127 protein-coding genes, 1 tRNA gene, 1 CRISPR repeat array and 1 riboswitch are annotated in these 181,200 nt (G+C 68.2%); of the genes, 70 read left to right on the top strand and 58 right to left on the bottom strand.

The features are described from left to right. Positions 1 to 1,052: 1,052 nt before the first annotated feature. The 8 genes from moeB to BKH20_RS00045 form a co-directional block, all read right to left on the bottom strand. Positions 1,053 to 2,360 carry a molybdopterin-synthase adenylyltransferase MoeB gene (moeB, locus tag BKH20_RS00010; RefSeq protein WP_075389512.1) on the bottom strand — a complete coding sequence of 436 codons (1,308 nt, stop codon included), beginning with the start codon at positions 2,358 to 2,360 and terminating at the stop codon, positions 1,053 to 1,055. Positions 2,361 to 2,416: 56 nt separating this feature from the next. Further along, the gene (locus BKH20_RS00015; RefSeq protein ID WP_075389417.1) at positions 2,417 to 4,543 is read right to left on the bottom strand and encodes an ABC transporter permease; all 2,127 of its coding nucleotides are present in this window, start codon (positions 4,541 to 4,543) and stop codon (positions 2,417 to 2,419) included. 42 nt (positions 4,544 to 4,585) lie between these two features. Next, the gene (gene modA, locus BKH20_RS00020) at positions 4,586 to 5,572 is read right to left on the bottom strand and encodes a molybdate ABC transporter substrate-binding protein (protein ID WP_075389418.1); all 987 of its coding nucleotides are present in this window, start codon (positions 5,570 to 5,572) and stop codon (positions 4,586 to 4,588) included. A 33-nt stretch (positions 5,573 to 5,605) separates the two neighbouring features. Continuing rightward, positions 5,606 to 6,394 carry a respiratory nitrate reductase subunit gamma gene (gene narI / locus BKH20_RS00025; protein WP_075389419.1) on the bottom strand — a complete coding sequence of 263 codons (789 nt, stop codon included), beginning with the start codon at positions 6,392 to 6,394 and terminating at the stop codon, positions 5,606 to 5,608. Next, positions 6,391 to 7,158, bottom strand: a complete 768-nt coding sequence (gene narJ / locus BKH20_RS00030; RefSeq protein WP_075389420.1) for a nitrate reductase molybdenum cofactor assembly chaperone — start codon at positions 7,156 to 7,158, stop codon at positions 6,391 to 6,393. The genes narI and narJ overlap by 4 nt, the downstream gene beginning before the upstream one ends. 1 nt (position 7,159) lies before the next feature. Continuing rightward, a complete protein-coding gene (gene narH, locus BKH20_RS00035; RefSeq protein WP_075389421.1) occupies positions 7,160 to 8,842 on the bottom strand; it encodes a nitrate reductase subunit beta in 1,683 nt (560 codons plus the stop codon). After that, complete coding sequence (locus BKH20_RS00040; protein WP_075389422.1) at positions 8,842 to 12,618, bottom strand: nitrate reductase subunit alpha; 3,777 nt, start codon at positions 12,616 to 12,618, stop codon at positions 8,842 to 8,844. The genes narH and BKH20_RS00040 overlap by 1 nt, the downstream gene beginning before the upstream one ends. Positions 12,619 to 12,827: 209 nt before the next feature. After that, on the bottom strand, positions 12,828 to 14,159 hold the full coding sequence (locus BKH20_RS00045) for a nitrate/nitrite transporter (RefSeq protein WP_070658826.1): 1,332 nt from the start codon (positions 14,157 to 14,159) through the stop codon (positions 12,828 to 12,830). Between the two features lie 319 nt (positions 14,160 to 14,478). Here BKH20_RS00045 and BKH20_RS00050 point away from each other — a divergent pair, with 319 nt between their 5' ends. Continuing rightward, on the top strand, positions 14,479 to 15,012 hold the full coding sequence (locus BKH20_RS00050) for a MogA/MoaB family molybdenum cofactor biosynthesis protein (protein WP_070658827.1): 534 nt from the start codon (positions 14,479 to 14,481) through the stop codon (positions 15,010 to 15,012). Positions 15,013 to 15,055: 43 nt separating this feature from the next. Here the strand turns inward: BKH20_RS00050 and mobA are convergent, their stop codons facing one another. From mobA to BKH20_RS00065, 3 genes are all read right to left on the bottom strand, one after another. Next, positions 15,056 to 15,766 carry a molybdenum cofactor guanylyltransferase gene (gene mobA / locus BKH20_RS00055; protein ID WP_256692941.1) on the bottom strand — a complete coding sequence of 237 codons (711 nt, stop codon included), beginning with the start codon at positions 15,764 to 15,766 and terminating at the stop codon, positions 15,056 to 15,058. Further along, on the bottom strand, positions 15,735 to 16,247 hold the full coding sequence (moaC, locus tag BKH20_RS00060; RefSeq protein ID WP_075389423.1) for a cyclic pyranopterin monophosphate synthase MoaC: 513 nt from the start codon (positions 16,245 to 16,247) through the stop codon (positions 15,735 to 15,737). Before moaC ends, mobA begins: the two co-directional genes overlap by 32 nt. Before the next feature lie 87 nt (positions 16,248 to 16,334). Further along, positions 16,335 to 17,669, bottom strand: a complete 1,335-nt coding sequence (locus BKH20_RS00065; protein WP_081381536.1) for a molybdopterin molybdotransferase MoeA — start codon at positions 17,667 to 17,669, stop codon at positions 16,335 to 16,337. Positions 17,670 to 17,847: 178 nt separating this feature from the next. On the opposite strand from BKH20_RS00065, the gene BKH20_RS00070 reads away from it, so the two are divergent. Then, positions 17,848 to 18,315, top strand: a complete 468-nt coding sequence (locus tag BKH20_RS00070; protein WP_248406438.1) for a molybdenum cofactor biosynthesis protein MoaE — start codon at positions 17,848 to 17,850, stop codon at positions 18,313 to 18,315. Positions 18,316 to 18,402: 87 nt separating this feature from the next. Here BKH20_RS00070 and BKH20_RS00075 read toward each other — a convergent pair whose 3' ends face one another. The 3 genes from BKH20_RS00075 to BKH20_RS00085 all read right to left on the bottom strand — a co-directional run bounded on the left by BKH20_RS00075 (position 18,403) and on the right by BKH20_RS00085 (position 20,350). Then, entirely contained in the window at positions 18,403 to 18,714 is a 312-nt protein-coding gene (locus BKH20_RS00075) for a MoaD/ThiS family protein (protein ID WP_065363080.1), read from the bottom strand. Between the two features lie 21 nt (positions 18,715 to 18,735). Further along, positions 18,736 to 19,926 (bottom strand): GTP 3',8-cyclase MoaA, encoded by a 1,191-nt coding sequence (moaA, locus tag BKH20_RS00080; RefSeq protein WP_075389424.1) that lies wholly within the window; start codon positions 19,924 to 19,926, stop codon positions 18,736 to 18,738. 127 nt (positions 19,927 to 20,053) lie between these two features. Next, positions 20,054 to 20,350: a DUF2249 domain-containing protein gene (locus tag BKH20_RS00085; RefSeq protein ID WP_003785642.1), complete on the bottom strand. Its 297-nt coding sequence runs from the start codon at positions 20,348 to 20,350 to the stop codon at positions 20,054 to 20,056. Positions 20,351 to 20,614: 264 nt separating this feature from the next. Between BKH20_RS00085 and BKH20_RS00090 the strand changes: the two genes are divergently transcribed. Genes BKH20_RS00090 through BKH20_RS00100 form a run of 3 tightly spaced genes read left to right on the top strand, consistent with a single transcriptional unit; the run spans position 20,615 to position 24,869 of the window. Next, positions 20,615 to 21,790 (top strand): hypothetical protein, encoded by a 1,176-nt coding sequence (locus BKH20_RS00090; protein WP_256692947.1) that lies wholly within the window; start codon positions 20,615 to 20,617, stop codon positions 21,788 to 21,790. After that, positions 21,787 to 23,190, top strand: coding sequence for a hypothetical protein (locus tag BKH20_RS00095; protein ID WP_075389426.1), 1,404 nt, complete (start codon positions 21,787 to 21,789; stop codon positions 23,188 to 23,190). Before BKH20_RS00090 ends, BKH20_RS00095 begins: the two co-directional genes overlap by 4 nt. Further along, entirely contained in the window at positions 23,187 to 24,869 is a 1,683-nt protein-coding gene (locus tag BKH20_RS00100; protein ID WP_075389427.1) for a multicopper oxidase domain-containing protein, read from the top strand. The genes BKH20_RS00095 and BKH20_RS00100 overlap by 4 nt, the downstream gene beginning before the upstream one ends. A 128-nt stretch (positions 24,870 to 24,997) precedes the next feature. On the opposite strand, the gene BKH20_RS00105 is transcribed toward BKH20_RS00100, so the two are convergent. The 5 genes from BKH20_RS00105 to BKH20_RS00125 form a co-directional block, all read right to left on the bottom strand. Further along, complete coding sequence (locus BKH20_RS00105) at positions 24,998 to 25,729, bottom strand: helix-turn-helix transcriptional regulator (protein WP_009406985.1); 732 nt, start codon at positions 25,727 to 25,729, stop codon at positions 24,998 to 25,000. Positions 25,730 to 25,990: 261 nt separating this feature from the next. Further along, the gene (rsgA, locus tag BKH20_RS00110) at positions 25,991 to 27,109 is read right to left on the bottom strand and encodes a ribosome small subunit-dependent GTPase A (protein ID WP_075389428.1); all 1,119 of its coding nucleotides are present in this window, start codon (positions 27,107 to 27,109) and stop codon (positions 25,991 to 25,993) included. Further along, on the bottom strand, positions 27,109 to 28,584 hold the full coding sequence (gene aroA / locus BKH20_RS00115; RefSeq protein ID WP_081381537.1) for a 3-phosphoshikimate 1-carboxyvinyltransferase: 1,476 nt from the start codon (positions 28,582 to 28,584) through the stop codon (positions 27,109 to 27,111). The genes rsgA and aroA overlap by 1 nt, the downstream gene beginning before the upstream one ends. Continuing rightward, positions 28,581 to 30,857 (bottom strand): NADP-dependent isocitrate dehydrogenase, encoded by a 2,277-nt coding sequence (locus BKH20_RS00120; RefSeq protein WP_075389430.1) that lies wholly within the window; start codon positions 30,855 to 30,857, stop codon positions 28,581 to 28,583. Before BKH20_RS00120 ends, aroA begins: the two co-directional genes overlap by 4 nt. 217 nt (positions 30,858 to 31,074) lie before the next feature. Next, positions 31,075 to 31,575: a DoxX family membrane protein gene (locus BKH20_RS00125; RefSeq protein WP_075389431.1), complete on the bottom strand. Its 501-nt coding sequence runs from the start codon at positions 31,573 to 31,575 to the stop codon at positions 31,075 to 31,077. Positions 31,576 to 31,931: 356 nt separating this feature from the next. Between BKH20_RS00125 and BKH20_RS00130 the strand changes: the two genes are divergently transcribed. From BKH20_RS00130 to BKH20_RS14975, 3 genes are all read left to right on the top strand, one after another. After that, entirely contained in the window at positions 31,932 to 32,600 is a 669-nt protein-coding gene (locus BKH20_RS00130; protein ID WP_075389515.1) for a sigma-70 family RNA polymerase sigma factor, read from the top strand. After that, on the top strand, positions 32,597 to 33,034 hold the full coding sequence (rsrA, locus tag BKH20_RS00135; RefSeq protein ID WP_075389432.1) for a mycothiol system anti-sigma-R factor: 438 nt from the start codon (positions 32,597 to 32,599) through the stop codon (positions 33,032 to 33,034). The genes BKH20_RS00130 and rsrA overlap by 4 nt, the downstream gene beginning before the upstream one ends. A gap of 160 nt (positions 33,035 to 33,194) precedes the next feature. After that, the gene (locus BKH20_RS14975; RefSeq protein WP_370538935.1) at positions 33,195 to 33,269 is read left to right on the top strand and encodes a 50S ribosomal protein bL37; all 75 of its coding nucleotides are present in this window, start codon (positions 33,195 to 33,197) and stop codon (positions 33,267 to 33,269) included. Between the two features lie 102 nt (positions 33,270 to 33,371). On the opposite strand, the gene BKH20_RS00140 is transcribed toward BKH20_RS14975, so the two are convergent. From BKH20_RS00140 to BKH20_RS14405, 3 genes are all read right to left on the bottom strand, one after another. Then, complete coding sequence (locus BKH20_RS00140) at positions 33,372 to 33,965, bottom strand: GDSL-type esterase/lipase family protein (protein ID WP_003785741.1); 594 nt, start codon at positions 33,963 to 33,965, stop codon at positions 33,372 to 33,374. 132 nt (positions 33,966 to 34,097) lie between these two features. Then, positions 34,098 to 37,925 carry a multifunctional oxoglutarate decarboxylase/oxoglutarate dehydrogenase thiamine pyrophosphate-binding subunit/dihydrolipoyllysine-residue succinyltransferase subunit gene (locus BKH20_RS00145; RefSeq protein WP_075389433.1) on the bottom strand — a complete coding sequence of 1,276 codons (3,828 nt, stop codon included), beginning with the start codon at positions 37,923 to 37,925 and terminating at the stop codon, positions 34,098 to 34,100. A gap of 206 nt (positions 37,926 to 38,131) precedes the next feature. After that, positions 38,132 to 38,257, bottom strand: a complete 126-nt coding sequence (locus tag BKH20_RS14405; RefSeq protein WP_256692942.1) for a hypothetical protein — start codon at positions 38,255 to 38,257, stop codon at positions 38,132 to 38,134. Positions 38,258 to 38,890: 633 nt separating this feature from the next. Here BKH20_RS14405 and BKH20_RS14415 point away from each other — a divergent pair. Next, positions 38,891 to 39,064: a hypothetical protein gene (locus tag BKH20_RS14415; protein WP_256692943.1), complete on the top strand. Its 174-nt coding sequence runs from the start codon at positions 38,891 to 38,893 to the stop codon at positions 39,062 to 39,064. Between the two features lie 297 nt (positions 39,065 to 39,361). Here the strand turns inward: BKH20_RS14415 and BKH20_RS13865 are convergent, their stop codons facing one another. Beyond that, positions 39,362 to 41,437 (bottom strand): tetratricopeptide repeat protein, encoded by a 2,076-nt coding sequence (locus BKH20_RS13865; RefSeq protein ID WP_143224908.1) that lies wholly within the window; start codon positions 41,435 to 41,437, stop codon positions 39,362 to 39,364. Positions 41,438 to 41,694: 257 nt separating this feature from the next. Here BKH20_RS13865 and BKH20_RS00160 point away from each other — a divergent pair, with 257 nt between their 5' ends. From BKH20_RS00160 to BKH20_RS00180, 5 genes are all read left to right on the top strand, one after another. After that, positions 41,695 to 43,038, top strand: a complete 1,344-nt coding sequence (locus tag BKH20_RS00160) for a hemolysin family protein (RefSeq protein ID WP_075389434.1) — start codon at positions 41,695 to 41,697, stop codon at positions 43,036 to 43,038. Beyond that, positions 43,035 to 44,114 (top strand): hemolysin family protein, encoded by a 1,080-nt coding sequence (locus tag BKH20_RS00165; RefSeq protein WP_075389435.1) that lies wholly within the window; start codon positions 43,035 to 43,037, stop codon positions 44,112 to 44,114. The genes BKH20_RS00160 and BKH20_RS00165 overlap by 4 nt, the downstream gene beginning before the upstream one ends. Before the next feature lie 342 nt (positions 44,115 to 44,456). Then, entirely contained in the window at positions 44,457 to 46,760 is a 2,304-nt protein-coding gene (locus tag BKH20_RS14890; RefSeq protein WP_276565249.1) for a M23 family metallopeptidase, read from the top strand. A gap of 12 nt (positions 46,761 to 46,772) precedes the next feature. Further along, positions 46,773 to 47,528, top strand: coding sequence for a glycerophosphodiester phosphodiesterase family protein (locus BKH20_RS00175; RefSeq protein WP_075389437.1), 756 nt, complete (start codon positions 46,773 to 46,775; stop codon positions 47,526 to 47,528). A gap of 163 nt (positions 47,529 to 47,691) precedes the next feature. Then, on the top strand, positions 47,692 to 48,393 hold the full coding sequence (locus BKH20_RS00180) for a DUF6882 domain-containing protein (protein WP_143224909.1): 702 nt from the start codon (positions 47,692 to 47,694) through the stop codon (positions 48,391 to 48,393). Positions 48,394 to 48,439: 46 nt separating this feature from the next. On the opposite strand, the gene BKH20_RS00185 is transcribed toward BKH20_RS00180, so the two are convergent. Further along, positions 48,440 to 48,515 (bottom strand) — tRNA-Arg (locus BKH20_RS00185). A gap of 132 nt (positions 48,516 to 48,647) precedes the next feature. Here BKH20_RS00185 and argS point away from each other — a divergent pair. The 12 genes from argS to prmC all read left to right on the top strand — a co-directional run bounded on the left by argS (position 48,648) and on the right by prmC (position 64,126). Further along, positions 48,648 to 50,333 (top strand): arginine--tRNA ligase, encoded by a 1,686-nt coding sequence (gene argS / locus BKH20_RS00190; RefSeq protein WP_075389439.1) that lies wholly within the window; start codon positions 48,648 to 48,650, stop codon positions 50,331 to 50,333. Positions 50,334 to 50,339: 6 nt separating this feature from the next. Further along, entirely contained in the window at positions 50,340 to 51,800 is a 1,461-nt protein-coding gene (gene lysA / locus BKH20_RS00195) for a diaminopimelate decarboxylase (RefSeq protein WP_075389440.1), read from the top strand. A 488-nt stretch (positions 51,801 to 52,288) separates the two neighbouring features. Next, entirely contained in the window at positions 52,289 to 54,103 is a 1,815-nt protein-coding gene (locus tag BKH20_RS00200; RefSeq protein ID WP_075389441.1) for a DUF5979 domain-containing protein, read from the top strand. Positions 54,104 to 54,360: 257 nt separating this feature from the next. Further along, entirely contained in the window at positions 54,361 to 54,528 is a 168-nt protein-coding gene (locus tag BKH20_RS14175) for a hypothetical protein (RefSeq protein ID WP_178387936.1), read from the top strand. A 265-nt stretch (positions 54,529 to 54,793) separates the two neighbouring features. Continuing rightward, positions 54,794 to 56,122: a homoserine dehydrogenase gene (locus tag BKH20_RS00205; RefSeq protein ID WP_075389442.1), complete on the top strand. Its 1,329-nt coding sequence runs from the start codon at positions 54,794 to 54,796 to the stop codon at positions 56,120 to 56,122. A gap of 1 nt (position 56,123) precedes the next feature. Continuing rightward, positions 56,124 to 57,026 carry a homoserine kinase gene (thrB, locus tag BKH20_RS00210; RefSeq protein ID WP_075371426.1) on the top strand — a complete coding sequence of 301 codons (903 nt, stop codon included), beginning with the start codon at positions 56,124 to 56,126 and terminating at the stop codon, positions 57,024 to 57,026. A 228-nt stretch (positions 57,027 to 57,254) separates the two neighbouring features. Beyond that, entirely contained in the window at positions 57,255 to 58,403 is a 1,149-nt protein-coding gene (locus tag BKH20_RS00215) for a CE1758 family FMN-dependent luciferase-like monooxygenase (RefSeq protein ID WP_075389443.1), read from the top strand. A gap of 1 nt (position 58,404) precedes the next feature. Further along, positions 58,405 to 59,190 carry a CE1759 family FMN reductase gene (locus tag BKH20_RS00220; RefSeq protein WP_081381538.1) on the top strand — a complete coding sequence of 262 codons (786 nt, stop codon included), beginning with the start codon at positions 58,405 to 58,407 and terminating at the stop codon, positions 59,188 to 59,190. Positions 59,191 to 59,567: 377 nt separating this feature from the next. Further along, positions 59,568 to 61,673 (top strand): transcription termination factor Rho, encoded by a 2,106-nt coding sequence (gene rho / locus BKH20_RS00230; protein WP_075389444.1) that lies wholly within the window; start codon positions 59,568 to 59,570, stop codon positions 61,671 to 61,673. Positions 61,674 to 61,813: 140 nt separating this feature from the next. Next, positions 61,814 to 62,026: a 50S ribosomal protein L31 gene (gene rpmE / locus BKH20_RS00235; RefSeq protein ID WP_003782958.1), complete on the top strand. Its 213-nt coding sequence runs from the start codon at positions 61,814 to 61,816 to the stop codon at positions 62,024 to 62,026. A 119-nt stretch (positions 62,027 to 62,145) separates the two neighbouring features. Then, positions 62,146 to 63,240, top strand: a complete 1,095-nt coding sequence (gene prfA, locus BKH20_RS00240) for a peptide chain release factor 1 (RefSeq protein ID WP_075389445.1) — start codon at positions 62,146 to 62,148, stop codon at positions 63,238 to 63,240. Next, positions 63,230 to 64,126 (top strand): peptide chain release factor N(5)-glutamine methyltransferase, encoded by an 897-nt coding sequence (gene prmC, locus BKH20_RS00245; protein WP_075389446.1) that lies wholly within the window; start codon positions 63,230 to 63,232, stop codon positions 64,124 to 64,126. The genes prfA and prmC overlap by 11 nt, the downstream gene beginning before the upstream one ends. Before the next feature lie 197 nt (positions 64,127 to 64,323). On the opposite strand, the gene BKH20_RS00250 is transcribed toward prmC, so the two are convergent. Genes BKH20_RS00250 through BKH20_RS00270 form a run of 5 tightly spaced genes read right to left on the bottom strand, consistent with a single transcriptional unit; the run spans position 64,324 to position 69,046 of the window. After that, positions 64,324 to 65,028: an N-acetylmannosamine-6-phosphate 2-epimerase gene (locus tag BKH20_RS00250; protein ID WP_075389447.1), complete on the bottom strand. Its 705-nt coding sequence runs from the start codon at positions 65,026 to 65,028 to the stop codon at positions 64,324 to 64,326. Then, on the bottom strand, positions 65,021 to 65,944 hold the full coding sequence (locus tag BKH20_RS00255) for an alpha/beta hydrolase (RefSeq protein WP_075389448.1): 924 nt from the start codon (positions 65,942 to 65,944) through the stop codon (positions 65,021 to 65,023). The genes BKH20_RS00250 and BKH20_RS00255 overlap by 8 nt, the downstream gene beginning before the upstream one ends. After that, positions 65,941 to 66,741 carry an alpha/beta fold hydrolase gene (locus BKH20_RS00260; RefSeq protein ID WP_075389449.1) on the bottom strand — a complete coding sequence of 267 codons (801 nt, stop codon included), beginning with the start codon at positions 66,739 to 66,741 and terminating at the stop codon, positions 65,941 to 65,943. Before BKH20_RS00260 ends, BKH20_RS00255 begins: the two co-directional genes overlap by 4 nt. Further along, a complete protein-coding gene (locus BKH20_RS00265) occupies positions 66,738 to 68,093 on the bottom strand; it encodes a sugar porter family MFS transporter (protein ID WP_075389450.1) in 1,356 nt (451 codons plus the stop codon). Before BKH20_RS00265 ends, BKH20_RS00260 begins: the two co-directional genes overlap by 4 nt. A gap of 2 nt (positions 68,094 to 68,095) precedes the next feature. Next, positions 68,096 to 69,046, bottom strand: coding sequence for an ROK family protein (locus tag BKH20_RS00270; protein ID WP_178388521.1), 951 nt, complete (start codon positions 69,044 to 69,046; stop codon positions 68,096 to 68,098). 236 nt (positions 69,047 to 69,282) lie between these two features. On the opposite strand from BKH20_RS00270, the gene BKH20_RS00275 reads away from it, so the two are divergent. After that, complete coding sequence (locus BKH20_RS00275) at positions 69,283 to 69,969, top strand: GntR family transcriptional regulator (RefSeq protein ID WP_075389452.1); 687 nt, start codon at positions 69,283 to 69,285, stop codon at positions 69,967 to 69,969. Between the two features lie 327 nt (positions 69,970 to 70,296). Then, the gene (locus BKH20_RS00280) at positions 70,297 to 70,602 is read left to right on the top strand and encodes a nucleotidyltransferase family protein (protein WP_075389453.1); all 306 of its coding nucleotides are present in this window, start codon (positions 70,297 to 70,299) and stop codon (positions 70,600 to 70,602) included. A gap of 145 nt (positions 70,603 to 70,747) precedes the next feature. Here BKH20_RS00280 and BKH20_RS00285 read toward each other — a convergent pair whose 3' ends face one another. From BKH20_RS00285 to BKH20_RS00295, 3 genes are all read right to left on the bottom strand, one after another. Beyond that, positions 70,748 to 71,212 carry a MarR family winged helix-turn-helix transcriptional regulator gene (locus BKH20_RS00285; RefSeq protein WP_075389454.1) on the bottom strand — a complete coding sequence of 155 codons (465 nt, stop codon included), beginning with the start codon at positions 71,210 to 71,212 and terminating at the stop codon, positions 70,748 to 70,750. A gap of 35 nt (positions 71,213 to 71,247) precedes the next feature. Beyond that, entirely contained in the window at positions 71,248 to 72,243 is a 996-nt protein-coding gene (locus tag BKH20_RS00290; RefSeq protein WP_075389455.1) for an NADP-dependent oxidoreductase, read from the bottom strand. 232 nt (positions 72,244 to 72,475) lie between these two features. Beyond that, positions 72,476 to 73,111: a DJ-1/PfpI family protein gene (locus BKH20_RS00295; RefSeq protein WP_075389456.1), complete on the bottom strand. Its 636-nt coding sequence runs from the start codon at positions 73,109 to 73,111 to the stop codon at positions 72,476 to 72,478. Between the two features lie 113 nt (positions 73,112 to 73,224). On the opposite strand from BKH20_RS00295, the gene BKH20_RS00300 reads away from it, so the two are divergent. Both BKH20_RS00300 and BKH20_RS00305 read left to right on the top strand, forming a co-directional pair. Then, the gene (locus tag BKH20_RS00300) at positions 73,225 to 76,137 is read left to right on the top strand and encodes a UvrD-helicase domain-containing protein (protein WP_075389457.1); all 2,913 of its coding nucleotides are present in this window, start codon (positions 73,225 to 73,227) and stop codon (positions 76,135 to 76,137) included. A gap of 115 nt (positions 76,138 to 76,252) precedes the next feature. Beyond that, positions 76,253 to 77,254 carry a CPBP family intramembrane glutamic endopeptidase gene (locus BKH20_RS00305; protein ID WP_081381539.1) on the top strand — a complete coding sequence of 334 codons (1,002 nt, stop codon included), beginning with the start codon at positions 76,253 to 76,255 and terminating at the stop codon, positions 77,252 to 77,254. Positions 77,255 to 77,278: 24 nt separating this feature from the next. Here BKH20_RS00305 and BKH20_RS00310 read toward each other — a convergent pair whose 3' ends face one another. The 3 genes from BKH20_RS00310 to BKH20_RS00320 all read right to left on the bottom strand — a co-directional run bounded on the left by BKH20_RS00310 (position 77,279) and on the right by BKH20_RS00320 (position 81,268). Continuing rightward, on the bottom strand, positions 77,279 to 77,998 hold the full coding sequence (locus BKH20_RS00310; protein WP_075389458.1) for a nitroreductase: 720 nt from the start codon (positions 77,996 to 77,998) through the stop codon (positions 77,279 to 77,281). Further along, positions 77,995 to 78,660, bottom strand: a complete 666-nt coding sequence (locus tag BKH20_RS00315) for a sugar O-acetyltransferase (protein WP_075389459.1) — start codon at positions 78,658 to 78,660, stop codon at positions 77,995 to 77,997. Before BKH20_RS00315 ends, BKH20_RS00310 begins: the two co-directional genes overlap by 4 nt. A 79-nt stretch (positions 78,661 to 78,739) precedes the next feature. Further along, entirely contained in the window at positions 78,740 to 81,268 is a 2,529-nt protein-coding gene (locus BKH20_RS00320) for a TIM-barrel domain-containing protein (RefSeq protein WP_075389460.1), read from the bottom strand. 235 nt (positions 81,269 to 81,503) lie between these two features. On the opposite strand from BKH20_RS00320, the gene BKH20_RS00325 reads away from it, so the two are divergent. Together BKH20_RS00325 and BKH20_RS00330 are read left to right on the top strand one after the other, a co-directional pair. Continuing rightward, positions 81,504 to 83,372 (top strand): alpha-glucosidase, encoded by a 1,869-nt coding sequence (locus BKH20_RS00325; protein ID WP_075389461.1) that lies wholly within the window; start codon positions 81,504 to 81,506, stop codon positions 83,370 to 83,372. Positions 83,373 to 83,482: 110 nt separating this feature from the next. Then, the gene (locus BKH20_RS00330) at positions 83,483 to 84,130 is read left to right on the top strand and encodes a nitroreductase (RefSeq protein ID WP_075389462.1); all 648 of its coding nucleotides are present in this window, start codon (positions 83,483 to 83,485) and stop codon (positions 84,128 to 84,130) included. On the opposite strand, the gene BKH20_RS00335 is transcribed toward BKH20_RS00330, so the two are convergent. The 4 genes from BKH20_RS00335 to BKH20_RS14180 all read right to left on the bottom strand — a co-directional run bounded on the left by BKH20_RS00335 (position 84,120) and on the right by BKH20_RS14180 (position 89,186). Further along, positions 84,120 to 84,986, bottom strand: coding sequence for a CPBP family intramembrane glutamic endopeptidase (locus BKH20_RS00335; protein WP_075389463.1), 867 nt, complete (start codon positions 84,984 to 84,986; stop codon positions 84,120 to 84,122). The genes BKH20_RS00330 and BKH20_RS00335 overlap by 11 nt on opposite strands. 100 nt (positions 84,987 to 85,086) lie before the next feature. After that, positions 85,087 to 86,388 carry a chloride channel protein gene (locus tag BKH20_RS00340; protein WP_075389464.1) on the bottom strand — a complete coding sequence of 434 codons (1,302 nt, stop codon included), beginning with the start codon at positions 86,386 to 86,388 and terminating at the stop codon, positions 85,087 to 85,089. Between the two features lie 43 nt (positions 86,389 to 86,431). Then, entirely contained in the window at positions 86,432 to 88,807 is a 2,376-nt protein-coding gene (locus BKH20_RS00345; RefSeq protein WP_178388522.1) for a 6-phosphofructokinase, read from the bottom strand. 238 nt (positions 88,808 to 89,045) lie between these two features. Continuing rightward, positions 89,046 to 89,186, bottom strand: a complete 141-nt coding sequence (locus BKH20_RS14180) for a hypothetical protein (protein WP_178388523.1) — start codon at positions 89,184 to 89,186, stop codon at positions 89,046 to 89,048. Between the two features lie 377 nt (positions 89,187 to 89,563). Between BKH20_RS14180 and sucC the strand changes: the two genes are divergently transcribed. From sucC to BKH20_RS00360, 3 genes are read left to right on the top strand one after another with little or no spacing between them, the layout of a single operon-like run. Continuing rightward, positions 89,564 to 90,769, top strand: coding sequence for an ADP-forming succinate--CoA ligase subunit beta (gene sucC / locus BKH20_RS00350; RefSeq protein WP_075389465.1), 1,206 nt, complete (start codon positions 89,564 to 89,566; stop codon positions 90,767 to 90,769). Positions 90,770 to 90,772: 3 nt separating this feature from the next. Beyond that, positions 90,773 to 91,714, top strand: coding sequence for a succinate--CoA ligase subunit alpha (gene sucD, locus BKH20_RS00355; protein ID WP_075372666.1), 942 nt, complete (start codon positions 90,773 to 90,775; stop codon positions 91,712 to 91,714). Then, a complete protein-coding gene (locus BKH20_RS00360) occupies positions 91,711 to 92,985 on the top strand; it encodes a cell division protein PerM (RefSeq protein ID WP_075389466.1) in 1,275 nt (424 codons plus the stop codon). The genes sucD and BKH20_RS00360 overlap by 4 nt, the downstream gene beginning before the upstream one ends. A 9-nt stretch (positions 92,986 to 92,994) precedes the next feature. Here BKH20_RS00360 and BKH20_RS00365 read toward each other — a convergent pair whose 3' ends face one another. Beyond that, positions 92,995 to 95,490 (bottom strand): hypothetical protein, encoded by a 2,496-nt coding sequence (locus tag BKH20_RS00365; RefSeq protein WP_075389467.1) that lies wholly within the window; start codon positions 95,488 to 95,490, stop codon positions 92,995 to 92,997. A 147-nt stretch (positions 95,491 to 95,637) separates the two neighbouring features. Continuing rightward, a riboswitch (ZMP/ZTP riboswitch) is annotated at positions 95,638 to 95,727 on the top strand. A gap of 25 nt (positions 95,728 to 95,752) precedes the next feature. Here BKH20_RS00365 and purH point away from each other — a divergent pair. The 3 genes from purH (at position 95,753) to BKH20_RS00385 (ending at position 99,511) form a co-directional block, all read left to right on the top strand. After that, the gene (gene purH, locus BKH20_RS00375) at positions 95,753 to 97,570 is read left to right on the top strand and encodes a bifunctional phosphoribosylaminoimidazolecarboxamide formyltransferase/IMP cyclohydrolase (RefSeq protein ID WP_075389469.1); all 1,818 of its coding nucleotides are present in this window, start codon (positions 95,753 to 95,755) and stop codon (positions 97,568 to 97,570) included. Between the two features lie 108 nt (positions 97,571 to 97,678). After that, on the top strand, positions 97,679 to 97,978 hold the full coding sequence (locus BKH20_RS00380; RefSeq protein WP_070659526.1) for a DUF3017 domain-containing protein: 300 nt from the start codon (positions 97,679 to 97,681) through the stop codon (positions 97,976 to 97,978). A 180-nt stretch (positions 97,979 to 98,158) separates the two neighbouring features. Next, positions 98,159 to 99,511 (top strand): dicarboxylate/amino acid:cation symporter, encoded by a 1,353-nt coding sequence (locus BKH20_RS00385; protein ID WP_075389470.1) that lies wholly within the window; start codon positions 98,159 to 98,161, stop codon positions 99,509 to 99,511. Between the two features lie 101 nt (positions 99,512 to 99,612). Here the strand turns inward: BKH20_RS00385 and BKH20_RS00390 are convergent, their stop codons facing one another. Beyond that, entirely contained in the window at positions 99,613 to 101,466 is a 1,854-nt protein-coding gene (locus BKH20_RS00390) for an amino acid ABC transporter ATP-binding/permease protein (RefSeq protein WP_075389471.1), read from the bottom strand. Beyond that, complete coding sequence (locus BKH20_RS00395; RefSeq protein ID WP_075389472.1) at positions 101,463 to 103,289, bottom strand: ATP-binding cassette domain-containing protein; 1,827 nt, start codon at positions 103,287 to 103,289, stop codon at positions 101,463 to 101,465. Before BKH20_RS00395 ends, BKH20_RS00390 begins: the two co-directional genes overlap by 4 nt. 254 nt (positions 103,290 to 103,543) lie before the next feature. On the opposite strand from BKH20_RS00395, the gene BKH20_RS00400 reads away from it, so the two are divergent. The 5 genes from BKH20_RS00400 (at position 103,544) to BKH20_RS00420 (ending at position 108,566) form a co-directional block, all read left to right on the top strand. Next, a complete protein-coding gene (locus tag BKH20_RS00400) occupies positions 103,544 to 104,530 on the top strand; it encodes a malate dehydrogenase (protein WP_075372659.1) in 987 nt (328 codons plus the stop codon). Positions 104,531 to 104,917: 387 nt separating this feature from the next. Continuing rightward, positions 104,918 to 106,237 (top strand): ABC transporter substrate-binding protein, encoded by a 1,320-nt coding sequence (locus tag BKH20_RS00405; protein ID WP_075389473.1) that lies wholly within the window; start codon positions 104,918 to 104,920, stop codon positions 106,235 to 106,237. Positions 106,238 to 106,380: 143 nt separating this feature from the next. Next, positions 106,381 to 107,310, top strand: a complete 930-nt coding sequence (locus tag BKH20_RS00410; RefSeq protein ID WP_075372657.1) for a carbohydrate ABC transporter permease — start codon at positions 106,381 to 106,383, stop codon at positions 107,308 to 107,310. A gap of 6 nt (positions 107,311 to 107,316) precedes the next feature. Next, positions 107,317 to 108,171 carry a carbohydrate ABC transporter permease gene (locus BKH20_RS00415; RefSeq protein WP_075389474.1) on the top strand — a complete coding sequence of 285 codons (855 nt, stop codon included), beginning with the start codon at positions 107,317 to 107,319 and terminating at the stop codon, positions 108,169 to 108,171. A 104-nt stretch (positions 108,172 to 108,275) separates the two neighbouring features. Continuing rightward, positions 108,276 to 108,566, top strand: coding sequence for a hypothetical protein (locus tag BKH20_RS00420; RefSeq protein ID WP_070659509.1), 291 nt, complete (start codon positions 108,276 to 108,278; stop codon positions 108,564 to 108,566). Positions 108,567 to 108,609: 43 nt separating this feature from the next. Here BKH20_RS00420 and BKH20_RS00425 read toward each other — a convergent pair whose 3' ends face one another. Both BKH20_RS00425 and BKH20_RS00430 read right to left on the bottom strand, forming a co-directional pair. Next, the gene (locus tag BKH20_RS00425; RefSeq protein WP_075389475.1) at positions 108,610 to 109,101 is read right to left on the bottom strand and encodes a hypothetical protein; all 492 of its coding nucleotides are present in this window, start codon (positions 109,099 to 109,101) and stop codon (positions 108,610 to 108,612) included. A 9-nt stretch (positions 109,102 to 109,110) separates the two neighbouring features. Beyond that, on the bottom strand, positions 109,111 to 110,739 hold the full coding sequence (locus BKH20_RS00430; protein WP_075389476.1) for a DivIVA domain-containing protein: 1,629 nt from the start codon (positions 110,737 to 110,739) through the stop codon (positions 109,111 to 109,113). 151 nt (positions 110,740 to 110,890) lie between these two features. Here BKH20_RS00430 and BKH20_RS14185 point away from each other — a divergent pair, with 151 nt between their 5' ends. The 4 genes from BKH20_RS14185 to BKH20_RS00450 all read left to right on the top strand — a co-directional run bounded on the left by BKH20_RS14185 (position 110,891) and on the right by BKH20_RS00450 (position 115,150). After that, the gene (locus BKH20_RS14185; RefSeq protein WP_178388524.1) at positions 110,891 to 111,061 is read left to right on the top strand and encodes a hypothetical protein; all 171 of its coding nucleotides are present in this window, start codon (positions 110,891 to 110,893) and stop codon (positions 111,059 to 111,061) included. Between the two features lie 140 nt (positions 111,062 to 111,201). Next, the gene (locus BKH20_RS00440; RefSeq protein ID WP_075389478.1) at positions 111,202 to 112,995 is read left to right on the top strand and encodes a hypothetical protein; all 1,794 of its coding nucleotides are present in this window, start codon (positions 111,202 to 111,204) and stop codon (positions 112,993 to 112,995) included. Then, on the top strand, positions 112,992 to 114,041 hold the full coding sequence (locus BKH20_RS00445) for a Tat pathway signal protein (RefSeq protein WP_075389479.1): 1,050 nt from the start codon (positions 112,992 to 112,994) through the stop codon (positions 114,039 to 114,041). The genes BKH20_RS00440 and BKH20_RS00445 overlap by 4 nt, the downstream gene beginning before the upstream one ends. A gap of 167 nt (positions 114,042 to 114,208) precedes the next feature. Further along, on the top strand, positions 114,209 to 115,150 hold the full coding sequence (locus tag BKH20_RS00450; RefSeq protein WP_075389480.1) for a tetratricopeptide repeat protein: 942 nt from the start codon (positions 114,209 to 114,211) through the stop codon (positions 115,148 to 115,150). Positions 115,151 to 115,253: 103 nt separating this feature from the next. On the opposite strand, the gene BKH20_RS00455 is transcribed toward BKH20_RS00450, so the two are convergent. Continuing rightward, positions 115,254 to 117,620, bottom strand: a complete 2,367-nt coding sequence (locus BKH20_RS00455) for a glycogen/starch/alpha-glucan phosphorylase (protein ID WP_075389481.1) — start codon at positions 117,618 to 117,620, stop codon at positions 115,254 to 115,256. A gap of 1,014 nt (positions 117,621 to 118,634) precedes the next feature. Here BKH20_RS00455 and BKH20_RS00460 point away from each other — a divergent pair. The 3 genes from BKH20_RS00460 (at position 118,635) to BKH20_RS00470 (ending at position 131,446) form a co-directional block, all read left to right on the top strand. Beyond that, positions 118,635 to 119,924: an alpha-amylase family protein gene (locus BKH20_RS00460; protein ID WP_430793205.1), complete on the top strand. Its 1,290-nt coding sequence runs from the start codon at positions 118,635 to 118,637 to the stop codon at positions 119,922 to 119,924. A gap of 1,092 nt (positions 119,925 to 121,016) precedes the next feature. After that, positions 121,017 to 127,151, top strand: coding sequence for a type I polyketide synthase (locus BKH20_RS00465; protein ID WP_256692949.1), 6,135 nt, complete (start codon positions 121,017 to 121,019; stop codon positions 127,149 to 127,151). After that, positions 127,151 to 131,446: a type I polyketide synthase gene (locus BKH20_RS00470; protein WP_081381542.1), complete on the top strand. Its 4,296-nt coding sequence runs from the start codon at positions 127,151 to 127,153 to the stop codon at positions 131,444 to 131,446. The genes BKH20_RS00465 and BKH20_RS00470 overlap by 1 nt, the downstream gene beginning before the upstream one ends. A gap of 103 nt (positions 131,447 to 131,549) precedes the next feature. Here the strand turns inward: BKH20_RS00470 and glgB are convergent, their stop codons facing one another. The 7 genes from glgB to glgX form a co-directional block, all read right to left on the bottom strand. Beyond that, the gene (gene glgB / locus BKH20_RS00475) at positions 131,550 to 133,799 is read right to left on the bottom strand and encodes a 1,4-alpha-glucan branching protein GlgB (protein WP_256692944.1); all 2,250 of its coding nucleotides are present in this window, start codon (positions 133,797 to 133,799) and stop codon (positions 131,550 to 131,552) included. Between the two features lie 74 nt (positions 133,800 to 133,873). Continuing rightward, a complete protein-coding gene (locus tag BKH20_RS00480) occupies positions 133,874 to 135,508 on the bottom strand; it encodes a phosphotransferase (protein ID WP_075389485.1) in 1,635 nt (544 codons plus the stop codon). After that, positions 135,508 to 137,430: a maltose alpha-D-glucosyltransferase gene (gene treS, locus BKH20_RS00485; protein WP_075389519.1), complete on the bottom strand. Its 1,923-nt coding sequence runs from the start codon at positions 137,428 to 137,430 to the stop codon at positions 135,508 to 135,510. The genes BKH20_RS00480 and treS overlap by 1 nt, the downstream gene beginning before the upstream one ends. 26 nt (positions 137,431 to 137,456) lie before the next feature. Further along, entirely contained in the window at positions 137,457 to 139,616 is a 2,160-nt protein-coding gene (locus tag BKH20_RS00490) for an alpha-1,4-glucan--maltose-1-phosphate maltosyltransferase (protein ID WP_276565250.1), read from the bottom strand. A gap of 131 nt (positions 139,617 to 139,747) precedes the next feature. Then, complete coding sequence (trpS, locus tag BKH20_RS00495; RefSeq protein ID WP_075389486.1) at positions 139,748 to 140,860, bottom strand: tryptophan--tRNA ligase; 1,113 nt, start codon at positions 140,858 to 140,860, stop codon at positions 139,748 to 139,750. 64 nt (positions 140,861 to 140,924) lie between these two features. Next, positions 140,925 to 142,652: an alpha/beta hydrolase gene (locus BKH20_RS00500; protein WP_075389487.1), complete on the bottom strand. Its 1,728-nt coding sequence runs from the start codon at positions 142,650 to 142,652 to the stop codon at positions 140,925 to 140,927. Between the two features lie 43 nt (positions 142,653 to 142,695). Then, a complete protein-coding gene (gene glgX, locus BKH20_RS00505) occupies positions 142,696 to 145,113 on the bottom strand; it encodes a glycogen debranching protein GlgX (RefSeq protein ID WP_075389488.1) in 2,418 nt (805 codons plus the stop codon). A gap of 203 nt (positions 145,114 to 145,316) precedes the next feature. Between glgX and BKH20_RS00510 the strand changes: the two genes are divergently transcribed. From BKH20_RS00510 to BKH20_RS00560, 11 genes are all read left to right on the top strand, one after another. After that, positions 145,317 to 146,075 (top strand): electron transfer flavoprotein subunit beta/FixA family protein, encoded by a 759-nt coding sequence (locus BKH20_RS00510; protein WP_075389489.1) that lies wholly within the window; start codon positions 145,317 to 145,319, stop codon positions 146,073 to 146,075. Positions 146,076 to 146,174: 99 nt separating this feature from the next. Then, entirely contained in the window at positions 146,175 to 147,155 is a 981-nt protein-coding gene (locus BKH20_RS00515; RefSeq protein WP_075389490.1) for an electron transfer flavoprotein subunit alpha/FixB family protein, read from the top strand. Positions 147,156 to 147,210: 55 nt separating this feature from the next. Beyond that, positions 147,211 to 148,335, top strand: coding sequence for an ATP-binding protein (locus tag BKH20_RS00520; protein WP_075389491.1), 1,125 nt, complete (start codon positions 147,211 to 147,213; stop codon positions 148,333 to 148,335). Beyond that, positions 148,332 to 150,878, top strand: coding sequence for a DUF5682 family protein (locus BKH20_RS00525; protein ID WP_075389492.1), 2,547 nt, complete (start codon positions 148,332 to 148,334; stop codon positions 150,876 to 150,878). Before BKH20_RS00520 ends, BKH20_RS00525 begins: the two co-directional genes overlap by 4 nt. Further along, positions 150,875 to 152,050, top strand: coding sequence for a VWA domain-containing protein (locus BKH20_RS00530; protein ID WP_075389521.1), 1,176 nt, complete (start codon positions 150,875 to 150,877; stop codon positions 152,048 to 152,050). Before BKH20_RS00525 ends, BKH20_RS00530 begins: the two co-directional genes overlap by 4 nt. Continuing rightward, on the top strand, positions 152,047 to 154,185 hold the full coding sequence (locus BKH20_RS00535; RefSeq protein ID WP_075389493.1) for a hypothetical protein: 2,139 nt from the start codon (positions 152,047 to 152,049) through the stop codon (positions 154,183 to 154,185). Before BKH20_RS00530 ends, BKH20_RS00535 begins: the two co-directional genes overlap by 4 nt. A gap of 724 nt (positions 154,186 to 154,909) precedes the next feature. Further along, the gene (locus BKH20_RS00540) at positions 154,910 to 158,056 is read left to right on the top strand and encodes a DUF4132 domain-containing protein (protein ID WP_178388526.1); all 3,147 of its coding nucleotides are present in this window, start codon (positions 154,910 to 154,912) and stop codon (positions 158,054 to 158,056) included. Between the two features lie 271 nt (positions 158,057 to 158,327). Then, positions 158,328 to 160,589 carry a DUF4132 domain-containing protein gene (locus BKH20_RS00545; protein WP_075389495.1) on the top strand — a complete coding sequence of 754 codons (2,262 nt, stop codon included), beginning with the start codon at positions 158,328 to 158,330 and terminating at the stop codon, positions 160,587 to 160,589. Positions 160,590 to 160,787: 198 nt separating this feature from the next. Then, on the top strand, positions 160,788 to 161,183 hold the full coding sequence (locus tag BKH20_RS00550; protein WP_075389496.1) for a GntR family transcriptional regulator: 396 nt from the start codon (positions 160,788 to 160,790) through the stop codon (positions 161,181 to 161,183). Then, positions 161,180 to 161,926, top strand: a complete 747-nt coding sequence (locus BKH20_RS00555) for an ABC transporter ATP-binding protein (protein WP_075389497.1) — start codon at positions 161,180 to 161,182, stop codon at positions 161,924 to 161,926. Before BKH20_RS00550 ends, BKH20_RS00555 begins: the two co-directional genes overlap by 4 nt. Next, positions 161,926 to 162,741, top strand: a complete 816-nt coding sequence (locus BKH20_RS00560; RefSeq protein ID WP_075389498.1) for a hypothetical protein — start codon at positions 161,926 to 161,928, stop codon at positions 162,739 to 162,741. Before BKH20_RS00555 ends, BKH20_RS00560 begins: the two co-directional genes overlap by 1 nt. A gap of 100 nt (positions 162,742 to 162,841) precedes the next feature. Here the strand turns inward: BKH20_RS00560 and mnmA are convergent, their stop codons facing one another. Beyond that, a complete protein-coding gene (gene mnmA / locus BKH20_RS00565) occupies positions 162,842 to 164,029 on the bottom strand; it encodes a tRNA 2-thiouridine(34) synthase MnmA (RefSeq protein WP_075389499.1) in 1,188 nt (395 codons plus the stop codon). 135 nt (positions 164,030 to 164,164) lie between these two features. Here mnmA and BKH20_RS00570 point away from each other — a divergent pair, with 135 nt between their 5' ends. Both BKH20_RS00570 and BKH20_RS00575 read left to right on the top strand, forming a co-directional pair. Beyond that, entirely contained in the window at positions 164,165 to 164,905 is a 741-nt protein-coding gene (locus BKH20_RS00570) for a Fic family protein (protein ID WP_075389500.1), read from the top strand. A 186-nt stretch (positions 164,906 to 165,091) separates the two neighbouring features. Beyond that, complete coding sequence (locus tag BKH20_RS00575) at positions 165,092 to 165,388, top strand: hypothetical protein (protein WP_075389501.1); 297 nt, start codon at positions 165,092 to 165,094, stop codon at positions 165,386 to 165,388. A 195-nt stretch (positions 165,389 to 165,583) separates the two neighbouring features. Here BKH20_RS00575 and BKH20_RS14190 read toward each other — a convergent pair whose 3' ends face one another. From BKH20_RS14190 to BKH20_RS00595, 4 genes are all read right to left on the bottom strand, one after another. Continuing rightward, positions 165,584 to 165,748, bottom strand: a complete 165-nt coding sequence (locus BKH20_RS14190) for a DUF5655 domain-containing protein (protein ID WP_256692945.1) — start codon at positions 165,746 to 165,748, stop codon at positions 165,584 to 165,586. An 8-nt stretch (positions 165,749 to 165,756) separates the two neighbouring features. After that, positions 165,757 to 166,791, bottom strand: coding sequence for a DUF418 domain-containing protein (locus tag BKH20_RS00585; RefSeq protein WP_075389503.1), 1,035 nt, complete (start codon positions 166,789 to 166,791; stop codon positions 165,757 to 165,759). 115 nt (positions 166,792 to 166,906) lie between these two features. Next, positions 166,907 to 167,590 carry a response regulator transcription factor gene (locus tag BKH20_RS00590; protein WP_075389504.1) on the bottom strand — a complete coding sequence of 228 codons (684 nt, stop codon included), beginning with the start codon at positions 167,588 to 167,590 and terminating at the stop codon, positions 166,907 to 166,909. Beyond that, positions 167,587 to 168,969, bottom strand: a complete 1,383-nt coding sequence (locus BKH20_RS00595; RefSeq protein ID WP_075389505.1) for a sensor histidine kinase — start codon at positions 168,967 to 168,969, stop codon at positions 167,587 to 167,589. The genes BKH20_RS00590 and BKH20_RS00595 overlap by 4 nt, the downstream gene beginning before the upstream one ends. A gap of 147 nt (positions 168,970 to 169,116) precedes the next feature. Between BKH20_RS00595 and cas7g the strand changes: the two genes are divergently transcribed. The 5 genes from cas7g to BKH20_RS00620 all read left to right on the top strand — a co-directional run bounded on the left by cas7g (position 169,117) and on the right by BKH20_RS00620 (position 176,649). Further along, positions 169,117 to 170,310, top strand: coding sequence for a type I-G CRISPR-associated RAMP protein Csb1/Cas7g (gene cas7g / locus BKH20_RS00600; RefSeq protein ID WP_075389506.1), 1,194 nt, complete (start codon positions 169,117 to 169,119; stop codon positions 170,308 to 170,310). Then, the gene (gene csb2 / locus BKH20_RS00605; protein ID WP_075389507.1) at positions 170,310 to 171,875 is read left to right on the top strand and encodes a type I-G CRISPR-associated protein Csb2; all 1,566 of its coding nucleotides are present in this window, start codon (positions 170,310 to 170,312) and stop codon (positions 171,873 to 171,875) included. The genes cas7g and csb2 overlap by 1 nt, the downstream gene beginning before the upstream one ends. Continuing rightward, complete coding sequence (cas3g, locus tag BKH20_RS00610; protein ID WP_075389508.1) at positions 171,872 to 174,559, top strand: type I-G CRISPR-associated helicase/endonuclease Cas3g; 2,688 nt, start codon at positions 171,872 to 171,874, stop codon at positions 174,557 to 174,559. The genes csb2 and cas3g overlap by 4 nt, the downstream gene beginning before the upstream one ends. After that, positions 174,559 to 175,587 carry a hypothetical protein gene (locus tag BKH20_RS00615; RefSeq protein ID WP_143224912.1) on the top strand — a complete coding sequence of 343 codons (1,029 nt, stop codon included), beginning with the start codon at positions 174,559 to 174,561 and terminating at the stop codon, positions 175,585 to 175,587. The genes cas3g and BKH20_RS00615 overlap by 1 nt, the downstream gene beginning before the upstream one ends. A gap of 153 nt (positions 175,588 to 175,740) precedes the next feature. Next, the gene (locus BKH20_RS00620; RefSeq protein WP_256692946.1) at positions 175,741 to 176,649 is read left to right on the top strand and encodes a CRISPR-associated endonuclease Cas1; all 909 of its coding nucleotides are present in this window, start codon (positions 175,741 to 175,743) and stop codon (positions 176,647 to 176,649) included. A 232-nt stretch (positions 176,650 to 176,881) separates the two neighbouring features. Beyond that, positions 176,882 to 178,061: direct repeats of the CRISPR family, unit length 36 nt; unit sequence GTTGCAGTTCCTTCGGGAACTGCACTTCATTGAGGC. 41 nt (positions 178,062 to 178,102) lie between these two features. Here the strand turns inward: BKH20_RS00620 and BKH20_RS00625 are convergent. Next, entirely contained in the window at positions 178,103 to 179,323 is a 1,221-nt protein-coding gene (locus BKH20_RS00625; protein ID WP_075389510.1) for a cysteine desulfurase family protein, read from the bottom strand. A gap of 311 nt (positions 179,324 to 179,634) precedes the next feature. Between BKH20_RS00625 and nudC the strand changes: the two genes are divergently transcribed. Together nudC and BKH20_RS00635 are read left to right on the top strand one after the other, a co-directional pair. Then, entirely contained in the window at positions 179,635 to 180,750 is a 1,116-nt protein-coding gene (nudC, locus tag BKH20_RS00630) for an NAD(+) diphosphatase (protein WP_075389511.1), read from the top strand. A gap of 63 nt (positions 180,751 to 180,813) precedes the next feature. After that, a partial coding sequence (locus BKH20_RS00635; RefSeq protein WP_178388527.1) for a UvrD-helicase domain-containing protein occupies positions 180,814 to 181,200 on the top strand: 387 nt, incomplete at its 3' end.

Genomic DNA, 181,200 nt, shown 5'->3' on the forward strand with positions numbered 1-181,200 from the left:
CCCCTATGAATAAGCCTCCTGGGATACCGCACCCCGAACGAGGTTGAACGTGAGCTCCTGAACTTAACGAAGGCGGCCTGAAGCACAAAACAAGCACTGTCCGAAATACACCCAGCAGTCCAGTCTCATGACTTCTGAGAGTTTCGGATGTCATGACATCTGAGACACTGGTTGGTGGGTTGCCGGGGGACCGTGTGGTACGTACCACGCCTGATTAGTTCAGCCCCACCCTCGTGCCCGTTGGTCGACTCGGGTTGGGAGGGGGTCCGGGCCCGGAACTGGGCGTTGAATCCCGGTCTCCGGGTCCCTGCGCGGGAGCCGGAAGTGCTCGGCAGGGGAAAGCACGGCAGGCCCCAGGGTGAGGAACCTGGCTCGGCCACCTAGACCCCGCAGAGTCGATCAGGGCCACGGCCTCGGTGTCCACAGCGCTGACATCAACGAGCCCACCGTCGACGCACCCGGCGAGAATCGTTGGGATGCTGCGGTTCTTCCTCGGCGTGCAGCGCCGATGCAGGGTTAATGTCAGCGCTGTGGACACCGACACCCCGTCACGCCACATCCCTTCGGCCCCACCCTCGCCTCCAGGACCACTGCCTGCCCTGGGCTCCCGCCCGAGCGAGTGCCTCAGAAGCCATGACACCCAAATGTCTCAGAAGGAAGTGAGGAGACAACACAGCACCCGGCCACGTATGCGCAGGTCAGAACCGTACGGGGTCGGGCACGCCATCCGATGGGCGGCCTAAAAGTCGCCAAACGTGACTCCCAGGCCTCACAACGCACCGCCGAGGCCCCCACCGAGCCCGCCCGACTCCTGGTGTACGCATTCGTACCTTAAGCTGCCAGGCTCGCCCTGCGAGCGCGGTGTCACTGTGGGCGACTTTTCAGACACACCCCAGGCCGATGACCATCGCCCTCTGCCACGTATACGCAGGCCAGAGCCATACAGGCCCGGGCGCGCCAACCGATGGACGCCCTAAAAGTCGCCAAACGTGACACCAAGGCCCACTGCGCACCGCCAAGAGCGGCCAGGGCTGCAGGACCCGGTGTCGCGGTCAAGGCCGGCCAGATACCCAGGCCCTCATGCCCCCGTCGAGGCTGAGGAGCCGCCCGGTGTAGCTCGCCGCCCTCAGCGCCTCGATGGCCCGGACCGAGCGCACCCCGGCAGCGCACACCACCACCGTCGGCCGGCTCGGGTCGAGTTCGCCCATCCGTGCCGCCACCTCACGCAGCGGAATGTGCAGCGCGCCCTCCATCGGCTCGAGCGCCACCTCGACGTCCTCACGCACATCCAGCAGCGCCGGCGGCACATCGCTCTCCAGGAGCCTCCTCAGTTCGGTCGCGGAAACAGCGTCCACCCCTGCCCCTGATGATGACCCCAGGACCTCGCCACCTTCCTGAATTCGGCTGGCTGCAGCGGGACCGGACGCGGAACTCTCGGGCTGCCGGCGGGAGTCGCTCCCGGATTCCTGCGGCTGCGCCTCGGCCTCAGGAGTTCGGGGAATCACGCAGGCACCAGCCTCCGTGACCAGCGCAGTGATACTCGGGTTCTCCCCGCACACCGGGCAGGCCGGGTTCTTCGCCACCGGAATCTCCCGCAGGTGCGCCCCCCAGGCGTCGAGCATCGCCAGCCTCCCCAGTAGCGGCTGCCCGCCGCCGATCACCAGCTTGAGCGCCTCGGCGGCCTGCATCGTCCCAATGATGCCTGGCAGCACCCCCAGCACCCCCGCCTCCGCACAGGAGGGCACCGAACCCGCGGGCGGCGGAGTGGGGTGCAGGCACCGGTAGCACGGGCCCCGGCGCGCGTCGAAGACCCCCACTTGCCCGTTGAACCCCAGCACCGCCCCGTGCACCAGCGGTAGCCCCAGCATGACGGCGGCGTCATTGACCAGGTACCGCGTGGGGAAGTTGTCCGTGCCGTCAATGACCACGTCCCAGCCGCCCAGCAGGTCCCGGGCGTTGGCCGCCGTCAACCGAGTCCGGTGGGCAACGACCTCAACGTCGGGATTGAGCGCCCTGATCGCCTCGGCCGCCGAGTCCACCTTGGGACGGCCCACGGCGGCCGTGGCATGGATGACCTGGCGTTGCAGGTTGGACACGTCGACGTCGTCGTCGTCAATGAGCCCGATCGTCCCCGCCCCGGCGGCCGCCAGGTACAGGGCCGCCGGCGCCCCGAGCCCGCCGGCACCGATGAGCAGGATCCGGGACGCGCGGATGCGCTGCTGCCCCACGAGCCCCACTTGCGGCACGAGCGCATTGCGGTGGTAGCGCTCCAGCTCATCGCGGCTCAGCGGCTGCAGACGCTCGCCTGCGATCACCGATTCGCAGACGCCATCGCGATCGCTTCCCTCAACAGCGCTCATGACGCCCTCCCTCATTCTCGCCCGGTCCTTCTCTCAACGCCCCGATACTGTAGTTGTCAACCTCGGCGGGCCAGGATACGCACCTGCACGGCCTTGATGACGCAGCAGACCTCCCGGCCCTCGGTGATGCCGAGCTCGGCCACGGCCCCGGCGGTGACCGCCGCCGACAGCCGCTGCCCCTCCTCCAGCTCCAGGCGCACACTCACCAGCGCCCCCGAACGCTCCAGCCCCGTCACCCGGCCGGTCAGGACGTTGCGGGGACTGCCGTGCGGCGCCTGCCGGTAGAGGGCGACGGCGTCGGGTGGCACCAGCGCAATACCCGGCACCCCGGGGTGCAGTACCTCGTCGCGGTCGTCCCGGTGGCTCTGCTCGCCGACCTGCCCGTCAACGGCATCCCCCTGGGGACGGCCACGAACGACCCGCCCCGACGGCAGCCGCAACCCCGGAGCCTCGGTGTCGCCGTCGATGACCCCGGTGAGCACGGCTGTCCCCGTCAGGTGGGCGACGAAGTTCGAACGCGGCGCGGACAGGACCCGCGCCGTCGGCCCCTGCTCCACCACTCGGCCCCGGTCCAGGACGACGACGTCCTCAGCCAGCGCCGTCAGGTCCAGGACGTCATGGGTCACCAGCAGCAGCGTCAGCCCCTCCTCAGCGCATCGACGCGCCACCAGGCGGCGCATCTCCTGGCGGGCAGTGACGTCCAGGGCGGCCATCGGCTCGTCCAGGACCAGCAGGCGGGGCCCCGTCGCCAGCGCCCGGGCCAGCGCCACCCGGGCCGCCTGCCCGCCCGAGAGCGCGCCCCCCGAGCGGGAGGCCAGGTGATCGGCCCCGACGGCGGCCAGCTCGGCTCGGGCCCGACGCGTCGCCTCCGCCCGGCTCACCCCCCGGCAGCGCAGCGCGAACACCACGTTGCCCAGCACGGACATGTGGGTGAAGACGCCCGGCTCCTGGCTGAGCAGCGCCACCTGGCGCCGCCCCGCCCGCACGAAGCCCCCGGGGCCGTCCAGGACTCGTCCGCCCAGCACGACCTGGCCGTTCTCGGCGTCCAGCAGGCCGGCCACCACGGAGCAGACCGTCGACTTGCCCGAGCCATTGGGGCCGATGAGCGCCGTCGTGCGACCCGCCTCCACCTCCAGGTCGACGACGACGCCGCGCCCCGGCAGCTCGAAGGCCACCTGCAGGTCCTGGCCGCGCCCGCTGCCCCGGGAAGACTCGCCGTCCCGGCTACCCCCGCCCGAGGCCGAGGCCTGTGCGCCTCGGGGCTCCGACGCAGCGGCGTCGTGGTCCTGGTGCCCCTGGAGCCCGCGGCGGGGCAGTAGGTGGCTGGCGACCCTGCTCCAGTCGATGTTGGTCGCCCCGACGATGACGAAGGACAGGCCGATGAGCACGGCGGCCAGGGCCAGGGAGGTGGCCGTGTCCTTCTCCCGCTCCAGGTAGATGGCCAGCGGCATCGTGCGGGTGACACCCTCCTTGGAACCGGCGAAGGCGATGGTCGCCCCGAATTCGCCCAGGCTCCGGCCCAGCGCCAGGGCCGTGCCCCGAGCCAGAGCCGGCGTTGCCAGCGGCAGCGTCACCTGCGCCAGAACCCTCCACGGGCCGGCACCGAGGCTCCGGGCGGTGACTTCGGCCCGCTTGTCGCGGCTGCGCAGCGCAGCCTCCAGGGTGACCACCAGGAAAGGCATGGAGACGAACACCTGGGCGATGACCACCGCGGTAGTGGAGAAGGCGATGGGCACCCCCCACTCCTTCAGGTGCGCCCCCAGCAGGCCGCGGTTCCCCAAGGTGGACAGCAGCGCGATACCGGCCACCACCGGCGGCATCGTCATCGGCAGCACCGCGAGAATCCGCGCGAACCTCACCCCCGGCCAGCTGCGGGCCAGCAGCAGCGCCAGCGGCACGCCCAGCACCACGCAGACGACCGTGGAGCTCAGACAGGTGCGGATCGAGAGCCACAGGGCGGCCTGCGCCGACGGCGTCGCCAGCAGCTGGGGGAGCTGCCCCCAGGACACGCGCGTCCCCATCCCCACCAGGGGCAGGACGATTGCGCAGCCCCCCAGGATGGCCAGCGCGGTCACGAGGACGGGCAGAGGCGAACGAGCGGCCCGCCCACGCCGAGAAAGGGCGCGGACGGGCCGCCGTACCGACTGCTGCGCGGAGCGCGCAGCGGGGGACATCTGGTTCACAGACTCATGTTTACCAGGCCAGCGAGTCAGGCCAGCGAGCCGTCACGGAGCAGTGGTCTGCGCGGTGGGCTTGTTCGCCTCCGGGACGGACGATCCCTCAGCGGTCGCGGCCTGGGACGGGGCGGCGCTGGCCTCGGAACTGGCCCCGGCGCTCGCCGCCGCACTGCCCGGGGTAGCGCCCCCGGCGCTGGGGCTCGCCCCGGCAGTGGTGCTGCCGGGCTTCCCGAAACCGTACTTGGCCAAGATTTCCTGGCCGGCCTTGCCGGTGACGGCGTCGATGAAGACCTGGGCCCCCGCAGGGTTCTCAGGCTTGGCCGTCGGGGCGATCGGGTAGTGGTTGACGACGCCGCCGTCAGGAATGTTGATCTTGTCCGCCTTGTCCTTGGCGGCCGCAGCGTCGGTGGTGTAGACGATGCCGGCGTCGGCCTCACCGGACTCGACCTTGCCGCGCACATCGGTCACCTTCTGCTCCTCGGAGACCGGGTTGAGGGTGACGCCCAGGGCGTTGGCAAGCTTCTTGGTGGCCTCACCGCAGGGCACCTCGGGGGCGCAGATGACCAGGTTGGCGCCGTCCAGCGACGAGTCCAGCCCGGTGATCTTCTTGGGGTTGCCCTTGGGGACGATGAGGGTCAGGACGTTGGTGGCGAACTCGGTCTGGCTCCCGACCAGCTTCTGGTCCGCAGCGGTCTTCATCGTGGAGTTGTTGGCCGTGGCCAGGACGTCGGCGCTGTTGCCACCCGCCAGGGAGGACACCAGGTCCTGGGAGCCCTGGAAGTCGAAGGTGACGTCCAGGCCGGGGTTGTCCTTCTCCACGGTCTTCTCGATCTCCTCGAAGGCCCCCTGGAGGGAGGCCGCTGCCAGGACCGTGACCTTGCCGGTGGCCTTCTGCGGGGCACCTGAGCCGCTCGCGGAGGCGGCGCCCGAAGCGGCGCCGGTGGAGCTGTTGGAGGCGGAGCCGCCGCACGCGGCCAGACAGACGGCGGAGAGCAGGCTGACGGCGGCGATGGCCGCACGACGAGTGATACCCATATGTGTTGTCCTTTCGGAGCGGGGCAACCGGGATCAGGCGCCCTGAGAAGGAGTGACGTCGTTGGCTCCCTGGTTGCCGGTGCCCTGGGTCCGTACCGGGGTCCAGCCGCGGGAGGCCCGGGCAGTGGAAGTGGCCCCCTCGCGCGAACGGTAGACCACGTAGGGGCGGGTCACGTAGCCCACGGGTGCGGAGACCGCGTGAACCAGGCGGGTGAAGGGCCAGGTCGCCAGGAGCAGGAAGCCCGCGATGACGTGGAGCTTGAAGGAGACCGGCACGTCAGCCATGAGCTCGGGACGCGGCTGGAGGACCAGCACCGAGCGCAGCCAGGGGCTGATCGTCTCGCGGTAGTCGTAGCCGTGGGCGTCGGCGAGCTGGTTGAGGACCGTGGCCGCCGAGCCCAGCAGGATCGGCACGATGAGGAAGCAGTACGTGACCAGATCGTTGCGGGTGGTGGCCAGGCGCACGCTCTTGACGACGATGCGCCGGTAGATGAGTCCGGCCAGGCCCACGATCGTCAGGATGGCCGCGAAGGATCCCAGGTAGGTGGCGCCCAGGTGGTACATGTGCTCGGAGACGCCCAGCATCTCAGTGACGTCCTTGGGCACCAGGAGCCCGACGACGTGACCGGCCATCACCATGAGGAAGCCCAGGTGGAACAGGGGGGAGGCCAGGCGCAGGATGCGGGACTCGTTCCACTGCGAGGAGCGGGAGGTCCAGCCGAACTGGTCGGTGCGCCACCGCCAGATCATGCCTGTCACCAGCAGCACCAGGCTGGCGTAGGGCAGGGCCACCCACATGAGGTTCTGCTGAATCGGGCTCATGTCATGCTCTCCTGGCTGCTCGTGAAGGGGGAAGGGTCGGCGACTGGTACCGAGCCCGGCACGGCGGGTGCGCCGGACAGGCTCGGGTTGCGCACGGGAATGGTCGGGAAGGGCAGGGTGTCGGTGACACCGACGGTCTCGGTGGGCGGCCCGGCCGCCACGAGGGCGCGCACGCGCTCGGCGGTGGCCTCGTCGATCTGCGGCAGGGTCATGGAGACGGCCTCCACCAGCCCCGCGTAGGGGGAGGCGGCGTCGGTCAGGGCGCTGCGCAGCACCTCGATGCCCTCGCGGTGGGAGGACAGGAGCGTGCCGGCCACCTCGTCGCCGCTGCGCGCGGACAGCTCGAGGACCACCGGCAGGTAGTCGGGCAGTTCGTCGGCGGCCATCTCGTAGCCGGCCGCCGCCAGTGCCTGTTTGAAGGCCAGCAGCGCGGCGCCCCGGTGCCGGGTGTCACCCACCGTGTAGTACGTCAGGTACAGGCAGCAGCGCCGACGTCGGTCGAAGACCTCCACGTAGTGCTCGGCCATGGCCCGCTCGCCGCGGCGGCGCGCCTGAGCGATGAACTCCTCCAGGAGGACGGCCACCTCCGCCGGCAGCGTGGCCAGCTCGGCCTCGACGGCGTTCAGACGCGTCTCCAAAGTCCCCTCAGCCGGGTAGTCCAGCAGCAGCGAGGCCGCCATGTGCACGGTGGCTCGCTGAGAGGGCGTCAGGTGCACCTCGGCGGGTTTCTCAAGAACCCGGGGGGCGCGAACGAAGGAGACCATCTCAGAGGTCCCTGGGGGCCGCGACCGCAGGGCCGGTCGAGGAGCCGGCCGCCTGGGTCTGACCCACCGGCTCAGGCACACCGACCGGCGTCATGCCCGGGCCGGCGGCAGGCACCGGCTCGCGGCGCACGGTCGGCAGCGGCAGGCTCACCGGGCCGCCGCTCATAGCTCCGCCACCGCCCTGGCCGTGGAAGGAGGCGACGTCGGGGTGGCACCCGGCCGGGGCCCCCTCACCCAGGAGGGTCTTGACGTCGTTGCCCATGGACTTCATGCCGCGGGGGACCTCGGGCTTGGTGGTGGGGATGACGTAGCGGTCGTCGTACTTGGCGATGGCCAGCAGGCGGTACATGGCCTCCAGCTTCTTGCCGTCCAGGCCCACGGCGGCGGCGATGGCCGGGTCGGGCTCGCGGCCCAGGCGCACGTCGCGCATGTGGGAGCGCATCGCGGCCAGTCGCCGCAGCACGAGCTCGACCGTGTTGGTCTCACCGGCCGTGAACAGGCCCGCCAGGTACTCCAGCGGAATGCGCATGTCGGAGACGGCGGTGAGCAGCACCTTGTAGTTCTCGCCGTCCAGGCCGGCGGCCGCGACCTCGTCGACGACCGGGGAGAGCGGCGGGATGTACCAGACCATCGGCATGGTGCGGTACTCGGGGTGCAGGGGCAGGGCCACCTCGTAGGTGTCGATGAGGTCCCAGACGGGGGAGGCCTGGGCCGCCTCGATCCAGTTGTCCGGGACGCCCTCGGCGCGCGCGCCCGCCACGACCTCGGGATCGTGGGGGTTGAGGAGGATTTCGCGCTGGGCCATGTACAGGTCCTGCGGGTCCTTGACGGCGGCGGCCTGCGAGACGCGATCGGCGTCGTAGAGGAGGACGCCCAGGTAGCGCAGGCGGCCCACGCAGGTCTCCGAGCACACGGTGGGCTGGCCGACCTCCAGGCGCGGGTAGCACAGGGTGCATTTCTCGGCCTTGCCGGTGGCGTGGTTGAAGTAGACCTTCTTGTAGGGGCAGGCCGACACGCACATGCGCCAGCCGCGGCAGGCGTCCTGGTCCACCAGGACGATGCCGTCCTCGGTGCGCTTGTACATGGCGCCCGACGGGCAGGCGGACACGCAGGTGGGGTTGAGGCAGTGCTCGCAGATGCGCGGCAGGTAGAACATGAAGGCCGACTCGATGTCGGTGCGCACCTTCGTGCTCATCGCCTCGATGATCGGGTCCTGCTGGAGGGTCTCCATGGAGCCGCCCAGGTCGTCGTCCCAGTTGGGACCCCACTTGATGGTGGGCATGTACTCGCCGGTCAGCTGGCTCTTGGCGCGCGCCACCGGAATTGCCGGGGAGTCCTTGGGGGCCGAGAGCAGACGGTCGTACTCGTAGGTCCACGGCTCGTAGTAGTCCTCGACCGTGGGCATCTCCGGGTTGGCGAAGATATTGGCCAGGCGGCGCAGACGCCCGCCCGAGCGGGGCCGCAGGCGGCCCGAGGCGGTGCGCTCCCAGCCGCCGCGCCAGGTGTCCTGGTCCTCCCAACCCTTGGGGTAGCCGACACCCGGGCGGGTCTCGACGTTGTTGAACCACATGTACTCGGTGCCCTCGCGGTTGGTCCAGGCCTGCTTGCAGGTCACTGAACAGGTGTGGCAGCCGATGCACTTGTCGAGGTTCATCACCATTGCGATCTGGGCCATGACCTTCATCAGAAAGTCACCTCCTGGTTGCTGCGGCGACGGATAAGCGTGACCTCGTCGCGGTTGTTGCCCGTGGGGCCGATGTAGTTGAAGGCGTAGGACAGCTGCCCGTAGCCGCCTGCGAAGTGGCTGGGCTTGAGCACGATCCGGGTCAGGGAGTTGTGCGTCCCGCCGCGCCTGCCGCTGGTCTCGGTCAGCGGGGTGTTCATGGTGCGCTCCTGGGCGTGGTGCATGAAGACCATGCCCTCAGGGATGCGGTGGGAGACGACGGCGCGGGCCGCCACGATGCCGTTGCGGTTGTAGGCCTCGACCCACTCGTTGTCCTTGACGCCGATCTTGTCGGCGTCCTGGGGGCTCATCCAGATGGTCTGGCCCCCGCGTCCCAGTGTGAGCATGTGCAGGTTGTCGAAGTACTGCGAGTGGATCGCCCACTTGTTGTGCGCGGTGATGTAGCGCACCGCGACCTCCGCCGTGCCCGCCTGGCTCGTGGATACCGAGCCCGGCGCGGCCTCCCCGTACAGGGCGTGGAAGTCCAGCGGTGGCCGGAAGATAGGCAGGGACTCGCCCATGTCTCGCATCCAGTCGTGGTCGAGGTAGTAGTGCATGCGCCCGGTCAGGGTGTGCCAGGGCTTGGCGTGCTCCACGTTGACCACGAAGGCCGAGTAGCGCCGGCCGCCGTGCTCGGAACCGGACCACTCCGGGGAGGTGATGACTCCCTGGGGCTTGATCTGGGTGTCGGCGAAGGAGATGTGCTTGCCTGCCTCCTCCTCGCTGAGCTCGACCAGCGGGGTGCCGGTGCGCTTGGACAGCGTGTCCCAGCCTTCGGTGGCGATACGCCCGTTGGTGGTGCCCGACAGTGTGAAGATGGCGTCGGCGGCGCGGATGTCGGTGTCGAGCAGCGGCCGGCCGGCGGCCACGCCGTCGGAGGAGACCCCGTGGTTGCGGGCCAGACGCTCCACCTCCGGGCCCGGCTTGAGCATGATGCCCTTGCAGGGAATCCCCAGCTTCTCGGCCAGGGGGCCCAGGGCGTCGAACTTGGCCCGGATCTGGGTGTAGTCGCGCTCGGTGGGCACCAGCTTGGGCATCGTCACTCCCGGCACCCACTCCTGGGGGAGGGAGGACACGTCACCGTGCGCCATCGTCAGGGCGTCGGGGGTGTCGTGCGTCAGGGGCGCGGCGACGACGTCGGTCTGGGTGCCCAGGTAGCGCGGCGCCCAGGCGGAGATGAGCCCGGCCAGGGTCTGGAAGACCTGGAAGTCGGTGCGCGCCTCCCAGGGCGGGTCGATGGCCGCGTTGAAGGAGTGCACGAAGGGGTGCATGTCGGTCGAGGAGATGTCGTGCTTCTCGTACCAGGTGGCCGCCGGCAGGACGACGTCGGAGTGCAGGGTGGTGGAGGTGTTGCGGAAGTCCGCGGTCCACATGAGGTCGAGCTTGCCCACGGGGGCCTCGTCGCGCCAGGTCACCGAGGCGGGACGCTGCTCGGGCGGGTTCTCGACGGCGTTGACGTCGTTGTCCGCACCCACCATGTGGCGTAGGAAGAACTCCGTGCCCTTGGCCGAGCTGCCCAGCAGGTTCGTGCGCCACGAGCACAGGATGCGCGGGAAGTTCTCGGGGGCGTCGGGGTCCTCGCAGGCGAAGCGCAGCTCACCGGAGCGCAGCTGCTCGACGATGTAGTCCTTGGGGTCCATGCCCGCCTCGGCGGCCTGCTGGCCCAGGAGCAGCGGGCTGCGGTTGAAGGTCGGGTAGGACGGCGTCCACCCGCGCTTCATGGCCTCGACCATCGTGTCGGTCGTGGTCTTACCCGCCAGGGTGCCCGGTCCCAGCGGGGAGGCCAGGCGCTCGGCGGAGGTGGTGTCGTAGCGCCACTGGTCGGTGGTGATGTACCAGAAGCCCGTGGCGATCATCTGCCGGGCCGGGCGGTGCCAGTCCAGGGCGAAGGCGTACTGCTGGAAGCCGCTGAGCGGGCGGACCTTCTCCTGACCCACGTAGTGGGCCCAGCCGCCGCCGTTGACGCCCTGGGTGGCGCACATGGAGGTCAGCGCCAGGATCGTCCGGTAGATCTGGTCGGCGTGGTAGTAGTGGTTGATGCCCGCGCCCATGACGATCTGGGAGCGGCCGCCGGACTCCACGGCGTTGAGGGCGAAGTCGCGCGCCACCTGGATGATGGCGGGGCCGGGAACACCGGTGATCTCGCTGGCCCAGGCGGGTGTGCCCGGGACGGTGGCGTCCTGGTAGTCCGCGGGCCATTCGCCCGGCATGGACGGGCGCTCGACGGCGTACTGGGCCAGGAGCAGGTCGTAGACGGTGGTGACCAGGCGGTCCCCGATGCGGGTGACCGGCACGCCGCGGCGCACGACGCCGCCGCCCACAGAGCCCTCGGGGGTGGAGGAGCCAGGCAGGTCGAAGCGGGGCAGGAGGACCTCGGCGGCCTGGACCTGGGGGCCCTCGCCGTGCAGATCCATGATGCTCATGACCGGGTCGACACCGTCCATGAGCAGGTTCCACTTGCCCTCGCCCTCGGGGGTGAAGCGGTCGGCCAGGGTGCCGCCGGGGTCGGCCGGGCCGCGCTCGCGGTCCCACACGAGGGGGCGGAACTCGTTCTTCGGGGCACCGGTGGCGACGCCGTTGACATCGGAGGCCGTCACGAAGCGGCCGGGCACGTAGCTGGTGCCGTCGGGGGAGGGCTCCAGGCCGATGAGGAAGGGGGAGTCGGTGTGACGGCGCATGTAGTCCAGGAAGAAGGACTCCTCGCGCTTGACGTGGAACTCGGAGAGGATGACGTGACCCATCGCCTGGGCCAGGGCGCCGTCGGTGCCCGGGGCCACGCGCAGCCACTGGTCGGCGAACTTGGTGTTGTCGGCGTAGTCGGGGGAGACGGCCACGACCTTCTGCCCGTGGTAGCGGGCCTCGGTCATGAAGTGGGCGTCCGGGGTACGGGTCAGCGGCAGGTTGGAGCCCCACATCATGAGGTACTGGGCGTTGTACCAGTCGCCGGCCTCGGGGACGTCGGTCTGGTCCCCGAAGACCTGGGGTGAGGCCGGCGGCAGGTCGGCGTACCAGTCGTAGAAGGAGAGCATCGTGCCGCCGATGAGCTCGTGGAGGCGGCCGCCGGCTCCGTAGGAGACCTGGGACATGGCCGGGATGACGCTGAAGCCGGCGATGCGGTCCGGGCCCCAGGCGCGGATGGTGTGGACGTAGGCGGCCGCGACGATCTCCATGGCCTCGTCCCAGCCCACGCGGACCATGCCGCCCTTGCCTCTGGCGGACTTGTAGGCCTTGGCGGTGGCGGGGTCACCGGTGACCTGCGCCCAGGCGGCGACCGGGTCGCCGTCGTTGTCGGCCTTCGCGGCGCGGAAGGCGTCCAGGAGGACCGAGCGCACGTAGGGGTAGCGGATGCGCGTGGGGGAGTAGGTGTACCAGGAGAAGGCCGCGCCACGCGGGCAGCCGCGGGGCTCGTACTCGGGCATGTCCGGCCCCGTGGTGGGGTAGTCGGTGATCTGCTTCTCCCAGGTGATGATGCCGTCGGAGACGTAGACCTCCCAGGCGCACGACCCGGTGCAGTTGACCCCGTGGGTGGAGTGGACCATCTTGTCGTGGCTCCACCGGTGGCGGTAGAAGGTGTCGGCCTCGCGCCCTCCGGTGAGGAACAGGCGGCGGGCGTCGGCAGAGGCTTGTCCTCGACGCAGGTACGAGCCCAGCGTGAGCAGTCCGGGGGCGTTCTCGACCTGCTGGTCGGGTCCAGGGACGATCCCGGGGCCGGTGGTCTGGGAGCCGGTGGTGCTCATCAATGGTCCTTTGATCCGTGAAGCTGGTGGGTGGTCAATGGTGTGTCTGTGTTCATCAGTGGTCAGCCTGGGGCTGGCTGGCGGCGGTCCGGCCGATGGTGACCGGGCGGGCCCTGCCCCCTCGACGGGGCAGGCGGGCGGGTGAGCCGTGAGCCGCCGAGCCCGTCAGACAGTTGTGGGCGTTCCGAACGGATGCCGGATGTGGGAACTCAGCCCGGGAACGGGGCTCCCGGTCGCGCGTAGCGCAGCCAGCAGATGACCGCGCACACGGCGCAGTAGGCGACCGAGATCCAGAACCAGGCGGTGGTGCCCAGGGAGGCGATGGCGACGCCGACGATGAAGGGGCCCAGGCTGGCAACGGCGGCCGTGAAGCCGATGGCGCCGCCGGCCTGCCGCTTGGGCATGATCATCGGCATCTGCTTGAAGGTGCCGGCGTTACCCAGGCCGGAGAAGAAGAACATCGCCAGCATGGACCACAGGAAGCCGGGGAACTGCGCCGGATCGGTCGGGTGGAGGTAGAAGGTGGTGACGGCGAGTGTGGCGCCCATTCCCACGATGGAGATGAAGGTCCAGATGGCCCCGCCGAAGCGGTCGCACAGGGGCCCCCACAGCATTCGGACCACCGACCCGATCAGCGGCCCGAGGAAGGCGTAGGTCGCACCCAGGGGCAGCAGGGACTTGTCGAAGTGATCGGCCAGGGGCGAGCCAGGCCCGTAGGTGTTCTTGATGAGGAGTCCGAACTGTGCGGCGAACCCGGAGAACAGCCCGAAGGTCGCCACGTACATGAGCGTCATGTACCAGGTGTCGGGGTTGGTGAAGATGTCGATCTGCTGGCGGATGTTGGCCTTGACCGGGACGTCCTTGAGCAGGGCGAAGGCGAGGACCGCGGCCACGATGGTCCACGGGATGAAGAAGACGGCCACGTTGTGGACCCACACTTGGCCGCTGCCGACGTGCTGGGGGGCGATCCAGGTGATGCCCAGCAGACCGAAACCCATGAGCCAGGGGCTCAGCAGCTGGATGATGCTCATTCCCATGTTCCCGACGCCCGCCTGGATCCCCAGGGCGGTACCGGTCAGCCGCTTGGGGAAGAAGTAGCCGGTCGAGGGCATGTAGCCGGAGAACGAGCCGCCCCCGATCCCGCAGGCGAAGGCCAGGGCGAGCAGTGTCCCGAAGCTCGTCTCGGTGCTCTGCACCGCGAAGAACCAGCCGAGCATCGGCAGAGCGTAGAGCAGGGACGACCATGCGACGAGCTTGCGGGTGCCGACGATCGGCGGCAGGAACATGTAGATGAGGCGGATCAGGCCGCAGGACAGGCCGGGCATGGCGGCGAGCCAGTACAGCTGGCTCTCGGTGAGATTGAAGCCGATCTCGGTGAGCTTGGGGGCGATCGCGCTGGGGAGGAGCCAGACGCAGAAGGCCAGGATCATCGAGTAGGTCGAGATGGTCAGAGTGGTCCAGGCGATCTTCGCGGACCAGTTCTCCGGCTCTTCAGGGTTCCACCCTGTGAGGACGCGACCGGAGGTGTCGAGCGTGGACATAGGGCTCCTGCTGTTGTGGGGCTCGGTCCGCTGGGCGACAGCGCCCTGGACCTGAGACTGTGTGGAGAGGGTCGGTGAAAGCCTGCGGACTCACACCGCGATCAATGATGCATTGAGTTGGTCAGATCTTCATGCAAGGGACGAATGTCTGAGCAATACGAGGCGAAACCGACGGCTCGGAGGTGACTAAGGGCGGTGAATTAGGTTCAACATTAGTTGCCTAATTGAGGTTGTCGGTTGGATCGGGACGTGTTGCCCTTGAAACTCCGGGTGGGAGACGGAGGAGCCGCGCGGGGTGTAGGCGGACTACGGTGGGTCCATGAGTGAGACCCCCATCGTCCAGAAGGGCCTGGCGGCCCTGCCCGAGCCCGTCAAAGGCGCCGTCATCACCGTCTCCGACCGCTGCGTCAGCGGTGAGAGAGAGGACCTCTCCGGCCCGCTGGCCCAGCGCCTCCTGGCTGAGCACGACGTCGTCGTCGAGAAGGTGGACCTCGTGCCCGACGGCATCGAGCCGGTGCGCAAGGCGATCAGGCGGGCGGTGGCCGACGGCGCCCGGGTGGTCCTGACCACCGGCGGTACCGGGGTGACCCCTCGGGACCTCACCCCGGAGGCGACGGCACCACTGCTGGAGACCCGCATCGAGGGCATCGAGGCGCAGATCCGCGCCCACGGGCTGACCAAGACACCGCTGGCGGGACTGTCCCGCGGGCTGGTAGGCGTGACCTCTCGCGGCGCCGAGGGCGCCCTGGTCGTCAACGCCCCCGGCTCGCGCGGTGGGGTCAAGGACACCGTTGCCGTCGTCGGCCCCCTGGTGCCCCATGTCCTGGAGCAGCTCGGCGGCGGCGACCACTGAGCACGCTCGAGCACTACTGAGCGATTCGGATTGAGCCGGGCTGCTACTCGGAGCGGCCCGAGTCCCAGGAATGGACCTCGGCCCAGGTGTCCAGATCCCGCACGACATCGCGAGCCGTGGGGATGGCCTTGACGCGGAGCGTCCCGAGTGCCCGGCGCACAGCCGTGTCCCGCAGAGGTGTGCCGCCCGGGGCGACGGCTGCGGCCAGTGCTCGGCGACGGTAGAGGCCCAGCAGGTACTGGGTGTGCTCGCTGTCGCGGGCGCAGACCCCGTCCAGCTTCGGCCCGGCCTGCGCCAGCGCCCGGTGCAGGGCCGGCAGCGCCCTCCAGGACAAGGGCGCGTCGCAGGTGAGGATCCCGGCCAGTCCCGCAACCGGGTCGCTCCGTCCTAGGACATCCAGCCCGGCCGCGATCCCGGCGACGGGTCCTCCCAGGGGCGGGTCCTCCAGCGCCCGCAGGACGCCGCACGGCAGTGCGACCTCCGGCGGTGCGACGACGCACACGCGCCCGAGCGGAAGGCCCTGTTCGCGAAGCTGCTCCAGGCCGGCCAGCACGTGGTCGAGCAGGCGCAGCCCCCGGGCGACGACGTCGGGCTTGGAGGCTCCGTCCAGCCGAGCCCCGGTCCCGCCGGCCAGCACAATGACATCGGCGGTCTCGGCACCATCGGGGGCCTCGGCGACTTCGACCGCATCCGCGGTGCTCACGATGGCGCGGGCCGTCTGCTCAGGCCACATCGCCGCGGTCACCGCGGTCACCGCGCACCCAGTCCCCTGAGCGTCCCCCGGACTTGGCGACCACCTTGGCCTCTCGCAGCTCGACGCCCCGGTCCACTCCCTTGACCATGTCGACGATCGCCAGTCCCGCCACGGTGGCGGCGGTGAGGGCCTCCATCTCCACGCCCGTGCGGTCGGCCGTGCGCACCGTGGTCTCGATGCGCACGCCGCCGTCGACGATCTCCAGGTCCACGCGCGCCCCGTGCACACCAATGACATGCGCCAGGGGGAGGAGCTCGGGGACCTTCTTCGTCGCCGCGATCCCGGCCACGCGGGCCACGGCGAGCACGTCGCCCTTGGGGACAGAGCCGCCGCGCAGGGCGTCGACGATCGCCTCCGAGCAGGCCACGAAGGCACTGGCGCGGGCCTCGCGCACGGTGGGGGTCTTGGCGGTGACGTCCACCATGTAGGCGGCGCCCGCCTCGTCCAGGTGGGTGAGGGTGATCTCGGGGCGGGTAGTCATGGGGGCTCCTTCACTGGAGGTGGGATCGTGCGTCGTGGACGTGTCTCGTGGCTCTCACTGGCGGCCTTCAGGGGCGGCCGGCGGGCGCTACAAGGCGGACAGCGGGATGAGGGGCAGCTCGTCGCCGACCTCGACCGCCTCGACCTCGGCGGCCACCACCGCCAGTGCCTGCGCGGCGGGCAGCGAGGCCACCAGGTGCGAGCCGGAGCCCAGCCGGTGGGTGGGCGTCACCCAGGGGAGGCCCGCACCGTTACCGAGGTCGGAACGGACGCCGGAGCCGGTGGGGGCCTCGGTGAAGCGCACCGGAACGTGCTGGCGCCGCCCCGGCGGGGTTCGCCAACCCACCGCCGCGCGCGCCGTCAGCGCAGGCCGGCCTGGAAGCGGCTCTGCGCCGCCTGCCGCATCCTGCCCGGCCAGACGGGCCAGCGCCGGCGCCACGATCGTGGTGAAGGAGACCAGGACACTCACCGGATTGCCCGGCAGACAGATGATCGGCACCCGCCGGCCGTCGTCGGCGAGCACCCAGCCGTGCCCCTGGGGCTTGCCCGGCTGCATGGCCACCTTGACGAAGTCCAGGTGCACTGGGGCCTCCTCGCCCCCCCCCCTCTGAGCCAGCATCGTTAGAGGATCGAAGGCTCCCGCGGACACGCCCCCGGAGGTGACGATGAGGTCGGCGCCGGCCGCGGCCTGCTGTAGGACCTCAGCCAGGGCCTCGGCCGTGTCGCCGCTGCGGGCCACGCTCGTGCACACGGCCCCGTGCTCGGTGACCAGCCCGGCGAGCAGCAGGGAGTTGGAGTCGGGAATCGTCCCGGGCTCCAGCGCCTGGCCGGCGTCACGCAGCTCGGCCCCGGTGGACACCACCGCCACGCGCACCTGCGGCCGCACCAGCACCGAGCCGAGCCCCACGGAGGCCAGGGCGGAGATGGCCGCCGCCGACAGCCTCGTCCCCGCCGCCATGACCGGATCACCCGCGGCCACGTCCTCCCCGGCGCGGCGCACGCTGAGGCCCGGGGTCGCTGCCGCGCGGATCTCGACGTGCTCGGGAATCGGGTGCGGGCCGGGAGCCTGGTCGGTGTCTTCCACCTTGACCACGGCGTCCGCGCCCTCAGGCAGCATCGCCCCAGTCATGATCCGCTGGGCGGTTCCCTCCGCGAGGGGCCGCGGTGCGGCGCCGGCCGGAACGTCCCCGCTCACCGGCAGAACCACGGGCGTGAGCGGGCAGGCGCCGGTCGTGTCCTTCGCGCGCACCGCGTAGCCGTCCATCGCCGAGTTCGTCCACGGCGGCACCGGGACGGCGGCGGTCACGTCCTTGGCCAGCACCCGGCCGTGCGTCCGCCCCAGCTCCAGGCGACCGTCCTCCAGGGGTGAGAGGGTCTCCAGCACCTGGGAGACGTAGTCCTCCAGCGGAATCATCTGCGCCATAGCGGTCCTTCCTTCGGCGGGTACCCTGCGGGCTGCGACCTCAGGGCGGGCGGTCGTGGGGCCGGTGCCCGAACGTCCGGGGCCTATCATGCCCGTTCAGCCGGTGAAGCCCACATGGGTATGCTCGCGGCCGACCATCCGATCACGCCCAGCCCGCCGCCCCGATCGAGGAGACCCCGTGACGCCCAGCCCCGACCAGCCCAGCCGGCCGCTCCCGGCTCCCACGGCCCGCGTGGTCCGTGCCGAGGTCACCGAGTCACCCATCAGCGTCACCGAACTCGCCGACGCCGTCCAGGACGCCGCCGCCGGCGCCGTCGTCACCTTCGAGGGCGTGGTCCGCAACCACGACGCCGAGCGCGCCGTCACCGGCATCGGCTACTCCTGCCACCCCACGGCCGGCCAGGTCGTCGAGCAGATCGCCCAGGACGTGGCTCAGCAGGGGCGGGTGCGGGCCCTGGGCGTCGTCCACCGCGTCGGCGACCTGAGCGTCGGGGAGGCAGCGCTCGCGGTCGCCGTCAGCTCCGACCACCGCGCCGAGGCCTTCGCCGTGTGCAGCCAGATCGTCGAGGAGGTCAAGGAGCGCCTGCCCGTGTGGAAGCGCCAGACCTTCACCGACGGCTCGAGCCAGTGGAGCAACATCGCCTGACGTCTTATCGCCGAGCCTGGAACGTCCCGGGCAGCCTGGTGGAAGAACGGTCGGGTTACGCGACAACCGTCCGGCTCGATGCGGTGGTCACCCGCCAGCGAAGGGCGGGAGCACGTCGACGGCGTCGCCGTCGGCCAGGGGCGTGAGCGAGTCCGCCGGGGTGGAGACCGAGTTGACGAGGAAGCTGCAGATCGGGATGACCCGCGCCATCTCCAGGCCTCGACCGGAGAGCTGCTCGCGCAGAGCCGCCAGTGTCGTGCCGGCGGGCAGGTCCAGGCGCTCCTCGGGGCGCCCGGCGGCCTCAGTGGCCGCGGCGAAGTAGCGCAGGGTCACAGAGATCTGCGCCTGACCGGCGTGCGCGTCCGCCTGGGGCGACAGCTCGGGGGAGGGGTTCGTCATGGGGGCTCCTGAGGAATCGGGTCAGCCACCGATGGCCGACATGGTGCGCTGCGGGCGAGCGAAGCCGTCGCTCTCGGTGTGGGGACTGTCCGAGCCGTGCGCGCGGGGCTTGCCCCAGGTTGCGCCGGCCCAGATGCGGATGAGCTCGTCGTCGTCGGCACCGGCGCGCATGGGGCCGCGCAGGTCGGTCTCGGTGCTGGAGAACAGGCAGGTCATGAGGCGCCCGTCGGCCGTGATCCGGGTGCGGTCGCAGTCCGAGCAGAAGGGGGCGGTGACCGAGGCGATGACGCCCACCGTCCCGGCCGGATGCTCCTGGCCCAACGCGCTTCCGGCGGCGACGCGCCACAGCGCCGCCGGACGACGGTCCGGGCGGCCCACCTCGGTGAGGGTGAATCCGGCCTCCCGCAGCACCCCCAGGATCTGATCGACGCCGACGACGTCCTGGCTGCTCCAGGTCTCGCGCGGTCCCAGCGGCATGTGCTCGATGAACCGCAGCTGCCAGCCACGGCGCAGGCACTCGGTTAGGAGACGTGGCGCGCGTTCCTCCACGGTGGCGGGCACGGCCACGGCATTGACCTTGATGGGGGCCAGGCCGGCCTCCTGGGCGCCGGCGATCCCGGTCAGGACATCGGCGAGCCGGTCGCGGCGAGTGATGGCGGCGTAGTCCTGCGGGTCCAGGGAGTCGATGGAGATGTTGACGCGGTCCAGGCCCGCCGCCCGCAGCCCGGCGGCCCGCTTCTCCAGGCCCAGGCCGTTGGTAGTCAGGGCGATGTCCGGTTTGGCCCCGGCCGAGGTCCGCAACGCGGACAGTGCTTCGACGATCTCCTCCAGGTCGCGCCGCATGAGCGGCTCGCCACCGGTCAGGCGGATGCGCTCAACTCCCAGGCGCTCGACGGCGATGCGCCCCAGGCGGGTGAGCTCGGCGGTGGTCAGCAGATCCGGGGTGGGCAACCACTGGAGACCCTGCGCGGGCATGCAGTAGGTGCAACGCAGGTTGCAGCGGTCCGTGATGGACAGGCGCAGGTCGCGCACGGTGCGCCCGTAGCGGTCGACCAGCTGCTGGGGGACGCCGTCGGCAGTCGGGGCCGACAGGCCGGGACGTTCGGGCAGCTCGGGTAGCACCGGCCGGGTCGTCGGCATGGGCAGGTCCGCGGAGGCTCCACGGCTCTTGCTCGGGCCGACGACCGCGGCATCGAGTGGTGCTGGCGTCATGCGTTGAGCATATCGGGAGCGCGCCGACGGTATGGAGCCAGGCCCGTTGAGGCCCCGAGCCCGTGGCCGAAGCCGAGTGCTAGGGACCGCGGGTGCCTTCCGCCGGCCGGTCGCGCTCAGGCGCGGATCAGGCGGTGCGCAGGATCTCGACGCGCGCGAAGCCCTCGGACTGCTCCAGCAGCGTGTGCTGGAAGGTGAAGGGCAGCTGGTCGATCTGGGCCAGCAGAGGGGTGGGCACGTGCGGGGCCACCAGGTCGAAGCCCTCACCGGGGTTGAGGGAGGAGGCGGCGCCAATGACCGCGGCGTGGCGCAGACGGTGCGGGATGGCGCGCGCGTCCAGGGTGAGGCGCTCGTCGCTGTGCTCGTGGCAGCCGCAGCTGGACTTCTTCTCAGTGACGGGCAGCAGCTCGGGGCTCTCGCTCATAGGGTTCTCCTTCGGAGTGTTTCGTACTGGTGTGCGCGACCTTACTACCACCGCAGGGCCGGCTGGAACGACTGTCCACCGCCAGTGGAACGGCTGTCCACTTCTGCTGGCGCGACTGGCCACCTCCGCTGGCGCTGCCAGCCCCATACAAACCTACCGAAACTTCATAAGTGACGCGGAGCCGTGTCGTCTATGAAGTTTTTGTCGATGTGAGTGCGTGGTGCGTGGGTTTGCGGCGCCGTTGGATACGGTTGGGCCGTGGAGATGGACCGACTCAGCCGGGCGCTGACCAGCCGCGTGGCGCCGCGCCTGGTGGCCCTGGCCCTGGGGGCCGCCTGCATCCTCATGGGACTCAACGCCGCCCTCCTGCGCCTCAGCCTGCCGGCCCTCGTCAACGGGGCCGAGCTGGCGGCGCTCCACGGCCCCCTCATGCTCGTCGGCTTCCTGGGGACCGTCATCGCCCTGGAACGGGCGGTCGCCGCCCGCACCCCCTGGGCCTTCCTCGCCCCCCTGGGAAGTGCCGCGGGCTGCCTGGCCCTCCTGGCCGGTGCCCCCGACGTTGTCGGCCGGGGACTCATGACCGGTGCCGCCGGCGTCCTGTGCGCCATCTACCTGCGGGTTCACCGCCGCGCCCCCAGCGCCGCCGTCGACGTCGAGGCCATGGGCGGGGCCGCCCTCCTGCTGGGGGACGTCCTGTGGCTGGGTGGGCGCGGCATGGAGGATGTCGTCCCGCTGTGGCTGCTCTTCCCCACGCTCACCATCATCGGCGAGCGCCTGGAGCTGGCCCGCATCGCCTTCCTCGACGAGATGGTGGAGACCGTCGTCGAGGCGCTCTCCGGCGCGGCGGTCCTGGGTGCCTGCCTGTTGCTCATCGCACCGGGCTTACACCTCGTGGTTGGCCCGGCCCTGCTGGGACTGGCCGTCGTCATGGCCTACTACGACGTCGCCCGACGCACGGTCCGTCTGCGCGGCGGGGTGCGCTTCATGGCGGCCTCCATGCTCGCCGGCTATGTGTGGCTCGCCGTCGCCGGGGCGGTCTGGTCGCTGTGGGGCCTGCAGGGCCTGAACGGGGCCGCCTACGAGATCGTCATCCACTGCATCACGGTGGGCTTCGCCTTCTCCATGATCCTGGCCCACGCCCCGGTCATCATCCCCGCGATCGTCCACCGGGCCCTGCCCTACCACCGACTCATGTGGCTGCCCTACGTTCTGCTGCACGCTGGCCTGGTGGTGCGCGTCGTCGGCCTGCTGGCGGAGGCCTCCGCGGTCTGGAAGGTCGGCGGTGCCGTGGGAGTGGCGGCGATCCTCGTCTTCATGGTCCTCACCTTGGGGCGCGTCCTGACCTCTGGCAGCATCCGCAAGTCGGTGAGGGCAGGACAGCCGGCTGCGGCCGCGGCATCCGGATCGACGACGTCGCAGGCGACAGGGGGCCGCGCATGAGCCTGTCCATCGGTTCTCCCGGTACCGGGTCCGCCCCCCGGCCCGGCTCGCTTCCCAGCCCCGGACGAGCAAGCGGCCCGGGCCGCCCCGCCAAGAAGCCCTCCCGGCGCACCACCCAGGTGCGTCGCAACGCCCTGGTCATGGCCTGGCTGCTCATTGCCGCGGTCCTGGCGGCCCTGACCATCGTGGGCCCGCTGGTCTCCTGGGGAACCTGGCTGCCCCTGCATGCCCTGCTCCTGGGTGGGATCGGCAGCGCCATCACCATCTGGTCCGCCCACTTCGCCGACACCCTCCTGCACCGCCCGGCCCTGGGCGGCGCCGCCCTCCTGGACGCGCGCCTCTACGCCCACAGCCTCGGCACCGCCGTCGTGCTCACCGGCATCACCATGGGCCAGCAGGCGGTGGCGCTCATCGGGGCGGGTATCGTCATGGCCCAGGCCATTGCGGGCGTCGTGGCCATCACCGTGCAGTACCGCAGGGCCATCGCCCCGCGCCTGGCCTCCCTGGCCCTCCACTACGCCGTCGCCCTGGTCCTGCTGGCCACCGGTGCGCTCCTGGGCTTCCTCATCGCCTGGTCCAACGCCCACGGGCGCTCCGCCCTGGCCGACGGCTTCTACCTGGCCCACACGACCACCATGCTGCTGGGCTTCGTGGGCACCACGGTCCTGGGCACGCTCACGGTCCTGTGGCCCACGATGCTGCGCACCCCCATGGAGCCGGTCGCGCCGCGCTGGACCACTCGCGGCCTGCCCTACCTCGTGGGCGGCACCGCGCTGGTGGCCGCCTGCGGGCTGTGGCCGCCCCTGGCGGGTCTGGGCACCCTGGTCTACCTCGGCGGCGCCTGCGCAGTCCTCGTGCCCGCCTACCGCACCGCCCGCCGGGTCCCGCCAACCTCCTTCGCCACGGCCTCCGCCACGGCCTCGGTGGCCTGGTTCGTCGGCTGCGTCGCCGTCCTGGGGGCCCGCATGTCGCTGGCCGACGACGCCGCCGCTGCCCGTGAGGTCATCCACTCCCTGCGCCTGCCCCTGGCGGCGGGTTTCGCTCTGCAGATCCTCGTGGCGGCTCTGAGCTACCTCACCCCGGTGATGCTCGGAGGCGGCCCCGCGGCCACCCGGGCCACCAACGCGATCATGGACCGCTTCGCCGCCTACCGGGTCACCGCCGCCAACGCCTGCCTCCTGCTGGCGCTCTACCCGGGGGCGCCCTGGCAGGTGCGCGTCGTTGCCGGCGCCCTGGCCGCGCTGGTGACCTCCTACCTGCTGGCGGGCATGATGCTCAGCCTGCGCGAGGTCTCCCAGCGCAAGCGCCCGCCGCGTACCCGACGCACCCCGGCCGACGCCGACCCCACCTCCGACCCCGCGGGCCACCGGTCCGCCCAGCCCCGAAGGGGAACCCGATGACGAAGACGCCCGACGCACAGGCACCATCCCCTGATGAGGCCGCCGCTCCTGAGACTGCTGGCTCCGAGAACGCCCCTTCTCAGGACGCTGCCTCCCAGGAGACCGAGCGCAGCGGCGCCGACAGTGCGGCTCAGGCCCCCGGCGACACTGCTGGGCGCGCGGCGACGGGCGCCGGTAAGCCCGAGGGCGCCCACCGCCGAGCGGTGACGGCCGGTACCGCCCCCGCCATCGACCGCAACCGCCGCCCCCTGACCGGCGGGGCCGGCCCGACGGCGGGAGACGGGACCGCCGCCTCGTCCTCGGGCGGCCTGCTCCAGTCCGCCGACCGCCGCGGTGTCCTCATGGGGCTGCTCACCGCCGGAGCGGCCGTCGTCGTCGGCAGCGTCATCGGCAACCGGGGTCAGGGCGGAACCACCCAGGACGTCACGCCCACCGGCAACACCGTCAACGCCACCATCACGGTGGAGGGCCTGCGGTTCGTACCGGACACGGTCGATGTCACCCCCGGCGACCGGCTCGTCATCACCCTGGACAACACCGCCGACCAGGTCCACGACCTCGTCCTGGCCACCGGCCAGACCACCGGGCGCATCGCCGCCAGAGCCAAGGGCACCCTCGACGCCGGCATCGTCGCGGGTCCGATCGAGGGCTGGTGCTCCATCGCCGGCCACCGCGCCCAGGGCATGGTCTTTCACGTCACCGCGGGCGGGGCGGCCGCCGGCGCCCACCAGCATGGCGGTGGCCAGAGCAAGCCGGCCGGCTCCGGCAAGGACGCGGTTCCCGACTACTCGGCCCAGCTGCCCGCAGGCTTCAAGGCCTTCGACGCCGCCCTGCCGCCGGCCCCCACCAGTCCCGACGGCGGCCCCATGACCCACCGGCACACCTTCACCGTCAAGGAGCAGGTCATGCCGGTCGGCGCCGGCGTCACCCAGCGGCGCCTGACCTTCAACGGGCAGGTCCCCGGCCCCGTCCTACGCGGCAAGGTGGGGGACACCTTCGAGATCACCCTGGTCAACGACGGCACGATGAGCCACTCCCTGGACTTCCACGCGGGGATCACCCCGCCCGATCAGGCGATGCGCTCGATCAACCCTGGGGAGTCCCTCGTCTACACCTTCAAGGCCCAGCACTCGGGGATCTGGCTCTACCACTGCTCCACCTCGCCGATGAGCCTGCACCTGGCCGCCGGCATGCACGGGGCCGTCATCATCGACCCACCGGGGCTGACGGCCGTGGACCGCGAGTATGTCATCGTCGCCTCCGAGGTCTACCTCGGCCCCGAGGGCGGCGAGCCCAACACGGAGAAGATCGCCGCCAAGACCCCCGACCTCATGACCTTCAACGGGGTGGCCTTCCAGTACCACCAGCAGCCGCTTAAGGCCAAGGTCGGGGAGCGCGTGCGCTTCTGGGTCATGGCCGCCGGCCCCTCTCTTCCGACGTCGTTCCACGCCGTCGGCCTGCAGTTCGATCAGGTCTTCTTCGAGGGGGCCTGGACCCTGGGCGGCCCGAACCGGATCGGGGCCGCCTGGTCCGGCGGCTCCCAGGCCCTCGGTCTGCAGCCGGCCCAGGGCGGATTCGTCGAGTGCGTCGCCTCCGAGCCGGGACACTACGTGTTCGTGACGCACTCCTTCGCCGACATGGAGAAGGGCGCTCACGGCGTCCTGGAGGTCACGGCCTGAACCGCGGGCACCTCAGACCAGGGCTCGTAGCACCACCGAATGCCGCTTCGGCCCCGGGCGACTGTGCCCGGGGCCGAAGCCTTGCGATCTAGAAGTGGTGGACGTGTGATGCTGTTGGAGCCGCGTGCTCAGGCGACGTCGGCGTGGACGATCTTGAGATCCGGCTCCGTGTCGACGGGCTGAGCCGAGCTGATCTGGCAGCCGTCAGGACCGTTGGGCAGGAACTTGAGACGCTCGTAGGCGGCCGGGTCGGGGCCGACGACGGCCCGGAGGAAACCCTCGTGCATGGTGCACACCAGGTCGCGCGGCTGGTGATTGCGGGTGATGAGCGGGCAGGAGCGCAGGACGACGCTGTCTCCGGAAACCTCCGGGGCGAAGCCCATGACCGCCAGGTAGGGGATGAGGGCGGTAACCCGGTCCACCTGCTCGCCGTCGACCGTGGGCTCAGCAATGGTGCCGGGGGTCAGCTCGGCCCAGCGGCGACCGATCTCCAGGGCCGTGGCGCGGGCGTCCTCGCCCTCGCCCAGGGTGTCGGCGATCGCGTCGAGCAGCAGCAGGTAGGCGTCGACCATCTGCTGAGGGTCGGGGGCCGTTGAGGCGTAGCGCAGGGCCGGGCGGCCCCGCTTGCCCGTCGGCTTGGTGGACACCGTGACGAACCCGGCGTCAACCAGGGCGTCGAGGTGCTCACGGACGGTGTTGTGGTGCAGGTTGAGTGCGCTGGCGACCTGAACGGCCGTCATCGCGTCGTTAGAAGCCTCCACGACCTCCAGGACGCGCCGGCGCGCCGCAGAGAGGTTGGCGCGTGCGGACAGGTCGCCCAGGGCGGGACGTGGGAGCGAAGGGGTCGGACGGTTGTGCATGTCCTGAGACTAACGCGCTTTCGCTTGTGGGAACCGTCAAAATCGGTGTGTAGTTGAATCCTGCAACGGCTGTGTGATGTGAGTTCTAGCACATGACGTCCAATAGGGGCTCTGACGAAACGTGAAAAAACTCAGTATTGACGCCGTTTCTAGCGGGTCGACGCCCTGTACCAGGGCAAACGGCCCTCGAGGTTGAGGATCGCGCTGTCAACGAAACTGTGACGTGCCCTGAGGGGCTCGCGCGGCGCCGCCGGGAGCGTTTCAGGGCCGGGTGGGGTCCTCGGCCTCCAGTGAGGGGGCCAGCAGCCGGCGGAAGGACTCCACCCTCGCGCGCCGCTCCTCGCGGGCAGCCGAGGCTCCCGAGGCGTCCGGCCCGTCCGCCGTGCTCGCCCACTCATCCAGGGCGCAGTCGACGACGCCCTCCTCATGGGTGCAGCCCCGCGGACAGTCCTCGGCCACGCGGGCCAGGTCCGGGAAGCCCCGCAGGATGTCGGCGCTGCCGACGTGGGAAACCCCGAAAGAACGCACGCCGGGGGTGTCGATGACCCAGCCGCCCCCGGGCAGCTCGAGGGCCTGAAGACTGGTGGAGGTGTGGCGGCCCCGGCCGGTGACCTCGTTGACGTGCCCGGTGGCGCGGTCGGCCCCGGGCACGAGCGCGTTGATGAGCGTGGACTTGCCGACCCCGGAGTGGCCCACGAGGACCGAGACGGCACCGTCAAGCGCTTGGCGGACCGCTTCGACACCGTCGTCGGGCCGCTCGCCGCAGGCCTGGGAGGGGCCGGTCTCGGGGGCTTGGGGGTGCAGCTGCGTAGCCAGACAGCGCACGCCCAGGGGGCTGTAGAGGTCCGTCAGCGGAGCGGCGTCGGCCAGGTCGGTCTTGGTGAGCACGATGAGCGGCTCCATGCCGGCGTCGTAGGCGGCCACGAGGTATCGGTCGATCATGCGTGGGCGCGGCTCGGGGTCGGCCACGGCGGTGACGATGACGAGCTTGGAGGCGTTGGCGACGATCGCCCTCTCGGTGCCGGCTCCGTCCCCGTCCTCGGCGCTGCGGCGCAGCAGGGTGGTGCGCTCCTCGATGCGGACCATGCGCGCCAGGGTGCCCTTGCGGCCGCTGGTGTCCCCGACGACGGCGACCCGGTCCCCGACGACGACCTTGCCCCGCCCCAGCTCGCGGGCCTTCATGGCGGTGATGTTGCCGCTGGAGTCCTCAGTGAGGCTGGGGTCGTCCAGGCGGATCCGGTAGTGGCCGCGGTCGATGCGGGTGACCATGCCCAGGGCTGCGTCGGCGTGACTGGGGCGCTGCTTGGTGCGCGGGCGCGAGCCCCGGCCGGGGCGGACCCTCACGCGCGGGTCGTCGGTGCCGATGTCGCGGCGGGCCATCAGACACCGTCTCCGGGGGTCTCCGGCTCGCGATGCGAGGCGGTGGCGGGCCCGGTACCGCCCCCACCGGAGGTGGCCAGCATGGCGGCCCACAGGTCCGTGAAGCCGGGCAGCGTCTTGGAGGTGCACTCGACGTCGTCCAGGCTCACCCCCTCCACGCTCAGGCCGATGACGGCGGCGAAGGTCGCCATCCGGTGGTCGGCGTAGGATCGCAGGGCGGCGCCGTGCAGCGGGGCGGGGCGAATGATGAGCCCGTCGTCGCTCTCCTCGGCGTCCCCGCCCAGGAGGCGGATCTGGGTGGCCAGGGCCGCCAGGCGGTCGGTCTCGTGCCCGCGCAGGTGCGCGATGCCGGTGAGGACGCTGGTGTGGCCCTGGGCTCCGGCGAGAGTGGCCAGGGCCGCCACCGTGGGGGCCAGCTCGCCGACGTCGGACAGGTCCGCGTGGATCCCGGTCAGCCTCCCGGAGCCGTGGGCCGTGAGCAGCCCGTCGGTGAGCCTCGCCTCCCCGCCCAGGCGGGGGAGGAGCTCTCGCCAGGCGTCGCCGGCCTGGGTCGTGGCCGCCGGCCAGTGGGGGACACTGACTCGGCCCCCGGCCACGAGGGCGGCCGCCAGGAAGGGGCCGGCGTTGGACAGGTCCGGTTCGATCACGACCTGCCCGCCGCGGGGGCGACCGGGGTGGACCCGCCAGGTGCGCTCGCCGTCACCGGCCCCGGGGGCGGGCTCGTCCACGGCGATGCCCCGCTCGCGCAGCGTCGCCACCGTCATGGCCACATGCGTCAGTGAGGGGACCGGCCCGGTGGGGGTGAGTTCCAGGCCGCCGGGCAGGATGGCGCCCAGGAGCAGGAGGGCGGAGACGAACTGGGAGGAGGCCGAGCCGTCGACCGCCACGCGGGTGCCCTCGGTTCGCAGGAGGGCGCCGTCGCCGGGGCCGACTCGGAAGGGCAGGAAGCCGGGCTCACCGAGGTGGGTGACGTCCGCGCCCAGGGCGGCCAGCGCGTCGAGCAGAGGCGCCATGGGGCGGCGCCGGGCGGCCTCGTCCCCGTCGAAGACGACCGGGGTGTCGGCCAGGGCGGCCAGGGCGGGAACGAAGCGCATGACGGTCCCGGCCAGGCCGACGTCGATGCGTCCGAGACCGTCGGGTCCGGCCTGCACGTGCAGCGGCAGGGGAGCCGGCGTGACGCGCAGGTGCTTGCCGGTCTCGTCGAGGTTCTCGAAGCGGGCGCCGAGCACGCTCAGGGCGGCGAGCATGAGCTCGGTGTCGCGCGAGCGCAGGAGCCCGGTGAGTGTCGTCGGCGCGTCGGCGAGCGCGGCCAGCAGCAGGGCCCGCGCGCTCAGCGACTTCGACCCCGGTAGCTCCACGACGGTCTCGAGCGCCCCCGCCGCCACCGGCGCCCGCCACGGCTCGGCCGATCCTGCCGAGGCAGCCGAAAGGGCCGCAGGGACGCCAGGGCCGGCGGCGCCGGGGGCGTTGGTCATGCCAGGGCCTCGATGACCGCGTTGAGGGTGGTCGAGGGTCGCATGGCGGCGTCGGTCAGGGCCGCATCGGGGCGGTAGTAGCCGCCGATGTCCACCGGGGAGCCCTGGACGGCCAAGAGCTCGGCCTGGATCGTGTCATTGAAGGCCTCGAGCTGCTGGGCGATTGGGGAGAAGACGGCGGCGAGCTCGGGGCTGGTCTCCTGCGCGGCCAGCTCGCGGGCCCAGTACAGGGCCAGCCAGGCGTGCGAGCCGCGGTTGTCGATCTGCCCCAGGCGGCGTGCCGGGGAGCGGTTCTCCTCCAGCAGCCGGGCCGTGGCGGCCTCCAGGGCGTCGGCCAGGATCTCGGCGCGCTCGTTGCCGCTGACCTGGGCCATGTGGTGGAAGGCCTCCGCCAGGGCCAGGAACTCACCCAGGGAGTCCCAGCGAAGGTAGTCCTCCTCAAGCAGCTGGCGCACGTGCTTGGGGGCCGAGCCCCCGGCGCCGGTCTCATAGAGGCCGCCGCCATTCATCAGCGGCACCACCGAGAGCATCTTGGCGCTCGTGCCCAGCTCGAGGATGGGGAAGAGGTCCGTGTTGTAGTCGCGCAGCACGTTGCCGGTCACCGAGATCGTGTCCTCGCCGCGGCGGGCGCGCTCCAGGGACAGGCGCGTGGCCGCCACCGGGTCCAGGACGCGGATGTCCAGGCCCTCGGTGTCCTCATCGGCCAGGTAACGGTTCACCAGGTCGATGAGGACGGCGTCGTGCCCGCGCTCGGGGTCCAGCCAGAAGACGGCCGGGGCGCCGGTGGCTCGGGCCCGCGTGACCGCCAGGTGCACCCAGTCGCGGATGGGGGCGTCCTGGGTGGTGCAGGCCCGCCAGATGTCGCCGGCGGCCACCTCGTGGGCCAGCAGCACCGCACCGGGCTCGGCGCCCGCGCCCTCGACCACGACGACCTCCACGGTGCCGTCGGCCGGGATGAGGAAGGTCTTGTCATGGCTGCCGTACTCCTCGGCCTTGCGGGCCATGAGGCCCACATTGGGCACCGAGCCCATGGTGGCCGGGTCCAGGGCGCCGTGGGTGCGGCAGTCATCGATGACGGCCTGGTAGACGCCGGCGTAGGAGGAGTCCGGGATGACGGCGAGGGTGTCCGCGGTCTGGCCGTCCGGCCCCCACAGGTGCCCGCCGGCCCGGATCATGGCGGGCATGGAGGCGTCGATGATGACGTCACTGGGCACGTGCAGGTTCGTGACGCCGCGCTCGGAGTCCACCATGGACAGGCGCGGCCCGGCGGCCAGCTCGGCCTCGATGGCGGCGCGGATCTCCTCGCCCTGGGGCAGCGAGTCCAGGCCCGCCAGGATCGAGGCCAGCCCGTCCTCGGCGCGCAGGCCCGCCTCGGCCAGGACCCGCCCATAGGTGGAGAAGACGCCCGGCAGGGCGGCGCGCACCGCGTGACCGAAGATGATCGGGTCGGAGACCTTCATCATCGTGGCCTTCAGGTGCACCGACAGCAGCAGGTCCTCATCCTTGGCGGCGGCCACCTGCCCGGCGAGGAACTCATCCAGGGCGGCGGCGCTCATGAAGGTGGCGTCCACGACCTCCCCGGCGCTCACCGGCAGCGACTCCCGCAGGACGATCGGCTCGCCGCCGTCGGCCGGGCGCAACTGGATCTGCAGGGTGCCGGCCTCGGGCACGACGACGCTGCGCTCATTGCGCCGGAAGTCGCCCGATCCCATCGTGGCCACGCGGGTGCGCGACTGGGGCGACCAGGCCCCCATCGAGTGCGGGTGGGAGCGGGCGTAGGCCTTGACGGCCGTCGGGGCGCGCCGGTCCGAGTTGCCCTCACGCAGGACGGGGTTGACGGCGCTGCCCTTGACGGCGTCGTAGGCGGCGCGCGCCTCGTGTTCGGCGGGCGTGGCGGGGGAGTCGGGGTAGTCGGGGATCTCGTGGCCCAGGGCCTGGAGCTCGGCGATGGCGGCCTTGAGCTGGGGCAGGGAGGCCGAGATGTTGGGCAGCTTGATGATCGTGGCCGCCGGGGACTGGGTGAGCTCACCCAGGCGGGCCAGGTCGTCGTCGGCCAGGGAGAAGGCCGCCAGGACGCGTCCCGCCAACGAGATGTCCGCCGTGCCCACGCTCACGCCCGCCCGCTGGGCGAAGCCGCGCACGATCGGCAGGAAGGAGTGGGTCGCCAGCATCGGGGCCTCATCGGTCCAGGTGTAGACGATGTCGGGCTGTGCAGCCTGCTCCGACTGGGGCGACTGGCTTGCCTGAGCCGGCTGGGCGGACTGGACGGTCATGAGTGCTCCCTAGCGTGTCGATGACGTGTCTGCGCGTGGTGGTCGGTGGTGCGGGCGCCTCAGGGCGCCGCGACCGGTCGGCAGTGGACGGGGCGAGAGTAGCCGCCGCCTGTGTCGCCCAGGTGACAGGTGCCGGGGCGCTCCGGGAGGTGACGGCGATGGGCCGACGTCGGATCCGGGCCTGGAACCAACGGGGTCCGGGGCCGGCGAGGGTGACTCAGGCGGTCACGTAGCGCCGCTGGGCGGCCTGCTGGGCGGCCTGCATCGCCTCGCGCTGCTGGCGGGCGTTGCGCACCTGCCAGGCCAGGGACGGCCTGCCCTGACGGTCGACGGCGGCCAGCGCGAGCCCTGCCCCCAGAGCGGCCCCGCGCAGCAGCCCGGAGAGGGCCTCCTTGCGGGCCTGCGTCCCCTTGACCGCCCAGACGGGGTTGTTGACCACGGTGAGAGGCACGTTGAGGGCAGCCAGGATGGTGGCGTTCGTGCGGGGCGCCCGGCCGGCGGCCAGCCCCAGCCCGGCCACGAGGTTCACGGCGCCCGAGGCACGGGTGAGCAGCCGGGCGTCGGAGGTCAGCACCGGCGGCAGGCCGGCCCGCTCCAGCGTGGGGGCGACCTTCTCGAACTTCTCCACGTGGCGCGACGGGCGCACCATGGCGTCGAGTCCATCGACGATGAAGGGCGCAGCGAGCATGGGGCGGACGAAGGAGCGCAGAATGTTCATGCCCCCATCCTGACTTACACGGGCGGCTCGGGCCAGCGATATCGCCGCTCGAACGTGGCGCGTGCCTCGCTGGGCGCGGACGGGGAATGAATCCTGGCCGCTATCGCGTTGGTCAGGACATGAGTACTCAGCAGCCGACCGCGCCGCCATCGAGACGGACCGCCCGCTGGCGGGGCGCACCACCGAGCGGGCCACGAGGCCGCCGTGAGCGGACCGGCCGGCAGGACCGGCGCCGTCGGCACTGTGTCGCGTCGGGACGGCCGGCCAGGATGACCGAGATGATGACCGAGACAATGGCCGAGGCTCGTGGCGTCGGTGAGACCGAAGACTCCCGGAGCACGTTAGGCTCGTGGCTGATGACGGACATCGACGACCACACAGATGAGCTCGCCCTGGATGAGGCGATCGATCCGGGCGATGACGTACGCGATCTGGACCGGGCGCCGGCTGGTGAGGACGAGGCCGCCCGGGCCGCCCGCTTCGAGGCAGAGGCCCTGCCCTACCTGGACCAGCTCTACGGCGCCGCCCTGCGCATGACCCGTAACCGGGCTGACGCCGAGGACCTCGTGCAGGACGCATACGCCAAGGCCTTCGGCTCCTTCCACCAGTACCGGCCCGGCACCAACCTCAAGGCCTGGCTCTACCGGATCCTGACCAACACCTTCATCAACTCCTACCGCAAGAAGCAGCGCGAGCCGCTCCAGTCCGACGCGGAGGCGGTCGAGGACTGGCAGCTGCACCGGGCCGCCTCCCACGACTCGGTGGGGCTGCCCAGCGCGGAGAACCTCGCCCTGGACGCCCTGCCGGACTCCGACATCAAGGACGCCCTGGGACAGCTCACCGAGGACCGGCGCCTGGCCGTCTACCTGGCGGACGTGGAGGGCTTCTCCTACAAGGAGATCGCCGAGATCATGGACACGCCCATCGGGACCGTCATGTCCCGGCTGCACCGAGGGCGCCGCCAGCTGCGCGAGCTGCTGGCCGACTACGCCCGAGAGTACGGATACGGGGAGGAGGAGAAATGACAGACCGCATGGAACCGGGAACCCCCGGCGACAACAGCGCCGAGCCCACCAAGGACCCCAAGAGCGCGGACGGCTCCCAGGACTGCTCCTGTGCCGAGGCCCGCGCCCACCTGGAGGCCTTCCTCGATCGCGAGTGCACCGCCGACCTGGCCGAGCGCCTCGCCCAGCACGTGGCCACCTGCTCGCACTGCTCCCGCCTCGCCGACGCCGAGACCCACCTGCGGGAGATCCTGCGCTCGCGGTGCGCCGAGCAGGCCCCTGCCGAGCTGCGCGCCCGCGTCCTGGGGCGCCTGTCGGCCCTGCGCGCCACCGCGGTGAGCGTGACGACGACGTCGACCACGACCCGGACCCAGTCCTCCGCCTCCGGGCGGGTCGTGCGCGTCGTGGAGTCCCGGGTCGAGTCCTCCCGGACCGTCCGCTTCGAACGCGACTGAGGACGCGGCCGGGTCCCGCCGGCAGTGACGTGCGCTGACGTGTGGTCGCCTTCACCGGCTGGTCGGCGCTGCGAGACTGGCCCAGGCGCGCCGCCTTGTGCGAGAATCAGCGGCGTTCCGTGCCCCCTCGTGGGGCGAGTCAAGACACGAGGAGGCAGTGATGAGCAAGCGCGGTCGTAAGCGTCGTGCACGCGCCAAGTCCAGCGCCAACCACGGCAAGCGTCCCAACGCCTGAGCCGGGTGGCGCGCTGAGCGCAACGCCCTGAGACATAGCAGACGTCGGCCGGTCACCACTCGCGGTGACCGGCCGACGTGACGTTGTCGGGGCGCTCGGGCCTCAGGACTCGGGGCGCTCGACGCCGAGCCACTCGTACCAGCCGCGGTGCAGCACCAGCCAGGCCAACAGACCGTATCCGGCCTGGCCCGGGTGCGTGCCGCCGGCGGCGGCGACGTCGGCCGTCCACTGCTCGTGGTTGCGCAGCGGCTCGAAGGCGTCCACGTAGGGCACGTTGCGCCTCAGGCACACCTCCTCGGCGGCCTGGGACAGCTGGGCGGTGGCATCGGGGTCGGCCTCGGGCAGGGGAGGGGGACCGACCACGAAGCACTCGCGGTGGTCGGAGGCGGCCGTGTCGAGGATGTTGGCCAGGGCCAGGCGTGAGCGGGCGTAGGAGATGCCGGCGAGCACGTCGGCCACGCCCAGCCCCACGACGAGCCGGTTGATGCCGGTGTGCGTGGAACGCCGGGCCACCTCGGGGCCCCAGCGGTCGGACATCTGCGCCGTCGTCTCACCGGGAACCGCCAGCGAGGTCCACAGGATGTCGGCGTCCCGGGGCGTGCGGGCCATGACCCGGCCCGTCCATCCCAAGGCGCGTCCGTCACCATGACCGGCCACCAGCTCGTCGCCAATGAAGCTCAGCCTCGTCTCACGCATGGCAGCGCCTCCTCATGCCTCATGATCCCTCATGCTGTCTTGACATTATCGTGACCTTGGGTTGTAACGGTGGAGGCTGACGGCATTTCGGAGGCTTTGGCCTGCAATGAGTCGGAAACGATCAGCCCGTTCTCAGTGGCGGGCGAAGGCCTGACGGAGGATCTCCTCCTGCTGGGCGCGGTGGACGCCGGCGGTGCCCACCGCCGGGGCGGCGGCCTCGGGCCGGGAGACCAGCGTCGGTAGGACACCACCGGTCAGGTCGGTCGGCAGGTGGAGCGCCAGGTAGGGCCACATGCCCTGGTTGGCGGGCTCGTCCTGCACCCACACGAGCTCGGCCCCACTGAAGGGGGCCAGCGCCTCGGCGATGTCCGAGCTCTCCAGCGGGTAGAGCTGCTCGAGGCGGACGATGGCCGTGCTCGTGTCCCCGGTCTTGGTCCGGTGGGCCAGCAGGTCGTAGTAGACGCGCCCCGAGCACAGCAGCACCCGGTCCACGCCCTGCTTGCGCGCTGCGGCCAGGACGGCGTCGTCGGTCTCCCCGATGACCGGCTGGAAGGTGCCGGAGGTGAAGTCCTCCACCGGCGAGCAGGCGGCCTTCAGACGCAGCAGCTGCTTGGGGGTGAAGACGATGAGTGGGCGGCGCGGGCGGGTGTAGGTGTGTTCGCGCAGCAGGTGGAAGTAGCTGGCGGGCGTGGAGGGCTGGGCCACCAGCATGTTGTCCTGGGCGCACATCTGCAGGTAGCGCTCGATGCGGGCCGAGGAATGGTCGGGTCCCTGCCCCTCCTGGCCGTGGGGGAGCAGCATGACCAGGCCGGAGCGCTGCCCCCACTTCTGGGCGGCGGAGGTGACGTACTCGTCGATGACGGACTGGGCGCCGTTGGCGAAGTCGCCGAACTGGGCCTCCCACATGGTCAGTCCTTCGGGGCGCTCCACGGAGTAGCCGTACTCGAAGGCCAGGGCGGCGTACTCGCTGAGTAGGGAGTCGTAGATCTCCAGGGGCGTCTGGTCCGGGGTCAGGAAGCTCAGGGGCGTCCACTCCTGCCCGGAGGCGTGGTCGTGCAGGACGGCGTGGCGCTGGGCGAAGGTGGCGCGGCGGGCGTCCTCGCCGGCCAGGCGGATCGGCACGCCCTCCATGAGCAGGCTCCCCAGGGCGATGAGCTCTCCGAGCCCCCAGTCGATGCCGCCCTCGCGCGTGGCCTCGCGGCGCTTGGAGAGCATGGCCTGGAGCTTGGGGTGGACGGTGAAGGACTCGGGCCAGGCGACCTGGGCGTCGCCGATGCGCTCGACGACGTCGCGCGGCACGGCCGAGGTCCAGCCCAGCATCATGCCGGTGCCCGCCCGCTGGGAGTAGGGGATCTCCAAGGAAGACAGGGGCACACCCACCTTCGTGGGGTCCGACAGGTCCTGCGTGGAGGTGTCGGCGGCCTCCCCGGCGCCGTCGGAGCCCGTGCCCCCGGTGACCTGGACGCGGGCCTCGGCGAAGACCCGCTCCAGCTCGTCCTGGTAGCTCTTGGCGATCTCGCCGGCCTCCTGCGGGGTGATGTCGCCGCGTCCCACGAGGGCGGCGGTGTAGACCCCGCGAGTGGAGTCCAGTGAGTCGATGAGCCGGTACATGAGCGGCTGGGTCATCGAGGGGTCGTCTCCCTCGTTGTGCCCGCGGCGCCGGTAGCAGATGAGGTCGATGATGACGTCCTTGTGGAAGGTGCGTCGGTACTCGTAGGCGTGGCGGGCGGTACGGGCCACGGTCTCGGGGTCGTCGGCGTTGACGTGGAAGATCGGCACCTGCAGGCCCTTGGCCAGGTCGGTGGCGTAGATGGTGGAGCGGGCCGAGGCCGAGCCGGTGGTGAAGCCGATCTGGTTGTTGACGACGATGTGGACGGTGCCGCCGGTGCGGTAGGCGGGCAGCTGGCTCATGTTGAGGGTCTCGTAGACCACGCCCTGGCCGGCGAAGGCGGCGTCGCCGTGGACGAGGACCGGCATGACCGTGTAGCCCTTCTCGCCCAGGCCGATGCGGTCCTGCTTGGCGCGCACGATGCCCTCGACGACGCCGTCGACTGTCTCCAGGTGGGAGGGGTTGGCGGCCAGGGAGACGCGGGTGGACACGCCGTCGGTCCCGGAGAAGACGCCCACGGTGCCCAGGTGGTACTTGACGTCCCCGGTGCCGGCGCCCTCGATGACGCCGTTGCCCTCAAACTCGTCGAAGACCTGGCCGTAGGACTTGCCGGCGATGTTGGTGAGCACGTTGAGGCGGCCGCGGTGGGCCATGCCGATGACGACCTCGTCGAGGCCGTCGTGGGCGGCGGCGTCGAGCAGGCGGTCCAGGGCCACGATGAGGGACTCCCCGCCCTCGAGGCTGAAGCGCTTCTGGCCCACGTACTTGGTCTGCAGGAAGGTCTCGAAGGCCTCGGCCTGCTCCAGCTTGGTGAGGATCCGACGGCGCTCCTCGTCACCGATGTCCTCCCAGTCGCGCTCGAGGCGCTCCTGCCACCAGGCGCGCTGGGCCGGGTCCTGGATGTGCATGTACTCCACGCCCACGGTGCGGCAGTAGGCGTCGCGCAGCATCTTGAGGATCTCGCGCAGAGTGGCCCGATCGCGCCCGCCCAGCCCCCGGGTGGGGAAGGAGCGGTCCAGGTCCCACAGGCTCAGCCCGTAGGAGGTGATGTCCAGGTCGGGGTGGCGGCGCAGGCGGTAGGTGAGCGGGTCGTTGTCGGCGGCCAGGTGGCCGCGCTGACGGTAGGCGTGGATGAGCTCGGCCACGCGCGCCGGCTTGCCGGTCTCCAGCTCGGGGTCGTAGGTGGTGTCACGCATCCACGCGACCGGCTCGAGGGGGATGCGCAGGGACTCGAAGGCCCGGTTCCAGAAGCCGTCCAGTCCCAGGAGCTTGCGCTCCACCAGGCGCAGGAACTCGCCGGAGGCGGCGCCCTGGATGACGCGGTGGTCGTAGGTGGAGGTCAGGGTGACGACCTTGCCGATGCCGTGGCGGGCCAGGGTGTCGGGGCTGGCGCCGGCGAAGGCGGCCGGGTAGTCCATGGCGCCGACCCCCACGATGAGCCCCTGGCCGGGCATGAGGCGCGGCACCGAGTGCAGGGTGCCGATCATGCCGGGGTTGGTCAGGGTCACGGTGGTGCCGCGGAAGTCGTCAAGGTCCAGCTTGTTCTCGCGGGCCTTGGCCACGAGGGCCTCGTAGGCCTCCACGAACTGGGACAGGTTCATAAGGTCGGCCTGCTTGATGGAGGGCACCAGCAGGCGGCGCTGCCCGTCGGAGCCGGGCACGTCGATGGCCAGGCCGAAGGCCACGTGGGCGGGCTCGTGCAGGACCGGCTTGCCGGCCTCGTCAACCCCGTAGGAGACGTTCATCGAGGGCATCTCGGAAAGGGCCTCGACCACCGCCCAGCCGATGAGGTGGGTGAAGGAGACCTTGCCGCCGCGGGTGCGGGCCAAGTGGGTGTTGATGACGGCCCGGTTCTCGATGAGGACCTTGGCGGGCACGGCCCGGGCGGAGGTGGCCGTGGGCATGGACAGGGAGTCGTCCATGTTCTTGGCGGTGCGGGCCGCCGCACCCTTGAGCCTGGTGGCGCGGTCCTCACAGGCGTCACCGTCCTGGTCGTGAGCGGGGTGGGCGGCCTGGCGCTGGGCGTAGGGGGAGGTCGGGGGCTCAGTGTCCGACGGCGGGGCCGGCGGCAGGTCGGAGCGGGTGACGTCCTGGACGGCGGAGGAACGGCGCAGAGTGGAGGCCGCCCGGGGTGTGATGGTGGCCCGGCGCGGCCCACCCGCGGCTGACGACGCAGAGCCCTTGGAGGGGGCGGGGCTCGGCTGGTGCAGGCCGGCACTCGGATCGGTCTCGAAGAGCTCGCGCCACTGGGGACTCACGGAGGAGGGATCCGCTGACCAGGCGGCCCGCATCTCCTCCACCATCCACTCGTTGGCACCGAAACCTGGGCTGATCTGGTCCTGCGTGGGCACGTCGGGGTCTCCTCGGGGCTTGTCAGTCTCCCGTTCCGACACTGGGAGCCTCAGCGGGACCCCGGGGGAGGAACGGCGGCGTTCATCGGACATCCTAGAAGGTGAAGGGCGTCTCATGCGAGCAAATACGGGACCAAAGACACATGCGTGTCCCGGCCGTGGCGCGCTCGCGGCCCTGGCCCGGCGGCCGGCACGATGGCGGCGACCTACAGGTCGCGCCACTCCTCGAAGGCATCGAGCCGGGACATGTCGCCGTCTGCAAGCGTCTGAGCCACCGCCTCGAGTAGTTCCAGCCGAGGATCCTCCTTGCGCCTGAGCCTCTCCAGGTTCATCTCGAATGACCAATCACCTGTCGTCACACCGTTTGCAAGAAGGCTCTTGAAGACTCCTCCGGACTCTTTGCGGTGCTCGGGTGAATGGGCGAGCAGGTTGAAATAGCATTCGGTCAGTAAAGGGAACTAATTCATAGGGGTATTTGGGGTGTTTTGTTGGAAATAGTGTGTCGCTGAGCAAGGCGACGGCCCGTTCCTGAGAGAATCTTTGGTGTTCAACCAACTCAATCAGAAAACGAGCCGTCGTCATAAATGGAAGCACGAGAATCTCTCGGTGTGAGGTTGTGGACCTGTGCGAGGCCATTCACGCTTCTGGTCCCCTGCCGGTGTTCGGGGTGAGGGTGTTGAGGTTGTTGCTGTGCGTGCGCCCGACCCTGACCTACCTGAGGCACAACCTGCCCCAGGAGCTGCTCGCCGAGGCCTACTGCGTCTGGCAGGTCACCGCCTCCCGCGTGACTGGTGCCTACACTCCTCTGATCGCCCGGGCTCTTCAAAAGCACGTGCCTACGGTGGAGGATCTGGGCCCCACGGCCCAGCTGATTGTGGACGGCACCCTACTTCAGTGCTGGTCCTGGGCTGATCATCCTGAGCTTGACTTAAGGCAAGCACAAGACCACAGGTCTGAACGTCCAGGTGGCCTGCACCCTCTCAGGCCGACTGGCCTGGGTGTCCGACCCCCAGGACGGGTGCACGCACGACGCTCAGGCCCTGCGCCGCTGCGGCCTGCTCGACGTCCCCGCCACGACCTACCCGACGGGACACCACCACGCCATATCGGCGACAAGGGATACATCGGACTGGGAATGATCACCCCGAAAAGAAAACCCCGAACCTGCCCTCCATCCCGATGACAGGACCTACAACAGAACCGTCAACTGGGCCGCCACAAGATCGAGAGAGTCATCGCCAACATCAAGACCCGGAGGGTCCTGCACACCGGTTACAGAAGACCGCTAGATACCTTCCCGGAAACCATCACCGCCATCCTCAGAGTTATATTCACATACACCCCATGAATAGGCCTCCTAGTGTGTCTGTAGGTGCATGATTGGCTCTGACGCTTATTAGGGTGTAGTCGAAATTATGTGATCGAGGGTTACTAAACTAATTGTGTTTAGATTTTAAATTCTGTAGGAAAGTGCTGTACTCGTGAGTCACGTGCGTGCTGTTCGGATCGATTTTGATTGCTTGTTTATAAAGTTGATCTGCGTAAACGTAGTCATTCTTTGTATTATATAAGAATGACGCATAGTTGCAGATTGTCTGGATGTCTGTTGGATTTATATCGAGTGCGAGCCTATAAATTTTATCGGCACTGTCGGCGTCGTTAAGCATTGAGTCGAGGAATGCTGCATAATTTCCTAGTATGTCTGCATTATTTGGATGTAATGACAGGATGTAATCGTAAATGTCTTTGGTGTGATGCGTGTCGTAGAGATAAGTGTTGTAGAGATAGCCGTGTAAACTGTTGAAGATGTCAGCGAGTTGAGGGGTGACGTCACGGTGCCTTCTCCTGGATCGACTGCTGGTTGTCCATAGTTTATGCCCCTTACTCAACCACTTTATCCGCAGAGTTTTGAGAAATGCCTGAATAGGGGCGAGTGGTAGACGATTCTGCTTATTCCTTGAATGGATGGTGTATTCTGCATTTTGCATCGCATTCAGTTCAATTGATCTGATTTCATATGCTGAAAATTCTTCCAAATTAGAACAATAGTTTGTGATTTCCTCCGAGAAGATGTCAATTTGGGTGTCCGGAAGATCTGTTGAAAGTTGAGGCGAAGATAGGGTCAAATTGCTTTGTGCGATCGAGATGTCGTGGAAATAACTTGCCTTGCGTTGAATATTGTCTAAGAACTTTACGTAGTTTCCAAGGAGTTTTATGTTGTCTGGGTTGTTTAGGATTGCTCGAGTGTACATCTTTTCGATCTGTGTGTTTAAGCCGCCTTTTCTGAACATTGCGATAGCCGCCATGAGGGTTTGTGGAGCATTGAGCTCTAATGTCGATATTGCGTATAGGCAATCAGGAGAGACTGGACGTCCTGCATCGCTCTCAGCAATGAAGTCGAGAACCTCCCATTTGTCGTTGGTTGCTCGATTAATGAAAGGAACTACGGAATTGATCGGGGTTGTGGCTTTTCTCCACGCTTCGCCCCAATCCAAGTGGGACGTATCGTTGTAATACACCGCTTCAGCTAGTGTTGTTAATTGTGTCCTGGATGCAGGTCCCAGGCCTACTCGCTTCCAGTCGGTGGCTACCTTTATTAGGGCGCTACACTGTGAGTGCGAAGTATGCTCTTCTGTCAATGCATTTCTCACGTCCTGTGCGCAACTAAGTGATGGGCCAAGTCCGATTTCTTTGACTTCGCTCGCAATTCTTGAATAACTTGTTGTTCCTATCCTGTGGAATTCATTTTGGCTGAGCAGGGTTGAAAGGTGTAGAATCTGAAATCTATTCACGACATCCCAGCCGGTTAGTTGTTCGAATTCTTTGTGGTGGCGCTCCGTATAAGCTGAGCGCGCCATGGTTCCTACTATGATGCAATTGTTGTTGATCCATCGGTTCAGTGTGCCTAGTGTGAGTGACTGATTGCTTAGAAAGCGATCAATGTCGTCGAGTATGATTACGGTTTCCGATGTGGGTTCAAGGTTGTTGTTTAAAAGTACTTCAATATCGTCTTCGTTTCGCGGAAACCAGATAGGCTTGCTGGGCCATTCGGCGCGAACCGTCTCAACCACAAGACGAGTCTTGCCGGCCATGGACGGCCCCACGATGAGGGCGGGTGTGCCGTTGTGGAGATGCTCGACCAGCTGATCCTCAATGTCTCGGTGAATGAATTCGGCGATATTGTGATCTGAGCGATGGACTCGTAGGGCCTCTAAAGGCTCTCCAGTTATGTTGGTTGCGGCCCCTGTTGATTCGGCGATCTGTTGCCTGTGGGAGCGTGCGGAGACCCAGTCTCGGAACTGGGGTGTTGCTGCCGCTGCGGCTCCGACAGCTGCGCCGATAACCCCTCCTCCTGTTGTCCACGCTGTGTTGTGTGTTGCGAAGTACGGGATGGCGGCGCCAGCGGCGATGCCTCCAGCTGGCGCAAGGAGCCACCAGCCGGACTGGCTCGGATCAGTTGAGTGGACTGCCTTCTGTGGCTTCCGTGACGACATCGCAACCTCCGTGCTCACTCGGTCTGTGACGTAGGCTACCTGAGTCGTGAGAAATCAGTGCTGTCGGTGATGATCGCGTGAGAGTTTGGTGCCGGGATCTCGGTGGCGGTACCACCGCGGTGGTACCGTTCGGTCACTATGCGATCGGCTTTCCGCCGGGCCTCAAGGCGCCGCCCCCGCACGCACCGCGCCTCCTCGCCCGCCTCTGACCACCCCCACCCCGACTCGTCCGCCTCCGGCGCCCACGCCGCACTCCACGTGGGGGAGGGGTCCGCATGACCGACTGGCTCATGATCGCCGTCGGCGTGGTCCTCACCGTGGGCACTGCCCTATTCGTGGCCGGCGAGTTCTCCCTGGTCGCCCTCGACCCCTCCACCGTCGAGACCCGCGCCGCCACCGGGGACAAGCGCGCCACGGTGGTCCGGCGCGCCCTGGGGCGCCTGTCCACCCTCCTGTCCGGCGCTCAGGTCGGCATCACCCTGACCACCGTGCTCCTGGGCTACACCATGCAGGCGGCCCTCGCGAACCTGCTCACCGGTCTCATGAGCCACTGGCTGGCCGCCTCCGTGGCCACCGGCGCCGCAGTGGTCATCGCCCTCATCGTCGTCAACGCCTTCTCCATGGTCATCGGCGAGCTCATCCCCAAGAACGTCACCCTGGCCGACCCCATGCGCGCCGCAGGCCTCGTGATCCCCTTCGTCATGGGCTTCACCACCCTCCTCAAGCCCCTCATCGTCCTGCTCAACGGCGCCGCCAACGCCGTCCTGCACGCCATGGGCATCGAACCCGCCGAAGAGCTCAGCGGCACCCGCAGCGCCGGCGAGCTCGCCTCCCTCGTGCGCCACAGCGCCGAGGAAGGCACCCTCGACGCCTCCACCGCCACCCTGCTCACCCGCTCCATCGGACTGGGGGCACTCACCGCCGTGGACGTCATGACCGACCGCGGCCGCCTCCACACCCTCGAGGCCGATGACTCCGCCGAGGACGTCGTGCACCTGGCCCGCGCCACCGGCCACTCCCGCTTCCCCGTCATCGGCCGCGACGTCGACGACGTCATGGGCATCGTCCACCTGCGCCGCGCCATCGGCGTCCCCTACGAGCGGCGCGCCGACGTCCCCGTCGCCTCCACCTCCCTCATGACGCCCGCGCCCCGCGTCCCCGAGACCATGCCGCTGGCCGACCTGCTCGTCGAGCTGCGTGCCCAGGGCTCCCAGATGGCGATCGTCGTCGACGAGTACGGCGGCACCGCCGGTGTCGTCACCCTCGAGGACGCCGTCGAGGAGGTCGTCGGGGACGTCGCCGACGAGCACGACCGCCGCCGCGCCGGCGCCCACCTCGACCCCTCCGGACACTGGGTCGTCCCCGGGTGGATGCGTCCCGACGAGCTCGCCACCCGCGCCGCCATCCAGGTCCCCGACGACGGCCCCTACGAGACCCTCGGCGGCCTGGTCATGACCGAGCTCGGCCGCATCCCCGCCGTCGGCGACGTCGTCGAGCTGACGCACGCCTCCTTGACCGTCGACGCCATGGACGGGCGCCGCGTCACCCGCCTCCACGTGCGCCCCAAGGACCCCGAGGCCGCGCCCGGAAGCCAAGGACCAGAGGGGGAGCGCCAATGAGCACTCCGCTCGCCCTCCTGCTCACCGTCATCCTCCTGGCCGGCAACGCCTTCTTCGTCGGCGCCGAGTTCGCCGTCACCTCCTCGCGCCGCAGCCAGCTCGAGCCACTGGCCGAGGCCGGCGACGCCCGCGCCGCCACCGCCCTATGGGCTCTGCAGAACATCTCGCGCATGCTGGCCACCGCCCAGCTCGGCGTCACCCTGTGCTCCACCGGCCTGGGCGTCGTCGCCGAGCCGGCCATCGCCCACGCCCTGGAGCCCCTGCTCGCGGCCGTGGGCGTCGGGCACGCCGGCTCCCACGCCGTCGCCGTCGTCATCGCCCTGGTCATCGTCGTGGGCCTGCACGTCGTCGCCGGGGAGATGGTGCCCAAGAACATCTCCATCGCCTCCCCGGAGAAGGCCGTGCGCTGGCTCGCCCCGCCCCTGGTGTGGTGCTCGCGCGTCTTCAGCCCCGTGGTCAACGCTCTCAACGGCTTCGCCAACGGGGCTCTCAAAGTCCTGGGTATCGAGGCCAAGGAGGAGATCGCCGCCGCCTTCAACGCCGAGGAGGTCGCCTCCATCGTCGAGCGCTCCACCGCCGAAGGCGTCTTGGAGGACTCCACCGGCCTGCTCAGCGGCGCCCTGGAGTTCTCCGAGGAGACCGCCGGCAGCGTCATGGTGCCCCTGAGTGAGCTCGTCACCCTGCCCCAGGACTGCACCCCGGAGGACGTGGAGCGGGCCGTGGCCTCCACCGGCTTCTCCCGCTTCCCGCTCGTCGTCGACCAGGCCGCGGTTGACCAGGGGGAGGAACCCGTCATCACCGGCTACCTGCACCTCAAAGACATCCTCTACGCCGACGGCGCCGAGCGCACCGAGCCGGTACCCGCCTGGCGCGCTCGCGCACTCGTTCCCGTCGGCTACGACGACGAGGTCGAGGAGGCGCTGGCGGCCATGCAGCGCTCAGGGGCCCACCTCGGGCACGTGCGCAACGCGCAAGGGCGCTTCATCGGGGTCCTCTTCCTGGAGGACATCCTCGAAGAGCTCGTCGGCGAGGTCAACGACGCCATGCAGCGCGAGGAGCATCAGCGCCGTGACTAAATCGTGATTTAACGGGTGGAGTCGGCGGATACTTACAACATGGGCCGTCTCGGGCGACCATTGTCGAGCGCTGAGCAGACAGCGGTGCATAGGTGCTGATTCGTTCGTATGGCACGGGATTCTCGTGTCGGGCTGGCTGTGTGGATAGAACTTCGGGGTTTGCGTAAGAAGTGCAGGTCACACAAAGGTGTGCTGGTTCTCCTGGCAAGACCCACAGGAGACCGCTACTGTTTTAACCGAGTACAACCCAGGCTGTCGCCCTGGCAGCCACCACGTCGTGACTGCCGGTTTGTCGGCAGCGACGACTTCCCTATGACACTCAGCCATCTGGAGGCTTCCCGCGTGACCCCGCAGCCCATGAGTCGACGCCAGCGTCGCGAGGCGGAACGTGCTGCCGAAGCCGCTCGCCAGGTCGCTGAGGCACAGGTCGCAGCCGCCCCGTCGTCACCGTCGACGACGCACACCACTCACGTCGCCGGGGCCACTCGCCGCTCACGTCGCGACCTCCACGCCGACCACGCCGAGAACGGCGCCGCCTCCAGTCCCCTCACCGCTCCGAACCCATCGGCTCTCCCCGACGTTCCGCTTGCCCCGCAGAAGCAGAACCACCCACAGCGGCCCGTGGCGCCGGCAGCGGCGTCAGACACGCGGACGGGAGCGCGCCCAGGGAGCGATGCGGCGCCGTCGGTCTTCGGAGACCCGGCGCCGTCGCAGCCCGTCGCACCAATGAGCCGGATGGCTCGTCGGCGTCAGAGCGCCATTGAACGGCCCGAGCCCACCTCCCAGCAGCCCTTGCAGACGCCGGCGGCTCAGGCGCACAGCGCCGCATCTGCGGCCCCGTCCGTCTTCACCTCCTCGCCGCGGGTCACCGGTGACACTCGCCCCACCCGGCGCTCCCGCAAGGACCTGCGGACCGCCCAGGTCTTCGAGGACACCCAACAGACGCGGGAGAACCCCGCCGTCGAGAGTGCTGCGCAGCCCCAGGCTCACCGCCCCGAGGACCACTCCGAGAGCCGCTACGACCAGCGCCGCTCTCATCGTGGCCACCAGGCCGCGCCCGCAGCGGCATCATCAACGCCCTCGGCGCTGTCGCCCCTGGTCGCGGCCTCACTGGCCGAGTCCACCTCAAGGCTTGAGCCGGCATCCGCTCACCCCACCAGCGCCACGCCGTGGTGGGCCGCTAGTGACACGGCTTCTGCTTCGCCCAGTGACACGCAGCGTCACGGTCACGGTCATCGGCACGCAGCCGCGCAGACCGCCCCCGCCGAGCCGGGAGCCGGGGTGACCTCCGAACCTGCCTCCCGATCCGCCGGCCGCCGTCGGCAACGCGCCTCAGCAGCAGCCCCCGCCGGCGCCTCGACCGCCTCGGCCAACCCCGTCGTCGCCTCCACGCCCCACCACGCCGCCTCTTTCGGCGTCCCCGGCACGCAGACGGACGGCGCCGCCACCCAGACGCCGCGAGCCGAAGCGCCGGCGCCCGTGGAGCTGGCTCCCCAGGCGTCCTCCGCACCCGAGGCGCCCCATGAGATCCGGTTCTCGCAGCGGATCACGGACTTCCGCGGCGCCGAGACCATCGAGGTCCCCGAGGTCCGCAAGATCATGGCCGCACGCAAGGCCGGGGTGCCGCTCGCGGACGAGGAGACCATCCACGCCATCAAGGCCGCCCGGAGCGCCAGGAAGACCAAGTCCGTGCGGACGGCCGCCCAGACCAAGCGAGGCAAGGCAGCCGACGAGGCCGCCGCCCCGACGTCGTCGGTCAGGGCCAAGGCAGCATCGAAGCCGGACACGCACCGCGACTCCTCAACCGGCCCCGCCCCAGCCCGTCCCGTCCGCCGCCGCACCGGCTCAGGGATCCTGGGGCGCACCGCCGTCCTGTCGGTCCTGGCCATGGCCACAGTGCTCGCCCCCTTGTCCAGCCACCTCGACAACACCCCGCTGGCCTCGGCCGCCATGAAGATGCACCCCAGCGGCTCCACCACGCAGAGCCCGGCCGCCGCTGGGACGAAGGCCTCCTCCGTGGCCAGCGCCGTGCTCGGCAGCGACGACCTGGACGACGACTCCGACACCCAGCTGTCCAACGTGCCCGACGCCGCCACCCGGGCCAGGATCCGCGAGGCCTACCAGAACGCTGCCAAGACCTGCTCCTCAGCCACCGGCGCCTCCGGCGACACCAGTGCCTTCAGCTCCAAGCCGCAGCTGTTCTACCCGATGCTTCCGGGCACCTACGAGATCTCCTCCGAGTACGGTTACCGCACCCACCCCACCCTCGGCTACCGCAAGCTGCACGCCGGTCAGGACATGGCCGCCCCCGTGGGGACCCCCATCTACGCGGTCGCCGCCGGCACCGTCACCACCGCCGGCATGGTCGACGGCACCGGAACCATCACCATCAAGCACGAGATCGACGGCCAGGTCTGGTACACCAGCTACCTGCACATGTACGAGGACGGTATCTACGTCAAGGCCGGTGACACCGTCACGGCCGGCCAGATGATCGCCGGAGTGGGTAACACGGGCCGGTCCTCCGGTTCTCACCTGCACTTCGAGGTGCGCACCAAGGACGACACCGCCGACGAGTCCACCGTGGAGCCGTGGGGCTGGCTCAAGCAGCACAACGCCGTCGAGCTCACCACCAACTGCAGCTGAGGGAGACCCACTGTGCCGCCTGCCGCGTCACGAACCCGCCGCCCTGCCGTCATCGCCCACCGCGGCGGCGGACGCGAGGTTCCTGAGAACACCTGGAGCGCCGTCGAGCACGTGGCCGCGCTCGGGCTGGAGTGGATGGAGACCGACCTTCGGTTGACCGCCGACGGCGTCGTCGTGCTCAGCCACGACGAGGACCTGTACCGCACCGCGAACGACCCCCGCACCGTCGGCGAGGTCATGTGGGCCGAGCTGGCCGACCTCGACTCCGGCGACGGGCGCGGCTTCGTCCGGCTCGACGACGCCCTGTACGCCCATCCGGAGATGAAGTTCAACATCGACCTCAAGGACTCCAGCGTCGTCCAGGCCGCCCTGCAGACGGTGCGCGACGCCCAGGCCCTCGACCGAGTCCGGTTCGCCTCCTTCTCCGCTCGTCGGCTGGCCGTGCTGCGCCGCCAGGAGCCACGGGCCATGACCTCACTGGGCGTCAGTGACGTGCTCGGACTCATGCTGCGCAGCGAGGCGGCCGTCCCCCTGCCCCAGACCCGCTGGGGCTGGACCCGCGGCAGGGTCGACGCCGTCCAGGTGCCGGAGAGCTACCACGGCGTCCCGGTGGTCACCCGCCGCTTCGTGGCCTCCGCGCACATCGCGGGCCTGGAGGTCCACGTCTGGACGGTGGACGATCCCGAGCGGATGCGCCACCTGGCCGACCTCAACGTGGACGCCATCATGACCGACGTCCCCAGCCTCGCCCTCAAGACTTTGGGGTGAGCCTCGCTGCTTCCTGCTGATGACGGGAGTGCGGTTTCTGCTCCTTATTGAGAACGCAGGTGTCCTCCCAAACGACGGAGGCATTACTGGCCAGGAATGCTATCTTTGAAACGTAGGTAATGAGCACGTCCCGGGGGCTTTCATGCATACTCGTATTCGTCGAATGGGTCAGCGTAACTTCATTTATGCTGCTCTGCGTGACGAGCTCATGCGCGACGTGTTTGTTGAGAGGATGGGAGACTTCGCGTCCTGGCGATATCAGGTGGATCTAGCGTCGCAACGTATTGTGATGACGTCAGACCGCGGCGAGGTGACGGCCAAGGTTCACCTGCTGGCAACCGTTGCGGTGAAGCCGCCCACGTTGATGTGGGGGTACTCGGATGTGCTGGCGCGGTTTCCGGATGCGACACGGCTTGCCCACAAGGTGTTCGAGTACGGCCTGGAGCATCACGAGGCGGAGCTCACCACGCCGCAGGTCCCCTATACGCTTCCTGGGGATGAGGATCCGGAAGCCGTGATCGTGGATGTGGCCCACGATATTGGCAGCGCAGCCCTGACGATCTTCGGGGACCACTACTATTATTATGGTTCATCGTTCAGGAGCGGATCGTACGCGGTGCTTCTGCTGGAGGACCTTTCGGTGACAGTCCCACCGATTACGCTGGATTATCTCCAGCCACGACTGGGGGACTACCTGCTGTGGGTGGATGACCCAGTGTGGTCGTTGGAAGGCCTCGTGGAACTGATGCCGGGCTGGAGCCTGGAGCTGGAGGACGGCGATGACGGCTGGCGGCACGTATGCATCACGGACGACGCCGGCCAGACCTTGAGTGGCCCGCTACCCGAGCCGTATATCGGCGAATAGTGCGCAGGGCCGACCGGTAGGCCGAACCAACTGCGCACTGATGCTGTGGTGCCCCGGACAGGATTCGAACCTGCGACCTTCTGCTCCGGAGGCAGACGCTCTATCCACTGAGCTACCGGGGCCCGAGGCGTGACTGTACCAGCGTCCCGGTCCCGGTGCGAAACCGGCACGAGACTGCGACATGTCCCACGATGCCCGGCAGCTGCCGGCCTCCCTCGTGATCCGGCCCGTCCGTTGACGGTACGCTGACGCGCGTGACCCCAGAAGAGCTTGCCGCAGCCATCCGCACCGTTCTGGAGGAGGCCTCCGCCGAGGGCTCCCTCGCCCTGACCTCCGCCGAGATTCCCGCCCCCCGCGTCGAGCGCCCTCGCAACCGCGATCACGGTGACTGGTCCACCAACGTGGCCATGCAGTTGGCCAAGAAGGCCGGCACCAAGCCGCGCGATCTCGCCGAGCTCCTCGTCCCGCGCCTTGAGGCCCTCGACGGCGTCGCCTCCGTGGAGGTCGCCGGCCCCGGCTTCCTCAACATCCGCCTCGACGCCGCCAGCGCCGGCGAGCTCGCCCGCTCCATCGTCGAGGCCGGTGAGACCTACGGCCGCAACGACTCCCTGAGCGGCCAGCACATCAACCTCGAGTACGTCTCGGCCAACCCCACCGGGCCGGTCCACCTGGGTGGCGCCCGCTGGGCCGCCGTCGGCGACTCCCTGGCCCGAATCCTGTCCGCCTGCGGTGCCCAGGTCACCCGGGAGTACTACTTCAACGACCACGGCACCCAGATCGACCGCTTCGCCCGCTCCCTGCTGGCCTCCGCCCGCGGTGAGCAGACCCCTGAGGACGGCTACGGCGGCGCCTACATCAGCGAGATCGCCCAGCAGGTGACCGCCGACGAGCTCGCCGCCGGCCGCCCCGATCCGGCCACCCTGCCCGACGCCGAGGCCACCGAGGTCTTCCGGTCCCGCGGCGTCGACCTCATGTTCGCCGCCGTCAAGGCCGAGCTGCACGCCTTCCGCTCCGACTTCGACGTCTTCTTCCACGAGGACTCCCTGCACACCTCCGGCGCCGTCGAGCGCGCCATCGCCCGCCTGCGTGAGCGCGGCGTCATCGAGGAGCGCGACGGCGCCACCTGGCTGCGCACCACCGACTTCGGGGATGACAAGGACCGCGTCCTCATCAAGTCCGACGGCAACGCCGCCTACTTCGCCGCCGACCTCGCCTACTACCTGGATAAGCGCGAGCGCGGCGCCGACTGCGCCCTCTACCTGCTCGGGGCCGACCACCACGGATACATCGGCCGGATGATGGCCATGTGCGCGGCCTTCGGGGACACCCCCGGCACCAACATGCAGATCCTCATCGGTCAGCTCGTCAACCTCGTGCGCAACGGCGTCCCAGTGCGCATGTCCAAGCGCGCCGGCACCATCGTCACCCTGGAGGACCTGGTCGACGCCGTCGGCGTGGACGCTGCCCGCTACGCCCTGGCCCGTTCCTCCATGGACTCCATGATCGACATCGACCTGGACCTGCTGGCCTCCTCCACCTCCGACAACCCCGTCTACTACGTCCAGTACGCTCACGCCCGCACCCGCAACGTGGCCCGCAACGCCGCCGAGCACGGCGTGAGCCGCGACCCGAACGAGGCGCCCTTCGAGCCCGGTGCCCTGGACGATCCGGCCGACGCCACCCTGCTGGGGGTCCTGGCCCAGTTCCCCGCAACCGTTGCCCAGGCCGCGCAGCTGCGCGAGCAGCACCGCGTGGCCCGCTACCTCGAGCAGCTCGCCGCCGCCTACCACGCCTGGTACGGCGCCACTCGCGTCACCCCCCGTGGGGACGACGCCGTGAGCGCCGGGCACGTGGCCCGCCTGTGGCTCAACGACGCCGTCGGTCAGGTCCTGGCCAACGGGCTCGACCTGCTGGGCGTGAGCGCGCCCGAGAGGATGTGAGAGTCGATGACCGACCAGATTCCCGCCGGTGAGCCGCCCCTGGGGGCGCTGGCCTGTCCGGAGCCCGAGGACCGTCCCGACCTGTGGCCCACGACGGCGCGGCGCACGGACGACGGCGAGCTCGCTCTGGGCGGGCTGACCGTCTCCGAGATTCTCGCCGAGGCCCCCAGCCCCGTCTTCGTCCTGGACGAGGCCGACCTGCGCGGCCGAGCAGCCTCCTGGGCCGCCGCCATGCACGAGGAGTTCTGGCCCAGCTACGGCATGGCCGGGGGAGAGGCCTTCTACGCAGGCAAGGCCTTCCTGACCACCAAGGTCGCCCAGTGGGTCCTCGAGGAGGGCATGGGCATCGACACCGCCAGCCGCGGCGAGCTCGCCGTGGGACTGGCCGCTCTGCAGGAGGTGGACGGGGCGGAGGCCACCACGGACGCCACCCGTCTGGGCCTGCACGGCAACGGCAAGACGCAGGCCGAGATCGCCGTCGCCCTCACCCACCACGTGGGCCACCTCGTCCTCGACTCCCTCGAGGAGGTCGACCTCGCCGTCCGCGCCGTGCGAGAGCTGCGCGCCAGCGGCGTCTACGGGGCCGAGGAGACCGGCAAGGTCATGGTGCGCCTGACCACCGGTGTGCACGCCGGGGGCCACGAGTACATCTCCACCGGCCACGAGGACCAGAAGTTCGGCCTCTCCATCCACGCCGGTACCGCCCGGCAGGCCATCGACGCAATCATCGCCGCCCCCGAGCTCGAGCTGCACGGGCTGCACTCCCACATCGGCTCCCAGATCCTGGACTTGGCCGGCTTCCGGGAGGCCGTCGGCATCGTCCTCACCCTGCGCCACGAGGTCGCCGCAGATACCGGGCACCTGTGCCCGGAGGTCGACCTGGGCGGTGGCTACGGCATCGCCTACACCGGGGCCGACCCGGTGCCGCCCAGCCCGGCGCAGGTTGCCCGCACCCTGGCTGAGGCCGTGCGCGAGACCTGCGAGCGTCTTGGAGACGAGGTCCCCACCGTCTCCATCGAGCCCGGCCGCGCAGTCGCCGGCCCGACGACGGTCACCCTCTACACCGTCACCGGCCTCAAGCACGTCGAGCTGGGGGAGGGGGCCTCACGCCTCTACGTCAGCATTGACGGCGGCATGAGCGACAACATCCGCCCCGCCCTCTACGAGGCCGCCTACACGGCCCTGGTCGCCAACCGCCGCCCCGACCCGCAGGCCGGGCTGGTGCGCAGCCGGGTGGTGGGCAAGCACTGCGAGTCCGGCGACGTCGTCGTGCGTGACGTGGACCTGCCCGCCGACCTGGCCGTCGGCGACGTGCTGGCCGTTCCCGCCACCGGCGCCTACGGGCGTTCCATGGCCTCCAACTACAACCTCTTCACCCGCCCCGGCGTGCGCTGGGTGCGCGAGGGTGAGTCGGGCTGGGTCCTGCGCCCCGAGACCATCGAGGACCTCCTGCGCCTTGAGGGCTGAGGTCTCCGTTCGGTCATTCGCTGAAGCGCCGTCGTTCCAGGAACGAATTCCTGCAACGACGGCGTTTCTGCATGTGTCCTGATAAAACAATGAGTCAAATCTGAAAACGACAACAATCTTAAAGAAGACTGAGTGTATCTGCTTCGAAGTCCGGGTGGATGGTCAATTATTTTGGAGGGCTGACACAACTGCACTGCGGCCTGCCTGATAGGGGCGGCACAGGGTTGGCATAGCTTGGCGGTAGATGGCTTGTAGGATTCCTACAAAATAACGAGTTGACGCTTGTCAGAATAAGCAAATTCAGATGTGATGAGACTGTGACGTCGTGCGTGTTTTGAGTGTTCCCTATTCCCAAACAGTCGGTTTGTGACACAGTGGTCTTGGTCATCACGGGGCGGCCTTTCCCTCTCCTGAACAGACGGTGGGAACGTTCGGTGATGCTTCACAAGGCAGACCCTTGTCATCTATGCCAGGAATCCGGAGAACCCATGAACACCATGTCCACGGGCGCCGCCTCTCGGCCGGCCCTCACACGAGGGGCGGTGAGGGGGGCTGCCGCCATCCTCACTCTCTTCCTTGTCGCGATCCTGTCTCAGTTCGCTCCTCAGGCGAGCGCTGAGCAGAACAAGAGCGTCAACGTCACCAACCTGTCTCTGACTCGGGTGGACGGCAACAACATTGAGCAGGAAGGGAAGCTCAACACCTACGACCTCGCCCGCCTCAGCTTCGACTGGAGCGGCGTTGACGCCAACCTCAAGAGCGGCGACTCCTTCACGATCGGTCTGGGTGAGTACTTCACCAACCTGCAGAACAGCGAGACCCACCCGATGACCGTCGAGTACGGCGGCAAGGATGTCGAGGTCGGTACCTGCACCCTGACCGTCAAGGACGTCACCTGCACCTTCAACTCCAAGGTTGACGAGCTCAAGGCCGCCGGCTTCCACAACTTCAAGGGTTCCGGTTCCGCTCTGGTGTCCGTCGCCAAGGCCACCGACGTGCAGTCCGTTGACTTCACCGTCAACGGCGTCACCACCACCGTCACCCTGCCCGGTGGCGGCGGCATCGGCGGCCCCAAGGAGAGCGACTGGGAGCTCACCAAGTGGGCCTCCAGCTTCTACAACAACTACAAAGAGCTGACCTGGGGTGTGAACTTCGGGACCAACCAGACCACTGGTGACAAGCTCGGCAAGACCTTCGACGGCTCCCGCCAGAGCATCGTCTTCACCGACACCCTCGGTGGCGGCATGACCTTCAACCAGGCCGACGCCACCCGCACGGTCCTCAACCTGCGCCCGGCTGACGGCAAGTCCATCCCGCTGACCAACGCCGCCGGCCAGGACGCCACCACCCAGTACGGTGACTACGACGTCAAGGTCACCTACTCCCAGGACGGCCGCACTGCGACCTACGAGGTGACCGGTCCGTTCCAGAACGGCACCAACTTCACCCTGGAGTACCCCGTCTCCTTCGTGGACGCCAACGGTAACGCCGTCGCCGCCACGCGGGGCACCTCCTACGAGAACACCGTTAACCTCAACGGCACGGATCTGACCAGCACCCAGAAGCAGTCCTACGTCCAGTACTTCGACATCTCGGTCCAGATGGAGCCCGGCTTCGGCAGCTTCAACGTGACCAAGGTCATCGAGGGTGAGGCCGCCGCGAAGGCCGCCGGCTCCAGCTTCGTCGTCGACGTCGCCTACGAGCTGCCGGCCGCTGCCAGCTCCTACCCGGACTGGAAGGCTCCCGAGGGCCAGAAGGCCACTGGCGAGGGCCGCACCGGAACCTCCTCCGTCACGGTCAAGCCCGGTGAGCCGGTCGCCTTCGACGGCACCTTCCCCGTGGGCACCAAGATCACGCTCACCGAGGACACCTCCAAGGCCCAGCCCGCCGCCTCCGGCTTCAGCTGGGGCGAGCCGGTCTTCACCATCGACAGCCAGAAGACCAACACCTTCACCATCCGCGACCAGGAGCTCGTCAAGGTCTCCCTGACCAACACGACGACGACCACCTCGACGCCGCCGACGACCACGCAGACCCCGCCCGCGGTGACCACGCCGCCGACGACCACGCAGACCCCGCCCACCACGGTGGACAACCCGCCTGCCACCCCGCCGACCACCACGCAGCAGCCGCCGAGCACCCCGGGTGCTCCGGTGCCGCCCACCTCCACCCCGAAGACGCCGAACGGTGGTACCCCGCCGCTGGCGCACACCGGTGCTAACGCTGTTGCGCTCGTGCTGCTCGCCGGCGCCGGCCTGGGGGGCGGCGCCCTCCTGGTGGCTCGTCGCCGCAACGCCTCCTGAACGCGGGTAACCGCTTCTCGAGCCTGAACGCTCTGTCATCAGAGCCCATCCAGTGGCCCCGACCCGGTTCAACCGGGTCGGGGCCACTGGCCGTCTGCGCCCAGGGGCCGGTCGGTATCCCGCAGGCTCCGCTCGAGGTACCTGCCGGAAGCAGGAGATCCTCGTCCGATCGTCTCAGCCGTAGGGAGGAGGAGCCCTCCTCGCCAATCGTTCTCCTGAGGGGCGCTTATCGCAGTGCTGCTTTCTAACCTGAAGGCATGAGCGCAACAACCTCCTCCTCTCCGTCCACACTGACCTCCTTCCTCTCCTCCCTGGAGCAGCCGCCTCCCGCCTGGGGGTACTCCGACAGCGCGGCCGCCCCGACGTCCATGGGCCTGGGCCGGGTGATCACTCGGCTGCTCAAGCAGATCATCTGGCGGCGTTGAGCGCCTTCACTTCGCGCGCCGTCACAGGTGGGCGCCGGAAGCAACCTGCCCGGGCCCATCGAGCCGGGGAGCACGGGACCTGCCGTGTGTCCACAGGCGGACACGCAAGCGCTTCACGGTCGATGGCCCTTATGCTGGCCCGCGGCGATGGTCATCGCCGGTGAGCGGTCGGTTGACCGCGCCTGCCGATCGGCCCATCGCATGACGCAGTCGAAGTGCCCACGCGCGGCACGCAACACAGCACACACAGCAAGGTGGTCATTCCGTGGCTCAAGACCTCTCACCCGCCCAGCGCACACTCACCGTCGGCGTCCTCGGCGCCGGGACCGTCGGCAGCCAGGTCATTCGCCTCCTCACCGAGCAGGCCGACGACTTCGCCGCCCGCTCCGGCGCGCGTCTTGAGATCACGGGCGTCGCCGTCCGCGATGTCAACGCGCCGCGTGACTTCGCCGTCCCCCAGGACCTCCTCACCGATGACGCCACCGCTGTCGCTACCGGGAACGACCTGGTCATCGAGCTCATCGGCGGGATCGAGCCGGCCCGCACCCTCATCCTGGCCGCCTTCAAGGCCGGGGCCAGCGTCATCACCGGCAACAAGGCCCTCATTGCGGCCCACGGTCCCGAGCTCTACACCGCCGCGGCGGCCGCCGGCACCGACTTCTACTACGAGGCCGCCGTCGCCGGAGCCATTCCCGTGGTCTACGCGCTGCGCGAGTCCATGGCCGGCGACCGCGTCACCAGCGTGCTCGGCATCGTCAACGGCACCACCAACTACATCCTCGACGAGATGAGCACCAAGGGCCTGTCCTTCGAGACCGCCCTGGCCACCGCCCAGGAGCTCGGCTACGCCGAGGCAGACCCCACCGCCGACGTCGACGGCCTGGACGCCGCCGCCAAGGCCGCCATTATCGCTTCCCTCGCCTTCCACACCCGGGTGGGCCTCGACGACGTCTCCGTCGAGGGCATCCGCAAGGTCACTGCCGACGACATCCGCGAGGCCCACGCCTCGGGCTGCGAGCTCAAGCTGCTCGCCATCGCCCAGCGCCGCGAGGACGAGCATGCACAAGGCGTCTCCGTGCGGGTCCACCCCGCCCTCGTGCCCAACGACCACCCTCTGGCCAGCGTTCACGGCGCCTACAACGCCGTCCTGGTCGAGGCCGAGAGCGCCGGGCGCCTCATGTTCTACGGTCAGGGAGCAGGGGGAGCCCCGACGGCCTCCGCGGTCCTGTCCGACGTCGTCGCCGCCGCCGCCCACCGGGTCCACGGCGGTCAGGCCCCCCGCGAGTCCTCCTACGCGAGCCTGCCGGTCCTCGGCCCCGAGGCCGCCGTCACCCGCTACCAGATCCAGCTGCGCTCCGACGACGCCGTCGGCTCCCTGGCCGCAATGGCCTCCGTCTTCGCCGAGAACGGGGTCTCCATCAACTCGGTGCGCCAGAGCGCCTACGTCACCTCCGACGGCAGCCAGGACCAGGCCGTCGTCACCTTCGTGACCCACCCGGCACCCGTCTTCCACCTCGACGCCGCGGTCGAGGGGCTACGAGTCTCGGACCGGGTCGCCGAGGTCGTCTCCATCCAACGTGTCGAAGGTGAGTGACATGCGCATCGTCTACGAGCGCGCGGCCGTCCGGGTCCCGGCCACGACGGCGAACATGGGGCCAGGCTTCGACTCCTTCGGCATGGCCTTCCGCTACTACGACGAGGTCTCGGTGCGGCCGATCACCGGCACCACCCGCGTCATCGTCGAGGGCGTGGGCGCAGAGACGGTCCCCACCGATGACAACAACCTCGTCGTGCAGGCCCTGCGGGCCGGCCTCGACGCCGTCGGAGCCCCGCAGGCCGGCTTCGAGATGCGCTGCGTCAACCGGATCCCCCACGGCGGGGGCATGGGATCGTCCGCCAGCGCCGCCGTGGCTGGACTCATGCTGGCGCGCGGCCTCATCTCCGAGCCGGAGGCCCTCAGCGACGACCGGATCTTCGCGCTGGCCACTGACTTCGAGGGCCACCCGGACAACGTCGCCCCGGCCGTGTTCGGAGGCGCCACCGTCGCCTGGGTCGAACGCGGCGGGCACCCGCGTATGGCGCCCATGCCCGTGGACGCCACCCTCGGGGTGAGCCTGCTCATCCCGCCGGCGACGACGCGCCTGTCCACCAAGGAGGCCCGTCAGGTCCTGCCGGTCTCCGTTCCGCGCGAGGACGCCCTGTTCAACACCTCCCGGGCCGCCGTGCTCATGCTGGCGCTCGCCGGACGCCCCGACCTGCTCATGGCCGGCACTGAGGACCGGCTCCACCAGGAGTACCGACGCGGGGTCCTGCCCGCCTCGATGGCGGTCATGGACTCCCTGCGCGAGCAGGGCTACCCGGCCGTCATCTCCGGCGCCGGTCCCACGGTGCTGGTCCTGTCCACTCTGGCCGACCAGACCCGATTCGCCCTGGAGAACCACGGCTGGAGCGTGCTCAGCCCCGGAATCGACACCCGCGGGGCGGTCCTGACCTCCTGATCCGCGCGAACGGCTTCTTCGTCCGCCTCCCGATCGCGGGCGTCCTCGAGTCCGAGGACGCCCGCGATCCGCGTCCGCCTCGACTCCCCGGTGGGGCGGCAGAGCCCTGCTTCCACGTGGGACGTGCACCACATCTGGTTAGTTGAGAAATAAACTATGGGCTTCTCCAGTTCTCTCAGTACACAAGAAATCATTGAAATCCAGTGTTGAGAATAGGGAGGACGCCCGATGCAGTTTGGAATCTTCACAGTTGGAGACATCACGACCGATCCGGCTACTGGCAAGGCTCCCAGTGAGCATCAGCGCATCAGGAACACAGTCGAGATGGCGGTCCTGGCCGAGCAGGCAGGTTTGGACTTCTTTGCTACCGGGGAGCACCACAACCCACCCTTCGCGCCGTCGTCACCCACGACCCTGCTGGCCAACATCGCCGCCCGCACGGACAAGCTGCTCCTGAGCACTGCGACCACCCTCATTACGACCAATGACCCCGTGCGCCTGGCCGAGGAGTACGCCTACCTCCAGCACCTCTCCGACGGGCGCGTCGACCTCATGATGGGACGCGGCAACACCGGACCTGTCTACCCCTGGTTCGGCAAGGACATCCGCAAGGGCATCTCGCTCGCGGTGGAGAACTACGACCTGCTGCGCCGCCTGTGGCGCGAGACCAATGTGGACTGGGAGGGTGAGTTCCGCACCGCGCTGCAGGACTTCACCTCCATGCCCCGCCCACTCGACGGCGTCCCGCCCTTCGTGTGGCACGCCTCCATCCGTTCACCCCAGATCGCCGAGCAGGCCGCCTACTACGGAGACGGATACCTCCACAACAACATCTTCTGGCCCATCGACCACGTCAAGAAGATGGTCGACCTCTACCGAGAGCGCTTCGCCTTCTATGGTCATGGCCGGCCCGAGCAGGCGATCGTGGGCTTGGGTGGACAGATCTTCGCCGCCAGGAGTGAGGCCGAGGCCATCGAGCGATACACCCCCTACTTCCGCAACACCTACGTCTACCAGGGGGCGTCGCTGGAAGAGATGACACAGCACACGCCTCTCGCGGTCGGCACGCCCGAGCAGATCGTGGAGAAGTACCTGACCTACCGGGACGCGATCGGCGACTACCAGCGTCAAACTTTCAACCTGGACCTGGGCGGCGTCCCGCACAAGGAGATCATGAAGCAGATCGAGTACCTCGGTTCCGAGATCGTTCCGGCGCTGCGCGCCGAGCTGGAGTCCACCAGGCCCGAGGGGGTTCCGGACGCGCCGCTCCACCCACGCCACCGGGCCCTGCTGGAGGGGGCCGAGCCTCCGGCTGAGGAGCCTTTCTCCCTGTCCAACGAGTTCGACCCGCTCACGGGCCGGAAGGTGAGGAACTGAGATGGCATGGGAAACCCGTGACACGACGAGTGACAGGCAGGAGATGGATGACATGACCGCTGATACGACCGCGCCCGTCGCCCCTTCCGGGGGCACCCAGTCCCTGGCCGGATCGCCAACCTATGACGCCTACGCCAATACCCAGATGGGGCGTCTGAGCCGGATCGTGGCTCTGCACGCCGGGGTCTCGGAGCCCTCGACCTCCCAGATGCTCGCCGAGCGGCTGGCCGAGTCGACCCGCAAGGCCCTGGAGTCCGACTCCCGCCTGGCCAGCATCGAGGTCATCGGGCTCAGGCCCCTGGTCAAGGACATCGCCCTGGCCAGTGTGGGTGGGCCGGTGTCCGCCGACCTGCAGAAGGTGATCGATGCCCTGTCCGCCGCCGACGGCGTCATCCTGGTCAGCCCGGTCTTTCAGGCCTCCTATTCCGGACTGTTCAAGTCCGCCATGGATGTGCTGCCAGCCGGCACACTTGAAGGCGTCCCCGTCCTACTGGGGGCGACGGCCGGCACCGCGCGGCACAGTCTTGTGACCGAGATGGCGCTGCGGCCGCTGGTGGTCTACATGAAGGCCCTGCCGACGCAGACCGCCGTCTTCGCGGCCAGCGAGGACTTCGGTGCGGCCTGGCAGAGGCCATCATCCTCTGAGAGGCCCGAGTCGCCCTTGAGTGAGCGCGTGGCCCGGGCGGGACGGGAGCTGGCCACGCTCATGGAGCGCTTCCCGCGCCAGGCACCGGTTGACCCGTTGGCCGACTTCGCGCCCATGGAGACGCTTCTCGCAGGTCGTTGAGGTCGTGAGCCTGGGAGCTTGAAGGGCAAGAGTCGGCATGGTGGTGTTCGAGTCGATCATTCCGGTGGGGCTGATCGCGTGTACGGTCAGCCCCACCGGTGTCAAAGCGGTGGTGAGAGGTGTCGTGGGGTGGAATAACGGCCGCATCCCCGACGTTACTCGTCGGTGTTTCGTTAGGTACTGCATCTCCAGGCTGCTATGATGTCGCTGTCGGCCGCAAGGATCGCACCACGCCGCTGACCGCACCAGCCCCGGACCTGAGGCTCAGGCCTCAGCAGAAACCGGCAGTGCATGACCCACCCCGTGAATGATTCCGGGGAAGTCTCCCCAGTTGAACGTCTCCTCCCGCGGAGCGTCATCACACCGTTAGGACACTCGTGACCGAGACCTCCAGCGCCCAGCCCTCGCTTTCCACCATGCGTCTGGCCGAGCTTCAGTCGCTCGCCAGCTCCATGGGTCTCACGGGCACCTCCCGCATGCGTAAGAGTGAGCTCGTCGCCGCCATCCGTCAGGCACGCAGCTCCTCCTCCGCCTCCACTCCCGACTCTCACAGTGCGTCGAAGAGCTCGCCCGACGCCGGGGCGACCGATGCCGCCGACTCCTCTGCCTCCACCTCATCAGCTAGTGAGGACTCACCCGAGCAGCCCCGGGCTGCCGCCTCAGGAGGCTCCCGCCGTCGTCGTGCCACCGCGGCCTCCGGTGCCCCCGAGGAGCGTCAGCCCGCGCCGGCCCTCGACCTGGGCCTTGAACTGCCCGATCGCTCCGGCCCCTCCGGCAGCGACTCGGACAGCGGCTCCGGCCGTGACGAGGAGCGCCCCGCACGCAGTCGGTGGCGTGAGCGCGCCGAACGCTCCGAGACCACTGATGGTGACGACCGCGACTCCTACGGCCGCTCGGAGCGAGGCGATCGCTCCTCGCGCGATCAGTTCCGCCGTGGCCGCCGGCGCGTCCAGGCCTCCGCTGGCGCCCCCGAGAACCAGGAGCGCGCCTCGCGCGAGCCCCGTACCGACTCGCCCGAGGACCACGCCGACGCCAAGGCCGCTCTCATGCGGGACCTGGCCGACGCCACCGGGACCTCCGTCGTCGAGCCCCAAGAGCGTTCGCGCCGGGGCCGTGACGGCAACGATGACTCCGACGGCTACGACGACGAGCGCGGGGGGCGTCGTCGTCGGGGCCGCAAGCGCGGACGCGACCGCTTCGACCGCGATGACCGCGACTCCGGCCGCGAGGGCCGGGACGGCTCCGCGGGGCGCGGCCACCGCAACCAACCGCGCGAGGACGAGGTCCTCCTGCCGGTCGCCGGCATCCTGGACGTCACCGACAACCAGCACGCCTACCTGCGCACCTCCGGGTACCTGCCCGGCCCCAAGGACGTCTACGTCTCCAACCAGCTCATCAAGGACAACGGGCTGCGTGCCGGCGACGCCGTGACCGGCTGGGTCCGTGAGGGCGGGGAGTCCTCCACGCCCCACCAGGGCGGGCGCAACAACCGCCGTCAGAACCGGGCCGGCCGGGTCAAGTACAACCCCATGGTCAGCGTCGAGACCATCAACGGCATGGACGCCGAGCGCTCCAAGCGCCGCCCCGAGTTCGCCAAGCTCACCCCCCTCTACCCCCAGGAGCAGCTGCGTCTGGAGACCACGCCCAAGGCCGTCACCCCGCGGATCATCGACCTGGTCTCGCCCATCGGCAAGGGGCAGCGCGGGCTCATCGTCTCCCCGCCCAAGGCGGGTAAGACGATCGTTCTGCAGCAGATCGCCAACGCCATCAGCGTCAACAACTCCGAGGCCCACCTCATGGTCGTGCTCGTCGACGAGCGCCCCGAGGAGGTCACCGACATGCAGCGCACGGTCAAGGGCGAGGTCATCGCCTCCACCTTCGACCGCCCCGCCTCCGACCACACGATCGTGGCCGAGCTGGCCATCGAGCGCGCCAAGCGCCTCGTGGAGCTGGGCCAGGACGTCGTCGTGCTGCTGGACTCCATCACCCGGCTCGGGCGCGCCTACAACCTGGCGGCCCCGGCCAGCGGCCGGATCCTCTCCGGTGGTGTGGACGCCTCCGCCCTCTACCCGCCCAAGCGCTTCTTCGGGGCGGCCCGCAACGTGGAGAACGGCGGCAGCCTGACCATCCTGGCCACGGCCCTGGTGGAGACCGGCTCCAAGATGGATGAGGTCATCTTCGAGGAGTTCAAGGGGACCGGAAACATGGAGCTGCGGCTGTCGCGCCAGCTCGCCGACAAGCGCATCTTCCCGGCTGTGGACGTGGCGGCCTCCGGCACCCGTCGCGAAGAGCTGCTCATCGACCCCGCCCAGCTCAAGATCATGTGGCGCCTGCGCCGCCTCTTCGCCGGGCTGGAGCAGCAGCAGGCCATCGAGCTGGTGCTCTCCAAGCTCAAGGACACCCAGTCCAACGCCGAGTTCCTTATGGTGCTGTCCAAGACCACCCCGGCCGGCACCTCCCTGGCCGACGGCGAGGACGAGTAACGCAACCGGCCAGGTGCCCGGTCTCACGCGGTAAAACCGTTGCATGGGCCGGCGGCCGGTGGCATAGTCTGCTGCTGGCCTCCGGTTCACCCTCGCTCCCGCGTGGGACCCGGGACCCTCTGACGCTTAAGGAGAAACCTATGAAGCAGGGCATCCACCCCGACTACGTGGCCACCACGGTCACGTGCACCTGTGGCAACACCTTCGAGACCCGCTCCACCGTCACCTCCGGTGAGATTCGCGTGGACGTGTGCTCGGCCTGCCACCCGTTCTACACCGGCAAGCAGAAGATCCTCGACACCGGTGGCCGCGTCGCCCGCTTCGAGGCCCGGTACGGCAAGCGCAGCAAGTAGCCGCGTCTCACGACGCCGGCGGCCGGCTCCCAGAGTCGCCGTCGGCGTCGTTTGCATATCGCACGAGTGCCGCTGGTGCCCGTCAGCACGACTCCTAGCCAGTGAAGGAACCCGAGTCCATGAGTGAGGACTTCTCCGCCGCAGAGCCGCTCCTGGCCGAGTACGCGGACATCGAGGCCGAGATGGCCGGGCCCGCGGCCGCCGACCCCGGTGCCATGCGACGGCTGGGACGCCGCTACGCCGAGCTGGGCAGGGTCGTGTCCGCCTACCGGGCCTGGCAGTCGGCCAGCGCCGACCTGGCCGACGCCCGCGAGCTGGCCGCGGAGGATGAGGACTTTGCCGCCGAGGTGCCGGCCCTGGAGGCCGCCGAGGCCGCTGCCGGGGAGCACCTGCGCGAGGTCCTCGTGCCCCGGGATCCTGACGACTCCCGCGACGTCATCATCGAGGTCAAGGCCGGTGAGGGCGGTGAGGAGTCGGCGCTGTTCGCCTCCGACCTGGCCCGCATGTACTCCCGCTACGCCGAACGGCAGGGGTGGGCCGTGGAGGTCCTGGACGCCACCGACTCCGACCTGGGTGGTTACAAGGACGTGCGCCTGGCCATCAAGGCCCGCGGGCCCGTGGAGCCCCAGGACGGGGTGTGGGCGCACCTGAAGTATGAGGGCGGCGTCCACCGCGTCCAGCGCGTCCCGGTCACCGAGTCCCAGGGGCGCATCCACACCTCCGCGGCCGGCGTCCTGGTCATGCCGGAGGCCGACGACCCCGGTGAGCTCCAGATCGACGCCGCCGACCTGCGCATCGACGTCTTCCGCTCCTCGGGACCGGGAGGCCAGAGCGTCAACACCACGGACTCGGCCGTGCGCATCACGCACCTGCCCACGGGGATCGTCGTGTCCATGCAGAACGAGAAGTCCCAGCTGCAGAACAAGGAGGCGGCCATGCGGGTCCTGCGGGCCCGGCTCCTGGCCGAGCGTGCGGCGGCGGCCGCCGCCGAGGCGGCGCAGGCCCGTCGCAGTCAGGTGCGCACTGTGGACCGCTCCGAGCGCATCCGCACCTACAATTTCCCTGAGAACCGGATCGCCGACCACCGCACCGGCTTCAAGGCCTACAACCTTGACGCCGTTCTTGACGGTGATCTCGGCCCGGTGATCGCCTCGGCCATCGCCATGGACGAGACTGAACGATTATCCCAGGTGGGTGAGGGCAGTGGTTCCTGAGTTGTGTGGCGGCGCGCCTGCGGGCGCGGTGGACCGCTACGGGCTGCGGGCGCTGGTGCGCCAGGCGGCCGGTCGGCTGGCTGCGGCCGGTGTGACCAGCCCGCAGGTCGATGCCCGAATCCTGGCCGAGCACCTGTTGGGGCGGGCCCTGCTGCTGGCCGACGGCGCCGACGGCGACTTCCCGGCCGCCTATGACGCGCTGGTGCTGCGTCGCGAGTGCCGTGAGCCCCTCCAGCACATCATCGGCCGCATGTGGCTGCGGGGCGCCGAGCTCATCAGCCGTCCCGGCGTGTTCATCGTGCGCCCGGAGACCGAGGTGGTGGCCGGGGCCGCCATTGAGGCGGCCCGCGAGGTGATGGACGGCGGCGGGGGAGTGGTCCTGACCGCCGACCTGTGCACCGGCTCGGGCGCGATCGCGGCCTGCGTCGCCAAGGAGGTGCCGGGAGCCCGGGTGGTCGCCGTCGAGATCAGCGAGACCGCCGCGTCCCTGGCCCGCGAGAACTGTGAGCGGCTGGTGCCCGGACGTGTCGAGGTGATTCACGCCGACGCCACCGACCCGCTGGTCCTTCACGACCTCAACGGGCAGGTCGACGTCGTCGTCTCCAACCCGCCCTACGTTCCGGCCGGCGCCGTGGAGGACACCGAGACGGCCCAGCACGAGCCCACTGTGGCGCTCTACGGCGGGGGCCCTGACGGGCTGGAGATTCCGATTGACGTCCTGGTGCGCTCGGTCGCGCTGCTGCGCACCGGCGGGGTGCTCGTCATGGAGCACGACCACGAGCAGGGGGCGCTGCTGCGCGCGGCCGCGCTCGGGGCCGGGTTCAAACAGGCCGAAACCGGCCAGGACCTCACCGGCCGTGACCGCTACCTGCGCGCCGTGCGGTAAGGCCCTGCGCCGGCAGAGGCGGCTCTCAAGACCGGTCTGAGCCCGACCGCGGTGGGTACCTGTTTCGGCTGCGTGATGCCCGCTCGCATTCGGTGAGCTGTGGTGTCGCTGATTGAGCGGATGTGAACAGGTGGTGGGCTCGTCAACATTGTTGACGAGCCCACCAGATTGGCGGATCAATCGAGCCTGTTCCCCGACTACTTACTATTCACGCCGTCCGCACGCGCCTGCTCAATTCCATCGCAGAACCAACGGGTGATCGATTCCGGGTGCGTGATCGCCGTACCAATGGTGACGGCTAGAGCCCCGCGTTGTAGCGCCTGAGCCGCTTCGCCAGCATTGTGAAATCGGCCCTCGGCAATGATCGGCACATCAATGTGCTCGCTTAGCTCCTCAACCAGATCCAAGTCGGGGCCACGTGTTGCTTGGCGCTCACCGCTGTATCCAGCCAGGGTCGTCCCCACGAGGTCAGCGCCCGCATCCCGACTGTCTAGGCCATCGTCCAGCGAGCCACAGTCCGCCATGAGGAGGGTCCCGGGGAACTGACGCCGCACCTCGGTGATGATTTCCTTAAGAGAATGCCTATCTGGGCGAGGGCGGCGTGTTCCATCAATGGCTACAATCTCGCACCCAGTCTCGGCTACAGCAAGCGCATCCTTGAGTGTGGGGGTGATGTAGACGCCGTCGTTGCCGACCTTCACCAGCCCGATGATGGGAACATGCAATACCGGTCTGGCGAGGCGTAGATCGTCCAAGCCCTTAAGGCGCACACCTACGGCTCCGCCATGGACTACTGATTGGGCGATCTGAGTCATGGTTTGCGGATGGAGCATTGGTTCGCCGGGATAGGCCTGGCAAGAGACGATGAGTCCTCCGCGAAGTGCTCCGATGATGTCACTCATAGGGTCTCCTAGCGTCGATGAGGTCTACCAATCGCTCGAGAACCAGTTTCCTCGCCCTGTCTGCGATCCTTGGTCCGTTGAGACCGAGAATCCCGTGGCAGGTCCCGGGAAGCAGGATCGCTTCGGTCGGAACGTTTGCCCCTGTCAGAGCTCTAGCGAATGCAAGATTTTCATCCAGGAGAGGGTCGCACTGGTTCGCAAGAAGGAATGTTGGCGGAAATCTTGAAAGATCACTCTCTCTGGCCGGTGCCGCGTGGGGTGTCGGATTCTGAGCACCAAGATATGCCTTCCACGAAGCAGTTGCGTTCGGCAAGTCCCATACGGCTGTGCTGGTGGCGCCCTGCATCGAGGTAGTACTCAGACGGTCGTCCAGCACCGGCTCAATAAGGAATACATGGTCCGGCATGCAGATTCCGGTATCTCGACATCGAAGAGATAGTCCCGCAGCCAGGTTTCCCCCGGCGGAGTCGCCGTAGATGATTCTCGTCGCTTCCGGGTACTGCGTGAGGATCCATGTCCAGGCGGCAACGCAGTCCTCGAGTGGAAGCGGAAAAGGGGCTTCAGGAGCGAGTCGGTAGTTAGGGCTTACGACCGTTGCGCCGGTACGCAGGGCTAGAATGGCGTTCCACGCGTCGTCGTACTTTGCCTGCCCAGCAACGAAGCCTCCACCATGAATGGATAGGATGACCGCGCTCGCACCATCCTCCGGGGCATGAACTCTCAGCTCCAGTTCCCCGCCATCGGTTGGAACTGTGAGGACTGTGCGAGTAAGCCCCTCAGGGACAGGGGTATCCTGGTCGAGGATCGTTGCCCCTGCGTCACGCATTGTCTGCGGATCCCAGGTGGTCTGGGGAGGAACTTCCTCCGCAGCTACCGCCACCTCAGGATCAAGAAGGCGAGAAGGCTCAAACGTCATGAGATGACCTCCTTCAGGAACGAGTCGCACACCGCATAGAAACCCTCGGACTGGTCGCGGCGCACGCAGTGAGATGCTCCAGGAACTAGGGTTGTACGGATCATGGTGTTGCCGAGAGAACGAACTGCCTGTAGCCCGTCAACTCCCAGGAGGACGTCATCGCCGTCAGACGTCACTAGGAGCGTGGGCATAGCCAGGATCGAGGCCGTCTCTTTCCAGGAGGTTTGGGGAGAGACATAGCCGGTGCGGACGAAGTCTCGATCTACCTGAACTTTGCCCTGTAACCACGCACAGGACTCTTCGAGGTCCCACGCTGGGTAAAGTTCCCGGTTCTCGGTTAGCGCCTCGTCGGGATGATCCGAGATCCATGCCATACGGGTAGCTAGTGCTGTCGCCTCGTTGCTGTAAGCGGTTCTCTGGTCCTCGGAGAGCCACGCAGGTTCCTCTAGGACCAGTGCGTCAACGAGATCCGGACGCTGAGCGGCAGCAGCCGCTGCAACCGCACCGCCCATTGAATGGCCAATCAAGATCAGCGCAGTGCTGTGCTCACGGCCCTCGAGGATGGTGATGAGGTCCTTAACCATTATCCCAACTGGATCGTTCAGTTCTGCGGGGCTGAAATGGGTGGATAGGCCGTGACCGCGTGCATCTATGGAGGTGACGTCGTAGTCATTCCGCCAGTGCCGGTGTGCGGCTGCCAGTGATGCTGCATTGTCGGTGACACCATGATTGAGGAAGAGCTGAGGCGCTCCGGATTTGATGGTGTGGATGCGTGCGATTCCAGACGTGCTTTTCATGCTTCTCTCCTGACGTACTCGCGCTCGATGTCCTCAAGTGTCTTACCGCGTGTCTCAGGAATGACCTTCAGAGCAAAGACGGCAAGGAGAGTCGTTGCAACGGCGTAGATCCCGAAGGTGCCGACTCCACCAAGGGCATCGAAGAGGCTGAGGAAGGTCAGCGAGACGATGAAGCTCAGCGTCCAGTTGACTCCGATAGTCAGACTCATGGCGGTCGCACGGATCCGTAAGGGATACAGTTCGGAAGGAATGATGAAGACGACGATGTCCAGTCCGACGGCGACTGCGGCAATGTACAGGAAGATGCAGGCAACTCCAATTAAGGAGGTGGCGCCGGAGGTAATTCCACGCATGAGCAGGAAGGCGAAGATGGCGAGACAGACCGCTTGTCCTGCGGCACCAGCTGCGAGCAGTTTGGTGCGACCGATCTTATCTACCAACCCCATTCCTATAACCGTAAAGACAATGTTGATAACGCCTACGCCCACCGTAGCGAGAAGGGCCGATGAGGCGCCGAGTCCAGCGCTCTCGAAGATGGAAGGGGCGTAGTAGACTACGGCGTTTACGCCAGTGAGCTGTCCTAGGATCTGTAGCCCTACACCTGCGACGAGGACATGGCGTAGCCGGGGGTCGAGCAGTGCTTTCCATCCATCAGACTGGGTAGTCTCGTCAGTGGAGCGGATGTCCTCAAGCTCCGTCTTCACCTCTTCAGGGGTGCGGAACTTTTCCAGCACCTTCTGGGCTTCATCGCTACGACCGTTGATGGCGAGCCAACGCGGTGACTCTGCCAGGCTGAGGACTCCGATGCCCAGGAGCAGCGAGGGGATGACCGCTAGGCCGATCATCCAGCGCCAATCCTGATTGATACCGGCAAGCGCGTAATTTGATAGGTAGGCGAACATGATACCGGAGACGATCATCAGTTGGTTCAGGCTGACCAGTCTGCCTCGTAGATCTGCCGGGGCGAGTTCAGAGATAAACACGGGGACGATGCTGGAGGCGCATCCGACTGCCAATCCCAGGATGACCCGGGAGATTACCATAATTGGTGCAGACGTTGAGAAGGCTGCCATCAGCGAACCAATGATGAATACCGCAGATGCGGCCAGGAGGACAGGGCGACGCCCGAACTTGTCGGACAAACGTCCGGAGGACATAGCTCCCAGTGCTGCTCCCACGGTGAGGGAAGAGACGACGACGCCTGAGGTGAAGGGCGTTAGACCGAAGTAGTCGGTCATGGCGGGTAATGCCCCGGAAATGACTCCGGTGTCGTAGCCGAAGAGCAGCCCGCCCAGAGCGATGATGGAAGTGGCCCAGATAACGTGGCCGTTTCGGGTTCCAGTCGTTGTCATGGTCAGGCTTCCGTTCTTTCAGCAGGGATGTCACACGTTGGAAAGTTCAGGGAGAATGCGGCGGCACCCAGCAGGGCTGCCTGTGAGCCGCGGGTTGCCGTGGTGATAGGAGTGTTGGCGACTACGTCCATGGCGTCATGGGCCACGCCCTGCTTTACCGCGTCAAGCCACCCGCTGTAGGCCTCGGTGACGCCACCCGCAAGAGTGACTAGATCGACGTCGAGGGTGTTGAGCAGGCTACCGATGACCCTGCCCGTGGCGAATCCTGCGACGCGGTATGCCTCCTGGGCGGCGGTATTGCCCTCCTCTGCGGCTCGAGCGAGGGTCCTTCCGTCCCTCGTTGCGTCATCGCCAGCGTTCAGCTTCTTGGCGATACGTAGGATTCCCGGGCCTGAGGCTAGTGCCTCGATGTGTCCGTTGCGCCCGCAGGTGCACTTCATGCCTTCGGCCTCACTGACACCGATGTGCCCAAGGTGTCCAGCTGCACCATGGGAGCCCTGAAGGAGGTTCCCGTCGGTCACGATGCTTCCACCGATTCCTGTGCCGACGGCCACCATCATCATTGAGCGGTGACCGCGTCCAGCACCGAAGAGAGCTTCGCCCAGGCCATGCGCGTGGGCGTCGTTCAGGGCACGGAAAGGTACGGAGAACTCGGCAGTAAATGGTGCGGATAAGTCAGCTCCTCTCCAGCCCGGGATAGTGTCAGTAGCGTGAGTGACGACACCACGGCTGGAATCGATGACTCCTCCTGCTGACATGCCGACGGCGTCGAGTTGAACGCCTGGGTGACCCGAGAGCACATCCCTGGCTACTCGAACAGCTGCCGCCAGGATGCCGTCGCTGCCGTCCTCAGTCGCGGTCGGGGTTGTTGCTGACGTGATGATCTTGGCGTCGCCGTCGCTGATACGTACTAGCGCGGCGTTGATCTTGGTGCCGCCGATGTCCAGTGCCACGACGTTGTGTTGTGGGCTGGTTCCGCTCTGATGCAATGGGGGCTGCATGAAAACTCACTCTCCTTTGAGCTAGTCCGCGGGAGGTCCGGGGACCGGGATCTCACGCTTCTGCCAGGGCCTGATACGATCCCCGGCAGATCACCATATGGTAGACTTTCTAACCATAGGGTGATTGCTGCCGATGGTACACCTGTGTCGGGTGGATGGGAACGGTTTGATTAAAGATTGGAAAAGCCGTGCATAAGTACGAGCGCATTCGTGAGGCCATTGAGGTGATGGTGGCTGAGGCTGGTCCTGGGGCGCGCCTGCCCACTGAGAAGGAGTTGGCTCGGCGCTTCGACGCCTCAGCGATGACGGTGCGGCGCGCTCTGCAGGTGCTCTCGGAGGCCGGCCAGCTGTACGGGGTTCCTGGGAAGGGAATCTTTGTGGCGCGTTCTCGTGTGACCAAGGTGGCTTGCGTGTCTACCTCCTTCACGGAGGCGCTGCGGGCTTCGGGACGTCGGGCGAGCAGTCGACTCATCTCGGCAGCCTTGCGGCCGCCCTTGGATGAGGCCGAGCGTGACTTCTTTGCTGTTGGTGAGGGTGGGTTCGTTGTTGAGGTGCGTCGCGTGCGCCTTGGGGATGGGGTCCCTATCGGCTTTGAGGTCGCTGCTCTTAATGCGGCTATACTTCCTCGAATTCTTGGGTATGATCTCACTGGATCTCTGTACGAGTTGATTGAGCATCGCTACCATCTTGAGATTGAGCGCACAGGTATCGTTGTATCATCCCGACTTCCGGATGGGGTTGAGGCGAAGTTACTTGAGGTAGCGACCACTGAGCCGTGCCTGCAGACAGTTGTCACTGCCCAGGTTGCGGGTGGGCGGAATCTTGAGCGCACCGTAGCGATCTATCGCGGAGACATGTATGAGCTGGCCATCTGATTCCGGTATTTATTTAGATGTGGTTCACTCAAGTTGCTTCGGAGTGGTGGTTGTCGGGGGCGGATTAAAGTAAGGGGTAGAAAATTCGCGCTGGCTGCGATGTGTTATCTATCTGACGGGTGTCTAGCACGCTTATGCCGATCTGCGCTCGGGGTTGGGTTCAAGCGGGCCGAGACGGGCCAGGACCTCACCGGCCGCGACCGCTACCTGCGCGCCGTGCGGTAAACCCCGCCGGCGGGGCCAGCAGTGCTCGGGCCGCCTACCGCCTCGGCGGCCGACGTGGCTGGTTCTCTGGTCAACGTTCCACGGTTCTGAGAGAATAGTTCTGTGGCAGTGAAAGTGGCGATCGATACCAAGGCGCTGTCGGAGGCATGCGCCCGGTTCGGTGTTGCGCGATTGCGTGTCTTCGGATCAGTGCTTACCGAGCATTTTGATCCCCATACCAGCGACATCGACTTTCTTGTCGACTTCCAGACGGGCCGGGATGACCGATTCGCGGATTTCTTCGGTCTGCAGGATGAGCTGACGAGGATCTTCGGAAGAAAGATTAACCTGGTCGTTGCAGAGTCGGTCAAGAATCCTTACTTCAAGTCCTCGGTGCTGAGGGGTGCTGAGGATGTCTATACTGCCTGAGCGACGGCGTCGGAGGCCGATCCGATCCAGGTCGCTGCGGGTACTTGTGATGGCGGCGTGACGCTCGCTCGTATTCGGTGAGCTGAGGTGTCGCGGTTTGAGCGGGTGTGGAATCGCCGTTCGTGGATTGGGTGCACGATCTGGGTCAGGAGTTGCGACCGCTTGCGGAGGATAGCTGCTCTGCCGACTCGTGGATCACTGTCGTGGCGGCCTCCAAGAACTCAATGAGCTGATCGACCCGGCTCTCGGGCCAGCCGTCCACCAGTGCCGTCAGTCTCCGGTTGGCGGGCAGGAATATCTCGGCAAGACGATCAGCGCTCGTGGCGTGGATGGTGAAGGAGCGCAGGTCCGTCTCACTGGGGCGACGCTCAACCCAGCCATCGCGGACGAGTCGCCGCAGCACACTCGTCATCGTTGTCGTCCCCATCCGAGTGCGGCGGGCGAGGGCAGTGGGGGTCTGCGGACCGTCGCGGTGCAGGGCGTCGAGTACCGCAAGATCGCTGTCGTTGAGCCCAGTTTTCGCAGCGACAGCGCGATTGCTGGCGGCGAGCTCGCTATTCATGGCGCGCAGCGCCCGGATGAGACGCTGATCGTGAATCCCTCCGCTCAAGCGGCCCTCCTGATCGAGGTGAACATGGATGAGTGTCAGGATAGATCGATGACGAGCTTGCCGCGGACGTGGCCCTTTGCCAGCTCGGTGTAGGCGGCGCGAATCTGCTCCAGCGTGAAGGAGTAGGTGCGGGCGAGTTCAACTTTGATGGCGTCATCCGCCACCAGCTCTGCCACCTCCTCGAGGTCGCTGCATCCACTGCTGTGCCGTGAGCCGGTGAACTGCGCGCCCCTGAGGATCGCCGCGGGCGAAGGAACCAGAGTGCCAATGGAACGGCCCGTCAGTCCAAGATCGCGGCCAAGTCTTACGTAGGTACCGCCGTAGCAGTCCAGAAGCTTGGTGACAGGTGAGGGAGCCGCTTCGCGAACCCGGCTGGTCAGATTCTCACCATAGGTGACCGGAATGGCCCCCAAGGAGCGGATGTAGTCCATATTACGGGCGCCGGCGATTCCGATGACGGTCGCGCCTCGGCTCACGGCCAGCTGAGAGGCGACCGAACCCACACCGCCTGCGGCGGCACTGATGACAATGACATCGCCCTCGTGCAGGTTCAGCTTCCTGAATGCGCCGCACGCGGTCTGCGAGGCCACACCCAGGCAGGCCGCCTGCGTGAAGGGCAGCGGGGCCGGCTTCTTGACGACGCCGTCGGCGGGTGCCACCAGCTCGGTGGTAAGTGCCCCGCGGGTGTCGGCCTGACCGGGGGCACTTCGCAAGGTACCCAGCACGGCATCGCCCACGGAGAGGTCGGTGACGTTCGCGCCGACGGCATCAATGATGCCTGCGAAGTCGCGGGCCACGCCCCTGGGGAAGCGAACGGATGCGCCCTCCAGCCAGCGTCGAGGATGAAGGATGCGCTGAACCCGTTCAAGCCTTCGCAGGTCGCCCCGGAAGGTCTTGAAGTCGAGGGGATTGAGCCCGACGGCGCGCACCGCGACGCGTACCTCTGCGTCACCGGGTGCCTGCGCCGGGCGCTCGGCCTCCTCCAGGACCTCTGGCCCGCCGAACCTGCGGTACTCGATCGCTCGACCCATGGAAGCCTCCTCGGACTCTCGCGACAGCGAGATGCTGCGCTCACATCCAACTACTACGTGGAACGTATAGTACGAGATTCGTACTAGGTGGGCAAGGAGGTGTCCTTGGGCGGGCTCTGTGGTCCCTTCGGGGAGAGGTTGCTCAGTCGAGCGGCCGCGGCTTGCCGCTGATGCCAGGGGTGTGTCGTAGTGACTCGTTGTCCTGTGGAGGCAGGCGCTGACCCGTGTCCTCTCAGCTGTTCTGCCAGGCGGCGGTCGCCTCCATGAGCGCCATGTAGTCCTTCTCCCCGGCGTTGAGGAAGACCTGCTCCCAGGCGTCGGCCATCGCATCGGGCACCAGCCCGGTGATCCGCATGACCTCCGCAGTGAAGGGAACCGCGTGAATGCCTGAGGCCGTGATGACACCTCGGTCAGTCACCACCGGCGCCTCCATGTAGTGGGTCTTACCGCGGTACCCACTGGCCTCCAGGTAGGAGGCGGCATTCGAGGTGTGGAGGCGCGCGTCCAGGAAACCACCGCGGGCCAGCAGAAGCGTGGCACCGCAGATGGCCGCCACCGGAATCTCCTGATCCACGAGATGACCGACCGCCTCGATGAGCCGCTCGTGTCCGGCCGCGTAGTGGTCCCCTCCAGGGATGACCAAGGCTGCGAGCTGGCCGTCGTCGGCCAGGGCCTGCAGGGTGTCGAGGTCGGTCTCAGGCGTCAGTGGCAGGTTCCCGAGTGTGCGCACCGGCTCCAGCCCGTCGCCCACGAGCAGGAGCCGAAAGCGCCCGGGCTTGAGCTGTTCCGCGCCCGCGATCTGAGTGGTGAGGTAGGCGTACTCCCAGTCCGCCATGGTCTCGGTCGTGTACAAGGCGATGGTGCGCATCTCGGTTCCTCTCTCAGCGGCTTTCACAACCTGTTCACAACGTACTGTGAAGGCCGGCGGTGCGGCGGGGAAAGCGTAACGTGTCGGTGGCCTGGCCTAGGCTTGGCCTCACGATGAACGCGATGAACCCCCTCTTCGGCGCCCTGCCCATGCCCGGCTCCGGCGGTGCGGCCACGCCGCCGCCCGAGGCTGCGTTGCCCGCCCTCGTTCCCAGTGGAGGCTCCTTCGACGACGACTCCTGGGCCGACGTCGAGGCCCCGGAGGAGGACTGGGGCCCCGAGGACGCCCCGCCGCCCGAGGACGAGTACGCCGCAGCCCCCACCTGGGAGGAGCGCCAGGACGAGGTCTCCGCCCTGGTCACCCGCGCCCAGGCAAATGCCGCCGCGGCCCGCGCCCGAGCCGGCGACGCCGCGTCCTCGGCCCGGCCCTCCGGCCGGCCCTGGGGGGTGACGGTCTCAGACCCGGCCGAGCTGCTCTCCGGCCTCAACCCCGCCCAGGAGGCCGCCGTCACCCACGCCGGCGCCCCCCTGCTCATTATCGCCGGCGCGGGCTCGGGCAAGACCCGGGTCCTGACCCACCGCATCGCCCACCTCATCGCCACCGGCCGCGCCCGCCCTGGCGAGATCCTGGCCATCACCTTCACCAACAAGGCCGCCGCCGAGATGCGCGAGCGCGTCACCGCCCTGGTCGGGCCCGCCGGAGCGCGCATGTGGGTCTCCACCTTCCACTCCGCCTGCGTGCGCATCCTGCGCCGCGAACACGAGGCCGCCGGCCTGCGCTCCACCTTCTCCATCTACGACGCCGCCGACTCCACCCGCCTGATCACCCTCATCGTGCGTGAGCTGGGCATCGACCCCAAGCGCTTCACCCCCAAGACCTTCGCCCACCGCATCTCCGACCTCAAGAACGAGCTCATCACCCCGGCCCAGTTCGCCGAGCGCGCCGTCACCTCCAACCCCCTCGAACGCCACCTCGCCGAGGTCTACCACGCCTACGCCCAGCGCCTGAGCGCCGCCAACGCCCTGGACTTCGACGACATCATCATGCGCACCGTCGCCCTGCTTCAGACCCGCCCGGCCGTGGCCGAGATGTACCGGCGCCGCTTCCGCCACATCCTGGTCGACGAGTACCAGGACACCAACCACGCCCAGTACGTCCTCGTGCGCGAGCTCGTCGGCGGGCCCGGCACCTCCGGGGCCGGCTCGGCCCTGCCGCCGGGCGAGCTGACCGTCGTCGGCGACTCCGACCAGTCCATCTACGCCTTCCGCGGCGCCACCATTCGCAACATCGAGGAGTTCGAGGAGGACTACCCCTCGGCGCGCACCATCCTGCTGGAGCAGAACTACCGCTCCACCCAGAACATCCTCTCGGCCGCCAACGCCGTCATCTCCCGCAACAGCGGCAGGCGCGAGAAGAACCTGTGGACCGCCGCCGGCGACGGCGCCCCCATCACCGGTTACGTCGCCGACTCCGAGCACGACGAGGCCCGCTGGATCAGCCAGGAGGTCGACCGCCTGGCCGACGAGCACGGCGTACGCCCTCGCGACGTCGCCGTCTTCTACCGCACCAACGCCCAGTCCCGCGCCCTTGAAGAGGCCTTCATGCGCGCCGGACAGCCCTACAAGGTCATCGGCGGCACCCGCTTCTACGACCGCCGCGAGATCAAGGACGCCATCGCCTACCTGCGCGCCGTCGACAACCCCGACGACGACGTCAACCTGCGCCGCATCCTCAACGTCCCCAAACGCGGCCTGGGTGACAAGGCCGAGGGCGCCCTGGCCGAGCACGCCGCCCGCTACTCCGTCTCCTTCGGACAGGCCGTCGCCGACGCCGCCGGAGCCCCCCGCGAGGCTCAGACAGGCGAGACCGAGGAGACCGACGGGCAGGCCCCCTCCACCGCAGGGGCTGGCGAGCCGCCCGAGGTCGAGGGCCTGACCACCCGGGCCCGCAACCAGGTGCGCGGCTTCCACGAGCTGCTCACCACCCTGCGCCACATGGTCACCGCCGGCGACGGCGTCGCCGACATCCTCGACTCCGCCCTGGACGCCTCCGGTTACCTCGCCGAGCTGCGCGCCAGCGACGACCCCCAGGACGCCACCCGCGTGGAGAACCTCGCCGAGCTCCACTCCGTGGCCAGCGACTTCCAGGCCGCCAACCCCGACGGCACCCTGGCCGACTTCCTCGAACGCGTCTCACTCGTGGCCGACTCCGACCAGCTCCCGCCCAGCGCTGACCTGGAGGACGAAGACGCCCGGCAGGCCGAGGAGCAGGGCCAGATCACCCTCATGACCGTCCACACCGCCAAGGGCCTGGAGTTCCCGGTCGTCTTCGTCACCGGCATGGAGGACGGCACCTTCCCCCACGCCCGCTCCCTGACCGAGGAGACCGAGCTCGCCGAGGAACGGCGCCTGGCCTACGTGGCCCTCACCCGCGCCCGCGAGCGCCTCTACCTCACCCGCGCCGCCGTGCGCTCGGCCTGGGGAGCCGCCAACGCCATGTCCGCCTCCCGCTTCCTCGACGACGTTCCGGCCGAGACCATCGACTGGAAGCGCCTGGCCTCCTCCATGGAGGCGCTGCGCGGCGGCGGCACCGGCTGGGGCAGCAGCTGGGGCGAGGGCGGCTTCGGCTCGGGCGGACGGCGCTCAGGCTCCCCCCGGCAGAGCGCCTACTCCGACGACGATGACTTCGCCCCGCCCGTGGGCGCAGGCACCAAGCGCTCGGGCAAGCTGGGGCGCGTGGAGACCGCCCAGGACCGGGCCGCCAAGCGCGCCTCCGCCCGCCTCGAGGCTCGCGGCAAGCAGAGCGACTCCTCACCGGCCGGCGGCGCCGCCTCGGAGGACCTGCCCGCGGCCGTCGCCGGGCTGAGAACCGGCGACCAGGTGCGCCACGACTCCTACGGGGTGGGCACCGTCGTCGGCCTGGAGGGCAAGGGGCGGTCCCTGACGGCGCGCGTCGAGTTCGTCATCGACGGCGCCCCCACCACCAAGCGCCTCATCCTGCGCTACGCCCCCGTCGCCAAGATCTGACGGCTCTATCCTTCGCCCACCTCCCGCGGTATCGGACACCGTGCTGAGATCAGTGGGCGCCGGTTCCTCCTGGCGGGGGAGGTACGGCGACCGGCAGACGGGGAACACTGGGGTCATGAGCACCCCGGCCTCCTCTCCAGCGTCATCGGTAGCGCCTCGGGCCTCTCGCCTTCTGGACCGGCTCGTCCCGGTCAGTCCCCAGTGGCGCATCCCTGCGCGAAAGGCGGAGCGCCTCGGCTGGCTTCAGCTCCTTCTGGGGGTCGTGGTCGTCGTCGGCGCTCAGATGATCGTCGGGCTGCTGGCGGTGGCGACTGGACTCGTGCGACTCGGGGGCGGGGCGACAGCCCGGCCGGGTGCCGCGTTCATCATCGCGATCAGTGCCGTGCCCCTGACCCTGCTCGGGTACTGGCTGCTGGTGCGCTTCGTCGGTGGCCGGCCCGTCATTGAGCTGGGCGGGCGCTGGGCGGCACTGCGCGAGCTCCTGGTCGGCCTGGCCATGGGAGCGCTGCTCATGTGCGCCGTCATCGCGGTTCTGGCCCTGCTCGGTTCCTACCACGTGGTGGACGTCGGCTGGAGCACGGGGATCCTCGCCGGTCTCCAAGCCGGCATCGTCGCCGGATTCACCGAGGAGATCCTCGTCAGAGGTGTCATGCTGCGCCTCATCGAGGGGTGGGTGGGGACCTGGTGGGCGTTGACCATCACCGCCGTGTTCTTCGGTGCCGCCCACCTCGGCAACCCTCAAGCCACCGTCTTCGGTGCGGTCGCGATCGCGCTGGAGGCCGGGATCCTGCTGGGCACCTGCTACCTGCTCACCCGGCGCCTGTGGCTGGCGATCGGGGTGCACGCCGCTTGGAACTTCGTCCAGGGCGGCATCTTCGGCTCCGACATCTCCGGCACCGGGTCGGGACGCGGACTCATCGAGGCCCGCTTCACCGGCCCTGACCTGCTCACCGGTGGTGCCATGGGGATCGAGGGCTCCGTCGTCGCGGTCATCGTGTGCACGGCGGCCGGGCTGGCCATGCTGCTGGCGGTCCGTCGGCGCGGGCTCGTCGTCCCACCCTGCTGGCGCCGCCCCGTCCTGGGGAAAGCCGTCGGCGATGAGCGCAGCGTTGAGTGAGCGCCCACCCCAGTCAGGGCCAGGTCAGGAGCGGGCGGGCACCAGGCGCACGGGGCGCCGCTCGGCCCGGAAGTCGTTGACGGGGGCCTCGGAGGCGTAACCCAGGGCGAAGCCCGTGATGAGGCGGTAGTCCGACGGCGCCTCGAACTCGGCGTCGAAGGGGCGGCGCCAGGTGGCCAGGACCCCCAGGGGGCAGGAGTCGACGCCATGGGCCTTGGCGGACAGGAACAGGGTCTGCAGCATGATCCCGGCGTCGAGCGCGGCGAAGGGCATGAGGCCCTTGTGGACCAGTGCGAAACCGATGACCGGGGCGCCGAAGGCCTCACAGTTGCGGCGGGCGGCCGCGTCACGGGCCTCGCGGTCCTTGCGGGCGATACCCATGTGCGCGTACAGCCGGCCACCGACCGCCTGGGAGTGGGGCAGCAGGTCCGCGGGGTAGGGCGCCCAGGTCGGGTAGTCGCCGTCGGGCGCCTTGCCGCTCAGGGCCAGGCGGGCCATTGCCCCGGGCTCCTTGTGCTGGAGGGGGAGGGCAGCGTCGAACTCCTTGACGTAGGCCGCCCGCAGACGGTCCGCCTGCTCACCGGTGGCCAGCGCCACCATGAAGGGACGGGTGTTGGACCAGCTCGGCGCCTGGCGGGCATCCTCCAGGATCTCCTCGATGACCTCAGGCGGTACGGGATCGGTCCGGAAGTCCCGCACGGAGTGCCGGGAAGCAGCCAGGTCGGAAAAGGTCTCGGGGTTCATTGCGGCGTCTCCTTGGATGGGTGCTGATGGCGGGGGCCGAAGGTGGAGTCGTCCAGCTGGCGCAGGATCCGGGCCGGGTTGCCCACCGCCAGGCTGCTGGCAGGAATGTCCTTGGTGACCACCGAGCCCGCGCCGATGACGCAGTTGTCCCCGATGGTCACGCCGGGGCACACGATGACCCCGCCGCCCAGCCACACGTTGTCCCCGATCGTGATGGGGTCGGCCGCCTCCAGGGAGCAGGCGCGCGGCGTCGGCTCCAGGGGGTGCACCGGCGTGAGCAGCTGGACGTTCGGGCCGATCTGGCAGTGCGCGCCGATACTGATCCGGGCGACGTCGAGGGCCACGAGCCCGTAGTTGACGAAGGTCCCCTCACCCACGGTGATGTTGTCCCCGTAGTCCACGCGCACCGGCGGCAGCAGGCGAGCCTGGTCACCCAGCCCCGGGATCGCCGAGCGCAGCAGGTCCCAGCAGTCCTCCTCATCCTCGGCGAAGGCCCGCTCGAAGCGGTGGAGCATCGTGCGGGCGTGGGCGGCGATCCTGGCGTTGTCCGGGTCGTCGGAGACGTACCAGTCACCGGCGAGCATGCGCTCGCGGTTGGTGCGCTCATCGCCCACGAAGTAGGGCTCGGCCTCCGGGAAGCGCGGGGTGGGACTCTCACTCATACCCAGCAGCCTAGCGGCGGCCCGATGCGCCCGTCGGTCCGTTCGAGCCGACCCGCCGGAGTCGGTGCTCGGAGCCTGGTCAGGAGTGGGGGAGCACCTCGGCCACGGCCGCCCGCAGCGTCTCCGGCAGGCCCAGGGCCTCGAGCTCACCCAGCAGGGCGGTTCCGCTCAGGCCCCGCTGCACCGCGTCCCAGGCCAGGTCCTTGGCCATGTACTCCACTCGCGCGGCGTCCAGGATCGTGTGGACCTCATTGCGCCAGTCGGCCGGGGAGTGCTCCGTGCCGCGAAGGACCAGCTGGACGCCGTCGATGAGGTCCTGGCGGCTCAGCTCCTCCAGGTGCACCAACGTCCCGGCCCCCAGGGTGAAGCCGTCCCCACTGACCTCCTCGGTGGCCAGCCGGCGCGCCCGCTCACCCACCCCCAGCCAGGCGCCGGTCACCCGACCAGCCAGGAGCCGCACCGTCACCAGCCGCGAGGCCGGCACGACGTCGGCCGCCCCCTCCAGGCGGATGCGCAGCACCACGTCGGCGCCGCCCTCGTCCTCCGGCCAGGTCAGCGTCATGTGGGTGCGGGCGATGCGGTCCTCCCCGGGCTGTGCCGAGCCGTCGTCCTCCTCCAGGGTGAAGCTCCCCGAGCCCCCGGGCACGACGACGATCTCCAGCTCGCGAGGATTGTCCCCGGCCGCCTCCGTCAGGTTCCCGGCCAGGGGGATCACGGAGCCGGCCCGGGCCAGCACCCCGATTCGGTCCAGGGGGCGAGACAGGCTCAGCATGCGCCCGCGCCCGCCGGTCGTGGCCTCATAGCGGCGACCCGTGGGCAGGTCGTACCAGACGCCGTCGGGCAGCCAGGTCAGTTCCCGCCCCAGGCCGGTGGTCTCATCGAGCCGGCAGGTGAAGGGCACCACCAGCAGGTCCCCGAAGTAGAAGCTGCCCCGGTGCTCGTAGGCGGCCAGCTCACGCGGGTGGTCGTGGTAGACCGGGCGCACCGGAGCGATGCCCTCACTCGCCGAGCGGCGCGCCCACGTGTACAGGTAGGGCACCAGCCGGTGACGCAGCCGCAGGTGAGCCTCCATCGTGGCGCGGGCGTCACGCGAGTAGCGCCAGGGCTCCTTGGAGGTGAAGCCCGAGTTCGACGAGTGCAGGCGGTTGATGGGGGAGAAGCAGCCCAGCTGGAACCAGCGGGCCGCCATCGTGTCGTCGCTGCCGCCCAGCATGTGCCCGCCGATGTCGTTGGACCACCAGAAGTAGCCGATGTTGGCGGCCGTGGCCGTGAAGCGCGGCTGGAAGCGCAGGGAGTCCCAGCTGATGATCGTGTCCCCGGAGAAGCCCACCGGGGTGCGGTGGCTCGAGGCGTCGGCGAAGCGCGAGAAGGTCACCGGGCGGCGCCGCTCCACGCCACCGCCTGCCGCAGGGCGCTCGCGACCCGAGTCGAGGTAGTGGACGTGGTTGAGCATCCACAGCGGATCCAGGCCGGGAACCGTCGTGGAGCCGCCCTGCTGCCAGTCCAGCCACCAGAAGTCCACTCCCTCGTCCTCCAGGGGGTGGTGGAGGCGCGAGAGGTAGGAGCCCACGAAGTCCCGGTCGGCGATGTTGAAGGGCACGTCCTCCCCGGTGCTCGCATCCAGGCCCAGGTCGGCGCAGACCTCCTCATAGGCCTCCTCGTGGCGGCGCACCCCCTGGGCCGGGTGCACGTTGAGCGTGGTGAGTATGCCCCGCTCGTGCAGGCCGGCCAGGAAGGCCGCCGGGTCCGGGAACAGCTCCCGGTTCCAGGTGTAGCCGGTCCAGCCCGTGCCGATCGCCGGGTCGATGTCGGTGACGTGCCAGTCCATGTCGATGACGGCCACGGAGAAGGGCAGCTCCTCGGCGGCGAAACGGTCCATGAGCGCCAGGTACTCCTGGTCGCTGTAGGGGTGGTAGCGGCTCCACCAGTTGCCCAGCAGCGCCCGCGGGATGAGGGGGCTGGGCCCGGTGAGGCGGAAGAAGTCCCGCAGCGCCTCCTGGTAGCCCTGGCCGTAGCCGAAGACGTAGAGGTCCTGCGCCCCGTCGGCCAGGCGGTTGCCGGGCTCGCGGGGCTGGACCCACTCGTCCTGGGTGAGCAGCAGCGAGGCCGAGTCGTCCAGGGCGGTGATGCCGCTCAGGCTCAGCAGGCCCGGGCCGAGGGCGACGGCGCCGTCGGCCTCATCAAGGGTGCGGGTGGTGCCGCCCAGGTTCGTCGGGAAGGTCTCGGCCGGATCCCACACGTCGCCGTGGTGCCAGGTGCCGCCGTGGGCGTGCAGCGCCGTCGAGCGCAGCCTGACGCTGAGCCCGGAGGGGGAGAACCCCAGGGAGGGCACATGGGTCAGGTGCAGGTGCTCGGTGATGATCTCCAGACGGTCCTGACCGCGCACCACCCGGAACGACGGCGTCTGGCCCAGGTCGCGGTTGACGACCAGCTGGGTGGCGGCGTCGGTGAAGACGCCCGTGGGGGAGTGCTCCATGCGGATGAGCCGAGAGGTGAGCACCGTGAACCGGTAGCGGGACTCCTCCGGCAAGTCCCCCACGACCACCCCCTCAGGGCGGGCAGCGGCCGGACGCGGAGTGTCAGGGGCATCGCGGAGAGGAGAAACCAACAGTCGGCCTTTCACAACGGGGATCGTCGCAGGCAGCGCCGGGAGAGGCGGCGCCCTGAATGAGACGCGAGAACTCATCTTAATCGGCCCTGGACCGCGGCGTGTTCTGACACAATCGGTACCGTCCCGCAAAGGCCCCGTCAGCCTTGGCGGCGAAGCAGGGGGCAGGCCCTCACGCACCCGGCCCGCCCCGCTTACCTCGCATCCCCTCTGGTCGGTTGGAAGGAAGTCACCCGTGACCTCTCCCGCACCCCTCGTTGTCTCCGCCCGCCACGTCGGCGACGATCCGGACTGGTGGCGCCGCGCCGTCGTCTACCAGGTCTATCCCCGCTCCTTCGCCGACTCCGACGGTGACGGGATTGGCGACATCCCCGGCCTGACCAGCCGCCTGGGTCACTTCGACGAGCTGGGCGTCGACGTCGTGTGGCTCAGCCCCGTCTACCGCTCCCCTCAGGACGACAACGGCTACGACATCTCCGACTACCAGGACATCGACCCCCTCTTCGGCTCCCTGGCGGACCTCGACGCCCTCATCGAGGGACTCCACTGCCGCGGCATGCGCCTGGTCATGGACCTCGTCGTCAACCACACCAGCGATGAGCACCCCTGGTTCACCGCCAGCCGCTCCTCGAAGGATGACCCCAAGCGCGACTGGTACATCTGGCGTCCCGCCCGGCAGGTCGACGGGCTCGCCCCCGGGCAGCCGGGAACCGAGCCCACCAACTGGGGATCGGCCTTCTCCGGGTCGGCCTGGGCCTGGGACGAGGACACCCAGGAGTTCTACCTGCACCTCTTCTCACCCAAGCAGCCCGACCTCAACTGGGAGAACCCGCAGATGCGTGGCGCCATCCACGAGATGATGACCTGGTGGCTGGACCGCGGCGTCGACGGCTTCCGCATGGACGTCATCAACTTCATCTCCAAGACCTACCCGCTCACTGACGCGCCCCAGGGCGAGGGCGACCTCTACGGCAACGCCTTTGCCGCCGTCGCCAACGGCCCCCGCATCCACGAGTTCCTCCACGAGATGAACCAGCAGGCCCTCGCGCCGAGGCCCGGCCACATCCTCACCGTCGGGGAGATGCCCGGGGCCACGAGCGCCGAGGCCGCCCTCTACACCGACCCCGCCCGAGGCGAGCTCGACATGGTCTTCCAGTTCGAGCACGTCTGCCTCACCGACGGACCCGGCGGCAAGTTCGACCCTCAGCCCCTCGACCTCGTCACCCTCAAGCAGAACCTGGCCCACTGGCAGGCCGCCCTCGCCCCCGCCACAACCCCCACCGGCGCCGTGAGCGCGGAGAAGGGATGGAACTCCGCCTACTGGGACAACCACGACCAGCCCCGCGCCGTCTCCCGCTTCGGCGACGACGACCCCGCCTGGCGCGTCCGCTCGGCCAAGACCCTCGCCACGATCCTCCACACCCACCGCGGCACCCCCTACATCTACCAGGGGGAGGAGCTGGGCATGGCCAACACGGTCTTCCGGTCCATCGAGGACTACCGGGACCTGGAGTCCGTCAACCACTTCCACGAGCGCGTGCGCGCCGGCGACGACCCGACCGCAGTCCTGGCCGGCATCGCCCCCGTCTCCCGGGACAACGCCCGCACCCCCGTCCACTGGGACAGCAGCGAGAAGGCCGGGTTCACCACCGGCGAGCCCTGGATCGCCCTGGCCCCCGACCACGGCACCGTCAACGCCGCCGCCCAGGTGGGAGTACCCGGCAGCGTCTTCGAGCACTACCGCCAGCTCATCGCCCTGCGGCACGACGACGACGCCCTCGCCCTGGGGACCTTCCGGCTCCTGGTGGCCGACCACCCCACCGCCTGGGTCATCCTGCGTCAGTGGTGTGCCCCCGAGGCACAGGGCGGCGGCATCGAGCAGCTGCTGCTCATCGCCCAGTGCGCCCGCGAGGATCTGCCCCTGACCGGGCAGGGCGGCCTGCTGGCGGCGCTTACGGCCGAGGGCCTGGAGCCAGGGCAGTGGGATGCCGCCGAGCAGCTCCTGCGCGCCGCCGACCCGGACGTCCAGCCCGGCTCGGCTCACGCAGGCCTGCCGGAGGTGCTACCGGGATGGGACTCGGTGCTGCTGCGCCGTCGGGCTTGAGGAGGTGGGGCGCGCTACGCCCGCCCGACGGCCCCAACTGGAATAGTGCTGTCCGGCCGGTCGTTGGTCTTGGTGGACAAACCCGCGGATATCGGAAGTAGGGGAGCACCATGGAGTTCAGCCAGGTCGTCGCCAATCGTCACTCGGTACGAGACTTCAGCGACCAGCCCGTCTCCCAGGAGGATCTGGTGGACGTCGTGCGCACCGCCCAGCGGGCGCCGTCATGGGTGAACTCCCAGCCCTGGCGGGTCTATGCGGCCACCGGGGCCACGCTGGCCGGGATCAAGAAGCGCCATGCCGCAGACGTCGCCGCCGGCAGGAAGGGGAACGCCGACCTCCCGGTGAAGCCTCGTACAGAGTGGTCTGCGACCACCCAGGAGAACATGGCTGCGCTCGGCGAGCAGATCGGTGCACAGCTGGGCGAGGGCGTCCAGGAGTTCCAGGCATCGCAAGGACGGCTGTTCAACGCCCAGGCAGTCCTGTACGTGACGATCCCGGTCGAGTCCACTCCGTGGTCCTTCCACGACCTCGGGGCCTTCTCCGCCATGCTCGTCCTGGCGGCTGCCGACAAGGGCCTTGGCGCCATCAACGCCTGCGCCCTGGTCATGTACCCGGACGAGGTGCGCGAGGCCATGGGGATCGGAGCCGATGAGATCGTAGCGGTCGGGATCGCGCTGGGCCATCCCGCGGACTCGGCGCTGGCGGCCTTCGCCCCTGACCGCGTCGACGTCAACGAGATCCTCACGATCAAGGACTGAGCGCAGAGGGCTGCTTGCCTCGTCGGCCCAGGAGGAGGATGAGGAAAGCGACCGCAGCGGCGCCGGTGAGCAGGATCGCCGCGTTGAGCCACGAGATCTCGAAGTCTGGCAGGTTCTCGCTCTGAAGTTGGCCGATGAACAGTCCCAGGGCGTTACCGCTGATGTGCAGGCCCAGGGCGAAGAACATCGACCGCAGCCGCATCACCGACCAGCCGGCGAGCAACCCGAAGAGCACCTTGTGGAGGACCTGCCAGGCGTAGCCCTTGAGACTGGTCTCCGAGGTCAGCCAGGTCGGCAGGTGCAGTGCGGTGAAGGACGCCGTCGTCATCAGCACAGCGGCCGTCGCCCCGAGGTGCTCGTGTATCGGTGAGAACAGGGTGCGCCTGAGCGTGATCTCCTCAGGAATCGCGTTGTAGGCGATGCCGACGCTCAGGGCGAAGACCAGTGCGCGAAGCACCGTGGAGGCGGTGATCTCCGGCCTCCACAACGGGCCGGTGCCCGTCGGCCCCATCCAGGTGTGCAGGCCGCCGAAGGCGACTCCGCCCAGGGCTCCGGCTGCGAACAGGACGGTTCTGCTGCGTATGCCGCCACTGCTCAGCAGGTCGCGCCAGCCGCGCCGAGCCATCCCGAACCACAGGGCGAGCCCGCCCACGTGAAGGAGGACGAGCATGAGGATCCACGGTCCCCGCACGAGCGCCAGGGCCGTGCCCAGCGCCGGGGCACCTGCCAGCAGGGCGACGGCGGCAAGGGCAGTGCCCTCGGAGGCGGCGGGCCGTCCGGTCTTAAAGGCGTAGGCGTCGGCCGCGCAGGGCTGTAGCGCGTGACGAGGTGGTGCGGCGTCGTAGTGACGATCCATAGTGGTTCCGATGGAGACGTGGCTGCCGGCTGCGATCCGCTCAGGAGTATATGTTTATTCGGTAGAATGATTGACCCTGACACGTCGCAGGCGGGTCCGGCTACCGGCTCCGTGAGGTCCGCAGCCGCAAGGCCACAGTGCGCCGCAGGTCAGGAGAGGCCAGCAGGGTGACCGCCAGGACGACCGTCAACAGGGCCATCAGCGTCCAGGCTCCGGCGCGGGCCAGCTCCCAGGTGAAGACGATCCCGAACACGGGGGCCCTCTGGGTGGTGGCGAGCACCGCCCCCGCGCCGGCTAACGCCAGCATCGCGACGCCGGCCTCCACCCCGCAGGCCTGCAACGCGATCGCCAGGGCCGCCCCGGCGCTCGATCCTGCAGCCAGGGAGGGGGCCAGCCGGCCGCCGGTGGCACCGGCGGCGAGCGTGAGACCGGTGAGGACCGGTTTGAGAACCACGATGCCGGCCAGCAGAGCCAGGACCGTACCCGCGGCGCCGCCGGAGACCTCCGGAACGTGAGTACTCAGAGCCATTTCCATGGCGTCGCGACCATTGCCGACGACGGCCGGGACCCACAGGCTCACCAATCCGGTGACCAGTCCCGCCGCTCCGATTGCTGCCGGCAGCCACCTCAGGACGCGCACCCGATGCGCCAGCATCCACGACCACAGTCGCCTCGCCCCCACCCCGAGCGCCGCGGCCACGGGTACGAGCAGGACCAGCCCGAGGGCGGTCCCCGACGACATCCCTGGCGAGGCGACCTCGAAGGTGGGGTGCCCGTGGGAGTGCAGCCAGGAGACGAGCGTGGCGATGAGGCACACCGGGACCGCCACGAGGATCCCGCGCAGCCGCATCCCGGAGACCATGACGAGCTCGACGGCGTAGGCGGCCCCTCCCAGCGGCGCGTTGTACATGGCCGCCAGCCCTGCCCCGGCGGCGGAGGCGATGAGGATCGCGCCCTCGGTCCTGCCGATCCCCAGACGAGTGGTGAGCCTGGCCGCCACCGCTCCGGCGGCCAGACGCGGGGCGCCCTCACGGCCCACCGAGTTGCCCGCACCGACCGTGAGGACCTGGGTGACGGCGTCGAGGAAGGGGCGGGCCAGTCCGATTCGGGCAGCCGCCTGACCGCTGCGGTCCGCGACCGCAGTCTCCACGTCGGCCACCCCGCCAGTGGCGCGCAGCCACCACCACAAGCCACCGGCGACAAGGCCGCCCGTGGCCGGGGCGAGCGCGCGCCGCCAGGGCGGGGCGGCGGACAAGCGCTCCAGGAGCCCGCCGTGGGCGACGCCGTAGAACAGCGCCTCGAAGAGCTCCAGAAGCAGCGCCATCGCGATCCCGATGAGACCCGCGGCCACGCCCGCCATGGCGGCAGCCACCAGGAACCGGGGTCGTATCAGTGCGCGCACCCCAGGCACGATACCCGGCCCCGCGCCTGCCGGGGCCGGCGGGTCAGTTGGCCGCGTCGTCGACCGCCTCACCGAAGTCGGGCACGTCCTGAAGCGCCAGGGTCCCGATGTCCTGGCTGACCAGCCCCACGGCGGGGCGCAGCCCCAGCCACCACTGGTGGCGGGGGCGACGGTTGTCGCGGTCGAGGTCGTCGTTCATACGGTCCAACGGGTGGTCGGAGACCTTGCCCCTGATCAGACCCACGTAGGAGGCCGTCGGCTCGCCGCGCTTGAGGGCGCCGGCCAGCAGCTCCAAGGAGTAGGCGATGAGCTTGGTCGCCATGATCCGGTCGAAGGCCGTAGGGCTGCCGCCCTGCTGCTGGTGGCCCAGGATCGCCTCACGCACGTCGTAGAGGCCCTTGCCCTCCTCGGCGAAGATATGAGCCAGGACATCGGTGGTGTAGTTGACGCTGGCCCGCTCGTTGCGGATCACCAGGTAGAGGCTGCGGCCCGAGCGGAAGGACTCCACCATCCGCTCGGAGTCGGCGGCCAGGCCCGCCAGCGTGATGCCCTCCTCGTTGAGGTAGACCTTCTCCGCGCCGGTGGCCAGGCCGGACATCAGAGACAGGTAGCCGCACTTGCGGCCCATGACCTCGGCGACGAAGCAGCGGTGGGAGGCCGCCGCGGAGAGCTTGATGGAGTCCAGGGCCACCACCGCGTTGTTGAGGGCCGTGTCGGTGCCGATGCTCAGCTCGGAGCCGGGCAGGTTGTTGTCGATGGAGGCCGGCACGCACACGATCGGGATCTGGAAGGCGGGGTAGCGGTCCCGCTCGGTGACCAGGCGGAAGGCGCTCAGGTAGGCGTTGTAGCCGCCGATGACCAGCAGGGCGTCGATCTCATGGAGCTCGATGGCCCGCCCCAGCGCGTAGAGCTGCTCAATGGTGGGCACCTCGCGGCGCGTGCCCAGCTGGGCGCCGCCGTCACCGACCCAGCCCTCGACGTCGGCCCAGGTCAGCTCGCGGACGTCGCCGTCGAGCAGACCGGGGAAGCCGCCGTAGACTCCCAGCATCGTGAAGTCGTGGTCGAGGCCCAGGCGCACGGCCGCGCGCGCCGCCGTGTTCATCCCCGGGGCCAGGCCGCCGGCGTGGATGATGGCGACCCGCTTGGGACGATCGCAGGCCGACGGCGTCGAACCCGCATCGGTGGCCGGCTCGGCGGGAGGCGTGGACATGGTCTCGAACAGCTCGAGCATCTTGCCGAAGCTGGCCCCGCGGGCCTGGATCGCCCCGAGGTAGTCATGGGCGGCCACAAGGTCCTTGACGGCGCGGGTAGCCGCGATCTGCTCCATCATCGGCAGGCGGCGGATGCGGTTGTGGCGCTCGGCGATGATGACCGGCTCGCTGCCAGGCTCCATGGCCACCACCTCGCGGGCGGCGGCGCAGCCCAGCAGCGTGGACATCCAACGGTCGTAGGCGCTGGGGCGGCCACCGCGCTGGACGTGACCCAGGATGGTGACGCGGGCGGCCTCCCCCAGATTGTCGGCAATGACCTGGCGGACGTCGTCGGCACTGATGCGGTTGCCCTCGCGGTCGGTGGCGCCCTCGGCGACGATCACCATGGACTCGCGGCGTCCGGCCTCCCGGCCCGCCTTGAGCTTGGAGCACATGTCCTCCTCCCATCCCTTGCCCGGGGGGAGCTCGGGGACTAGGACGTAGTCACAGCCCCCGGCCACGGCCGCCATGAGGGCCAGGTAGCCGCAGTGACGGCCCATGACCTCCACCACGAAGGTGCGCTGGTGGGAGGCGGCTGTTGAGGAGATGTCGTCGATGGCCTCCAGGATGCGGTGGAGGGCGGAGTCGGCGCCGATGGTCATGTCGGCGCCCACCAGGTCGTTGTCGATGCTGCCCACCAGGCCGGTCACCATGAGGACGGGGTGAGCGGCGGCCGTCTCCGCACTGATGTCACCTGCCGCGACGAGCTCCTCGAGCAGGGAGGGCCAGTTCTTGCGGAACTCATTGGTGCCGGTCAGGGAGCCGTCGCCGCCGATGACCACGAGCCGGTCGATGCCGTGCTCCAGAAGGTTGCGGGCGGCCGCCAGCTGGCCGGCGCGCTCGCGGAACTCGGCCGAGCGGGCGGTGCCGATGATGGTGCCGCCGCGCTGGAGGATGGAGCCCACCGAGTCCCACTCCAGGGGGCGGATGCCGTCACCCCCGGCCACGGCCCCGGCCCAGCCCTCCATGACCGCGTAGGGCTTGGCCCCCAGGCGGATGGCGGTGCGTACCACGGCCCGCACGGCCGCGTTCATGCCCTGGGCGTCACCGCCGGAGGTGAGGACTCCGATGCGCAGGGGCTCACCGTCCAGGCCCAGCAGCGGGCCGGCCGACGAGCCGGTGGGGGAGGGGACAGTGTCTGCGGTGTCTGAGGACATGGCGGCTGGCATGTGGGGTCCTTCCCTGGGGTCACCGGTAGGCCTGGCTCCCGGCGTCGGCCGGGAGGGCATCAGCCCTTATTGTTGCTGGTGAGCGCCGCCACGTCATCCGCCTGTGGTCCCAAGAGTGTTTTCTTGCCGCGGTATCCACGTATTCGCCGGTCCCCGGTGAGCCTCCAGGAGGAGGAGGGGAGCGATGTTATCCCCCTGCTTTGGGAGCAGGGGGACAGTAGGTCCACGGGCTAAGGAGCTACCGGTCGCTGCGGGCGCGGAACCTGTGGGCCTCGGCGTCGAGGACGCGCTTGCGTCGTCGGCCCCACCGCCTGCCGCTCCAGACGCCGAGCAGCACCATGGCACCGACCAGTGCGCTCGTTGCGGTCAGTGAGGGCACGGCCGTCTCCTTTCTCGAGCCCCTTTCCTCGGTCAACCTATGATAATTCGCGTGCGCGGCGCATGACCCTGGAACCAGGACGTACATCTCGAACGAGAACTGCGATCTCCCGCAGACGACTGGGGTCTGCCCGCAGTCATCTGCGGGAAAACGCAGTCCTCGCGGGGAAAGTACGTTCTCGACGGCGCTCGTGGCCGGCGGAGGCCCTGGTGCGCACGCCCCGCCGAGATACGGCGACCACGCTGTGTGAGACGCCAGCGGTTCGCACCCGTGTCCGCCCTCCCTACCGGCCACTGGGACGTTAGGCTCATCAGTGGCGCCTGCCCGGCCGGCTCGCGCCCCGCAAGCCATCCACATGCCCCGAGAGGATCAGCTGCATGGATCTCTACGAGTACCAGGCCAGGAACCTGTTCCGTCAGCACGGCGTCCCCGTGCTCGACGGCGCCGTGGCCACGACCCCCGAGGAGGCGCGCAGCGCCGCGCAGTCCCTCCTCGACGAGGGAAGCGAGCTGGTGGTTGTCAAGGCCCAGGTCAAGACCGGCGGCCGCGGCAAGGCCGGCGGCGTCAAGCTCGCCCGCACCGCTGAGGAGGCCGAGGCCCGCGCCCGCGACATCCTGGGCATGGACATCAAGGGCCACACGGTGCGCGCCGTCCTCATCTCCGACGGCGTCGACCTCGACTCCGAGTACTACTTCTCCATCCTCCTGGACCGCGCCGAGCGCCAGTACCTGGCGATGTGCTCGCGCGAGGGCGGCATGGACATCGAGACCCTCGCGGCCGAGCGCCCCGAGGCCCTGGCCCGCATCGGCGTCGACCCGCTTCAGGGCATCACCCCCGCCGTCGCCCACCGGATCGTCGAGGCCGCGGGCTTCGAGGCCGGGCCCCTGGCCGACGAGGTCGCCGCCGTCATCGAACGCCTCTGGGAGGTCTTCACCGCCGAGGACGCCACCCTCGTGGAGGTCAACCCCCTGGTCAAGGCCACCGACGGCCGCATCATCGCCCTGGACGGCAAGGTCACCCTCGACGACAACGCCCGCTTCCGCCACCCCGCCCACGCCGAGCTCGTCGACAACGCCGCCACCGACCCCCTGGAGGCCCGTGCCCGCGAGGCCGGCCTCAACTACGTGCGCCTCGAGGGCCAGGTCGGGGTCCTGGGCAACGGCGCCGGCCTGGTCATGTCCACCCTCGACGTCGTCGCCGGGGCCGGCGAGCGCCACGGCGGCATGAAGCCAGCCAACTTCCTCGACCTGGGAGGCGGCTCCTCGGCCGAGGTCATGGCCACCGGCCTGGAGGTCGTCGCCTCCGACCCCCAGGTGCTCGCCATCCTCGTCAACGTCTTCGGCGGCATCACCTCCTGCGACACCGTCGCCCAGGGCATCGTGACCGCCGTCGAGTCCCTGGGCGGGCTGCCCAAGCCCGTTGTCGTGCGCCTGGACGGCAACAACGCCGAGACCGGTCGCGCCATCCTGGCCGACGCCGCCATTGAGGGCGTCTCCGTCGTCGACACCATGGACGGGGCCGCCGACGTCGTCACCGCCATCGCCGAGCAGATCAGCGGCCGGCCCGCTGGCAAGGAGGCCTGAGACATGAGCATCTTCCTGACTGAGACCGACCGCGTCATCGTCCAGGGCATGACCGGCTCCGAGGGCCGTAAGCACACCACCCGCATGCTCTCGGCCGGCACGAAGGTCGTCGCCGGCGTCAACCCCCGCAAGGCCGGCACCACCGTCGCCTTCGACGTCGCCCCCATCGGCCCCGGCGCCGGCGAGGTCCAGGCCGGAACCGTCGAGGTCCCCGTCTACGGCACCGTCGCCGAGGCCAGGCAGGCCACCGGCGCCGAGGTGAGCGTCGTCTTCGTCCCGCCGGCCTTCGCCAAGGGCGCCGTCGTCGAGGCCGTCGACGCCGGAGTGCGCCTCCTCGTCGTCATCACCGAGGGCATCCCCGTGGCCGACGCCACCTGGATGCGCGCCTACGCGGCCGACCACGGCGTGCAGATCATCGGCCCCAACTGCCCCGGCATCATCTCCCCGGCCCGCTCCAACGTGGGCATCACCCCACCCGACATCACCGGCCCCGGCCCCCTGGGACTGGTCTCCAAGTCCGGGACCCTGACCTACCAGCTCATGCACGAGCTGTCCGACCTGGGCTTCACCACCTGCATCGGCATCGGCGGGGACCCGGTGGTCGGCACCACCCACATCGACGCCCTGGCCGCCTTCGAGGCCGACCCCGACACCCGCCTGGTCGTCATGATCGGTGAGATCGGGGGCGACGCAGAGGAGCGCGCCGCCGCCTACATCCGCGAGCACATGACCAAGCCGGTTGTCGCCTACGTCGCCGGCTTCACCGCCCCCGAGGGGCGCACCATGGGGCACGCCGGTGCCATCGTCTCCGGCTCCTCGGGCACCGCGGAGGCCAAGAAGATCGCGCTGGAGGCCGCCGGCGTCAGGGTGGGGCGCACCCCCAGCCAGACCGCTGAGATCGCCCGAGAGCTCTACCGAGCCCTGGCCGGTGAGGTGAGCGCTTGAGTCTGGCGCGGCAGCGAGCCACCGGCCTGGCGTCCTGGGCCCTGTGGTCCCTGCGCGTGGGGGTCGAGTCGGTCGGCCTGGTCTGGCTGGTGGTGGTGCTGGCGACGATCGCCGTGTCCAAGGCGGCCTCCGGTGTCAACGCCGCGGCCATCCTGAGCGCGGGCGAGGCCCTGCACACCGGGACCGCCCTGTGGAGCCTCGGCTTCGGGGGGACGGTCGCCGTGTCCTCCGAGGACGACGGCGTGCTCAGCCTGCCGCTGCTGGGACTCACCCTGGTGCAGGTGGGCTGGACCTGGTTCTGTGTGCGACGCGCCCACCCCTCCCGGCCGGCAGCCGGGGCGGCCATCGTCCTCGCCGCGACCGTCGTGGCGGCCCTGGCCTGCCTCACCGGCCCGGTCGGGCCGGACACCTGGCCCGCCGTCGTCGGTATCGCTGTGCTCACCGGGGTCATCGTCGCCATCCAACTTATGCGCGCCGGCCACCACTGGCCGCCCCTGACCCGCTGGTGGGACCACCGACCCCATTGGCTGGGGCCGTCCCTGTCGCTGGCCTACGGGGCCACGCGGGCCCTGAGCCTGCTGAGCCTGCTGGTGGTGGTCGCGGCTGTTGTCAACGGCGCCGGCCGGGTCTCGGTTCTGCACGACTCCCTGACCGGGGACGGCTTCGTCGCGATGGCCGGCCTGATCCTGCTTCAGGCCGGCTGGGTGCCGACCATGATGATCTGGGCCTGCTCCTGGCTCATCGGCGCCGGTTTCTCCGTGGGCACGGGCACTGTCTTCGCCCCCGACCGGGTGGTGGCCGGCCCCGTCCCGCGCCTGCCGCTGCTGGGGATGCTGCCGTCGACGCCGCTGAGCAGCGTGGGCCTGTGGCTGCCCCTGGTGGTGACGGCCGGCGCCATGGTGGCCGCCTGGCGGCGTCGGGCGGTGCTCAACGCCCTGCGGGTGCGCTACGCCCTCAGCGCTGCCGGTCTGGCTGCTCTCCTCGTGGCCGGTGGCGTGGGCCTGCTGTGCCTTGCCGCCTCCGGATCCGTGGGGCCGAACCGGATGACCGCCGTCGGCCCGCTGGTCTTCTACACGGTCATCCTCGTCTTCGTCGAGGTCGGTGTCGGACTGGCCTCCATGGCCGTCCTGGCCCACCCCTACACGCGCACCTGGGCCCGGGGCACCCTGCCCGAGTCGGTCCTGCCGGCGGCGTACCGGCGTCAGGATGTGCGCGACGATGCCGTTGAGGAGGCCGATGCGGACGACGGCGAGGTGGACGACGAGGCGTGAGCCGGCGGGTCAGCGCGCCGCCGTGCCCGCGCTGCTCAGGGCACCGAGAGCCGCATCCACGCCCTCAACCAGCTCGGGCGTCACCGCCAGGAGCGCTGTCCCGGCCCGGTAGGTCATCCCCGGGATGGGGGTGTAGAGGACACTCGCCTCCAGGAGCGCGCGCCCCTCCTTGAGGGCCCGCCACAGCTCAGGATTCTCCCGGAAGAATCGCGCGACGCGCTCGTCGCAGGCCAGGTGCTCCAGGACGTTGTCGGCGGACTTGTGCGCCGCCCGCCCCGGCAGCCTGCGGGGAGGAATGTCGGTCTCGTCGTCGTCATCAATGGTGGGGGCGGCCCCCTGGTACTCGACGACGACCAGCTGGTTCCCGCCGGGGGACAGCGCCAGAGCGTGGACAGGGCTGTCCACCGGCCGCTGGTCGATGGCCTCACCCCGGAAGTCGTCGGTGATCCGATAGCCCTCCAGGATGACGAACTGCTCGCCGTTGCCGGTGTTGAGGCGGCGGGTCAGGTCCAGGATCTCGGCCTGCTGCTTCGACACCGAGGCGGCCAGGTCGCGCATCTGCCCGACGACCTGGGAGTCGGCTCCCGAGTCGGCCAGCTCGGCGACGGTCTCATCGATCCGGTCGGGTTCCAGGGCATCGACGCCGGTGACGCCCAGGGACTCGGCGAGCTGGCGAAGGCGCGCGATGTCGCCCTCGACCGCCACCTGCCGCTTGGTGCGCGCCGTGAACAGCACCTGACTCTCGGAGAAGCTCTCGGCGCCCCGGATCCGCCGGTTGACGGAGAGCTCAGCGGCCAGGTCGGTACCGCCCCCGGCGGGACTGGCGCTCAGGGCCGAGCGCGGCATGTAGGTCGTGGCGAAGTCCAGCAGCGCCAGGCACGCCTGCCCCGGCGTGAGAGCGAGCAGGTGACTGACGAGGCTGCTCGACGACGGCGCCGTGCTGATGCGGCGCCCCGGCGCCCCCAGCGTCAGGACGAGGGACAGGTTCATGGCCACCGTCGCCAGCGCACCGATCGCGTAGAGGAGCCCCTGGCTGCCGCTCAGGTCACTCCACCACTGGGAGAACAGGCGCGGCAGGGCGGAGAGGAACAGGTCGTCCTCGGTCTCCTTGAGCTCAGGGGCGAGCTGCCAGACGGTACGCACCTCGTACATGCAGCACAGGAGGAACAGCACGACGCTGACCACCAGGATCCCCAGGCGGAAGCCCTGGCGGGCATTGGGCTCAGCGCCCGGCGTCGTGGCCTCCATGGCGTCGGCCCGCACGCCGCGCACCTGCTCGGCCGTGGCCCGCCCCGCCCGCATGGCGTACAGGCGCCCCTGGCGCAGGTCCCCGTAGGCGCCCCAGGTGACGGCCAGGTCGCCCCAGGTGAAGTTCGCCAGAGCCACCACCGAGACGATGAGAGCGCGCACGAAGGGCGGCGCTTCGGTGAGGTTGGGGTAACGGGGAGCCGGCGCCCCGGCCACCGTCCAGCCGTGCACGCCCGCGTAGGCGCGGCGGTGGGCGTCCAGGAGCAGGCAGGCGGCCATGAGGATGACGGACAGGGGGATGGCGCTCAGGCCACCGCCGTTGACCCTCCACAGGAACATGAGCAGCGCCGGGAAGCCGCCGCCGGAGTCGCTCTGCCCGAGTTGCTGGGCGATCCTGGCGATGTAGGTGGCGTGGTCACTCACCGACTGCAGGATGACCACTGCCGGCAGGATCCAGGCCACGATCCGCAGCCACACGAGGTTCTTAGCCCCTTCGAAGGCCGGCGAGTCCTTGAGGCGCCACAGCGTGATCGCCAGCGCCACCGCCATCGTGATGTTCGCGGTGCTCACCTGGTTGCTGACGGCCAGGACGTTGCTGCTCTCCTGGGTCATCGACCCCGAGGTCCACGGGTTGAAGGAGAAGGGCAGGCGCCCGTTGCCCAGGACCGAGGAGAGCAGGCTGCTCTCCTCAAGGGCCCGGATGCCGTCATTGAGGGCCGTCAGACCGGCCCCGGCCGCGAAACCCAGGAGGGCCCAGTCGGAGGCCGCCAGGCGGCGCATCCGCCCCGGCGCCAGGAAGACCACGAGCACCAGGGGCACCAGCGGGCTGAGAACCTCCAACGCAATGGTCAGGGCGATACTCATCCCGTTACCCATGACGGACAGTCCCGCGCGGGTGCGCACTGAGCTCATGATCATGGACACGACGAGCGACCAGGCGGCGCCGACGCCGTACATGAGCAGCACCGAGCGCCAGCTGATGGTGCGTGTGCGCGCCAGGAGGGCCACCACCATGAGGCACACGGCCATGAAGGCCGCCGGGACGGCGGCGTAAGCCAGCCGTGGCACCATCACCAGGGCGGCGATGAGCAGCACGATCATGAGGGCGTAGGCTCCACGCACCACCAGGTTCAGGGCGCTGGATAGTCCCGGGTGGCGGCTCCACCAGCGCCGGTAGGCGGAGGCGGCCTCCTGCCACCGCTCCGGGGGAGTGCTCCGGTATGCCGGCGTTGCTGCGATGTTGATGGGCGCAGTCATGCTGTGGACTGTATGCCGTCTCTCAAGCCACCTGCAAGGAAACGGGCCGTTCGGTCGGATGGTTCGCCGGAAGCGACATGGAAAATGTCAGGGCACGGAGAGGGCGCGCTCCTTCCCGGTGCCGTCGTGGCCACCACCGGATAGGATGGGACTGGCTGCGACTGGCGAGGGTGGGGCACCACCGGGGAGTGGCCGAGGCCGTCCATGAACGGGACGTCGCCCGCCTGGGCGTCCCGCTTCCTCACGCCGCACCAGGAGTGCCATGTCCTCGTCAACGTCCCCGTCGTCGTCCCAGTCCTCGCAGTCCACGAGTCAGACGGTTCCCACCGCCCACGTCCCCACCGAGGGCCTCATCAGCCCCGACCGCGTCCCCGTGCGCCGCGCCCTCGTCTCCGTCTACGACAAGACCGGTCTCGTCCCGCTCGCCCGCGCCCTGGCCGACGCCGGCATCGAGATCGTCTCCACCGGCTCCACCGCCGCCACCATCGCCGCCGCGGGCCTGACCGTCACCCCGGTGGAGGAGGTCACCGGCTTCCCCGAGTGCCTCGAGGGTCGGGTCAAGACTCTCCACCCGGCCGTCCACGCCGGCATCCTCGCTGACCGTCGCAAGCCCGACCACCTCGACCAGCTGGTCACCCTGGACGTGGCCCCCATCGACCTGGTCGTCGTCAACCTCTACCCCTTCACCGACACCGTCGCCTCCGGCGCCCCCTTCGACGCCTGCGTCGAGCAGATCGACATCGGCGGCCCCACGATGGTGCGCGCCGCCGCCAAGAACCACCCCGCCGTCGCCGTGGTCACGAGCCCCGGCCGGTACGACGACGTCGCAGCCGCCGTGCGAGAAGGAGGCTTCACCCTGGCCGACCGCCGCCGCCTGGCCGCCGAGGCCTTCGCCCACACCGCCGCCTACGACGCGGCCGTGGCGACCTGGATGGCCGGCCAGGTCGAGACCGACGACGTCGCCGACGCCACGGACGTGGCCGATGCGGCCGGGGCCGACTCGCGCGGGCCGGCCGCGCCGCCGGCTTACGTCGGCGTCGGCTACGAGCGCCTGGCGAGCCTGCGCTACGGGGAGAACCCCCACCAGCGGGCGGCCGTCTACCGCACCGCCGGGGCGAGCGGGGGAGTGGCCGGCGCCCGCCAGCTCCACGGCAAGGCCATGAGCTACAACAACTACACCGACACCGACGCCGCCGTGCGCGCCGCCTACGACCACGGCCAGGCCGTCACGGTCGCCGTCGTCAAGCACGCCAACCCCTGCGGCATCGCCGTCTCGGCCACAGGTGACGTCGCCGAGGCCCACCGCAAGGCCCACGCCTGCGACCCGGTCTCGGCATACGGCGGCGTCATCGCCACCAACGCCATCGTCACCGCCGAGATGGCCCGTCAGATCAAGCCGATCTTCACTGAGGTCGTCGCCGCCCCCGCCTTCGAGGACGCGGCCGTTGAGATCCTGTCTACCAAGAAGAACCTCCGCCTGCTCCTCGTCGAGGCCCCCCAGCGTGAGGGCTACGAGATCAAGCAGGTCACGGGAGGCGCCGTCATCCAGGAACGCGACGTCCTGGACGCCGACGGTGACGACCCCTCGGCCTGGACCCTGGCCGCAGGGCCGGCCGCCGACGACGCGCTCCTGGCCGATCTGGCCTTCGCCTGGCGCTCGGTGCGGGCCGTGCGCTCCAACGCCGTCCTCCTGGCCCATGACGGCGCCACCGTCGGCGTGGGCATGGGGCAGGTCAACCGCGTCGACTCCTGCAAGCTGGCCGTCGAGCGCGCCAACACCCTGGGGGTCCGCTCCACCGGCGACGCCGCCAACGGCTCCCAGAAGGAGAAGGGCGCTGTCGGCGGGGCCGATGCGTCCGAGGTGCTGGCGGGTGCCGCCGCGCCTCAGCGTGCCCGCGGGGCCGTGGCCGCCTCCGACGCCTTCTTCCCCTTCGCCGACGGCCTCCAGGTCCTCATCGACGCCGGGGTCCGCGCCGTCGTCCAGCCCGGAGGCTCCATCCGTGACCAGGAGGTCATCGACGCCGCCCAGGCCGCCGGCGTCACCATGTACCTCACCGGCACCCGCCACTTCTCCCACTGAGCCGCATGCGCCGCCTTGTGCCCGACCCCTCGCGCCAGGCACAAGGCGGGTGTGCGAGTCGGAGACAGGTCATGGACCCGCATCCCTCGCGCAGATAGGCTCCTGCCCGTGACTCATGACCCGCATCCCCAGCAGGCCGAGCACAAGGAGCCCTACCGCACCATCTGTGTTGTCCTCGTGGCCCTCGGTCTGGCAGCTGTCCCCACCATCGCGCTGCTGGGGCACCGCCGCATCGCCGTCCTGTGGACGGCCACCGGGATCCTCATGCTGGCCATCGTCCGCCTCCAGCGCCCCGACGGCACCTGGCTGGCGGCGCGCAGCCGCCTGTTCGACGTCGTCCTCGGCATCGGCCTGGCCGCCGTCCTGTTCCTCCTATCGCCTTACGTCAACCTGCCCCGCATCCTGTGAGCGGGGAGCAATCCTCACGCCGCCTGAGTTCTCACGGTGATGCTGTGCGCCGCCCTGTGTGATCTGTGCCCTGGAAATGCTCATTCTTCGGTCCGGTTCGGCGCCGTGACCGAGCGGTATGGCACGCTGGCCCCAGTCAAGACATCTTGTCATCTCGTTTCACACCTTGAAGGTCCCTCCATGTCAAGCAATCCCTCAGCCTCGCCCTCGCTGGCTCATCGTCTTAGCCACAGCATCCTGACCTGGGTCATTGGCGCGATCCTGCTGGCCCTGCTCCTGGGCTCGGTCCGCTTCGGAGGCCACCCGCTCATTCCCAAGCCCGTCGGCAATGTCTTCGCGACCTTCTCTGACCTGTTCAGCCAGTTCCTCAGCTTCTCCATCCCGCTCATCATCATCGGCCTGGTGACCCCCGCCATCGCCGACCTGGGGCGCGGGGCCGGCAAGTGGCTCGGGATCACCACGGCCCTGGCCTACACCTCGACCCTCTTCGCCGGCTTCCTCACCTTCCTGGTGTGCTACGCAACCTTCCCCCGTCTGCTCGCCGGAACCTCTCTGGCTGATGTCGCCAAGCCGGAAGGGGCTCTGAGCAGCTACTTCACGGTGAAGATGCCGCCGGCCGTCGAGGTCATGACCGCCCTGCTGCTCTCCTTCGTCCTGGGCATCGGCCTGTCCATGGTGCCCCGGGGCGTGCTGCGCAAGGGCTTCATCGAGTTCCGTGCCATCATCACCCGCCTCATCGAGCGGATCATCATCCCGCTGCTGCCCCTGCACATCTTCGGCATCTTCCTCAACCTCACCTACACCGGGGCGGCCGGGGCGGTGATGAAGGCGCTCCTGCGCGTCGTCGTCGTGGTCCTCATCCTCGAGGTCGTCATCCTGGGCATCCAGTTCCTCACCGCAGGACTCATCGGCCGCCGCAACCCGCTTAAGGCACTGCTCACCATGCTCCCGGCCTACCTGACTGCTCTGGGCACCTCCTCGTCCGCGGCCACGATCCCGGTCACCCTGCGTCAGACGAAGAAGAACGGCGTCTCCGACGCGGTGGCCTCCTTCACCGTCCCCCTGTGCGCCACGATCCACTTGGCGGGGTCGACCTCGAAGATCTTCTCCTTCGCCTTCGCGATCGTCCTCACCCAGGGCCTGCACGTGAGCACCGCCCAGTGGATCGGCTTCATCTTCATGCTCGGCATCACGATGGTGGCCGCACCGGGTGTCCCCGGGGGCGCCATCATGGCGGCCACCGGCCTGCTGTCTTCCATGCTCGGCTTCGACAAGCAGCAGGTGGCCCTCATGATCGCCACCTACATCGCCCTGGACTCCTTCGGCACCGCCACGAACGTCACCGGTGACGGCGCCATCGCCATCATCGTGGACCGCATGGCGGGCGGCTCCGTCAACGACGAGGGCGACCCGGAGAACGTTCGCGAGCTCTCCTTCGACGGCATGGCCTACCTCAACGCGGTCAGCGTCGAAGGGGTCGTCAGCCCCGAGGAGCTCGAGGCCTCGGCCGCAGCCACCCGCTCAGGCGAGTAGAACCGAGTACATCGCAGTCAGCCGATCGGGCGCCGGGAGTCAATCGACTCCCGGCGCCCGACCAGTGTCTCAGCCTGAATCCGCCTGCGCCCGCCGCTGTCTCAACGACGGCCGATCAGTGTGCGCAGCGCTCCGGGCTCGGCCAGGAGCTTGGCCGGCGGCCCCGTCTGCACGATCGCCCCCGCGTCCATGACGACGACGTGGTCGGCCTGCTCGGACCACTGCAGGCGGTGAGTGATCTCAATGATCGTCGCCTGCGGAAGATAGGTGCGCACCCCGATGCGCACCCGCTCATCCAGGTCAGGATCCAGGTGCGAGGTGAACTCATCGAGAATGAGCACCCCGGGACGGGCCAGGAGCGCGCGGGCCAGTGCCAGGCGCTGGCGCTGACCCCCGGACAGGGACTGGCCGCGCTCGCCCACAAGGGTGTCGTAACCGTCCTCGAGGGCCTCGATGTCCTCATCGATGCAGGCCGCTTGGCACGCCCGGCGCACCTGGGCGTCAGTGGCCGACGGTGCCGCCAGGCGCACATTGTCCGCAATGGTGGCCCGCATGAGGTGGATCCGCTGATCCACCAGACCGATCTCCTGGTAGAGGCTGACGGCACGCAGGTCGCTCACGTCCTGGCCGTCGATGAGGATGCGGCCCGAGTCCGGCTCATCGAAGCGTACCGCCAGCTGGGCCAGTGTGGACTTCCCCGCTCCGGAGGCCCCCACGATGCAGGTCCACCGTCCGGCCCTGGCCCTGACACTGGCGCCGCGGACGGCCCGGGTGGCGGTGTTGGGGTAGGAGTAGGTGACGTCCTGCCACAGGACCTCGTGGGAGATGCCGGCGGTCAGCTCCTCATCGCCGTCGCGCACCTCCACGGGTGCGTTGACCACCTCCCACACTCTCTCGGCCGAGGCGAAGGAGGCATTGAGGGCGCCCGAGAGCTCCTCGACGCCGCGCACTGTCTCGGACAGCCGCAGCACCGCAGCGGCCGCCGCAGCCAGGAGGGGGACGCCTGCGCCCGAGCCGGTCGTGGGCAGCGTCGCACCCACGGCGACGACGGCGATCGGCGCGCTCAGACCCGCCAGCTGGTTGAGGCCTCGGCGCACGGAGGCCCACTGCCCGGTTGGCCGCGCGGCACCGGCGATCTCGGCGTCGATCCTGGCCATCTCATCGAGACGCTCCTGGCTGCGCCCGTACCCGACGACCTCGCTCATGCCCTGAACGGTGTCGGTCACGTGCTGGGTGAGATCCGCCCGTGCCGCCGAGACCGAGCGGGAGGCGTCCACCGAGGCCGCGAACCCCAGGCGGGGCACGATGAGCAGCTGGAGCACCACGAAGGGGAGCGCTGCCAGGGCCACCACCCAGGAGACCTTGAGACCGATAACCGTGAGCACCGTGATCGGCGCGACGACGACGCAGACCGCCGGAGCGAAGGTGTGGGCGAAGAAGACCTCGATCCGGTCCACGTCCTTGGTGGCCCGCGACAGCAGGTCGCCCGAGCGTGACGTCGCGCTGACCCTGGGGGAGCGGGGGATGAGCGAGCGGAAGATCTGGCCGCGCAGCAGCTCGAGGGCCTTGAAGGCCACCAGGTGCCCCAGAAACTGCTCGGCGTAGCGCAGGGCCGCCTTGAGCAGGGACAGTCCGGCCATGACGGCCAGGACCGGCCAGATGGCCGGCACCGGTGCGTCCGTCGCCATCGCCAGACCCGTACGGGCCACGGTGTAGGCGCCCAAGGAGAACAGGGCCACGCCGCACAGCATGTCAGTGATACGGCACAGGGTGGAGCCCAGCAGTGGTGAGAGGACCGGGTGGGTGACCTGGAGCAGCCAGCGCACGAGCATCGCCCGCGAGACAGGTACCTGCGTGGAGGCATCGGCCCGGCCGGTCCGGCTGCGCTGCCCCGAGTCGCCGGTTGCCTGCGAGTGGGGCGCTGAGGACCGTCTCGACTGGATCGACCGGATCATGCCCGCTCCTCCTGGTGATTGCCGTCGGTGGCCTCGGGGGAGGGCTCCTCGGTCTCGTGGGCCCCGGGCTGTGTGGCCTCTTGGGTGGGCGCTGTGCCGGAGGATCTGGGTGCCCCGGCTCCGTCCACCTCGTGGACCGCTCCGGCCTCGACCCTCACCGTCCGGTCCGCTGCGGTCAGCGCCCCGACGCGGTGGGAGATGGTGACGACGGTGCGGCCCTGGGCCAGCTGCTCAAGGGACTCCACGATGGCCGCCTCGCTGGCCAGGTCCACCTGGCTGGTGGGCTCGTCCAGGAGCAGCACGGGGCGGTCGGCCAGGAAGGCGCGGGCCAGGGACAGGCGCTGGGCCTGACCCCCCGACAGCCCCAGGCCGGCCTCACCGACCTGCGTCTCCAGCCCCTCGGGCATGAGCGTCACCTCCTTGTCGAGGCGGGCCACCTCCAGGGCCTGCCACAACTGCGACGGCGTCGCGTAGGGCTGGGCCAGACGCAGGTTGTCGGCGATCGTCCCAGTGAACAGCCAGGTCGTCTGCGCCACCAGCGCGGAGGCCGAGCGCACCTCATCCTGCGTCGCGGCGCTCAGCTCGGTGCCCTCGACGCACACGGACCCGCCACTGGGCAGCAGGTTGCCGGCGAGCATCGCCATGAGCGTCGACTTGCCCGCCCCCGAGGGGCCCACGACCGCCAGGCTCTCGCCGCGGCGCACGCTCAGGTTCACGCCCTCCAGCACCGGGGCGGCGTCCCAGGCGGCCTCGACGTCGTTGAGCACGACGGCGGTCTGCGCGCTCGCCGCGGGGGAGGTCCGGGCCGTGGGCCGAGTGGTGGAGCTCGGCAGGGGGCGCGACAGGATCCTGCCGATGGCGCGCTGGTTGGCCATCCCGCCCATGCCCACGTAGAAGAAGGCGCCCACGTGGTCCAGCGGCTCAAGGAGCACGTAGGAGGTCAGGACGATCGCCAAGGCGTCACCGACATCGATCACGCCGGTGGACAGTCGCAGCAGGGCCAGACCAGCGGCCACGGTGATGAGGAAGAGCGAGAACAGGCCGTCGGTGAGCAGGATGACGAGCTGGTTGCCCGCCAGCAGCCCCATGACTGCGCGGCGGTTCGACTCCCCCTCCAGGCGCAGGCGCGCACTGGTGCGCTCCGCGGCCCGGGCCAGGGTGAGGGTCCGCAGACCCTGGATCGCGTCGAGGTACTCGGCGGCCAGACGCATCCGCGCCTGTCGGGACTCCGACGACGAGGCTCGCAGCCGCGAGTGGCACCAGGCGATGAAGACCGGCACCACGATGACGGCCGCTGCCAGGACCAGAGCGGGAACGACGTCGACGACGACAGCCAGCTCGACGAGCACCAGCAGGGGCGCCGCTGCGGCAGCCAGCGTGGGGGCCAGGAAGGTCTGGCGGTAGAGGGCCACGCGCTCGGCGCCGTCGGTCAGCAGGGAGGCGGTCGCGCCGCTGCGGGCGTCGGCGGCGCGCGCCGGCCCCAGCCCCAGCAGGTGGCCCAGGGTGAGTCGGCGCAGATGCGCCTCCTCGGTGAGCGCACTGAAGCGGGCAACCCGCTGGGCCAGCAGCTGGCAGGTGGCGCTCACGGCGGCCGCGGCCAGAGCCTGAGCGAGCAGGCCCGCCACAGGCGAGGAGCTCAGCAGGGCGCCCAGGACGCGTCCGGTGGAGATGAGGCACCACCCGGCTCCCAGGGCGCCCAGGAGCGTCAGGCCGAAGGAAAGGGCGCCTGAGCGACGCCCGGCGGGTGAGGAGACGGCGGGGCGGGGCGGGGAGCCACGGCGCAGCAGCGCGAGGATGGGCGCGGGGGATCGGCGTGAGCTCATCACGGTCCTGGAGGCGAGAAACGGGCTGGGGGAGGCCCCCAGCGTATCGACCAGGATGGGATGTTGTCAGGGGCGGTGAGTATCTCGCCGGGATGATGGGCCACCAGGAGGAATCCCACCTCCATGACCCCAGGCAGTGGTGAGAGTCACGAAACGCGGCGGATCGGTGTATTCACCTGCGCGAACGTCATAGCGTTGTCCTGCCGGGCTGCCGCCTGCGGCCCGCGACGACACACGTCTCGAAGGAGTCCTCGATGGCAAACGCTCCCGTCAACATCACCATCACCGGTGCTGCCGGCAACATCGGCTACGCCCTGCTGTTCCGCATCGCCTCTGGTGCCCTGCTCGGCCCGGACCAGCGAGTCAACCTCCGCCTGCTGGAGATCCCGCCGGCCGTCAAGGCCGCTGAGGGAACCGCGATGGAGCTGTTCGACTCCGCCTTCCCGACCCTGGGCAGCGTCGACATCTTCGATGATCCTAAGGCCGCCTTCGAGGGCGCCAACATCGCCTTCCTCGTCGGCTCCATGCCCCGCAAGGCCGGTATGGAGCGCGCCGACCTGCTCTCCGCCAACGGCGGCATCTTCGGCCCCCAGGGCGAGGCCCTCAACGCCGGCGCCGCCGAGGACATCAAGGTGCTCGTCGTGGGCAACCCCGCCAACACCAACGCTCTCATCGCGGCCTCGCACGCCCCCGACATCCCCTCCTCGCGCTTCACGGCCATGACCCGCCTGGACCACAACCGCGCCCTGGCTCAGCTGGCCACCAAGGCCGGTTGCCACGTCACTGACATCGACAAGGTCACCGTCTGGGGCAACCACTCCTCCACCCAGTACCCCGACCTGACCCAGGCCACTGTCAAGGGCGCCCCCATCACCGACATCCTGGCCGACCGGGCCTGGGTCGAGAACGACTTCATCCCGACCGTCGCCAAGCGCGGCGCCGCCATCATCGACGCGCGCGGTGCCTCCTCGGCCGCCTCGGCCGCCTCGGCCGCCATCGACCACGTGCACGACTGGGTGCTGGGCACCTCCGGGTCCTGGACCTCCTCCTCGGTCATGTCCGATGGCTCCTACGGCGTTCCCGAGGGCATCATCTCCTCCTTCCCCTGCACCTCGGAGAACGGCGAGTGGAAGATCGTCCAGGGTCTTGAGATCGACGACTTCTCCCGCGCCAAGATCGACGCCTCGGCGGCCGAGCTCGTCGAGGAGAAGAGCACGGTGGCCTCCATGGGGCTCATCTGAGTCTCTCCAGCCCTCCGGATCGGCGCCCGGGCTCGCCCTGAGATCCCGCTCGATCCCGACCCGTTCCTGGTACGGACCACCCTGGGAGCGCGGGGGGACCGTGAGTCTCTGTCCGCTCCTGTCCTATGGTCCTCGCCGCTCACCTGAGCGGCGAGGACTTTTTTCACGTTTGTAGCGGATGAGGTGGGGAATGAATCTCCGTCGTTGCTGGTATAGACCTGTAGCTCACGACCAGTACAATGATTGTTTACGCACTATGTGTTTGAGTTTCGCTCAGTTTAGGTCTACTCTCCTGGGGAGTTCAGATGACTAGACAACATCTGAGCTCCCAGCCCGCGGCAACGGTGCCGTGGTCATGAGACACCGTCGTTTCTAAGGAGCAGTCCCATGCGTCCCACCCACTACCTCTCCCGCCGCGCCGTGCTGGCAGGGCTGGGAACCACTGCAGTCGCCGCCACCCTGGCCGCCTGCGCGACCTCCGGCAGCTCCGGCTCGAAGTCCGGTGGAGCCGCCGGTGAAGGGGACGCCAGCCAGGTCGACGTCGTCACCTGGTGGTCGGCCGGCTCGGAGAAGCTCGGCCTGGACGCCCTGATCAAGGTCTTCAACCAGCAGTTCCCCAAGACGAAGTTCGAGAACAAGGCCGTCTCCGGCGGCGCCGGCAGCCAGGCCAAGCAGAAGCTCGCCGCGGACCTGGCCGCCAAGAACCCGCCGGACACCTACCAGGCCCACGCCGGCGCCGAGATCAAGGACCACATCGAGGCCGGCTACCTGCTGGACGTCTCCAGCCTCTACGAGGAGTTCAAGCTCAACGAGGCCTTCCCGGCCACCCTCATGGACCGCCTCAAGGACTCCGACGGCAAGATCTACTCCGTGCCCTCCAACATCCACCGGGCCAACGTCGTGTGGGCCTCGGTGCCCGCGCTCAAGGCCGCCGGGCTCGACCCGACCAAGCCCGCCACCACCATCGACGCCTGGATCGCCGACATGGAGAAGGTCAAGGCCGCCGGCCTGACGCCCATCACCATGGGCATGGCCTGGACCCAGCTCGAGCTGCTCGAGACCATCCTCATCGCCGACCTGGGCGTGGACGCCTACAACGGGCTCTTCGCAGGCAAGACCGACTGGGGCGGTGCCGAGGTCACCAAGGCGCTGGGGCACTACAAGACCATCGTGGGCTTCACCGACTCCTCCCTCTACACCGAGGACTGGGAACCCGCCATGAAGCCCATCATGGACGGCAAGGCCGCCTTCAACGTCATGGGAGACTGGGCCGTGGCCGGCTTCGACGCCGCCGGCAAGAAGGCCGGCCAGGACTACGTCTACTTCCCGGTCCCGGGCACCGACGGCGTCTTCGACTTCCTGGCCGACTCCTTCACCCTGCCCGACGGCGCCAAGCACCCCGGCGGTGCCAAGAACTGGCTCAACACCATCTCCTCCAAGGACGGCCAGATCGCCTTCAACACGGTCAAGGGCTCCATCCCGGCCCGCACCGACCTCACCGACGAGGAGAAGGGCAAGTTCTCCGACTACCAGCGCTCGGCCATGGAGTCCTTCGCCAAGGACAAGATCGTCTCCTCCATCGCTCACGGCGCGGCCCTGCCGTCGAAGGCCACCAACGCGATGAACGACGCCCTGACCAAGTTCGCCCAGGGCGCCTCAGACGTCACCGCCCTGCAGGCCGACCTCAAGGCGGCCGCCGCCTCCTGACCGGTTCCCCGGGGGCGGGGCGGGCCGTGCGCCCGCTCCGGTCCGTCCCCGTCCCCGGGGTCACCCTCCCGCCGATCACCCAGCCGGCGCTCATCACCACGACAGGCGGAACCCTTCCGTCACTTACGCATCAGGAGAACCTTGTGAGCACCAAGAGCGCCCCCGTGCGGCGCCGTCGGGCGAGCTGGAGGCAGTGGGGCCCGGGCCTCCTGCTCATCTCGCCCTCGATCATCCTCGTCGGCGTCTTCGTCTACGGGATGATCGGCATCAACATCAACACCTCCCTGCTGGACATGCACACCGCCGGCCAGGTCTCCGGACGCAGGGGGACCACCGTCGTCGGGCTGAGCAACTTCACGACCCTGTTCGGCAACCCGGACTTCCGCCACTCCTTCATCAACCTCATCCTGTTCACCGTCACCTTCCTGGCCGGCACCCTCGTGGTCGGCTTCCTGTGGGCATGGCTCCTGGACCGCCCCATCAAGGGGGAGGGGATCTTCCGCTCCATCTTCCTGTTCCCCATGGCCGTGTCCTTCGTGGCCTCGGGCGTGGTGTGGCGGTGGCTGCTGAACTCCGCGCAGGGGGAGAGCGCCTCCGGGCTCAACCGCCTGTTCGAGATGACCGGCCTGAGGTTCCTGGAGAACTCATGGACCCAGAACACCACCTGGGGGATCCTGGCCATCGCGCTGCCGGCCGTGTGGCAGCTGGCCGGATACGTCATGGCGCTCTTCCTGGCCGGCTTCCGCGGCATTCCCGACGACCTGCGCGAGGCCGCCCGGGTCGACGGCGCCAGCGAGTGGCAGCTCTACAAGTCGATCATCTTCCCCCAGCTGACCCCGATCGCCCTGAGCGCCGTCATCATCATCGGACACATGTCCCTGAAGTCCTTCGACCTCATCATGTCGATCACGGACCAGCGCACCTACTCCACCAAGGTCCCGGCCATCGACATGTTCAACTTCATGACCGACAACGACTACTCCAACGCCGCCGCCGTCGGCACGATCCTGCTGGTCCTGGTCGCCGTCGCCGTCATCCCCTACCTCATCCACGACGCCAAGGGCAGGAGGTGAGCGGCGATGACACAGGCACTCACGACGCGCAGCCCGCGCCGCCCCGGCTGGGGCCAGACCATCCGCTTCATCCTGCTGCTGGCCTCGGTGGTCCTCGTCCTCATCCCGGTCTACGTCCTGCTGGTCACCTCCTTCAAGGGATCCGCCGACGCCGACCCCTCGCGGACCTGGTACCTGCCCGAGGTCTGGGTCACCAAGAACTGGTCCAATGCCTGGAACCAGCTCAGTGGCGGGCTGCTGCGCTCCCTGGCGCTGGTCATCCCCTCCTCGATCATCTCCGCGATGCTGGGCAGCGCCAACGGCTTCGTCCTGTCCAAGTGGCGCTTCCCCGGGGCCAACGTGGTCTTCACCCTCATCCTGTTCGGCATGTTCATCCCCTACCAGGCGGTCATGATCCCGCTCATGCGCCTGGTGACCAGCGCCGACCTGGGCTTCGGGATCCACACGCTGATCCTCATGCATGTCGTCTACGGCATCCCGATCACGACGCTCATCTTCCGCAACTACTACGAGACCATTCCCCACGAGCTCATTGAGGCCGCCCGGGTCGACGGGGCCGGCATGCTGCGCACCTACGTCTCGGTGGTCCTGCCGATCTCGGTGCCCAGCTTCGTCGTCGTCCTCATCTGGCAGTTCACCTCCGCCTGGAACGACTTCCTGTTCGCCCTGTTCTTCGGCGGTGGGGCGCAGTCCGGGCCGGTGACGCTGGCGCTGAACAACCTGGCCCACGGCTCGATCCTGGCCGACTACGGGGCCTCCATGTCCGGGGCGCTCATCGCCTCGGTGCCGACCCTGGCGGTCTACATCCTGCTGGGCAAGTACTTCGTCGGCGGCCTCATGGCCGGATCCGTCAAGGGCTGAGACCGGCCCGGACCGCTCGCCCCGCGTCCTACGCTGCCGCCTGCTCTCGCATCCGGCTGCCGCCCCGGCTTGGGGACGGCAGCCGGATGTGATGTGATCGGGGCATGGCACGTCGCAGATCCAAGCGCCCCTACGGGCAGGGGCACATCCCCTTGAGCATGGACCGTCTCGCCTCCGTGCCGCGCACCCAGACCGGCCCCGGCGGCGCCGACTTCACCGTGCGCCACCTGCGTGGCGGGGACAAGTCCTACACCTGTCCCGGCTGCCACCGCGTCATCCCGGCCGGCACCGCGCACGTGGTGGCTTGGAGCAATGAGTCCCTCTTCGGAGCCGACCGCGGACTGGAGGAGCGGCGTCACTGGCACACCTCATGCTGGGAGCGGCGCCTCTGGTAGAGCCCGACGCCGGCGGGAGACGGCGGGGCAGCGGGGCTGAGAGTCACACGAGCGGTTCTTCGCAGCGCTCCTCCCAGCCCGGCAGCAGGCGGTCCAGCGCGAAGCGCAGCGGCACGATGTCCCCGTCGCGTCCGCCCTCGCCGATGGTCATCGGCACCGGTTGGCTCTCGGGCCTGACCCCGCGCAGGCGCTGCCCCAGGCTCAGCGGCATCGACAGGACGTAGTAGCTCCCCTGCGTGTCGATGCCGACCGTCTCGTCGGCCCTCAGGTACCAGCCGCGCAACGGGGTTCGGGCGCTACCGCCCCCGTAGCCGCGCACCCGCAGAGGAATGTCCTGGAGGCCCTCCTTGCGGGCGACGGTGAGGAAGAGCCCCACGATGCGGGCGGCCCGGGCGTGCTCGGCATCCTGACGCTCCTGGAGCATGCGGGCCCGCTGCGCGGCCGCACGACGACGCGACGCCGCCCAGTCGCAGTCACCAGAACCGCTAGAGCTGGTGGACTCGGTCTCGGACCGGGCGGCGTCGTCGGCTGTCATGTCAGCGTCTCAGCGACGTCCTTTGCCCTGACGGGGGTGGCGGTTGGCAGAGTTGCCGGAGTTACCGGAGCCGTTGGAGCTCTTCCCCGGGGCCGGGACGTGCTCGATGCGAGCGGGGCCGCCCTTCTGGGCGTTCTTCGGGGCCGGCTGCTGGCCACTGCCTGAGGCCGCAGCGGCCTTGTTCTCGGCCGGCGCGGGGGCCGCCGAGGTGGCCGACGGCGCGGAGGAGGCGCTGCCCGAGGCGGCGGAGCGCGGGCTGCCGGCACTGCCGGACGCTGCCGGCCCTGCCGACTCCGCCGACTCCGTGGAGGGCGGCTCCGGAGCCGGAGCCGGACTCGACTCCTGAGGCAGGGCTGCGACGTGGTCGGAGAAGGTGGGGGCCTGGGGCAGTGCGCCTCCCAGGACGCCGCGCATCTCGGTGAGGTAGGCGGCGACCGAGTCGCGCTGGCGCTCAAGCTCCTGGAGCTGGCGGGCGGCCACCTGGGCGGTGACGTCGGCGTCCGCACGGGCGTCGCTGATGATCTGCTCGGCCTCGATGCGGGCCTGTGCCAGAGTCTCTTCGGCCTGGGAGACGGCCTCCTCCTGGCGCTTGCGGGCCTCGGCGTCGGTGCGCGCGCGGACCTCCTCGGCCCGGGACAGCGCCTCCTGCAGGCGCTCCTCGGCCTCCTGGGCCTGGATCTGGGCCTGCTCCTGCATCTCACGGATGCGCTCGCGCGTGGCCTCGTGGGCGTCGGAGTCCTCCTGGGCGGCCTGCTCGTGGGCCGCTGCGATCTCCAGGGTGGCCTGCTGGCGCAGCTCGGTGGCCTCCGCGCGGGCCGCGGCCGCCTCGTCGGTGGCCGAGCGACGCAGTGTCTCCGACTCGTTGCGCGCCGAGGTGAGGATCTCCTCGGCCTCGCGCTTGGCCTTGCCAACGGTCAGCTCGGCCTCCTGCTTGGCTGCGGAGAGGATCTCCTCGGCCTTCGCCGTGGAGGTCTTGTGCAGCTCGTCGGCCTCGGCCGCGGCCGCCTCGCGGTTGGCGGTGGCGTCGCGCTCGGAGGTGATGGCGATCTCGGCGGCCTGCTTGCGGGCCTGGGACAGGACCAGTGCGGCCTCGCGCTCCGCGCTGGCTCGCATCTCGGTGACGGCCGCCTCGGATTCGGCGGAGATCTGGGCGGCCTTGCGCGAGGCGGAGGAGACCAGCTCCTGGGCGCGGGCCTCGGCGTTGGCCAGAGCGGTCGAGGCCTCCCCCTGGGAGCGGGAGCGCAGCTCGCTGGCCTCTCGGCGGGCGTCGGCGAGCAGGGTCGCCGCCTCCGAGGCGCTGCGCTCGGAGAGGTTCTTGGCGTTGGTCCGGGTCCGGGTCAGCAGGGCGTCGGCCTCGGCGTTGGCCTTGGACAGGACGGAGGCGCTCTGCTCCTCGGCGCTGCGCAGCAGCTGCTCGATCCGTGAGCCCAGGCCGGCGTAGGTCGGCTTGTCGGACTCCCGCAGCCGGCGCTGAGCATCGGCCAGCTCGCCGGCCAGCGTCATGGCGCGCTGGTCAAGACTGGCCACCTCGCGACGCGCGTCGGCCAGCTGGCGCGAGAGCTGCTCCAGCTTCCGGTCGACCTGAGCGCGGTCGTAACCGCGCATCGTGATGGCAAACTCGCTGTATTCCTCAGCCACGTCGGGTTCCTCCTCCTGGCGAGCCGGGGACGCTCACCACCAGGTCAAGCCTAACGATTGGGTGTGATCAGGGCGGTAATCACAAAAGAGTGACCATACTCACAGAAAGCCGGTGGTGGTTCGGTTCCCGACCGAGCAGGAGGAGTCGCGGATGGATGCACTGGTGGACTGCTCGGGCGTGTCCGATCTCGTGCGCGCGTTTCTTCGCGCGTTCCCCCGTTTCCGCTTCGAGACCGCAGCGCCGCTCGACGGTGCGGCGAGGCCCTTTCTGCTGGCGGAATTCCGGGAGATATCGCTTCGCTCAGCGCGTGTCTGGCTGTGATCTTGCGCCGAGGTCGGTGCGGTCGCGGGGTCCGTCATGCGATTCTGGTCCTAGGCGGGCGCACGGTGAGCGCTCGCAGCGATACCCGGCTCCGCAGCCGGCCGTCGTCCAACCGTCCGCGAGCATAGGAGATCCGCGTCGTGAGTCGACGTATCTTGAGCGTGGTAGTGACCGTCCTCGGGCTGGTCCTCGTCGCCCTGGCCGTTTGCTCGGCCACCATCTGGAAACCCGGCTCCAAGGTCGAGGCGAAGTTCGCCTCCGGCCCTTCTCAGCCCTACGTCATCACAGCCCCCGGGGTTCTCAGTGGTGCGGACTCTGACGTCACCGTGACGGCGAGCTCCTCCGACGGCAAGGACGTCCACCTCTTCGTGGCCAGGGCGGCCGACCTCGACGCCTGGATGAGTCCCGACGCCGACAACGCGCTGCCCTACACGGTGGTCACCAGTATCGACGCCGATGCCGGAACCCTGTCCTCCAGGGACGAGACCCAGTACTGCCCGCCGGCCAATGCCACTCCCGCTCCTTCCGTGGCGGCCTCCTCTCACCCCTCAGCCTCCGCGCAGCCCTCAGCCTCCGCGCAGGCCGGCGGCTCGCAGTGCTCGGCGCGCAAGGCCAAGGGCGTGACCGCCTCGGGCTCCGACATCTGGCTGGGGGAGAAGACCGGCGGCTCGTCAGTCACCTTCAACACCGGCAAGGACGCCGACCGCGCCATGCTGCCGAGCAAGAGCGTTGACGAGCAGGTCGTCGTCATGGCCATGACCGACGGCAAGGCCCCGGCTCCCGGCCTAACCATCAGCTGGAAGCGCCAGGTGGAGACGCCCTGGTACTTCTACGGGGGACTGGTTCTGGGCAGCCTCTTCGTGCTCGTGGGGGCCTTCCTGTTCTTCATCGACCTCCAGCTGCGCCGCACCGATGTCGATCGGCGCACCCGTTCGGCCGAGCGGGCGGCCCGCATCGCCAACGCCGACTCGGTCTCCACCGAGGGCATCCCCCAGGTGGACGATCCCGACCGACGGCTGACCCGCCGAGAGCTGCGGGACAAGGAGCGCGCCGAGGCCTCGGGCGAGCCCTGGACCGACCCGCGCACCGGGCGCGTCTACCTCGACGGCGTCGAGACGTTCTCCGCCCCCTCGGCAGCTGAGGCCCTCTCCGCCGACGGCTACGACGACGGCCCCTCAACCGGGCTCAGTGCCGGCTCCGGCAGCGGGTTCGGTGACGGAGCCGCGGCCTCCTACGGTGAGAGCCACGGCGGGCAGGGCGACCACGCGGTTGCCGGCCTTGCCCGAGGCGCGTCCGTCGTCCCAGGTCTTGATGAGACAGCCACCCGGCAGTACCGGGCCGCCCGGGAGCCGGAGGGCCTCCAGGACGGTGAGGCGCTGGCCATCACCTCGGATGCTGCCAACACCTCCGACTCGTCGGCTCACTCCAACCCCCCGGCTCTCAGTGACGACGTCGGCACCGGTGTCGGTGCCGGTCACATGGCCGTGGGCGCGGACCAGGTGGCCGACCAGGGCGCCGACGCCCCGGACCACTCCCGCTTCGCACCGCCGGAGCACCACACCAGCCACGTGGCGGGCGGTGACGATGCGCAGTCCTTCGAGACCGACACCGCCGAGTTCCAGGACGCGGCCTCCTCGGCCCCGTCGCAGGACCCCGCCCTCCAGGCGCCGACCGGATTCGCCCAGCCGGAGGTGAGTGACGCGTCGCTGAGCTGGAGTGAGCAGGAGGTCGAGCCGGCGCGCGGCCCCGCCTTCTCCCCGAGCGGCTTCTTCGGGGACTCCTCTGCGATGTCGACCACCGTGTCGTGGCCCTCCTACTCCGACGGCGTCGAGCTGCCTCCGCAGGCCGACCCCTCCGTCATCCAGGCCGTTGACGCCGAGCCCCTCAGTGAGCCAGACCCCACCGCGGACCCCGACAACCAGGAGCGCGCATGATGTCCACCCGTCGAGCCTTTCTGAGCGCAGGCGGTGCCTCCGCCATCGCCCTGAGCCTGGCCGCCTGCTCGCGGTCTCAGCCCAAGACCGCCCAGACCGTGGCCTCCGGTACGCCGATCGCCGAGCCCGTCCTCAACGACAAGCAGCTCGCCGAGATCCTCCAGCGCGTCCAGACCGGTCTGGCGGCGGCGGATAAGGAGAAGAACGCGGACAAGCTCAAGGAGGTCATGTCCGGTCCGGCGGCGCGGATCCGTGCCGCCGAGTACGCCACCGCCTCCGCCAGCGGGAACGACTCCTTCATCCACGCCATGACCACGAAGATCCAGGGAGGGGGAGTGGGGCAGACCGTCGGCTTCCCCCGTAACGCCGCGGTCGCCTCGGAGGGCGACAAGAGCGTCTCGATCATCTCCCTGGAGCAGGGCTCGGCCCGGGACCAGTTCAAGGTGTGGGCCTGGGTGCAGGGTTTCGCCGTGCAGGCGAGCATTCCCGTGCTGACCAAGCAGTCGGCCCAGCACGCCAAGCAGGTGACGGCCGAGTCCACCGGGCTGGTCGCCACCCCCAAGGCGGTTCTCGACTCCTACGTCGATGCGCTCAACCACCCCGACGGTGAGAACGGCAAGGCCTTCCCCGACGACAACCTGCGTCAGAAGGTCCAGGCCGCCCGAAGCACCGATCTCAAGTCCCTGGGCGAGGTCACCGTGACGGCGGTTCCCGGTCAGGACGGGTTCCAGGGCCTGCGGCTGGAGGAGGGGGACGGTGGGGCGCTGGTCTTCACCACCCTGACCTTCACGGTGGTCTACAAGCGTACCGTTGACGGCTCCGACCTCACCTTGCAGGGTGACGTCGCCGCTCACATGGGTGGTAACCAGAAGATCCTCGGCACCGTGACCGCCACCTACGACTCCATGGTGGCCTTCTCCATCCCCAAGAAGGGAAGCAGCGAGAAGGTGACCGTTCTGGGCGCCGAGACGGCGCTCATGAAGGTGGAGCGGGACGACTCCAAGACGCCGGCCCCCACGGCTTCGGCGTCGGCCAAGCCGTCCTGACCGCCTCCGGTCCCCGGCCCGGCTCCGTGACTGCTCGGAGTCGGGCCGCAGGCGCGCCCAGACCGGTGAGCAGCGTGAGGCCTGCCAACCGCGCCGGCGCCCACGGACACTGAAAGACCCAGACCAATGAAGCAACCGGGCTGCGGCCCGAGGAAGGCAGAGCTGCCATGAGCATGTTCGGCGCCGTCGACCTGTCCAGTTTCGCCCCCGCCACCAAGCCGGCCGGCTCTACCGGCGCCACCCCGAGCCCCACCGCCGGGGATCGCCCCTCAGGAGCCTCCGGGTTGCCGGTGCCGCTCGTGGTCGACGTCGATGCCTCCAGCCTGCGCGAGGCCGCCGAGGTTTCGACCCGGGTTCCCGTCGTCATCATCCTGCACACTCCGCGCAGCCAGGCCAGTACCGACCTCGCCGCCGCGTTGGAGCAGCTCGCCGATCAGTACGCCGGCCGCTTCCAGCTGGCGCGCGTGAACGTGGATGCCGCCCCCGAAGTCGCTCAGGCCCTTCAGGCTCAGGCCGTCCCCACCGTCGTGGCCCTCATCGCGGGCCAGCCGGTGCCGATGTTCCAGGGGACGGTGCCCCAGGAGCAGCTGGGCTCGGTCATCGACCAGCTGCTGGAAGTGGCGGCCGCCAACGGTGTCAACGGCACCATCGCCGTCGACGGCGCGGCCGGCGCCGACACTCAGGCAGAGCCTGAGGAGACAGAGGTCGAGCGGGCAGCCCGCGAGGCCATCGAGGCCGGGGACTTCGCCGCCGCCGAGGAGGTCTACACCCACGCCATCGCCCAGAACCCCGGCGACGACGACCTCAAGGTGGCCCGCAACCAGGTGCGCCTCATGGCCCGCCTGGACGGCCAGGACCCCCACGAGCTCCTCGCAGCCGCCGACGCCGCGCCCACGGATCTGACCGCGGCCCTGGCCGGTGCCGACGCCGCCCTGGCCCTGGGGGATGTCAACGCCGCCCTCGGCCGGGCCCTGGAGGCCGTGCGCACCCACGTGGGGGAGGAGCGGGAGACGGCCCGGCTGCGACTGCTCGAGCTCTTCGAGATCATCGGCTCCACCTCCCCGGAGGTCGCCCAGGCCCGTCGCCGCCTGGCCACCATGCTCTACTGATCCTCGGCGGGCCCTGCTGAGGACGTGGCGGCGCCCAGCGCATACGGGAAAAGGAGTGCCCCTCACCGGTCGTGGTGAGGGGCACTCGCTCATGCCGTGACGATCAGGCGATGGGCTCGGGGTCGATCTTCCAGACCTCGCGGGCGTAGTCGCTGATGGTGCGGTCGGAGGAGAATCGGCCCGAGCGGGTGATGTTCACCCAGGCCTTGCGCTGCCAGGCACGGGTGTCGGCGTAGCCGGCCGCCATGGCGTCCTTGGTCTCGCGGTAGGAGGCGAAATCGCCCAGGACGTAGTAGACGTCGGCCGGCTCGTGGGAGGCCTCCAGCAGGCTGCGGCGCAGGTCGGCGAACCAGCCCGAGCCGTTGTCGTCCAGGGTGCCGTCGGTGAAGGCGTCCAGGACGCGCTTGAGACCGGGGACGTTCTCGTAGTGCCACACGGGGTCGTAGCTCTCACGCAGGGCGGGCAGCTCGTCCTCGGTGGCGCCGAAGATGTAGGCGTTGTCGTCCCCGACGGCCTCCAGGATCTCCACGTTGGCGCCGTCGAGCGTGCCCAGGGTCAGGGCGCCGTTCATCATGAACTTCATGTTGGAGGTGCCTGAGGCCTCCTTGCCGGCCATCGAGATCTGCTCGGAGACGTCGGCGGCCGGGATGATGTGCTCGGCCGGGGAGACGTTGTAGTTGTGGACGAAGACGACCTTGATGGTCTTGGAGACCACGGGGTCGTTGTTGACCAGCTCGGCGATGGTGTTGATGAGCTTGATGACGCCCTTGGCCCGGATGTACCCGGGAGCGGCCTTTGCCCCGAAGATGAAGACCCGCTTGGGGACCTGCAGGCTCGGGTCCTGCTTCATGCGGAAGTACAGGTCCAGGATGTAGATGGCGTTGAGCAGCTGGCGCTTGTACTCGTGGAGGCGCTTGATCTGGACGTCGAAGATGGCCTCCGGGTCGATCTCGATCCCCTCGCGCTGGGCGATCCAGGCGGCGAAGTCCACCTTGTTGGCGTGCTTGATCTCCGCCAGACGGTCGTAGACGGACTCGTCCACGGAGTCGGTGTGCTCGGCCAGGACGGAGAGGTCCTTGACCCAGGTGTCCGAGCCGGTGACCTCGTCCAGGAGCGCCGACAGGCGCGGGTTGCACTGGCGCAGCCAGCGGCGGGGGGTGACACCGTTGGTCTTGTTGTTGAAGCGCTCGGGCCAGATGGCGTGCCACTCGCCCAGGGTCTCGCGCTTGATGATCTCGGTGTGCAGCGCGGCGACGCCGTTGATGGAGTACGAGGCGTAGCAGGCGATCCAGGCCATGCGCACCTTGTCCCCGCAGATGGGGGCCATGTAGTCGATGGTGTCCTGCTCCAGGCCACGCTCGGCCATCTCCATGCGGAAGCGGCGGTCGATCTCGCGAACGATCTCGGTGATGCGCGGGAAGAGGCGGTCGAAGATGGAGATCTCCCAGGTCTCCAGCGCCTCGGCCAGCACCGTGTGGTTGGTGTAGGCGAAGGTCTTGGTGACCACCTCCCAGGCCTCCTCCCAACCCAGGTGGTGCTCGTCCAGGAGGATGCGCATCAGCTCAGGGATGGCGAGCACCGGGTGGGTGTCATTGAGCTGGATGGCGTTGAAGTCGGCGAAGCCGGTCAGGTCCTCACCGTGGTGGCTGACGTAGTTCTCGACGATCTGCTGTAGGGAGGCCGAGCAGAAGAAGTACTGCTGGCGAACCCGCAGGACCTTGCCCTCGTAGGTGGTGTCGTTGGGGTAGAGGACGCGGGAGATGTCCGAGGTGCGCTCGCGATCGACGATGGCCTCGGTGAAGCGCTGGGAGTTGAAGGCGTCGTAGTCGAACTCCTCGAGCGGCTCGGCTTTCCACAGGCGCAGGGTCCCCACGTTCTTGGTGCCGTACCCGGTGATGGGCATGTCGTAGGGGATGGCGCGCACGGTCATGTCCCGGTAGTGCACCAGGCGCTGGGCCTCCTCGTGGCGGATGACGAAGGGGTAGCCCTCCTCCATCCAGGGGTCGGGGTGCTCGGTCTGGAAGCCGTCCTCGAAGAGCTGCTTGAACAGCCCGTAGCGGTAGAGGATGCCGAAGCCGTTGACCGGCAGGTCGAGGGTGGCGCAGGAGTCGAGGAAGCAGGCGGCCAGGCGGCCCAGACCACCGTTGCCCAGGGCGGCGTCGGGCTCCTGCTCCAGGACGTCGCTGAGGCTGACGCCGAAGGAGCCGACGGCCTCGCGCGCCTCGTCGACCATTCCCAGGTTGGAGAGGTTGTTGAGCAGGGCGCGGCCCATGAGGAACTCGGCGGAGAAGTAGTGCTCCTGGCGCCCGGCGCTGTACTTCTGCTCGGTGGCGTACCAGTCGTCCGCAATAGTGTCGACGACGGCGGCGGACAGGCCCTGCCAGACCTCCATGAGGGTGGCTGCGGTCTCGGGTCGACCGGATACGGCGCGCACCTGCGCGGGGGCGCTTGTGACCAGGTTCTGTGGCATGACTTCTTTCCTCATGGGACGGCGATGGCAGCGGCTGCATGATCCTTCGATTGCAAGAATCTTGCAGGAACCGCCAGCAGCCTACCCCGTCCGCGCCGTGGGGGACACGGAAGGGCGTGTGACGATGCCCCAACAAGGCTGGGCTCGGCGGCGTCCGAGCGGCGTGAGGCCCGGCTGATCTTAGCGTTGTACTCGCAGAGACCTGCAGGCAGTGGATGCGCCTGGCGATCCGGGTCCGGTTGAGGTCGTCCTGGGGCCAGTGGTAGGCCGGGAACGCAACCGTGCAGTTGTCGGTCAAGGCGCCGATGATCAGGATGCGATCCAGCCCGACGGCGAGGTTGACTGGACGGGCGGAGCGGGTGGAGGGAGTCCTTGGTGCGGGTCGGAGCCGGATGGGCGCCCTGTTGGCGGGACCCCGCCTCGCTCTCCCAGCCCGCCCCCAAGTCCATCGCGGTCCATAGGCTTGGCGGGCGCCTCCACGATGAGTCTCGTCGGTACTTGCGGCCCCTGGGCCTGGACGCCTCCTTCTTGGCCCCGCCAGGGCGCTTGGCGGCCTGGGTCAGGCGCCTGCGCGCGTTGTCCCGGCTCCAGCCAGTCACCGCGCACACCTCGCCCGGGCATCCGCCCCTTGTCGCCCTTGGACGCCCTGGCGTACTTCCTGGTGATCTCAGCCCTGGCCCCCATCGACAGCTCGCTTCCCATGCCCACCACAGTCCGCGGATTTCGCAGGCACTTCCACATGAGGCACGGGACCTCCTTCGCGGGCATCCACCATGAGTCTCGTCGATCGCTGGACATGTCGAGATCGCGGGCATACAATTATACGGGGCGCTCGGCGCGCCATCCTGTTTCGTCGCCGTGCACGATGGCCGCCGCGCTCCGCAATATTGACCCAGTTGTTGTAGGTTTTTGCGAGAGGAAATCTATCGGTCGCACTGTGTTTTATAGAGGTTTTCTTGCTGTAGCGAAAGTATCGATCATTGAAGTTGAGCGCTCTGTCGTCGACCGTAGTTCATGATGTGCATGTTAATGATTGGAGGAAGTGAAGTTATGAAACCTTGGGTAAGGGATTCGATATGGTGGCAGGTGTATCCGTTAGGTTTTACAGGGGCATCAGTGCGACCATTACCCTCGGATACCCCTGGCGATTCCGCCGGGCGTGGCCTTAGTTCTCTGGTGCCGTGGCTCGATTATCTGATAGATCTTGGCGCCAATGGGCTTGCTCTAGGGCCGATCTTTCGATCTGAGACGCACGGTTATGATACCGTCGATTTTTTCTCAATAGACCCTAGACTTGGTGACATCGACGATTTTGATCGCATGATGGGCAAGTGTCGCGCCAAAGGAATCAAAGTGATGCTTGACGGCGTATTCAATCATGTCGGGACGGCTCATCCGCTGTTTGTCTCGGCGATGAGAGGTGACGACTCCGCCCGCTCGATGTTCCGCTTGCAATTAGCGGAAGATGGGAGCGTCCGAGGGTATCAGGACTTTGAAGGACATCGAGGGCTGGCGGTCTTGAATCATGACTCCTCGGAAGTGTGTGATCTCGTTGTTGATGTCATGCGTCATTGGTTGCGCCGGGGAGTGTCAGGTTGGCGTCTGGATGCAGCGTACTCGATGAATCCAAATTTTTGGGGAAAGGTTCTTCCCCAGGTCAGGAGTGAATTTCCTGAAGCGTTCTTCGTTGGTGAGGTAATCCATGGAGATTATGGGGACATTGTGCGAAAGTCCGGGATGGACTCAGTGACTCAGTATGAACTATGGAAGGCTGTCTGGAGTTCATTGAAGGACGGGAATTTCTTCGAGTTGGACTGGTGCTTGAAACGACACAATTCCTTTATGAACAGTTTTGTCCCGGCAACTTTTGTTGGAAACCATGACGTCACGCGACTGGCTACCACAATTGGTGACGATTTGATGCGTCTTGCAATCGTCATTCTGTTCACGGTCGGTGGTGTTCCATCCGTATATTACGGTGATGAGCAGGCGTTCCGAGGGGAAAAGAAGGATATGCTCGGCGGTGATGACGAGGTTCGCCCCGAATTCCCTGAGACCCCAGAAGAACTTAGTCCTCTTGGGGCCGGAATGTATCGGCTGCATCAAGATCTCATCGCTCTGCGACGTCGGCATCCGTGGCTGGTTGGCGCGAAAACTCGGCCGATCGAACTTGATAATCGTGCGTACAGTTACGAATCTGTCGGAGATGATGGGCAAGTTCTTGCCGTCACGATGAGACTGGATCCTGCCCCTTTGGCAATTGTCTCCGCCAACGGACAAGAGTTTCTCAGGGTTGGGGGCTAGCCTGCCACCACGTGAATCTTTATGCTACTTTAAAGGAAATTATTTATGTTGACGGTGCCTCAAATTATCGTTCTTAGTCCATTTGAATCTGCTGACCAATATATTCCTTCTTGTGCAAGTGAAGCTGGGGCGCTTGGAATCGTAGACATATCGTATGCCACAAATACGTTGGAAGCGGAGAGATTTTTGCGCTCTGCGTCCGGCGCGGTTGGAGTTAGATTGTCAGGTCCTCCGCTTCTGCCTTGGGACGTCCTTTGTGATGCACTAGCTTCGTGTCAGCCGGATACAGTTCTTCTTGGATCTGGATGCCTTGAAGATGATGACGTTACGAGGTTGATCGGGGGCGATTCGATCATCTTAGGCGAGGCAGTCTCATGCGATGAGGCATGCCGTTGGATCGATCGCGGCGCCGACGGCGTGGTGATCCGGGGACGGGAAGGAGGTGGAAGTACGGGAGACCTGTCGAGCCCGGTCATTCTCGCACAGATCCTCGAGCAGCACCGTGACGCGAAGATCTGGGTTCGAGGAGGCGTGGGTCGGCATACTGCCAGAGGCCTAATCGCAGCCGGGGCTACGGGGGTTGTGTTGGACGTGCAGTTAGCGCTAATGCCCGAGTCAGATACCTCGGAGACCGTCCGTCGAATCCTGAGCGCACCATCTCTTCCCCGGTCGATCAGACGCGACGGGGAGCAAATTCTACCAGACGCGAGAGGCCTCTACTCGGAAATTCCCCGCCGTGAACGTCAGATCGGTGACGACGCATTGATCGCCAAACTGTTTTCTCAGTACTACGGCTCAGTTCGAGAGGCCGTGACCGACATGGCGGCGAGAATCAAGCAGACGGCTGACACGTGGAGGTCGGTCAACAAACTCAATCTTCTCGACGGGCGTGCCGCGAGGGCCCAGCGCACTAAGTCCCCCTTCATTCAGGGGCCCATGACGAGAGTCAGCGATGTTCCAGAATTCGTCAAGGAGGTGTGTGATGCCAATGCGTTGGGAACGCTTGCCCTGGCGGTCGCGAGTCCGTCCCAGGCGGAGGCGCTGCTGACTCAGGCTGAGGCCGTACTGCAGGGACGGACATGGGCCGTGGGCATGCTGGGATTTCTCGATGAGGCTCTCGTCCGGCGGCACCTGGAGCTCGTTCAGCAAAGTTCTGCCTCCGCTGTGGTGCTCGCTGGAGGTCGCCCGTACCAGGAGAAGCTCCTTCGGGATGCGGGAAAGCAGTGCTTCGTTCATGTCCCTTCCGCGGACCTGCTTCGTACATTCGTTGCCGCTGGCGCGCGGTGCTTTGTTTTCGAAGGTGCGGAGTGCGGCGGGCACATCGGCCCTCTCTACTCACTCCCTCTATGGGAGCTTCAAGTCAGCGTCCTTCTGGAACTCGTCGACGATCACAAAGTTGCTGCCGAGGATCTTGTGATTGCGATGGCCGGCGGGATACATGACTCCTCCAGCGTCGCGATGGCTCTCCTAACCGCAGCGGATCTCGTGGAGCAGGGCAGTGCGGTCTCCCTACTCATGGGAACGGCGTACTCGCTCACCACCGAGGCGGTGCGGACGGGAGCGGTGACCCAAGACTTTTGCGACGTTGTTACAAGTGCTACGTCGAGTGCCAGGCTGGAGACCGCTCCCGGGCACACTACCCGCTGCGCACCTACACCTCTGGTCGAAGAGATTCATGCGGTGAGAGAATCTAAAATCCGTGCCGGCGAACCTGATCAGAGTATCTGGAGGTGTCTGGAGGAGATGACGCTCGGACGTCTCCGCATGGCGACGAAAGGCCTCGTACGGGAAGGGGAAGAGTTGCGTCCGGTCCCGGTCGATAAGCGTCATGAGGGTGGCTTGTACATGACCGGTGAAGTATCCTTGCTTATTCAGTCCACCAGTAACACTAACGAGTTGCATGAAGGAATTCTGAAGGGGCTTAATGAGGTCGAGGAACGGCTTGACGAACTCTCTTCCTCTCGGCGAGCGAATGTCTTCGAACAGGATTCGGACGATCAATCATCGTGGGGTGATGGAATTGCCATTGTGGGCATGTCGGGTCTGTTCCCCGGAGGTGGTGGAATCGAAGAGTTCTGGACCCACGTTCTGGAGTGCGATGACCTTGTGACTGATGTCCCTGATCAGCGCTGGGACAAGGAGATTTTCTATGATCCAGGTGCTCGAAATGTGCCGAGGGCTGACAGTGCGAGAGGCGCTTTTCTTCCTGCTGTTCCCTTTGATCCCGTATACTTCGGTATCCCGCCGCTTTCGCTTACCAGCATTGAGCCCGTGCAGCTGCTCGCGCTGGAAGCAGCAAGGCGTGCTCTGGTCGATGCAGGCTTAACACCTGGAGAAGTGAGCGAAACGGTCAGCATCGTTTTTGGTGCAGAGTCTGGCAGTGATCTGTCTGCAGGAATTTCCTTACGTACGGGGTTGCCAGCGTTCACTGGCGTCCTTTTAGATGGATTTGATGCCGCACTTCCCCGTCTCACGGGAGACTCTTTCCCTGGAATGTTGGCTAATGTCGTATCCGGGCGTGTTGCGAACCGTCTTGACCTGTCGGGATCGAACTTTGTCGTGGACGCTGCATGCGCGTCATCTCTTGCGGCGTTAAAGGTAGCCTGTCATGAGCTTATTCTTGGAGATTGTGACGTAGCGTTGGCTGGCGGTGCCGATACTCATAACGGTATTGGAGACTTCGTTATGTTCTCCTCGGTGGGTGCACTGTCGAAATCTGGTCAATCACGTCCGTTTGACAGGGAAGCTGATGGCATCGTCCTCGGAGAGGCGGTTGGGTGCGTCGTGCTGAAACGCGTCGGGGACGCGTTGCGCGATGGTGACCGCATCTACGCCACCATCCGTGGAATGGGCTCAAGCAGCGATGGACGTGCCTCGGGTCTCACCGCACCGCGCCCAGAGGGGCAGCGTCGGGCGCTGGAGCGAGCGTACCGGTGTGCAGGTGCGGATCCGGCATCGGTCGAACTCATCGAGGCACATGGGACTGGTACCGTCCTCGGCGACCGCATCGAGCTCCAGGCGCTGACGGACTTCATGACTGCTCACGGGGCCGATCGTGGACAGTGCGTCGTTGGGTCGGTAAAATCTCAAGTCGGTCATACTAAGTGTGCTGCGGGCTTGGTCGGGCTGGTCAAGGCTGCACTGAGCATTAATCAGGGAGTACTGCCTCCAACGGCAATGCTGGCTAGTCCCAACCCGATATGGGATCCCGGTTCTTCTCCTTTTGTCTTTCGCGGCACCGCCGCCCCTTGGCCTCGTGAGCCTTCTGCTCGTGTTGCTGGAGTAAGCGCATTCGGATTCGGCGGGACCAACTATCACTGTGTTCTGACTGGCGAGCATTCGAAGCCGCGCTACTTGCCTGATCCGGAGCGTCCGGTTCTGACGGCAATACGTGGAGACTCTCTGGAATCAGCTCAGGATGTCGCTCGGGCCGCCGTTGGCGTTCTGTCTGAGGGCGGTAGCGGCTCCGATGTTGCGAGAATGCTGTCGGAACGCTACGTCTCCTCTTCTGCGCCCGTTCAGATCGCCTTCACCTTCCGAACCACCGAGGATTTGTCGCGAGCGCTCCATGTCGCGGTCGACGGTGTCACCGACCCGGGAGTGCACAGGAGATCCAAATCAATGCCCGACACAGTGCGTCTCGCCGTCCTGTTCAGTGGCCAGGGTTCGCAACGGACCTCAATGGCCCGGACGATTCTGCAGAGGCGGCCCGGGCTGTCGTGGCTGGTTCAGGACCAAGGATCGCTTATCTCACGCTGCTTCCCACCGCTTCGCTTCGCTGACGGTGAGATGGAACAGGATGAGTGCGCTGTGCGACGCACTGACCGTGCGCAGCGTCTCCTTGCGATGGCGGAGTTGGCTGGATGGATGGCGTTCTCCGAGCTGGGAGCCGAGGTCTCGATGTTGGCCGGACACAGTTTCGGAGAGCTTGTGGCGCTCGCTGCAGGGGGATCAATGTCCTCAAGCACTCTGTACGGCTTGGCACGTGCCCGGGGCGAGGCGATGAGGCGAACCGGTGATGGAGGAGCGATGACCGCGCTGCGGGCGGGGATCGAGGACGTCACGGCACTGTTGGATCGTCAAGGTGATTCATCACTAGCCATCGCCAACATCAACTCCTCCTCGCAGGTCGTTGTCGGCGGACCACAAGAAAGAGTGGAGGCGCTCGAGCGCGCTGCGACCGAGGCCGGCATCGTCTCGAGGCGCCTGTCAGTGTCAGCCGCGTTCCACACCCAGCAGATGGAACCCGCTTCAGCGGAGTTGGCCGCAGCAGCCTTGGAAATGGTCATGGCCCCACCGAAGGTGCCGGTATATAGGAATGCCGCCGCCACCCCGTACGGCGACCAAGATAGGGTGGGAGAGGAACTGGCGTCACAACTGCGGTCTCCTGTTGACTTCGCGCGGATGGTTCGCACCATGGCGGACGATGGAGCGACGGTGTTCCTTGAGATCGGTCCGGGACGCGTTCTGTCTCCTTTGGTGACCGCCACCACTGGGTTGGAGTGCCTCAACCTGGATCTCAATGCCGCCGCAGACGTCCTCCCGGACCTCGCTGCCCATCTACTGACCCGCGGGATCAATCTGAATGTTGGGTGGTTGCGTCGTGCGATGGAGCCAACGTCGGCGATCGGTCCCGAGTACCGAGGGATCGTCGTTGACGGGATGGGCGTCGACACGCGGGGGAACGATATCGAGGGACTGACACGTCGACCACGCCCTTGCGTAGCGATCGTAGAGTCTGGCGTTTCTTCGACGGGGCTGTCGCGAGCGACAGAGTCCCCTAGTTCAGTGTCAACGTCAACGGTCTCGCAGGTAGGCTCATCCACCTACGTTCAGGGCGGGGAGGTCGCGGAGTCGGAACTATGGGTCTCTCAGACGGATGAACTTCTAGGACGACCCATCGCGCTAGATCTGGCTCGAGCTTTCGAACGTCCGATGCAGTTGGCGGTGGCCGATCAGCATCAGGAAGAATCCGCAGAATTTCATCAGAGTGCTAGACGCGCACCATCCCTATCGGAAAGGACAGGACAAATGACGACTGTTAACGACGTCGTACTGGAGTATTTGAATACTTCGACCAAAATCGCAGACAGGCAGGCTGAGATTGTTCGCACCCTAATGGAAGGCGTTTCGGCAGACAAGAGCGGTGAGGTGACGGAGTTCAATGAACGACGTGCCGAACCAGATTCTCGTTGGCTGATTGAAGCGAGTGCCCAGCAGCACGCATGGCCGACTTCATCTGATGGAATTCTCGGCGATGAGATTAAGGCGGAGGATTTCCAGCTCAATTCCGGTAAGGAGTCGACCCACCCTAGTTCGTCCATTCCAATCGTTTCGGAAGCCATGGTTGACCGTCATGATGACACTCCAACGTTGGCAAGCGACGAAGTTTTGAGAACAGCAGATGAAGTTGCTTCGACGGAAGTTGGCCACAGTGTCGGTGACTCCGTTATTAACGTTCACGATATTGTGCTATCCGTCATTGGGGAACGTACTGGTTACCCGGCGACGATGATTGAGGACGAATTGGATCTCGAGTCTGATCTCGGCATCGACTCGATCAAGCGCCTTGAGATTGCGGGCGATCTTGTGCGCGAATGTGGTCTCGACGTTGACAGTATGAACAACAATGATCTCGAGGACTTGTCCAAGTCCCGTACTGTTGCTGCTATGACTCAGTGGTTGCTGACACAGCGAGGTGTGAAGGGTGAGACTCTGAGGAGTGATCAGGACTGCGATCCTCAGCAGAGCACGGCCGAGAGCGAGGTGGTGGACGCCCAGCCCTTTCGCCTCGAGCTAAGGATGTCGGAGGCGCTCGCTCCTCGTCCACTTGACGACGGCACGGCCCTGCGCCTGGTCCGGACGGATCATCCCGAGGAGACCAGTGCACTGGCATCCGAGCTCGGTACCCTCGTGCACGACCCAAATCTCGATGAAGTCCCTCCAGGAAGCGTGCTCATTGACTTTGCCGACGATCGCGGCCCCGATAGAGAACTACCGGGCTACTTCGACACGCTTAAGAAACTCGCCTCTACACCAGGCCTCGAGGCGCTCCTCGTCGTCAGACGAGTCACATGCGATCCGATCGACCGGACGCCCGGCCGTGGCGCCGACGGCATGCGCGGGCTGATGCGGACGCTGGCATTGGAAGTGCCTGACGTACTTGTTCAATATACGGAGGTGGACCTCCCTGACATCGATGATGCCACATGCGTGCGCCGAGCGATGGACTTTACATATGACCACGCTCCAGTCCATGTGGTGACCGACGAGGGCGCGAGCAGTTTCGAACTTGTACCGGCTCCTCTGGATGCCTTGGTGAGGACCGGGTCTGGCCCTTCTGACGATATCATGGGAGGTCTTGGTGCGGTGGGACTGAGCCCGGGTGCAACGTTCGTGTTCTTTGGTGGCGGCAGAGGCATCACATCAGTTGTAGCGCAACGGCTAAGTGCATTATGCCCCGGATATGCATATATCTGTGGTTCGAGTTTCCCTCCGCGTGAGAGTGATCCTAGAAGCGTATTAGGTGCCGAAACCTTGGTCGACTTGCGGCAAGCTCTCCAATTAGAAGGTCTCAGTGATCTTGGCAAAATCGAGAGCGAGGCGCGCCGTGTGCTATCGGAACGAGAGATTCGCGAGACGCTAGTTAGTTTAGAGGCATCTGGCAGTACCGCGGAGTATCGGCGTGTCGATGTTCGTGATGCACATGCGGTTGAGGAGTTCCTTGCCTCGGTGGCGCAAGAGCGCGGGCGGATTGACGGAGTCGTGTTCGGCTCGGGTATTAACCGGGACCAGTTGCTCTCGCGGACGACTCGAGATCAGTTCGAGCGTGTTTACTGCACCAAACAAGACGGTATTGATAATGTCATCGATGGTATTGATTCTTGCGGACTTACGCCAGGGTTCGTGATTGCCTTCGGTAGCATTGCCGCAGTGCGAGGCAGTCGGGGGCAGATTGGATACGCGGCAGGAAACGATGGAATGCAATCTACGCTCACCAGATGGGGTCGTGAACGCGGCGTGCGAACTCTCACTATCAATTGGGGACCTTGGGCCCCTCAGGGTATTCACTCCGGGATGGTTTCTTCTGAGCTTGAACGAAGTTTTCTAGCTGGTGGGAGATCGCTGATCAATCCTTCGGCGGGTGCTGATGCTGTTGTGAATGAACTTTCTTGGGGACCGAGAGACTGCAATTCGGTCGTGTATCTGCCGCGGGGGTGGTACTGATGTCTGATGACAATATTTCCAACGATAATATGTCACGCCCCGCCCTGGCTGTCGTCGGGATGAGTTCCCTTTTTCCCCGATCTTTAAGCGTCGATGAATTCTGGGCTAATAGCGTGACGGGCATCTCGGCCTTTCGTGAAGCGTCGGAGGATAGGATGCCACGAACCTTCGTTGACCAGAATGCTTCTGGGGTGGAGGGCGTTTACGGTAACATCGGTGCCTTTATCGACGAGGGTCTCGCCGTTAATGTCGAGGGTCTTGGCCTGTCGCCTCGCGCGGTCCGTGCGATGGAACCCGATCAGGTCATCTCTCTCGCTTTGGCAGATGAAGCACTTCTTGATGCTGGCAATCTCCTTGATACGGTGCCGCGTGAGAGAATTGGAGTGGTATTGGGGAAGGGGGGGTACGTCGCTCCAGCAGGAATTCGATTGACCAACCGTCTTCGAGGTTCTCGGCAACTTGAAGCAAGTTTGAATGAGCTCTTTCCGACGATGAGTTCCTATGAGATTATGGAAATTATAAATCGGTTTAGGGCTTCGATCTCGGTCGGAGACGGAAGCGACGCTATCGGCCTGGTGTCCAACCTTTCTGCGGCGAGAATCGCAGGTCACTTCGATCTGCGGGGCGGGAGTTGGACGACGGATGCCGCATGCGCCTCGTCTCTTGTCGCCCTGGACACCGCGATGTCGCAGCTTGCGTTGGGCATCGTGGACGCCATGGTGGTGGGCGGCGTGCACCACTGTCATGACGTTAGTTTCTGGAACGTCTTCTGCCGCATGGGCGCCATGTCTCGGCAGGGTCGTGTGAGGCCCTTCGACGAGCGAGGGGACGGGCTCCTCATCGGCGAGGGCAGTGCCATGCTCATTGTCGAGCGCCTCGATACTGCACTGGCTGCCGGTCGGCGAATCCACGCCGTGATCGAGGGCGTGGGTGTGAGCTCGGACGGAACTTCGGGCAGCCCTGTGCGTCCCGGTACTCAGGGGCAGGTGCTGGCCATGCGCCGTGCATGGCAGGAAGCAGAAGTCGATCCCGCGGACGCGTCTTTCAGGCTCTATGAGGCCCATGGCACTGGAACGCCGGTCGGGGACGCTGTCGAACTAGAGTCGATGGTAGAGCTTGTCGGTCAACCTGATCATGAGATCACAATCTCGACAGCCAAATCGTACATCGGGCACGCAATGCCAGCTGCGGGGGCAGCGGGGCTGATCCGTGCGATTTGTGCGACCCGTGACGGCATCTTGCCGCCCTCGGTGGTGCCGTCGGAACCGCTTCCACAATTGGGAAGGAGGTTGACGATCAAGCCGGTAGCACAGGTGTGGGAAACAGAGGGCGACTGCGTGCGTCGCGCTGGTGTGAGCGCCTTCGGATTCGGAGGAGTAAATGCGCACGTCGTAATCTCCCAGCCGCCTAAGTCGGGATCTGCGTCCCCGAGCCGCTCGCTCCTTGACATCGCTTCGCGGTCACGATATGCATTCCGACTGCGCGCGCGCAGCCGCCAGGAGGCGATTGAGGAGCTTCAGGGGTTGAGCACCGCCGAGATCATGAGCCAGCCAGCGGGAGCCGCATGGGGAGACGGTCCGGTCCGAGTGAGCCTCAGCGATCCGACCGACGAGCGCATCGCCATGCTGATCGATAGCCTCCAGGAGCGGCGCGGCGTATGGTCGATTCCTGGTGCGGGCTTCGTCGACCAGACAGAATTCGGAACCGGGGGTCGCATTGTCGGTGTGTTCCCTGGTCTCGAGGGCGGATTGTTTACATTGGAGGAAGACGGAAATTTCTCGGAGCATGCGTATGACTGGCGTGAGCACACTCGTGCCGTGCTGGAGGAGGGGTGGATAGAAAGCCAAGCTCTTCGGGACGCGGGAATCGTTTTCGACGATCTCGTCGGCACAAGCCTGGGAGAGTTGACCGCGTTGCACTTCGCAGGTGCTGTTAATTTGGCTGAAAAACGTTCGGAGTTCGCGACGCAGCTTCTTGGCGCAGTGTCGGCACCGGAGACGGGATATCTTCTCGTCGTTGCGGACCGAGAAAGCACGGTTCCCCTGCTCAAGGGACTCGACCAAACTTGTCTGTCGCATGACAATGCTCCGAACCAGTGTCTTGTCGGTGGGCCAGACGATGAGTTGAACATCGTCACCGAGCGAGCCCAAGCCAGGCGCCTGACGGCGAAACGCCTCGACTTGAGGTCTGGTTTTCATACCCCGGCGGCGCGCCCTCACGTTCAAGAGTTGCGCCGGGCACTTGACACCATGACTTGGTCATCCGCTGACACCCCTGTGTGGTCCTCCGAGTCGGCCTCTCGGTACGAGGTTGACCAAGGGGATGCTCCGGAGCAACTCGCTTCAGCCATCGTGAGGCCGGTGAGGTTCCGTGACACGATCGAGGCGCTGTACGCCCACGGTGCCCGCGTATTCGTCCAGATTGGCAGAGGGACAGCAGACAGTCTGATCGATTCGACCCTCGGAAGTCGTCCCCACGTCTGTGTGAGAGTGCGCCCAAATGCGGAATATCTCGCTGAAGATGTCCTGTGGCTCAAGGAGCTGATGTGGTGCACGAGGAAGGAGGAGGCTGCCTCTGCGAGACGAGGGCGTTTCTCGATTGCAGGACGCTGCCAGGCGAGCCCGTTCGACGTGACGTTGGATCTCGGAACACCGTTGGCACGTCTAGGAGGATTAGGCAATGAGGTTGGGATGTGGAGGGCCGGTCCGAGTCCTATCGCTGCTCCGAGTCTCGCGTCAGCAGCGCCTGAGCATGTCGCTATCTCGACTCAGACAATGCCCTTTCTGCTCGACCACTGCTTCTACCGACAGGCGCCGCAGTGGCCAGATGTCGAGGATAGATGGCCGGTGGTGCCTGGAACCACTATTCTCGATCTTATTCGACAGATGCTCGAGCGACATAATCAAGGGAGTAAGGTGGTCGAATTCCGTGACGTGCGATTTCTGTCGTGGCTTCCCGCTGAGCCGAGACAGGATGTGGAATTTCGATATGATGACGGCGATGACGGTTGGATCCGTGTGAGGTTCGGCGAGTATGCGAGCGCCTCTGTCCGTTTGGCTCGCCAGTATGAGAAATGTGGAGATGCGGTGCCGCAAATCCTTGAGACTTGGTCTGCGTGTGAGTTGTCGGCGAAAGAACTTTATTCTAGGCGAATACTGTTTCATGGTCCGAGTTTCCAAGGAGTGACATTTATCGGTCCGATCGGTCCTGAGGGAATAGCGGGGCGTGTTCGTCCTTCGGATGTTCCCGGGGCGGTCATGGATTGTATGGGACAGATTTTTGGGTACTGGCTGATAGCGACTCAGACAAACAATACCCGCATGCTTCCGGTTTCTATTGCCGAAGTAGATTTCTTCGCTGACATTCCGAGTTCGGGTGACGATCTTGATTGTCATGTACAAATCGTAGACCTCAGAGATGACGTCGTTGTTGCGAATATTGTCCTGAGTCGTGGGCGGCAGGTGATTTGTTGTGCTCGAGGATGGACCGATAGAAGGTTTGATAACTCTCCTCAGACTCAGGCGGTAGAAAATTGGCCTGAATTGCATGCCCTCTCTCGTGCCCAGGTCGACGGTTGGGTAGTGTGCTCCGAGCCCTGGAGTAACCTTTCTTCCAGGCAGATGACGATGCGCAACTACTTGGGATCCCCTGAACGGAAATACTACGAGTCTCTACCGGTAGTCCGTCAAAGGCATTGGCTTCTCGGCCGAATAGCAGCGAAGGATGCTATACGTGATCTACTTTGGGAGGAAGTAGCTCAACCAATCTTCCCGGCGCAGATCACCGTTGTCCCCGGCAAGGATGGAAGTCCGGAGGTCCATGGGCGTTTCGGTTTCTCAGAGGCCGAGGGTGTGATCGTCTCAATCGCCCATGTCGCTGGCCTAGCGGTCGCGCTGGCGCGTCGCGATGACGGTGTTGCGGTCGGTATCGACATCGAGGCCTGCGCTCCTAGGAGCGAGGAGCAGTTGAGGTTGGGATGGTCGGCGATTGAACGAGACCTCGTCATGCGAGCTCAGGCCGCCTTTCCGGCAACCGACTGGTGGACCGTCACGTGGTGTGCGAAGGAGGTTGTTGCCAAGGCGCATCGCACGGGCCTGACTCCGTCACCCCGGAGCTTCGCCGTGGCCCGCATCGATCCGCGGGGACATCGTCTCGCCGTGGCTCGCCCGAATAGCACCAGCGAGATCATCGTTCGGTGGACGACAATGACGAGGGCGCAAGCAGGACTGACCAGCGGCCCTGAGCGCTACGTTGTGGCATGGACCGGCGGTCGGGGCCCTGAGAGTAGGGGCTGAACGCGCCGGTGCCGTTCACAGTCCAGCGTGAACGGCACCGGCAGGCATGCCCCTTGGCCATGACAAGGAGGTCAACGCTGCCAGGGCTGACCTCCCTTCGGCCTCAGTCCCGGCTGGGGCGAAGGAAGACCGCGCCCATGGGGGGGACTCGCAGGCGCACCGAGGCCGGGCGGCCGTTCCAGGGCAGCTCCTCGGCCTCAACACGGCCCAGGTTGTTTACGCCGGAGCCTCCGTACTCCTCGGAGTCGGTGTTGAGGACCTCCTCCCAGTCTCCGGCGAAGGGCAGGCCCACCCGGTAGCCCTCGTGCGGGGTGCCGGCGAAGTTGACCACGCAGACCACGAGGTCCTCGCGGCCCTCGGCGTCAGTGCCCTTGCGCAGGTAGGACAGGACGTTGTGGTCGCCGTCGCCGGCCTCGATCCACTCAAAGCCCCGGTGCGAGAAGTCCTCGGTCCACAGGGCGGGGGAGTCCTTGTAGAGGCGGTTGAGATCGCTGACCAGGCTCAGCAGGCCCTGGTGGCCGGGGTCGTCCAGGATCCACCAGTCCAGGGAGTGGTCGGCGTTCCACTCCGCGCCCTGGCCGAACTCCTGGCCCATGAACAGCAGCTGCTTGCCCGGGTGCGACCACTGGTAGGCGTACAGGGCGCGCAGCCCCGCAAGCTCCTGCCAGGCGTCGCCCGGCATCTTGGACAGCAGCGAGCCCTTGCCGTGGACGACCTCGTCGTGGCTCAGCGGCAGGATGAACTGCTCGGAGAAGGCGTAGACCAGGGAGAAGGTCAACTCGCCGTGGTGGTAGCGGCGGTTGACCGGGTCCTCGGCCAGGTAGCGCAGGGTGTCGTTCATCCACCCCATGTTCCACTTCAGCCCGAAGCCCAGGCCCCCGCACTCGGTGGGGGCGGTCACGCCCGGCCAGGAGGTGGACTCCTCGGCGGTCATGATGATGCCGAGGTGCTTGCGGTAGGCGGTGGCCGTGGACTCCTGCAGGAAGCTGATGGCCTCGAGGTTCTCCCGCCCGCCGAACTGGTTGGGGTGCCACTGGCCGTCCTGGCGGGAGTAGTCCAGGTAGAGCATGGAGGCCACCGCGTCCACGCGCAGGCCGTCGGCGTGGAACTCCTCGAGCCAGTACAGGGCGTTGGCCACCAGGAAGTTGCGCACCTCGTTGCGCCCGAAGTTGAACACGTAGGTGCCCCAGTCGGGGTGCTCGCCGCGGAGCGGGTCGGGATCCTCGTACAGAGCGGTGCCGTCGAATCGCGCCAGCGCCCACTCGTCCTTGGGGAAGTGGGCCGGCACCCAGTCCAGGATGACGCCGATGCCGGCCTGGTGGAGCTTGTCCACCAGGTAGCGGAAGTCGTCCGGGGTGCCGAATCGCGCCGTCGGGGCGTAGTAGCCGGTGACCTGGTAGCCCCAGGACCCGCCGAAGGGGTGCTCGGCCACGGGCAGGAACTCCACATGCGTGAAGCCGGCCTCCTTGACATAGGGCACCAGCTCCTCGGCCAGCCCCCGGTAGCCCAGGCCCTGGCGCCAGGAGCCGACATGCACCTCGTAGATGCTCATGGGGCCGCTGTGGGGGTCGGTGGCGGCGCGCCTGTCCATCCACTCCTGGTCCTGCCACTCGTGGAAGCGGTCGGTGACCACCGAGGCGGTGGCCGGGGGGACCTCGGTGGCCCGGGCCATGGGGTCGGCCTTCTGGTGCCAGGAGCCGTCGGCGAAGCACAGCTCGAACTTGTAGCGGGCGCCCACGCCCACGCCGGGGATGAACAGCTCCCACACGCCCGAGGAGCCCAGGGAGCGCATGGCCGTGGCGGTGCCGTCCCAGTAGTTGAAGTCGCCGACCACGCGCACCGCGCGGGCATTGGGGGCCCACACGGCGAAGGCGGTTCCCTCGACCTCGCCCATGGGGCCCGAGTAGCGCTTGATGTGGGCGCCCAGGACCTCCCACAGCTCCTCGTGGCGGCCCTCGGAGATGAGATAGGTGTCCATCTCGCCCAGGGTCGGCATGAAGCGGTAGGGATCATCCACCGTCACGCTCTCCTCGCCATAGGTGACAGTGAGGCGGTAGTCGGGGATCTCCTGGCCGGGAAGCAGAGCGGTCCACACCCCGTCCTGCTCGTGGGTCGCGGGGTAGGAGCCCTGCGCGGTCTCCACCACGACGGCGTCGGCCAGGTGCCGCACCGTGCGCACGGTCACGCCGTGCTCGCCCACATGGGCGCCCAGGATCTCGTGGGGGTTGTGGTGGCGCGCATAGGCGATATCGGACAGCACCCACGGCTCCACGTGGATGGGGGACGGTCCGGAGGGGGCCGAGGCGGCCGAGTCGGGGACGTCGTCGGGCTCAGGGGTAGTGGAGTCTGTCATGCGGCAACTCTTTCATGCGAAGGTGGGTTCGGGGGAGGGTTTGGGCGATCAATGGCCGGCGGCGCCGACGGCGCTCATGAGGATGATTCGCTGGGCGCCTCCTGACCGGCCGAGAGGCCCTGAAGGAGCGAGGCGATGGCCGCCACCGGGATATCCAGCCAATCGGGACGGTTGCGGGCCTCGTAGACGGCCTCGTAGAGGGCCTTGTCGAGCTCCAGGCAGGTCAGGACCGTCTGATACGAGGCCTCTGCCTGCTCCTCGGTGCTGGACGCGGTCGGCGAGGGCTCCGACGAGCCGGTCTCCTGGCGCCCCTGGCGGTAGCCCTCCTCGAAGGCGGTGCGCACGGCGGGGAGCCAGTCGGGGTGGGGGGCCTTGCCGACGGCGGCGGCGTAGTCGAAGGAGCGCAGCATGCCGGCCACGTCCCGAGCCGGCAGGTCGGGGTCGGAGCGCTGGGCCAGGGGGCGCAGGGGCTCGCCCTCGAAGTCCAGGACGTACCAGCGTTGCTGGCCGCCGATCTCGTGAAGCACCTGCCCCAGGTGGTAGTCGCCGTGGATGCGGGTGACCGGCTCCAGTGCCTGGAGCGCCTCGAGCCGCTCCAGGGTCTGCTCCACCTTGAGCTCCAGGGCCCGGATGTGGCCGGAGAGCTCGGGCACCTCCTCCAGCGCCCACCGGGCGCGCTTGCGCAGGGAGGCGGCGAGCTCGGCCGGTGCCGGCGGGCGGCTCGTGCCCAGGGACGCGGCCAGGTGGTGGTGCATCTGCGCGGTCGTGCGTCCCAGATCCCGGGCCAGGTCCACGGCCCGGGCCCGCACCGGCCCGTCGACGTCGTCGGTGGAGGCCAGTGAGCAGAACAGCTCGAAGCCGTCATCGGCGCGGGGCACGAAGCTGCAGGCCACGGCCGAGTCGGTGGACTCCTCCAGGGCCGGCTGGCCGCAGCCGCCCACGCGCGTCCAGGTCAGGGTGGACCAGGCCACCGGTGTGCGCACCCGGTCCCAGCCGCTGCGGGCCAGGGCCACCGACAGCTCCACGTCGGGGTTGCGCCCGTGCTCCAGGACCCGCAGCAGCTTGACGATGAGGTCACCGGTGGCGGCGTCCTGCTCGCCAAGAGCCTCGGCGGGGTCGGTGGGCGCAGGCAGGATGACGGAGGTGTTGGACTGCTCCCCGGTGGTCACCCGTAGCCTCGGCGCCCGCTGGGCGATGGCCAGGGCGCCGGCCTCGCTCAGGACTGTGCCCGCCTCCAGCGCGCTCAGGGCCCAGGCGCGCCAGAAGGCCGGGTGGTGGGCGCCGTCAACGAGCGCCACCTGCGCAGGTGCCCCGTCGGAGGCGGTGGTCGCCAGCAGGCCGTGGTTGCCGGGGGCCTCACCGGGGGTGGCGAAGGAGTCGAGCGCCTCGGCGGCCTCCAGGACCACCGGCACGTGCAGCAGCACCATCCCGTCGCGGTGACCGGTCTCGGCCTGGTTGCCCCGCAGGGCGGCGATGACCAGGTCGCGCACCCCCTCCTCCGGCTCCCAGGAGGCGATCATGCGCAGGGAGCCCAGCGGTGGGGCGGCGTCCCCCTTGAGCGGGAACCAGCGTCGCTGGAGCATCCATGGTCCCAGTGCCGCCAGGATCTCGGCGTCACTGGGCCAGGTCGACGGCGCCTGAGCACTGCGTAGGGACCGTGCCGGCACGGTGGCGGGCTGCGGTACGGCGGAGATCGGCTTGTTGGGCATCAGACTTCCTCGGTCGGGTAGTACTCGTGGTCGCTCTGGGGGGCGTCGTCGGGCTCGGCCGGGTCAACGGACAACCAGTAGTATCCGCGCGCGCCCAGCGTCAGGGTGAGGCGGCCGCGGTCGTCGACGGGCGGGAAGGCGCAGCCCCCGAACAGGTCCGTGGTGCCCCTGCCCGCCAGCTCGGGGACCTCGATCGTCACCGATCGGGGGGTGGCCGAGAGGTTGGCGACGCACAGGAGGGTCTCGCCCCCCTGCCCTGGCTCCTCGTCGCAACGCGTGTGCGCCAGAACGGCGTCGTCGCTGGTGGAGCGCAGGAGGAAACTCCCGCGGCCCAGCACGGGGTGGGCGCGACGCAGGTGCAGGATCCGTCGGGTGAAGTGCAGCAGCGAGTCGGGCCGGGCCATCTCAGTGGCCACCGTCAGGTGCGCGTACCCAGGGGCCTGGATGAGCGGAAGCGCCAGGGCACCGGGGTCAACCACGGAGGAGAAACCCATGTTGGGGGAGTCGTCCCACTGCATGGGGGTGCGCACGGCGTCGCGGTCCTCCAGCCAGATGTTCTCACCCATGCCGATCTCGTCGCCGTAGTAGAGGCAGGGGCTGCCCGGCAGCGATAGGAGCAGGGCATAGGCCAGCTCCACCTCGGCGCGCGAGGCGTCCAGGAGCGGGGCCAGGCGGCGCCGGATCCCGATGTTGGCGCGCATGCGCTCCTCGGGGGCGTACCAGGCGTACATCTGGTCGCGCTCGGCGTCGGTGACCATCTCCAGGGTCAGCTCGTCGTGGTTGCGCAGGAAGGTCCCCCACTGCCCGTGAGCGGGGATGTCGGGGGTCTTCTCCAGCACCCAGCGGATGGCCTCGGCCGAGCCCTGCCGCAGCGCGAAGAAGATGCGCGGCATGACCGGGAAGTGGAAGCACATGGTGCACTCGGGCACCTCCTCGGTGCCGAAGTACTCCACGACGTCCTCGGGCCACTGGTTGGCCTCGGCCAGCGTGATGGTCCCGGGGAACTCCCGGTCGAGCATCTCGCGGATCCCAGCGATGATCTCGTGGGTACCGGCCAGGTTCTCGCAGTTGGTGCCCTCCGACTCGATCAGGTAGGGGATGGCGTCGAGGCGGAAGCCGTCCACCCCGGTGCGCGCCCAGAAGCGGATGACGTCGTGGATGGCCTCGATGACCGCCGGGTTGCGGTAGTTGAGGTCGGGCTGGTGGGAGAAGAAGCGGTGCCAGTAGAACTGGCCGCGCTCGACGTCGTAGGCCCAGTTGGACTCCTCGGTGTCCACGAAGATGATGCGGGCGTCGTCGTAGCCGGAGTCGTCGTCGGCCCACACGTAGAAGTCCCCGTAAGGACCCTCGGGGTCCGAGCGGGAGGCCTGGAACCAGGGGTGGGCGTCCGAGGTGTGGTTGACGACCATGTCGATGATGATGCGGATCCCACGCTGGTGGGCCTGGTGGACCAGCTCGCGGAAGTCCTCCATCGTCCCGTAGCGCGGGTCGATGGCCGTGTAGTCGGAGATGTCGTAGCCTCCGTCGCGCCCGGGGGAGGGGTAAAAGGGCGGGATCCACACGCAGTCCACGCCCAGCCACGCTAAATAGTCCAGCCGGGAGATGAGCCCGCGCAGGTCCCCGACGCCGTCGCCGTCGGAGTCGGCAAAGGAGCGCAGCAGCGCCTCGTAGAAGACCGCCGTGCGGAACCACTCGGGGTCCGGGCTCAGGCCGGGCCGGGCCTGAGCGGGCAGGACCGGTACGCCGGGGATCGGCGGTGCCACCGTCATCGGCATGGGGATCCCGCCGCTGGGGGTGGGCAGCGCCGCCATGGCCGCGGTTCCGGCAGCGGCCACGGGAGCCGCTACGGGGACACTCCCCGGCACGGGCTGGCCGAAAGGGCCGACCGGCACTGCGGCCTGCGGCTCGTTGCCGGCGGGCATCGGGCCGATGCTCATCGGGTCCGTGCTCACAGCGGCTCCACGGAGAAGACGTGGGCGACCTGCCCGGCGAAGGGATCGAGGCGCACGTAGTTCTGCCCCGACCAGTCGTAGGTGTCTCCAGTGAGCTCGTCGGTCACTCTGACCACCGGGCGTGAGGCGTCCACCCAGCCCGGCAGGCCCAGGGCCCCCAGGTTGAGGTAGACCTCGCCGGCGCGCGCTCCGTGCGGGTCGAGGTTGACCACCGTCAGGACGACGTCCTCCCTGCCCGTGGGGCTGTGGAAGGCATCCACCCGCTTGGAGTAGGCGAGGAGCTGGTCATCGCTGGTGGGGTGGAAGTAGATGTCCCGCAGCTGGCGCAGGGCCGGGTGGGAGGATCGGGCGGCGTTGAGGCGGGTGAGCAGGTCCTCGATCCCGTTGCGACGGGCGGTGGCGAAGTCGCGCGGCTTGTACTCGTACTTCTCGTTGTCGATCTGCTCCTCGTAGCCCGGGCGCGGCGTGGACTCGGCCAGCTCGTAGCCCGAGTAGATGCCCCAGGTCGGCGAGAGCGTGGCCGCCAGGACGGCGCGCAGCTTGAAGGCCGGCACCTTCCCGTTGGTCATGAAGGGCGTGAGGATGTCGTGCGTGGTGGGCCAGAAGGCTGGACGCAGTAGGTGGGCGGTGCCCTTGCTGAGCTCCATCATGTACTCGATGAGCTCTTGCTTGGTGTTGCGCCAGGCGAAGTAGGTGTAGGACTGGTGGAAGCCGATCATGCCCAGGGTGCGCATCATGGCAGGACGGGTGAAGGCCTCGGCCAGGAACAGCACGTCGGGGGACTCGGCGTGGATCTCGGCGATGAGCCGCTGCCAGAAGGCCAGGGGCTTAGTGTGGGGGTTGTCCACCCGGAAGATCGTCACGCCGTGTGCAATCCAGGTGTGCACGACCCCCAGGATCGCCTGATAGATGCCCTCGGGGTCGTTGTCGAAGTTGAGCGGGTAGATGTCCTGGTACTTCTTGGGCGGGTTCTCGGCGTAGGCGATCGAGCCGTCGGCCAGAACTGTGAACCACTCCGGGTGCTCGGTCACCCACGGGTGGTCCGGGGAGCACTGGAGCGCCAGGTCCAGGGCCACTTCCATACCCAGCTCACGCGAACGGGCCACCAGGGCGTCGAAGTCCTCGAAGGTGCCCAGGTCAGGGTGGATGGCGTCGTGCCCGCCGTCGGGGGAGCCGATGCCGTAGGGGGAACCGGGGTCACCGGGCTGGGCCGTCAAGGTGTTGTTGCGACCCTTGCGGTTGGTCAGGCCGATGGGGGAGATGGGCGTGAGGTAGAGGACGTTGAAGCCCATGGCCGCGATGCGGTCCAGCCGCTCGGTCGCACTGCGCAGCGTCCCCGAGTGCCAGGTGCCGTCCTCGTTGACCCCCGAGCCCAGCGAGCGCGGGAAGATCTCATACCAGGAGCCGATCAGGGCGCGCTCGCGGTCCACCTGGAGGGGGTACTCGGCGGAGGGGGAGACGTGGTCGCGCAGCGGCAGGCGCTCCAGGGCGGCCTTGACCGAGTCCGACATGCCCGCAGCCAGGCGGTCGGCCACGGGGTTGGAGGGGTCGCGCATGATCCACACGGCGTCGTTGAGGGCCTTGACACCCTCCTCGTCACGTCCCTCGATGGCCACCGCCCGGTCCAGGACCCGGGCGCCCTCCTCCAGCATGAGCTCGACGTCGATCCCGGCGGGCACCTTGATGCCGGCGTCGTGACTCCAGGTGGCGTACGGGTCCGACCACCCCTCGACGCGCAAGCGCCAGTCCCCGGGGGCGTCGGGCGCCACGGAGGCCTCATAGCGGTCCAGTCCCGGGGCGATGTCGTGCATGCGGGCGCTCGGGCCGTCACTGCCGTCGGGACGTACCAGCACCGCAGTGGCGCCGTAGCAGTCGTGCCCCTCGCGGAAGACGGTGGCGCGGATCGGGATGACCTCGCCGACGACAGCCTTGGCCGGCCAGCGCCCGTCCTCGACGACGGGAAAGACCTCCGTGACCGGGATCCGGCCGATCAGCGAGAACGGGGCCGGCTGTGGCGCCGCGGAGCTCGTGGACGGCACCGCCGGCGTGGTCTGCGTCCCGGTGCCCTGGGCGGGTGCATCGGTGGGAGCGGCAGAGGACTTGGAGGGACGGGTGGACTGCTTCTTGCCGGCCATCGGCGTCGTGTTCGGAGTCACAGGAACAAGACTACGGTGAGAAACGAGCTGAGTCACATGCCGGCTCGCAGGGCGCGGATCGGCCCGGTACGCGTGTCGCGAACCGGGCCGATCGGGTGGCTGGGCAGGTCGGCTCAGCGGCCGGCAGGCCCTCAGTAGTTCATCTGCATGGCGGTGCGGACGTCGTCGAGCGTCCTGGTGGCGACCTCGTTGGCCCGGGCATTGCCCTGCCGCAGGACCTCCAGGAGGTAGTCCTCGTTGGCCGCCAGCTCGGTGCGACGGGCCCGGATGGGGGCGAAGAACTCGTTGACGGCCTCCGTGGTGACCTTCTTGAGCATGCCCGCCCCGCCGTCGCCGATGCGCCCGGCGATCTCCTCGGGAGCGCCCGCCCCGCACAGGGAGGCCAGCATCAACAGGTTGGAGACCTCGGGCCGGTTGACCGGGTCGTAGGTGATGACGCGCTCGGAGTCCGTCTTGGCCTTCTTGAGGGCCTTGGCGGTCTCGTCGGCGCTCATGCGCAGCTCGATCGTGTTGCGGCGCGACTTGCTCATCTTCTCCCCGTCCAGGCCCAGCAGCATCGGAGCCTGGCTGAGCAGTGCCTCGGGGCGGCGGAAGACCGGGTGGTCCTTGACCGCCCGTCCGTAGCGCTTGTCGAAGCGCTGGGCGATGAGCCGGGCCTGCTCCAGGTGGGGGAGCTGATCCTTCCCGACGGGCACGAGGTTGGCCTGGCAGAAGAGGATGTCGGTGGCCTGGTGGACCGGGTAGGTGAGCAGCAGGCCGCTCATGGCCCGCCCGTCGGTGGCCTCCAGCTCGGACTTCACCGTGGGGTTGCGGTGCAGCTCGGACTCGGTGACCAGGGACAGGAAGGGCAGCATCAGCTGGTTCTGGGCCGGGACCGCCGAGTGGGCGAAGATCGTCGAGCGCTGCGGGTCCACGCCCACCGCCAGGGCGTCGGTGACCAGGGACAGGACCCGCTCGCGAATGGGGCCGACGCCGTCGCGGTCGGTGATGACCTGGTAGTCGGCCACGAGGATCCAGGTCTCCACGCCCGCGTCCTGGATCGTCTTCCAGGAGTGCATGGTGCCGAAGTAGTGGCCCAGGTGCATGTTCCCGGTGGGGCGGACCCCGGTGAACATCCGGTAGCGGCCGGGGTTGACGGCGATATCGGCCTCGATCTCGGCGGAGCGGGCGATGGATCGGGCCAGGGAGGCGTCATTGGTGGCGTTGGCCAGGGCCTCCTCGGCCGCGGTGGGAGTCTGAGTCATGGCCTCATCCTAGGGGGTGGTGGTGCCGTGACGGACTGGGGGCCGGCGTTGCCCGGCCCCGGGCTCAGTCATCGGAAGGCTGAGTGGCCAAGGCGCGCTCCAGCTCCTGGCGGGCCTGGGCGACGCGCTCGGGAGTGAAAGAGCTGTCATGACTGATCAGGGCCAACCCATCGAGGATCTCGGCACCGTAGCGGTGCCCGTGCCCAGCAGGCACGTTCATCGCCCGCGGCAGGTCCGCGCTCACTTGGAAGAAGGTGATGTAGGGCATCCAGCGCATGGTGGGGGAGCGATCCTTCCCAGGCTGCTCCCGTAACCAGTCCGGTGTCTGACGGATCAGCCTCGGCGACCACCACACCACCGGGTCACTCGCATGCTGGATGTAGAGAATCCTATGGTCTCCCCAGGTGGTGTCGCCGGCGAAGGCCTCCATATCCTCCTGGTCCTGGGCGAAGCGCACCGTCAGGCCGGCCGAGTAGGTGGGGTCTACCTCCCCCGTGCCCGGATCGCGCCGCGTCACCAGGTCTTGCCACAGTCTCGAGGAGTTGGGCGGGCCCGCCCACAGGACGCCGTCGACCGAGTCCAGGACGTCGGCCAAGCTGTCGAAGGCGGCCTCACCGGCCAGCACTCCCATCGACTCCCCATACAGCAGCAGCCGGGGCCGGTCGCCTTCTGGAAGCGTCTTCCACCAGGCCACGACAGCCGTCACCAGCGCCTTGCCGGAGGCCCTGGCCTTGTCGGTGTCGGCGATGAACTGCACCCCTGAGGGCAGGTAGGAGTACTGGGCGGCCGCGATCGCCGTATCGCCGTCGTAGAGCACCTCCAGTGACAGAGCCGCCACTGGGTCCACCCAACCGGTCCCCGTCGTCGGGGCGATCATGATCGCCGAGCGGGAGGCCGCTCCGGTGCGCTTCAGCTCCTCGACGACGAGTGCGGCCCGTGCCTGGTCGCTTCCCGCGCTCTCCAACCCGGCGTAGACGCGGATCGGCTCACTGGCCGGCCGGGAGGTCACCTTCTCAAGGCCCTGCGCGTTCAGGCCCCGGCCCACAAAACGCTTGCCATAGGCCCCCAGGGACTCCCACGCCACGAGAGACTCCGGCGAGCCCGAGCGCTCGGCCGCCGTCGGCCGCGGCGTCGAAGGCGGATCCGCACTGTTGCGCACGGAGAAGGCCGACTCCGCGCCCCGGATGATGATGCCCGGGATCGCCTGGTTCACCAGCGTGAATACCAGCACGAGCACGATGATCCAGGAGGATACCGAGCGCACCGGCAGTGGCAGTCGCTGAGGCAGGTGCCGCTTCAGCCAGGCCTCCAGGTGCAGGAAGCCGCGCCCCACCATGACCAGGGCCATCCAGATGCTGAAGCCCACGGGGAAGACCAGCAGGTACTGCGCGGGCGTGTAGGCGCGGTAGTCAGTCAGGGAGGCCACCTGCTGCTGCCAATGGACCGCCTGCAGCAGGATCGCGTTGAGTCCTAAAACCACGATGACGCTCAGCGTGATCTCCACCCGTCGCCTCCAGCGAGGCACCCAGGACGGCAGACTCCTGCCACTGGCCTCCCACAGGATCTGCACCACCTTGCTCACCCAGGTACGCCAGTTCCACGACAACCAGACGCCTACGAGGTAACCGGTTGCCGCGCACAGCCCGCAGGCCACCCCCTGGAAGAGGATGTCTCGGGGGATGAGCGACGGTGTCAGTGCCAGGACGAAGAACACTGAGCCCAGGACCAGTCCTACCGGGTCCGGCCGCAGACGGTCCCAGGCGCGTTCAACAGGGGGAGGAAACGTCAGCATCGGGCACCAGCCTATGCCGAATCAACTGTCTGGTGCGGCAGCCCTAGCTGGCACCGACCGCCTCGGTCTGTTCGGTCTGGGGACCCGCCTTGAGGGTCTCGAGCGGCTCACCGGAGAAGTAGACCCGAAGGGACAGCGCCTCCAGCATCGTCGTGTCACCCGGGCGGTCGTGATGGCAGTCCGTGAGACTCTCAACGGTGTGACCCTCAGGGCTGCCCGCCACGGTCTTGACGTCCTTGACCTCGCCGGCGTCGTCCGTCTCGATGATGACGTCGGTCTGAGTGTCTTGGGGGCTTCGGCTCACGCGCCGCGCCTGGGAGAAGGGGGCGGTATGAGGCTGGGGGACCGCCCAGGTCGAGTCCCAGGCCAGGTGCCAGTCGGTTCCGCGCCCCTCGGGCAGGACGACGTCGACCTGGTCCAGGGCGCCGTTGATGACCACGAGCATGTCGTCGTCGTCCCAGGGGCGGCCCGAGCGCAGCATCTGGACCACGCGAGTGAGCGGGTCGTGCCAGGAGTCCCCGTCCATCGGTGCGGCGTCCGCCCGGTACCAGGCCAGATCCGCGATCGTGTCACCTTCAAGGACCTGCCCGGTCGCGAAGCGCGAGGGGCGCGCCACCGGGTGGGTGTGGCGCAGGTGGATGAGGAAGCGCGTCGTGGCGACCAGGTCGCGCTGCCAGACCTCCAGGTTCCAGTCCACCCAGGAGAGCACGGAGTCCTGGCAGTAGCAGTTGTTGTTGCCCTGCTGGGTGCGCCCCATCTCGTCGCCGGCCACCAGCATGGGGGTCCCGGCGCTCAGCAGCACGGTGGCCAGTAGGTTGCGCATCGACCGGCGGCGCAGCACCTCGATCGGGCCACCGTTGATGCCCTCGACGACGTCTCCCTCAAAACCGTGGTTCCAGGAGCGGTTGTTGGAGTTGCCGTCGCGGTTGTCCTCCTTGTTGGCCAGATTGTGCTTGTGGTCATAGACCACCAGGTCACGCAGGGTGAAGCCGTCGTGCGCCGCTACGAAGTTGACCGAGCCCAGCGGGCCGCGACCGCCGGGGAACTCCCCGTGGCTGAACAGGTCCGCGCTGCCCGACAGGCGCGTCGCCAGGTCACGCAGGTCCGAGCCCAGACGGCCCTTGGAGATCTCTGAGGCGTCGTGCAGCCAGAAGGAGCGCGTGGTGTCGCGGAAGTGGTCGTTCCAGTCCTGGAAGGGCTCGGGGAACTGGCCGGTGCGCCAGCCGCCGGGCCCCACGTCCCAGGGCTCGCTGATGAGCTTGACGGTGCTGAGCACCGGGTCCGTGGCGATCGCCGTGAGCAGCGGGTGGCGCGGCGAGAACTCCGCAGCCTGGCGGCCCAGGGTGGTGGCCAGGTCGAAGCGGAAGCCGTCGACGCCGACCTCGGTGACCCAGTAGCGCAGCGAGTCCAGGGCCAACCGGATCGCCCCGGTGGCCCGGAAGTCCACCGTGTTGCCGGTGCCGGTGACGTCCATGTACTGCGCCGGCAGGTAGGGGGCGTGCAGGTAGTAGTCCAGGTTGTCCAGGCCGCGCAGGCTCAAGGAGGGGCCGTCGACACCGCCCTCGCAGGTGTGGTTGTAGACGACGTCGAGCACGACCTCCAGGCCGACCTCGTGGAGCATGGAGACCATGCCGCGCACCTCGTCCAGGACCGCCTGTGGGCCGGCTGCACGCGCCGCGGCCGTGGCGTAGGAGGGCTCGGGCGCGAAGTAGCTGAGAGTGGAGTAGCCCCAGTAGTTGGTCAGGCCCCGCTTGATCAGGAAGGGCTCGCTCACCGAGGCGTGGATCGGCAGCAGCTCGATCGTGGTGATTCCCAGGCCCTTGAGGTGCTCGACCGTCACCGAGTGGGCCAGCCCCGCGTAGGTGCCACGAAGATCCTCGGGCACGCCCGGCAGCAGGTAGGTCAGGCCCTTGACGTGGGCCTCGTAGATGACGGTGCGCTCGCGAGGCACGCGCGGCCCCGGAACCACCGGGAAGGTGTCGCCGGTGACCACGCCGACGGCGGTGGCGCCGGCCGAGTCCAGGTGCGAGGGCCTCCAAGGCTCGGCCGCCGGAACCAGGTCGTCAGTGACCTCGTGGGCGTAGACGGCCGGCCCCAGATCCACTCGGCCGTCCAGGGCGCGGGCATAGGGGTCCAACAGCAACTTGTGGGGGTTGTAGAGCAGGCCCTCGTGCGGGTTCCAGGGCCCGTAGGCGCGGTAGCCGTAGCGCTGACCGGCTCCGACGCCGGGGACATGTGCGCTCCACAGGCCCCGCGAGGGCCCGTGCATCCCGATCCGGGTCTCTTCCACCACGGCGCCGTCGGCACCCATGGTCAGCAGGCACAGGTCCACGGCCGTGGCGTGTGGGGCGTGGACCGCGAAGTCCGCGCCGTCTCCGTTCAGGGTGACGCCCAGCCCGTGGTCGGGAGCTGCTGGCAGCTCGGCGCGCGGTGCTGGGGCGGGCTCTGGCGTCGAAGACATGGGCCCATTGTCCTGGCGGCTGCCGGTTGCTACCACTTGAGGGGTAGTGAGGTCTCCCTCGTAGGAGTGCGCCGCGTCGCGTTTAGGCCACCGGGCGTGACGGCGTCGTCATCATTTCGTCGTTCCGATCCTCGTCCTGACGCCGTGTCAGGGTGACTGAGCGCTCAGTGGTGAGATGCCGCTGTTATGGCAACCTTGATCCCATGAGAATCGTGGTCTGCATCAAGCACGTTCCCGACGTGCAGTCCGAGCGCCGTATCGAGGACGGTCGACTCGTGCGCGGCGAGGAGGATGTCCTCAACGAGCTCGACGAGAACGCCGTCGAGGCCGCCGTCACCCTGGCCGAGGAGGCCGACGGCGAGGTCATCGCCCTGACCATGGGGCCTGAGGACGCTGAGGACGGGGTGCGCCGCGCCCTGCAGATGGGGGCCGACTCCGGGGTCGTCGTGGCCGACGACGACCTGGCCGGAGCCGACGTCGTCACCACCGCCCGGGTCCTGGCCGCCGCCATCGAGCGCATCGGCGAGGTCGACCTGGTTGTCACCGGTATGGCCTCCCTGGACTCCATGACCTCCATGCTGCCCGGCGCCCTGGCCGCCGCCCTGCACCGTCCGGCCCTGACGCTGGCCAACCACCTCGAGGTCGACGGCGGCGTCGTGACCGTCACCCGCACCGTGGGCACCGTCCGCGAGGTCCTCAGCGCTGCGCTGCCCGCGCTCGTCAGCGTCACCGACCAGGCCAACGAGCCCCGCTACCCCAACTTCGCCGCCATGCGCGCCGCGAAGAAGAAGCCCATTGACTTCTGGGACGCCTCCGAGCTCGGCCTCCAGATCGCCGAGCCGGCCGTCGCCGTCGTCGACGACGAGGCCCGACCCGCCCGTGAGGCCGGCATCATCCGCACCGACGCCGGGGAGGCGGGCCGCGAGCTCGCCGCCTGGCTCGTGGAGAACAAGCTCGTCTGACGGCCGGCCGCAGTGCCCGCCCACGTCCCCCAGCCGGGGCGCTGGACGCCGTCGCGCCGCTCGTCCGCCTCATACCACTCGCGAAAGAAGCTGATTCCCATGCTCGATGCCCCCCTGCTCGTCCTCGTCGACCTCGAGACCACCGAGGCCGCCCCCACCGGCCCCAGCCTGGAGCTGCTCACCGCCGCCCGGGAGCTGACCGGCGGCGACGTCGTCGCCCTGGCCCTCCAGCCCCTGGGTGAGGCCGCCCGCGCGGCCCTGGCCGGCGCCGGCGCCACCCGCCTACTGACCGCCGACCTGGGCGAGGCCGCCCACCTGCCCGCCACCGCGGCCGATGCCGTCGTGGCGGCCGCCGGCACCGTCCAGCCCGCCGCGGTCCTGGTCGTCTCCGACTACCGCGGCAAGGAGCTGGCCGGGCGGGCCGCCGTCGTGCTCGGCTCGGCCTGCGTCTGCGACGTCACCGCCCTGGAGGCCTCCGGCGCCGAGCTACGCGCCTCCAAGCTGGTCCTGTCCGGCTCCTGGTCCACCACCGCCGGCGTCGCCTCGGGCGGCAGCGCGCCGATCATCGCCGTGCGCCCCGGGATCGCCGAGGTCACCACGGCCGAGGGCGCGCCCCTGACGGCCGAGCCCCTCGAGGTCCCCGTGAGTGCCGAGGCCGCCGCCGTGCGCCTCGTCTCACGCGAGGCCACCTCCGTGGCCTCCGGCCCCGCCCTGAGCGAGGCGCGCACCGTCGTCGTGGGCGGCCGCGGTGTGGACGGCGACTTCGACCTGGTCCGCTCCCTGGCCCAGCCGCTCGACGCCGCCGTCGGAGCCACCCGCGTGGCCTGCGACGAGGGCTGGATCGAGCGCAGTGCCCAGATCGGTCAGACCGGCGAAACCATCTCTCCGCGCCTGTACATCGGCCTGGGCGTCTCCGGTGCCGTCCACCACACCAGCGGCATCCAGGGGGCCGGCACGGTCGTCGCCATCTGCGACGACTCCGAGGCCCCGATCTTCGAGATGGCCGACTTCGGCGTCGTCGGCGACGTCACCGAGGTCGTGCCCCAGCTCGTCGAGGAGCTCGCCAGGCTGCGCGGCTGATACGGCAACGGGTGGACGGACGACGCGGCACCGATCGATCTGTGGAGGCAGGAAGATGACCGCAGGATCGAGCGGACGGCCTGCGCCTGAGACGAAGCAGGTGCTGCGTCCTGCCGCTGAGGAGAGGTGGGCCGATGAACTGGCCGCCCTGGCGGCCGCTGACGCCCAGCGCGGCGCGGAGATCCCCCGGGGGTGGCGCCTGTCGCCGCACTCCGTGCGCGCCTTCATCGTCGGGGACGAGGATCTCGGCGTCACCCGGAAGTTCTACGGGGACGACCCACTCGTCGACCGGGCGATCGTGACGCTGCTCGGACGCCAGGGCCTCATGCTCGTCGGCGAGCCGGGAACCGCGAAGTCCATGCTCTCCGAGCTGCTCGCCGCAGCGGTCTGCGGCGCCTCGACCCTGACCATTCAGGGCTCTGCCGGCACCACTGAGGACCACGTCCGCTACTCGTGGAACTACGCGCTCCTCATCGCCGAGGGCCCCACGCGCAGGGCTCTGGTGCCCTCGCCGGTCTACCAGGCCATGGAGCAGGGCAGCATCGTGCGCTTCGAGGAGATCACTCGCTGCCCGCCCGAGATCCAGGACACGCTCGTCTCCGTGCTCTCCGAGAAGCAGCTCATGGTCCCGGAGCTGGGAGACGGCTTCCGCGTCAGCGCGGCTCAAGGATTCAACGTCATCGCCACCGCGAACCTGCGTGACCGCGGCGTCCACGAGATGTCCTCCGCGCTCAAGCGGCGCTTCAACTTCGAGACGGTGCGACCCATCGCCGACCGCGCCTTCGAGGCCGAGCTCATTGAGCGTGCCCTGGACGCCGAGCTCGGCGAGCAGCGGGTGCCCATGAGCCCCCAGGTACTCGACGTCCTGGTCACCGCCTTCGCCGACCTGCGCACCGGGACCACGCAGGCCGGTACCCCGGTCAAGCGCCCCGAGACCGTCATGTCCACCGCGGAGGCCGTCAACGTCGGTGTGGCCGCGTCGTTGAGCGCCCGCTACCTCGGCGACGGCACGGTCAGGGCCTCCGACATCGCCCGCCAGATGGTGGGAGTAGCGCTCAAGGGCGAGGACGAGGATGCCACGCGCATCCGTTTCTACCTCGACTCGGTGGTGCGTGAACGGGCCGAGAGCAGCGCCGAGTGGAGAGACTTCCTGGTCGCCTCCCAAGGACTGTGGGAGTGAGCGCTCCGACGACGCAGGTTCCCGCCCGGCTCCAGCGCGCCTTGGACGCCCAGCGGCGCTGGGGTGAGGCGGGTGTTCACCTCGTCCCCGTCCGCCACCACTCGCCGGCCTGCGCCCTGGCCCTGTCGGCGCTTCTGGAGGAGGTGCATCCCGCCGCGGTCCTCATCGAGGGGCCGGTGGAGTACGCCGCACTTCTGCCCTCCCTCCAGGACCCGCGGACCGTTCCGCCGGTGGCACTGCTCTCCCTGGGGGAGCGCACCGCCTCCTACTACCCGCTGGCAGAGTTCTCCCCGGAGTGGGTGGCTCTGCGGTGGGCGGGGGAGCACGGGGCCGAGGCCGCCTTCATCGACCGCAGCGCCTGCCTTCGAGAGGATGACGATTCTCGCGGCGATTCTCGCGGTGATGCTCGAGGCGGGGTCGCCCGCACGCTCCAGGCCGAGCGGTACCTAGCGCGCTCGCGCAGCCTGGACGCCCTCGCCCGGCGTCTGGGCTGCCGGGACCACGACGAGGTCTGGGAGCACCTCTTCGAGGACCGGGCCACCGCCGATATCCGATCCTGGCGGGGCTTCTTCTCCGATACCCTGGCGTGGGCGGGGCTGGCCCGGCTCGACGTTGAGCGCGAGGTCCTCGATACCGACGGCACCCACGCCCGCGAGGCCGTCATGGCAGCCGCCCTGAGACGACATCTGCCAGAATCATCCGCATCGACTGGTGTCGGCGAGACGAACGCCGCTGCTCCGGCCGCCCCGGTCGTGGTCGTCACCGGGGGCTTTCACACCATGGCACTGCTCGACTACCTCGACGCGACCGAGCACGCCGCATGGCTGCCCGAGCCGCAGCCCCAACCCGGCGGGCCGGCATGGCTCATCCGCTACGACTACGCACGCCTCGACGCCCTGCGCGGATACGGCGCCGGCATGCCCTCACCGGGCCTGTGGCAGCGAGCCTGGCGGGCCCGCACCGGGGCCGGTCCTCTTGCGGGCAGTGGCACAGGCTCCCGACGACCCACGCGGCGCACTGCCCAGACGACCCAAGAGCCGGCTGAGGCTGCCCGAGCCTTCGCCACCACCGTGGTCATCGACGTCGCCACCGCCCTGCGCGGGCTCGGCGAACCACTGGGGACCGCCCAGGTGCTGGCCACCGTGGAGCAGGCCATGCGACTGGCCGCACTGCGCGGCCGGGCATGGCCCGGACGGTGCGACATCCTTGACGCCCTCACCAGCTGCCTGGCCAAGGACGAAACCGGGCTGTCGGGCAATCTGGGAGCCGCCGTCGCCTCCGTCCTGGCCGCCTCCGACGTGGGAGAGGTGCCCGAGGGCATCGCCACCCCGCCACTGGTCCGCCAGGTGCGCGACCGCCTGCGCGCCGCGCGCTTCATCATCGACGACGCCGTCGAGCACCACGTCAGCCTCGACACCAGCCGCCGACCTCGCCACCGCGAGCGCCGTGAGCTGCTCGCCCGTCTGCGTTTCGTCGGCTCCGGCTTCGCCCACCAGATCTCAGGGGCCGACCTCGTCTCCGGCACCGGCATGGGACAGTTCCTCGAGGAGTGGGTCTACAGCTGGACCCCCATGGTGGAGGCCGCACTCGTGCGCATGGCCCAAGAAGCACCCGATCTCGATGTCCTGGTGCGAACCCGACTGGCCCAGCGGCTCACCGGTGAGCTCAGCGTTGAGACCCTGGTGGCGCTGGTCAGTGAGCTGGCGGTCATGGGACTCGGCGCCGAGGCCGGCGATGTCTGCGACCGCCTCGAGAACAGCCTCGGCCGGCTCAGCGACCTGGGGGAGCTCGTTGAGGCCCTACACCGGCTGGCGAGTCTCATCGAGTCCACGTCCCGTCTGCGCCTGGACCAGGCCGCTTCCCGGATCCGGTCCATTCTGCACCGGGGCGACGCCATGATCGCCCGGTGCGTCTCCGGCCTGGTCGGGCTGGAGGACCAGGAGGCGGCCAGGGCCGTTGAGGCCCTCATCTCGGTGCGGGACCTCATCATCAGGTCGGCCAGCGACGACGAGTGCGAGCGTGAGGCCGCCCAGGGCGCCGGCTTCGGGGCGGTACTGCGTGAGATCGAGGTTCTGCGTCGAAACCGCGACGCGGCCGCGTCCCTTGTCGGCTGTGCCACCGGCATCGCGGCCTCGGTGCGGGTACTCAGTGAGGAGGAGGCGGTGCGCGCCGTCGTTACTCATCTCGCCGTGGGTGCGGATCCGGCGCGGGCCGCAGACTTCATCGTGGGCCTGGTGCGAACCGCCCCGGACGTGCTTCTGCGCTCTCCCGACGCCGTCGAGGCCGTCACTGGGGCTCTGACCCGCCTTGATGATCGGGCCTTCGTCGCCGCGCTGCCCGACCTGCGCCGGGCCTTCACCACACTGAGGCCCATGGAGACCCATCGCCTGGCAGGGATGGTGGCGCAGCTCGTCGGGACCGCCGCCTCCGATCTCGACACCGTCTGGATGGTGGATCCGGCCCACGCCGCGCTCGGGGCTCAGCTCGAGCGGGAGTTGGTCGCCTCCCTGGTACGCGACGGACTGGGGGAGTGGTCGGGATGACGAATGGCACGCCGTTGAACGCCCCCGCCTCCGGGGAGGAACCGGATGGCGACCTGGCGGCACGTCGCTGGCGCATGGTGCTGGGCCGATACGCCGAGCCGAATCTGCCGCGCAGGCACCAGGACGCAGACCTCGATGACGCCCTGGGCTACGTCTACGACCGCGAGTACACGGGCCGTGGGCACCGGCTGGGCGCAGGAGGCGGTGACGGGACGGGAGCCACTCTGGGGCCGTCGGTGATACGGGCGGTCGACTGGCTCGATGGCGCCCGCCGGCTCTTCCCGGCCTCCACCCTGCAACGCCTCGAGAGCGACGCGCTGACCCGGTACGGGCTCGCCGAGCTGCTGGCCGACCCGGATGCCATCGAGGCCATCGACACCAGTCCCGAGCTCGGGGCCGCGCTGCTGCGGATCAAGGGGACGATCTCACCCCAGCTCACTGACGGGCTGCGTGCCCTCATCTCCCGGATCGTCGCCGACATCATGGAGCGCCTGCAGTACCCGGTGACGACGGCCCTGAGCGGAGTCCGTCGGCGCAGCAACAGTCCTCACGCCTTGGCGCGCAACTTCGACTGGCGTCGCACCATCACCGCGAACCTGGGCAACGTGGACCCGGACACCGGCCGCATGATCGTCGAGGACGTGCGCTTCATGTCCCGCCAGAGGAGACGCAACCTGACCTGGGACGTCATCATCCTCGTGGACCAGTCCGCCTCCATGGCCTCCTGCCTGCTCCACAGCGCCATCATGGCCTCGATCCTCGCGGGTCTTCCCGGCCTGTCCGTACGACTGGCCATTTTCGACACCACCGTCGTCGACCTCAGCCACGTGGTTCACGATCCCGTCGAGGTTCTCATGACCAGTCAGCTGGGAGGCGGAACGGACATAGCCAACGCCGTCGGCTACGCCGCGGGAACCGTGACCAGTCCCAGCCGGACGATCGTAACGGTCATCAGTGACTTCGAGGAGGGCGGACCGGTGTCCACCCTCGTCAAACGGGTGCGTGACCTGGTCGCCCAAGGCGTGACCGTGCTGGGGCTGGCCTCCTTCGACGAGAGGGGCCACGCCTGGTACGACCATGACGTGGCCGAGCGCCTGGCTGAGGTCGGTATGAGGATCGCCGCCATGACCCCGGACCGGTTCGCCGCCTGGCTGGCTGAGGTGACCGTATGAACGAGCGCACCGGCCAGTCTCAACGCTCCGCCGGCGCCTCTGACGCCCCGGCCCCGGAAGCCCGCGGTGGCCCCTGGGCCGCTGCTTTCTCGGTCTATGGCGCGCTTGACGATGTCGCCTTGATCGCCCTGGGCAACCGGGGTCTGCTGCGTCGCGGGCGCGCCGAGCTGGCCGCCGGCCGGGTCGAGCCCGTCAACGGGCCGGCTGACCCCGGGGCGGGGGAGCAGCCAGTGGCCGAGGAGGTGACCATCGGTGTCGGCCGGCCACCGGTTCCCGTCACCTTGACCGTCTCCGGCCCGCAGGACGCACGCTGCCCCTGCCCCGTGGCCGGCGTCTGCGTGCACATCCTCGCCGCCTGCCTGTGGATGCGCCAAGCCGTCAACCGGGACGGGGCCGACGAGAGCACCACCGCCGCCGACACGCCAACCGCCCCCGCATCCCCGGATGCCTGCGCGGCCTCCACACCCGCCCAAGCGACTCCGAGCGATCCGGTCCTGGAGGAGGTCCTGGCCTGGGATCCGGCCGCCGTCGAGAAGTCCCTGGGGGCTGAGGCCCGACGGCGCGCGCAGGCGTCCCTGGCCGGAATGGCACCGGATCGGCTCGCCGCCAGCACCGAGGTGACCAGTGCCCCTGGACGCCTGAGCATCACCTGGCCCGACGCCCCCGAGATCGTCGTGATCGCGGGACTGGGGCCACGAGGCATGATCGTCTCAGGACGCCACTCCTCGGCCGCCAACGCGGCCTGGTGCCTTCAGGCCGTCATCCGGCTCTTCGCCCGCGCAGACCGCCCCTGGCCGTGGCCGGACGAGAAGACCACCTTCGACGACCGGAAACGAGACGTCGTCTCAACAGTCTCAACCTCCATCGAGACACTCCTCTCCGCAGGGCTCTCACACGCCGGCCCCCGCAGCGCCACCGACCTGGAGCGTCTGGCCCAGGTCACCCGCTTGGAGGAGCTGCCCCGTCTGTCCCGACTGCTGACCTCCGCCGCCGGGAGGCTCCGAGCGCTCGCCGAGCGCGACGACGCCGTCGACGAGTCCGCCGTCCTCAGCGCCCTGGCCGCCGCCTGGTCCCTGACCCAGGCGCTCGCAGCCGTCACCGGCCCACCCGACCCCGCTCTCATCGGGCGAACCGACACGGAGACGGCTCGGACCGGGCTGCTGCTCCCGCTGAGCGCCACCTGGTGGACGGCCCCCTCGGGAAGCCGAGGACTGACCATGAGACTCTGGGACCTGGACAAGGGCCGGCCGGAGATGGTCACCACCGGGCGAGCCGCCGGGGCCGACGCCGCCTTCCACTACTCACAGGACGCGACCCTCTTGTGGGGCACATCGGTGAGGAACATCCTGTCCGGCCCCCTGCACCTGACAGGTGCCCAGCGCCGCCCCGACGGTTCCCTGGCCCCCTCCAACCGCACCTCCGTCACCCGCCGCAGCACCGAGCCCAGCTACGACGACATCGACCTGGGAGCCGTGGCCGATCATCTCCAACGGGCCGGCACCGGGCCGGGGGCCGCCCGCTTCGAGGCCCCCGTTCCCCGACTCCGCCTGATCCTGGTTGCCCAGGACGGCCTGGGACCGATCAGCATCGACGAGGTCCACCAGCACTACCTGCTGGTGGTGACGAGCACCGACGGGTGCAGGCACCTGCTGTGCATGGAGGTCGGCGGCTGGGAGATGCAGATGGTCTTCGATGTGCTTTCCCGCGATCTTCAGGTGCTGGCCATCACGGTGGAGGGCGACCGCCCATCCGGTGTCTTCGTGCGCGAGCACGACCGGATCAGCCTTCTGGCGGCCACCTTCCCTCCATCTCGCGGCTCCTCCGGGCGCGGTCGGCCGCGCCCGCGCCCGGAGGAGGCCCGCACACACGAGGCCGAGACGAACGGGGAGGATCGCACCCCTATACGAGTACTGGTCCAGGACGTGCGCGAGGCGCTCACCGCGCTCGCTGCCTCCGGGACGATGCGGCCCACCGGCATGGTGGCGCACGTCCTGCGCACGCGAGTCCGCCGGGCCGGTGACCTCCAGCTCACCACCCTGGCGGCCGCGCTGACCGAGGTGGGCGACCGGCCGAGTCCCGGCGCCGTGCTGCGAGCCTGCGCCGTCGTCGACCGGCTCGATGCCTTGACCCCCTGACCCCCTGATACTGCCGGAGCCACCGGCCGAGTGACACGCGGCCTGCACGGTCTATCCGAACTGCATTGCCCTCGCGGCATCGGGAACTGACGGCCGGAAATGGAGAAAGTGCTCGGAGCGCGATACTGCGCCTGTAGGATGCCTGACTACCGGCCGGTATATCGAGTCGAGTGAATGTGCTGTGTGGATGCTGATGGAGAGTGCTGTGAATCTGGAAGAAGTCGCTGAGACTCGTGAGGGCGCCGCGTTCGATGAGCTGGCCAGGGCGCTCCTGCCCCTGCGGGTGGTCAGCGAGGACCTCCATGAGAAGGCCGTCTCCTATGTGCTCTCAGGAGATCCTGAGGACGTCGTGGAGCACGTGTGGCAGGAGTCGGAGACGGACGCGTTGTTCGGTGGCGTCGGCGAGCTGAATCGAGGGCTTCATGTGAGTGACGACCTCGCAGATCGACTGTCTGCAGTAGGTGTCGCATGGCCCTCGGATATGAGAGAGCCCCTTGAAGATCGTCGCCGTGTCCTGTATGCGCTACGTGACAGTCTGTATCGTCATGATGCGTTCAGTGCTCAGCAGTGGTGGCGATATGGTCAGCTCCTTCGTGCGATCTGGGCAGCTGATACTCCGGGAAAAAAGGACTGGCGCCGAAAGCCTCTCACCCCTCTCTGGTTGCTTCTCTTGAATGAGGACGTCGTCAAAACCGTCTCCCCCTGGGAGGAGAAGGCGGTGAATATGGCGAAGGAGCGCCCGACGTGGGTGCCTGAACGCTTCGCCGAGGTCCTGGCTCTCGATGGAGTCAAAGCGGGCAAGCTCATCTCCCAGGTACTGACCTTGTGGCTGTCGAGACACTCGTACTCTTACGGCGAGGGCCGAGCTCCGTGCCACCTTCCGGGAATCGCGGAGTACCTGCAGTCGCAGGGGCCGCGGATTCCGGCCTCGTTCATCCGCAGTCTGGGCGACTACAACCGTCGTGATCTTGTGCTGCTCCTGGCCGATCTCGACATGGATCTTGAGCCAGTGGCCCACCTCCTGGTCCCGCTGACGCTGGAGGAGGAACGCGAGACGCGTCTCCAAGCCATCGACATGCTGAGCCGGGTTCCCGGTGCCCGACGCCGCGAGGCCCTCGCCGAGCTCCTGTCCGGGAAGGCGATCCGCAGCAAGGCGGGCAGCCAACGCTCCACGGATCTGCTCGAGTACCTGGCCGAGGGGCCGGATGCGGATCTCCTCGACGTCGCAGCCGAGAACAACCCCGTGCTCGCCGTTGCTGTCGAACAGCTGCGTGCCCGCGCGGCCTTCTCCCAGTACGCGGCCCAGGAGTCCGAACAGGCTCCCGTCGTCCTGCCGGAGGTGGAGCACATCGCTCTCGATCAGCCGGCCGATACGGCCCGGCAGCAGCTCTGGCGGATCCTCAACCGGCTCGTCGATGACGCCTGGGATCCTCACGGTGCGGAGTCTCGGGAGGAGGTCGCCGCGAGGTACCTGGCCACCGAGCAGGACGTGGAGGACTTCGTCGCAGTCGCTGAGGGGCGGTCAACCGGGGTTCCGGCCATTCTCAAGACGTACGGCTTCGGATGGGTGGGCTCCTTCGTGCCGGCCCTGTCAGTCGTCCACCGTCTGCGCCTGGCCGTCAACGACCCCTCCATCAGATGGAGAGACACACTGCTCGCGGCTGCCGATCCTCGAGCCATTGAAGCCGTGCTGAGGCACTTCAACCTCCCGATCGACGATGCGGTTCATCACGTGTTCTGGCGTAGGGGGGATCCCGAGGTGCTGTGGCCGTGGGTGTGGGAGCACCTCGATGTCCTGGCTGAAGGGCTCGACAGCTCGGAGAACGTTCCTCGCGCGCTGGACATCCTGGAGGTCTTCCCGAGACTGCCTTCTCAGATCCTTCCCAAGCTCGCGCGCCTGGCCGTCACGGCCTCCCCGCGGGTGCATCGACGGGTGCAGCGCCTGCTCAGCACCTCCCCGGCCGCACCCATCCTGGCCGAGCCCATGCTGAAAGACCCGTCAGCGGAGATTCGACGCTCTGCGGCCGAGTGGCTCGCCTCTCTGGCGCCCCAGCAGTCCGTTGATTCCCTTCGAGCAGCCTGCGCCACGGAGGAGGATGTTGCGGTTCGAGCCAGCATGCTCAAGGCCATGCGAGCCTGCGGTGAGGACGTCACCGAGCTGCTGTCTGCCGACCAGCTCCAGCAGGAGGCCGTGGAGGGGCTGGAGGCCAACCCGGCTGCCGGCCCGGACTGGCTCGACTGGGACGGCCTGCCCACTGTGCACTGGCGAGACGGCGGTCCAGTGAGCCCACAGGTGATCCGGTGGTGGGTGAGCCTGGCCGTGATCATGAAGGACCCCGACGGCCGGGGCCTCATCGGCCTCTACCTCTCTCTTCTTGATCCTCAGGACGCCCGTCGGCTGGCCCTCCACCTGGTGCGGGCCTGGATCGCCCACGATACGGCCCACCCGAGCCCGGAAGAGAGCCTCTCCTACGCCCAGAGCCTTGGGGCGAGGCGGCATCAGGCCATCCAGCAGCAGTGGAGATCGGCGGCCCAGAGCGATGACCCCGAGGAACGGGAGGCGGCCAGGCAGAAGCTGGCTCGACCTCTGGAGAGCTACGTCAAGGAGGTCTATGACGAGCATCAGGGGACGTACCTGGGCTCGGCGATGGCCGACAAGGGCCTCATGGCCTTCGCCGTTGAGGCCGATGGCGCCGAGCTCGCCACCCTGGCCCACAGCTACATGCGGAACCACCGCAACCGTCGACCCCAGTACGAGGTCCTCATCCGGGCTCTTCGAGCCAACGGCCAGGACCCCGCTCTCCAGGTGCTGATCGGCGTGGCGCAGCGTCACAAGATGGCGAGCCTGCAGAAGACCGCCCGCGAGCTGCTGGACGAGGTCGCCGTCGAGCGGGGCTGGAGCACCGAGCAGCTGGAGGACCGGACCATCCCCACCGCAGGTTTCGGCTCTGACGGCCTGCTGCACCTAAGCTACGGAGCCCGTTCCTTCACCGGCCGGCTGACCGCGGACTTCAAGATCGCACTGACCGGGCCGGATGGGAAGACTCGGGCCTCATTGCCGGCACCCCGGGCCGACGACGATGCGGACGCCGTCAAGGCCGCCAAGAAACAGCTCACCGCCTCCCGCAAGGAGGCCAAGAACGTGCTCTCCGTCCAAAGCGGCCGACTCTACGACGCCATGTGCGTGGAACGGGGGTGGAGCCCTATCGAATGGCGTGACCTCCTGTTCGCCCACCCGCTCATGAGGCATCTGGTCACCCGGCTCATCTGGCAGTTCGTCCCGGCTGACGGTGACGAGCCGCTCGTCTTCCGCCCCACACCGGAAGGGGACCTGCTGGCAGTCGACGACGCCGTCGTCGACCTCCCGGGGCAAGGGAAGATCACCGTGGCGCACGGGACCGTCATCGGGCCCGATGCCGTGGCGGCCTGGCGCGAGCACCTGACCGACTATGAGGTCGAGCCGCTGTTCGACCAGCTCTCCGCTCTCGCGCCCGCCATCACACCTGGCCAGCAGCGGCTCACCGATCTTCGTGGGCACATGACCGATGCATACTCCGTGCGCAATATCGCCTCCAAGCGAGGGTACCGCCACGGGGGAATGGAAGACGGGGGATGGTTCACCGAGTATCTCCGCACGATTCCCGCAGCGGGCCTCACCGTCGCACTGACCTTCACCGGCGCTTTCGTGTCGAGCGGCAACACCCCGTGTGCGACCGACAGCCTGGAGCTGCGTCGCGGAACCGGTCGTCGTCTGGTGGCGCTGGATGAGGTGCCCACGCCACTGTTGGCCGAGAGCTACGCGGACTACACGGCCCTGGCGGCGCTGGGAGCCTACGACCCGCACTGGGAGGACAGGACAAGACCGTTCTAGAGGATCTAGATGCGGTGGCGAGATCCCGCAGGTGGCCTTGCTCGTAGGCGGTTGGGTCGCGGACGAGGGACCTTTGGAGAAGAGAATTCGGGAGCAGAGGAGTTAAGGAGGCGGAGACATAACCGCAGCCTAGAAGGACAAAGTCCAGACGAGAGGCGGAATAGGTGACAAACCAACTGGTGGATAGTTCTCCTGCTGCGTGGACGCCTGTCCGGAGGAATGCGCCGTCATTTACGCATCCAGCGCCCCCTGGGACCGGCACAATGCAGGTATGCAGGTCACGACCAGATCACAGAACTCGCCTGACGACACGAGTCAGGAAGCCGTGAAGCAGGAGGAAGGGGGAAGCGGAGTGGAGCCGGGTGAGACTCCGCCGGTCGCGGTTCCACCGGTGATCCCCCTGCCTGAGGATCGCGCTGCGGCGCTCGACGAGCTGTGCCGCTCGCTGGACGGATCTGATGAGCGCGTCAGCAGAAGCATCACCCGTATCCGCCTGGAGAAAGGCCTTCCGTGGGACACCGACCCACGCGTCGTCGCCGACGCGCTGGTCCGAGCCGGGCACCTGCCCGAAGTAGTGCGCACGATCACCTGGGACTGGGCCCTGTGGACCTGTGGATCCGAGGACAGCTGGCCGTGGATGGCCCAGGATCTGGCAAGGGCCCGCGACCTGTTGAAGGATTCCACGTCGGCGACGCGAGTGCTGCGCGCGCTCGAGCACTTCCCGGCCGTTCCCCAGAGTATGGTGCCGGCGCTGGCGCAGGTTGCCGTGGGACGCTCAGAGGTCAACCGGGAGCTGGCCCAGAAGCTTCTCGCAGGCTTCCCCGAGGTTGGGGACCTGGCACTTGAAGCGGTGATGAGTCCGGTCGCGCACGTGCGCCGGGCGGGGGCGGCCTGGTTGGCCGGCCTGACGATTCCCGACGGCATTGCCCGGCTGCGTTCCGCCCGTGCCCAGGAGGAGGACCGTCTGGCTCGGGCCAACCTGCTGCGCACCTTGCAGATATACGGCGATGACGTCACCGACCTCGTCACCGCAGAGGCCCTGACGCCTCCCCGGCGGCGGCTGAAGCGCCCTCCGGCGGCCCTGGACTGGTTCCCCTTCGAGGCCCTGCCCGAGGTGAGGCTCGCCGACGGGACACCGCTGGACCCCGACATCGTGCGGAACTGGGTGCTCGAGGCCTACAGGCTCAAGACCCCCGACGGGGCCGGCACCATCGAGCTCTACCTGAGCCTGCTCGACGCGGAGGACGCCCGTGAGCTCAGTGCCTTCGTCGTCGAGTGCTGGGTCGCCCACAACCGCGAGGCTGCCAAGGGGGAGAGCCTGAGGAACAAGGGGCTGCTCGCCTTCGCCGTCGGAATGGAGGGTGAGCGTCTCGCCGCCGCCGCCAGGAGCGCCCTGAGCCGCCACGCCACATGGCGCGTCGAGTCCGAGACCGTCCTGACCGCCGTCTGCGCGAACCCGTCCGCCGAGGCCCTGCAGGTCATCGTCTCGGCTGCGGCCCAGCACCGCCTGCCGCGGGTGCGCGGCTTCGCCGACCTGCTCACTCGGGCAGTGGCCGCCGAGCGGGGTTGGAGCGAGGCCGAGCTCGGTGACCGCAGTATCCCCACGGCCGGTTTCGGGCCTGACGGGTTGCTGCACCTGTCCTACGGCGAGCGCGAGTTCCTGGGCCGCCTGACCCCGGAGCTGACCATCGCCCTGACGGACGCCGACGGACGCGCGCGCAAGAGCCTGCCCGCCGCCCGCAAGAGCGAGGACGGCGAGCTCGTGGCGCAGACCAGGCGCCGCCTGACCTTTGCGCGCAAGGAGGTCGCCGCCGTGCTCAAGGTCCAGCGGCGGCGTCTGTATGAGGCCATGTGCATAGGGCGGTCCTGGCCGGCTCCCTTGTGGCGGGAGCTGTTCTCCGACCACCCCCTGGCCCGGCACCTGGCGGCTCGTCTGGTCTGGATGGCCCGTGGCCAGGACGAGGGTGTGGGAACCCGTGAGCCGGAAACCGGCGGCCATGAGCCCCGGACCTGGACCTTCTGCCCCACTGAGGACGGCCAGCTTCTGGGAGCCGACGACGCCGTACTGGAGCTGTCCCCGGATGCCGTGGTCACACTGGCTCACGGGACGCTGCTGTCGGAGGCGGACGTGGCCGGCTGGCAGGAGCACCTGGCCGACTACGAGATCACCCCGCTCTTCGACCAGTTCTCGGCTCGGGCTCCGCAGGTGGGCCAGGGGCAGAGGGGCATCGACGACGGGGCCGGTAGGCGGGTCGTCGCCCGCGACCTGCGCAAACGGGCCAAGGCCCGCGGCTATGAGCCCGACTCCAACATCTACTGGTACACCACGTTCCTCAAGGACTTCCCGGTGGCCGGCCTGTGCAGCGTCATTGACTTCGGTGGGGTGGACGTGTGGACCGAGGACCAGGTGGTGACCACCGGTCCTCTGAGTCTGGTCGCCGGACAGCGGGCGATGCCCCTGGAGGATGCGCCGCCCGTCCTCCTGGCCGAATGCTATGCCGACTACCACGCCATTGTCGGCCCGCCGGACTGAAGGCCGGGAGGGAGAGGGTCGGGTGGTCCTGCCCGATGGGGAGCTGCGGCCTGGAGCCCATGTGTGGGGCTCCAGGCCGTTCGGCTTGACGGCACCCCCCGCCTGTGTCACTGTATTAGTGCAGTAATACAGGCGGTCCGACGAAGTCGTCTGTGCTGCGCTCATGAGCGCCACCCGTCCCCGAACATCAGGAGAGCCATGGATCTCGATGACTCCCGTCCGATCTGGGTCCAGCTGGCCAACGACTTCCGCCACCGGATCGTCTCCGGCCAGTGGCCCCCGGGCTCCAAAGTCCCCAGCGTGCGCGAGCTCGCCGCGAGCTCCGGCGTCAACCCCAATACCGTCCAGCGGGCACTGGGCGCGCTGGACGGCGAGGGACTGACCGCGGCTGAACGCACCGCCGGGCGCTTCGTCACCACCAGGGAAAGCGCCATCGACTCCGTGCGCCGAGGCCTGGCCTCCGGGGCCACGGACTCCTACATCGACACCCTCACCGCCATCGGCATGGACCTGGACCAGACCGCGGCGCTCCTGACCGAGCGCTGGTGGGCTCCTGACCGCCAGGGCCGCCAGACCACAGGAGATGCGTCATGAGCGCACACACCCCCAACAGACCCACAACCATTCCCGCCCTCGACGGCGCCGACCCGCTGGTCGTCGTCGAGAACCTCACCAAGACCTACCGGAACCAGCATGCGCTGGACGGGCTGAGCCTCGAGCTGCCGCCCGGGCGGATCATCGGCCTCATGGGCTCCAACGGCTCGGGCAAGACCACCCTGCTCAAGATCCTCGCCGGGGTCCTGGCCGACTACGACGGCAGAGTCCGGATCGCCGGGCACGATCCGGGACCCGAGTCCAAGGCACTCGTTTCCTTCCTGCCCGACGCGAGCTTCCTGGCCCCCGGTCTGACCGTCCCGGCGGCCATCTCCCAGTACCGGCGTCTGTTCGCCGACTTCGACGCCGACAAGGCCGCCGAGCTGGTGCGCTTCTTCAGCCTGCCCGCCGACCGCACCCTGAAGGAGATGAGCAAGGGCATGGGGGAGAAGCTGCGCGTCAGCCTGGCCATGTCGCGCCGGGCCCGCGTCTACCTCCTTGACGGGCCGATCTCCGGTGTCGACCCAGCCGCCCGCGACGTCATCCTCAGCGGCGTCCTGCGCGACTTCGATCCCGAGGCGCTCATGCTCATCTCCACCCACCTCATTGCCGACGTCGAGCCCATCGTCGACTCCGTCGTCTTCCTCAAGGACGGCCACCTGCTGCTGGCGGGCGACGCCGACGACCTGCGCCAGGACTGCGGTATGAGCCTGGACGCCTTGTTCAGGAAGGAGTACCGCTGATGTTCACCGTGCTACTCATGGAGGAGGCTCGCACCCAGGCTCGGCGCAATGCCGGAGTCGTGGTGATCATCGGTGCGGTCGCGGTCGGCGCCATACTCATGAGCCTGCTCAGGCTTCCCGTGCTCTCCTCAATACTGCTGGTGTGCTCCTTCGTGGCGCTCGTGGCCATGCCCGCCGTCGTGAGTGTCCAGGTCGGTATCGAGTACTGGGCCTCCATGTACGGTGCTCGCGGCTACCTCACCATGAGCCTGCCGGTGAGGGGACGCGTCATATTCGCCGCCAAGACGCTGTACGCCGTCATTGCGGTGCTGGCGTCGGCCGCGGTGGCGACGCTCCTGATGATCGGCTGGTTCGCTGCCTACGCGCACCTGCTCGGTATGACGCTGGGAGACTTTATCGAACCGGTGCGTCAGATGATCAACATAGTGGGAACCGGCATGCTCGTCTTCTACGGGCTGACCATGGTCGAGGGTGTCGTCATGACGATCATCGAGGTCGCCGCGGTGATGAGTATCGGGGCGCAGGGGCGCTGGAACCGGCTCGGTTTCGGGGCGCCCGCGGTCGGCCTGGTCATCCTGTACACGGTCAACCAGCTCATGGCCCTGGTCGCCACGATGCTGCTGCCGTTGTCGCTCGATGTGACCAGCGGGCGGATCGTCACACGCATGATGCTCCCGCAGTTCATTGAGGCCGTCCGCGCGGACCAGGAGCCGCAACTGGTGGGAATCGGCTCCGTCGTCATGGCGCCGATCCTGGCTGCGATCCTGGTCTGGTGGGCGGTACGAGCCATTGAACGGCACACCTGCCTGCGCTGAACGTCCCTGACTGAGGCCGGCGCCAGGACGCCCGGGGCACGGCGAGCCTGCCGTGGCCCGGGCCTTGCCGCGTCGACGACGGCGAGGTCGGACGAGGACGTCAGGCGACGGCGTGGCTGGAGGACTGCGCGGAGGCGACGGTCGCCTGGGCCAGGACCTGGTCGCCGTCGTCGCCGCCGTAGACGACCAGGCTCTGACCTGCGGCCACGCCACGCAGGGGCGTGGCCAGCTCGGCGTGCAGGAGCCCGCGCGCCGCATCGACGCGGACCCTTGCCGGGACCGGCCGGCCGTGGGCGCGCACCTGAACGCCAGCCTCCTGCCAGCCGACGGCGGGGGAGCCGTCAGGATCGGTGCTGCCGGCTGCCGGGCAGGTGGCGAGCGGTTCGGGGTCGGCGAGCAGAACGAGCCCGTCGCCGTCGACCGCGGTGCGGCTGAGCAGCTCCTCGGGGCCGACGACGACCTCGTTGGTGGCCGGGCGCGTCTCGATGACGTAGCGGGGGCGGCCGTCCTCAGCCGGGCGGGACAGGCCCAGGCCCTTGCGCTGGCCGACGGTGAAGCCGAAGTAGCCCTGGTGGGTGCCCAGGACCTCTCCGTCGGGGGAGACCATGGCGCCCTGGCTGGCGCCGAGTGAGCGGGTCAGAAAACCGCGCGTGTCGCCGTCGGCCACGAAGCAGATGTCGTAGGAGTCCGGCTTGGAGGCCACCGGCAGGCCGCGGGCCTCGGCCTCGGCACGCACCTGCGCCTTGGAGGGTGCGTCACCCAGGGGGAAGAGGGCCCGGGCCAGGCCCTCGCGGCCGGAGACGGCCAGAACATAGGACTGGTCCTTGGCGGCGTCGACGGCGCGGCGCAGCGTGAGGCCCGCGGTGTCACCGGGGCGGCCGGAGGAGGCGCCGCCGCTCAGGCGCGCGTAGTGGCCGGTGGCGACGGCGTCGAAGCCCAGGGCCAGGGCCCGCTCGAGGAGGGCGTCGAACTTGACGCGCTCGTTGCAGCGCACACAGGGGTTGGGGGTGCGCCCGGCGCGGTACTCGTCGAGGAAGTCGGCCACGACGCGCTCCTCGAACTCCTCCGACAGATCCCACACGTAGAAGGGGATCCCCAGGATCTGGGCGGCCCAGCGGGCGTCGGCGGAGTCCTCGATGGAGCAGCAGCCGCGCGAGCCTGTACGGGTCTGGGCCCGGTTGCGGGTCAGGGCCATGTGGACGCCCACGACCTCATGACCGGCGTCGACGGCGCGCGCCGCGGCCACGGCGGAGTCGACTCCACCGGACAGGGCGGCCAGGACGCGCACGGGGTCTCCTTCGGACAGACGGGTAGATGTTGCTACGGTCGTGGCAGGCTACCGCAGGTCGGTGGCGGCCAGGCAACCGGGAGAGCCCGGGGCCTGGTGGTGGCCGGCATAGGATGACGGTGAGGAAGGAGCCCGATGACTGACGAGTACGCCATTGACGCCCCCAGCTTCGCCCGGACCCTGCGCGATCAGCGCCGTACGCGGATGAAGGGCGGCCTGTACCACCTCAACCAGGTGCTCATGGCGTACAACTCCAACCGTATCGAGGGCAGCCGGCTCGATGAGGAGCAGACCCGGTTCATTTACGAGACCCGCACCATTACGGGGGAGAACGTCGCCGTTGACGACGTCGTGGAGACGGTCAACTCCTTCGAGCTGTTCGATGAGATGATCGACCGCCTCGGTGAGCCGATCACTGCCGAGACGATGAAGAACTACCACCGAGTCCTCAAACGGGGGACCGCCGATGCGCGGCGGCCTTCGTTCGCCGTCGGGGACTACAAGCGCGTTCCCAATGTGGTGGGCGGGCGCGAGACCGTGGCGCCCGAGCACGTCGCGCTCGCCATCGACGATCTCATCGCACGAACCCCGGCGAGCATGACCTTCGACGACATCGCCGACTTCCACTACCGCTTCGAGAGCATCCACCCGTTCCAGGACGGCAACGGTCGGGTGGGGCGGATCCTCATGTTTCAGCAGTGCCTGGCCAACGGCATCATGCCGTTCATCGTGCTCGACTCGACCAAGGCCTTCTACTACCGCGGCTTGAGCGAGTACGAGCAGGAGCCGGGGTTCCTACGAGAGACCTTCAGGTCCCTCCAGGACGACTACTACGCGCGCTTCGCCCGGTTCGTTGAGATGACGCCAGGGGAGTGAGGGTTGAATGAGATGTCACTGCTTTCGCATCTCTCGAACACGGTACAGATAAGCCTCAGTGGTCCCGTAGACGATGTTCCTGAATGTGTCGAGAAGGTCCTTCTCGATTCCATCATGTTGACGTGATGAAGTGATGGTCATCCGTGCCCGCATGAGCAAGCCTATTCATTCTCGAAAGGAGTCGTGATGCTGACTGTGTGGTTTCCTCTCTCGATCACCTTCTTCATGCTGGCTGTACTGACTGCAGTAGCAGGTGCTCGAGGCCAGTCGATGACGAAGCCCGAACGGGAGCGACTGTTCTTCCGGCAGACCTACGGCTTGTCGGTCGATCGCATGCTCTCGGAGAGTCCGCTGGATCGTGACGAGGTACGGCGCCTGCGCGACTCCGGGAGAAGAGACGGGCGTGTGCGAGCCATCAGGTACGTACGAAAATGGGATCCCGTCCCTTTGGAGATCGCCGCTCAGTTCGTCGACCGCGTGTGAGAGGGGCTGCGCTGGATCGGGAACTGCGTTCTCCGTTCAGGACGTACTTTTCCCCCAAACGGCTGCTGGCGGGTACCAGTCGTTTGGGGGATAACGCAGTCCTCGATCAACAAGTACGTCCTCGATGGCCGAGGACTCGGGCTCCAGAGCGGATGGTCGGCTGTCCGGCGCTGTTGCGTGGCCGTTGAGGGGCGCTCACCGGGAGGCGAACTCGTAACCGGCGCGAATGAGGTCCCTGAGCCAGTCGCTCTGCGCGGTCTTCATTGTCTCGACGACGACGTGATGGTTCCACCTGTTCGCACTGACCCGGTCGACGCGGTGGACGTGCGGGTCCTCCACGGGGCGATCGAGCTCACGCATTCGGAGGGTTACGCTATCCCGTCCGTCGTCGTCGGCACGTAGCTGACCGGATCGAGTCGTTTCGACTGCGGGCGCTGCAGCGGAATCCATCGCCACCAGGTGATGCAGCGCCACACCCACTCCAGGGGGCCGTAGGCGAACCGGGAGAGCCAAAGACGGCAGAACACCCATTGGAGGGGCAGAACCGCGGCAGCGACGATGAGACCGGGAATCACGTCCTGGGTGGAGCGCGAATCGAGCAGCACTCCCGCCGGCACCATGACGAAGGAAGCGGTGACGTAGCAGGTCAGCGCCATGCGGCCCAGGGGTTCGAATACCGCGCTCAGGGCCCGCCGCACCGGGGTGCGCCAGAGCAGCGCCAGAAGGCAGACATAGAGACAGGCCATGAGTCCTCCGGCGACTCCGCCCGCCGTGAAGAACCTGGGATCACCGCCCTCGGCGGCCTGCCAGGGGATCGCGGCCGCGCTGGCAGCTGCGAATACGAGCGTCGCCGCCCCGATCCGACGGTCGGCGTGCTCGAGGCGTGCCGGAAGGCCGTAGGCCTGGGCCGCCGATCCCAGAAGGAACAGTCCGGGCAGCGATAGTGCCCCTCCTCCCGTGAATGCGTAGGCGCCGACCGTCGCCAGCAGACCGAGTACCAGACGCACGGAGCGCGGGACCTTGAGGACGAATGGCAGGAGAATGGCTCCCACAACCGCGTAGTCGCGCAGGATCTCACCGGGATAGAGGATCGAGTGGAGTAGCCCAATCACCAGGAGCGCGGCAAGGCGGCGCAGCAGGATCTTCCAGGCAGGGGCGCCCCGGCGGATCGCGGAATCGATGACGAACCCCATGCTCATTCCGAACATGAAGGAGAAGATCGGTACGAAGCGGGTCGCCACCAGGAAGTTCAGGACGTTCTCCGCCAACGGGATGGTTTGGAAGGGCCGGACCGGGACGTCATCTCCCAGGCACATGAGATCGGCGGCGTTGACGAGGAGAATGCCTGCGATGGCGAAGCCGCGCAAGGAGTCGAGGAAATGGAACCGGTTGCTGGTACTCATGGAGCCGACCGTAGAGCCCGACGACGGTCATTGTGACCGATGGGGGCCAGCTTCCACCCGGGGTTGCAAGGTGTCGGGGCGATTTCCAACTCGGGGACGCGCAACCGGTGCCGGGTTACCCACCCACGCGCACGAGTCCGCTCTCGTAGGCCAGCACAATGAGCTGGGCCCGGTCACGCAGCTCCAGCTTGTGCAGGATCCGGTTGAGGTGGGACTTGATCGTCGACTCGGCCAGGACGAGGTGCTGGGCGATCTCGGCGTTGCTCATGGCGCGTCCGACCAGCGTGACGATCTCCTTCTCCCGGTCGGATAGAGCATCGATGGACTCTGTATGTACGGCGCCGGGCTCCGAGGGGCCGGCTGGGCCGGTGGGGGCGAACCACCGCTTCAGCAGCCGGCGCGTGGCCGACGGCGCCACCACCGAGTCTCCTCGGGCCACGGCGCGGATACCGGCCAGGAGCTCGGGCGCCGTCGAGTCCTTGAGCAGGAAGCCCGAGGCCCCGGCCCGCATCGCCGCCACGAGGTAGTCGTCCAGGTCGAAGGTGGTCAGGATGAGCACCTTGAGGTCGGGGTGGCTGCCCAGAACCGCGTGGGTGGCGGAGATGCCGTCCAAGGTGGGCATCCTGATATCCATGAGGACGATGTCGGGCTGAGTGGCCTTGACCATGGGAAGAACACCGACGCCGTCGGAGGCCTGGCCGACCACGCACATGTCCTTCTGCGCATCGAGGATCATGCGGAAGCCGGAACGGACCAGGTCCTGATCGTCCACCAGCGCAATGCGCAGGGTTCGGGTCATATCGGTTCTCCTCCCGGGTTCACGACCGTCGACTGAGGGGCCTCGGAGGGAATGCGGGCGCGCACGATGAATCCTCCCCCGGGGCCCGGGCCCGCCTCCAGGGAGCCGCCGACCGCCGCCAGGCGTTGGCGCAGGTTCACCAGCCCCTGGCCCCCGCCGGTGTCCGCGGGCGTCTGCTCGGACGACGGGAGGCGGCCGCCGGCCCTCGGGGCAAGCGCCCCAGTGCCGGGGGCGCTGGGCTGATCGGCGACGGTCAGAACGACCTCCTTGTGAGCCTCGTCGTCACGGTACTCCAGCCTCACCTCGACCGCGGCCGCCTCAGCGTGCTTGAGCACGTTGGTCAAAGACTCCTGCGTCGTTCGGTACAGGGCGAGCTCCGCCTGCGCGCTGAGCGGACTGCGGCCTCCCGTCTGCTCGCCCTCACTGATCAGCCGGTCGTCCACTGACAGGGTGACCGGCAGCCCGGTCGCACGGACGTCGTCGACGATCCTGGGCAGATCGGCGATCCTCGGGACCGGACGCAGCGGCGTCTCGGTGACAGGGGAGGCGGGCCGGGCATCGTCGGGCTCAGCGGGCTCTGCGGCGCCCCGGCGCTCTTCCGATTGCGGGGGAGAGGCCAGAGTGCGGGTCAGACTGCGGGTGTCGGCCAGGGCCGAGTGCGCGGTCGCCCGGATCTGCCCGAGCGCCTGAGCCGCCTGCTCCAGTCGCTCGTCGGCGGGGAGGTCGATGTCCTCGGAGCCAGCCGCCAGGTAGTGGCCCGCCTCAGCCTGCACGGCGATCAGCGCCAGGGCGTGTCCGACGACGTCGTGAACCTCCCTGGCGATCTCGTTGCGCAGCGCTGCGTCGTGCGCAGCCCGGCGCTGCTCCTCCGCCGTCAGGCGGCTGGCCCGAAGCTGGCGGCGCTGCGTCACGAATCTTCCCAGGCCCCAGGCGATGGCGGCGCTGCACAGCGCTGCGAAGGTGGCCTGTGCCATGTCCTGGGCCCAGAGGGAGAGCGGGACGATTCCCAGCTCATCCCGGTTCCAGTCCCACGCCCCCAGCGTCGAGCCGACGACAACGGCTATGGCCCACACCGGCGTGAACTCCCGTTCGCCCCACCGGCCTGCCGCGTACAGGGACACGACGATCGTCAGATCCGCGGGCAGCGGAGCGTCGGTGACGCCGAGCTGGAGTGCGCACAGCACAAGATGGACGCCGAGGACGGCGTCGGGCTTCTCTCGACGCCACCACAGCACGATGACTGCCAGCGCGGCGCCAGCCGTAATGCTCCAGGAGCCGTCGGAGACCTGCCATGTGCCCACGATCGCGAAGAGCGTGAGAACGCCGGCGCCCACGGCTTGCACGCAGCGGGTCACGATGCGTCTGTCCTGCTTGGGCATGCCCTCACTATGGCAGAGAGCTTCGGGCTATAACAGCGTTTTGCCGCCGGAGTCAACCCGCAATATCGTCGCGTCATATGTGTCGTAGGTCAGGTGTAGAGATGTAGGTGTAGGTCAGACGGACCTACCTCAACGAGGAGACCCTACATGTCAACGATCACCCTTCAGCACCTGCTTGACGCCTGCAGCCCGGGCGGAGCCAGCGTCCTGACCTCGGTCACCCCTTTGGAGCCTGCGGCCGGTCCTCATGCCTCGGTCGCTCCGGCCAAGTTCGTCTCCGGCAGCAAGTCCGTGTTCGCCTATGAGCGGCGCTTCTGGAACGGAGAACCCGTCACCGCCGTCCTCATCGACTCCAAGCAGTCCCAGAACAACAGGTTAGAGGCAGCCGTGTCAGCGGCCATCGCGGATGAGGACCCCGTACTGGCCCGCACTCCACGCATTGAGCTGAGATTCGAGGACGGCCAGGTCTACAGCGATCTCGACCTGCCGCACCGGGCCTTCGACGGGCAGATCCGGGCCGGCACCATCAACGGAGAACCGGTGACCTCGGTTGAGGAGTATCGAAAGCTCCGTGATGCCACGGTGAACCATGCGCGCCCGTTGCTGGAGCGCAGCCCCATGACGCTCCTGCTCGGAGGCTGGGACGCCAGCCGCAAGAGCCATCAGGGACGCTACCGCAGCATCCTCGTTGGCGAGATCATCGGCATCCTCGCGGACCAGGACGGGGGAGCGGAGGCCAACCAGTCCAAGCGCGGAGGCGCCCGGATCGATCCCCTGGGCGCAAGAATCCAGCTGGACCGGGCGGGCCGTAAAGCAATCGCAGATGCGCAGAAGGAAGAATTGTCCAAAAAGACGTATGACAATTCCATTGGTAAGAATGAAAAGGAAGGGTTAGCTCGACTTGGCATTGGGGCTATCCCGCCGTCGCTGGAGCAGCTCGGTGGTGTCACCTGCCAGGAGATCATCCGTTCCCATGTGCTCAGCTTCGCTGCGCTTCGTGCCCTGCGCTTCGACTCTCCAACGCCGGAAGGCGACGTCGCCTGTCGAGCGCTGCTGGCCGCACTCGCTCTCAACGGCCTGGCACGTTCCGATGCCGAGCTCCTCCTACGGGCAAACTGCGACCTGGTGGAGACCGGCCCCGCCGTCGTCACTCTGGACAAGCGATACGGGCAGAAGGAGAACTTTGAGCCACTGAGCATCGACCAGGCCCAGGACCTGCTGAGCGCCGCCATCGACCATGCGACTCAAACGGCGAACCTGACCTGGGATGGTTCGGTCCTCGTCGTTGAGGGCAACCCGGCGATTCTTGCTGCTGCGGCTGACGATGCGCAGGACGACTGATGGCTCCCGTCAGCATTACCGCGCGCTTTCCCCTCGGCGTCTACCACGGGCATGCAGTAGACGGCAGCCCCGAACCGATCCCCTCTCCTGCTCGGTTGTTCTCCGCCTTCGTGAGTGCCTCCCATACTGGGGCCGCTGCGGCCGCTGACGGCCAGGTGAACCCTGGTATCGATGAGGCGTTGACCTGGTTGGAGAACCATTCTCCTCACGGTCTGCATATCCCGAGCACGGCTCCAGTTCAGACAGGCACGAGAGTCGCCTACCGGAAGACGGGCACGATCGAGAAGAATCAGCCTAAGACCGCGGCCAAAGCCATCTCCGACGGCTACGCGATCAATGGTGAGATCGGCTGGATCTGGGATGACATGCCAGACGGTGTTCGTGACGTGCTCTCTCGGTTGTGCGAGGACGTTCCGTGCCTGGGGGAGATGGACAGCCCCGTGGTCTTGAGCATCAAGACCGTGGAGGCGAACTGGCGACTCGACCCTGCCGCAACCGCTTTCACACCGGGAGGTCTGCGCGTGCAGGTCCCCGCACCGGGGCGAACCCGCGTGCTCCGCGAGCTGTATTCCCAGTCCCGGCCTCTCAAACCTCCGAGTGCATCCGCAGACGCGTTCCACCCCACGGGAGATTCCATCAGAACATTCCCGACCTCCGAGGAGTGCCTGCGGACCGCCAGGTATGCGGCTGTGGGGCCGTTGAGACGTCCCGATGGCGATCATTCTCCCTGGCGTGATGTCCTGATCTTCTTGGCCGACGACGGTACCGGGCGGGAAATCACCCCGGAACGCCGGGTGAGCTGGTGCGTCGCCTTCCACCGGGCGCTTGTGGCCCGTATCGGTGATGGGGCACCTGCGCTCGTCACCGGGCGATACCACGAAGGGCTGACAAGGCCAGCCAATCGTCTGGCTATCCAGTACGTTCCCGCGTCTGTGCTCGCTCAGTCAGTGGTTGAGACGGATCTCGACGTTCCAGGTGCCTTCCTCATCATGCTGCCCTCCGACGTCAGCGACGACGATGAGGGAGTCGTCCTCAGAGCCCTGGCGGGGATGACTCAGCTGAACCACCGCAGAGATGAGGCGCCGGCGAGATTGCGTCCGGTAGGGGAGGTCTTCGACGCACAGTGCTTTTGGCGCCCACCTGCTCAGGGAACGCAGCGTCTGTGGTCCCCGACGCCAGTGGCCGTGCCGGAGGTGGCCCGTCAGCGAGGGGACTGGACCTTTGAGGACGCGATCCTCCTGTCCCTGGGATTCGTCTGGCGCGATCGCTTCGCTGCCGTGCCCAAAGGCACCAAGGGCTACCGCTCACTGGTGGCTCAGGTACGGAAACGTGGGGCTGGAGTGATGTGGTACCACCGTGTCACGAGGAACCCGAGCTTCTACGCCCACAAGATGCAGCGCGGCATGACCGCCCAGCCCTACACGGCGCTTGTCAGCGCCGGGGACCTCCTGGCGGACACTGAACTGGCCGCCGTAGGGCAGAGCCGGCACCTGGGCGGGGGCCTGCTGGTACCGGCTGATCTTCCCATCGAACTGGCGCAGAACGTGTTGGGGAGGCGGCCGTGATCACCCTCGAGGACTTCGGAGACTTCTTCGAGGCGGTCCACGGAGCCGGGAAGCGACCGTTCACATGGCAGGAGGATCTGCTGAGGCACCTGGTGAATACTGGGACTTGGCCGGAGCAGATCGTTGCGCCGACAGGTGCCGGTAAGTCATCAGTCGTGGAGATACACGTCTTCGCTGTGGCTCTGTTCTCGGTTGGCGCCGCGAAGCGTGTCCCCAGAAGGCTGGCCGTGGTGGTCAATCGCAGGGCACTGACCGACTCTCACGCCGCGCGCGCGGCAAGGATACGGTGCCTCCTGGAGGAGGCGCCCGCGGATGACTCGATCCTCAGACGTGTCCGTGACGCTCTGGTGGGGCTGCGTGTGTGTGAGGCCGAGGACCGCGCACCGCTGGTCACCGCCACGATGCGTGGCGCGGCGGCCACGGATCGAGCCTGGCTCAATGCCCCGGAGGCGTGCGCCGTGCTGTGCATGACGCCGGCGATGTGGGCGTCGAGCCTGCTGTTCCGCTCCTACGGAGCATCCCGGCTGGCGCGCCCCCGGCTGGCGGGGATGCTGGCCCTCGACGCTGCTGTGGTGGTTGATGAGGCCCACCTGAGCCGCCAGATCCTCGTGACTGCCCGGAGGGTGGGGCAGCTGTGCGCCCGGAGCGCGCAGCAGCTGGGAGTCACGGCGCTCCAGACTGTGGAGATGACGGCCACGCCCTCAGGCGATGCGACGGACATCGTCGGCGTCACTTCGGAGTCGCTGGCTCAGGACGTCCGGTTGGCCGCTCGAGTACGGGCACCCAAGTCGGCTCAGTATGTGGAGACGACTACGTGGCCTACCAATGGGAAGATGACGAAGGCTTATCGCGATGAGCTTGTCTCGCAGGTGCTCGCCGCTGTTGAGGATGCGCGCGAGCTCCTCCCCGAGGGCCCTCGGACGGTGGGGTGTGTCCTCAACCGCGTGGACAGTGCGGTTCAGGTGACGAAGGCCCTTAGCGAGGAGGGGCTGAACTGCCAGCTGTGGGTGGGGCGCATGCGCCCCTGGGACCTGGAACGCATGAGGCAAGACGAGCCTGGACTCTTCGACGTCTCAGGACAACCGGGCATCGACGTTCTCGTGGCGACTCAGACCATCGAGGTCGGAGTCGACCTGGACCTGGTCCATATGGTGACCGAGCTCGCCCCCGCAAGTGCCCTGGCTCAGCGCGCCGGCCGGGTCAACCGGCTGGGGCGGCGTGACCGCGCGTGGTTCACCGTCGTCGGCCCTCCGAGGGAAGCACCGTTGAGCAAAGACGTACTACCGTACTGCAAGGAAGACCTGCTCGCTGCTCGCACATGGATTCTGGACCGTATCGATGACGGCGACCTGTCTCCTTTGACGGTCAGCGAGAAGCCGAAAGCACCGCCTGCGGAGTCTCCGCGCCGCCTGCTGTACCAGAGGCCTGAGCCCTGGGATGCGGCCCTGTGGTCGAAGACGTCGATGAGGCTCGTCGTCGAACCGGAGCTCGACCTGTGGATCCGTGATGACCTCGCCCCCGAGACCGGAACAGTGGGTCTTGTCCTGAGGGACCTGAAGGATCTGCCGGATGCGACGGCGTGCGAGACTCTGCTGACTGAGGTTCCTCCGCAGGATCGTGAGGTCTACCCCATGACCATCGCCACCGCGCGGAAGGTGGTGCAGCGGCTGAGAGAGGACACGAACCATCCTTTGGGCCGGTCGGTGTTGTGGCGAGACGGGGCGGTCCTGCCCCAGTGGCAGGCGATGGTCCTCGAGGACGAGGGAGGAGACAAGATCGCGTCTCGTGCGCTTCGCCCCGGCGACCTCCTCATTCTGGATGCCTCGATACCGCTTCTGACCTCCGGAGTTGTCACAGACGCTGGCGAGGAACGGGGCGAGCCGGTTCCCCACGGGGAACTCGACGGTGTTGTCGATGTCGTGACCGATTCCGATGAGCTGCGCCGACTGGCGGATCTGGAACCGGATGAGCTGAGTGACATGTTTCCGGGGGAGACAGTGGTGTGGTCTCCAGGTCGGGATGAGGGCGACGTACCGGCATGGATGGTGAGGCGCAGCAGCGTGACACCGGACGATGATTCCGACGACCGTTCCACCTGGTCCGTGAGCCACCGGGTGCTCCTTGCGGACCACAACGCGGCGGTCGCCGCCCGCGCGGGGACACTGGCCGACGGCATCGGTATTGAGCCGATGCCTGCGACGGCCCTGAGAGAGGCCGGTTCCTGGCATGACCTCGGAAAGAAGGATGTCCGTTTTCAGCGGCTTCTGTGGCGGGGCGATCCCGATGGCAGGGAGGCGCTTGCCAAGAGCGGGGGCCGCAGTACATCACTGGCGGCCGTGCGATGCGCATGGGCCGATGCCGGGCTCCCTGCGGGATGGCGCCATGAGTTGGCCTCCGCAGCCGCCTACTGGGAGCAGACTGAGCCCGGCGGCGTCGAGCGGGAGCTCCGGGATCTGGTCACGAGGCTGATTGGTACCAGTCATGGTCGTGGCAGGCCCCTGTTCGACCACGACCCGGCCACTGCGGGCCCAGACCATGCAGATGCCTTGGAGGAGCTAGTGGGTGAAGGTGAATGGGAGTCATTGATCGCCCGCACCGATAGGCAGTGGGGTCATTGGGGGACCGCCTACCTCGAGGCACTGCTGCGCGCCGCTGACTGCACGATCTCCATGGAAGGGAAGTGATGGGGATGATTCTTGGCGGAGAGATCACCAGCGCGTTGACAACCTTCGCGGGGCTCGGGCTGACGCTCATCCTGGAAGGTGACGGAGCCGAGCGCGTCCGGCTCGGCTGGACCGAGGCCGCCGAGCCCCGGATGGTTGTCACCGCGGACGGCTACGACGACGAGGCCATCGCGGCTGCTGTTCATGAGCACGCCACGGCGTCTGTGGTTCCAGAAAGCTGGGTGCAAGCTGACTTAGAAAGCGAACCGTGGGTCGACAAGAAAGGCAGATGGGTGGCTGCTGTAATGAGTCCTCGGATTTCCAGGCCTGATCAAGGAAAAGAATGTAAATGGGGGTATCTTCAAGGGTGTCGGCATTCTGTTATTGATCGATGCTGGGAAGATGGTTCTAAGTGGGGTGATCTGGAACTAATGGGTGGGCTTGGTGAGCCGTCCTACTGGTGGAGTAAGGGTGATGGTGGAGCCAGCAGGTGGGAAATGAAAACTCGACAGAATTATCAGAACTTTGTCCATGACAGGCTGCGAGGTTTGGCTGAGATCGTCGCGGATCGGAATGTTAGGGCCATTGTCTCTGGACTTATCGGTCAGACCGTGACGGATGAGGCTTACAAAGGGAAGCGCTCGGACGAGTCCAGGACGGCCACTGGACTGACTTCGCCCCGGTTTACCGACAGCGCGCTCGCCTGGTGTGCCCTGTGGGGGCTCTCGTCGTTCCCTGTCATCCACCGGCTCACGGGAGCTTCCGTCACTGCCGGGGCGGAGCCGATTGGTGAGTTCGTCCCGACTCAGCTGGTGCTTCCGGTCCTTGTTGGGCCCCATACACTGGATAGGTGGCGGGCAGTGGTGGTCTCAGAACAGGTCATTCAGGCTGCGACGAGCACGGAATCGGCTGCTGCAGCGAGATCGGCATGCGCGTGGCTTGTAGCGCACGGTGTCCGAGCGATCCTGACGTTCCACGTCAACGTCAGTGACAACGACAAAGCCCCGGAGCGTTCGCTGGGTGTGGGGAGGCTGGAGGTGCTGAGCTGAACAAGGAACCGGCCGTCCTTGAGTCGGAGCGCCAGGGCGGCTGGCAGTCATACATGGTGGGCGCCAGCACGGTTGCCTGTGTGGGCGCCCACCAATGGGTGAGTTCTTTGCTGTCCCGACCTATGTCCTGAAGGTTCCTCAGGATGCGCCCAGGTGGTGGGGCTGACATATCGCCACCGTTTTATCTGTCAAAGGAGACAGATCATCGAGGGCACAGATGATGGCCCGCTGACCGTCGTGGAGTACAAGGCCACCCCTGTGCGGCGGCGTCCCGAGGTCACTTATGCCAACCGGCTCCAGCTTGCGCTTCAGACCATGTGTCTCAAGGAGATGGGACGAGAGGTTCGGTGTACGGAGGTTTACTTCACCGGACACCGCCGGCGAGTCGAGGTCGACCTGACCGGTGCCGACTTCACCCGGGCAGAGGAAGCGGTCGCACGTACGCGCCGTCTGATTGGGGCGTCCCAGGCGCCTGAGCCGCCTGACGATGACAGTCGCTGCCAGTGGTGCTCTCACGTTTCGGTGTGCCTGTCTTCTGAGCATCGGTATGAGAACGCCCGGCGGCGGGTTGTCGCCTCCGCACCCGACGCCCAGATCCTCCACGCGGCCACCGCTGGTTCGCGGGTGTCCCTCAGTAGCGGGCGAGTCGAGGCCACCAAAGCCGGAGAGCGCCTTCTCAGCGTGCCGATTGAACGGGTGCTCGGTCTAGTGGTCCATGGGAACGTCGATGTCTCCTCGGCTCTGCTGCGTGAACTGTGCTGGCGCGACCGGTGCGTGGTGTGGTGCTCATGGTCCGGCCGAGTGATCGGCTGGTCTCAGGGCGCAGACTCTCCTAATGGGCTCCAGCGGGTGCGCCAGCATGTTGCCAGCGCCGAGGGGAGGCAGGACATCGCCCAGCAGATGGTCTCGGCGAAGATCGCGAACCAGGCCACGCTATTGCGACGTAACGGTGAGGCCGCTGATACCGTGGAGCGGATGCGTCGCCTGCAACGTGACGCCGTCTTGGCGCAGTCGCTGGCGGACCTGCTCGGAGTGGAAGGTGAAGCTGCTGGGCTATACTGAGCGGGCCGTCGCAGTTCCTTCGGGAGCTGCACTTCATTGAGGCTGGTAGCGCGTGAGCCAGGTGAGGGCGAGGGCCCCGACCTGTCGCAGTTCTTTCGGGAACTGCACTTCGTTGAGGTCGAGCGGGCCTGGACGCCGTCGGCAAAGGCGCCACCCGTCGCAGTTCCTTTGGGGTTGCACTTCATTGAGGCACGTGGAACGGCCACCCCGGATCATCCGAGGTCTTGAGCATGTTGCAGTTCCTTCGGGAACTGCACTTCATTGAGGCGGCGGCAAGATCGCGCGCCCCACCGCTGTCCAGGTGTCGCAGATCCTGCGGGAACTGCACTTCATTGAGGCTGGAACACCCGCCATGTGGCAGGGCCAGCGATCCCGTTGCAGTTCCTTCGGGAACTGCACTTCATTGAGGCCTCACCACTGGAACGCCATCGCTACTGATGCTGAGTTGCAGTTCCTTCGGGAACTGCACTTCATTGAGGCACGACACCGGACTGCCCTGGCTGCCAGATGACGAAGCGTTGCAGTTCCTTCGGGAACTGCACTTCATTGAGGCCGGCAGGAGTCCGACCAGCTGGAGAACACCCAGAGGGGTTGCAGTTCCTTCGGGAACTGCACTTCATTGAGGCTCCAGGATCCAGTGCACGCCCTCACCCATGTTGCGGTTGCAGTTCCTTCGGGAACTGCACTTCATTGAGGCAACCTGGACACGGTCATCGAGGACAAGGTCCTCAAGTTGCAGTTCCTTCGGGAACTGCACTTCATTGAGGCGTGGTCCACAACGTTCCGACGCTCAACCGGCCGACCCGTTGCAGTTCCTTCGGGAACTGCACTTCATTGAGGCCCGTCGTCAACCATCCAGTACGAGACGGACCAGGGTTGCAGTTTCTTCGGGAACTGCACTTCATTGAAGCCCAGCATGGATGTCACTGAGATGAGCAATCTTGACCAGTTGCAGTTTCTTCGGGAACTGCACTTCATTGAGGCATGCTACTCTGACCAGGAACCTGCTTATGACTCCGAGTTGCAGTTCCTTCGGGAACTGCACTTCATTGAGGCGTCGGCGACCCGTAGACCGCCATTTCTCGTACCCCCGTTGCAGTTCCTTCGGGAACTGCACTTCATTGAGGCTGAGCTTGGGCTAGTCCGTGACCGATCGTCGCCTGTTGCAGTTTCTTCGGGAGCTGCACTTCATTGAGGCAAGTCCTCGATCAGGGCAGCCAGGAACGGCGCCGCCTCGCAGTTCCTTCGGGAACTGCACTTCATTGAGGCACCTGCACCACGCCATCGGGATGGAGAACCAGCCGTTGCAGTTCCTTCGGGGACTGCACTTCATTGAGGCATGGGCTGGTCGCATACACCCCGGTCTCCCAGGCCGGGTCGCAGTTCCTTCGAGAATTGCACTTCAATGAGGTGGGTGGGGATTGATGCACTTACTGTGGTCGTCAATCCCCGCCTACTGTTCTTTGTGCGTCACCTTCCAGGCTCGCCTGGCCCCCTCCAGGGCGGCGGGCAGGACGGCGAGCAGGCGCTCGACATCGTCGGAGCCCGTCTCCCGACCCAGGGAGCAGCGCAGCGTAGAGCGGGCCGGCCCCTCCTGAAAGCCCATCGCCAGGAGCACGTGACTGGGTTGGGTGACCCCGGCATGGCAGGCCGACCCCGCCGACGCATCAACCCCCGCCAGGTCCAGGGCCATGAGCAGTGCCTCGACGTCGGCCTCCTCGAACCACAGGTGCACCGTGGAGGCCACATGATCGACACCCTCCGGCAACGTGGCGTGAACACCCGGAAGTGCCCCAGCGCCCTCCAGAATCCGATGCCGCAGCGTCGCCAGCCGGGCCTCCTGCTCCTCCCGCTCGCCGACCGCCAGCTCCACCGCCAGGGCCAGCGCCCGGGCCGCCACCACGTCCTGCGTGCCCGACCGGATCCCCCGCTCCTGACGGCCCCCACCCGTGGCCGGCGTCAACGCCAGGTCGCGGCGAACCACCAGGGCCCCCACCCCCACCGGCGCCCCCAGCTTGTGGCCGCTCAGACTCATCGCATCCAGGCCCCAGCCATGGAAGTACACCGGAACCTTCCCCAGCGCCGCAACCACGTCGGAGTGGACGGGCACGTACCCAGTCTCGCCGGGGCGCCCGCTGCCGCTGGCCTCGCGCACGCGCCCCACCAGCGCCGCCATGTCCTGAACCACGCCGGTCTCATTGTTCGCCGTCATCACCGACACCAGGGACGCGGGGGAGTGGCCGGTACTGCCCGCCGGCACCAGCGCCCGATCCACCGAGTCGAGCTCGACCCGCCCCGCGTCGTCAACCTCCAGCAGGCTCAGCCCCGCCCCCAGCTGGTCCACAGCGGTGCGCGCCGAGTCCAGAACCGCCGGGTGCTCAATCGGAGAGACCACCAGCCGCCCGCCCGGCACCGCTCGCGCCCGCCCCGAGACCACCAGGGCATCGGCCTCTGTGCCACCGGAAGTCAGCAGCACCTCATGCGCATCCACCCCCAGAGCACTCGCCAGGCGAGCACGCGCCTGCGCCAGCAGCGCCCCCACCCGCCGGCCCGCGGTGTGCTGCGCACTCGGATTCGCCCAGCCGCCGAGCCCACTGGCCAGGTCCTCGGCGATCTGCTGAGCGACCTCGGGACGGACCGGGGCCGAGGCGGCGTGATCGAGGTAGGTGCGCACGCCCCCAGCCTAGACGGCGGCTCAGAGGAGCCAGACTTTGTCCATATGGGACGGTTTTGAAGCCGCTTTTCGCATGCGGAGCCGACCCGTAACGCTCTGACCTGTACAGATGCTCATGACGCTCGACCGACTCGTCGCTAAAGCCGTCCCATATGGACACATTCCCGCCGGTCCCGCCTCGCACCCGCGCGCGTTCGGGCACAGGATGCGTCGTTGACGTCGCCGAGAAAGCTCCCAAGTCCCATACTCACCTCCTATCGGTATGGGCGCGCCCATGTGCGCCTCGAAGCAGGGGATGGGAGAGTGATCCCATGCGCACCGACCAGCTCGCCCTGTCCCGCTCCGCCACCGACCGCGACGCCGAGCGACGCAGCGAGCCCGGGCTGCTGGAGAGCCTCGCCGCCGACCCCGAGACCCGCGTGCTGCTGGTCGACGCCCGCGGCCGCGTCGCCCTGACCGGCCCCGCCATCCACCCCGACCTGCCCGACGACGGCCTCACCCCGCCCAGCCTCATCGGCAGTCCCGGCGCCACCGCCTGGGAAGGCCCCGGCACCCGCAGCGGCTGGGCCCTACCCGACCTGCGCGTCGGCTACCTCGGAGCCTCCGCCCCCACCTGCTGCCCCGACCTGACCGTCCTCTACATGGGTCGCGAGCTCGCCGATGACGCAGCCCCCACCGGCCCCGCCTGGATCGCTGTCGTCGTGCCCCAGGCCCTCGAGGTCCCCGATGCCCCCGAGCCGCCCGCTACCGGCTCCGACGCCGAGGGCACAGCCGTCGACCACCCCGACCTGCGCCGCCTGCTGGAGCGCTACCCGCTCTCCGCCCTGCGAGCCATGGGCGCCCAGATGACGGCCCGCGACGCAGGCCTGGCCACCACGGCCACCGCACTGGCCGCCTGGCACGCCCGCTCCGCCTACTGCCCGGGCTGCGGCGGACGCACCGCGATCATCGAGGCCGGCTGGGCCCGCCGCTGCTCCGACTGCGCCACCGTCCACTTCCCGCGCACCGACCCGGCCGTCATCATGACGGTCACCGACACCTCCGACCGCCTTCTCCTCGTGCGCGGCGCCACCTGGGCCCCCCGGCGCTACTCGGTCGTGGCCGGCTTCGTCGAGGTCGGCGAGTCCGTTGAGGCGGCCGTGGCCCGGGAGGTGTGGGAGGAGACCGGGCTGCGCGTGGCCGACGTGGAGTACGTCGCCTCCCAGCCCTGGCCCTTCCCACGCTCCCTCATGCTCGGCTGCCGCGCCCGCCTGGCCCCCGGCGAGGACCGGCCCCGCCCCGACGGCCAGGAGGTCGTCGAGGCCCGCCTCGTCTCCCGCGACGAGCTCACCGCGGCCGCCGACGACGGCAGCATCCTCCTGCCCGGCCCCACCTCCATCGCCCGACTCCTCATCGAGGACTGGTACGGCGGCCCCATCGTCAGCTGACGCCACCCGGCGCGGGCCAAGGGCCGTCGATTCCTGTCGGCCCCGCGTGGCAGGCTGGTACCGATGAGCCCGACCACCCACCACCCCGCCCCGACCGGCACCCCCACCTCCGGTCCCGGCCGTCGCAGCGCCCCACTGGACGCCACCGCCCTCCTGGAGGCCCTCGACCCCGACCAGCGCGAGGTCGCCGAGCACCTCGAAGGCCCCCTGTGCGTCCTGGCCGGCGCCGGAACCGGCAAGACCCGGGCCATCACCTACCGCATCGCCCACGGCGTGGCCACCGGCGCCTACCAGGTCACCCAGGTCCTGGCCGTCACCTTCACCGCCCGCGCCGCCGGCGAGATGCGCTCGCGTCTGGCCGACCTCGGCGTCCCCGGCGTCCAGGCCCGCACCTTCCACGCCGCCGCCCTGCGCCAGCTCACCTACTTCTGGCCCACCGCCATCGGCGGG

Source organism: Actinomyces oris, assembly GCF_001937445.1.
GTDB lineage: Bacteria > Actinomycetota > Actinomycetes > Actinomycetales > Actinomycetaceae > Actinomyces > Actinomyces acetigenes.

Bases quoted from the DNA above. Each gene is read 5' to 3' on its own strand.
- moeB (WP_075389512.1), bottom strand. From the start codon at position 2,360: ATGAGCGCTGTTGAGGGAAGCGATCGCGATGGCGTCTGCGAATCGGTG.
- modA (WP_075389418.1), bottom strand. From the start codon at position 5,572: ATGGGTATCACTCGTCGTGCGGCCATCGCCGCCGTCAGCCTGCTCTCC.
- narI (WP_075389419.1), bottom strand. From the start codon at position 6,394: ATGAGCCCGATTCAGCAGAACCTCATGTGGGTGGCCCTGCCCTACGCC.
- narJ (WP_075389420.1), bottom strand. From the start codon at position 7,158: ATGGTCTCCTTCGTTCGCGCCCCCCGGGTTCTTGAGAAACCCGCCGAG.
- narH (WP_075389421.1), bottom strand. From the start codon at position 8,842: ATGAAGGTCATGGCCCAGATCGCAATGGTGATGAACCTCGACAAGTGC.
- BKH20_RS00040 (WP_075389422.1), bottom strand. From the start codon at position 12,618: ATGAGCACCACCGGCTCCCAGACCACCGGCCCCGGGATCGTCCCTGGA.
- BKH20_RS00045 (WP_070658826.1), bottom strand. From the start codon at position 14,159: ATGTCCACGCTCGACACCTCCGGTCGCGTCCTCACAGGGTGGAACCCT.
- BKH20_RS00050 (WP_070658827.1), top strand. From the start codon at position 14,479: ATGAGTGAGACCCCCATCGTCCAGAAGGGCCTGGCGGCCCTGCCCGAG.
- moaC (WP_075389423.1), bottom strand. From the start codon at position 16,247: ATGACTACCCGCCCCGAGATCACCCTCACCCACCTGGACGAGGCGGGC.
- BKH20_RS00065 (WP_081381536.1), bottom strand. From the start codon at position 17,669: ATGGCGCAGATGATTCCGCTGGAGGACTACGTCTCCCAGGTGCTGGAG.
- BKH20_RS00075 (WP_065363080.1), bottom strand. From the start codon at position 18,714: ATGACGAACCCCTCCCCCGAGCTGTCGCCCCAGGCGGACGCGCACGCC.
- moaA (WP_075389424.1), bottom strand. From the start codon at position 19,926: ATGACGCCAGCACCACTCGATGCCGCGGTCGTCGGCCCGAGCAAGAGC.
- BKH20_RS00085 (WP_003785642.1), bottom strand. From the start codon at position 20,350: ATGAGCGAGAGCCCCGAGCTGCTGCCCGTCACTGAGAAGAAGTCCAGC.
- BKH20_RS00090 (WP_256692947.1), top strand. From the start codon at position 20,615: ATGGACCGACTCAGCCGGGCGCTGACCAGCCGCGTGGCGCCGCGCCTG.
- BKH20_RS00095 (WP_075389426.1), top strand. From the start codon at position 21,787: ATGAGCCTGTCCATCGGTTCTCCCGGTACCGGGTCCGCCCCCCGGCCC.
- BKH20_RS00100 (WP_075389427.1), top strand. From the start codon at position 23,187: ATGACGAAGACGCCCGACGCACAGGCACCATCCCCTGATGAGGCCGCC.
- BKH20_RS00105 (WP_009406985.1), bottom strand. From the start codon at position 25,729: ATGCACAACCGTCCGACCCCTTCGCTCCCACGTCCCGCCCTGGGCGAC.
- rsgA (WP_075389428.1), bottom strand. From the start codon at position 27,109: ATGGCCCGCCGCGACATCGGCACCGACGACCCGCGCGTGAGGGTCCGC.
- aroA (WP_081381537.1), bottom strand. From the start codon at position 28,584: ATGACCAACGCCCCCGGCGCCGCCGGCCCTGGCGTCCCTGCGGCCCTT.
- BKH20_RS00120 (WP_075389430.1), bottom strand. From the start codon at position 30,857: ATGACCGTCCAGTCCGCCCAGCCGGCTCAGGCAAGCCAGTCGCCCCAG.
- BKH20_RS00125 (WP_075389431.1), bottom strand. From the start codon at position 31,575: ATGAACATTCTGCGCTCCTTCGTCCGCCCCATGCTCGCTGCGCCCTTC.
- BKH20_RS00130 (WP_075389515.1), top strand. From the start codon at position 31,932: ATGACGGACATCGACGACCACACAGATGAGCTCGCCCTGGATGAGGCG.
- rsrA (WP_075389432.1), top strand. From the start codon at position 32,597: ATGACAGACCGCATGGAACCGGGAACCCCCGGCGACAACAGCGCCGAG.
- BKH20_RS00140 (WP_003785741.1), bottom strand. From the start codon at position 33,965: ATGCGTGAGACGAGGCTGAGCTTCATTGGCGACGAGCTGGTGGCCGGT.
- BKH20_RS14405 (WP_256692942.1), bottom strand. From the start codon at position 38,257: ATGAACCTGGAGAGGCTCAGGCGCAAGGAGGATCCTCGGCTGGAACTA.
- BKH20_RS00160 (WP_075389434.1), top strand. From the start codon at position 41,695: ATGACCGACTGGCTCATGATCGCCGTCGGCGTGGTCCTCACCGTGGGC.
- BKH20_RS00165 (WP_075389435.1), top strand. From the start codon at position 43,035: ATGAGCACTCCGCTCGCCCTCCTGCTCACCGTCATCCTCCTGGCCGGC.
- BKH20_RS00180 (WP_143224909.1), top strand. From the start codon at position 47,692: ATGGGTCAGCGTAACTTCATTTATGCTGCTCTGCGTGACGAGCTCATG.
- lysA (WP_075389440.1), top strand. From the start codon at position 50,340: ATGACCGACCAGATTCCCGCCGGTGAGCCGCCCCTGGGGGCGCTGGCC.
- BKH20_RS00200 (WP_075389441.1), top strand. From the start codon at position 52,289: ATGAACACCATGTCCACGGGCGCCGCCTCTCGGCCGGCCCTCACACGA.
- BKH20_RS14175 (WP_178387936.1), top strand. From the start codon at position 54,361: ATGAGCGCAACAACCTCCTCCTCTCCGTCCACACTGACCTCCTTCCTC.
- thrB (WP_075371426.1), top strand. From the start codon at position 56,124: ATGCGCATCGTCTACGAGCGCGCGGCCGTCCGGGTCCCGGCCACGACG.
- BKH20_RS00215 (WP_075389443.1), top strand. From the start codon at position 57,255: ATGCAGTTTGGAATCTTCACAGTTGGAGACATCACGACCGATCCGGCT.
- BKH20_RS00220 (WP_081381538.1), top strand. From the start codon at position 58,405: ATGGCATGGGAAACCCGTGACACGACGAGTGACAGGCAGGAGATGGAT.
- rpmE (WP_003782958.1), top strand. From the start codon at position 61,814: ATGAAGCAGGGCATCCACCCCGACTACGTGGCCACCACGGTCACGTGC.
- prfA (WP_075389445.1), top strand. From the start codon at position 62,146: ATGAGTGAGGACTTCTCCGCCGCAGAGCCGCTCCTGGCCGAGTACGCG.
- BKH20_RS00250 (WP_075389447.1), bottom strand. From the start codon at position 65,028: ATGAGTGACATCATCGGAGCACTTCGCGGAGGACTCATCGTCTCTTGC.
- BKH20_RS00255 (WP_075389448.1), bottom strand. From the start codon at position 65,944: ATGACGTTTGAGCCTTCTCGCCTTCTTGATCCTGAGGTGGCGGTAGCT.
- BKH20_RS00260 (WP_075389449.1), bottom strand. From the start codon at position 66,741: ATGAAAAGCACGTCTGGAATCGCACGCATCCACACCATCAAATCCGGA.
- BKH20_RS00265 (WP_075389450.1), bottom strand. From the start codon at position 68,093: ATGACAACGACTGGAACCCGAAACGGCCACGTTATCTGGGCCACTTCC.
- BKH20_RS00290 (WP_075389455.1), bottom strand. From the start codon at position 72,243: ATGGGTCGAGCGATCGAGTACCGCAGGTTCGGCGGGCCAGAGGTCCTG.
- BKH20_RS00295 (WP_075389456.1), bottom strand. From the start codon at position 73,111: ATGCGCACCATCGCCTTGTACACGACCGAGACCATGGCGGACTGGGAG.
- BKH20_RS00300 (WP_075389457.1), top strand. From the start codon at position 73,225: ATGAACGCGATGAACCCCCTCTTCGGCGCCCTGCCCATGCCCGGCTCC.
- BKH20_RS00305 (WP_081381539.1), top strand. From the start codon at position 76,253: ATGAGCACCCCGGCCTCCTCTCCAGCGTCATCGGTAGCGCCTCGGGCC.
- BKH20_RS00310 (WP_075389458.1), bottom strand. From the start codon at position 77,998: ATGAACCCCGAGACCTTTTCCGACCTGGCTGCTTCCCGGCACTCCGTG.
- BKH20_RS00315 (WP_075389459.1), bottom strand. From the start codon at position 78,660: ATGAGTGAGAGTCCCACCCCGCGCTTCCCGGAGGCCGAGCCCTACTTC.
- BKH20_RS00330 (WP_075389462.1), top strand. From the start codon at position 83,483: ATGGAGTTCAGCCAGGTCGTCGCCAATCGTCACTCGGTACGAGACTTC.
- BKH20_RS00335 (WP_075389463.1), bottom strand. From the start codon at position 84,986: ATGGATCGTCACTACGACGCCGCACCACCTCGTCACGCGCTACAGCCC.
- BKH20_RS00345 (WP_178388522.1), bottom strand. From the start codon at position 88,807: ATGCCAGCCGCCATGTCCTCAGACACCGCAGACACTGTCCCCTCCCCC.
- sucC (WP_075389465.1), top strand. From the start codon at position 89,564: ATGGATCTCTACGAGTACCAGGCCAGGAACCTGTTCCGTCAGCACGGC.
- sucD (WP_075372666.1), top strand. From the start codon at position 90,773: ATGAGCATCTTCCTGACTGAGACCGACCGCGTCATCGTCCAGGGCATG.
- BKH20_RS00365 (WP_075389467.1), bottom strand. From the start codon at position 95,490: ATGACTGCGCCCATCAACATCGCAGCAACGCCGGCATACCGGAGCACT.
- purH (WP_075389469.1), top strand. From the start codon at position 95,753: ATGTCCTCGTCAACGTCCCCGTCGTCGTCCCAGTCCTCGCAGTCCACG.
- BKH20_RS00385 (WP_075389470.1), top strand. From the start codon at position 98,159: ATGTCAAGCAATCCCTCAGCCTCGCCCTCGCTGGCTCATCGTCTTAGC.
- BKH20_RS00390 (WP_075389471.1), bottom strand. From the start codon at position 101,466: ATGATCCGGTCGATCCAGTCGAGACGGTCCTCAGCGCCCCACTCGCAG.
- BKH20_RS00395 (WP_075389472.1), bottom strand. From the start codon at position 103,289: ATGAGCTCACGCCGATCCCCCGCGCCCATCCTCGCGCTGCTGCGCCGT.
- BKH20_RS00400 (WP_075372659.1), top strand. From the start codon at position 103,544: ATGGCAAACGCTCCCGTCAACATCACCATCACCGGTGCTGCCGGCAAC.
- BKH20_RS00405 (WP_075389473.1), top strand. From the start codon at position 104,918: ATGCGTCCCACCCACTACCTCTCCCGCCGCGCCGTGCTGGCAGGGCTG.
- BKH20_RS00415 (WP_075389474.1), top strand. From the start codon at position 107,317: ATGACACAGGCACTCACGACGCGCAGCCCGCGCCGCCCCGGCTGGGGC.
- BKH20_RS00420 (WP_070659509.1), top strand. From the start codon at position 108,276: ATGGCACGTCGCAGATCCAAGCGCCCCTACGGGCAGGGGCACATCCCC.
- BKH20_RS00425 (WP_075389475.1), bottom strand. From the start codon at position 109,101: ATGACAGCCGACGACGCCGCCCGGTCCGAGACCGAGTCCACCAGCTCT.
- BKH20_RS14185 (WP_178388524.1), top strand. From the start codon at position 110,891: ATGGATGCACTGGTGGACTGCTCGGGCGTGTCCGATCTCGTGCGCGCG.
- BKH20_RS00445 (WP_075389479.1), top strand. From the start codon at position 112,992: ATGATGTCCACCCGTCGAGCCTTTCTGAGCGCAGGCGGTGCCTCCGCC.
- BKH20_RS00450 (WP_075389480.1), top strand. From the start codon at position 114,209: ATGAGCATGTTCGGCGCCGTCGACCTGTCCAGTTTCGCCCCCGCCACC.
- BKH20_RS00455 (WP_075389481.1), bottom strand. From the start codon at position 117,620: ATGCCACAGAACCTGGTCACAAGCGCCCCCGCGCAGGTGCGCGCCGTA.
- BKH20_RS00460 (WP_430793205.1), top strand. From the start codon at position 118,635: ATGATGTGCATGTTAATGATTGGAGGAAGTGAAGTTATGAAACCTTGG.
- BKH20_RS00465 (WP_256692949.1), top strand. From the start codon at position 121,017: ATGCTGGGATTTCTCGATGAGGCTCTCGTCCGGCGGCACCTGGAGCTC.
- BKH20_RS00470 (WP_081381542.1), top strand. From the start codon at position 127,151: ATGTCTGATGACAATATTTCCAACGATAATATGTCACGCCCCGCCCTG.
- glgB (WP_256692944.1), bottom strand. From the start codon at position 133,799: ATGACAGACTCCACTACCCCTGAGCCCGACGACGTCCCCGACTCGGCC.
- BKH20_RS00480 (WP_075389485.1), bottom strand. From the start codon at position 135,508: ATGCCCAACAAGCCGATCTCCGCCGTACCGCAGCCCGCCACCGTGCCG.
- treS (WP_075389519.1), bottom strand. From the start codon at position 137,430: ATGCCCGCCGGCAACGAGCCGCAGGCCGCAGTGCCGGTCGGCCCTTTC.
- trpS (WP_075389486.1), bottom strand. From the start codon at position 140,860: ATGACTCAGACTCCCACCGCGGCCGAGGAGGCCCTGGCCAACGCCACC.
- BKH20_RS00500 (WP_075389487.1), bottom strand. From the start codon at position 142,652: ATGCTGACGTTTCCTCCCCCTGTTGAACGCGCCTGGGACCGTCTGCGG.
- glgX (WP_075389488.1), bottom strand. From the start codon at position 145,113: ATGTCTTCGACGCCAGAGCCCGCCCCAGCACCGCGCGCCGAGCTGCCA.
- BKH20_RS00510 (WP_075389489.1), top strand. From the start codon at position 145,317: ATGAGAATCGTGGTCTGCATCAAGCACGTTCCCGACGTGCAGTCCGAG.
- BKH20_RS00515 (WP_075389490.1), top strand. From the start codon at position 146,175: ATGCTCGATGCCCCCCTGCTCGTCCTCGTCGACCTCGAGACCACCGAG.
- BKH20_RS00520 (WP_075389491.1), top strand. From the start codon at position 147,211: ATGACCGCAGGATCGAGCGGACGGCCTGCGCCTGAGACGAAGCAGGTG.
- BKH20_RS00530 (WP_075389521.1), top strand. From the start codon at position 150,875: ATGACGAATGGCACGCCGTTGAACGCCCCCGCCTCCGGGGAGGAACCG.
- BKH20_RS00535 (WP_075389493.1), top strand. From the start codon at position 152,047: ATGAACGAGCGCACCGGCCAGTCTCAACGCTCCGCCGGCGCCTCTGAC.
- BKH20_RS00540 (WP_178388526.1), top strand. From the start codon at position 154,910: ATGGCGAAGGAGCGCCCGACGTGGGTGCCTGAACGCTTCGCCGAGGTC.
- BKH20_RS00545 (WP_075389495.1), top strand. From the start codon at position 158,328: ATGCAGGTCACGACCAGATCACAGAACTCGCCTGACGACACGAGTCAG.
- BKH20_RS00550 (WP_075389496.1), top strand. From the start codon at position 160,788: ATGGATCTCGATGACTCCCGTCCGATCTGGGTCCAGCTGGCCAACGAC.
- BKH20_RS00555 (WP_075389497.1), top strand. From the start codon at position 161,180: ATGAGCGCACACACCCCCAACAGACCCACAACCATTCCCGCCCTCGAC.
- BKH20_RS00560 (WP_075389498.1), top strand. From the start codon at position 161,926: ATGTTCACCGTGCTACTCATGGAGGAGGCTCGCACCCAGGCTCGGCGC.
- BKH20_RS00570 (WP_075389500.1), top strand. From the start codon at position 164,165: ATGACTGACGAGTACGCCATTGACGCCCCCAGCTTCGCCCGGACCCTG.
- BKH20_RS00575 (WP_075389501.1), top strand. From the start codon at position 165,092: ATGCTGACTGTGTGGTTTCCTCTCTCGATCACCTTCTTCATGCTGGCT.
- BKH20_RS14190 (WP_256692945.1), bottom strand. From the start codon at position 165,748: ATGCGTGAGCTCGATCGCCCCGTGGAGGACCCGCACGTCCACCGCGTC.
- BKH20_RS00585 (WP_075389503.1), bottom strand. From the start codon at position 166,791: ATGAGTACCAGCAACCGGTTCCATTTCCTCGACTCCTTGCGCGGCTTC.
- BKH20_RS00590 (WP_075389504.1), bottom strand. From the start codon at position 167,590: ATGACCCGAACCCTGCGCATTGCGCTGGTGGACGATCAGGACCTGGTC.
- BKH20_RS00595 (WP_075389505.1), bottom strand. From the start codon at position 168,969: ATGCCCAAGCAGGACAGACGCATCGTGACCCGCTGCGTGCAAGCCGTG.
- cas7g (WP_075389506.1), top strand. From the start codon at position 169,117: ATGTCAACGATCACCCTTCAGCACCTGCTTGACGCCTGCAGCCCGGGC.
- csb2 (WP_075389507.1), top strand. From the start codon at position 170,310: ATGGCTCCCGTCAGCATTACCGCGCGCTTTCCCCTCGGCGTCTACCAC.
- BKH20_RS00615 (WP_143224912.1), top strand. From the start codon at position 174,559: ATGGGGATGATTCTTGGCGGAGAGATCACCAGCGCGTTGACAACCTTC.
- nudC (WP_075389511.1), top strand. From the start codon at position 179,635: ATGCGCACCGACCAGCTCGCCCTGTCCCGCTCCGCCACCGACCGCGAC.